We start from the raw sequence: 192,028 nt of genomic DNA, 5'->3' as shown, positions 1-192,028 counted from the left end.
CGGTCGGCCAGCGCCGCGGTGAGCGGGGCGAGCAGCGCGAGCGTGGTCGCGGCGCAGGCCGCGCGGACGACGGTGGGCAGCCTGGGGGGCACGGGTCGCTCCGGCGGGGTCTGGGGAATGGGGGCGAGCCGGACCATGGTGTCGTTTTCAGGAATGGTCGACAAGCGTCTCGACCCGAGTGGGTGATGCGTCCGACGACCGGGTGGGCACACCGCGGTTGTGCACCGTCGATGCAGGTCACTGCGGGTGACGTCGGCTCAGGCGTGGATACGTCGCACGGTGGCGGAACGGCGTCGGAGAGTGATGAGAAATGGCGGGTCGTTCGTTCGGGACACGTCCGACAATTGTCTTCGCGGTGAGCGTCGCGTCGCGTCGTGGTCCTGCCGGCGCGGCGCGGCCGTCCCCCGTCGGACACACTCGGGCCATGGGTGCACCGAGCGCGGCCGACGGGTTCGACGCGGTCGTCGTCGGCGCCGGGCAGAACGGCCTCGTGGGGGCGCTGCGGCTCGCGCTCGCCGGCCGCAAGGTGCTGCTGGTCGAGGGCGAGGACCGCGTCGGCGGCTCGCTGCGCACCGAGGAGCTGACGCTGCCGGGCTTCCACCACGACGTCGGGGCGACGGTGGTGCCCCTCGCGGTGGCGTCCCCCGCCTTCCGGGCGCTGGACCCCGACGTCACCTGGTGCCACCCGCCCACGCCCGCCGCCCACGCCCTCGAGGGCCGGGCGGCCGGGGTGCTGCACCGCTCCGTCGACGAGACCGCCCGCGGGCTCGGCCGCGACGGCGTCGCCTGGCGGGCGCTGGTCGGCTCCGCCGCCGCGGCCGGCGACCCGCTCGTCGACACCCTGCTGGCGCCGTTCGCCGGGCTCCCGCCGGGCCCGCTCGCGGCGGCGCGCTTCGGGGCCACGGGGGTCCTGCCGGCGAGCGTGCTGGGCCGGGTGTTCCGCACCGAGCAGGGCCGCGGGCTGTTCGCCGGCATGGCCGGGCACTCCGAGCTCGCGTTCACCCAGCTCGTGTCCGGGGGCTACGGCGTGTTGCTGGCCGCGCTGGCCCACTCCGTCGGCTGGCCGCTGGTGCAGGGCGGCACGGGGGTGCTCGGTGAGGTGCTCGCCGCGCGGTTGCGCGAGCTGGGCGGGGAGATCCACACCGGCACCCGTGTGCGGGACCTCGGCGAGCTGCCCCCCGCGCCGCACACCCTGCTCGACGTCTCCCCGCAGCAGCTCGTCGAGCTGGCCGGGGACCGGCTGCCCGCCGGGTACCGCCGCCGGATGCAGGCCTTCCGCCGCGGCCCCGGGGTGTTCAAGCTCGACTGGGCCCTCGACGGGCCGGTGCCGTGGCGGGACGAGGCCCTGGCCGGGGCCGGCACCGTGCACCTCGGCGGCACGCTGGAGGAGATCGCCGCCGCCGAGAACGAGGTGGCCCGCGGCGGGCACCCGGAGCGGCCGTACGTGCTCACGGTCCAGGCGAGCGTGGCCGACGCGACCCGGGCCCCGGAGGGCAAGCACACCTTCTGGGCGTACTGCCACGTGCCCAACGGCTCGACCCTGGACCAGACCGAGGCCATCGAGGCGCAGGTCGAGCGGCACGCCCCGGGCTTCCGCGACCGCGTGCTCGGCCGGCACGCGTTCAGCCCCGCGGCGCTGCAGGCCTGGAACCCCAACCTCATCGGCGGCGACCTCGGCGGCGGCGCGCAGGACCTGGTGCAGTTCCTGCGCCGCCCGGTGCTGCCGCCGCACCCGTGGCGGACCCCGATCGACGGCGTCTCGCTGTGCTCGTCCTCGATCGCCCCGGGCGGCGGCGTGCACGGCATGGGCGGCTGGACCGCGGCGGGCGACGCGCTGGCCCGGGGCTGACCCGGGCCCTGGCGCTGGGGCCGCTCAGGCCGGCGCGGGCTCCCGGGGCAGCAGGTCACCGCGGACCACCGCCCGCACCGTCGCCGCGCCCACGGCCAGCACGAGCACGACGAGCACCACCCACTGGGCCTCGGCCAGCAGCCGCAGCGACGACGCGTCGACCGCCTGGGACACCCCCGTCGTCGCGGTGACCAGCGAGCCGAACGGGAACGTGACGCTCCACCAGGACAGCCCGAACCCCAGCCCGGCGCGCAGCTCGGCCACGGTCAGGCCCACCACCACGGCCAGCACGGCCAGCGCCGTGCCCCACAGCACGAACGCGAGCAGCGTCCCCGCGCCCTGCACGGCCGGCCCCAGCCGCGGCCCCAGCACCTCCGGGGCCTGCGCGTCGGTCAGCGTGATCGCGGCGACCCCCTGGGCCAGCGCGCCGAGCACCACCCACACCCCGGGCTCGCCCTGGCCGTGGATGCCGCCCTCCCGGGTGACGCGGCCGACGACCAGCAGCGTCAGCCCCGCGGTGAGCAGCAGCACCCCGCCCGCCGCGCCGTAGGCCAGCACGACCGCGACCACCCGCGCCTGCCCCGCGGGCAGCACGCCCAGCAGCGGGATGCCGGTGGAGACCGACACCACCGGCGGGGCGGCGGCCAGCAGGACCGTCGGGCTGACCTCGCCCTGGCCGAGCACCGTGACGGGCACGAGCAGGGCCGTCACCACCCCGATCGCCGTGCCCAGCACCCACAGGACGACCGAGACCCCCTGCCACGAGAGCGCCAGCGCGCTCAGCGCCCCGCTCACGGCGAGCAGCGCGATCGGCGGGGCGCCGGCCAGCGAGCGTGACGACGGGCGGCGCACCTCCTCGGTCGCGGTCCGCGGCGCGGCCAGCCAGTGCCCGGCGCTGCCCAGGAGCAGCGCCACCAGCAGGGCTGCGGCGACGACGAGCGCGACCCAGCTGACCACCCGCACCCCGGGCAGGCCCAGCTTCGCTCCCGCGACGGCGATGACGGCCGTGCCCATGACGGCGGTGAACCAGCGCGGCTCGAGCGAGGTCAGCAGGCGGCGCACGGCGGCGAGCGTGCCAGGTGCCGCCGCGCCTCGCCTGTGAGCGGTACCTCGCCTCATGGCTGCAGAAATCACACACGGCGGCCCGACTACCCTGGGGCCGTGACGACCCCGAGCACCGACACCGTCGCCACCGCGGCCGTGACGCCCGACCAGCCGCAGCCGTTCCGCGAGCTCGGCCTCAAGGACGACGAGTACGCCCGCATCCGGGAGATCCTCGGCCGCCGGCCCACCGACGCCGAGCTGGCCATGTACTCGGTGATGTGGAGCGAGCACTGCTCCTACAAGTCCTCCAAGGTCCACCTCAAGTACTTCGGGGAGACGACGACCGACGCCATGCGGGCGCGGATGCTCGCCGGCATCGGGGAGAACGCGGGCGTGGTCGACATCGGCGACGGCTGGGCCGTGACGTTCAAGGTCGAGAGCCACAACCACCCCAGCTACGTCGAGCCGTACCAGGGCGCGGCCACCGGGGTCGGCGGCATCGTCCGCGACATCATGGCCATGGGCGCCCGCCCGGTCGCGGTCATGGACCAGCTGCGCTTCGGCGCCGCCGACGCCCCCGACACCCGCCGCGTGCTCTCCGGGATCGTCGCCGGCGTCGGGGGGTACGGGAACTCCCTGGGCCTGCCCAACGTGGGCGGCGAGCTCGTCTTCGACCCCTCCTACGCCGGCAACCCGCTGCTCAACGCGCTGTGCGCCGGGGTGATGCGGGTCGAGGACATGCACCTCGCGTTCGCCTCCGGGGCCGGCAACAAGATCATCCTGTTCGGCGCGCGGACGGGCCTCGACGGCATCGGCGGGGTCAGCGTGCTGGCCAGCGAGACGTTCGACGAGTCCGGTGGGACCGGGCGGGGGAAGCTGCCCGCGGTGCAGGTGGGGGACCCGTTCACCGAGAAGGTCCTCATCGAGTGCTGCCTGGAGCTGTACGCCGCCGGGCTCGTCGTCGGCATCCAGGACCTCGGCGGTGCGGGCCTGTCCTGCGCCACCTCCGAGCTGGCCAGCGCGGGCGACGGCGGCATGCACGTCGACCTGGACGCGGTGCCGCTGCGCGCCACGGGGATGACGCCGGCGGAGGTGCTCAGCTCGGAGTCCCAGGAGCGCATGTGCGCCGTGGTCACCCCGGAGAACGTCGACGCCTTCCTCGCCGTGTGCGCCAGGTGGGACACCCTGGCGACCGTCATCGGTGAGGTCACCGACGGCGAGCACCTCGTCATCGACTGGCACGGCGAGACCGTGGTCGACGTGCCCGCTCGCACCGTCGCCCACGAGGGCCCGGTGTACTCCCGCCCGGTCGCCCGGCCCGAGCAGCAGGACGCCCTCGTCGCCGACACCACCGCCGGCCTCGACCGGCCCGGCACCCCCGAGGAGCTGCGGGCGACGCTGCTGCGGATGGTCGGCTCGCCGCAGCTGTGCAGCCGCCGCTTCGTCACCGAGCAGTACGACCGCTACGTCCGCGGCAACACCGTGCTGGCCGAGCACGCCGACGCCGGCGTCGTCCGCGTCGACGAGGCCACCGGCCGCGGCATCGCCCTGGCCACCGACGCCTCGGGCCGCTACACCGCGCTGGACCCCTACCGGGGCGCGCAGCTCGCGCTGGCCGAGGCGTTCCGCAACGTCGCCGTCACCGGCGCCACCCCGGTGGCGGTGACCAACTGCCTGAACTTCGGCTCCCCGGAGGACCCGGGCGTGATGTGGCAGTTCAGCGAGGCCGTCCGCGGGCTGGCCGACGGCTGCGTCGAGCTCGGCATCCCCGTGACCGGGGGCAACGTCAGCTTCTACAACCAGACCGGCGCCACCCCGATCCTGCCCACCCCCGTGGTCGGGGTGCTCGGGGTGATCGACGACGTGCACCGCCGCATCCCCACCGGGTTCGGCCACGAGCCCGGCGAGACGTTGATCCTGCTCGGCGACACCCACGACGAGCTCGACGGGTCGACCTGGTCGCAGGTGGTCCACGACCACCTCGGCGGGGTGCCACCGCGGGTCGACCTGGCCCGCGAGCAGCTGCTGGCCGACATCCTGCTGGCCGGGTCCCGCGACGGGCTGCTCTCGGCCGCGCACGACCTCTCCGAGGGCGGGCTGGCCCAGGCCGTCGTCGAGGCCGCGCTGGCCGGGGAGACGGGGTGCCGGGTGCTGCTGCCCGAGGGGGCCGACCCGTTCGTCACCCTGTTCAGCGAGTCCACCGGCCGGGTGCTCGTGGCCGTGCCGCGCACCGAGGAGACCCGCTTCACCGGGATGTGCACCGCCCGCGGGCTGCCGTGGGTGCGCATCGGGGTGGTCGACGACGGCAGCGACTCCCTCGAGGTGCAGGGCCAGTTCTCGGTCACCCTGGCCGAGCTGCGGGAGACGTTCGAGGCCACCCTGCCCCGGCTGTTCGGCTCCGTCGTCGCCACCGCCGAGGCGCTCGCCGAGGGCGTGACGGCGTGACGCGGCGACGCTGCGGGCTGCGCGCCGCCGGCGCCGTGCTCGCGCTCGCCGCTCTCGCGGGGTGCTCGAGCAGCGACGCGGGCAGCACGACCACGACGACCACGGCCGGCGCAGCGAGCAGCGCGCCCAGCAGCCGGACGGTGTCCCCGGAGGCCACCACGGTCGCCGCCGGTGACCCGACGGTCCCGCTGCTGCAGGGCAACCCCGGCGACCTCGGCACGGCCCCGACGCTCACCGCCGGCACCGGCACGCCCCCGGCCGGGCTGGTCGTCTCCGACGTCGTCGAGGGCACCGGGGAGCTCGCCACGGCCAGCGCGACCGTCGACGTCCGCTACGTCGGGGCGCTGTACTCCGACGGCTCGGTCTTCGACTCCTCCTGGCGGCGCGGCACCGACCCGATCAGCTTCCCGCTCAACCGGGTGGTGCCCGGGTTCGCCGGGGGCATCGAGGGCATGAAGGTCGGCGGCCGCCGCGAGATCGTCATCCCGCCCGAGCTCGGCTACGGCCAGCGGGCCCAGCCGGGGCTGCCCGCGGGCTCGACGCTGGTGTTCGTCGTCGACCTCGTGGGCGTGCGCTGAGCGGTCCTGGCCGACCCCGCCGGGCACGGCCTGGCTAGGGTCGCGGCATGACCCAGGACACACACGGCACCCGCCCGGGAGAGACCGACCTGCCGGGGCTGGACCTCGCCGCGCTCAACGCGTTCCTGCGGGGCCAGGGGGTCGAGCTGACGGGGGAGCTCAGCGCCACCCTGCTGCAGGGCGGCCGCTCCAACCTCACCTACCGGGTGCAGGACGAGGGCACGCACGACCTGGTGGTCCGCCGGCCGCCGACGGCCGGGCTCACCCCGTCGGCGCACGACATGGCGCGGGAGTGGGCGGTGACCTCCGGGCTGCAGGGCACCGAGGTCCCCGTCGCCGGCACGGTCGCGTTCTGCGAGGACACCGCCGTGATGGGGGCCCCGTTCACCGTCGTCGAGCACCTCTCCGGCCGGGTGGTGCGGCTGTCCTCCGAGGTCGACGAGCTGACCGACGACGAGGTGCGGGCCTGCTCCGACGAGCTGGTGCGGGTGCTCGTCGCGCTGCACGCGGTGGACCAGGACGCGGTGGGCCTCGGCGGCTTCGGCAAGCCCGACGGCTACGTGCGCCGCCAGGTGGCCACCTGGAAGCGGCAGTGGGGCCACGTCCACACCCGCGAGCTGCCCGAGCTCGACCGGCTGCACGCCGCGCTGGAGTCCCGGGTGCCCGAGCACTCGGCCGCGTCGATCGTCCACGGCGACTACCGCATCGACAACACCATCCTCGCCGCCGACGACCCGGGCCGCGTGCTCGCCGTCGTCGACTGGGAGATGGCCACCCTGGGCGACCCGCTCAGCGACCTGGCCACGATGTGCGTCTACAAGCTGCCGTTCTTCAACTCCATCCACGGCAACGACACCGCCGCGACCAACGACCGCTGGCCCTCGACCGACGCGGTCGTGGAGGCCTACGCGAGCGCGTCGGGCCGCGACCTGGGGGACTGGGACTTCTACCTCGCCCTGGCGTGCTTCAAGATCGCCGTCATCGCCGAGGGGATCCTCTACCGGGCCCAGCAGGGGGCGCAGGGGGGCGGGGACGTCTCCGCGATCGCCTCGGTCGTGCCGCAGTTCGTCGACGAGGGGCTGCGCACCCTGGGCTGAGCCCGTCCCGGGACGCCCGCGCCCACTCCTGCGCGCCCCGACCGACGAGGCGGCCCCCCGCGCGGATCCGGTGGTTCCGGACGTCCCGGGGCAGCCGCGGTGCCATCCTGGGCCGGTGCTGCCCAGCCTCGACGCCGTGCGCGGCCGGGTGCTGCTGGCGCCCGTCCGGGTCCAGGTGGCGCTGCAGGCCGGGGTGGGTGCGGTCGTCCTCGTGGCCGCGACCGCGCTGGGCCTCGCGCTGCTGCCCGACCCGCGCCCGTCACCCGCCGCGCTCGGTGTCGCCGCCGTCGTCGCTGCGCTGGTCGGGGTGGCCGTCGCACCGCTCGCCGCGCCCCGGCTGCGGCGGCTGCGGCACTGCCTGCTCCCCGTGGCGGACCGGGACCCCGCCGAGGTGGCCGCGATCGCCCGGGCCGCCCGCCGGGGACCGGTGCCGGCGGACCGCGAGGCGAGGACCGTGGCGTTGCACCGGGCGGAGGAGCTGCTCGACCAGATGGGCGCGCAGCGGGGCGGCGCCGCGCTGCAGGTGGTGGGCATGTCCCTGTCGCTCACCGCGGTTCTCGTCAACGGGCACGACCGGTGGTGGGTGTGGCCGCTCGCCGCCGTGGGTGTGCTCGCGCTGGTGAGCTCCGTGCGCTCGCGCCGCCGCCAGGTCGGGCGGGTGGCCGAGCTGCGCACCGCCGTGGCCGGCGCGGCCGCGCCGTGACGGTCGTCCGCCGTCCGGGGACGTCCGCGCCCACTCCTCCGAGCCCGGACCGACGGGACGGCCCCCAGCGCGGATCCGATGGGCCGGGGCGTCCCGGGACCACCCGCGGTCAGCCCAGGAGCAGGCCCCGGACGTAGGCGGCCTGGCCGAGGTGCTGAGTGGTGTCGCCGACGACGCTGACCAGCCGCACCCCCAGGGTCACCGGCGGGTCCCAGTGCTCGTCGACGACGCGGTCGAGGTCGGCGGCGGTGAGCCCCCGGAGGTACTCGGCGGTCCGGTCGGCCACGGCCGCGTGGTAGCCGGCCAGGAGCTCGCCCGGCGCGCGCACCGTCGCCACCTCGGCGTCGCCGTGGCCGTAGCCGAAGTCCTCCACCGGCAGGTCCAGGCCGAAGCGGGAGGACCAGCCGTCGGCCGTCCACACCTGCTCGGTCCCGGCGACCCCGCTGACGTGGTCGTCCTGCACCCGCGCGGTGTGCCACACCAGCCACGCGACGCTGTTGCCCCGCCCGTCCGGCCGGGTGGCCAGCGCCTCGTCGTCCAGCCCCTCCAGCACCGTCGGCACCAGGGCCCGCACCCGCTCGAACAGCTCCGTCATCACGTCCTCGACGTCCATGGCTCCCACCGTAGGGTCGCGGCCATGGACGTGCTGCGGACGCCGGACGAGCGTTTCGACGACCTGCCGGGCTACGACTTCGCCCCGCACTGGCTCGAGGTCACCACCGAGGGGGAGGACGGCTCGCTGCGCGTGCACCACCTCGACGAGGGCCCCGCCGACGGGCCGGTCGTGCTGGCCCTGCACGGGGAGCCGACGTGGAGCTACCTGTACCGCACCGTGGTCCCCCCGCTGGTGCAGGCCGGCTGCCGGGTGGTGGTGCCCGACCTCGTCGGCTTCGGCCGCTCCGACAAGCCCGCCTCGCGCACCGCGTACACCTACGCCCGCCACGTCGACTGGGTCCGCCAGGTGCTCGAGGCCCGCGACCTGAGCGGGATCACCCTGCTCGGCCAGGACTGGGGCGGGCTGATCGGGCTGCGGCTCGTCGCCGAGCACCCGGAGCGCTTCGCCGCTGTCGTCGCCGCGAACACGGGCCTGCCCGACGGCCGTCACCGGATGTCCGACGCCTGGTACGCGTTCCGCGACTACGCCGCGACCACCCCGGAGTTCTCCGTCAGCCGCATGGTGGCCGGCGCCACCACCTCCGACGTGCCCGCCGACGTCCTCGCCGCCTACGACGCGCCCTTCCCCGACGAGGGCTACAAGGAGGGCGTGCGCGCCTTCCCCGCCCTCATCCCCACCGAGCCCGACGACCCGGGGGCCGTCGCCAACCGCGCGGCCTGGCAGCAGCTCGCCCGGTGGGACGCCCCGTTCGTCTGCGCCTACTCCGACCGCGACCCCATCACGGCGGGCGGGGACGGCCCGTTCCGCAAGCTCGTGCCCGGGGCGCAGGGCCGGGAGCACCCGGTCATCAGCGGCGCCGGGCACTTCCTGCAGGAGGACGCCGGCCCGGAGCTGGCTGCCGTCGTCGCCCGCGTCGTCGCCGAGGTGCGCGGCTAGCCTGCCTGCCCGGCGCGGCGGGCCCGCTTCGCCGCGTACATCGCCTCGTCGGCCGCCGCCCACGCCCCGGGAAACCCCGCCACCACCGAGTACGGCGCCTGCCCGATGGAGCCCGACACCCCCGCGTCGGCCAGCGCCTCGCCCAGCCGGGCCACCAGGTCCTGCGCCCGGGCCGCGTCGGCGCCCACGGCCACCACCCCGAACTCGTCGCCGCCGAGCCGGGCGAGGACGTCGCCGGGACGCACCGCCGCCGTCAGCGCCCCGGACGCGCGCTGGATGTAGCGGTCCCCCGCCGCGTGCCCCTCGGCGTCGTTGACCGCCTTGAGCCGGTCGAGGTCGAGGACGACCACGGCGGCCGGGTCGCCGAAGCGGCGGTACCGCGCCTCCTCGTCGGCGAGGAACCGGTCCCACCCCCGGCGGTTGAGCAGCCCGGTCAGCGCGTCGGTCTCCGCCTCGCCGCGCACCTGCTCCAGCTCCCGGGCCAGGGCGGTGGCGGTGGTGTCGGACTGCAGCACGGCCGAGAGCAGCAGGGACAGCAGCCGCAGCAGCGGCTCGAGGCCGGTGAGCTCCCCGGGCCGGGCGCGGGGGTCGAACCCGCACACCGTGCCGAACAGCGCGCCGTCCGGCCAGACGATCGGGGTGCCCACGTAGGCCCCCAGCGGGACCTGCCCGGCGAGGGGGACCGCGGCGTAGTCGGGGTCCGCGGCGACGTCGTCGACCACGGCGGGTCCGCCGCCGGCCACCATCACGCGGCACGGGGAGGCGGCGAACGGGATCTCCGCGCCCGCGGCCAGCCCGTAGGCCTCGTCGTCCGCCGTCAGCAGGACCTGGCGGCCGTCGACGACCCGGGTCACCGCCCACATCCCCAGCGGGGTGCCGGCCCGGAGGTAGTCGACGACCTGGCGGCACGCGGCGTCGAAGGTCCGCTCCGGCACCAGGCCGGGCGCGACCGGCGCGGCGGCCCGGGTGTCGCTCTGCGTCACCGGCCCCACAGTAGGGAACCCGACGCCGCGGCCCGCACTCACCCGCCCCGGGGTGCGCGCCCGTCCGGCACCAGCGCGTCGAGCGCGGCGAGGAAGGCCCGCGCGATGCGGGCGTGGCCGCGGTCGTTGGGGTGGAAGAAGTCCCCGGCCAGCTCGGTGCGGATCGACGTCCCCGTCGTCTCCCGCTCGACGGGGGCCAGGACGAGGCCGCCGTGCTCGGCCACCACGTCGCGCACCACCTGCGACAGCGCCGCGGCCTGCGGCACCCGGGGCCCCCACTGGAACTCCGGCACGTCCCCGACGACCGACCCCGCGGGCAGCGCCGCCACCGCGGCCCGCAGCCGCTCCCGGAACACCTCCGGCTCGGTGCGGCCCGCGTCGTTCGACCCCACGCACAGCGTCACCAGGTCGGCCGTCGCGAGGTCCGCACCGGCCGGCGGCAGCTGGTGGGCGAGGACGTCGGCGACCTTGGCCCCGTAGACGGCGCGGTTGTCGACGTCGACGTCGCGGCCCGTGCGGACGGCGAGCTCCGCGGCGAGGCGCCCGACGTAGGAGGTGGCGGGCGTGCTCGACCCGGTGCCCTGGGTCAGCGAGTCGCCCAGGACCACCAGCCGCAGGCCGCCCGGGGTGCGGTGGGCGTCCCACCAGCGGCGGCGCGGCGCGACGGACAGGCGCACCCGCAGGGCACGCACGACGAGCAGGCCGGCGCCGGCGGCGAGGAGGCGGGGGAGCACGAGGAGGTCTACGCGGCCGACCCGGTGGGGGGTTCGGGCGCGCGCCCCCGGGCGCTGACCAGCGCCGCCCAGAACGCGTCGGCGTAGCGGCGGTAGCCGCGGGGGCCGGGGTGGAAGAGGTCGCCGGAGAACTCCCGCACGCCCATGCCCGTGGTCGCCGCCTCGACCCCCACGGCCACCAGCCGCGGGTGCGCGGCCAGCACGGTGCGGGCGGTGCGGGCCAGCTCGGCCGCCTCCGCGGCGCGGTGCCCGCCCTGGAAGCTGGGCACGTCGGAGACCAGCGCGCCGTCGGGCAGCGCCGCCAGCAGCTCGGTGAGCCCCGCGGCGAACGCGGCGGGGTCGGTGGTGCCGGCGTCGTTCGCGCCGATGCACACGGTGACGAGGTCGACGGGGCCCGCGTCGAGCACCCGGCGCGCCCGCGGCAGCTGCTCGGCGAGCAGGTCGGCCAGGGTGGCGCCGCTGACGCCGAGGTTGACCACCCGCACCGTGGTCGCCCGGGCGGCGGCGAGGCGCGCGGCCACCAGCCCGACCAGGCCCTGCTCGGGATCACGGGCCCCGATGCCCGCGGTGAGCGAGTCCCCCAGGGCCAGGTAGGTCAGCTCGCCGGGCCGGGTGGCCCGGGCGCGCCAGTGCGCGGCGTGGGCGTCGGCCTGGCCCACGACCCGTTGGGCCCGTGCGGCCAGCAGGCCCGTCGAGGCGACCACGGTGACGACCGCCCGCAGCACCGCGTCCCGACCCACGGCGAGCACCCTAGGCTCGGGTCGTGGCCTCCCGCAGCACCGTCGACGCCGCCGCGGTGCGGGCAGCGGTGCTCGCCGTCGCGGGCTGGCTGGCCGACGCCGGGCAGCCCGCCCCGGCCCGCCCCGAGCTGGCCGCGGCGGTGCGGCTCTCCGCGCGGGCCCTGGCCGCCGCCGCCCCCGGGGCCAGCGTCGAGGTCCGGGTGCCGCCGTTCGTCGCCGTGCAGGCCGTGGCCGGGCCCCGCCACACCCGGGGAACCCCGCCGAACGTGGTGGAGACCGACGCCCGCACGTGGCTGCAGCTCGTCACCGGCGCCACCACGCTGGAGGCCGCGCTGGCCGCGGGGGTGCTCACCGCGTCGGGCACCCGGGCCACCGAGATCGGCCACTGGCTGCCGCTGCTGCCGCTGTAGGGGCTGTGCCCGGCCGAGCAGGTCGGTGCAGCCGGTCGTTCAGCGCAGGCCCAGGGCGGTGCCCAGGGCGACCGCGCCCCGCCCGACCTCGCCGACCCCGGCGTCGAGCACGTCGGCCAGGGTGCCGGCGAGCGCCCCGGCCGCCCCGGTGACGGCGCCGGCGGGGTCACCGTCCAGCAGGGCGGACACCCGGCCCCGCGCCGGGTCGGTCAGCAGGTCCAGCAGGGCGGCGCGCGGGTCGGCCGCCGCGGGGCTGTCGAGCAGGCCCGGGCCGGTCACCTCCGCGGGGGCGCCGCGGGTGATGGCCGAGAGGTTGGCCAGCGACGGGGAGCCCGGTGCGTAGTACCCGCTGTGGGCCGACGTCAGGCCCGCCTCGGACGGCGTCGCGAAACGGCGGGCGCCGAAGCCCGGGTCGTACACCCCGGTGCCGGGCCCCGCGGGGGAGAACCAGCGGCCCCCGCTGGCCTCGACGACCGGGTCGTGCTCGGTGGCCCCCACCCACACGTGGCCGGGCGCGACCCCGAGCCCGTCCGCCGAGGCCACGCCCGCGCCGGGGGAGCCGACGAGGACGACGTCGTCCACCGCCAGGCCCTGCGCCGCCGCGAGCCCGACGACGGTGCTGCCGTAGGAGTGCCCGAGGGCGGTGACGCGCTGCCCGGTGACCCCGGCGGCGTCGGCGGCGGCCGCCCAGCCGGCGACGTCGGCCACCAGCCGCGGCGCCCCGTCCCGCGCCCCGGCCGGGGACGTGACGTCGGGGTCGGTGAGGGAGTCGGGCGCGTCGTAGCCCAGCCAGGTGACGGTGGCGCTGCGGGTGCCGGGCGCGTCCGCGTCGAGCGCGCGCCGCAGGGCCACGGCCTGGTCGGTCAGCCCGGGGGACCCCGGGGCGTTCGAGGTGCCCGGCACGGTCACCGCGACCGTGTCGGCCACGGACGGGTCACCGAAGGAGACCGCCACCCGTCCGGGCCCGTCCGGGGAGTAGCCGAGCAGCAGCACCGGGCCGAGCGGGGGGTCCGCGGCGGCGGCCATGGCCTCGTCGAGGGTGGCCCACACCGCGCGCGCCCGGTCCCCGACGGTCCCGGCGAGCCGGGTGTCGCGGTCGAGCCGGCGCCGGTTGACCGCGTCGAGCACGGCCGGCGGCAGCCCGGGGCGCTGCGCCAGCGCGTCGAGCGCGCCCGCGTCGAGGGTGGACAGGTCGAGCGGGCCGACGCGGGCCCACCACGCGGCCACCGCGGCGGGGGACGTGCCCGCCGGCGGCACCACCACCGCGGCCAGGCCCCGGTCGTCGACGACCCGCGGCACCAGCAGCCCGGCCTGGTCACCGCCCACCCGGCCGGGGAACAGCCCGTCGAGCTCGCGGGCGACGCGCTCCAGGTCCCGGCGCAGGGTGTCGCCCACCCGCTCCAGGGCCGAGCACGCCCACCGCCCGGCCACGACCGCGACAGGCGCCCACGCCGGCCACACCACGGCGGTCGCCCACCACACGGCCAGGACGCGGTCGGCGTCGACCCGGGCGCGGTGCTGCGCCTCCAGCACGGCCGCCAGCAGCAGCACCAGGGCGCCCGCGTCGTCGGTCAGGGCGGACACCTCGGCAGCCCGGCGGGCCCGGGCGCGGCCCGCGGCGTCGGCCGCCAGCCCCGACCAGGCGGCGCCGAGGTCGCGGCCGGTGTCCTGCAGCGTCGCCGCGACCCCCGCGAGCCGGTCGCCCAGCCCGTCCGCCGCCGCGAGGCGCTCCACCCCCACCGCCGGGGTGGTCAGGGCGCGGTGGCGCAGCAGCGGCTCCAGGGTCACCGGGGCCCCGCCAACCGGTGCGCCGCGACCGTGTCGCTGCTCACGTAGTCCTGCGCGCAGCGGACGAGCCGCGCGGCGTCGTCGTCCAGCGCCGTGGCCAGCGCCGCCAGCCGGCTCCCGGCCCGGTCGGCAAGGCGGTGCACGGCGGCGCGCACGGCGTCACCCTCCGCGCCGACGTCGACGCTGGTCAGCCGGGTGCGCTCGACGAGCGTGGTGGCGTCGGCGGAGCGCGCCGCGGCGTCGCGCAGGGTGCGGGCAGCGGCGCGCAGCGCGGCGGGGGACACGGCCAGCGGGGGCGGGGTGGGGCTCACCCCGCTCCGACGTGGCACCGGCGCCACGGGTTCCGACGGGGTGCCCGCGGCGCCGTGCGGCACGGCGCCCCGCGGGCCGTAGGCTGGGCGCTGCCCACCCCAGCCCCGTGAGGGAGTGCCGCCAGGTGAACCACCCCAGCTCGTCCGACCTCCCCGACGTCGCCGAGCAGCCGGGCGCACCCGCGGCAGCCCCGCTCGACGACGGCGGCGAGCAGGCCCCCCGCGAGGAGTGCGGCGTGTTCGGCGTCTGGGCCCCGGGCGAGGACGTGGCCAAGCTCAGCTACTACGGGCTGTACGCGCTGCAGCACCGCGGCCAGGAGGCGGCGGGCATCGCCGTCGGCGACGGCGCCCAGGTGCTGGTGTTCAAGGACCTCGGCCTGGTCAGCCAGGTGTTCGACGAGCAGACCCTGGCCGCCATGAAGGGCCACATCGCCGTCGGCCACACCCGGTACTCCACGACGGGCTCGACGTCGTGGGAGAACGCGCAGCCCACCTTCCGCACCACGGCGGCGGGCAGCGGGCTGGCGCTGGGCCACAACGGCAACCTGGTCAACACCGCCGAGCTGGCCGCGCGGGTCCGCGAGATCGGCCTGCTGGCCCCCAAGATCGGCAACCGGCCGACGACCGACTCCGACCTCATCGCCGCGCTGCTGGCCCACGCCGCCGCGGACACCACCATCGAGGCGGCGGCCATGGCCCTGCTGCCCACCCTGCGCGGCGCGTTCTGCCTGGCCTTCATGGACGAGCACACCCTCTACGCGGCCCGCGACCCGCACGGCGTGCACCCGCTGGTGCTGGGCCGGCTCGACCGCGGCTGGGTGGTGGCGAGCGAGACGGCGGCGCTGGACATCGTCGGGGCGTCCTACGTCCGGGAGATCGAGCCCGGCGAGCTGCTGGCCATCGACGCCGACGGGCTGCGCTCCACCCACTTCGCCAGCGCGGAGCCCAAGGGCTGCGTCTTCGAGTACGTCTACCTCGCCCGGCCCGACTCCACGATCTCCGGCCGCTCGGTGCACGCCACCCGGGTCGAGATCGGCCGTCGGCTGGCCCGGGAGCACCCCGTCGACGCCGACCTGGTCATCCCCGTCCCCGAGTCGGGCACCCCCGCCGCGATCGGCTACGCGCAGGAGTCGGGGCTGCCCTACGGCCAGGGCCTGGTGAAGAACGCCTACGTGGGGCGGACGTTCATCCAGCCGTCGCAGACCATCCGCCAGCTCGGCATCCGGCTCAAGCTCAACCCGCTGCGCGAGGTGATCCGCGGCAAGCGGCTCGTGGTGGTGGACGACTCCATCGTCCGCGGCAACACCCAGCGGGCGCTGGTGCGGATGCTGCGCGAGGCCGGGGCGCTGGAGGTCCACGTCCGCATCGCCTCCCCGCCGGTGCGCTGGCCCTGCTTCTACGGCATCGACTTCGCCAGCCCGGCCGAGCTCATCGCCAACGGGGTGGGCACCGAGGACGGGGTGGCCGACGGGGTGCGCCGCTCGGTGGGGGCCGACTCGCTGGGCTACATCTCCCAGGACGGCATGGTCCGCGCCACCGAGCAGCCCGCGAACCGGCTGTGCTCCGCGTGCTTCACCGGCGAGTACCCGATCCCGCTGCCCGGCGAGGCGGCCATCGGCAAGAACGTGCTCGAGGGGATGCTGGAGAGCGCGGCCGACGCCGTGGCCCGCGAGGCCGCCGTGGCCGCGCGCACCTCGGCCTCCGCCGCGGCCGTCACCGCCGAGAACGACAACGTCTCCGCCCTGTCGCGGCCGTGACCCGACCGACCGCTGCCCGCGTCGCCCTGGTGACCGGGGCGTCGTCGGGCATCGGGGAGGCGACCGCCCGGGGGCTGGCCGCGGACGGCTTCGCCGTGGCGCTCGTCGCCCGCCGGGTGGACCGGCTCCGCGCGCTGCAGGAGGAGCTCGAGGCCGACGGCGGACGCGCGACCGTGGTCGAGGCCGACCTCACCGACCCCGAGCAGTGCCTGGCCGCGGTGCACACCGGGGTGGACCGCTTCGGCCGGCTCGACGTGCTGGTCAACAACGCGGGCACCTCGGTGCGCGCGCCCGTGCTCGACGCGGACTGGCGCGACTGGGACACCATGCTGCGGCTGAACACGTTGGCGCCCATGGTGTGCACCCACGCGGCGCTGCCCGCGCTGCTGGACTCGACGGGGACCGTGGTGTTCGTGTCCTCGGCGTCCGGGCGCCGCGCCGTGCCCACCGCGAGCGGGTACGTGGCCAGCAAGTTCGCCGTGACTGGGTTCGCGGAGACGCTGCGCCAGGAGGTGGCCGCGGACGGGGTGCGGGTGGCCGTGGTCGAGCCCGGCTTCGTCGACACGCCGCTGGCCGCCGGGGTGTCGCACCCCGACCTGGTGCCGCTCGACGCCGAGGACGTGGCCGACGCCGTGCGCTACGTCGTCGCCCAGCCCGCGCACGTCGCGGTGAACGAGGTCCTGCTGCGCCCGGCCCGCCAGACCAGCTGACCCCCACCCCCCGACCGCACACTGCCCGCAGTGTGGCCGGCCCCAGGTGGGATCGTCCGCACACTGCCCGCAGTGTGGCCGGCCCCAGGTGGGATCGTCCGCACACTGCCCGCAGTGTGGCCGGCCGCAGGCGGGAACGACCGCACACTGCCCGCAGTGTGCGGTGCGTCAGGGGGTGGGGGGTGCGGCGGGCTGCAGGGCGGCCCAGACGCGGTCGCGGCGCAGCGGCAGGGCCGCCACCCGCACGCCCGTCGCGTCGCGCACCGCGTTGGCCAGCGCCGGGGCCACGGGGTTGTAGGGCGCCTCGCTCATCGACTTCGCACCGAACGGCCCCAGCGGGTCGTGCGTGTCGGCGACGAGCACCTCCGTCACGGGCACGTCGACGAGCTGCGGCACGTGGTAGCTGCGCAGCACGTCGGTGACCACCCGGCCCGCGTCGTCGAGCACCAGCTCCTCGTGCAGCGCACCGCCCAGGGCCTGGGCCACCCCACCCTCGACCTGCCCGCGCAGCTGCTCGGGGTTGAGCACCCGGCCGGCGTCGACGGCCTGCACCGAGCGCAGCACCCGCACCTCGCCGGTGCCGGTGTCCACCGCGACCCGGAACGCCTGGACGTTGAACGCGAGCGACCGCGGTGTCCCCTCGTGCCCGCCCGTGCCGACGAGCGCTCCCGCGCCGGCGATCTCGGCCAGCGACACCGAGCCCGCGGGTCCGTGCGCCCCTGCACCGTCCAGGGTGGACACCGGGGACCCCAGCAGCGCCGAGGCCCGCTCGAGCACCCGTGCGCGCAGGTCGAGCGCCGCCGCGTGCACCGCCCGCCCCGCCACCACCGTGCCCGCCGACCCGTACGCCCCGGTGTCGCGCTCGACCGCGTCGGTGTCGGACTGGTGCAGGCCCACCGCGGCCGGGGCCACCCCCAGCACCTCGGCGACCAGCTGCGTGTGCACGGTGGTGGTGCCGTTGCCGAACTCGGCGGTGCCCACCGCGAGCCGGTAGCGGCCGTCGGCGCCGAGGGTGACGGTCGCGTCGGCGACGTGCCCGCGCGGGGGCAGCGTCGCGATCATGGCCAGCGCCATCCCCTCGCCGACCCGCCACTGCGGACCGTCGGGCACGGGCAGCCCCCCGGGGCCGGCGAGGGCGTCACGGGTGAGGTCCAGGCACTGGTCGAGGCCGTAGCTGGCCAGCGACAGGTCGCCCTGGTCCGCGGACTCGGCGGTCAGCGCGTCCCCGGGCCGGACCACGTTGCGCGCCCGCAGCTCCCACGGGTCCAGGCCCAGCTCCCGGGCCAGCTCGTCCATCGCGGTCTCGATGCCGTGGCCGACCTGCCCGAGGCCGTACCCGCGGAACGCCCCCGACGGGACCGTGTTGGTGTAGACGGCCTCGGCGTCGATGCGCTTGCTCGGGCACCGGTAGACCATGAGGGACTCGGCGCAGCCGTGGTGCAGGACGCCGGGGGTGTGGTTGCCGTAGGCGCCCGCGTCGGCGAGGACGTCGAGCGCCATGCCGGTGAGCGTGCCGTCGGCGGTCGCGGCCAGGGTGACCCCGACCGACATGGGGTGCCGGCACGGGGCGGCGGTGAACTGCTCGGTGCGGGTGAGCTCGAGCTGCACCGGCCGGCGCAGGCGCAGCACGGCCACCGCGACGAGGTCCTCGACGAGCATCTCCTGCTTCGCGCCGAACCCGCCGCCGACCCGGGCGGCGAGCACCCGCACCCGCTCGCGGGGCAGCCCGGTGAGGTGGGCGACCTCGTCGCGCACCAGGAACGGCACCTGCGTGCTGGTCCGCAGCACGAGCCGGCCGTCGTCGTCGAGCCACCCGACGCAGGCGTGGGTCTCCAGGTGCACGTGCTGCAGCCGGGGGGTGGACACCCGGGTGCGCACCACGACGTCCGCGGCGGCGACCGCGGCGTCGACGTCGCCGAGGTGGGTGTGGATGGCGGCGACGACGTTGCGCCCGGCGTCGGCGATCCGGGAGTCGGACCCCTTGTCGCCGTGCAGCAGCGGCGCCCCGGGGGCCCGCGCGGCCTCGGGGTCGAGGACGTGGGGCAGCACCGCGTAGTCGACGGCCAGGGCGCGGACGCCGGCGGCCGCGGCGGCGGGCGACTCGGCCACCACCAGGGCGACACGCTGGCCGTGGTGGCGCACCACGTCGTCGAGCACCCGGGTGTCGTCGGGGTCGTCGGCGCGCGCGTGGTGCCGCGCGGTGGAGAACAGCACGTCGGGCACGTCGGCCGCGGTGAGCACGTCGACGACGCCGGGCACGGCCAGCGCGGCCGCGGTGCCCACCGAGCGGACCCGGGCGTGGGCGTGTGGGGAGCGCAGCACCGCCGCGTGCAGCAGGCCGGGCACGGTCACGTCGAGGGTGTAGGGCTCGCGGCCGGTGACGACCCGCTCCGCGGCCGGCGGGACCGCCGAGGTGCCGACCCCGGCCGCGTCGGCCTTGGTGTTGGCCACCCCATGCACGGCGTCGACGACCGCGCGGTACCCGGTGCAGCGGCACAGGTTCCCCTTGAGCGCCCGGGGCAGGTCCGCGGTCTGCTCCGGGGTGAGCGCCGCGGTGGTGACGACCATGCCCGCGGTGCAGAACCCGCACTGGAAGCCGCCCGCCTCGACGAAGCGCCGGGCCACGGGGTGCAGCTCGCCGGTGGGGGCGAGGCCCGCGGCGGTGGTCACCTCCCGGCCGGCGGCCCGGTGCGCGGGGTAGACGCAGGAGTGCGCGGCGCGGCCGTCGACGAGCACGGTGCAGGCCCCGCAGTCCCCGGCGTCGCAGCCCTTCTTCACCGCGTGGTGGCCGTGCTCGCGCAGCAGCGTGCGCAGGCACTGCCCCGGCCGCGGCACCGCCGTCAGCGCGGTGCCGTCGACCCGGACGGCGTCCCCGGGGGTCTCGCCGCTCACGCGAGCTCCGCCCGGACCTGCTCGGCCAGCAGGCCCGTCACGTGCGCGCGCCAGCCCGGGTCACCGTGGACGTCGTCGAACCACGGGCCCAGCCCGGCCACGGCCCCCGCCAGCGCGGCGGCGTCCGGCAGCGCCGGGAAGCGCAGCACCCGCGGGGCGGGGGTGGACGCGGTGACGGTGACGACGAGGCCCCCGCCGGGCTCGCGCCGGCCCACGACCACGGCCCCCGAGCGGCCCAGCTCGGCCAGCGAGGCCTGCCGGAACGCGGTGCGGCACCGCAGGACCGGCGCCGGGACCCGGAACCGGCGGAGCACCTCCCCGGGGCTGAGGGTGGTGCGGCGGTCCCCGACGACGAGCCCGGGCACGGTGGTGGTGCGCTGCGCCCCAGCGGGGCCCCACACCTCGACCTCGGCCTCCCAGGCCGTGAGCAGGGCGGTCATCGGGCCCGCGGGCAGCGCCAGGGCGACGTTGCCACCCACGGTGGCCTCGCCCCACACCTTCCAGGAGCCGAGCAGCGCGTCGCAGCACCGGCGGGCCAGCCCGAGACCGGTCCAGCCGGGCACCGGGGGCAGCGCGGCCAGCTCGGCCAGGGTGCAGGTGGCGCCGACCTCGAGCCCGTCGTCGCTGACGCGCAGCGGCTCCCAGCCCAGGCCGGCCAGGTCGACCAGGCCGGTGAGGTGGTCCTGCGGCTCGGAGTACAGCCACGTCCCCCCGGCGAGCGGCGCCACGGCGGGGCCGAGGGCGTCGAGGTCGGCGCGGGTCCGGGCGACGACCAGCGAGGTCACCGTCGTGAGGTCCACCGCGACCTCACGCCTGCCCGGCGTGGTCGTCCCAGGCCGGTCCCGCGTCGGGGGCGTCGGCGCGGGCGACGGTGGCGTGGATGAGGCCGTAGGGCCGGTCGTCGGCGTGGAACACCTCGCCGGCGTTCTCGACGCCGAAGGGGGCCAGGTCGTAGCGGAAGTGGTGCTTGTTCGGCGCGGCCAGGCGCACCTCGGCGATCTCCGGGTGGGCCTCGAGCACGGCCGTGGCCATGGCGAACAGCGTCTGCTGCAACGCCTTCGACTGCAGCGTGGCGAACGTCGCGCACATGAGGGCCTTGACCGAGGCGTAGGTGGTCTCCCAGTCGGTGCCCTCGACGACCCCGTCGGTGAACCGCCAGCGGGCGTCCAGCGAGGTGGCCATGACGCGGTCGTCGGTCTCCTCGAGCACGGTGTAGGAGTCGCGCAGGAAGCCGTGGAACTCCGAGCCGGTGGACTTGAGGATGACCAGGCCCGTGAACCCGCCGACCACCCACACCTGCTGGGCGTCGCCCGTGCCCCGCACGGTCGTCGCCGCGAGCCGGGTCTCCTGGCCGCGCCGCACCCAGGTGTGGTCGTGGCCCGTCCCGTCGACCTGCACCCGGTCCCAGGCGTCCTCGCGCACCTCGACGCGGGCCTCGGCCACCGGCGCGACGTCGTCGACGAAGTGCCGGGCCAGGGCCAGGCCGTAGTCCTCGACGGACCCGATGCCCTTCTCCTTGGCGAAGGCGTAGACGGTCTGCTTCTGGGTGTCGGTGGGCAGCACGGCCGACTGGTCGCCGGTGAGGTAGGCGTCGGCGAAGTCGCCGCGCAGCCCGGTGGAGACGGTGACGTCGCGGATCTCGTGGCGCGGGGTGTCCCGGACGATGCGCACCACGTGGTTCTCGGCCTTGCCGTACTGGTGCCCGGTGAGCGTGATGGCACCGGTCAGGGGGGTCGGGGTCACGTGCTCAGCTCCCGCGGTAGGTGGAGTAGGCGAAGGGGGACAGCAGCAGCGGCACGTGCAGGTGCCCGCCGGCGTCGGCGACGGTGAACGCCAGCACCACCTCGGGCCAGAAGGCGGGGGTGCCGGCGGCGGCGAAGAACGCCCCGGTGTCGAAGCGCAGCCGGTAGGTCCCCGGCTCGAGCGGGTCGTCCACCACGGCCGTGACGCGGCCGTCGTCGTCGGTCACCCCGGTGCCGCGCACCGCCCCGGCGAGGTCGGTCAGCTCGACGGCCACCCCGCGGGCCGGGGTGCCGGTGGCGGCGTCGAGGACGTGGGTGCTCACCCCGCCCACGTGAGCTCCTCCCAGTCCACGGGCTCGAGCAGGCGGGTGAGCCGGGCGCGGTTGATCAGGCCCAGCTGCTCGCGCAGCACCGTGCGCTCGGTGGCGGCGTCGTGCGTCAGGCGCTCGTCGAGGACGGCCAGCAGCTCCGCGGCCGGGCGGCCGTCGGCGTGGACCAGGTAGACGTGGCCGAAGCGGGCCTCGTAGGCGGCGTTGCCCGCGGCCAGCCGGGCCAGCACCTCCGGGTCCGCCCCGTCCACCCCGGACTGCTCGCGCCGCGACGAGGCGTGGGCGGTGCGCTCCCCGATGCGGGGGTGCCCGGCGAGGGCCTCGGCCAGCTCACCGTCGCCGAGGTCGGCCAGGGCGGTGTCCGCGGCCTCGAGCACGGCCGCCACGCTCGGGTAGGGGCGCCCGCCGGCGACGCGCCGCGCCCAGAAGCAGGACGAGCAGCACTCGTAGAGCGCGTGGGTGGCCTGCAGGTCCGAGAGCCGGTGGAACGCCTCGAGCCCGATGCCCTCGCGTGTGGGCACGTGTCCCCCGATCGTCGTGGGCGGTCCCGCGACTGTAGCGACCGACCGGGGCCCGGCGGAGGCCGCGCGGGGGTCGTCACGGCCCGCCCGGCGCACCGTGACCGGGGCGGAACCCGGCGGTCACCGGGCCGCAACACGCGGGCCCGCTCAGCCGTGGGTCCGGCGCACCCGCAGGCCCTCGACCAGGGCGGTGAGCGCCAGCTCGACCGCGTCGTGGTCCACGGCGGCGGCGTGGTCGGCCAACCGGTGGGCGTCGCCCAGGTGCGGGTAGGCGTCGCCGTAGAGGCCCGGGTCGCGGCTGAACCCGGCGGCGACCGAGCCCGAGGCCGCCCCGAGCACCAGGAACTTCACCGCCGCCGCGATCTCCGTCGCCTCGCGCGGGCTCCAGCCGGCCGCGACGAGCCCGCCGTGGACGGTGTCGACCCGGCGCAGCGCGGCGGGCGAGGCGCCGGGGGAGCGGACGAACAGCGGCGCGAGGCCGGGGTGGCTGCGCAGCGCCTCGTGGTACGTCCGGCCCCAGCGCAGCAGGGCCACGTCCCAGGCCCGGTCGGCGAACCAGCTCGCGTCGGCCCCGGCGCCGACCCGGTCGACCAGCGCGTCGAGCAGCTCGGCCTTGCCCGCGACGTGGTGGTAGAGCGAGGGCGCGGCCACCCCGAGCTCGCCGGCCAACCGGCGCATGGAGAGCGCATCCAGGCCCTCGGCGTCGACCAGGCGCAGCGCGGCCGAGAGGATGACGTCCCCGTCGATCGTCCCCGCCGTGGTCATCCCCCGAGCCTAGCCTAACGGTGTTAGCCTGGGCGGGACGCGGCACGAGGACGTGCCCGGGACCAGAGCTGAGGAGGTGCGGCGTGGACCTCACGCTGTCCGAGGAGCACCAGATGCTGCGGGAGTCCGCGGCAGCCTTCATCGACAAGGAGGTCGTGCCGCACGCACCCGCCTGGGACCACGCCCAGGAGGTCGACCGCGACATCGTCCGCAAGCTCGGCGACGCCGGCCTGCTCGGCCTCGGCGTGCCGGAGGAGATGGGCGGCTCCGGCGGCGACATGCTCGCCTACGCCCTGGCCATCGAGGAGCTCGGCCGCGGCGACCAGGCCATCCGCGGCATCGTCAGCGTCTCCCTCGGCCTGGTGGCGAAGTCGATCGTCAAGTACGGCACCCCGGCGCAGCAGGAGCGGTGGCTGCCCGGGCTGTGCTCCGGCGAGCAGCTGGCCTGCTTCGGCCTGACCGAGCCCGGCACCGGCTCCGACGCCGGCGCGCTGACCACGAAGGCGGTGCGCGACGGCGACACCTACCGCATCACCGGCTCCAAGCAGTTCATCACCAACGGCAACTGGGCGGACGTGGCGCTGGTCATGGCCCGCACCGGCGGCGAGGGCGCCCGCGGCGTCAGCGCCTTCCTCGTGCCCACCGACTCCGAGGGCTTCTCGACGACGAAGATCGGCGACAAGCTCGGCCTGCGCGGCCAGGACACCGCGGCGCTGCACCTCGACGACGTCGTCGTCCCGGCCGACGCCATGCTCGGCGAGGAGGGTCGCGGGTTCACCGTGGCCATGACCGCCCTGGACCGCGGCCGCACCTCGATCGCCGCCGCGGCCGTCGGCCTGGCCACCGCGTGCCTCGACGCCGCGCTCGCCTACGCCCAGGACCGCTCGCAGTTCGGCCGCAAGGTCGCCAGCTTCCAGCTCGTCCAGCAGCTCCTCGTCGAGACGCAGGTGGAGCGCGACGCCGCCCGCATGCTGGTGTGGCGGGCCTGCGACCTGGCCGACCACGACCAGCCGTTCCGCACCGAGGCCTCCGCGGCCAAGTACTACGCGGCCGAGATGAGCGTGCGGGCCGCCAACCGCTGCCTGCAGGTCTACGGCGGCTACGGCTTCACCGAGGAGTACCCGCTGGCGAAGTACCTGCGTGACGCCCGCGTGCTGACCCTCTACGAGGGCACCACCCAGGTGCAGACGCTGCTGCTGGGCCGCGCGCTCACCGGCGTCTCGGCGTTCGCGTGAGCGCGGGGCAGCCGCTGGCCGTCGCCGACTTCCAGGTCGACGACGTCCCGGACCAGACCGGGCGCACGGTCGTCGTCACCGGGGCCAACAGCGGGCTCGGGCTGCAGACCTCGCTCGTCCTCGCCTCCCGCGGGGCCCGGGTGCTCATGGCCTGCCGCAACCCGGACAAGGCCGCCACCGCGCTGGCGCAGGTGGCGCAGCGGGCGAGCGGCCCGGCCCCGGAGACGGTGAGCCTGGACCTGGCGGACCTGTCCTCGGTGCGCGCCGCGGGCGAGCAGGTGGCCGGGCTCACCGACCACGTCGACGTGCTCGTCAACAACGCCGGCGTGATGGCGGTGCCGAAGCGGCGCACCGCCGACGGCTTCGAGATGCAGCTGGGCACCAACCACCTGGGCCACGCCCTGCTCGTCGACCGGCTGCTGCCGCTGCTGCTCGCCGCCGACGCACCCCGCGTGGTCGTGGAGAGCTCGATCGCCCACCGGCAGGGCACCATCCACCTCGGGGACCTCAACTACGAGCGCCGCCGCTACTTCCGCTGGGGCGCCTACGGGCAGTCCAAGCTGGCGAACCTGCTGTTCAGCGCCGAGCTCGCGCGCCGGGCGGCGGGGACGTCGCTGCTGGTGGCGGCCGCGCACCCCGGGGTGGCGGCGACCAACCTGACCGACAACGTGGTCCCGCCCGTGCCGGGGCTGCGCCGCGTGGTGCGGTCCGCGGTCGGCGTGGTGCTCAACAGCGACTCCGGTGGGGCGCTGAGCCAGCTCTACGCGGCGACCATGCCCGACGTGGCCCCGGACGACTACCTCGGGCCGTCGGGGATCGGGGAGGCCAGCGGGGCCGTCGCCCGCGTCGGCCGCACCGCCGCGGCCTCGGACCCGACGCTGGCCGCCGAGCTGTGGGACCGCACGGCCGAGCTGACCGGCGCCACGTTCGACGCCCTGGGCTGAGCCGTCCGGGGGGCGGTCCCGGCGGCTGCCGGTGACCGCCGCCGGGGGGCCGGGCCGGTAGGTTGGCCCGGCACGCCCGCGTGACGGGCACCCCAGACACCGGAGCCAGCCTGCGATGACCGACGACGAGCACCGCCCCCGCGCCGCGGAGGGCGCGGGCACGTCCTACGCGGCGTCCGGCGTCGACATCGCGGCCGGCGAGCGGGCGGTCGAGCTGTTCGCCGCCTCCGCGCGCCGCGCCTCCCGGCCCGAGGTGCGGGGCGGCATCGGGGGCTTCGCCGGGCTGTTCGCGCTCAAGGGCGGCTACCGGGAGCCGGTGCTGGCCGCCTCCTCCGACGGGGTGGGCACCAAGATCGCCGTCGCGCAGGCCATGGACAAGCACGACACGGTCGGCCTCGACCTCGTCGCCATGGTCGTCGACGACCTCGTGGTCTGCGGCGCCGAGCCGCTGTTCCTGCAGGACTACATCGCCGTGGGCCGCGTGGTGCCCGAGCGGGTCGCCGAGATCGTCGGCGGCATCGCCGACGGCTGCGTCATCGCCGGCTGCGCCCTGCTGGGCGGGGAGACCGCCGAGCACCCGGGCCTGATGGCCGACGGCGCCTACGACCTCTCCGCCACCGGGGTGGGGGTCGTCGAGGCCGACTCCGTGCTGGGGCCCGAGCTGGTGCGCCCCGGAGACGTGGTGCTGGCCATGGGGTCGTCCGGGCTGCACTCCAACGGGTACTCCCTGGCCCGGCAGGTGCTCCTGGAGATGGCGCGGCTGCCGCTGAGCGCCCACGTCGAGGAGTTCGGCCGCACCCTGGGCGAGGAGATGCTCGAGCCCACCCGGATCTACGCCAAGGACTGCCTGGCCCTGGTCGCGGAGACCGAGGTGCGCACGTTCTGCCACGTCACGGGCGGTGGGCTGGAGGCCAACCTGGCCCGGGTGCTGCCCGTGGGCCTGTCCGCCGAGCTCGAGCGCGGCACCTGGAGCCCGGCCCCCGTCTTCGCCACCATCGCCCAGCGCGGCCGCGTGGAGCGGGCCGAGATGGAGGCCACGTTCAACATGGGCGTCGGCATGGTCGCGGTGGTCGGGCCGGAGGACGTCGACCGCGCGCTGGCGGTGCTCACCGCCCGCCACGTGCCCGCGTGGGTGCTGGGCTCGGTGACCAAGTCCGCGGACGCCGACGCGCCGCGCGCCCGGCTGGTCGGGCACTACCCCCGCTTCTGAGCCGCCCGGCAGGCGCACGACGAACCCGCCGCGCCCAGGGGGGTGGGGCGCGGCGGGCTCGAGATGATCATGTCACCTGGTGGTCGGGATTGCACCACCCCGGGCAGGACCGGTCAGCGGGACTCAGCCCGTGCGGTCGTCCCAGTCGTCCTCGGCGTAGCGGCTGTACGGGTCGGGACGCTCCTCGGGGACCGGCTGACGCACCGGCTCGGGAGCGTGCCCCGACAGCTCACGCTGCAGGGTCTGGAAGTCGGTGCTCGGCGAGCTGTACTTCAGCTCACGAGCAACCTTGGTCTGCTTTGCCTTAGCCCGGCCGCGGCCCATGGCTGACCCCCTCGCGCAGGACGGAACCGGGGGATTGGGCGGTTCCGATCATGTGTGGCTTCTTCCTGCGGCCATGCTACCGCGCCCGGCGCACGGGCGTCGCGACGAGCCACCCCGGCGGGCTCCGCCCCAGGTGGCGGCACCCGACGGGCGGGTCGCGGTCCGGCTCAGCGCAGCGCGGCGGCGGGGCGGACCGCGCCGACGGGGACCCCGGCACCGAGCAGCGGCTGCTCCAGCATGGCCGCCAGCACGTCGTCCCAGGCGACGCCGAGGTGCTGCAGCACCGCCGCGGTGGTCACCTCGCGCGCCCGGTCCGCCCCGTCGTCGACCTTCAGGGCGAAGGCGCGGCCGTCGGGCAGGGACCCGGCGTGCACGCCCTCCGCGCCGGCCTTGCACAGCAGCCCCGGCACCGAGGTCATGAGTCGCAGGTCCTCCCGGCCCGTGCCGGAGAGGAGGAAGGGGTGCGCGCGCGCCGCGTCGGCCAGCCGGGCCTCCGGCGTGCCGGGCGCCGCGGTGGTCAGCGCGGCGAACGCCCGGGCCAGCGCGGTGAGGGAGAGCCCGAAGATGGGGGCGCCGCAGCCGTCGGTCCCCGTGGCGCCGACGGCCTCGCCCGCCAGCTCGGCGACGGTGGCGGCCGCGCCGCGCTGCAGCGGGTGCGCGGGGTCGAGGTAGTCCGCGGTGGACCAGCCGCGGCCCACGCAGGTGGCGAGCATGGCGGCGTGCTTGCCAGAGCAGTTCATCGCCAGCCGCCGCGGGCCCCCACCCGCGGCGAGGACCGCGCGGCGGGCGTCGTCCGCCGCCGGCAGCGCGGGCGGGCAGCGCAGGTCGTCCTCGGTCAGTCCCGCGCGGTCGAGCACGGCGGCGGCGAGCGCCTGGTGGGCGGGCTCGCCCTCGTGGGAGGCCGTGGCGATGGCGAGCTGCTCGGTGCCGTCGGGGTCGTAGCCGTCGCGCAGCATGCTCACCGCCTGCATCGGCTTGTTCGACGAGCGCGGGAACACCGGGGCGGCGACCTCGCCGAGCGCGAGGTCGACCCGGCCGTCGGCGTCGAGCACGACGACGGAGCCGTGGTGCACCCCCTCGACGAACCCGGAGCGGACCAGCTCGACCAGCGGGACGCTCACGCGCGGGCCAGGAGCTTCTCGACGGCGGCGACGGCCTTGGGCGGCACGTCCTCGCCGTCGGTGAGCAGCGCGCGCACGGGGCCGGGCTCGCGGGCGGTGAACAGGTCGCGCACGGTGACGCCGTGGGCCGGGCGGGAGACGACCTCGACGGGGTCCCCGGCGCCGACCGTCCCGGGGACGACGACGCGCAGGTAGGCCCCGACGTCGCCGCGCTCGGTGAACCGGCGCACCCAGCGCTCCTGGCCCAGGAAGCGGCCGAAGGTGGCGCACGGGGTGCGGGGCAGGGTGACCTCGAGCACGCACGCGTCGTCCCGGTCGGCCCCGACGCGCCACCGCTCGCCGACGACGGCGTCGGTGACGGCGAGCCCGGAGACGGCGAGGTTCTCCCCGAACCGGCCCGGCGGCACGTCCTGTCCCAGCTCGTCGGCCCAGCGGTCGGCCTCCTCGCGGGCGTAGGCGTAGACGGCCTGGTCGCGCCCGCCGTGGTCACGGGTGTCGCTGACGGTGTCCCCGGCCAGGCCGAGCGGCCCGACCTCGACCCGCCCGGCGGCGGGCCGCTTGTCGATGCCGGTCTGCCCGACGCGGCCCGGGTCGGGCAGCACCCGCTCGGTCACGCAGACGGCCACCACCACACCGGCGTCCAGCACGGCTCAGCGCCCCCGCAGCCGGGCGACGGCCTCGCGGCCGGCCTGCACCCCGGTCTCCGTGACCACCGAGTCCGGGTCGACCGCGGCCGCGCACGGCCCGGCCTCCAGCGCGGTGTCGACGGGCACGGAGCGCTTGAGCAGCGCGAGCGCGACCGGGCCGTGCTCGTGGTGCTCCACCACGGTGCCCACCCGGCCCACGCTGCGCCCGCCCGCGGTGACGGCGTCGCCGGTGGCCGGCCGGCCGTCGGCGGAGCCGTCGAGGTGCAGCAGCACCAGCCGCCGCGGGGGCGAGCCCAGGTTGTGCACCCGCGCGACCGTCTCCTGCCCGCGGTAGCAGCCCTTGTCCAGGTGCACGGCCGCCCCGATCCAGCCGACCTCGTGGGGGATGGTGCGCTCGTCGGTGTCGAGCCCGATGCGCGGGCGCACCGCGGCGACGCGGAGCGCCTCGTGCGCCCAGGTGCCCGCGGGCCGGGCGCCGGCGGCGACGAGCCGGCCCCACCAGGCGGCGAGCCGGTCGCGGGGGACGAGCAGGTCCGCGCCGCGGTGGGCCTCGGCGGCGGCGACGACCGGGCGGACGAACCCGCCGCCGGGCAGCGGCTGCGCCACCCCGCCCGCGCCGTCGACCCCGCCGGTGAGCTCGAGCGCGGCGAGCACGGCCGGGGTGTCCGGGCCGAGCAGGCTGAGCACGGCCAGCTCGGCGGTGGCGTCGCGGACCTCGACGGCCGACCAGAACACCATGCGCTGCAGGAACGTCAGCAGGGCGGGCGCGCGGTCGGCGTCGAGGTCGAGCCAGGTGGTGCCGTCGAGGTCGGTGAGCACCACGTGCTGCTCCACCCGGCCCTGCGCGTCGAGCAGCAGGTCCTCGGTGGTTGCCCCGTCGCCCAGGGTGCTCAGGTGCTGGCTGGTCAGGGAGTGCAGCCAGCTCAGCCGGTCGGCCCCCGACACGGCGAGCACGGCGCGGTGCGAGCGGTCCACCGCGACCGCGGTGCGGGTGGCGGCGCGCTGCTCGCCGAACGGGTCGCCCAGGTGCCAGGCGACCCCGGCGTCGGGGGAGTCCTCCGGGGCGGGGACGGCACCGGGCAGGCCGAGCAGCGGGGAGACGGGGGCGGTGGGCCCGGTGGTGATCTCGGTCGTGGGCTCTGCGGGGGTGTCGGTGGTCATGCGGGGTCCTCTCCGGCGCAGCGGGCGCAGCGGCCCGAGAGCGCCAGGTGGGTGGGGTCGAGCGCGAACCCGTGCCGGGCCGCCAGGTCGGCGGCCAGCGCGTCGAGCTCGCCGGGGTCGATCTCGGTGATCTCGCCGCAGTCGTGGCAGACGAGGTGGACGTGGGCGTGCCCGTCGAGCGAGTACGTCGGGGCGCCGTGGCCGAGGTGGGTGTGGCGGACCACGCCGAGGCCCTCGAGCAGGTCGAGGCTGCGGTAGACGGTGCTGGCGTTGACCGCGGGGGCGCTGCGCTGCACCTCGACGAGGATCGCCTCGGGGGTCGCGTGGCCCAGGGCGCGCACCGCGTCGAGCACCATCTGCCGCTGCGGCGTCATCCGCAGTCCCCGCTGGTGGAGGGTCCCGCGCAGCTCGGGTGCGGAGCCCGCGGCGTGCTGGTGGTCCACCCCGTGATCGTAGGCCGCGCGGCGTCGGCCGTCCCGCGGCCCCGGTGCCTACGGTGGGTGGTGTGACCGTGCAGGTGCTCGTGGCGCTGACCGACCGGGGGGACGGCCCCGTCGCCGAGCCCCGCGACCCGGAGCAGCCGCTGCTGCACGTCGACGACCTGGCCGCGGTGCGCGGTGACGGCGTCTTCGAGACCCTGCTCGTCCGCGACGGGGTGGTGCGCGAGGAGCAGGCCCACCTCGACCGGCTGGCCCGCTCCGCCGCGATGCTCGACCTGGCGGTGCCGGGCCCCGACGCCTGGCGCGGCGCGCTGCGGGCGGTGCGCGACGGCTGGGCGGCCCTCGGGCACGGTGACGACCTCGTGGTGCGGCTGGCCTGCAGCCGGGGCCGGGAGGGGACGGGTGCGCCGACCGCGTGGGCGACGGGTGCGGCCGTCTCGCCGGTGGTGGTGCGGCAGCGGGCCGAGGGGGTGTCGGCGCTGGTGCTCGACCGGGGGACGGCCGCGGCGACGGCCGGGACTGCGCCGTGGCTGCTGCTGGGGGCGAAGACGCTCTCCTACGCCGTGAACCAGGCCGCGCTGCGCCACGCCGCGGCCGCCGGGGTGGACGACGTGGTGTTCCGCTCCAGTGACGGCCAAGTGCTGGAGGGCCCGACCTCGACCGTCGTGCTCGCGCTGCCCGGGCGGGTGCTGGTGACCCCGCCGGACGACGTCGGGATCCTGCCCGGGACGACCCAGCGCGCGCTGTTCCGGGCCGCGGCCGCGGACGGGTGGCGCTGCGAGGTGCGTCCGGTGGCGGTGGCCGAGCTCGCCGGTGCGGCCGGGCTGTGGCTGGTCTCGAGCGTGCGGCTGGCCGCCCCGGTGCACACCCTCGACGGTGCCGCGGTGGCGGTCGACCCGGAGCTGACGGCGGCCGTCGCGGCGCTGCTCGAGGCCCCCGACCCCGCGGGCCGAAAAGCCGTGGCGCCGTCCACCGTCCGGGCGTAGCGTCTCGGGTACACGAGAGAGGAGGTGGTCCGACGTTGAAGAACATCAGGACGCGTGAGGTGGCTACCAGCTAGCCGCTCGTTCGAGGGTCCTTCCGACCGCGCGAGCGGCGGGCGAATCCCCGGTAGCTACCCGGCCCCCGAGCCCCTGGATCGTTCTGTCCAGGACCCGGACCCGTTCCCCACCAGGAGCGCGTCCCGGTACGGCTCGGGGGCTGCGTCGCGTCCGGGCCCGGGTCGCCCCCGACCCCGCCGGCCGCACTCCGCGGTGCCGGGCCCGTCCCCGCAGCACCGCCGGGCGCACTGTGCGGTGACAGGGACAGTCGCGGGAAGCGCCGGGCGCACTTTCCGGTGCCAGGGACAGCCCCGCGACACCGTCGGGCGCACTTTCCGGTGCCAATCGCCTCGCCAGCGACCGCGCGATGTGGGCGAACTGCGGGCAATGAGCGCCCAGGGCTGCGCGATGTGGGCGAACTGCGGGCAGTGAGCGCCCAGGGCCGCGCGATGTGGGCGAACTGCGGGCAGTGAGCGCCCAGGGCCGCGGGAAGTGGGCGAACTGCGGGCGGTGAGCGCTCAGGGCCGCGTTATGTGGGCGAATCGCGGGCAGTGACCGCCCGGGACCGCGCCAAGTGGGCGGATCGCGGGGTGGGCGAGGTGCGGGGTCAGCCGGCGATGCGCTCGAGGCGCGCGGAGAGGTGCGGCTGCAGCGGCTGGCCGACCATGGCGCGCTCCTCGACGTACCCGAGGTCACCGCCCTCCACGATCCCCAGCAGCCGGTGCGCCGCGGTGACCTCCTTGGCGGTCTGCGTGCGCAGCACCACGTCCGTGGAGAGCTCCCACGACGCCTGGGTCAGCGCCCGGCCGTAGAACAGCTCGAGGATGCCGGTGTTGTGCACCAGCAGCAGCTCGATCGAGTCGTCGCCGGGGGCGTCGTCCGGGCCGGCCGGGGCCACCCGCCAGAACCCCGACTCCCGGGCGGCGGGCCGCAGCACGCCCCCGTCGGCGTCGAGCAGCCAGGAGCGGGACTCCCACGTCAGGAACCCGCGGCCGTCGTGCGCCACGACCACCTGCTGGCCGAAGCGGTAGGCGTCGATCGTCGGGTAGTCCGCGTCGCCGGTGCCGCGCCACACCCCGACCAGGGGCAGCAGCGACAGCAGCGCCGGGTGCAGGTCGGGGCCTTGGCGCAGGTTGGCCGTGTCACCGGGGACGGGCAGCCCGTCGAGCTGCGGCACGTTGGCCGCCCGCGTCAGCTCGGCGCGCTCCGCCGCCGCCGCGAGGGCGCGATCGCCGGCCGAGGGGCCGGGCTCGCTCACGACTCGTCGGTGATGAGGCGGTAGAGCACGTACAGGCCGAACCACGCGATGGCGGCGCTGGCCACGACGAGGAGGCTCTCGAAGAAGAGGATCACAGCACCCAGCCTAGTCGGGTGCCCCGAGAGCGGCGACCGGTCGGGGCACCCGCGCGGTCAGGCTGCCCGGGCGGGGACGACGCGGCGCACCAGCGGGTACAGCTGGCAGCCGAGGCAGAAGTCGAACGCCGCGTTGAGCAGCGCGGCGACCAGGGCGAACCCCGTCGCGACGGCACCCACCAGCGGGGCGCTGAGCAGGAACCCGGCGGTGCCGACGAGCGCGAAGCCGAACCCGACGAGCTGGGCGAAGCGCAGCGGCGGCACCGGCTCGCGCTCGGTCACCGGGCTCAGCCGCGGCGCGACGACCCGGGCGAACAGCGCGCCGTACGGGCTGCGCCGGGGCCCGCGCAGCGCGCCGAGGCCGAACACCACGGTCTGCGCGGCCAGCAGCAGGCCGGAGAGCAGCGGGCTGGGCAGCAGCAGCACGACGGCGAGGACGGTGGTGGTGACCCACGCCGCGAAGCGGGGGCCGCGCACGTCGACCTGGGCGGGGGACGGGGACGTGCGGGTGGGACGGTCGATCGTGGACACGAGGGGTCTCCTGGGCTGAGCGGGGGTGCGACGACCGCGAGGGGGTCGTCAGGGCCGGGTCAGGGCAGGAGGCGCAGGGAGCTGCGGACGCGGCACAGGTCGATCGTGCGGCGCCGCGTGAGCAGCAGCTCCTGGTGGGTGGTCACACGTTCAACTTACTCGCCGCGGCCCGGGCCGCACCCTCAGGCCTCGAGCAGGGGCCGCAGCTGCTCGACGAGGTCCGTCTCGTTCGGCACCCCGGTCACCCGCCAGCGAGCCTCGAGCGAGCGGTCCAGCACGACCACCGTCGGCAGCGACAGCACGGTGAACCGCTTGGCCAGGGCGTCGTGCTCGGCCACGTCGACCTCCGCGTGGCGCAGCGCGGGGAGCTCCTCGCCGACCCGGTCGACCACGGGGCGCACCCGGGCGCACGGGCCGCACCAGTCCGCGGAGAAGTGCAGCAGCACCGGCCCGTCCCCGTCCGGCACCCCGGCGTCGACGAGCAGGCCGGCCAGCTCGGGGTCGCCGGGGGCACCGGACCCCGCGCCCGCCACGGCCCGGACCTGCCCGGAGCGGGCCCGCAGCGCGAGCCCGACCGCGACCGCGACGACGACCGCGACGAGCAGCACCACCACGCCGGTGCTCACCGGGCCGCCTCGACCGCGGCGCGGGTGACGGGCACGTCGAGCCCCTTGCCCTCCAGGACGACCTCGGAGCCCTGCGCGCGCACCCCCGTGGGCGGCACGCCGAACGGGAGCCTGCCGACGGGCAGGGTGCGGGAGAGTCGGTCGAGCACGGCGGCCTCCGTGGGAGCGGGCAGGGCGGTGTAGTTGCCGCCGGGCATGCCCCGGGCGAACCCGGTGGCCCGGACGACGACGTCGGTGTCGACGACGGAGAGCTCGGCGGTGACGCTGACCTGCGCACGGGCCAGGCCCGGCACGGTGAGCGTGCCGGTGAGCACGACGCCGCCGTCGGTGGTGCGCCCCGACCCGCCCGACCCGCCGGTGCCGTCGGAGAGGTTGGCCGGCGGCGCGGAGAGCTGGAGGTCGGGCACGCCGAAGAACTGTCCCAGGGTCGTCGCGTCGATGCGCACCCGGCTGTCGACCTCGCCGGCGGTGACCGTGCCCACGCTGCCGGCGAGGGCGTCGAGGCCGGGCAGGGTCACGTCGCGCAGCGTCGCCTCCACCGTGACGGGCCCGAGCCGCGGCACGACGAGGTTCTCGGCGTGGACCTCGACGCGCTGGTAGTGCCCCAGCGCTGCCTGGACGAGGAACGACGGCCCCTCGATGCGGACGTCGGGGTCGACCGGCAGGCCCTGGTCGGCCCGCAGCGTGCGCGAGATCTGGTACTCCGCGTGGGCGGCGGCCCCGTAGTCGGCCAGCACCAGCAGGCCGAGGAGGCCCACGAGGGTGATGACGGCCGTGCGCACGCCCACCATCCTGCCCGCTGCGGCCGCGGGGCCGGCACCGCCCCGCGACGCGCGGGGGCGTCCGGGGGTCAGGGCCCGGCTACTCTGTTGACCTGCACCGAGACCCCCACCGCCGTCGGAGGCGGGGGCGAGACCGGAGGAAGGGGGCCCGGACGTGGATCTTCTGCTGCTCACCACGGACGCCGACCCGGGGTCGGTCCTGCCCTCGCTCGCCCTGCTGCCGCACGTGGTGCGCTCCGCCGCCCCCGAGGTCGCGTCGCTGCTGGAGGCGGGCTCGTCCGACGTGGCCATCGTCGACGCGCGCACCGACCTGGCCGGCGCCCGGGGGCTGTGCCGGCTGCTCGGCTCCACCGGGGTCGGCGTGCCCGTGGTGGCGGTGCTCACCGAGGGCGGTCTGGTCGCCGTGAGCCCCGAGTGGGGCCTGGACGACGTGCTGCTGCCCGGCACGGGCCCCGCCGAGCTCGACGCCCGGCTGCGCCTGCTGGTCGGCCGGTCCGCCGGCGCGGCGGCCGCGGAGGGGGCGGGCACCGTCGCGCTGGGCGAGCTGCTCATCGATGAGGGCACCTACACCGCGCGGCTGCGCGGGCGCCCGCTCGACCTGACCTACAAGGAGTTCGAGCTCCTCAAGTACCTCGCGCAGCACGCCGGGCGGGTGTTCACCCGGGCCCAGCTGCTGCAGGAGGTGTGGGGCTACGACTTCTTCGGCGGCACCCGCACCGTCGACGTCCACGTCCGTCGGCTGCGCGCCAAGCTGGGCTCGGAGCACGAGTCGCTCATCGGCACCGTCCGCAACGTGGGCTACAAGGCGGTGCGTCCCTCCCGGGGGGCCGGCGCCGAGCCGGCGGGCTCAGCCCCCGACGAGCGTGCCCCCGACGAGCCCGCCCCCGACGACGAGGCGCCCGACGCGGCCCCGTCGAGTGCGGCGGGCGCCGAGGGTGACGGGTCCCCGGCCGACGCCACCGACCTCGCCCGCTCCCGCGGGTAGCGCGCCGTGTCTTCCACCGAGCTCCTCTGGCGCCAGGAGCTCGACGACGACGCCCGCGAGGCCGTCACCGCCGTCCTCGAGGCCGCGACCACCGCCGACGGGGTCGCCCCCGTCTCCGAGCAGGTCGTCGCGTCGCTGCACCACCGGGCCGGGCACCGCGCCGCCGCCGACGGGGCGGGCGGGGACCGGTTCGGCGAGGCCCTGCGCGCCGCCGCCCGCCACGAGCCGCACCTGCTCGCGCTGCGCCACGGCGTGGTCGTCGGTTACGCCCACGTGGAGGCCGCGGACCCGGGCACCGACGACCCCGCGGTGGCCGAGCTGGTCGTGCACCCCGGGCAGCGGCGCAAGGGCGTCGGCCGCCGGCTGGTCGACGCCGTCACGGCCACCGCGGCGGACGTGCGGGTGTGGGCGCACGGCGACCTCGGGCCCGCCCGCGCGCTGGCCACCGAGCTGGGCCTGGTGCCGCGCCGCGAGCTCCGCCAGCTGCGCCGGCCCCTGGGCGCGGCGGCGCGGGAGGCCCCCGACGGCGCCGGGCCGCTGCCGGAGGTGCCCGCGCGCGACGACGTGGTCGTGCGCACCTACCGGCCGGGGGCGGACGACGAGGACCTCCTCGCGGTGAACAACGCCGCCTTCGACTGGCACCCCGAGCAGGGCGGCATGACCGCCGAGGACCTCGCCGAGCAGCGGGCCGCCGACTGGTTCGACGAGGACGGCTTCTTCCTGGCCCACGACGCGGCCGACGGGGCGCTGCTGGGCTTCCACTGGACCAAGGTGCACCCCCCGGAGGGTGACGACCCCTCGCTCGGCGAGGTCTACGTGGTGGGGATCTCCCCGGCCGCCCAGGGGCGCGGCCTGGGCCGGCTGCTGACGCTCGTCGGCCTGCACCACCTCGAGGCGGCCGGGCTGCCCGCGGTGCTGCTCTACGTGGAGTCCGACAACGCCGCCGCGGTGCACACCTACGAGCGGCTGGGCTTCACCCCGTACCACGTCGACGTCGCCTGGGGCCGTCCCGCGGGCTGAGGCTCACCCCCACCCCCACCCCCACCCCCGCCTTGCTCCCCGTGCCGGGCCCCCGCCGGGTGTGCCGTGCCCCACGGCGCCGGCGGGGCCGTGTTCACCCGGCGTTCACCTCGCGTCGGGGGTCCGTCCACCCCGCGCCCCTACGTTCAGCGGCGTGCAGCACCGGACGGTGCCTGCTGCCCCCGGCCGACCGCGGCCGGGGCGACCGCGACCGCGCCACACCGGCAGCGGCACGATCAACGGAGGAACCCCCCGGTGAAGCTCTCCCGCCCGACCAGTGCCGCCGCCGGCATCCTGGCCGCCAGCGCCCTCCTGCTCTCCGCCTGCGGCAGCGACAACAACGCCGCGTCGACCACCGCCGGCGGCTCGGCCGCCCCCGCCGTGAGCTGCGAGGGCAAGGACACCCTGGCCGCGGAGGGCTCCAGCGCGCAGCAGAACGCGATGGCCAACTTCGTCGCCGCCTACCAGGGCGCCTGCCCGGGCAAGAACCTCTCCTACAACGCCAGCGGCTCCGGCACCGGGCGCAAGCAGTTCGTCGCCGGGCAGGTCGACTTCGCCGGCTCCGACTCCGCCATCAAGGGCGACGAGGCCACCGCGGCCAAGGCCCGCTGCCAGGGCGGCGACGCCTGGAACATCCCCATGGTCGTCGGCCCCATCGCGCTGGCCTACAACCTCCCGGGCGTCTCCGGCCTCACGCTCAACGCGGACGTCACCGCGGCCCTCTTCAACGGCGGCATCACCACCTGGAACGACCCGAAGATCGCCGCGCTGAACCCGGGCGTCGACCTCCCCAGCACCCCCGTCGCCCCGCAGTTCCGCTCCGACTCCTCGGGCACGACGGACAACTTCCAGACCTACCTGTCCACCGCCGCCCCCACCGTGTGGACCCAGGGCGCGGGCTCGGACTTCAAGGGCGGGGCGGGCCAGGGCTCCAAGGGCTCCTCGGGCGTGGCGCAGGCCGTCGGCGCGACGCAGGGCTCCATCGCCTACGTGGAGAAGTCGTTCGCCGACCAGGGCAAGCTCTCCGTCGCCAAGGTCGACAACGGCGGCGGCGCGACCGAGCTGAGCACCGCCGCGGTGCAGAAGACGCTGGACGCGGCGAAGTTCAAGGACGACTCGAACAACCTGGTCATCGACCTCACCTCGGTGTTCGGCTCGACCGAGGCCGGCGCCTACCCGATCGTGCTGGCGACCTACGAGATCGTCTGCTCCACCGGCTACGACGCCCCCACCTCGGGCGCGGTCAAGACGTTCCTCACGGTCGCGGCCAACCAGGGCCAGAGCGGGCTCGAGGAGCAGGGCTACGTGCCGCTGCCCTCGGCCTTCCAGGCCCGGGTGGTCAAGGCCGTCGACGCCATCGCCTGACGCGCAGCCCCAGCCTGACCGGTCCAGTCCTCCTCTAGTCTCACGAGAGCGAGCGCCATGAGCGACGCGACCACCGAGCGGGTCACCTCCCCGTCCCGGCGCCCCCACGGTGCCGGGACGGGGACGGGGGCCCCCGTCGCCCCTCCGGAGGACCCGATCACCAGCTCGCCGCAGGCCCGCAAGCCCGTGGTCCGGCCCGGGGACCGCATCTTCTCCGGCCTGGCCACCGGGTCCGGGGCCTTCATCACCCTGCTGATCGTCGCCATCGCGGCGTTCCTGGTGCTGCGGGCCGTCCCCGCGCTGCAGCGCGACCAGGTCAACTTCCTCACCAGCCGGGAGTTCGACACCAGCACGCTCGACGCGCTGCGCTTCGGGGTGCTCGACCTGTTCGGCGTCACCGTCCTGGTGTCGCTGTTCGCGCTGGTGCTGGCCATGCCCGTCGCCCTGGGCATCGCCATCTTCCTCACCTCGTACGCGCCGCGGGCGGTGGCGAAGCCGCTGGCCTACGTCATCGACCTGCTGGCCGCGGTCCCCTCCATCGTCTACGGGCTGTGGGGCCTGCTCGTGGTGGCGGAGTACCTGGACCCGGTCGGGACCTGGATCTCCTCGCACCTGGGGTTCATCCCGATCTTCTCCCGGGAGAGCGGCTCGGGCGTGGGCGGGACGATCTTCCTCGGCGGCATCGTGCTCGCGGTGATGATCCTGCCGATCATCACCGCCGTCACCCGCGAGGTGTTCGTCCAGACCCCGACCGCGCAGGTCGAGGCCGCGCTGGCCCTCGGGGCGACCCGGTGGGAGGTGGTGCGCACCTGCGTGCTGCCGTTCGGCAAGTCCGGGTTCGTCTCCGGCACCATGCTCGGCCTGGGCCGGGCCCTCGGCGAGACGATCGCGCTCTACATCATCCTGCGGACCACCACCAACGCCTTCGGGTGGTCGCTGTTCGAGGGCGGCGCGACGTTCGCGAGCAAGATCGCCCTGGGGTCCGGCGAGTTCAACAACAACATCGTGGCCGGCGCCTACATCGCCGCCGGGCTGGTGCTGTTCATCCTCACCTTCGCCATCAACTCCCTCGCCCGCGCCGCGGTCGCCGGGAAGAAGGAGCGCTGATGACCGCGACGCTGGACCGGCCCGCCAAGTCGGTCACCTTCACCCCGCCGAGCACCCGGCGCAAGCTCACCAACGCCGTCGCCACCGTGCTGGTGACCCTGGCGGTGCTCATCGCGCTGGTGCCGCTGGTGTGGGTGCTCTACACGGTGGTCTCCCGCGGCCTGCCCGCGGTCACCAGCCCCACCTGGTTCACCAACTCGCTGTCGGGCCTGCTGCCCAACTCCCCGGGCGGCGGTGCCTACCACGCCATCCTCGGGACCCTGCTCCAGGCGGCGGTGACCGCGGTGTTCTCCATCCCGCTGGGCATCTTCGTGGGCATCTACCTGGTGGAGTACGCCAAGGGCTCGCGGCTGGGCCGGCTGACGACGTTCATGGTCGACATCCTGACCGGCATCCCGTCCATCGTGGCCGGGCTGTTCATCTACGCGCTGTGGATCACCACGCTGGGCTTCGACCGCTCCGCGTTCGCGGTCTCCCTGGCCCTGGTGCTGCTGATGGTCCCGGTGATCGTGCGCACCACCGAGGAGATGCTGCGGATCGTCCCGCAGGACCTGCGCGAGGCCTCCTACGCGCTCGGCGTGCCGCAGTGGAAGACGATCGCCCGGGTGGTCGTGCCGACCGCGCTCTCGGGGATCATCACCGGCATCATGCTGGCGCTGGCGCGCATCATGGGGGAGACCGCCCCGCTGCTGATCCTGGTGGGCTACGCGCCCTTCATCAACACCGACATCTTCTCCGGCGCCATGGGCTCGCTGCCCGGCCTCATGGTCAACCAGCTGGGCAACCCCACCGACGCCGGCACCAACCGGATCTGGGGCGCCGCCCTGACCCTCATCCTCATCATCGCGGTGCTCAACGTGCTGGCCAAGGTCGTCGGCCGGCTCGCCGCCCCGAAGTCCCGCTGACCCCGCGCGTGACCCCCCGACCCGACCGAGCTGGGAGCTCCTAGTGGCCAAGCGCCTCGACCTCAAGGACGTCAACATCTACTACGGCAAGTTCCACGCCGTGTCCGACGTCGTCCTCGCCGTGCCCCCGCGCAGCGTCACCGCCTTCATCGGCCCGTCGGGCTGCGGCAAGTCGACGGTGCTGCGCTCGCTGAACCGGATGCACGAGGTCACCCCCGGGGCGCGCCTCGAGGGCTCGGTGATGCTCGACGGCGAGGACATCTACGCCCCGGGCGTCGACCCGGTCTCGGTCCGCCAGACCATCGGCATGGTCTTCCAGCGCCCCAACCCGTTCCCGACGATGTCGATCAAGGACAACGTCGTCGCCGGCCTCAAGCTCTCCGGGGTGCGCAGCAAGGCCCGGCTCGACGAGGTCGCGGAGCGCTCGCTGCGCGGGGCCAACCTGTGGGAGGAGGTCAAGGACCGGCTCGACAAGCCGGGCGGCGGCCTCTCCGGCGGGCAGCAGCAGCGGCTCTGCATCGCCCGCGCCACCGCGGTGGAGCCCGACGTGCTGCTCATGGACGAGCCGTGCTCCGCGCTGGACCCCATCTCCACGCTCGCGATCGAGGACCTGATCAACGAGCTGAAGAAGGACTTCACCATCGTCATCGTCACCCACAACATGCAGCAGGCCGCCCGGGTCAGCGACCAGACCGCGTTCTTCAACCTCGAGGCCACCGGCAGGCCGGGCAAGCTCGTCGAGGTCAACGACACCACCACGATGTTCTCCAACCCCACCGAGAAGGCCACCGAGGACTACATCTCGGGCCGCTTCGGCTGAGCCGGGCACCCACCACGACGACCGCGGGCCCGCACCCTCCGGGGTGCGGGCCCGCGGCCGTGCGGGGGTCGGTCAGCTGGTGGCGCTGGAGGGGGTGGTGGAGGTGCTCGAGGGGGCGGTGCTCGAGCCGACGGCGGGGGTGCTGGGCTCGGGCATCTGGCCGGTGACGAGGAAGATGACCCGGCGGGCGACCTGCACGGCGTGGTCGGCGAAGCGCTCGTAGAACCGGCCCAGCAGGGTGACGTCGACCGCGGCGGCCACCCCGTGCGGCCACTCCCGGTCCATCATCAGCGAGAACAGGTGGCGGTGGAGGTCGTCCATCGCGTCGTCCTCGTCCTCCAGCCGGGCCGCCTGCTCCGGGTCCCGGGTCAGCAGCACCGAGCGGGCGGAGGCGGCCAGGGCGACGGCGACCTTGCCCATCTCGGTGAAGTAGGGGCGGACGTCCTCGGGCAGCACGTGGTCGGGGTGTCGGCGCCGCGCGATCTTGGCGACGTGCAGCGCGAGGTCCCCCATGCGCTCGATGTCGGAGACGATGTGCAGCCCGGAGACGACCGTGCGCAGGTCACCCGCGACGGGGGCCTGCAGGGCGAGGAGGGCGAAGGCCTTCTCCTCGCACTCGGCGCGGAGCTCGTCGATCCGCTCGTCCTCCTCTATCACCTGCTCGGCCAGCGGGAGGTCGGCCTGCAGCAGGGACTGGGTGGCCAGCTGCATGGCGATCTCGGCCAGCCCGCACATGGAGGCGAGCTCGCCGGCGAGGTCGCTGAGCTGTTCGGAGTAGGCGGCGCGCATGGGGCGACGATACGGCCCCGGCCGCAACGGCCGCCGAGCACGCGGTGAACGAGGGGTGAACGCGCGGGCGCTCAGCCGCAGGTGGTGTCGCCGCCGTTGACCACGCGCAGGTCCGGCGGCAGCGGCGCGGCGGGGGCGGGGGTGGCGGCCGCCGTGGCCAGCGGCTGCCCCGCGGCGGTGGGGGCGACGACCGTGCCGGCGAACCCGGTGCCGACGACGAGCTCGACCCGGTCGCCCAGGCCGTCGACGAGCCGGGTCTGCGTGCCCGGCACGGTCGAGGCCAGGGTGGCGGCGGCCGCCTCCTGCCCGGCGGAGTACTGCACGAACGTGTCGGGGCTCTCGCTGCCGTAGTTGTCGGCCACCTGCGGCTCGCCGAAGCCGACGGCGGTGAGCTGGGCCGCGGTCTGGGTGGCCAGGCCCGCCGTCTGGGTCGCGTTGAGCACGCCGTAGGTGACGGTGGCGGGGGCGAGCGCCAGCACGGGCGGCGTGGTGGGCGCCGGCGTGGTGGTCGTGGGGGCCGTCGTGGGGGCCGGCTCCTCGCCGGGCAGCGGCCGGTCGTCGATGACGGCGCGGAAGATGGCCGCGATCTCGGGGCGGTTCTGGATCTCGTTGCCGTCGTAGCTGGTGCCGGTGGTGGGGACGGTGATGAACGTGACCCGCCCGGCGTCGAGGCCCTGCAGCGACTGGCCCAGGGTGAGCAGCGACTGCAGGTCGGTGTTGTCGTTGAACGTGGCGGCGGTGAACTCGCGGACGAAGCCGGTGAGCTTGCCGGGGTCGAAGAGGACCTTGTTCGACAGCGCGGTGCGCAGCAGCGACGCGAGGAACCGCTGCTGGCGGGTGATGCGGCCGTAGTCGCCGGTGCCCTCGGCCTCGACCTTGCGGGCGCGCACGTAGTTCAGCGCGGTCGTGCCGTTGATGAGCTGGGTGCCCGGGTCGGCGAGGATCGTGCCCAGCTCGTCGTCGACCAGCGGGGTCTCGGTGCACACGGTGACGCCGCCGACCTCGTCGACCATCTTCTGGAAGCCCGAGAAGTCGATGCCGACGAAGTGGTTGATGGCCAGGCCGGAGATCTGCTGGATCGTCTTGACCAGGCAGCGCGGCCCGCCGACGGAGTAGGCGGCGTTGAGCTTGGAGTCGGTCTCGCCGGGCTCGGTCTCGGCGGTGTAGGTGGCGGTGTCGTTGTCCCAGCGCGCGCAGTCGGGCCGGTCGACCTGCAGGTCGCGCGGGAACGAGATGACGACGACGCGGGTCCGGTCGGCGGGGACGTGGGCCAGCATGACGGTGTCCGAGCGCGCCCCGCCGGCGTCGGCGGTGGTGCCCGCCCCGATCTCGCCGTTGGTGCCGGCGCGGGTGTCCGAGCCGACGAGCAGGTAGTTCTCGTCCCCGGTCTGCGCGACCGGGTCCACCACCGCCGCCGAGCCCTGGTCGAGGGCGCCGACCTGGCGCAGCTGGGAGTCCAGGTAGGCGTTGATGCCCCACACCGCGCCGGTGGTGAGGAACACGACCGCGGCCAGCAGGGTGACGGCGACCTTGCCCACGCGCCGCGAGCGCTGCTCCTTGTGGGCCTTCTTGGCCTGCAGCCGGGTCGTGGCCGTGACCAGCGAGGGGACCGTGCGCCCGGACAGGGCGGGCAGCCGGCTGCTGGGCCGCGGCGGGACGGCAGGGGTGGCGGTGGGGGCAGTGGCGGGCACCGGCGCGGCGGGGGCGTCGCGGCGCACGCGGGCCGGGCGGGTGGGCTCCGGCGGTCCGGGCTCGCCGCCCAGGACGGGCAGCGGCTCGTCGGGCACGCGGGGTAGCCGGGTGGTGGGGGCGCCGACGGCGGGGACGCCGGCCGGGCCGGCGCCCGGGGCTGCGGCGGGCTCGGCTGCGGCGGGGGGCCGGGGTGCGGCGGGCGGCTGGGGTGCGGCCGGCGGCTCGGGTGCGGCGAGCGGCTCGGGGGCGGCGCGGCGGCGGCCGCTACCGCCGCGGTGGCCGAGGCGGCGCAGCAGGTCGGCCACGCTGACCTGCTCGGGGCCGGTCGTCGCGGGACCGTCCTGCGGGGCGGGGTCGGGCTCCGGGGCGGGAGGACGGATGCCCCACGGCCGGTCCCAGGGCGGGCGGTCGCCCGAGGAGGGTCGGCGGTCGTCCGGCACCGTCACACCCTCCCGCGGCCTGGCGGCCTGGTTCGTCGTCCGTCTCGTCGGTCCTGCTCGTGGGTCCTGCTCGTGCTCGTGGTCCTGTCGTGGTCCGGCCCACCGCGGCGCCGCACGTCACCCCCGGTGACCACGGCCCGCCCCATGGTAGGAGGTCGGGCGTGAGCGGGCGGTCAGCCGCCCGAGACGTCGAGCTCGGCCCCGGCGGGGACCGTCTCGTCGTCGGGGTCGTCCAGCCACCCGTCGGGCAGCGCGACCTTGCCCGCCGAGCCCTGGCGGCCCCGCGGGCCCTCGGCGGCCGCGGGGAACGGGGCGGCGTGGTCGAGCCGGCCCAGCAGCTCGTCGAGCTCGGCCCGGGTGGCCACCATGGCCAGGCCGCGGCGCAGCTCGGAGCCGACCGGGAAGCCGCGCAGGTACCAGGCGACGTGCTTGCGCAGGTCCCGCAGGCCCTTGTCCTCGCCGTGGTGCTCGACGAGCAGGTCGGCGTGGCGGCCCATCACCGCGGCGACCCCGCCCAGGTCCGGCGGGGTGGGCAGGGGGCGGCCCGCGACGGCGGCGGAGAGCTCGGCGAACAGCCACGGCCGGCCCAGGCAGCCGCGCCCGACGACGACCCCGTCGCAGCCGGTCTCGGCCATCATCCGGACGGCGTCGGGGGCCTCGAAGACGTCGCCGTTGCCGAGCACGGGCACCCCGGTGGACCCGAGGTGGTCCTTGAGCGCGGCGATGGTGGACCAGTCGGCCGTGCCGGAGTACCGCTGCGCGGCGGTGCGGGCGTGCAGCGCGACCGCGGCCACGCCCTCCTCGACGGCGATGCGTCCGGCGTCGAGGTAGGTGTGGTGGTCGTCGTCGATCCCGATGCGGAACTTGACCGTCACCGGCACGCCCGCGGGGGCCGCGGCACGCACCGCGGCCCGCACGACGTGGCGGAACAGCGTCCGCTTGTAGGGCAGCGCCGCACCCCCGCCCTTGCGGGTGACCTTGGGCACCGGGCAGCCGAAGTTCAGGTCGACGTGGTCAGCGAGGTCCTCGTCCACCACCATCCGCACCGCGTCCCCGGTCGTGGCCGGGTCGACCGTGTAGAGCTGCAGCGAGCGCGGCGTCTCCGTCGGCGCGAACGTCGTCATGTGCAGCGTGTCGGGGTGGCGCTCGACCAGGGCCCGCGCGGTGACCATCTCGCAGACGTAGAGGCCGTCCGCGCTGCCGGTCACGGCCTCCTCCTGCTCGCGGCACAGGGTGCGGAACGCGACGTTGGTGACCCCGGCCATGGGGGCGAGCACCACCGGGCTGCGCAGCGCGAGCGGCCCGACGCGCAGGGCGGGCTCGGCCAGGGTCGCAGTCACGGCTCACAGGGTACGTGTGTGATTTCTGCACCCAGGAGGCGAGGAATCGTCCACGGTCGGCCGTGGTTGTGGCTGATTGAACATTGAACTACCGTCGTCGTACCGAGGAGAGGGGCCCGAAGTGCCTGCTGTGACCGTCCGGGACACCACCGTGCTCGACCGCGTCGCCGAGCCCGCGCTGACCGAGCTCGACCGGCCCGTGGTCAGCGTCACCACCGCGCCGCGCGGCTTCGAGGGGGAGGGCTTCCCCGTCCGCCGCGCGTTCGCGGGCGTCGACCTGCGGCTGCTCGACCCCTTCATCCACCTCGACCAGATGGGGGAGGTGGAGTACGCCCCGGGCGAGCCCAAGGGCACCTCGTGGCACCCGCACCGCGGCTTCGAGACCGTGACCTACATGATCGACGGGATCATGGACCACGCCGACGACCACGGCGGCGGCGGCTCGATCACCGACGGCGCGACGCAGTGGATGACCGCCGGCGGCGGCGTGCTGCACAAGGAGGCCCCGCCCGAGCACCTCGTCGCCTCCGGCGGGCTGTTCCACGGCCTGCAGCTGTGGGTCAACCTGCCCCGCGCGCAGAAGCTCATCGCGCCGCGCTACCAGGACCTCGGCGCGGGCGACTCCGCCCTGCTGACCTCAGCCGACGGCGGCGCCCTGGTCCGCGTCATCGCCGGCGACGTCCGCACCACGACGGGGACCGCCTCGGGGCCGGGCTCGACGACCACCCCGATGGCGATGCTGCACGCGACCCTGGCGCCCGGGGCCGAGCTGGCGCTGCCCTGGCGCGCCGACTTCAACGCGCTGGTCTACGTGCTCTCCGGTGACGGCCGCGTGGGTCCTGCGGGCCAGCCCGTCGGCACCGGGCAGCTGGCCGTGCTGGGCGCGGGCGGGGCGCTGCGGATCAGCGCCGACGCCGTGCAGGACGCCCGGCACGGCGCGCTCGACGTCGTGGTGCTCGGCGGGACGCCGCTGCGCGAGCCGATCGCCTGGGCCGGGCCGTTCGTAATGAACACCGAGGCCGAGGTGCACCAGGCGTTCGCCGACTTCCGCGCCGGCCGCCTCGGGCAGGTCCCTGCGCACGCCCACCCGGGCCTGCACGGCTCCGCCTAGTCCGGACCCGCCGTTGGAGTGCCGGTGGTCGTCATCTGGGTGAGATGACGGCCGATGGCACTCCAACGGCCCGGTGGGGGACGGGTCAGGGCCGCAGCAGGACCTTGATGGCCGTGCGCTCGTCCATCGCGGTGTAGGCCTCCGCGACCTGCTCGAGGTCCATCGTGGCGTCGAAGACCCGGCCCGGGTCGACCGTGCCGTCGAGCACGTCGGGCAGGAGCTCCTCGATGTAGGCCCGCGCGGGCGCGATCCCGCCGCCGACGGTGATGTTCGACCCGAACAGCTGGGTGATCGGCAGCTCGCTGCCGCCCGCAGGCACCCCGACGTAGCCCACGCGCCCGCCCGGACGGGTGGCGGCCAGCGCCTGCTGCATGGACTGCTCGGTGCCCACGCACTCGAGCACGCAGTCCGCGCCGACCCCGCCGAGCAGCTCGGTGATCTCCGCCGCGCCCTCGTCCCCGCGGGTGGCGACGACGTCGGTGGCGCCGAACTCGCGGGCCACGGCCTGGCGGGACTCGTGCCGCGACATGGCGATCACCCGCTCCGCCCCCAGCCGCCGCGCGGCGAGCACGCCGGACAGCCCGACGGCCCCGTCGCCGACCACGACCACGGTGCGACCCGCCCGCACCCCGGCCGAGACCGCGGCGTGGTGGCCGGTGGCGAACACGTCGGACAGGGTCAGCAGCCCGGGCACCTGCGCGTCGTCGGGGGTGCCGGGGGTGCGGACCAGGGTGCCGTCGGCCAGCGGGACGCGGACGTGGGTGCCCTGCCCGCCGTCGGCCAGCACCCCGCTCTCGTCCGGCGCGCCCCACGCCCCACCGTGCGCGCACGAGGTGTGGATGCCGTTGCGGCAGTGCACGCAGGTGCCGTCGGAGATGACGAACGGGGCGATGACGAAGTCGCCCACCGACAGGGTGGAGACGTCGCCGCCGAGCTCCTCGACGACGCCGACGAACTCGTGGCCGATGCGCTTGGGCTCGGGGGTCTCCCGGACACCGCGGTAGGGCCACAGGTCGGAGCCGCAGACGCAGCTGGCCACCACGCGCACCAGCGCGTCGGTGGGGGCGTGGATCTCGGGGTCGGGGACGTCGGCGACGCGGACGTCACCGGGGCCGTGGATCAGGGTTGCTCGCATGCCCGTCAGTCTTCTCCGCCCGGCTGACCCGCGCCCGTCGCGGTGCGACCTCAGCCGGCGGGCAGCGCCGAGACGCGGCGCACCAGCGCACCCGCCAGCAGCCGGACCACCCCGGCGAATGCGAGCTGCGTGCCGGGCACCAGTGGGCGCACCCGCACCGTCCAGGCGATGGCGGTGCCGGCGCCGTCGGGGGTGAGCACCACCTCGCCGGCGTAGCGCCGCGCCGGCACCCCGCCGACGGCCTCGTAGCCGAGCCGGTGGCCGGGCTCGAAGACGGTGACGCGCTCCCGGATCGGCGGCCAGCCCAGGTGCAGGGCCCGCACCGCGCCGACCCCGTCCCGCTCGGGCGAGCCCTCCCGCTCGAGCTCGGCGCGGCGCAGCGGCAGCCAGCCCGCCATGCCCTCGTGGTCGGCCAGGACGTCCCACACCTGCTCCCGCGACGCCGCCACGCGGTGGCGCACCGTGTAGCTGCTGCTCACGTCAGCCGACGTACACGCCGCGGGCGGCGAGCCAGGGCTGCGGGTCGACCTTGATGCCGGCCGGGTTGATGACCTCGAAGTGCAGGTGCGGCCCGGTGGAGTCGCCCCGGTTGCCGATGGTGGCGATCTGCTGGCCGACGGTGACCCGCTGGCCGACCGAGACCAGGTTGCGGTCGTTGTGGCCGTAGACGGTGATGGTGCCGTCGTCGTGGCGGATGCGGACCCACAGGCCGAACCCGTCGGCCGGGCCGGCGTTGATGACCGTGCCCGCCTGGGCCGCCCGGATGGGGGTGCCGATCGCGTTGGCGATGTCGATGCCGTAGTGGAAGCTGCCCCAGCGCGAGCCGAAGCCCGAGGTGAACGTGCCCTGGGCGGGCGCGACCGTGGTGGCGCTGGTCGACGGGAACGGCGTGGGGTCCGGCGTGACCGGGGCCGGGTTGACGACCGGGCTGGAGCCCCCGCCCGACGGGGCCTGCGGGGCGGCGACCTGGCCGCTGCCGATCGCGTCGAGCAGCTGCGAGCGCAGCAGCGCGTCCTGCGGGCCGAGGGCGGAGATGCAGGTGGCCAGGTCGTAGCGGGCGGCGGCGTCGTCGAACGAGCCGGAGACCATGTCGGAGATGGCGCCGTCGACCACGCCGAAGACGCAGCGCGCCACCACGAGCTGCTGGTCGGACACGACGCCGACGGCGTTGAGCCCGTCGAACGCCGACCGGGTGATGGCCAGGGCGCCGCGCTGCAGGTCGGCGAGCGCACCGCGCACCGGGTCGTCCCCGCCCATGCCGTCGAAGCGCTGGTCCACCGTGGACAGGCCGTAGACGAGGTTGTCGACGTCGCGGCCCGCCCCGCCGGTGACCACGGGGGTGGGCGTGGTGGCCGTCGCGGCCGGCGCCGGGGGCACCGTCGCGGGTGTAGACCCGGACGTGCGGCCGGCGCTCGACGGGGAGGCGGGAGCGGACGGGGAGCCCGCGGTGGACCCGGTCGCAGCCCCGGACGCCGTGGGCAGGCTCGGCACCGCGCCACCGGCGAGGCCCGCCGAGGTGCTCGTCGCCCGGGGGACACCGCCGGTGACGACGCCCGACCCGGTGGCCGCGACGGCGGCGGCGCGGGCGGCGGCCTCGGCCTCGGCGGGGGTGGGCGGGCGCGTCGCGCTGCCCTGCCCGGCCGCGTCGGGACCGCTGGGGACGGGCGGGGCCGCGAGGGCCGAGCCGCCGCCGAGGACGAGGGCGAGGGCGGTCACCGCGCCCACGGAGGCGAAGCGCGCACGGCCCACCCCCCGGGAGCGGGCAGCACGGGATCGGGCGCGGTCGGGCTGGGGCACAGGCGTGTCCTCACAGGTCGAGGCGGCTACCACCGACGTCGGGTCCGGCGGAACAGGGAGTCGTCACGGTGCGATGTCAAGGCGACACGCGGCACGATGATGACACTTCTGTCGCAGATGCACCACTGTGCAATCTCAGCCCCAAGACTCAGTCTCGTCCCCTGAGTCCCATCCACCACAACCCTGCAGGTCGGGGTCCCGGACGCAGCGACGCCCCCACCCGGGTGGGTGGGGGCGTCGCGGGGCTCACGTCGAGGTCCGCCCGGGGGCGGTGCCGGGCCCGGGTCAGGAGGCGCGGGCGAGCTTGCGGGCCAGGGCCCGGTCGCGGGACTCCTCGAACCGGGTCGCGGCGGCGTCGAGCGCGGCGAGGATCGCCACCAGCTCGTCGCGGGCCGCCTCGCCGTCGGGGCCGAACCCCGTGCGCTCGAACACCTTCCAGTGCCGCAGCACGGGCATGATGACGTCGTCGTGGTGCTGGCGCAGGTCGTAGATGCCGGCCTTCGCCATGGCCACGGAGTTGCGGCGGAAGTCGGGCATGTCCGAGCCGGGCATCTCGAACGCCCGCACCTCGTCGACGATGGCGCGCATGGTGGCGTCGGGCGCCCGGTCGAACGCCGCGGTGACGAGGTTGCGGTAGAAGATCATGTGCAGGTTCTCGTCGGCGGCGATGCGGGCGAGCATCCGGTCGGCAACGGGGTCGTTGCACGCCTTGCCGGTGTTGCGGTGGCTGACGCGGGTGGCCAGCTCCTGGAAGGTCACGTAGGCCACGGTGCGCAGCGCGGTCTTGTCGTCGGCGGAGTAGCCGTTGGTCATGTGGACCATGCGGGCGTTCTCCAGCGCGACGGGGTCGACCCCGCGGGTGACCACGAGGTAGTCGCGCATGACGACGCCGTGGCGGTTCTCCTCCGCCGTCCAGCGGCCCACCCAGGTGCCCCACGCGCCGTCGCGGCCGAAGTGGTGGGCGATCTCGCGGTGGTAGGACGGCAGGTTGTCCTCGGTGAGCAGGTTGAGCACCATCGCGGCCTTGGCCGTCTCGTCGAGCCGCGACTGCTCCGGGGACCAGTCCTCGCCGTCCATGGCGGCGAAGTTGCGGCCCTCGTCCCACGGCACGTAGTCGTGCGGGTGCCAGGGCTTGGCGAGGAGGTCGTGGCGGTCGAGGTTCTCGGCCACCACCGGCTCCAGCTCGTGCAGCAGCTCGAGCTGCGTCATCTCCGTGGTGGCCACGCGGTCCTCCTCCGTCGGTTACCTACGCCTTCGTAGGTTACGCGACCGTAGGTTGTGGTGGTGATCTTGTGGGAGGACTCTCCCACCGCCCGGGCGACGGGGCGAGGGGAGCGCGCGGCGCCCGCGCTCGGGCACGATGGTCGGCGATGACGGACACCGGTGGACCCACGGACCTCGACGCCACGATGCTGCGCGCCCGCGCGGTGGTGCTGCACGACGTCGCCGCCCGCGGCGCGGACACCGCGGACATCGTCGACGTCGTCGACGCGGCCGTGGCCGAGCGGCGCTGGTGGGCCGAGCAGTGGCCCGCGGGCCTGGCCTTCGTCGCCGGGCAGGTGGCCCAGGACGTGCAGGACCGCCTCGTCGATACCGAGGGCCGCTGGCCCGCGTGCCCCACCCACACCGACGAGGCGCTGCAGCTCGACCCGCCGCTGGGCGAGGACCCGCAGTGGGTGTGCGAGCGCGGCTGCGGCGTGGTGGCCCCGCTGGGTGCGCTGCCGCCCGTGGCGGGCTGAGCCGTGGACGGTGCTCCCGACCCCGCCGGTGCGCCGGACCCGCGCGGCTGGCAGGACCACGTCATGTGGTGGCACGTCTACCCGCTGGGGGCCGTCGCCGCGCCGATCCGTCCCGACGGCGGCGGCAGCCTCGGCGGTCCTGACGAGCCCGTGGTGCACCGTCTCCCGCGGCTGGCCGCGTGGCTCGACCACGTCGTCGGGCTCGGGCTCAACGGCCTGCTGCTCGGCCCCGTCCTCGCCTCGGAGACCCACGGCTACGACACCGTCGACCACCTCCGGGTGGACCCGCGCCTGGGTGACGAGCAGGACCTGCTCGACCTCGTCGACGCCGCCCACGCCCGCGGGGTCCGGGTTGCCCTCGACGGGGTGTTCAACCACGTCGGCCGCAGCCACCCCGCCTTCGCCCGGCTGGCCGCGGCGGGCCCGTCGTCCCCGGCCGCGGAGCTGTTCCACCTCGAGGGGTCCGGCTGGGGTCCCGGGGACGCCGTGCCCGCGCGGGTGTTCGAGGGCCACGAGCGCCTCGTCGTGCTCGACCACGCGAGCCCGGCCGTGGCCGACCTCGTCGTCGAGGTGATGACGTACTGGCTGGACCGCGGCGTCGACGGCTGGCGGCTCGACGCGGCCTACGCCGTGCCGCCCGGCTTCTGGGTCGACGTGGTGCGCCGGGTCCGGGAGACCCACCCCGGGGCGTGGCTGTCCGGGGAGCTCATCCACGGCGACGCCGCCGGCTACGTCGCGGCCTCCGGGCTGGACTCCGTCACCGCCTACGAGCTGTGGCAGGCGACGTGGCACGCGATCGCCGACCGCAACTTCTTCGAGCTCGCCCACGCCGTGGAGCGGGGCAACGCGCTGCTGGCCACGTTCACCCCCACCACCTTCCTGGGCAACCACGACGTCACCCGCATCGCCTCGGCCGTCGGCCCGGAGCTGGTGCCGCACGCGCTCGCCGTGCTGTGCACCGTCGCGGGCACGCCCTGCGTGTACGCCGGGGACGAGTACGGCTGGGAGGCGGTCAAGGAGGAGCGCGAGGGCGGGGACGACGCGGTGCGCCCCGAGCTGCCCGAGCAGCCGCCGACCGACCTCGACCCCGGGGCCGCGCACCTGCTCGCGGTGCACCAGCAGCTCCTGGGGCTGCGCCGCCGCCACCCCTGGCTGGTGCGGGCGCAGACCGACGTGGTGGCGCTGGCCAACCGCAGCGTGGTGCTGCGGACCGCCACCGCCGGGGCGGCCGTGGTGACCGCGCTGAACCTCGACGACGACCCGGTGGAGCTGCCCGCGGCGGGCGCGCACGCGGTGGCCGCGGGGCAGGCCGAGCTGGTGGGGGACCGGGTGCGCCTGCCCGCCCGGGGCTGGGCCGTGCTCGAGGGCTGAGCCCGCGGCCGTTGCATCCGGGGACGGGCTCTGCGTGGATGGCGGGGTGCGCCTGGAGAACGTCGTCATCGACGCCGCCGACCCCGCGACGCTGGGCAGGTCCTGGGCGGCCCTGCTCGGCGCGGAGGTCATCACCGACGAGCCGGACCTGCTGGAGGCCCGGCTCGACCTGGGCGGCGGCGCCTTCCTCGACCTGTGCCTGCCCCGCGTGGGCACCCCGCCGGTGGGGGACGCCCGGCTGCACCTCGACGTGGCCTCCCCGGACGGCGGGTCGGCGTCGGCGGACCCGGAGGGCACCCCGGTCACCGTCGTCGTGGCCGGGCCCGGGCACGTCGGGCCGGGACCGCTCGTGGGCCTGCGGCTGGAGTCCGCCGACCCGGTGAGGGACCGGGCGTTCTGGGCGGGGCTGACGGGGTGGCGCGACGACGACTCCGGGGACGTCCCCGCGCTGCGGCACCCGGGGGGCACCGGGCCGCGGCTCGAGCTGGTGCGGGAGCGACGGCCCAAGCCCGCCGGCGCGAAGAACCGGGTGCACCTCGACGTGCGCCCGACCGACGGGGACGACGCTGACGCGGTGCTCCGCCGCGCCGTCGAGCTCGGGGGGCGCGAGATCGACCCGGGCTGGGGGGACCTGCCGTGGCGCGTGCTGCAGGATCCGTCGGGCAACGAGTGGTGCCTGCTGCCCGGACCGGGGTGACGCCGGGGCCTAGCCCAGCCGCCGGTGCATCACGTGCAGCCCGACCAGCCCGTGCTCCGGGTGGTCGAAGGCCTCGGGCACCGTGCCCACGACCGTGAACCCGAGCGAGCGCCACAGGGCGACCGCGGCGTGGTTCGTCTCCACCACCGCGTTGAACTGGATCGCGCGGTACCCCTGCCCGGTGCACCAGGCGAGGACGTGCTCGCCCAGCGCCCGGCCCACCCCCGCGCCCCGGGCGGCCGGGTCGACCAGGAACGACGCCGTCGCCACGTGGGCGCCGCGGCCGGGCCGGTTCGGTCCCGCCTTCGCCGAGCCGAGCACCGCACCGTCGTCGGCCACCGCGACCACGGTCCGCCCGGGCGGCGGCTCCATCCACCACGGCCGGGCCGCCTCGAGGTCCTGGCCCGCGGGGAAGGCGTAGGTGCGGCCCTCGGCCGTCACGGCCGCGTAGGTGGGGAAGATCGCCGGCCAGTCGGCGTTGGTCGCGGTCCGGATGTGCACCCGCGCAACCTAGGGCTGCGCACGTGCGGGCGTCGCAGGCGGGGGCGTCGGGTCCCGGGACGTCCCGGAGCGGGCCGAGGTCGGCGGGCCGGTCGCACTCACAGGTGGGCCACAGGAAGGGCGCAGGGTGGCCCTAGGCGGGGCCGCGAGAGTCGTCCGCATGACCAGCACGGCGGTCCCGCCCGCCCCCACCAGCCGACCTCGTCGGCCCGTCGTCGAGGTGGCCCCCGGGTCGCCCGTGCTCGACGTCGTGGTCCCCGTCCTCGACGAGGAGGTCGACCTCGAGCCGTGCGTGCGGCGGCTGCACGCCCACCTGGCCGAGCAGCTGCCGTACCCGTGCCGCATCACCATCGCCGACAACGGCAGCACCGACGACACCCCGGCCATCGCCCGCCGCCTGGCCGCGGAGCTGCCCGGCGTGGTGGTGCGCCAGCTGGCCCAGCGCGGTCGGGGCCGGGCCCTGCGCACCGCGTGGCAGGCCTCCGACGCCCCCGTGCTCGCCTACACCGACGTCGACCTCTCCACCGACCTCAACGCCCTGCTGCCGCTGGTCGCGCCGCTGATCTCGGGCCACTCCGACGTGGCCATCGGCTCGCGGCTGACGCGCTCGTCGCGGGTGGTGCGCGGGGCGAAGCGCGAGGCCATCTCCCGCTGCTACAACCTCATCCTGCGCGGTGCGCTCTCCGCGCGGTTCTCCGACGCGCAGTGCGGGTTCAAGGCGATCCGCGCCGACGTGGCCGGTGCGCTGCTGCCGCTGGTGCAGGACGAGGGCTGGTTCTTCGACACCGAGCTGCTGGTGCTCGCCGAGCGCGCCGGGCTGCGCATCCACGAGGTCCCGGTCGACTGGACCGACGACCCCGACAGCCGGGTGGACGTCGTGGCCACGGCCGCCGCGGACCTGCGCGGGGTGGTCCGCCTCGCCCGGGGCCTGGCCACCGGCCGCATCCCGGTGGCCGCGCTGCGCGCGCAGTGGGCCGGCGACGCCGCGGTGCCGGGCGTGCCCCCGGGGCTGGTCAGCCAGCTGCTGCGGTTCGGCGCGATCGGCGTGGCGAGCACGCTGGCCTACGCGGTGCTGTTCGTCCTGGCCCGCCCGGAGCTCGGCGCGCAGTGGGCCAACTTCACCGCCCTGCTGCTCACCGCGGTGGCCAACACCGCGGCCAACCGGCGCATCACCTTCGGCGTCCGCGGCCGCGGCGGCGCCGCCCGGCACCAGGTGCAGGGCCTGGTCGTCTTCGGCGTCGGCCTGGCGCTGACCTCCGGCGCGCTGGCCCTGCTGCACGCCGGGACGGTCGACCCCTCGCACGGCCTCGAGCTGGCCGTGCTGGTGCTGGCCAACCTCGTCGCCACCCTGACGCGCTTCCTCGCGCTGCGGGCCTGGGTGTTCCACGCCCGCCGCGCCGTCGCCGCCCCGACCACCCCCCTCGCCCTCCCGGACGGAGAGACCTCCCGATGACCCGCACGATCCCGCGCGACACCCCCCACCACGACGGTGCCCACGACGACGGTGCCCACGACGGGCGCCCGGCCGAAGGTGGTGACGTGCTGGCGACGCCACGGGACCCCGCGGGGGCCCAGCCGCCGCCGTCCGGGACGCGACCGGGGGACGACGCACCCGGCACCCGGCCCCGCTGGGCCCGCCCCGCGCTGGGCCTGCTGCTGCTCGCCACGGCCGGCTTCTACCTGGTGAACCTCAGCGCCAACGGGTACGCCAACTCCTTCTACTCCGCGGCCGTGCAGGCGGGCTCGCGCAGCTGGGAGGCGTTCCTGTTCGGCAGCTCGGACGCCGCGAGCTCGATCACCGTGGACAAGCCGCCCGCCGCGCTGTGGGTCATGGAGCTCTCGGTCCGGGTGTTCGGGCTGAACAGCTGGGCCGTCCTCGTGCCCGAGGTGCTCATGGGTGTGGCGTCGGTGGCCCTGCTGCACGCCTCCGTCGCGCGCCGCTCGGGCCCCGCGGCCGGCCTGCTCGCCGGCCTGGTCCTCGCGCTCACCCCGGTCGCCGTGCTCATGTTCCGGTTCAACAACCCCGACGCCCTGCTCGTGCTGCTCATGGTCGCCGCGGTCTGGGCCCTGCTGCGCGCGGTCGACGACGGCCGCACCCGCTGGCTCGTGCTCACCGGGGCGCTCGTGGGCCTCGGCTTCCTCACCAAGCAGCTGCAGGTGCTCCTCGTCGTCCCGCCGCTCGCCCTGACCTACCTCGTCGCGGGCCCGCCGCGGCTGGGGCGCCGGCTGCTGCAGCTCCTGGCCGCGCTGGGTGCGCTGCTCGTCGCCGCGGGCTGGTGGGTCGCCCTCGTCGAGCTGGTCCCGGCGAGCATGCGGCCCTACGTCGGCGGCTCGCAGGACAACTCGTTCCTCTCGCTGACGTTCGGCTACAACGGGTTCGGCCGGCTCACCGGCAGCGAGCGGGGCAGCGTCGGCGGGGGCGGGGCCGGCGCGACCGCGGGGGGCACCGGGTTCTGGGGCGCCACCGGCATCTCCCGGCTGTTCGGCTCCGAGTTCGCCGGGCAGATCGCCTGGCTCGCCCCCGCGGCGCTGGTGCTGGGGGTCGTCGGCGTCGTGCTGCGCGGCCGCGCCCCGCGGACCGACCCGCGGCGGGCCTCCTACCTGGTCTGGGGGCTGTGGCTGGTGGTCACCTGGCTGACCTTCAGCTTCATGGCCGGGATCTTCCACGCCTACTACACGGTCGCCCTGGCCCCGGCGGTCGCGGCGCTCGTGGGCTCCGGCGCGGTGGCGGCGTGGCGGGCGAGGGACCGCGCGTGGGTCCCCGTGGTGCTGGCGCTGACCCTGCTCGGCAGCGCGGTGTGGGCGTGGGCGCTGCTCGGCCGCAGCGCGAGCTTCGTGCCGTGGCTGCGCACGGTCGTCCTCGTCGTCGGGGTCGTCGCGTCGCTGGCCCTGCTGGCCGCGCGGTTCCTCCCGCGGCGGGTGACGGCGGTCGTCGCCCTGGCCGCGCTGGCCACCGGCCTCGCCGGGCCCACCGCCTACGCGGTGCAGACGGTGGGCACCGCGCACTCCGGCTCCCTGGTCTCCGCGGGCCCGACCGTGCCCGGGGGGATGGGCGGGCGCGGCGGCCCCGGTGGGGCGCGCGGCCCGCGCGGGGCGTTCGGTGGCGGGGCCACCGGCACCGGTGCCGGCCCCGGCACCGCCCCGGGTGGTGCGCGCGGTGGTCAGCTGCCGACGGGCGGCGCGGCCGCGCTGCCGGGGATCGCCGGCGGCACCACGGCCACGGGGGTCGTCCCCGGGGTCGCGGGTGGCGCGCCGGGGGCCACCACGCCCGGCGGCCCCGGGGGTGCCGGGTCGCTGCTGGACGGCAGCACGCCGAGCGCGGCGCTGACCGCCCTGCTGGAGCAGGACGCCGACCGCTACACCTGGGTCGCCGCCACGGTCGGCTCCAACAGCGCGTCGGGCTACCAGCTCGCGACGCAGGACCCGGTCATGCCCATCGGTGGGTTCAACGGCACCGACCCGTCGCCGACCCTCGCCCAGTTCCAGGCCGACGTCGCGGCCGGGGAGATCCACTGGTTCATCGCCGGCGGCGGGTTCGGCGGCGGCCGCGGCGGCACCGCCGGCGCGTCCTCGGAGATCACCGCGTGGGTCGAGGCGACCTACACCGCGCAGACGGTCGACGGGGTCACCCTCTACGACCTGACCGCGCCGACCACGGCCGGGTAGCGGCCACCGGGCGGGCGGGGCCGGTCTCCCTCGCCCGGCGGGACCGCCCGTGCCCTGCTGGCTAGTGTCAGACTGCTCACGCAGAGTGGGCGGGGCGGGAAGGGGCTCGGCGTGGTCGCGTGGCTCTCCTCGTTGCCCGCCGGCGCCGACCGCGACCGGCTGGTCCGCCGCGTCACGGGCTGGGGCACGCTGGCGGTGGGGATGACGGGACTGCTGCTCGCCGCCGCCGACGGGGGCCCGCCCCCCGGCGCCCCGCGCACCGTGGTCGTCGTCATCTCGCTGAGCACCGTCGTCGTGGCGGGGCTGTGGTTCCGGGCGCGGCGCACCAGCCGGCGCTGGGCGGGCGTGTTCGGCGTCTACGCCGAGGCAGGCATCGGTGTCGGGGTGCTGCTGGTGCACGAGCGCTACCTCGGGCTGCACATCGGCATCGGGCTGGCCGTGGTGGCGACCTACGGGGTGTTCCTGCTCAACCCGCGGCGCCTGGTGCTCCAGGTCGTCGTCAGCTGCGCGGTGCTGCTGCTGCTCGCCGCCCTCGCGCTGCAGCAGCACCCCGACGACCCGGCCGGGGTCGCCGCCCGGCTCGTGGTGGGCCTCGTGCTCGCCGCGGTGTTCCCGCTCTACGTCCGGCTCTACATCGAGCTGGTGCGCACCGACGCCGCCGCCCACCAGGAGCTGGCCCACCACGACGCGCTGACGGGGTGCCTGAACCGGCGCGGCCTCGACCTGGAGCTGCGGGCGCTGACCGGGGAGACCCAGCCCGGGGCCGTGCTGGCCCCGTTGCGACCGGGTGACGGGCTGACGCTGGTCGTGCTCGACCTCGACGCGTTCAAGGCGGTCAACGACACCCACGGCCACGCCCGCGGCGACGAGGTGCTGCGCCTCGTCGGCGAGCGGCTGCGGGCCTCGGTCGACGGGTGCGGCGTGGTCGCCCGCACCGGCGGGGAGGAGTTCGCCGCCCTCGTGCCGGGCGGGACCTCGCGTGACCGGCTCGGCGACGACCTGCTGGCGGCGGTCCACCGGCCCGACGATGCCCTGCCCGTCACCGCCAGCATCGGCGTCGTCCACGCCCGCGGCCCGTGCACCCACCGCCAGCTGCGCCGCCTCGTCGACGCCGCCGACGACGCGATGTACCGGGCCAAGCGCGGCGGCGGGCACGCGGTGGTGCACGCCGCCGGATGAGCGCGGGCCCGGCGGGGTGGGACACTGCCGCCATGTGCGGTCGCTACGTCAGCACGGCCACGGCCGAGGACCTGGCCACCCTGTTCGACGTCGTCCTCGACGCCGGGGACGGGTCCGGGGTGGCGCCCGCACCGTCGTGGAACGTGGCGCCGACCGACGCGGTCCCGGTGGTGCTCGAGCGGCCCCCGCACGACGGGCCCGACCAGCCGCGGCGCACCCTGCGCACCGCCCGCTGGGGGCTGGTGCCGGGCTGGTCGAAGGACCGCCGCGGGGCCGCCCGGCTCATCAACGCCCGCAGCGAGACGGTGACCGAGAAGCCCGCCTTCCGCCGCGCGGCGGCCGCGCGGCGCTGCCTGCTGCCCGCCGACGGCTACTACGAGTGGCAGCCCACCCCCGAGGGCAAGGTGCCCTACTTCCTGCACGACCCCGACGGGGCGCTGCTGGCCATGGCGGGGCTCTACGAGCTGTGGCGGGACCCCGAGCGCGCCGAGGACGACCCGGAGCGGTGGGTGTGGACGACCACCGTCATCACCCGGGAGGCCACCGACCTGCTCGGCGAGATCCACGACCGCACCCCGGTGCTGGTGCCGCCCGACGCCCGCGACGCCTGGCTCGACTGCCGCTCCGGGGACGCGGCGACCGCGCGCGCCCTGCTCGAGGCGATGCCGGCGCCGCACCTGGCCCCCCGGCGGGTGGGCGCGGCCGTGGGCAACGTGGGCAACGACGGCCCCGAGCTCGTCGAGCCCGTGCCCGACGGGCCGGGGGACGAGGCGCCGGGGCCCGGCGAGCAGCTGACCCTCTGAGCCGTCAGTCCAGGGCGCGCCGGCGGAACCCGCGCAGCCCCACCGCGGTGAAGGCGGCCAGGGCACCGAGCAGCACCACCAGGCACACCACGGTGGGGATGTGGTCGATGCCCGGCACCATCTCCGCGCGCACCCCCTCGCTGACGTAGGTGAGCGGGTTCAGCGCGCACACCACCTGGAACCAGCGCAGCTGGTCGAGCTGGGTCCAGGGGAACTGCGTCGAGCCGGTGAACAGCAGCGGGGTGAGCACCACCGCGAACACCACGTTGATCTTCGAGGCGGTGACCAGGGTGCCCAGCACCAGGCCCATTGCCGCGCCGACGAGCGAGCCGAGCAGCAGGAACAGCGCCACCAGCGGGGCGGCCCCCCAGGTGATGGAGACCGAGCCGAGCACCACCACCCCGAGCGGGAACATCGCGGCGGCGGCCACCAGGCCGCGGGCGGTGGCGAAGACGATCTTCTCCACGGCCACCAGGTCGGTGGGCAGCGGCGCGAGCAGCCGGTCCTCGATCTCCTTGGTGAAGGAGAAGTCGATGACCAGCGGCAGCGCGGTGTTCTGCAGCGCGGTGAGGAACGCGGTGAACGCGATGACGCCGGGCAGCAGCACCTGGGCGAAGTCGCCCTGCACGTACCCGAGCTGGCCCAGGACCTTGCCGAACACGAACAGCAGGAACAGCGGCTGCAGCAGCACCTGGGCCAGGAACGCCACCAGCTCCCGGCCGGTGACGAAGACGTCGCGCCACAGCAGCCCGAGGAACGCCCGACCCACCCGCGGCGCGCCCGGGGGGTCGAACGACACGGGGGGCACCGCGGTGGTGCCCGGCCCGTCGGTGGTCGTGCTCATCGCAGGTCCCGTCCGGTCAGACTGATGAAGACGTCCTCGAGGGTCGGCTCGCCGAGGCCGACCGCGGTGAGCCGGGCGCCCAGGGCGGAGACGGCCTCGGTGGCCGGGCCGACGACGGCCGCACCGTCGGTGTCGAGGTAGAGCCGCACCCGGACCTCGGCGTCGGCCCCGGTGGACACCCGCTCGCTGCCGCGGACGCCGCGCAGCCCGGCCAGCGCGCTGGCGACACGCTCGGCACCGGCCCCGTCCTGCTCGCCGTCCTGCACACCCTCGCCGGCGACCTCGACGGTGAGGTCGAGGGTGCTGCTGCCCGGCAGCGACCGGGTCAGCGCGGCGGGGGTGTCCAGGGCCAGCAGCGTGCCGTGGTCCATGATCCCGACCCGGTCGGAGATCGCGGCGGCCTCGTCCATGTCGTGGGTGGTCACCAGCACCGTGGCGCCGGCGTCGCGCAGCGCCCGCACCTGGTCCCAGACGAAGAGCTTGGCCTGCGGGTCCAGGCCGGTGCTCGGCTCGTCGAGGAACAGCACCCGGGGCCGGTGCATCAGGGCACGGGCGATGAGCAGCCGCTGGGCCATGCCGCCGGAGTAGGTGTCGACCTTGTCCCCGCCGCGACCACCGAGGCCCAGCTTGTCCATCAGCTCGTCGGCCCGGCGGTTGCGCTCGGCCCTGCCGACCCCGTGGTAGGCGGCGTGGAAGACGAGGTTCTGCCGGGCGGTGAGCGAGCGGTCGAGGTTGGAGCGCTGCGGGACGACCGAGAGCACGGTGCGGGCGCGGACCGGGTCCGCGGCCACGTCCACCCCGCCGACGGTGGCGCGGCCCGAGGTGGGCACGACCCGGGTGGTGAGGACGCCGATGGTGGTGGTCTTGCCCGCCCCGTTGGGCCCGAGGAGGCCGAACACCTCGCCGCGGCCGACCCGGAAGCTGACCCCGTCGACCGCGTTGCTGGGCCGCTTGGGGTAGCGCTTGACCAGCTCGTCCACCGCCACCGCGGCGTCACCCGTCGCGGGCGACCCGCCACCCTGCGCGGCGGGCGTGGCGGGGCTCGGTCTCACGGCGGCGACGCTACCCGCGGGGTCCGACAGCGCCCGGGGGAGAGCACGGTCACACCGGGCGGGGAAGCGGGCCGGGCCCGGGGGTGTTGCACTGGCCAGGATCGTGGGACGGGGTGGGGCGTGGTCGAGGTCGTGAGCGGTCGCCGTGCGCCGCTCGCCGTGGCGTGGTCCTCGGACTCGGCCTACGCGCAGTTCGCCCGGTTCGTGCTGGTCGGGGCGGTCACGACGACCCTCTACGCGGTGGTCTTCGCGGCCTCGGACGGCCTCGGGGCCATCACCGCCAACCTCGTCGGCACCGTCGTCAGCACCGCGCTGGGCAGCGAGATGCACCGCAGGCTGACGTTCCACGCCGCGGAGCGCGTCGGCTGGTTCCCGGCGCAGTGGGAGGGCGGTGGGCTCGCCCTGGTGGGGCTGGTCATCTCGACCGCGATGCTCGGTGCGCTGGAGGTGCTCGCCCCCGGGATGGTCTGGTACCTCCAGGTGCTGCTGGTCATGTCCGTGACCGGGGTCGTCGGGGCGCTGCGGTTCCTCGCGCTGCGAGGATGGGTGTTCTAGCCCGTCACCACCCCGGAGGCCCCGCTGAGCACCCTGGACCCCGACCCCGACACCGACCGCGCCACCGCCGCCCCGGACCCGCGCGGCTGCGTGTCGCGGACCCGGGCCTACCGGGGCGGGGAGCTCGTCGACGAGGGGTTCCCCGTCGACCGCATCAGCGACCACCTCGACGCCGACCCCGCCACCGTGGTGTGGGTGGACCTGCTCGACCCCGAGCTGCCCGACCTGCAGCACCTGGCCGGCGAGTTCGGCCTGCACCCCATGGCGCTGGAGGACGCGGTGCAGGACCACCAGCGCCCCAAGGTGGACCGCTACGAGCACTACCTGTTCCTCAACGTCTACGCGGTCGAGCTGGACCGGGCGACGGGGGCGCTGGAGACCTCCGAGGTGTCGTCGTTCGTCCTCGAGCGCGCGCTGATCACCGTCCGCAAGGACGACGGCATCGACCTCGACGCCCTGGTCTCCCTGTGGGACGAGACGGCCGACCTCGCCGAGCACGGCGTCGCCTACCTGCTCCACGGCCTGCTCGACCACGTCGTGGACGGGCACTTCGACGCGGTGCAGTCCCTCGACGACGGGGTGGAGGAGCTGGAGGACCAGCTCTTCGCCGACGAGCCGCAGGACCGCCAGGTGCAGCGACGCAGCTTCGCGCTGCGCAAGTCCCTGGTGCTCACCCGGCGGGTGGTGCTGCCCATGCGCGAGGTGCTGAACACGCTGATGCGCCGCGACGTCGACCTGGTGGGGCGGGCGATGGCGCCCTACTACCAGGACGTCTACGACCACGTGCTGCGGGTGACGGAGTGGACGGAGAGCCTGCGCGACCTGGTCACCTCGGTGCTGGAGACGAACCTGACCATCCAGAGCAACCGGCTCAACGAGATCATGAAGAAGCTGACGGCCTGGGCGGCGATCATCGCCATCCCCACCGCGGTCACCGGCTTCTTCGGCCAGAACGTGCCGTACCCGGGGTTCCAGCAGGAGTGGGGCTTCCTGCTCAGCATCGTGCTCATCGCCGGCATCGGCGCCGGGCTCTGGCTGATGTTCCGGCGCCGCGGCTGGTTGTAGCCGGTGGCCGCCGGCGAGCCCTCCGTCACGTGGCGCAGGTCATCCCACCTGCGCTTGCTGGGTGCTAGCGGGGCTTACTAAACTCGCGTCCACCAGGATCCGTCGAGCCACGCGCAGGTCCGTTCGTCACGACAGCGAGGAGCTCCCGGTGGTCAGCACCACAGCCGTGACTGAGGCGGTGACGGGCGTGCTGCGCGCGCCCCGCCGCTCCATCGGCACCGTCACCCACCTCGTCCCGCATCCCGCCCCGGCGGCGAGCGCGGCCGAGGCGTCCCCCGTGCTCGAGGCCGTGCGGCGCGACCCCGCGCTCACCCCGGGCCAGCGCACCGCCCTGGTCGAGCTGTACACGTCGTTCCGGGCGGGCCCGGCGGAGCGCGAGCTCCCCGAGGTGGACCTCACCGCCGCCGGCCGCGCCCACGTCTGCTGACCCGGCCCGCTCAGGGCGTCCCGTCCTGCCGGTCGGGCAGCTCGAGGGTCAGCAGGTGGTAGCCGAGCGTCTTGCCGTGCCCGTCGAGCACCGGCGAGCCGGTCACACCGCCGCCGAGCAGGCCGGGGAGCTCGAAGACCAGTCCCGGCACGTGGTCGAGCACGGTCCGCCGCACCGGGCCCGTCGCGAGACCGCCGTAGTGGGCGGCGACCACCTCGGGGGTCAGCACGGCCCGCAGCTCGGCGAGGTCCGCAGCGGTCCGGGGCAGCACGGCCAGGATCAGGGTGTCGCCCTTGTCGCCGGTGCGGACGTCGGCCACGTCGTCGACGCTGCGCCCGGTCACGGCCGGACCGCCAGCAGGTGCACCTCGGGGCGCACGAGCGCCCGCGGCACCAGGCACGAGCGGACGGCCAGCACCTCGGTGGTGGTGCGCCGGGCGCCGCCGCCCCCCGCGGGGCCGTTGGTGTAGAGGCTCTCGACCTCCCAGCCGACGAGCTCGGCCTCGGCCGGGGTGGCCGTCCGCGCCGTCACGCGCAGCCGGACCTCCACCGGGTCCGTGCGGGGGGCCAGGCCCCGCAGCGCTGCCCCCGCCCCGACGAGCTCGACGCCGACCGCGGACGGGTCGATCCCGTGCACGTCGGCGAGCCGGGTGCTGACCACCTCGGCGGCGAGCTCGGCCCGGGCGAGCGCACGCGGTCCGGCGTAGCTGATCTGGCCCTCTCCGAGCCAGCCCCCCCGGAACCCGACGGTCACCTTGAGCTCGTCGGGCCGCCGCCGTCCGGTGGCCCCGGTGACGTGGACGCGGTCCGGCCCGACCTCCGTCAGCCGGACCCCGGTGAAGTCGGCGGTGACGTCGGGGGTCACGTAGCCGGCGGGGTCGCCGACCTCGTAGAGCAGCTGCTCGCCGCAGGTGCGGGTGGTCAGCTCACCCCCGGAGCCCTCGACCTTGCCCAGCACGGCCGACCCGTCGGGGGCGACGTCGGCGAAGGGGAAGCCCAGCCGGGCCAGGTCCTTGACGGGCTTGGTGACCGGGTCGGCGTAGTACCCGCCGGTGAGCTGCCCCGCGCACTCGAGCAGGTGCCCGACCAGGGTGCCCGCGCCCAGGACGGCGGCGTCGGCCAGGTCCCAGCCCAGCTCGTGGACCAGCGGGGCGAGGTAGAGCGACGGGTCGGCGAGGCGGCCCGTGACGACCACGTCCACGTCCTGGGCGAGCGCGGGCAGCACGGCGTCGGCCCCGAGGTACGCGTTGGCCGAGACCAGCTCCTCGGGGTGCTCGGACAGGCGCAGACCGGTCTCCCAGACGACGGGGTCCAGGGCCCTGACCTCGGCGAGGACGTCGTCCCCCGTCACCGCGGCCACCCGCACCTCGCGACCCGGGGCGACCACCTCCGGGACGAGGCCCGCGACCAGCTCCGCGGCCGCCAGGGGGTTGGCGGCGCCCGAGTTCGTCACGATCGTGGTGCCCGCGGCCGTCGTCAGGCCGAGCACCGCCCGCATCCGTGCGCCGAGCAGCGGGTCGAACCCGGAGCCCGGGTCCTGCAGCCGGCGCGCCTGCCCCGCCGCGACCGTCCGCTCACCGAGGCACTCGAACACCAGGTAGTCCAGCGCGGCGCGCTCGGCCAGCTCGCGGGCCGGGTCGATCCGGTCGCCCGAGAACCCGGCTCCCGCGCCGAGGCGCAGGCTGCTGCGGCCGGTCACGAGACCCACAGCGGGATGACCCCGGTGAGGACGGCCACGAGGAGCATGCCCAGGCTGACCAGCCACGCCCACCCGATGAGGTGGCGGATGTGCCGGCCGATGTCGACCCCGGCGAGCCCCACGAGCAGGTAGAACGCGCCGGTCAGCGGGCTGATCGGGAACCCGACGGTCTCCTCGCCCAGCACCGACGCCTGCGCGAGGTGCAGCGCGCTGACCCCCACCTGGTCGCCGAGGCCCTGCAGCACGGGCAGGAACCCGAAGTAGTACGCGTCGGGCCCGAAGAGCAGGCTCAGCGGCACCCCGAGCACGCCGACCACGAGCGGCAACGCGGGGGCGATCGCGGTGGGCACCGCGTTCGCCGCCGCGCCGGCCATGGCGTCGATCATCCCGCTGCCGTCGAGCACCCCGAGGAGCACCCCGGCCGCCAGCAGCGTGCTCGCCATGAGCATCGCGCCGCGGCCGTGCTCGTCGAGACGGGCCGTCTGGGCCTTCGCGCCGGGGTAGTTCACGACGAGCGCGACGACGGCGGCGACCATGAAGCACAGCTCGGGCGACGCGACGCCCCAGATCAGCACGCCCAGCGTGGCCAGCACCAGCGCGGCGTTGAACCACAGGAGCTTGGGCCGCAGCAACGACGGGTCCGCCGGCTGCGGGTGCTCCCCCGCGGCGGGGTCCCGGTCCGCGTCGGTCCCCGAGGAGCCGGCGGCGGGCGGACCGGCCGGGGCACCGGGGCGGCCGGCTGCACTGCCGACGGACACGCGCCCCGCCGAGGGCACGCGCGCCGTGGACTCGGCCACCTCGGCGGAGACGTCCCCCGCCGCGACCCGCTCGAGCCGACCGCGCTCGCGGCGGCCGAGGTAGTAGGCGATCCCGAGGGCGAGCACGACCCCGGCCACCTGCGCCGGGATGAGCGGGACCCAGATCTCGTTCGCGTCCAGGCCGGTCGTGACCGCGGCGCGGGCCGTCGGACCGCCCCACGGCACCAGGTTCATCACGCCGGCCCCGAGGCCCACGCAGGTGGCGAGGACCAGGCGGCTCATGCCGAGGCGCTCGTAGATCGGCAGCATCGCGGGCACCGCGACGAGGAACGTCACCGCGCCGGCACCGTCGAGGTGCGCCACGACGGCCAGCGCCGTGGTGGCCACGGCGACCGTCGGGGGAGCGCTGCCCGCCCAGCGGACGATCCGTCGGATGACGGGGTCGAACAGCCCGGCGTCCCGCACCACGCCGAAGAAGACGATGGCGAAGACGAACATGGCCGCGACGCCGACCACCCCGCCGAGGCCGTCCTTGACCCACGAGGCCACCTCGCTGGGGGAGCCGCCGGCCAGGAACGCGGCGATGATGGGGACCCCCGCCAGCGCGGTGACCGCCGCGACCCGCTGGGACAGGAGCAGCGCCAGGATCACCAGGATCGTGGCGTAGCCGAGGAATGACAGCATCGTTGCTCTCCTTTGTCGTCCTGGAGAGTGTGGGCGCGGTCACCACCACCGTCCAACATCGATCAGGCATAGATTGATGTTCCGTGAGCATCAATCTGGGGGTCCACCACCTGCGGGCCGTGGTGGCGGTGGCCGACCGGTCCAGCTTCACCGCCGCGGCCGCAGACGTCGGGGTCGGGCAGTCGGCGCTGAGCCGCACGGTGGCCGAGGCCGAGCGCCGGCTGGGCGCGCGGCTCTTCACCCGCACCACCCGGCGGGTCGAGCCCACCGGGGACGGCCGCGAGGTGGCCGAGCACGCGCGGCGCGTCCTGGCGTCCTACGACGACGGGCTCCGCCAGCTCGAGCGCTACGCCACGGGCGAGCGCGGATCCGTGGTGGTCGCCTGCCTGCCGTCGGTCGCGGCGACCTTCCTGCCCGCGCACGTCGTCCGCTTCCGGGCCGCCCACCCCGACGTCCGGCTCGACGTCCGCGACGGCCTGCGCGACGCGGTGCTGGCCTCGGTGCGGTCGGGCGAGGTCGACCTGGCCCTGGTCGCGACGACCGGGTCCCTGGCCGGTCTCGAGCAGCAGGCGCTGGTCACCGACCACTTCTCGCTCGCCGTGCCCGCCACGCACCGCCTCGCCGACCGGAGCAGTGTGGCCTGGACCGAGCTGGCGGGCGAGCCGTTCGTCGCCTTCGGCCCGGAGAGCAGCATCGCCGGGCACGTCGACCGCGCGCTCGCCGACGCGGGCGTGGTGCCGGGCGCGACGGTGCAGGCGCACAACGTGGGCGCGGTGGCGGGACTGGTCGCCGCCGGCCTCGGCGTCACCGCCGTGCCCGGCCTCGTGCTGCCGATGATGGCGTTCGCCGGGGTGGTCGCGGTACCCCTGGTGGACCCGGTGGTCCGCCGCACCATCTCGCTCGTCCGCCTGGCCGGCCGGCACGAGAGCACCAGCGCGCGCCGGTTCCGCGACCTGCTCGTCGCGGGCTGACGCGCCGTTCCGGGCTCAGGACGCGCGTCCGCGCTGGGACCTCAGGACGCGCGTCCGCGCTGGGACCTCAGGACGCGCGTCCGCGCTGGCACCTCAGGACGCGCGTCCGCGCTGGGCCCGGATGCGGCGCACCAGCGCGTCGGTCGACGAGTCGGACTGCGCGTCGGGCGCCGCCTCGTCGGTGAGCACCGGCACCAGCTCCTCGGCCTGCGTCTTGCCCAGCTCGACGCCCCACTGGTCGAAGGAGTCGATGCCCCAGATCGTCCCCTCCACGAACACCACGTGCTCGTAGAGGGCGATCAGCTGGCCGACCACCGACGGGGTCAGCTTCGGCGCCAGGATCGTCGTCGAGGGCCGGTTGCCGGGCATCACCTTGTGCGGCACCACCGCGGCGTCGGTGCCCTCGGCGGCCACCTCCTCGGCCGTCCGGCCGAACGCCAGCACCTTGGTCTGGGCCAGGAAGTTCGCCAGCAGCAGGTCGTGCATCGAGCCCGTCCCGTCGCGGGTGGGCAGGTCGGCCACGGGCTCGGCGAACCCGATGAAGTCCGCGGGCACCAGGCGCGTCCCCTGGTGCAGCAGCTGGTAGAATGCGTGCTGGCCGTTGGTCCCCGGCTCGCCCCAGAAGATCTCGCCCGTCGACGTGGTCACCGGTGAGCCGTCCGCCTGCACGGACTTGCCGTTGGACTCCATGGTGAGCTGCTGCAGGTAGGCCGGGAACCGGGCCAGGTCGTCGGCGTAGGGCAGCACCGCGCGGGACTCGGCGCCGAAGAAGTTCGAGTACCAGACCCCCAGCAGGCCCAGCAGCACCGGGACGTTGCCCGCCAGCGGCGCCTCGGCGAAGTGCCGGTCGACGGCGTGGAAGCCCGCGAGCAGCTCGCCGAACGCGTCGCGGCCGACCACGCACATGACCGACAGCCCGATCGCGGAGTCGACGGAGTACCGCCCGCCCACCCAGTCCCAGAACCCGAACATCTGCTCGGTGTCGATGCCGAAGTCCGCCACCCGGTCGGCGTTGGTCGACACGGCGACGAAGTGCTTGGCCACGGCGTCGTCGCCCGCCCCGTCGCCGAGGCCGTCGAGCAGCCAGCGGCGCGCGGCGGTGGCGTTGGTCAGCGTCTCCAGCGTGCCGAACGTCTTGGACGCCACCACGAACAGCGTGGTGGCCGGGTCGAGGTCGGTCACCGTGGCCACGAGGTCGGTGGGGTCCACGTTGGACACGAACCGGGCGCTGATGCCGGCGTCGGCGTAGCCGCGCAGCGCGCCGTCGACCATGACGGGGCCGAGGTCGGAGCCCCCGATGCCGATGTTGACCACGGTGCGGATGCGCTCGCCCGTCGCGCCGACCCACTCACCGGAGCGCACCCGGTCGGTGAAGTCACCCATCCGGTCCAGCACCTCGTGCACGTCGGCGACCACGTCCTGGCCGTCGACGGTGAGCGTGGCGCCGGCGGGCAGCCGCAGCGCGGTGTGCAGCACGGCGCGGTCCTCGCTGGTGTTGACGTGCTCGCCGGCCAGCATCGCGTCGCGCCGCTGCTCGACCCCGGCGGCGCGCGCCAGGTCGAGCAGCAGGTCGAGCGTCTCGCGGCTGACCCGGTGCTTGGAGTAGTCGACGTAGAGGTCGCCCACGGTCGCGGTGAGCTCGCGGCCGCGCTCGGGGTCGTTGTCGAACAGCTCACGCAGGTGGGTGTGGGCGAGGACCTCGTGGTGCGCGGTGAGCGCCTGCCACTCGGGGGTGCTGGTGATGTCGGCCATGCCTCCATCCTGTCCCGGGGCGTCTGCAAGTACCACCAGGACAGTCCGGGGCGTCTGCAACCACCCCCGGGACCGCTCAGGCGGGGGCGGCCAGCCAGGCGTCGATCCCCGCCACCCCGCGGGCGACGACGTCCGGCTCGGCGCCGGAGTCCTCCAGCGAGCACCGGGCGATGAACGCGAGCGTCGCGTCGTCGAGCCCCAGCTGCGCGCGCGCGAGCTCGTACTCCTCGAGCAGCCCGGGCCCGAACAGCAGCGGGTCGTCGCCGCCCAGGCTGACGCGCACGCCGGCGGCGAGCAGCCCCGGCAGCGGGTGCTCGTCGAGCGAGCCGTACACCCCCAGGGCCAGGTTCGAGCTGGGGCACACGTCGAGGCACACGGCCTCGTCGGCGAGCCGGGACACCAGCGCGGGGTCCTCGGCCGCGCGCACGCCGTGGGCGATGCGCCGGGCACCGAGGGTGTCGAGCGCGCCGCGGACGCTGGCCGGCCCGTCGTGCTCGCCGGCGTGGGGGGCGGAGATGAGCCCGGCCTCGCGGATCATGTCGAACGCCTGCCGGTGCGGCTCGGGCGGGAAGCCCGCCTCGGCGTTGACCAGGCTGAACGACACCACGCCGCGGTCGGCCAGGCGCACCGCGTGGGCGGCCTGCTCGACGCCCTGCGCCGGGTCCTGGGTGCGGTCGGCCACCAGCATGAGGCCGAACCCGAGGCCCAGCTCGGCCGCGCGGGACCGGCCCGCCTCCAGCACCACGTCGAGGGTCTCGGCGTCGGGGCCGAGCCGTCCGCGGTGGTGGACCGGCAGGTACGACGGCTCCAGGTACACCGCGCCGGCGGCGTGCGCGTCCTCGACCACCTCGTGGACCACGCGGACGAGGTCGTCGTGGGTCTTGAGCACCTCGCACGCCGCGACGTAGGTGGAGTCGAACGCGGCGAACGAGCCGAACCCGCGGATCACCGGCACCTCCATGCCGTACCGCTCGCACAGCTCGTGCAGCGTGGCCGGGCGCATGGCGCCCTCGAGGTGCAGGTGCAGGTGACCCTTCGGCAGGGCGGCGAGATCGCGCATGCCGGGGAGGCTAACCGTCGCCGCGGCGGCTACCGCGAACCGCCGCGGGCCTTGGCCGTGGCCGCGGAGGCGGCGTCGCCCTTGGTGCTCGGCTGGGACTGGTTGAGCTTCGGCTTCTCGGCCTTGGGCTTCTTGGTCTCGCGACCGCCCTTGTTCTTGCCCGACATGGGATCTCCTGCCGGCGCCAGGAGCGCCGTGGGGTGGAGCGTCCTCGGTGATGGCTCGCGGTGATGGCCGGCAACGGGGCTGGAGCACCGACGCTACGCGCTGCGGGCCCCCGTCCGGTGCCCACGAGCCCGGCCGTCGGGGGTGCGCACCGGCACCGCGGTGCCCCGCCGCCGGCGCGAGGCGGAGCTGAGTGTCACCCCGGGTCGGGCGGCGAGACCCTCGGCGGCCCGGGCTCAGGCCGTGTCGGCCACGGGCAGGCTCGCCAGCCAGGTGTTCCACCGGCCGAGGTCGCGCCAGTGGGACTCGATGCGGCGCAGGCACTCCCGGGTGTGCCACCACGCGCGCGGCGGGTGGGTGACCCCGAGGGTGAGTGCGGTCAGCCGCAGCAGCTCGATGCGCGGGTGGTCCCGCGGCCAGCCCCGCGGTGCCGTGCGCAGGCTACCCTCCGTGCGCAGCTCCAGCCCGGTCCCGGCCAGCTCGCCCAGCAGCTCGTCGATCTCGTCGCCCCGCTCCCCGTCGTCCACGGCCTGCCGGAACGCGGCCAGCTGCTCGCGGGTGGGCAGGTACCACCCCCCGGCCACGAGCAGGCCGTCGGCGGAGACCTGCAGGTAGAGCGCCCCGGCCGAGGGCTCGCCGCGCTCGGTGGCGTCCACGACCAGGCTGGCCTGCTCCTTGTAGGGCCGCTTGTCGGGGGTGAAGCGCAGGTCCCGGTTCGGCCGGAACACCTTCGGCTCGCCGAACTCCTCGGTGAGCTCGCCGGCCAGCAGCTCCAGCGGCGTGCGGACGTCCGCCTCGTAGGTGGCGCGGTGGGCGTGGAAGTACTCGCGGCTGTTCTCGGCGTGCAGGCCGCGGTAGAAGTCCACGAGGCCGGCGCCGAAGCCGGTGAACCGGGGGTCCGTCACCACCCCATCGTCACCGAGGCGGCCGCACCCCACCAGACCGCCACCCCACCGGTCCCGCGGTCGGCACCCTCCGTCAGTACCGGTGGTCCTCGACGTCGACGTACCCGCCGGCGTCCTCGTCCCCCGGGCCGCGGTCACCCGCCGGGCCGGACCCGGGCCGCGGCGTGCTCGGCCCCGCGGACGTCGGCCGCGCCACCACCACCCGCTTGCGCAGGTCACCGGACTCCCCGCCCCGGTAGCCGCGGGCCTCGAGCCACCCGGTGACCTCGTCGCGGTGGGGGTGGTCCGGCCGGACGGTGTTGTAGACGTAGTTGACGCCGCGGGTCACCGCCTCCTGCTCGAGGTGCTCGAGGACGAACGCGCCCACGCCCTGCCCGGAGGCGTCGGGGTCGGTCGCGAGCAGCACCTCGGCGTCGCCCCACTCGACCTCCAGCCACCCGAGGCCGAGCACCCGGCCCGACGCGTCGCGGGCGCGGAACCAGTCGCCGGGCAGCACGCTGCCGTCGCGCGGCAGGTCGAAGACCCCGTCGGGTGCCCCGCCGACGACACGCTCGACGTCGTCGTCCCACACCAGGCGCTCCGCCCGGTCCCAGGTCAGCTCCGGCGCAGGGCTCACCGGCCCGCCACCAGCGGGGTGTCGACGCCGATGACGCCGGTCTTGGCGGCCCCGCCCGGCGCCCCCAGCGGTGCGTCGCGGCCGGGCAGGACCAGGGAGAAGAAGTCGTCGTTGTCCTGCACGTGGGCGAGGACGTCGTCCTCGACGTGGCGGTCCTGGCTGATCGCCTCGACGGGGCACACCGGCTCGCAGGCGCCGCAGTCGATGCACTCCTTGGTGTTGATGTAGAGCTTGCGCGAGCCCTCGTAGATGCAGTCGACGGGGCACTCGTCCACGCAGGACTTGTCCATCACGTCGATGCACGGCTCGGCGATCACGTAGGGCACGGGGGCCTCCCGGTGTGGTGGGGTCGGTCGGGTCAGGTGGAGAGCTGGGCGGCGGCGGGCACGCCCGAGGCCTGCTCGGTGCCGGCACCGCCGGACAGCGACGCCAGGTCGGCGTCCGCGTAGTGCTCGCGGAGCCGGAAGCGCTGGATCTTGCCGGTGGCCGTCTTGGGCAGGTCGTCGACGAACACCACCGCGCGGGGACGCTTGAACGAGGCGAGCCCGGCCCGGCACCAGTCGACGAGGTCGGCCTCGGTCAGGTCGGCCCCGGCGGCGCTGCGCACCACGCACGCCACGGGCTTGACCAGGCCGTCGGCGTCGGCCACCCCGATGACCGCGGCCTCGCTGACCCCGTCGTGGGCGACGAGGCGGGACTCCACCTCGGCGGGGGAGACCCAGATGCCGCCGGCCTTGAGCAGGTCGTTGGAGCGGCCCAGGCAGCGGTAGTAGCCGTCGGAGTCCTGGACGTAGGAGTCCCCGGTGCGCAGCCACTCGCCCTGGAACACCTCCCGGGTGGCGTCGGTGCGCCGCCAGTAGCCCAGCGCGAGCGACGCCCCCCGCACGAACAGCGACCCGGGGGTGCCCGCGGGCACGACCGCCCCCGACTCGTCGCGCAGCTCGACGTCGTAGCCGGGCACGGGCTTGCCGGTGGTGCCGGGGCGGATGTCGTCCGGCGAGCAGGACAGGAACACGTGCAGCGCCTCGGTGGCGCCGATGCCGTCGAGCACGGGGAACCCGTAGCGCTGCTCCACCCGGGCCTGCAGCTGGGCGGGGAGCGGCTCGCCCGCCGAGGTGGCCAGGCGGACCGAGGCGAACGTGTCCCGCGGCAGCTCGGCGGCGACGAGGGCGGCGTAGAAGGTGGGCGGGCCGAAGAACAGCGTGGGCCGGTGGGCCACGAGCTGCTCCGCGACGACCCCGGGGGTGGGCCGGCGGGGCTCGAGCAGCGCCGAGGCCCCCACGGCGAGCGGGAAGAACAGCGAGTTGCCGATGCCGTAGGCGAAGAACAGCTTGGCCACCGAGAAGCACACGTCGTCGGGCCGGGTCCCCAGGGTGTGGGCGCCGTAGGTCTCGCAGACGTGGCGGATGTTGGCGTGGCGGTGCATGGCGGCCTTGGGCGTGCCCGTGGTGCCGGAGGTGTAGAGCCACAGCGCCCAGTCGTCGTCACCCGTGGCCGCGCAGCCGTCGTCCGCGCCGTCGTTGCCCGTGCCGTCGTCGCCCGGGCCGTCGTCGCCCGAGCCCAGCCGGTCCGCCCACGCGTGCTGGGTGACGCCGTCGGGCAGGCCGTGCAGCGACGGGCCGGTGCGGACGACGTCGGTGACCTCGGGCGAGGCGGTGACGGCGGCCGCGACCGCGTCGGCGAACTCGGGGGAGCACACCACCACCCGGGCACCGCAGTCGCCGATGACGGCGGCGAGCTCGCCCGCGCCGAGCATGGTCGAGACGGGCACGGCCACCACCCCGGCCCGGAAGGCGGCCAGGATCGTCACGGCCATCTCCGCGGAGTCGCTGCACACCAGGACGACCCGGTCGTCGCGGCGCAGGCCCAGGGCCCGCAGCCCGGCCGCGGCGGCGGCGACCTCGTCGGCCAGTCCCGCGTAGGTCACCTCGCGGGCGCCGCGGAACGCGACACGGTCCCCGTCGCCCGCCGCCACCCGTCGGTCGACCAGCCACGCCGCGGCGTTGAACCCCTGAGCCATGAGCTGCCCCTCCTAGACGCGGTGGGTGTCGAAGTCGGCCCGCTGACCCGTGCCGAAGCGGCGCAGCGCCCCCTCCGGGCCGGAGGCGTTGGGCCGGGTGAAGATCCAGTTCTGCCACGCCGTGAGCCGGCCGAAGACCTTGGTCTCCAGCGTCTCCGGGCCGACGAAGCGGTGGTTGGCCTCCATGCCGGTGAGCGCGTCGGGGCTCAGCGAGGCGCGCTCCTCGAGCACGATGCGCAGCTCCTCGGCGAAGTCGATGTCGTCGAGCGCCAGGGTGACCAGCCCGAGCTCGTCGAGGGCGGCGGCGTCGAGGCGCCCGCCGAGCCGGTCACGGACGGCGGCCAGGTCGTCGGGGACGCCGTGGAAGCGCGACCCGAGGCGCGAGAGGCCGTTGCCCATCGGGTGCGCGCCGTCGTTGGCGGCGGTGAGCACCACCTGCGCCGGGGTGGCGTCGGGGTCGTACCCGGGGTCCCGGTCGTCGGAGTACACGCCCTCGAGCACGTACTGCCGGTCGCAGGCCAGCAGCAGCTCGGCGAGGAACCCGCCCGCGCAGCTGCCCGGCTCGATGACGCCGACGAGCGTGCGGCTGGTGACGTCGAGCCGCTTGAGCACCCGGGTGAGGTAGAGCGACACCTCGCGGGCGAACCAGTCCCCGCCGGCGACCAGCTCGGTCAACGCGGTGTCGTGGGCGAGCACGGCGTCGAGGTCGCCCCGGGTGCGCAGCACCCACGTGCCGAGGTCCGGCTCGTTGGTGCGCAGCCGCAGGACCGCGTCGTCGAGCTCGCGGGCCACGGCCAGCGGCCACCAGTCGACCCCGGCGGCCAGCGCGGCGGCGGCGTCGGACGGGGCGGCCTCGTCGGGGGCGGGACCGGAGACGGTGAGGTCGACGCGGCGGCCGGACCGGTCGAGGGTGGCCGTGACGTGGGGGTAGGTGAGCGCGTCCGGGGTCTCCGTGCGCGCCAGGGGGGTCAGCTCGGGGCCGACGGCGTCGGTGGGGCGGTCGGAGCGCGCGGCGGCGGCGCGGGCCCGGGCGGTGACGGTCTCGGTGAAGCGGGCGCGCGGCACCGACTCGTCGACCAGCCGCCAGGCGACGGCCGTGGCGCCGCGGACGCCCTCGGCCTTGGTCGCGAACACGTCGGCCCGGTCCCGGCGGACGTGGCGCTTGTCGACCACCCGGGTCAACCCACCGGTGCCCGGCAGCACACCGAGCAGGGGGACCTCGGGGAGCGAGACGGTGGAGGAGCCGTCGTCGATGAGGACGATCTCCTCGCAGGCCAGCGCCATCTCGTAACCGCCGCCGGCTGCGGTGCCGTTGAGCGCGGCGACCCAGGTCTGCCCGGAGTGGGCGGTGGCGTCCTCGATGCCGTTGCGCGTCTCGTTGGTGAACTTGCAGAAGTTCACCTTCCAGGCGTGGCTGGACTGCGCGAGCATCCGGATGTTGGCGCCGGCGCAGAACATCTTCTCGACCCCGCTGGTGAGCACGACGGCCCGGACCCCGGGGTGGCTCAGGCGCAGCCGCTGGGTGGCGTCGTAGAGCTCGACGTCGACGCCGAGGTCGTAGGAGTTCGACTTCAGCTCGTAGCCGGGGACGAGGCCGGCGTCGGGGTCGACGACGAGCGAGAGCGTCGCGACCTCGCCGTCGACCGCCAGGCGCCAGTGCCGGTACCGGTCGGGGTGGGTGTCGAAGTCGACCCGGACGGGTGCCTCGACCGCCCCGGCCTGCTCCTCGGGCGCTGCGTCGGCCACCGCGGTCATGGGTCCTCGTCTCGTCCGGGGTCTGTGGGCTGGGCCACAATCTACGCGGACTTGGCTGTCCGTCAAGCATGTGTAGACCGACGGTGGTCGGAGGTGACGGACCGTGCCCGGGTGGGGTGGGAGACTGCGCCCCGTGCCCGCCGCCGACCCCGCCCGCGTCGCCCCGGCGGCCGCGTCCCGGCGCCGCCAGCTCGGCTCGGACAGCGCCCGCTCCCTGCTGCTGACCGTGCTGGGGGAGTTCGTCCACCCCCGCCGGGAGCCGGTGTGGACCGCGACGCTCCTCAGCGCGCTGGCCGAGCTGGGGGTGGAGGAGAAGTCGGCCCGGCAGGCGGTGGCGCGGACCGCCGCGGAGGGCCTGCTCGTCAGCGAGCGGGAGGGGCGGCGGGTGCGGTGGTCGCTGACCGACGCGGGCGGCGAGCTGCTCGAGCAGGGCACCCGCCGCATCTACGGCTTCCTGCGCGACGTGGCGGAGTGGGACGGCGGGTGGCTGCTGCTCACCGTGGCCATCCCGGAGACCCAGCGCCAGCTGCGCCACCGCGTCCGCACCCGGCTGACGTGGCTGGGCCTGGGCTCGCCCTCGCCCGGCTTCTACGTGGTGCCCGACGCCCGCAAGCGCGACGAGGTGGCGGCGATCGTTGTCGAGGCGGGCCTGGCCGAGCACGCCTTCGCGTGGGTCGGGGCGCGGCTGAGCCTGGGCGAGCAGCAGCGGCTCATCGACGACGCGTGGTCGCTGGGCGACGTCGCCGCCCGCTACCGGGACTTCACCGCGACGTTCTCCGGGCTGACCGCGGCGGACGACGCGGCCGCGTTCGCCGCCCAGGTGCGGCTGGTGCAGGCGTGGCGCCGGTTCCCGTTCCTCGACCCCGCGCTGCCCGTCGACCTGCTGCCGCCCGCCTGGCCCGGCCCCGAGGCCGCCGCCGTGTTCCACCGCCGCCACGACGAGTGGCACGCCGCCGCCCAGCGCTGGTGGACCGCGGCCGGCAGCTGACCGGCCGGGGCCGCCCTACCGGTCCCCGCGGTCCCGGTCGCCGCGCTGCGCCGCCTCGGTGGCGGTGAGGACGGTGACGCTGCCGAACGCACCGGTGGCGTGCACCGAGATGGCCGGGCCGGTGGACCCGCGGGTGCACGCCGCCTCGCAGCTGGTGCTGCCGAACACCACGAGCCCGCTGGTGTCGACGTGGGCGCCGTCGGGGACGACGACCTCGTAGCTGCCGAACAGCATCCCGACGTCGACCGGGCCGGCCTGGGTGACGTTGACCGTCCCGCTGCCGAAGACCGAGCCGTGGTCGGCCCCGGCCACCTGGACGAGCCCGTAGCCGGCGGCGACGACGGCCACCGCGGCGGCGACCCGGGCCCAGGGGCCGTGCTGCCCGCCGCGTCGTCGGCCCCGTCGTGCGGGGCTGCGGTGCGCGTCGGCCGAGACCACGTCGGCCGTGACCCCCTGGCTCGCGACCCCGGTGCCTGCGACCCCGGTGGCCGTGACCCCGGTGACCGTGATCCCGGTGGCCTCGTCGCCGTGGCTGACGGTCACCGAGCCGAGGACGGACGCGCCGGTGACGATGACGACGGGCGCCCCGGTGTCGGCGGTGCCCACGTCGGCCCGTCGGTGGCCCAGCACGGCGGGGCCGCGCAGCCGGACGGCGACGCCGCGGGGGACCAGGACCGCGGTCTCGCCCAGCAGCGAGACGGCGCGCACGTGGACCTCCTGGGGGAGGTCGGTGCGGCGCAGGTCGACCTCGGCGCGGCCGAGCACGGCCGTCGCGGCGACCTGCTCGCCCGCGGCCACGGCGGCGCTCGAGGTGTTCTCGGAGAGCACGGCCACGGTGTGCTGGGTGCGGCCGCGCGGGGTGCCCGCGGGGGCGCTGACCGCCGGCCGGGCGAGGTCGGCGGTGAGGCCCGCGAGCTCGGCGGTGCTGGCGGCCGCCCAGGCGCGGGCGCTGCGGTCCTCGTACTCGGCCAGGCCGAGCTCGCCGCGGCCCACGGCGGCCTGCAGGGTGGCGTCGGTGGCGGACCGGTCGGCGTCGGCGGGGGGTTGCTCGGCCATGGGGTGATCGTGCCGCGGCCTCGGCGCCCGCACCACGGACATTTGTCACGGGTCCGGCGTCGTGCCTCGTGGTGCCGGGTGGTGCCGGGTTCGGGACACTGGCGGCCGTGACGACCCGCCCGACCCGTGCCCGGTGCACCCCGTGATCCTCGCCGCTGCCACCGGGCTCGTCGCCGGCGTGCTGATGGGGTTCGTCCTGCAGCGTGGTCAGCTCTGCTTCCACTCCGCCATCGCGGGCGCGTGGGAGGGGCGGTTCCTGCTGGCCCGGGCGTGGGTGCTGGGCGTGGCGGTCGGTGCCGTCGGCCTGGCGGTGGTGTTCCTGGTCCCGGGTGCGGACGGGCTGAACCGGGGGTTGCCGTTCACCCCGGTCGCTGACGTGGTGGGCGGGCTGCTCATCGGGGCGGGGATGGCCGTGGCCCGGTCCTGCGTCTCGGGGCTGTTCTACAAGCTCGGCGCCGGGATGCTGGGCGCGCTGGTGGGTCTCGTCGGCTGGGGCGCGGGGGAGCTGCTCGCCCGGCAGGTCAGCGTGCCCGGGCCCACCGTGCTCGGCGGGGGTGACGGCGCGACGCTGCCCGGGGTGCTGGGCCTGCCGCGGCTGGCGGTCGCCGTGGTCGTGCTCGCGGTGGTCGGGGTCGTGCTGTGGCGGTGGCCCGGCCGCGACGTGCCACAGCACCGGTGGCAGTGGGGCTGGCGCACGCTCGGTCTCGCGCTCGGCGGGGTGCTCGTCGCCGGGTGGGTGCTCGCCGCGGTCGGCGGGGTCGCGTTCGGGCCCAGCACGGTGGGTGCGGTGGCCGGTGTCGCGGCGGGCGCACCCAACTACTGGCTCGTCTTCTTCCTGCTCGGCATCGTGCCCGGCGGGTTCCTCGCCGCTCGGCTCTTCGGCGGGTTCGCGGTGCGCGGCGAGACCCCGGTGCGGTACGGGCAGCTCGCCGTCGGTGGGGTGCTCCTCGGTGCCGGCGGCTGGATCGCGGGCGGCTGCAACCTCGGCCACGGGCTCTCGGGCATGGCGCAGCTGAACGTGTCGTCCGCCGTGGTCGTGGTGGCGATGGTCCTCGGCGTCGGCGGTACCCGGCTGCTGCAGTCGCGGCTGACGGGTGGCGTGGCGCCGGCAGCAGGGTCGCGCACGCCGGCCCGCTGACCGGCGCGCGGCGACCTCCCCGCGGCCACGTCAGAGCCCCAGGGCGAGCTGCTGGCCGAACCGCCGCGTCGCGCGGACGGCGTCGTGCAGCGTGTTCCGGACCGGGGTGCGGGTGGGGTCGTGGCTGCGCGGTGGCACGAACCACGGCACACCGTCGCGGACCGTGATCGTCCACCGTCCGAGGTGGATCTCGGTGTGGTGCGCCTCGCAGAGCAGCACCCCGTTGTCGGTGTCGGTGGGTCCGTCGCGGCTCCAGGGCACGACGTGGTGGGCGTCGGTCCAGCCCGGTGGTCGGTCGCAGCCGGGGAACGCGCACCCGCCGTCCCTCGCCGCCATCGCACGCCGCTGGCCGGGGGTGAAGAACCGACCCAGGGTGGCCATCTGCAGGATCCGTCCGGTCCGGGAGAGCACCACGCGGTCCACGGTGGCGTCGCACGCCACCAGGCCCAGGGACGTCGCCGAGAGGGGCCCGGTCTGCTCGCTCGACGCGGCTCCCGGCGCGACCCGGGGAGCGGGGTCGGCGGTCGCCCGCGTGTCAGCGGCGTCGTCGCACTCGGTGTCGGTGTCCGTGTCCGTCCGGGCCCAGGCGTCGTCGTCGGCACTCGACTCGGTGTCCCGACGGCGGCCCTCGGCGTCGGCCAGCTGGTCCTCGGTCGCGTGCACCACCACCCGGGCGCTCTCGCCGTAGCCGGTGCCGCCCTGGAGCGACCCGGCGGCCAGCCGGGCCATCTCCGCGAGCGCGTCCGCCCGGCGCTGCGGTGCCGTGCGCGGGTCGCGCGCCGGCCGGTCGCCGTCCCCGGTGGCGACGGGACGCGGCGCGGAGAGGTGGTCGAGCACCGCCTTCAGGGTGTCCGTCGCCGCGGCGTGCAGCTGCGCGCGGAGCCGGCCCATCCCGGTGCTGTCCACGGCGAGGTGGGCCTCGCGCCGCTCGTGGGCGTCGGGGTCGAAGCGCTCGGCCCGGTCGGGGTCCAGGGTCGCGAGGAGGTGGCCCCCGAGCTTCCGGCAGTCGGCGGCGGTGAAGGTGCGGGCGTGCTCGGTCAGCACCGCGTCGATGTCCTCGGCGCGCTCGCGGACCATCCGGGACGGCACCGCGGCGAGGGCGCGCACCGAGACCGACACGTGCTCCGGGGTGGTCTCACCCGCCGCGAGGGCGGCCCCCAGCCTCGGCAGCGGGCCGGTCCCCGGGGCGGTCGCCTCCGCCTCGGCGAGGTCGGCGCGGACGCGGCCCCGGGTGACGTTGAGGGCGCCGACCAGGGTGCCCACGGCGTCGCGGCTGCGGTCCTGGTCGCCCTCACCCACGGCCTCCCGCAGCAGCGCCAGGTAGGTGGCCCGGCTCTGCGCCGCCAGGCGCGCCGCGGCGACCAGGGACTGCGTGGCCTCGTCCGCCGTCTGGGACCAGGCGTCGCGCCGCATGGTCGCCAGTGCCTCGGCAGCCCGGTCGGCCGCGGACAGCACGGGGTGCTGCAGCGGAGCCGTCCAGGTCGTGGCCATGCATCGAACATACGTTCGACCACCGACAATTCTGCTGCGGCGGGAGGATGGCGAGGTGCCGGCCGACGTCCCCGATCTCCGGCCCGCCCACCCGGGGGACGCCGCCGCGATCGCCGAGCTGCACACCACGGTCTGGCGCGAGGCGTACCGCGGTCTGGTGCCCGACGCCTACCTGGACGCCGTGACGCCACAGGAACGGTGCGTGCGGTGGACGCACCGGCTGGTCTCGGGTGGACGGCAGGCCGTCCTCGCCCTCCGTGCGGGGGAGGTCGTGGGGGCCGTCAGCTGGAGCGACGGCGCAGCCGGGCTCGAGCTCACGAGCGTGTACCTCCTGCCGCCGCACCGGGGCAGGGGCGTGGCCGAGCGTCTGGTGGACCGGGCGATCGGTGGTCGGCCGGCGTTCCTGTGGGTGTTCGAGGCCAACCACCGGGCCCGGGCGTTCTACCGGCGGGTCGGGTTCGTCCTGGAGGGCCGGCGCGCGGTCGACGCGGGGACCGGCGTCCCGGAGATCAGGCTCGAACGACCCTGACCCGCAGGTGCGCGGGGCTCGGTCAGCCGGACGACTCGAGCAGCTCGAGCCGGTTGCCGAACGGGTCGTCGGCGTAGGCCCGACGGAACCCGGGGAAGTCGCCGTCCCACGCCACGTGCTGCCCGGCGGCGCGCAGCGCGTCGACCACCGCGTCGAGGTCGGTCACGAGCAGGCCGGGGTGCGCCTTCGTGGCCGGGGAGAAGGGGTCCTGCACCCCGCAGTGGATCTCGACCCCGCCGGCCCGGAACCACGCCCCGCCGCGGGCAGCCAGGGCCGGGGGCTTCGCAATCTCCCGCATGCCGAGCACGTCGACGAAGAACGTCCGGGCGTCGTCCTCCCGCCCGGCAGGCATGGCCAGCTGGACGTGGTGGAGCCGCACGAACGCCACGCGTCCTGCCTACCCCCTGGGGCCGCGCGCCGCGAGGGCCTACCGTGCCCGACGTGGCCGACACCGTGGGTCTCGTCGTCCTCGTCGGGTCCGTGCTCCTGGTGCTGGGCGGGCTGCCGTGGCTCGCTCGGCGCGGCCGCGGCGGGGGCGGCTACACGATCATGGGCCCGTTCGACGAGATGTGGCACCCGGCCGCCGTCGAGGCGCGCCTCGAGGTCCTGGCGCAGGACGAGCGCCCCGCGCCCGCGCCGAGCCCGGGGGACCCGCCGGGCTGCTGCTCGGGGCCCACGACGGCCGCGCTGCGCGACGGCCGCGAGCGACGCACGCTGGAGCCATGAGCAACGACGACTCCCTCGCCCGGCCCGCCGCCACCCTGCGCGGTGGCGTCGACATCCCGCTCGTCGGCTTCGGCACCTGGCAGGCCACCGGGGACGACGGCTACCGCAGCGTGCGCACCGCCCTCGACGTCGGGTACCGCCACCTCGACACCGCCACCATGTACCGCAACGAGGCCGAGGTGGGCCGCGCGCTCGCCGACTCGGGGGTCGCCCGCGACGACGTGTTCCTGACGACGAAGCTGCCGCCGTCGCGCGCCGGGCAGGCCCGGGACGTGCTCGACGAGAGCCTGGCCGCGCTCGGGGTGGACGCGATCGACCTGTGGCTGGTGCACGCCCCGCCGAACGGCCAGGCCAGCCCCGAGACGTGGCAGCAGCTGCTCGACGCCCGTGAGCGCGGCCTGGTGCGGGCGATCGGCGTGAGCAACTACTCGACGGCTCAGGTCGACGAGCTCGTGACCGCCACGGGCGAGGCCCCGGCGCTGAACCAGGTCAGCTGGGGCCCCACGCTGCACGACCCGGCCTTCCTGGCCGAGCACGCCGAGCGCGGCGTCGTCGTCGAGGGGTACAGCCCGTTCAAGAACACCGACCTGGCCGACCCGGTGCTCACCCGGGTCGCCGAGGCCCACGGGGTGAGCACGGCGCAGGTGGTGCTGCGCTGGCACCTCGAGCACGGCGTCGTGGTCATCCCCAAGTCGGTGACGGCGGACCGCATCGCGGCCAACGCCGACGTCGTCGGCTTCACCCTCACCGCGGACGAGGTGGCCGAGATCGACGGCCTGTCCACCGCCGGTTAGAGCACCAGCCCCAGCAGGACGACGGCGACGAGCCCGACCAGGATCGTGGCCAGCAGGCTGCGGGTCCGCCACGCCACCAGCAGCGCCAGCAGGCCCGCGACCGACTCCGGCGACACGAGCTCGAACGTGCCGCCCGGGCGCATCACGGCCGGCGCGACCAGGGCGGCGAGCGCGGCGGGCGGGATCATCCGCAGCACCTCGCGCACCCGCGGCGGCACCTCGCCGAGGCGCTGGGCCACCACCAGCACGCTCGCCCGCAGCGCGACGGTGCCGACCCCGACGAGCACCGCCGCGAGGAGCGCCACCTCGCTCACGGGGTGCCGCCGCGCAGCGCCAGGCCGGCGCCGACGACGATCCCGCTGACCGCCGCGAGCGGGAACGCCCCGGTGCCGAGCGGCGCCGCCGCCACGGCCACCACCGCGGAGACCACGGCGGCCACGAGCGTCGGCCGGTCGGTGATGTTGGGGACCGCGAGGGCGAGGAAGGCCATCGGCACCGCGAAGGAGAGCGGCACGTCGCTCGGGACCGCGCCGCCCACCAGGGCACCGAGGACCGTCGAGGCCTGCCAGACCACCCACATCACGGTCGCCGCCCCGAGGAAGAACTGCCAGCGGCCGACGGCGTCGAGCGGGGAGCGGAACCGGGCGATGCTCACCGCGTAGGCCTGGTCGGTCAGCAGGTAGGACCCGAGGAGCCGGCGCCGCACGGAGGTCTGCGTGAGCTGGGGGGCCATCGAGGCCGAGTAGAGGACGAAGCGGGCGTTGATGACCAGGGCCGTCACCACGACCACGGCCAGCGACGTGCCCGTGCTGAGCAGGTTGAGCATGGTCAGCTGCGCGGCCCCGGCGTAGACGACCGTGGAGAACACGACCGCCCCGAGCACGCCCTGGCCCGTCTGCACCGCGGTGAGCCCGGCGACCAGGCCGAAGGGGACGACCCCGACGAGCACGGGCGCGATCGAGCGCACCCCGTCCCACACGGTCGCGGTGGGGGCGGGGCCGTCGGGTGCGGTGGTCACCCGCGCATCCTGCCCCGTCGGCCGCACCGGCCGGCCCGGGTCCGCCCCGCTAGCCTCGCCGGGTGCCCCCCTCCCTGCCCCGCCGGCTCACCGGCACCCTCGACACCGTCCTGGACAAGCTCGTCGTCCCCGGCTACTCCGCGCTCGGCCCGGCCGTCCGGCGGGCGTGGTGGGCACCCGACGCCGAGCCCTTCACCGGCGACCGGCACGTCGTGGTCACCGGGGCGAGCTCCGGGCTGGGCGCGGCCACGGCGGCGGGGCTGGCCCGGCTCGGCGCGACGGTGCACCTGGTGGGACGCACGGCCTCCCGGCTCGAGGACGCGGCCGCGGTGGTGCGCCGCCAGGTGCCCGACGCGCGCCTGGTGGTGCGGGAGTGCGACGTCAGCGACCTCGACGCCGCCCGCGGCCTGGTGGCCGCACTGCAGGACGACCTGGTCTCGCTGCACGGGCTGGTGCACTGCGCCGGGATCATCCCCGAGCGGCGCACGACCACCGCGCAGGGCCACGAGCTCGCCCTGGCCACCCACGTGCTGGGCCCGTTCGTGCTGACGGTCGGGCTGCGGCCGCTGCTGCACGCCGATGGCGACGCCCGCGTGGTGTGGGTGTCCTCCGGCGGGATGTACCCGGTGCCCGCGGTCCCCGCCGACCTGCAGTACGTCCAGGGTGACTACAAGGGCGTCACCGCCTACGCCCGCACGAAGCGGATGCAGGTGGCGGTGGTCGAGCAGCTGGCCGAGGCCTTCACCGACGCCGACGACCCCGTCGTGCACTCCATGCACCCCGGCTGGGCCGACACCCCGGGCGTGAGCGGCTCGATCCCCGGCTTCGCGCGGCTGACGAAGGCGATCCTGCGCAGCCCCGCCCAGGGCGCGGACACCATCGTCTGGCTGTGCGCGGCCCGTCAGGCGGGGGAGCGCTCCGGGCTGTTCTGGCACGACCGCCGGCCCCGCGCCACGCACTACCTCCCCGTGCAGCACGACGACCCGACGACCCGGGCGCGGCTCTGGCGGCTGTGCCGCGACGCCGCGGGCGGTCGCCCCTGACCCGGTCGCGGCACCGGAAAGTGCGCCCGACGCGGTCCTAGGGCACCCGCGACACCGGAAAGTGCGCCCGACGTACTCCGGGAGGCGCCCGCGACACCGGAAAGTGCGCCCGGCGCGGTCCTGACGGGTCCCATGAGGTCGCGCGAAGTGGGCGAAACGCGAGGAAGGGGCGCGCGGGGCAGGGGCGTCAGGCGGTGGGGTCGGACAGGGCGGCGCGCAGCGCGGCGGGCACCGGCTCGGGCGCGCCGTCGGCCCCCACGTGCACCGTGGTGTAGCCGCCCTCCACCCACACCGCTCCGTCGCGCTCCACCTGCCACGCCCAGGTGACGCTCGTGCTCCCGACCCGCACCACCCCGAGGGTGAGGTCGAACTCGTCGTCGAAGCCCAGCGCCCGGTGGTAGGTGGCCTCGACGCGCCGCCGCGGCCAGGTGCCGATGTCGCAGCCGGGGTCGAGGTCGCGGACCAGCCGGTGCTCGACGGCCTCGGCCCAGCGCAGCGCCGCGGTGAAGTGGATGCGGCCGCCGGCGTCGGTGTCGACGAACAGCACGCGCCGCCGCTCGGTGCGCCGCGCCCCCGTCAGCCCGCTCACCGGCGGCGGCCGCGCAGGTTCTGCAGCCGCACCCGGCCGTCGGCCACGAGGGCGCCGTCGGCGTCGACCAGCCGCACCTGCCACAGCTGGGCGTCGTGTCCCCGGTCGACCGGCTCGGCCCGGGCCCGCAGCACGCCCGAGGTCGGGGCGCTGAGGTGGTCGGTGGCGTTGGTGACCCCGACGACCTGACCGGCCCCGCCCAGCCACACCGCGGCCCCCACGCTCGCCAGGGTCTCCACGACCGCGCTGGCCACCCCCGGGTGCAGCCCGCCCTCGGACCCCAGCAGCGCCGGGGCCACCTCGAGGTGGGCCGTCACCGCGTCGGGGCCGATGTCGTCGTGCACCAGCCCGATGCGCCCGGCGAACCCGCCGTCGACCACCGCCCGCAGCTCGTCGCCCACCACGGGCGACGCAGGCGCGGGCGCAGAAGCGGGCGGAGCGGTGCGGTCGGCGGGAGCCACGCGGCCCACCCTGCCGCACCCCCGGCCCCCACCGGCACCCGGGGTGTGGCGGCGACCACGCTCTCAGCGGCCTCACAGCGCGCCCCGGCCAGGATCGGCGCCGTCCGGGCACGTGGTGCCCCCGCCCCGTCGACCTGCGAGGGACCCCGCCCGTGATCACCTACCTCCAGGCCGTGGTCATCGGCGCGCTGCAGGGCGTCACCGAGCTGTTCCCCGTCTCCAGCCTCGGCCACTCGGTGCTCGTCCCGGCCTGGCTCGGCGGCTCGTGGGCCGACCTGGTCACCCAGGGCGCCTCCGGGAGCACCTCGCCGTACCTGGCGTTCGTCGTGGCCCTGCACGTCGCCACGGCGATCGCGCTCGTCGTGTTCTACGCCCGGGACTGGGTGCGCCTCGTCGGTGCGCTCGTCACCAGCCTGCGGACCCGCCGGGTGGAGACCTCGTCGCAGCGGCTGGCCTGGCTGGTCGTGGTGGCCACCGTGCCCGTCGGGATCACCGGGCTGCTGCTCGAGCACCCGCTGCGCACCCTGTTCGCCAAGCCCCTGGCCGCGGGCGTCTTCCTCACCGTCAACGGCCTCGTCCTGGCCGCCGGCGAGGTGCTGCGCCGCCGCGCGGACCGCGCCCCCGCACCCGCGGGGCCGGGGGGCGGGGTCGTGGTGGGCACCCGCCGCAGCCTGGCGACGCTGGAGTACCGCGAGGCCGCGGTGGTCGGGCTGTTCCAGACCCTCGCGCTGCTGGCGGGGATCAGCCGCTCGGGCGTCACCATGGTCGGCGGCCTGCTGCGCGGCCTCGACCACGAGGACGCGGCCAAGCTGTCCTTCCTGCTGGCCACCCCGGTGATCCTGGCGGCCGGGGTGCTCAAGCTGCCGACGCTGGCCGGGCCGAGCGGCCACGGCATCCTCGGGCAGGTCCTCGTCGGTGCCGTCGTCGCCGGCCTGGCCGCCTACGCCTCGGTCCGCTTCCTCACCCGGTACTTCGCCACCCGCACCCTCGTGCCGTTCGCCGTCTACTGCCTGGTGGCCGGGGTCGCGTCGGTGCTCCGTTTCGCCTGAGCCTGAGCCTGAGCCTGAGCCTGAGCCTGAGCCCGAGCTCGAGCCCGAGCTCGAGCCCGAGCCCGAGCCTGGGCCTCAGCCGCCCCCGTCCCCCGGCGCCGGGGTGGGGGAGGATGCCGGCATGCGGGTGCTGCTGGTCGAGGACGAGCCCCGGCTGGCCGAGACCGTCCGCCGCGGGCTGACGCTGGAGGGCTTCGTCGTCGAGGTCGCGGCCACCGGGCCCGACGGCGCGCGGCTCGGCCTGGCCCAGGAGTGGGACGTCGTCGTGCTCGACGTGATGCTCCCCGGCCTCAACGGCTACGACGTGCTCAAGACGATCCGGGCCGGCGGGGTGCGCACCCCGGTGCTCATGCTCACCGCCAAGGACGGGGACCTCGACGAGGTCGACGCCTTCGACCTCGGGGCCGACGACTGGCTGACGAAGCCGTTCTCCTTCGTCGTCCTGGTGGCGCGGTTGCGCGCCCTGGTGCGCCGCGGCGGCGCCGACCGCCCGCCCGAGCTGGTGGCGGGCGACCTGGTGCTCGACCCGGCGCGGCACCGGGTGACCCGGGCGGGCGAGGAGGTCTCGTTGACCCCGCGGGAGTACGGGCTGCTGCAGTTCCTGCTGCTCAACACCGGGGTGGTGCTGACGAAGTCGGAGATCCTGCGGGGGGTGTGGGACGCCCACCACGAGGGCGACGAGAACGTCGTCGAGGTCTACGTCGGCTACCTGCGGCGCAAGGTCGACACCCCGTTCGGCCGCAGCAGCATCCGCACCGTGCGCGGCGCGGGCTACGTGCTGGTCGCCGACGACTGAGGGGGTCGCGGTCAGCCCGCGGGCAGCCGCACGCACACCTGCGCGCCGCCCAGCGCGGAGCCGCCCACGTCGACCGTGCCGCCGTGGGCCTCGACGATCTCGGCGACGATGGCCAGGCCCAGCCCGGAGCCGCCCGTCTCCCGGCCCCGGTCCTCCTCGAGCCGGACGAAGCGCTGCAGCACCCGGCCGCGCTCGGCGACGGGGATGCCGGGCCCGTCGTCGTCGACCGCGAGCAGCACGGCACCGCCCTCGGTCCCGGTGCGCACCCGCACCTGCGCGCGGGCGTGGCGCTGCGCGTTCTCCACCAGGTTGCGCACCACCCGGCCCAGCTGCGCGGGGTCGCCGGAGAGCCGGGCGGGCCCGAGGTCGCGGACCACGGTCGTGCCGGGCCGCGGCGGCTCCAGCCGGGTGAGCACCCCGTCGGCCACGTCGTCGAGGTCGACGTCGGTCCGGTGCGCCGGCAGGCCGCGCTCGTCGGCCCGGGCCAGCAGCAGCAGGTCGTCGACGAGCCGGCTCATCCGGTGCGCCTCGGGCAGCAGCGTGCCCTCGACCAGCGCCGCGTCGAGCACCTCGGGCCGCGACGACGCCAGCTCCAGGGCGGTGGTCACCGTGGCCAGCGGGCTGCGCAGCTCGTGCGAGGCGTCCCCGACGAAGCGCCGCTGCGCCGCGGTCGCCGCCTCCAGCCGCGCCAGCATCGCGTTCATCGTCTCCGCGAGCTCGGCGACCTCGTCGCGCGCGGTGGGCACCGGCACCCGCCCGGTGAGGTCGTGGGCGGAGACCGCCGCGACGCGGGCCCGGATGCGGTCCACCGAGCGCAGCGACCGGCCCACGAGCGCCTGGGTGAGCCAGCCGACGACGAGCACGATGACCGGCGCACCGAGGGCCAGCAGGGCCCCCACGGTGCGGGTGGTGGTCTCGATCGGCTCCTGGTTGGCCGCGACGAGGACGGTCTGGCCGCCGCCCGCCCCCGCGGCCGCCACCCGCAGCTCGGCCGACGGCGTGCGCACCCGCACCCCGGCCACGGTGGCGCCCGTGGCGGGCCGGGTCGCGGCCAGCGGGGTGGTGGGCGCGCCGGGGGAGCGGGCGACGACGGTGCCGTCGCCGTCGAGCACCTGCACGGCCGTGGTGCGGGCGTCGGTGCTCAGCAGCGCGGGGTCGAGTCCGGCGGGGTCGGTGGTCCGCAGCGCGGCGGCCACGTCGCGGGCCCGGCCGGTGGCCGCGTCGTCGGCCGCGCCGGCCAGGGCGAGCTGCAGTACGACGAGCAGGGCCGCCGCGGCCACCCCGACGGCGACGGCCACCACCGCCATGGCGGCCAGCGCCGAGCGCGCCCGCACGCCCCACCGCGTCGGGTGCCGCCAGCTCTCCGGGACGCGCACCCGCCCAGCCTCCCACCGCCACGGCCCCCCGGCGGCCCGCCCCCGCGCCCGACTCGTGCCACGGCGTCCGGTGTGGACGGTCCGTCCCCGCCCGCCTGACGCGACACTCACACCGCGCTGCCCCGGCCGGGCCGTGCCCGCGCGGATGCTCACGGTGTGGCCAGCACCGCGACCCGGCGCCCGACCCCGGACCCCACCCGGCGCCCGTCCAGGCGCCCCTCCCGCCGCCGGCCCCGCACCGCCGCCCGCGCCGTGCACGGCTGGCTGGACCGCCCGTTCACCTCGCTGCACCTCGTGCTCGGCACCGGGGCGCTGCTGACCGTGTTCGGCCTCGTCATGCAGCTCTCCGCCTCCGACATCACCTCCTACCTGGCCGACGGCTCCGCCTACGCCCTGTTCGACAAGCAGGCCCTGTTCACGGTGGTGGGCGTGGTGGCGCTGCTCGTCACGGTCCGGGTCCCGGTGCGGGCGCTGCGGCGCTGGTCCGGACCCGCCCTCGCCGTGTGCCTCGTGCTGCTGGTGCTGGTGCTCGTCCCGGGCCTGGGCCACGTCGCCCACGGTGCGAGCAAGTGGTTCGACCTGGGTCCGGTGGCGTTCCAGCCCGCCGAGCCCGCCAAGGTGGCGCTGGCCGTGTGGGGGGCGCACGTGCTCTCACGGCCCCGCGACCCGGCCGCGCCGCTGCGCTCCCTGCTGCTGCCGCTGGTCCCGGTGGGAGTGCTGGTGCTGGCGCTCGTGGTCGCGCAGCCGGACCTGGGCACCGCCATCTCCCTCGGGGTGGTGCTGCTGGCGCTGCTGTTCTTCGCCGGGGCGCCGCTGCTGCTGTTCGCCGGGGCCCTGGGCACCGCGGTGGCGGGGGTGGCGGTGCTGGCCGTGACCGCGGGCTACCGGGCCAGCCGGGTCACCTCGTTCCTCGACCCCGCCGCGGACCCGCAGGGCGCCGGCTACCAGGCGCTGCAGGCCCGCGACGCCCTGGCCGACGGCGGACTGCTGGGCGCCGGGCTGGGAGAGGGCGCGGCGAAGTGGAGCTACCTGCCGAACGCCCAGAACGATTTCATCTTCGCCATCGTCGGGGAGGAGCTGGGCCTGCTGGGGGCGCTGGTGCTGCTCGCGCTGCTGGCCACCCTCGCCTGGGCGGGCCTGCGGGTCGCCGCCCGCTCGGCCGACCCGTTCCTGGCCCTGCTGACCTCGACGCTGACGGTGTGGCTGCTGGCCCAGGCGCTGATCAACATCGGCTACGTGGTGGGCCTGCTGCCCGTCACCGGGGTCACGCTGCCGCTGGTGTCCGCGGGCGGGACGTCCAGCGCGGTGACCCTGGTGGTGATCGGGCTGCTCGCCTCGGCGGCCCGCGCCGAGCCCGCCGCCCGGGCGTCGCTGCTGGCCCACGGCCCGGACCGGGTGAGCCGGCTCCTGCGCCTCGGGGTGCCCGCCGCGGCCCGCCACCCCGTGGCACCCCGGCGCGGGTTGACCGGGGACCGGGACGGGGTGAGGCTCACCGGGTCCGGACGGCGCGGTGCGGGGCAGCCCGTCGCGCGCCGGCCACCCCGGCGGCGCTGAGCTGCAGCGCCGCCCCAGCCCCGAGGAGCCCGCGTGCACCAGGTCTACGTCTGCTACGGCCAGCCCACCGACCCGGCCGCGTTCGACGACTACTACCAGCGCACCCACGTCGACCTCGCCAAGAAGATCCCCGGCCTGGTCCGCTTCACCATCGGCAAGGCCGAGTCGATGGACGGCGGGGCGCCGCCGTTCTACATGGTCGCCACCCTGGGCTTCGAGACCGCGGAGTCGATGGCCGCCGGGCTCTCCTCGCCCGAGATGGCCGCGGCCGGCGCCGACGTCGCGAACTTCGCCACCGGCGGGGCCACCCTGTTCAAGGCCCCCGAGCAGGTGCTCGTCGGCTAGACCGGCCGGGGCGGGGGCGGACGGCCCCGGTCGGGCGCACGATGGTGGGGTGACCCGCCGGACCGTGCTGCTCACCGGGGCCGCGCTCGTGGCGCTGCTCGTCGCCGCGGTGCTCGTCGTGCTGCACCCCCCGGCGACCACGCCGGCGGTGACGCTGCCCGCCGGCGTGGTCACCGACCGGTTCGACCTGCCCGGCGGGGCCGCCGCGGTGCGGGCGCAGCCGGGCCCGGGCACCCCGCGGCCGCTGGCGCTGTGGGTGCACGGCTCGGGGGCCGACGAGGACGACCCCGTCACCGGCTTTGGGGCGGGCTTCACCGCCGCGCTGCTGGCGGACGGCTGGGTCGTCGCCTCCGCGGTGGCTGACGGCAACGCCTGGGGCGACGCCGCGTCCCAGGACGACTACCGGGCGCTCGTCCGGGCTGCGGCGCAGCGCTACCCGCTCGGGCCGGTGGTCGTCGTGTCCGTGTCGATGGGTGGGGTGGCCGGGCTCGACCTGGCCTCCGACGGCACGGTGCCGGGCGTCGTCGGGTGGCTCGGCGTCTCCGCGGTCACCGACCTGGCGCAGGCCCGCACCCGGTTCCGCGGTGTCGACGCCGTCATGACGCCCGCCGAGGTGGCCGCGGCCGACCCGTCGCAGCGGCCGGTCACCGACTACGCGGGGCTGGCGGTGGTGCTGCGCTCCGCCACCGACGACGACCGGGTGCCCACCGCCACCCAGGCCGCGCCGTTCGCGGCCCGGGTGCCCGGGGCGGACCTGCGGCCCTGCACCGGGGGCCACGTGAGCGCCGACTGCTTCCACCCCGACGACGTGCTCGCGATGCTGCGCTGAGCCCGCGGGCAGCGCCGCCCGCTCAGACGTTGCGGCGGTACTGGCCCCCCACGGTGAAGAACGCCTGCGAGATCTGCCCCAGCGAGCAGTGCTGCACCGCGTCCATCAGCGCCGCGAAGACGTTGTCCCCGCCCAGTGCCGCGGTCTTGAGCCGGTCGAGCGCGGCCTCCGCGTCGTCGCGGTGGCGGGCCTGGAAGTCCGCCAGCCGGTCGAGCTGGCCCTGCTTCTCGGCCTCCGTGGCCCGCGCGAGCTCCACGGGCCCGGGCGGGGTCTCGTCGCGCTTCGGGTCGAGGAACGTGTTGACCCCGACGATGGGCAGCGAGCCGTCGTGCTTGCGGTGCTCGTAGGTCATCGACTCGTCCTGGATGCGGCCGCGCTGGTAGCCGGTCTCCATCGCGCCCAGCACGCCGCCGCGCTCGGCGATGCGGTCGAACTCGGCCAGCACCGCCTCCTCCACGAGGTCGGTCAGCTCCTCGATGATCCAGCTGCCCTGCAGCGGGTTCTCGTTGTCCGCGAGGCCCCACTCCTTGTCGATGATGACCTGGATGGCCAGCGCCCGGCGCACCGACTCCGCGCTCGGGGTGGTCACGGCCTCGTCGTAGGCGTTGGTGTGCAACGAGTTCGCGTTGTCGTAGATCGCGCACAGCGCCTGCAGCGTGGTGCGGATGTCGTTGAAGTCCATCTCCTGGGCGTGCAGGGAGCGCCCCGAGGTCTGCACGTGGTACTTCAGCTTCTGGCTGCGGTCGTTGGCGCCGTAGCGCTCCCGCATGGCCACGGCCCAGATGCGCCGGGCCACCCGGCCGATGACGGAGTACTCCGCATCCATGCCGTTGGAGAAGAAGAAGGACAGGTTCGGGGCGAAGTCGTCGACGCTCATGCCGCGGGCCAGGTAGGACTCCACGTAGGTGAAGCCGTTGGACAGCGTGAACGCCAGCTGGCTGATGGGGTTGGCCCCGGCCTCGGCGATGTGGTAGCCGGAGATGGACACGGAGTAGAAGTTCCGCACCTGGTGGTCGATGAAGTACTGCTGGATGTCGCCCATGCAGCGCAGCGCGAACTCGGTGGAGAAGATGCAGGTGTTCTGCCCCTGGTCCTCCTTGAGGATGTCGGCCTGCACCGTGCCGCGGACGTTGGCCAGCACCCAGGCGGTGAGCTCCTCGCGCTCGGCGGCGTCGGGCTCGCGGTCGTGCTCGTCGCGGAACCAGGCCACCCGCTGGTTGATCGCGGTGGTGAGGAACATGGCCAGGATCGTCGGGGCGGGGCCGTTGATCGTCATCGACACCGACGTGGTCGGCGAGCAGAGGTCGAACCCGCCGTAGAGGACCTCCATGTCCTCGACGGTGGCGATGGAGACCCCGGAGGTGCCGACCTTGCCGTAGATGTCGGGCCGGCGGTCGGGGTCGCGGCCGTAGAGGGTGACCGAGTCGAAGGCGGTGGAGAGCCGGGTGGCCTCGTTGCCCTCGCTGAGCAGCTGGAAGCGGCGGTTGGTGCGGAACGCGTCGCCCTCCCCGGCGAACATCCGCGCCGGGGCCTCGCCGTCGCGCTTGAACGGGAAGACGCCCGCGGTGTACGGGAAGTAGCCGGGCAGGTTCTCCCGGCGCAGGAAGCGCACCAGCTCGGCGTCGTCGGTGGTACGGGGCAGCGCGACCCGGCTGACCTTGGAGCCCGACAGGGTCTCCCGGCGCAGCGGCACCCGGATCTCCTTGCCGCGCACCGTGTAGACGAGCTCGTCGCCAGAATACTCCTCGACCGTGGCGGGCCAGCGCTCGAGCTGCCGGGCCACCAGCGGGTCCAGGGTGTCCTCGACCCGGGCGAGCGCCGCCTCGAGCTGGGTGGTGGCCTCGCCGTCGACGTGGCCCAGCGCGGTGCGCAGGTGCTGGCGGGTGCGGGCGTGCCCGGCGTGGGTCTCGGTGTGGGCGTGGTAGCCGCGGACCGCGTCGGCGATGTCGGCCAGGTAGCGGGCCCGGTTGGACGGCACCACCGAGGTGAGCCCCGAGGAGGCGACGACGTCGACGGCGGGCAGCACCCCGGCGGTGCGGGGCATCCCCTTGCCCACGAGCTCGTCGCGCAGGTGCTGGTAGAGCGCGGTGACGCCGTCGTCGTTGAAGCGGGCGGCGGAGGTGCCGAAGACGGGCATGTCCTGCCAGGACTTGCCGAACGCCTCCCGGTTGCGCAACAGCTGGCGGGCGACGTCGCGGCGGGCGTCGTCGGCGCCGCGGCGCTCGAACTTGTTCACCGCCACCACGTCCGCGAAGTCGAGCATGTCGATCTTCTCCAGCTGCGAGGCGGCGCCGAACTCCGGCGTCATGACGTAGAGGGAGACGTCGGCGAACGGCACGATGGCGGCGTCGCCCTGCCCGATGCCGGGGGTCTCGACGACGACGAGGTCGTACCCGGCTGCCTTGGCCGCGGTGATGACGTCGTCGAGGTGCTCGGGGACCTCCGCGCCGGGGGTGCGGGTGGCCAGCGAGCGGAAGAAGACCAGGCCGGTGTCGCCGCCCGCCCCGTCGGCCAGGGAGTTCATCCGGATGCGGTCGCCCAGCAGGGCCCCGCCCCCGCGGCGGCGGCTGGGGTCGATGGCGATGACGGCGACGCGGAGCTTGTCCTCGGTGTCGATGCGGAAGCGGCGCACCAGCTCGTCGGTGAGCGAGGACTTGCCCGAGCCGCCGGTGCCGGTGATGCCCAGGACGGGCACGGTGCGCGCGGCGGCGGCGTCGCGCAGCCGGGCGAGCAGGTCGTCGGAGCCGCGGCCGGCCTCGAGCACGGTGATGGCGCGGGCCAGGGCGGCCGGGTCCCCGGAGAGCACGGCGTCGACGTCCGGCGGGGTCTCGGTGAGGTCGACGTCGCACGCGGCGATGAGCTCGTTGATCATCCCGGGCAGGCCGAGGCGCTGGCCGTCCTCGGGGGCGAAGATGGAGACGCCGCGCTCGCGCAGGGTGGCGATCTCCTCGGGGACGATGACGCCGCCCCCGCCGCCGAACACCTGCACGTGCCCGGCGCCGACCTCGGCGAGGCGCTCCTTGAGGTAGCTGAAGTACTCGACGTGCCCGCCCTGGTAGGACGACAGCGCAACGCCCTGCGCGTCCTCCTGGACCGCGGCGGTGACGACGGCCTCCACGGAGCGGTCGTGGCCGAGGTGGATGACCTCGGCGCCCTGGGACTGCAGCACCCGCCGCATGATGTTGATGGCCGCGTCGTGGCCGTCGAACAGGCTGGCGGCGGTGACGAACCGGACCGGGTTCACCGGCTGGTGCAGCGCCGGGCGCTCGGCGGCGGCGCGCTCGACCTGGGTGGTCGACTCCGCGGCGTCGCGGCGGTCGGCGGCGGTGGCGCTCGGCATGGCACTCCTCCCCGGCGCGGGGGTCGTCGCCGGATTTAGTAGGACGTCCAGGTAATTCCGGCCCGACTGTAGCGCGCGGGTGACCCCAGGCACACCCGGACGGCCCCGGCCCCCGCACGCCCCCGCGCACTGCCCGCACTGTGTCCCGGCGGCACGCCCGGGCGCGGACACACTGCCCGCAGTGTGCGCCGGCAGGCTCGGGACGGGGGCGGGGCGTGGGGTCAGGAGCCGCGCAGGCCGGGGAACTCGTCGTCGCGCCACTCCGGCACCCCGGCCCCGGCGTCGTCGAAGCGCTGCTGCTCGAGGGTGCGCAGCTCGACGCGGCGGATCTTGCCGCTGATCGTCTTGGGCAGCTCGGCGAACTCGATGCGCCGCACCCGCTGGAACGGGGCCAGGTGCTCGCGGGCGTGGCGCAGGATGGCTTCCGCCGTCTCCGCGGTGGGCTCGTGCCCCGCGGCGAGCAGCACGAACGCCTTGGGCACGGCCATGCGCACCGGGTCGGGCGCGGGCACGATCGCCGCCTCCGCCACGGCCGGGTGCTCGAGCAGCACGCTCTCGAGCTCGAACGGGCTGATCTTGTAGTCGCTGGCCTTGAACACGTCGTCGGTGCGGCCGATGTAGGTGATGTGCCCGTCCGCGTCCCGGCTCGCCACGTCCCCGGTGTGGTAGTAGCCGCCGGCCATCGCGGCGTCGTTGCGGACGGGGTCGTCGGTGTAGCCGATCATGAGCCCGACGGGCCGCTCGGTGAGGTCGAGGCAGATCTCGCCCTCGTCGGCGAGCTCGCCGGTGAGCGGGTCGACCAGCACCGACGGCACCCCGGGCAGCGGCCGGCCCATGGAGCCGGGCACCAGGACCTGGCCCGGGGAGTTGGCGATCTGCACCGAGCTCTCGGTCTGGCCGAAGCCGTCGCGGATGGTCAGCCCCCAGTGCTCGCGCACCTGGGCGATGACCTCCGGGTTGAGCGGCTCGCCCGCGGCCACCGCCTCGCGCACGGACCCGGCCCCGCCGGAGAGGTCGGACTGGATGAGCATGCGCCACACCGTCGGCGGGGCGCAGAAGGTCGTCACGCCGCAGCGGCGCAGCTGGTCCTGCAGCCGGGCGGCGTCGAAGCGGGTGTAGTTCGAGATGAAGATCGTGGCCCCGGCGATCCAGGGCGCGAACACGTTGCTCCACGCGTGCTTGGCCCACCCGGGGGAGCTGATGTTGAGGTGCACGTCGCCGGGCTGCAGGCCGATCCAGTACATCGTGGACAGGTGCCCGACGGGGTAGCTGACCTGGCTGTGCTCGACCAGCTTGGGCCGGCTCGTGGTGCCCGAGGTGAAGTACACCAGCAGCGTGTCGTCGGGCTGCGTCACCGAGGTGCGCACCGTGCCCGGCTGGTCGTCGGCGTCGGTGTAGCGGCCCCACCCGGGGACGTCGCCACCGACGGCGGTGCGGCCGTAGCTGCCGGGGACCGCCTCGAACTTGGCCGCGTCGGCGGCGTTGGCGATGACGTGCACGGCCCGGCCGCGCTCCACCCGGTCGGTGAGGTCGGCGGGTCCCAGCGCGGTGGTGGTCGGCATGATGACGGCCCCGAGCTTGGCGATGGCCAGCAGCGACTCCCACAGCTCGACCTGGTTGCCCAGCATGAGCAGCACCCGGTCGCCCTTGCCCACCCCGGCGGCCTCGAGCAGGTCCGCCACCTGGTCGGAGCGCCGGGCCATCGCGTCGAAGCTGTACCGCGTGCCCGGGTCGTCCGCGTCGTCGTCCTCCTCGACGATCCACAGCGCGGTCGCGTCGTTGCCGCGGGCGGTGGCGTCGAACCAGTCGATCGCCCAGCAGAACGGGCCGTCGAAGGTGGGCCAGGTGAACTCGGCGCGGGCGGCGTCGTAGTCGGTGCGGTGGCGCAGCAGCAGGTCCCGGGCGGCGCGGTAGCGCTCGGTGGCGGAGTCGGGCGCTGCGGTGGGGCTCGGCATCGGTGACGGCCTTCCTCGTCGGCGGGTGCTCGGCGGTGAGCACGCCGGGCCAGTCTCGCCCCCGGGGACGGGCGGCGTCGAGGCCCGCGCCCCGGTGCGCCGGGCCCTCCCGCGCGCCAGACTGTCCGGCGTGGGCTCGGACGGTGCCGGTCGGCGGGGTGAGGGGCAGAGCGCTGGTCGTGGCGGGGCCCGTCCGCTCGCCGTCGTGCTCGCCGCCGCGGCCCTGGCGGCCTGCGGGTACGGCGGCGGTCTCGTGGTGCTCCGCGACCGGGCCGCGGCGGACACGCCCCTCGCCGTCGGACCCGTGCTCACCGGGCCCACCCGGTTCGAGCCCGAGCCCGCGCTGGACCTGCCCGAGCTCGCCGCGCGGGTGGCCCCCGGGGTGGTGCGGGTCGACGCCGTCGCCGGGCGCAGCAGCGGCCAGGGCTCCGGGGTGGTGCTCAGCGCCGACGGGCTCGTCGTCACCACCGACCACGTCGTGGCGGCCGGGGTCACCGCCGGCTCGCAGGGCCTGCGGGTCAGCTTCCCCGACGGCACCTCCTCGACCGCCACCCTCGTCGGCCGGGCCCCCGAGGCGGACCTCGCCGTGGTCAAGACCGACGACGGGGCGCCGCGGACCCCGGTGCCGCTGGGCAGCTCGGCCACGCTGGCCGTGGGCCAGGACGTGGTGGCCGTCGGCTCGCCGCTGGGGCTGGCCGGCACCACCAGCGAGGGCATCGTCTCCGCGCTGGCCCGGGCGGTCCGCACGGACGTCACGGGCCGGGGCCGGCTGACCGTGCTCGACGCGGTGCAGACCGACGCCGCGGTGAACCCGGGCAGCTCCGGGGGCGCGCTGGTCAACCGGGCCGGGCAGCTCGTGGGGCTCACCGTGGTGCCGCCCGCGGACCCCGAGGCGGCCGCGGCCGGGCAGGCCCCCGCCCCGCCCACCGGGTACGCCGGGGTCTCCTACGCCATCCCCGTCGACCAGCTGACCCGGCTGGCCAACGAGCTGGTGCAGGCGGGCACGGCCACCCAGGCCGTGCTCGGGCTGGGGCTCGCCCCGCCGGGGCCCAACGGCTTCGGCACCCCCGGGGGCGGCGCCACCGTGGCCTCGGTCGTGCCCGGCGGCCCCGCCGACCGGGCCGGGCTGGCCGCGGGGGACGTGGTGACCCGGCTGGGGGAGCGGGTGGTGCGCGACGGCGACTCGCTGGCCGCCGCGCTGCGCGCCGCCGCCCCCGGGCAGGAGGTCGACGTCGCGCTGGCCCGGCCGGAGCGGACGGTGCGGGTGACGCTGGGCTCCCGCCCCGCCTGAGCCACCGAGCAGGCCACCGCGAGCACCGCCAGACTGCGGGGGTGCCCCGTGCCACCCCCGCCCGGTCCCGCCCCGTCGTGCTCGTGACCGGGGCGTCGTCCGGCATCGGCCGGGCCACCGCGCAGCTCTTCGCCCGCCGCGGCGCCGCCCTGGTGCTGTGCGCGCGGTCGGCCGACCAGCTGGCCGAGACCGCCCGCACCTGCGAGGCGTCGGGGGCCGAGGTCGAGGTCGTCGTCACCGACGTCGCCCACGCCGACCAGGTCGACGCCGCCGTGGCCCGCGCCGTCGAGCGGTTCGGCCGGCTCGACACGGTCGTCAACGTCGCAGGCATCACCGCCTACGGCAGCCACACCGAGACCCCCGCCGAGACGTTCGACCAGGTCATCGCCGTCAACCTCGTCGGCGCGGCCAACGTGGCGCGGTCGTCGCTGGCGGTGTTCCGGGCCCAGGAGGCGGGCACGCTGGTGCTCGTCGGCTCCCTGCTGGGCCGGGTCGCGGTGCCCCTGATGGGGGCCTACGTGACGTCGAAGTGGGGGTTGCGCGGCCTGGTGCGGGTGCTGCAGCAGGAGAACCGGGACCTGCCCCACGTGCACGTGACCACCGTGGCCCCCGGCTCGGTGCGCACCGAGATCTACGAGCGGGCGTCCTCGACGGGCGGCCGGGGCGGCTCGACCCCGCCGCCGTCCACGAGCCCGGAGCACGTCGCGGTGGAGATCGCCGCCGCCGTGCGCAAGCCGGGCCGCGAGCACGACGTCGACGCGCTCGGCGGGGCGGCGAACAAGGTCATCAGCGCGGCCTTCGGGGTGGCGCCGGCGGCGTACGACGCGACCATCGGCACCCTCATGCGCGCCTTCGGCACCCGCGGGGGCCGGGACGACGACGAGGGCAACGCCTTCACCTCCGGCTGAGCCCCTCCCACCCGACGCACCGCGGGGCGGGTGCCGACCGTCACCGGCCGGCGCCCGCCCCGTGGGACGTCCGGGACTACCTCACCTTGGGCGAGCGCGGGTCCGGGGTGTAGGGCAGCGGCGTCACCGTGCCCAGGGCGCTGAGGAAGCTCGCGTCCTTCGGCGACCCGACGCCGGTGGCGGTGTCGTAGCCGCGCACCGACTGCAGGCTCTGCGCCGGGGACTCGAGCACGCGGACGCTGTAGGTGCGCCCGCCCGCCGCGGACTCCGAGTCGGTGTAGTTGACCCGGAACACGTCCGGCGTGGTGCCGAACTCGGCGGGGCTGCTCAGGTCCGCCTCGTCGACGTCGTAGATCGTGGCCGGGGCCTGCCGGTACGCCGCGTAGATGCGCGGGTTGAGGAAGCCCAGGTCACGCCCGGCCTTCTGGTTCGCGACCGCGGCCATGCCCGCCATCAGCGGCGCCGCCAGCGAGGTGCCGCCGATGCGGTACTCGTCGTAGTAGGTGCCGTTGCTGAACTGCTGGGTCTGCCCGACGAGGAACCCGGTGTTGGGGTCGGCCAGGGCCGAGATGTCCGGCACCGCACGCCCGGTGGTGCCGTTCGCCCCGGTGGTGCCGTCGCGCGCCCCGTCGGTGATGCCCTGCTGGTAGCTGGGCTGGGGGAAGACGGTGCTGATGCCGCCACCGCCCCCGCCGAAGAAGCTGGGCGTGCCGGTGTCGACGGTGCCGGTGAACGCGTACTGCGTCGCGGTGGGCAGGGCCGTGCCCGCGGGCAGCGGGGCCAGCGTGCCCTCGGCGGCGCGGAAGCCGGTCTGCCAGCCGACCTCGAACGACCGCGTCCAGCCGGGCTGGTTCACCGGGTTGGCGGGGTCGTCGATGCCGTAGATGCCGCCGCCGGACGCGGACGACGCGGCGGGGATGGCCGCGGCCCGGCCGCCGCTGGGGAAGACCGACCCGCCGGACCCCGCGACGATGGCGGCGGACGTGCCGCCGACGGCGGTGACGTTGGGGGAGTTGGCGTAGAAGTCGACCGAGGTCCGGCCGAGCGCGTCGAGCTCGTCGCCGCCGTCACCGCTGGAGACGAAGACGCCGATCCCGGTGGCGGCCGCCTGGGCGAAGATCCCGTTCAGGCTGTTGACGAAGCCCTGCGGGACGGCCTCGCCGCGGAAGCCGTAGCTGATGGACAGGATCGAGGCGAGGTGCTTCTTGACGACCTCGCTGACGCTGCGGTCGAAGTCCTGGTTGGCGTTCGACGAGGCCACGTAGAGCAGCTTGGCCGCGGGGGCGGTGGTGTGGATGGCCTCCGCGTCGAGGGTCTGCTCGCCGAAGAACGCGCCCGGGTCGTTCTTGGGCGTCGTCGGGTGCTGGAAGATGCCCGGCGGCACGATCTGCTGGATCTGCGGGTCGGGCAGGTTGTGCAGCCGCGAGTACTGGGTGACGTCCTGCGTGATGGTGGGGCTGGCGTTGGCGCCGACGAAGGCGACGGTCTGGCCCGCGCCGGTGTCGGCCGAGCCCAGGCCGTACAGGCCGCGGACCTGCGCCGGGGTGTACCCGCAGGGGGCCAGGGGCTTGACGGTGCTGCCGTCGACCGCGGTGGGCAGGGTGACCGTCTTCTCGCCCCACGAGGTCGAGCAGGGGGTGCCGACGCGGAAGCCGACGCCGGGGGCGGCGACCTTGGCCGGGGTGGTGCCGTCCGGTGCCTCGCCCTGCGGGGTGGCCTGGGGCGACACGCTCGCGCCCTCGTCCAGGCCCACGACCGCGCTCACCGTGCCGGCCAGGGCGGCGGGCACGCTGGGGGCCGTCTCGGGCGAGCGCAGGGTGGTGCCGAACGCGGAGTACTCGCCCAGGGTGGTGGCGAAGGCCGTCTCGGCCTGGGCGGCGGTGCCCTGGACCGCGACGTACTGGCGGTCGGCCGGGGTGTCGACGACGGTGAGGCCCGCGCCGGTCAGCCACCGCGCCACGGCGTCGGCGTCACGCTGGGCCGGGGCGAACCGCGCCTGGAACTGCTCCGGGGTGAGGTACTTGCCGTAGTCCGGGCTGCCGGGGGTGGTGACGGCCGCGGTGGTCGCGGCGAGGCCGGCCGGGTCCCGCCAGGGCAGGTAGACCCGGGCCGTGACGGGGGTGTCGGCGGGGGTCGGGGCCAGCAGCGCGGCGGGTACCGCCCAGCTCGGCTGGCTGTCGGCCAGGGCGGCCCGGGAGGGGCCGGCTGCGGCCGTGGTCGCTCCCCCCACGGCCAGCGCCAGGGCGGCGGTGACGGCCACCCCCGCGGCGGTGCGGGTGCTCCTGCGTCGTGGTGATGCGCGCACGTCGTCTCGCTCTCGTGAGCCGGTCCTGGGTGTCGACCGGGTGCAGAGCAGTCCAGCACACAAGTGTGTAGTGCGCGTAACTAAAGAGCAGGTCAACGACCCGTGTACGACGCTTTACCCGGGCCGTCGGCGAGGAACGACGCCACCGCACCGCGCAGGTCGTCGGTGTCGAACAGCGCGCCGGACACCGCCCCGGTGCGGGCGTCCGCGGCCCGCACCCCGTCGCGCGCCGCGGTGGCCACCAGCTGCTTCGTCGCGGCGTGCGCCCGGGTGGGCCCGGCCGCGAGCCGGTGCGCGAGGTCCCGGGCGGCCGCGGCGAACCCGTCGTCGGGCAGCACCCGGTTCACCACGCCCCATCGCTCGAGCGTGGCGGCGGGGAACCGCTCCCCGGTGAGCACGAGCTCGCGGGCCCGGGCGGGGCCGGCCCGCTCGGTCAGGCGCTGCGGCCCGCCCATCGACGGGGTGAGCCCGACGACGACCTCGACGAGGCCGAAGGACGCGGACTCGGCCGCGACGAGCAGGTCGCAGGCCAGCGCCAGCTCGAACGCCGCGGTGAGCGTGAGCCCGTGGGCGGCGAACACCGTGGGCACGGGCAGGTCCTCCAGCGCCTGCGGCAGCCGGATCAGCCTGTCCCACAGCGCGGCCCCGGTGCCGACCGGGTCCCTGCCCGCGGCGACGTCGGCGAACTGGTGCACGTCGACCCCGGCGGAGACGACCCGCCCGCGGGCCTCGACGAGCACCGCCCGGGCGCGGTCGTCGCGCGCCGGGTCGGTCAGCACGCCCAGCTCGTCGACCACCCTCTCCCAGGCGGCGAAGACGGTCTCGTCGAACAGGTTCAGCGGCGGGTTCTCCAGCACGACGACGGCGAGGTGCCCGTCGCGCTCCACGCGCACCGGCGCCGGCCCCTCCCCGCTCACCGGTACACCGCCGTGACGCTGCGGAACGCACCGAGCGCGTGGTCGGCCCGGAAGTGCTCGTGGTCGGCGGCCACCCGGTCCGCCGCGGCCTCGGCGAAGCGCAGCACGTCGTCGACGAACAGCTCGCGGTTGCCGACGGCGTCGAGGATGGCCGGCTCGACGTCGTGGTCCACCAGGCCCGCCTCGTCGGACCCGGCGTGCGCCTGGGCGAGCGACGCCCCGCAGATCGCCGCGTACTTGCGCCACTGCTTGCCGGAGAGGTCGTCGAGGTCGATGTCGTCGCGGTAGGGCGCGCGCTCCCGGACCATGTAGCTGGTGCCGTCGAGCTCGGCGTAGCCGTAGAACCGGTCGCCGCGCACCAGGTGCACCCGCTGGGCGTGCGCGATGCGCTCCCCGCGGCCGTCCACCACGTACGGCGACTCCTGCACCAGGCCGTCGAGGGCGGAGCGGCGGGCCTGCTTGACCTCGAGCAGCAGGTCGTCGGTGCCGTCGCGGCGCGGGCCCTCGACCATGAGGTAGTAGCGGTCGAGCCCGAGCGACGCCGTCCCCTGGCCCTTGCGCTCGCAGACGTCCTTGACCCGCATGCGTCCCGCCCGCTCCGGCACGGTGATGTCGTTGTCGCGCACGTAGCGGTCGAGCAGCGCCTGGAACTCCTCGCGCCGGTGGGTGATCGGCACGTGCTCGTCGTCCGCCCGGAAGCCCGTCGCGTGCTCGTCGGTGTACTTGCGCGCCAGCCACTCCTCGCGCGGCTCGAGGGCGTCCTGGATGAGCGTGCGGATCAGCTTGGGGGCGTTGTCCTGCCGCACCTGGGTGTCCTTCTCGGTGCCGCGGGAGGCGAAGCGCGCCACCGCGTCGACGTAGCCGGAGAGGAAGGCGCGGACGATGCGGCGGCCGTCGTCGCGGTCCTCGCCCTCCTCGGCGGAGGCCAGCAGGAACCCGGTCGCGCCCCGCTTGAGGTCCCAGGTGAACGGGGCGTAGAACGCCTCGTCGAAGTCGTTCGGCCCGAAGATGGGCACGTCGTCCTGGTCGGGCATCACGCCGAAGTTCTCGGGGTGGACGTCGCCGAGGGCCAGGACGGTGGGCATCCACGCGTCCTCGCCGGCCATGTCGCGGTAGAACAGCAGCGCGGTGCCGCGGAAGAACGAGAAGACCGACCCGGCGAGCTTGTCGAACTTGCGCTGCGCCTCGACCTCCGCGCCCGCGATGCGGTGGTGGTGGTCCTCCCGGATGGTCTGGCGCACGTGCTGGCGCCGGTCGTCGCCGGTGAGCATCCGGGGCAGCACCACCATCTCGCCACGGGCCCGGGCGGCGGCCAGGGCGGCGAAGACCTCGCGGCGGTCACCGGCGTCACCCCGGGCGGGGCGGGACTCGTCGCTGCCCCCGGCGGCACCGCTGCGGGTGCCGGAGCGGGCGCCCACGTCGTCACGGGCCCGCTGCTCCAGCGCCTCGCGCAGCTGGTCCTTGCTCATCCGGCTGCGACCGGGCAGGTCGCGCTGCCGGGCGAGCGCGACGAGCTCCTCCCGGGTGGCCTGGGACAGGTCGGGCTCGTCGGGGCGCGAGGTCATGGCCGGACCGTAGCGAGCCGCGCGCGGCGCCGCGGCACGAGCACCGGGGCCGCGGCGGGGGTGGCGCGCTCGGCCCCGCTCAGCCGGCGCCGGCGCGCCGGGCCGGGGGCCAGCCGGGCACCGGCGCGGGCGGGTCGCCGCGCTCCGCCGCGATGCGGTCGCGCAGCACGGCCAGCAGCCGGTCGACGCTGCGCCCGGACCCGAAGAGCTCTGCGACGGTGCGACGCTGCCGCTCGCGCAACGGGTCCGGGTGCCCGGCCAGGAACGGGGTGGCGGTGTCGCGGGCCTCGGGGAGGGTGCGCACGCCGTGCACCCCGGCCCGCACCAGCTCCCCGGCGGCGGTGAACGGGCGGTGGCCCTCGCGATCCAGGAACACGACGGGCCGGCCGACGACCTGGGGCTCCACGAGCATGCTCAGCCCGTCGGTGACCACCACGTCGCACGCCGCGAGCAGGGGCGCGTAGTCCCCGGTCTCGGCGACGACGGTGTTCGGCAGCGACTCCCACCGCCGCCGCCAGTCCCGCAGCCGCACCGCCGAGAAGGGCGAGTCGGCCGTGGCGGTGTAGGGCGTCAGGGCGGGGTGGGGCATGAGGACGAAGTCCACGTCCGGCCGGGCCCTGGCCCACCCGAGGGCCTGCTCGGCCACGGCGGGGAACGTCCCGAAGTCGGCCCACCCGCGCCCGATGCTGTGGTGGGCCGACCACACGACCCGGGGCCGCCGGGCCCGGTGGGGACGGTCGAGCGGCCAGCGCGGCTCGGCGGACCGCAGCCGGTCGACCTTGGGGTGCCCGACGACGGCGAACTGCTCGCCGCCGCGGGCCCCGTCACGGGCGGCGACGCGGAGCGCCCCGTCGTCGGCGCACGTGACCAGCCAGGCGGCGCGGTGGAACGGGCTGTCGACGGCGCTGTTGGTGACCCCGGGCGGGTCGGCGTTGACGACGAGGTTGACCGTCTCGTACGGCACCAGGCAGAGCCGGGCGAAGCCGAGGCGCTCGGCGTGCAGCTCCGGCAGCACGTCGGCGTCCCACTGCGACTGCCGGAAGACGAGGTCGGGGTCCAGCGAGCGGACCAGCGCGAGCACGTCCCCGTCGGCGGCGCCGCCCGCCCGCAGGTGCGCCACGCCGCGCTCGGACAGCCCGCGGTGCACGCGGTCCTCCCCGACGAACCCGTCGTCGCCGTGGAAGTGCCGCGGGCAGGAGACGACCACCGGGTCGAAGTCGCGGGCCCGCACCATCTCCTCGACCAGCTCGTGCAGGCTGTCCCACGCCTCGACGTGGTGGACCAGGAAGACCACTCAGGTGGTGCGCCCGCGCAGCGTGGCCCGGGCCGCCGCCAGGTTGCCCACCGCGCGCAGCTCGGCCAGGGCGGTACCGAGGGCGGCGTCCCGCTGCGCCAGCTGCTCCTCGGCCCGCACGGCACGGTCCTCGAGGTGCACCGTCCGGGCGTGCGCGTCCTCGACCCGCGCGCGCAGCTGCGCCAGCTCGGCCTCCACGAGCCCGAAGCGGCGGACCAGGTCGCGGGCGACGCGGACCGGGTGGCGCGGATCCATCCGTCGTCCTCCCCCGAGGTACGCACCCGCAGCACCGGGTGTTTGCGAATAGTTTACCGATGGTTCACCGCGGCGCGGGGACCGGCGCACCCACCGCCCCACCGTCGGCGGGTCCGCTGCGAGACTGGGGCGGTGACTTCCCGTGCCCCCGCCGCGACGCAGGACGAGACGTGAGGCTGCGCCGGCGCACCCCCGACCCCGCCGGGATGCACGTCCTCGTCACCGGGGCGGCCAGCGGGATGGGCCGGGCGGTCGCCGAGCAGCTCGGCGCGGCGGGTGCCCGGCTGCACCTGACCGACCGGGACGTCGCCGGGCTCGAGGCCACCCGCGACGCGGTCGTGGCCGCCGGCGGCCGGGTCGAGACCACGCACCCGGCGGACGTGGCCGACCCGGCGCAGGTCGCCGCCCTCGCCGCCGCGGTGCACGGGCGGGTCGAGGCCGTCGACGCGGTGATGAACGTGGCCGGCATCGCCACCTGGGGCCGGGTGGAGGACCTCACCCTCGAGCTGTGGCGCGGGGTGGTCGAGGTCGACCTGATGGGCCCGATCCACGTCATCGACGCCTTCGTCCCGGCCATGATCCGCGCCGGGCGGCGCGGCCACCTGGTCAACGTCTCCTCCGCGGCCGGGCTCGTCGGCCTGCCCTGGCACGCCCCCTACAGCGCCGCCAAGTTCGGCCTGCGGGGCGTCTCGGAGGTGCTGCGCTTCGACCTCGCCCGCCACGGCATCGCCGTCACCCTGGTGTGCCCCGGCGCGGTGCGGACCCCGATCACGGGCTCGGTCACCGTCGCTGGGGTGGACACCTCCAGCGACGGGTTCCGCCGGCTGCGGGCGCGGTTCGAGCGCAGCGCGGTCTCCGCGGAGACGGCGGCCGAGCGCATCGTGGCCGGCATGCTCGCGCGCCGGTACCTGGTGTTCACCTCGCCCGACACCCGGGCGCTGCACGCGCTGCAGCGCCACCTGCCGTCGGTCTACGCCCTGGCCATGGACCGGGTGAACCGCTCGGTCGACCGCGCCGCCCGGAGCTGGCGGTGAGCACGCCGCGGGTGCGCCCGGGCCGCCTCGGCGAGGTCGGCGTGGTCGCCTGGCTGATGTCGCGGGCCGGTGGCCGGCTGGCGGGCACGGCGCCGATGACGCTGTTCCTCACCCTGGGCAGGCACAAGCGGCTGTTCCGCGGCTGGCTCGCCTTCGCCGCGCTGCTCATGCCCGGCGGTCGGCTGCCCCGGGCGGAGAGCGAGCTGGTGATCCTGCGCGTGGCCCACCTGCGCGGCTCGGCCTACGAGCGGGCCCAGCACGAGCGCATCGGCCGGGGCGCGGGGCTCACGGCCGCCGAGGTGGAGCGGACCACGGCCGGGCCCGACGCCGCGGGCTGGACCCCCCGGCAGGCCGCGCTGCTCGCCGCGGTGGACCAGCTCGTGCTCGACCGCGACGTCGACGACGCGGCGTGGTCGCGGCTGCGCGAGCACCTCGACGAGCGGGAGTGCGTGGAGCTGGTGCTGCTGGCCGGGCACTACGACATGCTCGCCGCCGCCATCACGACGCTGCGGGTGCAGCGCGAGGAGCCCCGCTGAGCGCCGGTCCCGGCCACCCCGACGGCGCGTCGCTGCCGCCCCGGCACACCGCGCTGGAGGACGCGGCCGCGCTGCTGACCGGGTCGTTCCTCGTGGCCTGGGGGGTGGTGCTGCTGCACTCGGTGCGCGGGGCGTCCGGCGGCGTGGCGGGCCTGGCGTTCCTGCTCGCCTACGTCAGCCCGGTCCCGCTCGGGGTGGCGCTGGTGGTGCTCAACGTGCCGTTCGCCTGGCTGGCGGTGCGCCGGCTGGGGTGAGAGTTCACCGGCAAGACCGCGGTCGCGCTGACCCTGGTGGCCGTGCTCTCCACGTGGCTCTCCCGGGTGGTCGCGGTGTCGATGCCGCTGGTGCTGGCCACCGCGTTCGCCGGGCTGAGCCTGGGGCTGGGCTTCATCGTGCTGTTCCGCCACCGCGGCAGCGGCGGCGGGTTCGCCGGTGGTGGCGCTGCACCTGCAGGAGCAGCGCGGCTGGCGGGCGGGGTGGACGCAGCTCGCGTTCGACCTGGTGGTGCTGACCGTCTCGGCGTTCGTGGTCGACGGGCCGGTGCTGCTGGCGTCCGTCCTCGGCGCGGCGGTGCTCAACGTGACCATCGCGATGAACCACCGGCCGGGCCGCTACCTGGCGCGCTGAGGTCGCACCCTCACGCGGGGCCGCGGACCTGGGCCAGCAGCAGCTCGCGCACCCGGTCCCACGCCGGGTCCGCGCGGTCGACGACGCCCGCGTGGCCGACACCGGGCAGTCCGACCAGCCGGGCGGGGTCACCCGCGGCCCGGGCGCGGGCGACGTAGCTGCTGGACTGGACGGGGGAGACGACCAGGTCGGCGGAGCCATGCACGGCGGTGACGGGCACGCCCACGGGCAGCGCGTCGACCGGCGAGGCGACGGCGTACCGCTGCGGCCACTCGTCGCGGGTGCCGCCGAGGAAGCCGCGGACGAAGCGGTCCTTGCCGCGCTCCACCGCCAGGGCCAGGTCGAGCACGCCCGCGACGGTCAGCGCCGAGCGGACCTCGACCAGCGGGCCGCTGCCGGGCGCGCCCGCCGGCAGCCGTCCCCGCCCGGCGACCCAGGCGGCCAGGTGCCCGCCGGCGGAGTGGCCCGCGACGTGCACGTCGGCGGTGTCCAGCGCCAGGCCGGTGCGCCCGGGCAGCCCGGCGACGGCGTCCACGGCGGCGGCCACGTCGGTCAGCGTGGTGGGCCAACCGCCCCCGCCCCCGACGCGCCGGTACTCCACGTTCCACACGGCCACCCCGTGCGAGGCCAGGTCCACCGCCAACGGGGACAGGTAGGTCAGGTCGGTGGGCATGGTCCACCCCCCGCCGTGGACGAGCACCACGACGGGCAGCCGGCCCGGCACGCCCTGCGGGACGACGAGGTCACCGACGGTGCTGGCGGTCGGCGGGCCGTCGGGCGGCGCGTAGGGCAGCCGCAGCGGGGTCGCGACCGGGTGGGGCCCGGAGGGGTCGCCGGACGGGGTGGGCCCGGGGCTGGCGAACCGCGCGGCGACGTCGGTCACCTCCTCCCGCAGACCGGCCGCGGAGCAGCCGGCCACGGCCGCACCGGCACCGAGCAGGCCCGTGAGCAGCGTGCGCCGCCGCACCGCCCGCGGGCTCACCGGCCGGGGTGGGCGCGGTCGAAGTGCGAGACCAGGGCGAAGCGGTCGGAGCGCAGGTGGGTGGTGCGCGTCTCGACGGTGCGCCCGCCCACGCACCCGGTGCGGTCGACGCGCAGCAGCGGCTGCTCCCCGGCGCCCAGCAGCTCGCGCAGCTCGGGCGTGGCCAGGCTCGCGGTGATGCGTTCCTGGCCGGAGCTCAGCTGCGTCCCGCACCGCTGCGCCAGCTCGTCGTACAGGGCGGCGCGGGTGAAGTCGGCGTCGAGCAGCGGGGCGGCGACGTCGTGGGGGAGGTAGACCACGTCGTGGGCCAGCGGCTCGTCGTCGGCGTGGCGCACCCGCTCCAGGACGACGAGCGGCGCGTCCGGCGGCAGGTGCAGCAGCGCCGCGGCGTCCGGGTCGGTGGTCGTGCCCAGCCGCAGGACGGTGCTGGCCTGCGTCATGCCGCGGTCCTCGACGGCCCGGAACAGGCTGTAGAGCGTCCCGAGGGACTGCTCCACGTCGGGCCCGACGACCCGGGTGCCGCGGCCGCGGGTGGACTCGAGGGTGCCGGCGGTGCGCAGGCGGCGCAGCGCCTCCCGGACGGTGTGCCGGGAGACGTCGTAGGCCTCGCGCAACTCGGTCTCCGTGGGGAACCCGGTCGCGAAGGCCCCGGCGTCGATCCGACGGGTCAGGTCGGCCTCGACCTGCGCCCACAGCGGGAGGGGGGAGCGGCGGTCCACCGGTCGCGGGGGGTGCGAGGCGGGCACGGAGCTCCTCCGGGGTGCGCGGGGCGGGACGTCGCCCATCCTGCCCCACCCCGGCCGCCCGGCCCCCGACGCGGCACCCCCCGGCCGCGGGCCGCGGCACCCACCGGGGTCAGGGCGTCAGGAGCACCTTGACGCAGCCGTCCTGCTTCTTCTGGAACATCTCGTACGCCGACGGTGCCTGGGACATGGGCAGCCGGTGGGTGGCGAAGTCGTCCACGCCGAGGGGGTCGGCGTCGACCAGCAGCGGGAGGATCTCCGGCACCCAGCGCAGCACGTTGGCCTGGCCCATGCGCAGCTGGAGCTGCTTGTCGAACATCGTGATCATGGGCAGCGGGTCGGCCGCGCCGCCGTAGACGCCGATCACCGAGATGGTGCCGCCGCGGCGGACGATGTCGATCGCGCTGAGCAGGGCGCCGAGCCGGTCCACGCCGGCCACCTTGAGCAGGGGAGCCGCGAGCGCGTCCGGCAGGTAGGACACGGCGGTCTGGGCGGCCTTGGCGACGGGGGAGCCGTGGGCCTCCATGCCGACCGCGTCGATGACGGCGTCCGCGCCGCGGCCGTCGGTGAGGTCGCGGACGGCCTCGCCGAGGCGGTCACCGACCTCGGTCAGGTCGACCACCTCGATGCCGCGGGCCCGCATCCGGGCGAGCCGCTCGGGGACGCGGTCGATGCCGATGACCCGCAGCCCCTGGTGAGCGGCGATGCGGCAGGCCATGTCGCCGATGGGGCCCAGGCCTTGCACGGCCAGCGTCCCGCCGGCGGGGGTGTCGGCGTAGACGACGGACTGCCAGGCGGTGGGCAGCACGTCGGAGAGGTACACGAAGCGGTCGTCCGGCGGCCCCTCGGGGACCGTGATGTGGGTGGTCTGCGCCTGCGGCACCCGCAGGTACTCGGCCTGCCCGCCGGGGACCTGGCCGTAGAGCTTGGAGAAGCCGAACAGGGCTGCGCCCGTGCCCTGCTCGCGCACCTGGGTGGTCTCGCACTGGGTGAACAGACCGCGCTCGCACATCCAGCAGTGTCCACAGGAGATCTGGAACGGCACCACCACCCGGTCGCCGGGCCTCAGGCCGGTGACGTCACGGCCGACCTCCTCCACCACGCCCATGGGCTCGTGGCCCAGGATGTCGCCCTGACCCATGAACGCGCCCAGCGTCTCGTAGAGGTGCAGGTCGGACCCGCAGATGTTGGTGGTCGTGATCTTCACGATCGCGTCCGTCGGCTCGATGATCTCGGGGTCGGGGACGGTCTCGACCCGGACGTCCCGCTTGCCCTGCCACGTCACTGCTCGCACCGGGTGCGCTCCTCGCGTCGGTCGTGCGGGGACACCGGGCACACCCCGGCGTCGGGCCCCAGCGGACATGATCTTGGTCCGCGGCGCCACTCGAGCACGGTCCGGCCGACCGCGGTCGGAGCCCCCGTCAGGGCAGGCCGGTGGTCAGCTCGACGTCGTCGTCGGTGACCAGTGCCCGGGACGTCGGCACGGGGTCCGTCCGGGGCATCGCCGTCTGTGAACGGGACCTCGCGTCCTGGGTGCAGTAATCACACACGGATCAGCTGCTGCGGCCGGGCACCGGGAAGAAGAACGGCACCCGCTGCTGGTAGTCCCGGTACCCGGGCCGGTCCTCCATGCGCGCCTCGGTGCGCTTCGCGCCGGTGGCGAACATCAGCAGGTAGGACATCAGCGCCGGCGCGGGCAGCGTCCACGCCGCCGGGGCGGACGCGGCGGCCGCGAGGTAGGCGCCGTCCCAGACGATCGAGTCACCCAGGTAGTTCGGGTGCCGCGACAGCCCCCACAGCCCGGTGTCGAGGACGTCGGGCTTGTCGCCGTCGAAGTCGCTGTCGTCCGCGGCCGTGAACGCGCGCTTCTGCCGGTCGGCCACCGCCTCCACCACGGCGCCGCCGACCATGATCACGATCCCGGCGGGCGCGAGCCAGCGTCGGCCCGACCGGGGCAGGGCCGAGGCGGCCGCCAGCTGCACCGGCAGGGACACCACCAGCTGCGAGACACCCTGGGTGAGGAACACCTTGGCCAGCACCTTCGGGGTCGGGTCCCCGTCGAGGAACTCGGTGTAGCGCGGGTCCTCGGAGTCGCTGCCGCGCAACCGCCCCAGCATCTGCTTCTCCAGCCGTGCGGCCCAGCCGGTGGCCGCTGCGGCCAGCGTCCAGCGGCGCCACGGGTCGCCGCGGCCCACCAGCGCCCCGGTCACGGCGACGGCCGCCAGCCCCGGGCCCCACACGGCGTCGGCGTAGTCGCGGCGGCCGCTGCGCAGCGCGAGCACGGCCGTGCCGGCCTGCGCCGCGGTCACCACCGCTGCGGAGGCGGCCGCGACGGTGCGGAGGTTGTCGAGGTCGAGCCCCGGCGCGGCGCGGCGGGCACGGCGGCGCATCCCGGCCATCAGCGCAGCCCGTCCCGGACCTCGGCGAGCGCCTCGTCGACCCCCACGGCCGGGGTCCACCCCCACGCGCGGGCGCGGTCGGCGAGCAGGGTGCCGGTCCACGCCGGTCCGTCCTGCCACACCGGCTCGACACCCAGTGCGTCCGTGACGGTCTCGACGTAGGACCGCATGCGGTCCGGGGGCGCGGCCACCGTCACCGCGGTGGTGCCGCCGGCGACCGGGCCCTGCTCGGGATCGGTGCCCGCCGCGACCTCGCCGGTGGCCACGGCGGCGGCCAGGGCCGCCAGGTCGTCGACGTGCACCCAGGCGAAGGTCTGCTCCGGCACCGCGGCACGGGCCTGCTCGTCCTCCCGTATGGCGTTGGGTCGCAGCGTGTTCCACACCGACGTGTCACCGGGGCCGAGGATCATCGGCGGGCGCAGCAGCACGGTGGTCAGCCCGTCGACCGCGGCCAGGGCCGCCTCCGCGTCGCGCTTGGTCACGGGGTAGTCGCCGGCGTCGTCCGCGACCAGCGGGCCCGACTCGTCGACGTCGCCCGTGTCCGGGGTCCGCTGGTACACCGCGGCCGTGGACACGTGGACGAACCGCTCCACGCCGGCCGCGGCCGCCGCCCGGGCCAGGCCGGCGGTCGCCTCGACCCCCACCCGGTGCTGGGTCTCCCGGTCGCTGCCCATCGGGTGCACGGTGGTGACCACGCCCTGCGCCCCCGCCACGGCGGTGGCCGCGAGGCCCGCGTCGGCGACGTCGCCCACGAGCTCCTGCACCCCGGGCAGCGCAGGCGCGGTGCCCGCGCGGCGGACCACGGCACGGACGGCGGCCCCCCGCTCGGCCAGGGCGGCGCACACCCGGGCGCCGACGAGACCGTTGGCGCCGGTGACGACGACCACGGGCGCGGACGGGTCGGAGGTGGACGGGACGGCAGCGGGGGAGGTCACCGCCCCACCCTGGACCGCGGCGCGCGGTCGCGCAGCGCCGCCCGGCTCAGCGGGCCGCTGCCGCCTGCTCGAGCGTCGTCAGCCCGAGCAGCGCGAGGGAGGCGTCCCACGCCCGGGCAGCGTCGGCCTCGCCGCGCAGCCGTCCGTAGAGGGCCTGCTCCGCCGGTGCCCCGCCCAGGTGACCGGGACCGCGGGGCCCGACGAAGCGCCCGCCGTCCAGCGCCGGGTCCGTGGCCGCGACCAGCGCGGGCAGCGCCGCGGACTCGACGGTGCCGACGAGCAGGCCGCGGGCGGCGAGCGCGCTGATCACGCGGCGCCCCACCGTCGGCCGGCTGCGCCCGACCTCGGGGCGGGCGTCGAGCAGCGTGGTGGGGGCGACGCCGGGGTGGGCGAGGTTGCTGGTGATGCCCCAGCCGGCGGCGCGGCTGCGTCGGTCGAGCTCGAGGCCGAACAGGCCCTGCAGGATCTTCGACGAGCCGTAGGCGCGCATGCCGTCGTAGCCGCGCTGCCAGTCGAGGTCCTCCCACCGCACCGCGTTCCGGCTCGCCGCCACGCTGACCTGCGACACCACCCGGGCCCGGCCGGCCACGAGCAGCGGCAGCAGCGCGCCCACGAGGGCGGCGTGGCCCAGGTGGTTGGTGCCCAGCTGCAGCTCGTGGCCGTCGGCGGTGGTCTGCCGCTGCGGCGGGGTCATGACGCCGGCGTTGTTGACGAGGATGCCGACGGGGGTGCCCTCCTCGCGCAGCGCCGCGCCCAGGGCGGCGACCGAGGCGAGGGACGCCAGGTCGAGCTCCCGCAAGGACACCGCCGCGCCGGGCACCGCGGCCCGGACGAGGTCGAGGGCCGCGGCGCCCTTCGCGGGGTTGCGGACGGGCAGGACCACCTCGGCGCCCGCGGCGGCGAGCCGGGTGGCGACGTGACGGCCCAGGCCGTCGCTGGCGCCGGTGACGACGGCGCGGGTGCCGGTGAGGTCGGGGACGGTGACGGCGGTCGGGGTGCGGGCCACGGGGTGCTCCTCGCGAGGTGGTGGTGGGGTCGTCCCCAGCGTCGGGGCAGCCCCCGGGCGGAGCCAGGGCCCACGGGTCCGAGGCTCGCGGGGCCGGGCCGGGGCTCAGCGGGGGATCAGCAGGTCCTCCCCCGCGCGGCCGCACCGCGGTAGGAAGGGCGGCAGACGGCGGTGAGGAGGACACGTGGAGATCGACCGCAGCGGGCTGGCGGACTTCCTGCGCCACTGCCGGGAGTCCCTGCAGCCGGCCGACGTCGGGCTGCCCCGCGGCCAGCGGCGGCGGACGAGCGGGCTGCGCCGCGAGGAGGTGGCGGCGCTCGCCCACATGTCCACCGACTACTACGCCCGCCTCGAGCGGCAGCGGGGTCCGCAGCCGTCGGTGGGCATGGTGGCCTCGATCGCCCAGGGCCTGCACCTGTCGCTGGACCAGCGCGACCACCTCTACCGGCTCGCGGGCCACCACCCGCCGCCGCGGGGCGCGGAGAGCCGCCACGTCAGCCCCGGCCTGCAGCGCATCCTCGACCGGCTCGACGACACCCCGGCCGAGGTCGTCACCGAGCTGGGGGAGACGTTGCGGCAGACCCGGCTGGGGGTGGCGCTGCTCGGTGACGCCCGGGCGCGCAGCGGGCCGGCGCGCAGCCTGGGGTACCGCTGGTTCACCGACCCGTCGTCCCGCGACCGCTACCACCCGGACGACCACGAGCACCTGTCCCGCACGTGGGCCTCGGGGCTGCGCAGCGTGGTCGCGGTGCGCGGCAGCGGGTCCCGGGCCGCCCGGATGGCCGAGGACCTGCAGGGGCGCAGCGAGGAGTTCCGCCGGCTGTGGGCACGCCACGAGGTCGGGCTGCGGCCGCGGGAGGGCAAGCGCCTCGTCCACCCCGACGTCGGGGTGCTGGAGCTGCAGTGCCAGGTGCTGCACGACGCGGAGCAGTCCCACGCGCTGCTCGTCTACACCGCCGTGCCGGGCAGCGAGAGCCAGGAGAAGCTGGAGCTGCTGTCCGTGCTGAGCCCCGGCTGAGGTGTGACGGGCCGGTCACCGCGGTCGGCGCCGCCACTGCCTGCGCTGCGGGCGGCGGCCGTGCGTGCCACCGTCACGGCATGGAGATCACCCCCGACTCACCCCTCGTCCAGCGGTTCGTGGACGCCCTGCACTCCGTCGACTCCGACCGGAGCACCGACGCGATGACCGCCCTGGTGGCCGACGACGCCCCGGTGCGCAGCATCGACGGGCGCGGCACCCGGCAGGGCCCCGACGGCATCGACGCCCTCTTCACCCAGTACCTCGAGCAGTTCGAGGAGGTCAGCACCACCTTCACCCGGGTCACCGAGACCGGGGACCGCGCCGCCCTGGAGTGGAGCAGCGACGTGCGCCTGAAGGGCGGGCAGTCCGCGTCGTACACCGGGGTGACGATCATCGAGTTCTCCGACGACGCCGTCACCGACTTCACCACCGTCTACGACTCCGGCGCGCTGCTGCACCCCGAGGCGGGCACCCACGCCCGCTCCGACGCCGACTAGCCGGCGCCGAGGAGGGGCCCGCACCACCGCGTCGTTGCCGGGCGACCCGCCACCGGGGAGGCTCGACGCCCGGACGGTGGGCCCGCGCACGGTGGGCGCGCGCACGGTGAGCCCACGGGCGAGGAGGCACGGGTGGACGCGGACGTGATCGTGGTGGGCGCCGGGCTGGCGGGCCTGGTGGCCACGGCCGAGCTGGCCGACGCGGGACGGCGGGTGCTGCTGCTCGACCAGCAGCCCGAGCAGGACCTGGGCGGTCAGGCGTTCTGGTCCCTGGGTGGGCTGTTCATGGTCGACACCCCCGAGCAGCGCCGCATGCGCATCCGCGACAGCGCCGCGCTCGCCCGGCAGGACTGGTGGGGCACCGCAGGCTTCGACCGCGACCCCGACGACCCCGCGGGCGAGGACCACTGGGGTGCGCGGTGGGCGCAGGCCTACCTGGACTTCGCCGCGGGGGAGATGCGGGACTGGCTGCACGCCCAGGGGGTGCGGTGGGTCCCCATCGTCGGGTGGGCCGAGCGCGGGGGCCACCTCGCCGACGGTCACGGCAACTCCGTGCCCCGGTTCCACCTCACCTGGGGCACCGGGCCGGGGGTGCTGGCCCCGTTCGAGCGGCGGGTCCGGGCCGCGCAGGCCGCCGGGCTGGTGGAGCTGCGGTTCCGGCACCGGGTCGACGAGCTGGTGGTCCGCGACGGGGTGGTGACCGGGGTGTCCGGCGCGGTCCTCGAGCCCAGCGACGCCGAGCGGGGTGCTCCCAGCCCGCACACCGAGGTGGGCACCTTCTCCCACCACGCCCCGGCCGTGCTGGTGGCGGCGGGCGGGCTCGGCGGCAACCACGACCTGGTCCGCGCCGCGTGGCCGGCCCGGCTGGGTCCGCCCCCGGCCACCATGCTCTCGGGGGTGCCCGAGCACGTCGACGGCCGCATGCTGGGCATCACCGAGGCCGCGGGCGGGCGCGTCGTCAACGCCGACCGGATGTGGCACTACACCGAGGGCGTCATAAATCACGACCCGATCTGGGCCGACCACGGCATCCGGATCATCCCCGGGCCGTCGTCGCTGTGGTTCGACGCCCGCGGGCGCCGCTTCCCCGCCCCGAACTTCCCCGGCCACGACACCCTGGGCACGTTGCAGGCCATCCAGGACACGGGGTTCGACCACTCCTGGTTCGTGCTCACCCAGAAGATCATCGAGAAGGAGTTCGCGCTGTCGGGCTCCGAGCAGAACCCCGACATCACCGGCAAGGACCTGCGGCTCACCCTCGGGCGGGTCCGGCCCGGCGCGGCAGCCCCGGTCGAGGCCTTCAAGGACCGGGGCGAGGACTTCGTCGTCGCCGACACCCTCGCCGAGCTCGTCGCGGGGATGAACGCGCTCACGCCGGAGCCGCTGCTCGACGAGGCGACGATCCGCCGGCAGGTCGAGGCGCGGGACCGCGAGCTGGGCAACACGTTCAGCAAGGACCTGCAGGTCACCGCGATCCACAACTCGCGGCGCTCGCTGGGGGAGAAGCTGGCCCGCACGGCCGCGCCCCACCGCATCCTGGACCCGGCCACGGGCCCGCTGATCGCGGTCAAGCTCCACGTCATCACCCGGAAGACGTTGGGCGGCCTGCAGACCGACCTCGACGGCCGGGTGCTCGGCACGGACGGCGCGCCCGTCGGCGGGCTGTGGGCCGCGGGGGAGATCGCGGGCTTCGGTGGCGGTGGCGTGCACGGCTACCGCTCGCTGGAGGGCACCTTCCTCGGCGGGTGCCTGTTCAGCGGACGTCAGGCCGGCCGGGCGCTGGCCCGGGCTCCGCAGGCGTGACGAGGCCCGTCGACGCAGGCGTGACGAGGCCCCACCGACGACGCGGTCGTCGGCGGGGCCTCCTCGGTGCTCAGAGCTTCTTGGTGATCTTGCGGGTGCCGGTGACGAGCAGGGCGATGACGATGCCCACGGCCGCCGCCAGCAGCAGGTAGACGCCGAGGGCCAGCGTCGGGAGGGTGAACGTCAGGAACTCCGGCGTCACGTCCTCCCCGTTCTGCACGATGAAGATGACCAGCAGGATGGTCAGGACGGCGCCGACGACGAGCCCGGCGGTGGCGGCAGCGCCGCGCCCGGTCTTCTGCTTCTTCGCCGGGGTGCTGCTGCCGGTGCGGGCGGCGGGGTCCGTGCTGGGGGTGGTGTTCTCGGCCATGGTGTTTCTCCTCCGGTGAGTGGTGGTGGTTCGCGGTCGGGGTCGGTCAGCGGCGGCGCAGCAGGCGCCGGCGCCGGGTGGGGGCGGGCTCGTCCTCGACGGGGGCGGCGACGTCGTCGAGGGTGTCGGCCAGGTGGTGCAGGACCCCGGCGTCGGTGCGGTGGCGCAGGACGTCCGCGGTCTTGTGCAGGGTCCCCGTGCGGTCGGGGCGGGCCCGCTTCCCGGCGAACCGGCCGACGCGCCGCAGCAGCCGGGTGCCGCGGGTGCGGTGGCCGCGGTGGTCCTCGAGCCGGTCCGCGGTGCGGGTGGCGGCGCGGGCGAGCAGCGGCAGGGCGAGGGCGAAGACCAGCCAGACGCGGACGCGTCGGCTCAGCAGGACCCACATGGTGGTGCTCCGTTCGGGGTGGGGCGGATCAGCGGGTGGGGGTGGGGTCGGCGGCCACGGCGGAGGCCGACCCGTCGGAGGTGTCCTGCGGCAGGGCGCGTCCCCCGCTGAACAGGCCCTTGTGGACACCGGCGGCGAGTGCGGCACCGACCAGCGGGAGGAGCAGGAAGAGCCACACCTGGCCGAGGGCGTCGCCGCGGGCGACGAGGGCGGACCCGAGCGACCGGGCCGGGTTGACCGAGGTGGAGTCGACGCCGATGGTCGCGAGGTGGATCACCACGAGGGTGAGCCCGATCGGGATGCCGGCGAACGCGGTCTGCGCGGTCCGGTCGGTGGCGGCCAGGACGACGAAGACGAGCAGGAACGTCCCGACGACCTCGACGAGGGCGGCCGCGCCGAGGCCGAAGCCCAGGGGCGACTGCGCACCCCAGCCGTTGGTCCCCAGGCCGTCGACGGCCAGGTCGTAGCCCGGGCGGCCGGTGGCGACGGCGTAGACGATGCCCGCGCCGGCCAGGCCCCCGACGAGCTGGGCGACGACGTAGCCGACCGCGTCACGGGGGCTCAGGCGCCCGGCCAGGGCGACGCCGAGGGTGACGGCGGGGTTGACGTGGCAGCCCGAGATGGGTCCGATGGCGTAGGCGAGGGCCAGCAGCGTCAGCCCGAACGCGAGGGCGACGCCGACGGTGCCCACGGTGTCCCCGGCGAGGACGGCGGTGCCGACCCCACCGATGACGAGGATCGCGGTGCCGAGGAGCTCGGCGAGGTAGGTGCGGGCGGAGGCGTTCACCGGGCCACCTCCCGACGGCTCCAGAGGGTGACACCGGCGGCGGCGAGGGCGATCTGGAGGATGTGCTGGATCCAGTTGATGCCGTCGGTGTGGTTGACCCCGAGCAGTGCTGCGATCGCGGTGCCGGCGAGGGCAGCGGCGATGCCGATGCCGATGGTGGCGCCGACGCCGATGGCCTGCCGCCCGGGCAGGACGAGCCTGCCGAGGGCGCCGACGATGCCACCGAACAGCACGGCCGTGAGGATGGCGGTGAACACGGTTCCTGTCTTCCTGCGCCGCAGCGGTGCTGCGGGCACGGGTGATCACGGTCCGGGACGGTGTCCGGGACCGTGGTACGGGTGGGAGGGGGTTGCGGCCCGCGGGTGGTCAGCGCGGCCGCCGGCCCCGGGCTCACCCCGGCCGCGGTGTGCGGCCGGGGGAGCGGGGGTGGAGCGGGACTAGCTGAGCTTGTCCTTGATGTTCTCGCCGGTCTTCTTGGCCGACGCCTCGTGCTGGTCGGCCTTGCCCTCGGCCTTGAGGTCGGCGTTGTCGGTCTTGTCGCCGACGACCTCCTTGGCCTTGCCCAGGGCGTCCTCGGCGGCGTTCTTGGCCTTGTCCACGAAGCTCATGGTGGATCTCCTTCGATCTCGGGTCGGTCCCGGAGGGGCGTGCCCCGCGGGTGGCGGCGTGTTCCGCGCCGTCAGTGAGTAGGTCGGGTCCGGGCGGGGGAACCGCACGGTCGGGTCCGGTGATCCGGCTCACGCCAGGACCGGTCGGGCCCTGGGGGTCTCAGCTGAGCTTGTCCTTGATGTTCTCGCCGGTCTTCTTGGCCGACGCCTCGTGCTGGTCGGCCTTGCCCTCGGCCTCGAGGTCGTGGTTGTCGGTCTTGTCGCCGACGACCTCCTTGGCCTTGCCCAGGGCGTCCTCGGCGGCGTTCTTGGCCTTGTCCACGAAGCTCATGGTGGTTCTCCTCGTCATCGGTGTGGGGGGTGGTCCGGACCCGGTGGGGACCGGTGCGCGCGGAGGCCCGCGCGGGTCTGTGGGGTGTCGCCTCAGGCGGCCGAGGGGGACGGGGTGCGCAGCCGCTCGAGGCGGTCGAGCAGCGCGGCGAGGGAGGTCTCGAAGTCGGACTCGTCGTGGTCGGCGAGCAGCGCGCGGTCCACCGGGTCGTCCCCGGCCGTCGCGACGTCGCGCCCCGGGGAGCCGGGGACCCCCACCTCGAGCAGGAGGTGCCCGAGCAGGAAGCTCGTCGTCGCCCGGTAGCCGGCGACGGCGGCGTCGTCGTCGAACCCGTGCGCGGTGAACGCGGCCAGCAGGCGACGCGTCCAGACGCCCTCGCGCAACGGCGCTCTCATGCCGGGCTCCACCGTGGGCTCGCTCGCCACCAGCGGGAAGGCCAACGGGTGCTGCAGGGCCATCCGACGCACCCCCCGGGCGAGGCGCTCCACGAAGTCCCGCCAGCCCCTGCCCGCCTGGGTGCTCACCTCGGGGTCGTCGTCGAGGTCGGAGAGCAGGTCGTCGGCGATCCCGCCGAGCAGGTCCGCCTTGCCGGAGACGTGGTGGTAGAGCGACATGGCCTCGACCCCGAGCTCGCTGGCGAGCCGGCGCATGGTCAGCGTCCGCACCCCCGACCGGTCGACCAGCCGGACGGCGGCCGCCATGATCTCCGCGCGGTCGAGGCCGCCGCGGGACCCGTCGCTGTCGGTCACGCCCCGCTCCTCCTCCGGTGGTCCCGCCCGCGGGTGCGGGAGGTCGTGACCCACGCTCAGTAGGTGAACATTGGATTACTACGGTGTAAGGAAGCACAGCGTGACCGGCCGGGCAACACGATCACCGCGCCGGCACCGCCGAGGGGTGCACCGGTGTCTCGTCCCCCGGCTGGGGGCGTCGTCGCCACCTAGGGTCACGCCCATGGCCACGTCACTCGCCCGCTCGACCCTCGACTCCGCCGCGTCCACCGCGGAGGACGCGCTCGACGCGGTGCAGGACCTGTCCGAGACGGTGGGCCGTCACCCCGGTCGCGTCCTGGTCGGGCTGCTGGTCGGGTCGGCGGTGGCGTGGCTGGTCGCGCTCGCCGTCGCCGCCCGCGTCCAGCGCTCCCGGGAGCAGGAGCAGGAGCAGGAGCAGGAGCAGGAGGAGGGGGCCGGCGCCGAGGACGAGGGCTCGACCGGGAGCTGACCGGCCCGCTCGCCACCGTCGGTCGACGACCTGTCGTGCTGTAGGTTCGCTGAACACCCGTACACCGAATGGGGGTCGGCGATGAGTCCCGAGCTGCTCGTCCCCGCACTGCCCGAGCTGGTCGCCGCCTCCGAGCGGCTGGCGGCCGAGCCCGGCCTGACCGAGCAGGCGCGGGCATGGCAGCTCAGCCTGCCCGCCGTGCGCACCCGGCTCGAGCGCGAGGCCGCCGCGCTGGCCTCGCCCCGGGTCTGGCCGGACACGGTGGGCTCGTTGGTCAGCACCGCGTGGCGGGTCCTCGGCGCCGCCGCCCCCGAGGCCCCGCTGACCCTGCTCACCCTGGGCGCGGCCAGCGTGGGTCTGCCCATCGCGCCGCCCGACGCCGGGGCGGGTGCCATCCGGCGGGCGCAGAAGGTGGTGCGCGCCGGGGGTCCGGCCTACGTCAAGCTCGGCCAGTTCATCGCCTCCTCGGACGGGCTGCTGCCTGCGGAGTGGGTCGAGGCGTTCGCGTGGTGCCGGGACGACGCGCCCCCGCTGCGCCCCGGGGTCGCCGAGGCCGTCGTCACCGCCGAGCTGGGACCCGCTGCGGTCGAGCTGGACCCGGAGCCGCTCGCCGCCGGGTCGATCGGCCAGGTCCACACCGGACGGCTCCCCGACGGGCGCCGGGTGGCGGTCAAGGTGCGACGGCCCGGGCTGCGCCGCGCGTTCCGTCGCGACGTCGAGACGCTCGCCCTGATCACGGCCACGGCCGACCGGTTGCTGCCCGCCGTGCAGTCGGCCAACCTGCGCGGCTTCGTCCGGCTGTTCGCCGAGCTCTCGCTGCAGGAGCTCGACTTCCGGCTCGAGGCGTGGAACAGCGTGGAGGCGGCCGCGGTGCTCGACCACGCCGGGATCGACGCGGTGCAGGTGCCGCTGCCCATCCCCGGGATGGTGACCCCGCGGGTGCTCGTCATGCCGTTCGTCGAGGGCGTCACCTACGACAAGGCCGCCGCCCACCTCGGGTCGGCGCTCGACGGCCGCGAGCTGCTGCGCACGGCGATCCACGCCGTCCTGCTGAGCACCCTGGTCTACGGGGTGTCCCACGGCGACCTGCACGCGGGCAACGTCCTCGTGCCTGGGCCCGGCCGGTTCAACCTCCTCGACTACGGCATCACCAGCCGGCTGACCGCCGCGCAGCGCGAGTCGCTGGTGCGCTTCCTCGTCGGGTTCGCCACCGGCGACGCGGCGGAGCAGGTCGCCGGGCTGACGGCGTTCGGGGCCTTCGACGCCTCGGGGGACCGCGAGCGTCTCGAGGCCGAGCTGCAGGTCGAGGTGGACGCGCTGGCCCGCCGCGACGGCGGGGCGATCACCTTCGACCGGCTCGGCACCACCCTGGGCCGGCTGCTGCAGGTGTTCGCCCGCAACGGGTTCGTCATGCCCACCGAGCTGGTGCTGTTCTTCAAGAACCTGCTCTACCTCGGCTCGTTCGCCCGCGGCGTCGCCCCCGAGGCCGACCTGTTCGCCGAGGTGACCGCGGTCATCGGCGAGGTCGTCGCCGCCCACCCCGGCCTGCTGCCCGCCGACTCCTAGGCCGGCGGTCAGGCGGCGGGGCTCAGCGTGCCCCGCCCACGAGGGCCATCAGCTCACCGACCGACCGGCCGTCGGCGAGTCCCAGCGCGGTGCCTGCCACCTGCTCGGCCACGGCGTCATCCAGCCGTCCGGCGACGTTGGCCCGGAACTTGGCGGTCAGCTCGTCGGAGGTGAGCGGGTTGCCCGGTCCGCCGCGGTTGGCGTCGACGCGGACCTCGTGGCGGCGGCCGTCGGCGGTGAGCCCCCTGACGCCCGAGGCCCGCCTGCTGTGCTGAGGGCGGGCGATCTCGGCGCACCGTGCCGCTACGCGTGGCGTTCTCGGGTGCCGGCGTCCGGACGGGTCATGCCGTCAGGGTCACCGAGATCGCGTTCTGACGAGGGCCGGACGACGAACGCGCCCGGCCCGGCCGCAACCCCGCTGACCGAGGTGCTGACGCCACCCGAGCCCCCCGGGCACGTCCGTGGGCCGTGCCGGGGACGTCGTGCGCGACGCCGTCCCTCAGACCAGCCCGAGCTGGGTCATCATGGACAGCTGGTCGGTGCTGCCCCACCGCTCGACCAGCAGCCCGTCCTCGAAGCGGCCGATCTGCACGCCGCGCATGGTGAACGACTTGCCGGTGGCGGCGTGGCCCTGCAGCGGTCCCTGGTGGGTGCCGGTGACCGTGTAGGCGAACGCGACGTCGTCGTCGGTCGCGGTGAGGTGCTCCACCTCGATGTGCAGGTCGGGGAACGCGGTGCGCAGCTCGGCGAACATGTCCTGGAAGCCCTCCGCCCCCGGTCCCTGGTTCGGCGCCGGGTCGTGGTCGACCTGGCCCGGGCCGACGAGAGCGGCGAGCTGGTCGAGGTTCCCGCTGTTCACCGCGGCCCCGAATGCTTCCTGGGCGGCGATGTTCTGACTCTTGCTCATGGGTGCTCCTGGTGCGGTCGGGGGTGGGAATGTCGACGCTAGGAGCAGGACCCGGCCCACCGCAGAACGAATGGCCACCACTCCATCGCACACGACCAACCGGCGGTCGTGCTCCCCGGCGCCCAGTGCGTCCCTCCGGGGGCTGTGCGCGACGCGGGGCCGCAGGGCGGCGATCCGGGCCACGTCGAGGGTCACGGGGGGAGCGCGTCCCTGTGCCCAGGACACCAGCTCGGGGTGTGCTGGTCTGTCGATGGAGGGTGTCAGGTGCCGGTGCGGTAGAACTCTGTCTCGCGGTCACAGGCCTGCGGTGTGGCGAGTTGGCTGCGCTTCGGGCGGGGCGCGTCGGCCTCGCGAGGGTGCGTTTGACGGTTGCACAACGTGTGACGGAGGTAGGCGGCAAGCTCGAGTGGACCGCTCAGGAGCGACTCGTCGTGGGCCCCGTGGGGATCGAACCCACAACCCGCGGATTAAAAGTCCCCGAGACCCTGCAGCGCAGGGGGTTCCGAGTCTCGCGACCTGCGTCGACGGTGTGTGTTGGTGGGTGTCGGGGTGTGCTGCTGGTGGTGGGTGTGTGCCACAAATGTGCCCCACCGCGGTGGCGTGACGTGGCGCTGACGGCCGGCTCGCTGCCGGCTGGTGGGCGGGTGGTGGCGCCGCCCTGACCGGTCGTGACGAAGGCCCGTCCTTGCCGGGACGGGCCTTCGGAACCACGACGCGAGTGTCCGCTCGCGTGACCTGCTCGATCCCGAGAGGGGACCTGGCGTGCCTGCCACGTTCCAGGGTAGCGGCTGCCCTGACACCGTTGAAGACCATTATTCGAACCGCCCGGAAACTGCCTCGACGTTCTTGCGGGTCGGTGCTGCCCGGTCGGGGTTGCGACGCGAGCTGCCCGCCGACGCGTGGTGCGGTCTGGCGTGCTGGTGGTCCGCGGAGCGGTGGGTCGACCACGTGCGTCGGGTGTACCTGCGGCACTACGTGCTGCTGCGCCCCGCCCTGGTCGCCGCCACCGGGGGTGGGGTGTCCCTCGAGGCCGTCCTCGCCGTCGCCGCGACCCACGCCGGGGTGGCCGACTTCCGGACGGGGCGCAGCTCCCGGCCCCGGGTCGGTGCGACCGGGTCCGCGACGGGCCTGGTGGCGGCGGCGGGGGTGGGGCGTCGCACGGTCAGTCGGGTGCGGACGTTCCTGCGTCTGGCCGGGCTCGCCACCGAGGTCGCGCCCGGCCGGTCCCGGTCTCTCGTGGAACGGATGAGCTCCTGGCGCCTCGGCGACCGGGCCCGCGGGTGGACCGCGGTGTACGCGCTGCACCCCAGCCGCACCCACCCCGTCGACGACTCAACTGGTCTGGCAGCGACAGGTGGGGGAGCGAGGACGGTTGTCGTTGCTGCGCAGTGCTCGACGGGTGGCACCCCACCACGCAGTGGTTCTCTTGGTCTTCACACCCTGGATGGCACCGGGGTTTCTACCCGCGGCAGGACACGAAGAAGCGCTCCCTGGGCACGACGGACACGACGGCGGGTGGACTCCGAGGGCTACGCCCTCGCCGCCGCCTGGCGGAACCACCCCCGCGCCCCCCGCTGGGCCCGCATGGTGTCGGCTGCGGCCTGGTCGGGGTTGCTCGCCCTGCCCGCCCGCCACGGGTGGACCGCGGCGGACCTCAACGAGCTCCTCAACACGCACCTGAGGGCCGGCCGGGTCATACCCCCACGGCCCGACCGGCCAGTCGGGTTCCTGTCCTGGCTGCTCACCCGCACCGACCTCACCACCCGGCCCACCCTCGCGTTGGATGCCCACCGCGCCGCGGACTACACCCTCGCGCAACAACGCAAGGCCGAGCAGGCCCAGCACCGCCAGGACGCCCCCGCCATCAGGGCCGCCGCCCGAGCCGCCCTCAACGGGCCCGGACACGCCGCCGCCCGCGCGGTCATCGACGGCGTCGGACACCGACGGCGCGAACGTCGAAACCGGTGATCTCATGTCTCGTCGGTTTGAGAGCCGAGTAGGTCGTTTCAACTACGCGAACATGGATCACCTCCCGCCCGGCTCCCCGCAGCGCAGTCCGTGGTGCCGGCGAGCAGCAGTGTGCGGCTCCAGGAGTCGTCTCGGCAGACCCAGTCACACATCAGACGCCCGCGGGCCATCACGCTGGTGGAAGAGCTCGACGGGGTCTGCACTCGGGTGAAGTCGGTTTCCCGGCCGACCAGCGGGGCGATCACCGAGACCAGGAAGGTGATGCCGGAGGTGGTCAGGATGGACTGGTCAAGACCGTCCAGGGGGCAGCAGCCGACCGCTACCGGGCCTGACAGGTCCGTGGAAACCCCGGTGAGGTGAGGGCCCGGCTCACGGAGCGGTCAGCAGGCGCCCTCCTGGTCCGCCTCTCTCCGGCCCTCGGGGGTTCACCGCCCGGTGGCGCTCCGGACACCTGGTCCGTCCACCGTCGCGGTCGTGCGCGTGTGCCCCGCTCTGCTCATCGCCTGCGTGGTGCTCGGTGGGTGCGGGGGGCCGGTCCCGCTGACCCAGGTCGGCTTCACCACCACGCTCTCGGTCCCCGACAGGGAAAGCGTCCCGGATGCGGCCGGGGCCGCGCCGGACCTGCTGGCGGGGTGGGCGGCGGCCCATGCCACGGCCGAGGTGCCGGCTCGGGCCGTGCTGGCCTACGGCGAGGCGGAGCTGCTGCTGCGACACCTCTCGCCGGGGTGCGGCCTGTCCTGGAACACCCTGGCCGGGCTCGGGACGGTCGAGTCCGCGAACGGCACCCTGGGCGGCGCCGTCCTGAGCGCCGACGGCCGAACCACGCCCGTCGTCCGAGGCCCTGTGCTCGACGGGACGAACGGCAACGCCGACATCGCCGACACCGACCAGGGGCGGCTCGACGGGGACACCACGTACGACCGGGCGGTGGGCCCCCTGCAGTTCATCCCGCAGACGTGGGAGCGCTGGGCCACCGACGGGGACGCCGACGGCGTCGCCGATCCGGACGACCTCGACGACGCAGCCGCGACGGCCGGTCGGTACCTCTGTGCGGCGGGCGGTGACCTCACCACGGCGCAGGGGTGGACTGCCGCGGTGTTCGCCTACAACCACTCCGACCGGTACGTCCGGGACGTGCACGACGCTGCGGAGGCGGCCGTCACGCCCTGACACCCCCCGTCATCGGTGGTTCACCCGACCGACGTTCGTCGTGCAGTCGCTGCACGCCCGCTGGTCCTCGCGCGCTCCTTACCATCCTCGCGCCCGCCGAACGGCTGGCCCGACGAGGAGTGCCGCCGTGCCCGGTCGTTTCCAGGTGTACACCTCCGCCGCCGCCGCCGGACCGGTGCGGTGGCGCCTGATCAGCGAGAACGGCCGGCCGCTGGCCCAGAGCGCCATCGACTTCCCCACGTACGAGCTCGCGCGCGACGACGCCGCCGCAGTTCGGGAGTGGCTGCCCACGGCTCGGTTCGTCCTGTCCGTCCAGGACCGGGCCGGATGGGGTTGGGAGGTGCACGACGGGCCGGGGGAGCGGGGTGTCGCGCGCGCCCGGTCGACCCGCCGTTACTCCCGCCGGGTCGAGTGCCTGCGCGCGGTGTCCCGCTTCAGCTCACTCGGCCTCGAGTCGAGCGTGGGCCCGCGGGTGCTCAGCTTCCCGCTGCGGTCGCCGGACCTCGGCCCGCACCCGACCTGAGGTCGGTCGACCCCGGGACGGACGTCGTCGCCCGGGGGACCGGGCGTCGTCTCCCGTTCACCGGACGGGGTCGCACCTGTTCACCGGCGGCTGACTGGATGAGGCCCGGCGATCGCCACCCGAACATCCTCCCGAAGGGTTCCCCATGCGCATCACCAGGACCGCGTCCGCGGGCGTGACGGTCGCGGCCGTGCTCGCCCTGTCCGTGCTGAACGGCTCGGCGGCCGAGGCCGTGCCCGCTCCGAACGGCTACCTCGACTCGATCACCCTGGCCGGGTCGGACACGATCCAGGACGTCGACACCGCGCTCACCGCGCAGTTCAACGCGGAGCCGGCGGACGGCGACAAGGTCACCAACGTGCCGGCCTTCTTCTCCGGTGCGGTCACCTCTCCCGGTGACCGCTCCTGCGCGCCGATCACCTACGCCCAGACCCCGGGTGCAGGGCAGACCCAGGCCCCGGCCGGCTCCGGTGCCGGGAAGAATGCCCTGAGGGCCTCGGTCGCCGCCGGCAACGGGTGCGTCGACGTCGCCCGGTCGTCGTCGGGCCGGGGATCGTCGGACCCCGCGACGTTCGAGTACTACGCGTTCGCCAAGGACGCGGTCGGCTTCGCCACGTTCCAGCAGGGGCTGAGCCTGACCACTGCGCAGCTGCGCGGCATCTACAACTGCACCCTGACCAACTTCAACCAGGTCGGCGGCCCGAACCAGCAGATCCAGCGGTACCTGCCGCAGGCCAGCTCCGGCACGCGCGGCTTCTTCGTCGGCACCGTGCTCGGTGGCGCCGACCCGACGACCGTCAGCAGCGCCAGCTGCCCCGCCGTCACGATCATCAACGAGAACGACGCGTCGCAGATCGCTTCGGGCAGCCAGCCGGCGGCGATCCTGCCCTACTCGGCGGCGCAGTACGTCGCCCAGGGCAACCAGGTCCGCAAGCCCGACGGGACGCGCGTCGCGGACCTCCGCAACGGCGCCGTCATCGGGACGCTGGACGGTCAGAACCCGGTCACCGGGTCGGCCCCCAACCTGGCCCCGAACACGACCGTCTACAACTCGTCGTACATCGGCGCGCGCAACGTCTACCACGTCCTCGACAACACGAGCGTCAGCTACACCGAGGCGCTGCGGTACCTCGGGTTCGACTCCAACGGCCCGAGCCAGCTCTGCTCCGGTGCCTACAGCGCGACCCTCCTCGCCTACGGCTTCGCGCCGCTGCCCGCCAACCGAGCGGGCTACACCTGCTCGCTGAGCTGACCACCTCCCCCGACCTGAGGACCCCTGACACCATGACCCACGCACTCCCCTCCCCCCGTGGACGGCGGCTCGCCGCCGCGGTCGCGGCCCTGGTCGGCCTCGGCGCCACCGGCGCCGCGGTGGTGCTGGCCCCGACGGCCAGCGCGGACGTCACGACCAACCAGACCAAGAGCTACAGCTGCCGGGACACCAACACTTCGTCGCTCGGGGTGAAGTACACCGTCGCGGTGACCCAGAGCCTCGTCACGCCCAGCAGCGTCCAGGCGGGGCAGACGTTCACCGTCCGCAACCCCCTCACCAGCCTGGCCTTCGACGCCGCTGGGACGGGCTCGCTGCTGACCAGCTCGGCGACGGGCATCGCCGCCAGCACGTCGTTCAACGGGGTCAACTCGCTGCGTCCGGACGACACACTGCTCCTGGCGCCGACCAACAACGACATCCCGGCGCAGTCCTTCGGCGCCAACCCGACGACGATCACGCTCACCGGCGCCACCTCGCGCCCGTCGTCGGACATCGTCGCCACGCCGTCGACGACGGGCGGGTCGACCATCGACCTGTTCTTCGCCAACAACATCCAGCTGGACCTCGTCCTGACCACGGCGACCGGCTCGACGCCGGCCACCGTCTACTGCCAGAACCTGTCCCAGGGCGCGGGTGCCGCCGCGGTGAGCGTGCCCATCACCGCCGCACCGCCGACGACGACGCCGACCACCACGACGCCGACCACCACGACGCCGACCACCACGACGCCGACCACCACGACGCCGACGACCACGACGACGACGCCGACGACCACGACGACGACGCCGACGACCACGACGACGACGCCGACGACCACGACGACGACGCCGACGACCACGACGACGACGCCGACGACCACGACGACGACCACGACGACGACGCCGACGCCGACGACCACGACCACGACGACGCCGACGACCACGACGACGACGCCGACGACCACGACGACGACGCCGACGACCACGACGACGACGCCGACGACCACGACGACGACGCCGACGACCACGACGACGACGCCGACCACCACGACGCCGCCGACGACCACCACCCCGCCCGCGGGCCGGGCCGATCTCGTCACCACCCTCGACGTGGCACCTCGCATCACCCCGGGTGCCACGACGACGGTCACGGTCACGGTCACCAACCGCGGTACCGTCACCGCGGCTCCCGGAGGTGCCGGCGTGTTCGTCGGCCCGGGTCTGACCGTGACCAACGACGGCGGGGGCCGACCGGCCCCGATCGGCAGCGGGACGGGTATCGGGTACGCCTCGCCGCAGCTCGCCCCGGGGGCGTCGGTGACGTTCACGGTGACCGTCAAGGCCACCGCGAACCCGCCCGCCCTGGGCTTCGTCGCGGCGGGTGCGGTCTCGCCGACGCCGGACACCAACCCGTTCGACAACGTCACGTTCCGCTTCCCGGCGATCTTCTGATCGGGAGCCGGGTCGGGCTCAGCCCGATCCGGCCAGGACCACCGAGCCCCGACCCAGCCAGGGTCGGGGCTCGGTGGCGTCCGGGACCGCACCCGTCGTGCAGCTCGCGTCGCCGCACGACCAGCTCGACGGCTCGGGACCGGCCGTCGAGCACGCGTTCCGTGCGTCGGACACCGGGGTACCGGCACGGCAGAGCACGGGCGGGGGGACTCCGGGCGGCGGTGCCCCGGGGCGCGCGACGCGGCCCACGCTGCCGGGGGCCCGCGACGTGGGAAGGCGTGCCCGCTGCACGCCCACGACGGACGCGACGGTGCGCCGTCCGGGGGGGGCTCGGCCGTCAGTGGTCCCGCCGGGGCACCGCTGCGGGAACACGGTCGTCAGTAGGCGACCGTCCGACACGGCCCCCGAGGACTGGTTGGTGACGAGGAGGGCTCAGCGACGCTGTCGAGGCGGGCGAGGCGGGCGATCAGCTGTCTCGTGACCCGGCGACTGCGGAGAAGAGCGACCCGTGCTGCACCGGATCTCGGGCTCGGCGTGGAACCCCACGTCTGGACCAGGAGCCGGTGCAACCGGGGCCGCCGCGGTCGAGACGCGGGGCTGATCCAGGGCCTGGGCGGCCGTCTCGTGATGACCGCAAGGGCCGCGCCCTCACGAACGGAGCAGTTCCGGAACACGTGTGGGTGCCACGGCAGGACGTTCTCGAGCCCCCGTCGACCCGCTGCTGTCCCCGGTGGACCACCCCGGTCACACCATCGACCTCGACGAGGAACGACCGTGGAGCTGACCGGCGCGGCCCCCCGGCCCGCAGCCCCCTCAGGCCCAGGCGGGCAGCAATCGGGCTGCGACCACGGCGAGGAAGACGGCGAGACTGATCAGGGCGGGAGCGGTCACGGCGAACGAGGCGAGAGGGGTCCACCGCCGGTAGAGCACCGTGGCCGCCACCGCGGACGCCGCGAACCCCGCCAGCACGATCACCAGCAGCGGCCACTGGCTGGAGTCGCCGGACGTGCCGCGCTCGGCGTCGGAACGGCCGCCTTGCGGGCTGGGGACGAACGGGGGAGTGACCTCGATGGCCGTGGCCACCACCGCGTCGCTGGTGTTGAGCAGGTCGTCGGTGGCCGAGGACGTCAGGGTGAGCCGGTTGTCCTTCGTCCTGCCGAACGCCGTGTCGGCGTCGAGTGGGCCGGACACGACCGAGTCCACCTTGTACAACGACTGCCCCTGCACGGTGGTGACGACGACCTGGTCCCCCACGGCCACCTGGTCGAGGCGGGCGAACTCGGCACCGAAGCCGTTGCGGCGGGCCACGACCACGCTGTTGCCCGGCTGTCCCAGGCCCGCGGTGCCCGGTACGTGCCCGGGTCCGCGCTGGGTCGTCCCGGAGTCCGCACCCTCGATCACCGCGGCCTGCACGCCGATGGTGCCGATCTCCAGGATCGCGACCGGGTCACCCTTGGCCGAGGGCTTCGTGGGGGCAGCCACGCCGAACAGGCTGTTCGTCGCCGCCCCCACCGACTTGTCGACCTGGGTCCGCAGGTCGGCCACCGCCGCGCGCTGCGCGCGGGCCTGCAGCAGGGGTCCGACCGCGTAGACGACCACGGCCAGACTGACGAGCGCCACGACCAGCCACAGCACCGTGGTCCACACCAGCTGCTTCGTGCCCGGCCGCCGCGACGCGGGCGGGGCGGGCGGCGTCGCGGGCCCGGCCGGGGCCGGGGGAGCAGTCGTCATCAGGGACCCAGCTCCTGGATCGTCGGGGTTCCGACGAAGGTGCGGTGCGCCCAGGACCGGATGTCGCCGAACGTCTTCCCCGAGAGCCGGTTGGACGCGATGACCCCGGCTCCCGACGTGATCCCGACGAGCCCCGCCAGCCCCGCCAGCGGACCAAGCGGTCCGAGCGGGCCCTTCTGCCCGAACACCGGGATGTCGACGGTGTCCGCCGCCTTCTCCACGGCAGCGGCGGTCTCGGCGGTGGGTAGCTGCACGGCGGCCGCGTCGGCGGAGCCGCTGAGCCCGGCCGGGCTGTCCAGCAGCGAGGAGAGTGAGGCAGCGCTGGACCCGGACGACCCCGGACCGCCCGACGACGAGGCCGCTCCACCGGCCCCGGTGGCAACGCTCGATACGGACGCGGCGCTGACGGCCTTGCACGGCCCGGCTGCCGTCGGGCTGGCACCGACCTTGGCCACACTGGCCTTGGCCACGTCCACGAGCGACGAGGTCAGCGGGGCCAGACCCGGGGTGAGCGAGGACTGGCTGTTCGCGGCCAGGTAGGACACCACGGAGCTCAACGAGTCCTGCGCGTCGGTCCGCGCGGTGCAGTCGGACGCCAGCAGCGGCGAGGCCTGTGACACCGCGTACTCGACGAAGGTGAACGGGTAGGCAGCCCCGCCCGCGCCGGCCGACGACGTGAAGAGCCCGTTGGCGTCGGTCTTCCCGGCGGCCGCGGCCGCCTGCAGGCCGGCGGCGTCGGGCGTGATGTAGCTCCCGCCACCGTTCTGGACCGCGGCCACCGGCAGGCCCAGCGAGGTGGCGGTGACCAGGTCGGTGACGACGAACTTCGCGCAGCTGTTCTTGTACTGGTTGCCGGCGTCGGTCGGGTCGATGTTGGGGCAGGCGACGGCGCCGGGGTTCAGGGTGTCCTTGCCGAAGATCGAGCTGTAGATGCCGCCGACCGAGGCGGTCTGGCGGACGTAGGCCGCGGTCGAGTTGACGACCGCGCTGAAGTCGGAGAACTCGGGCACGGCCGTGCCCGCGGTGCCGTCGGTGACGTTGGTCGGCAGGTCCGGCACGACGAGGGCGGTCTTTGCCGCTGCGTCCTGGTGCAGCTGGGCGGACATCGCCGCCGGTGTGGAGTCCTGGCCCGTGGGGTACACGGTGGTCGGCGCCTGGGAGTAGGGCAGGCCGTAGCCCCGGTTGTCGAACCCGTCGACCAGGCCCAGACCTGCGTTGGCCGGGTTCGTCACGATGGAGGTGTAGAGGTCCGGTGCACCCGCCGCCGGGGCTCCCGTCAAGGGCGGGCCGCTGAACGGCGGTGCGCCCGGACCCGGCCCGGTCGGGAACGCGTGGACCAGGATCTTCGCGACCTGGGCCTGCGTCAGGTTCAGGCGGGGTAGCGGCAGGGGCGAGCCCGACGGGAGCGGCGACGTGTCGCCGGTCTTGTTCGAGATCGCCTCACCCGGGGTGTTGGAGACCGCCTCGATGCCCCCGATCTCGGCGAGCACGACGGCGTTCAGCCCGACCGGGGTCAGCACGCTCGGCTGCGCCGTGGCGGGCGCGTCACCCGCCGCGAGCAGCGAGGAGCCCGCGAACGTCAGGTCAGCGGTGTCGCCGAGCGAGCGCAGCCCGGACCCCTCACCGTCGCCGACGAGGTTCATCGGCAGCGGCTGGCCGGAGCCGGCGCACAGCCCGGTGTTGAACGCCGCGACCTCACCCTGGGCGCGCTCCGCACCGGCCACGGACAGCGACGCGGAGCCGGGCTGGCCGCACCCTGCCGCGCCGGTACCGAGCGGCGGCTTCGGCTTGACCACCGCGTCGGTGATGTTCGACCAGACCGACCGGCTGGTCGTCTGCTCGGACAGGCCGAACCCGATCGTGCAGGCGTTGTCCTGGTCGCAGGTCGGGTAGTCGGCGTTGGGCTTGCCGTCGGTCTGGCCGGGGAGGAAGACCCCCGGGCTGTTGGGCTTGCCGGAACCGATGAGGAAGTCGACCGTGACAGAGCTGTCCGAGGCCCGGGCGAACAGCGGGAACGTCGGTGTCGTCGTCGACAGCGCCGCGGTCTGGCCGGTCGCGTCGATGGGGGCGTTGATCCCGGTCGGCCACGCTGCGTTGCACTGCGCGGTCCCGATCGTGGGGCGCACCGGCGCATCCGGGCTCAGCACGGTCGGGCACATACCGATCAGTGAGACCCGGATGAACGGCTGCATCCCGCTGAAGGTGACCTTGACGTGGTCCCCCGCGGTGACGCCGGCGCGCGGGTCGGGCGTCATGGTGACCGTCAGCAGCGTGCCGTTCGGGTTCGGGCGGCCGAAGTCGTCGGTCGGTCCTGCCGGGTTGGTCAGCACCAGCTTGCTCGTCGCCGGCGGCGTCGGGACCGGTGCAGCGGAAGCCTGGACGTTGAGCAGCCCGGGCAGCAACGGGGCGGCGAGCAGGCTGAGCACGACGAGGAGGCGCGCCCCTCGTCGTGGGGCTGGGGCAGGGCTGAGCACGGTCACTCCAACGGGTGTGGTCGCGGCGGGGGCGAGAGCCCGGGGCAGGGCCCGGGTGGCGGCGCACGGCTGCACCGAGGATCGCCGGGTGCCCCCGCCGGGCACAACGTGGTGGACCCACGCCGACCCACGGTTGGGCGGTCCGCCGTCGCGCGTTCACCTCCGGGCCACCCGCGTCGCCACCGCGCTCCCTACCTTCGACGCCGTCGGGGCCCTGGCCCCAGCCCGTCGCTGCGCGGACCGCGCGCGACCACACCGCGACACCGAGGAGCGCCCCGACCCATGACGACGACCGAGCGGCCGCCCGGGCCGGGCCCGACGCCCGCCGCGGCGTCCCCGAGGGCGCTGCCGGACAACCCGAGCCGTGCGGACTCGGTGTTCCGCATCGGGGCGACCGGGGCCGGGGCCGTCGTGCTGGCCCTGCTGGCCCTCATCGCGGTGTTCCTGGCCAAGGAGGCCTCTCCCGCCTTCGCGACGTCGGGCTTCGCCTTCTTCACGACGGTCGCGTTCAACGCCCTGGCGACCCCCCCGGTGCTGGGGGTGCTCGGGCTGCTGCTGGGCACCGTGGTGGTCGCCGTCATCGCCGTCTCGATCGCGATCCCGATCAGCGTGCTGACGGCGCTCTACATCACCCAGTACGCCGGGGACCGGCTGCGCGGCGCGATGATCGCCCTGGTGGACCTGCTGGCGGCGATCCCCAGCCTCCTCTACGGCCTGTGGGGGTTCGCGTTCCTCTCGACCAAGATCGTGCCCGTCTCGCAGTTCCTGTCCGACGCGCTCGGGTTCATCCCGCTGTTCCGCGTCGAGCAGGGCGCGCAGTACATATCGAGCTACTTCATAGCGGGTCTCGTCGTCTCGCTGATGACGCTGCCGATCATCACCTCGATCGTGCGCGAGGTCTTCGCCCAGACGCCACCCGGGGAGAAGGAGGCGGCGCTCGCGCTGGGCTCCACCCGGTTCGACATGATCCGGACGGTCGTCCTGCCCTTCGGCCGCGGCGGAATCATCGGCGGCTCGATGCTCGGCCTCGGCCGCGCGCTGGGCGAGACCATCGCGGTCTCGCTGCTGCTGCCCCAGCTGCCCACCGTGGCGGTCCACGTCTTCCAGTACGGCGGGTCGACCATCGCCGGCTACATCGCGAACAACAACGGGGCGTCCGGGATCGCGCTGAACGGGCTACTGGCCGCCGGTCTCGTGCTGTTCGGCTTCACCCTCGTCACCAACTTCATCGCCTCGGTGGTCATCAGCCGCAGCCGCTCCGGGGCGGGGGTCGACTGATGACCGCCCTCGACCCCCGTCCGCCCGCGGCGACGGCGAGCCCGACCACCCCGCCGCCGCCCGGCGCCCCGGCGAGCGCGACCACCCCCCCGCCCGAGGCGGCCGCGGCCCGGGTGCTGCCGCCGCCGCGGCGGCCCGCGGAGTGGCAGACGAACGACGTCGCCGGGATGGTCGGGTGCGCGGTCGCGTCGGCCCTGCTGGTCGAGCTCGTGTTCGGCGTGCTCGCCTCGTCGCCGGGCTGGGTGGCCGACCTAGCCCTCGGCTACGTCGTGTTCCTGCTCCTGCTCACCGTGGTGACTGTCGAGCAGAACGGCACGCGCGGGGCCCGCGATCGCATCGCGCAGGTGGTCGTCATCACCGGAGCGGGGCTGCTCGTCGCCCCGCTCGCGAGCCTGGTCCTCTACGTCATGGCGCGGGGCCTGCCGAACCTGCGGCCCGGCTTCTTCACCCACGACCTCGCCGGCATCACGCCCGACCAGCCCGCCACCGAGGGCGGGGCGCTGCACGCCATCGTCGGCACCCTCGAGCAGGCGGGCATGGCGCTGCTGGTCGTGCTGCCCCTGGGTGTCGCGACCGCGGTGTTCCTCAACGAGACCCGCTCGAGGTTGCGTCGGCCGGTGCGCATCGTGGTCGACGCCATGTCGGGACTGCCATCCATCGTGGCCGGTCTGTTCATCTACGCCGCGCTCATCGTGTCCAAGCCCGTCGACTCACCGGTGTTCAACTTCAACGGGCTCATGGCGTCCCTCGCGCTGTCGATCATCATGCTGCCCACCGTGACCCGGACGGTCGACGTGGTGCTGCGGCTCGTGCCCGACGGGCTCCGCGAGGCGTCGCTGGCCCTGGGGGCGTCGCGCAGCCGCACCGTGTGGAGCGTCGTGCTGCCCACCGCGCGCAGCGGCATCACCACCGCCGTCGTCCTCGGCCTGGCTCGCATCGTCGGCGAGACCGCGCCCCTGCTGTTCACCTCCTTCGGCAACAGCCTGCTCAACGCCAACCCGGTCGCCGGGCCGCAGGAAAGCCTGCCGCTCTACGTCTACCGCTTCATCAAGTCCGCCCAGCAGACCGAGAGCGACCGCGGCTACGTCGGCGCGGTGGTCCTCATCCTGGTGGTGCTGGTGCTGTTCGTGATCGCACGCCTCGCCGGCCGAGCCGGCTCGTCCCGCCTGACACGCGTCTTGCGCCGCACCCGAACCAGGAGCCCACGGTGAGCAGCAGCACCCAGCACGGCACGTCCGGTGACCGCGACGCCGTCGAGGACACCGACGTCCACGACGTCCTCGTCGACGACGGCCCCGCCATGGACACCGGGCTCTGGTCGGAGCCGGGGCGACGCGACAACGGTGGCCACGACACGGCCCTGCTGACCCACCAGGACCCCTACGGCCTCGAGCCGGACCCGGAGCTCGCGGCCGAGCCGGAGGTGCCCGAGGGTACCCGCCAGGTCGGGCCGATCACCCTCGTGGGCGCCCCGCCCCCGGGGGCGGCGACGATCGACGCGGTGGGCGTGCACGCCTGGTTCGGCAGCCGGCTCGTCCTGGAGGACGTGAACCTGCGGATGCCGGCCAACAAGGTCACCGCCCTGATCGGGCCGTCGGGCTGCGGCAAGTCGACCTTCCTGCGCATCCTCAACCGGATGCACGAGCTGGTTCCCGCCGCGCAGCTCGCGGGCGAGGTCCGGCTCGACGGCGAAGACATCTACGCCAGCACGATGCGCGCGCAGCACGTCCGGGCCCGGATCGGCATGGTGTTCCAGAAGCCGAACCCGTTCCCGGCGATGAGCATCCGCGAGAACGTGCTCGCCGGGCTCAAGCTCGGCGGCATCCGCACCCGGCAGCGCGACGACCTCGTCGAGCTGAGCCTGCAGCGCGCGGGTCTGTGGAAGGAGGTCCGCAACCGGCTCGACACCCCGGGCGGGGCGCTCTCCGGGGGCCAGCAGCAGCGGCTGTGCATCGCCCGCTCGCTCGCGGTGCGGCCCAACGTGCTGCTCATGGACGAACCGTGCTCCGCGCTGGACCCGACCTCGACGCGGCGCATCGAGCAGACGATCGCCGAGATCGGCGAGGAGATCACCGTCATCATCGTGACCCACAACATGCAGCAGGCCCAACGGGTCTCCGACTACTGCGCCTTCTTCCTGGCCGCGGAGAACCAGCCGGGCGTCGTCGTCGAGCACGGCGAGACCGAGACCATCTTCGGCAGCCCCGAGGACCCGCGCACCGACGACTACGTCAACGGCGTCTTCGGCTGACGCCGGACGTGACCCACCCCCAGCACCCGAGAGGCTCACCTGATGGTCCGCGACCCCCGCGCCCGCTCGTGGCGGCTGTTGCGTCGGCTGCTCGTCGTCGCCCTGCTCCCCGTCACCCTGGCGGTGGCGGCCGGCCAGCCCGCCTCCGCGGTCGGCAGCCAGGCCATCGGCTCCGGGTCCACCTACGCCGCGATCGCCATCCGGCAGTGGATCTCCCAGGCGCAGACCCAGGGGTTCGCCGTCAACTACACCCCGTCGGGGAGCCCGACCGGGCTGAGCCAGTTCGCGGGCGGCCAGGCCGACTTCGCCGGCACGGAGGCCGAGTACGCCTCGGTCAACGCCCCCAACCCGCCCCGGGGGTTCCAGTACGTCCCGGACGTCGCCGGAGCCACCGCGATCATGTACAACCTGCACGAGGCGTCGGGGAACAAGGTGGACTACCTGCACCTCACCCGCGACACCATCGCGAAGATCTACATCGGGCAGATCACCAACTGGTCCGACCCGGCGATCAGCGCGTCCAACCGGGGCATCGTCTTCCCCTCGGCGCCGATCAACGTGGTCCACCGCGGGGGTGACTCGGGGACCACGGCGCTGTTCTACGACTTCGTCGCGCAGACCCTGGGGGGTGCCTACACGTCCTGGTTCGGCGCGAACTGCCAGGGCAGCGCAGCCATCCGGCCGGTCAACGTGGTGAACAACTGCCAGGCCGCGGCCCTCGGCGCCAAGGTCACCACGTTCAACGACTCCGAGCAGATCGCCCAGTTCGTGGCCAACGACGGGATCGGGGCGAACTCCATCGCGTTCGACGAGTTCGGCTACGCCAAGAAGTTCCAGGTGCCCACCGCCTGGGTGCAGAACGCGAGCGGGGGCTACGTGCTCCCCTACGCCGAGAACATCTCCGTCGCGCTCGAGGACGCCCGGCTGCGGCCCGACCTGAGCCAGGACCTGTCGGGGGTCTACGGCAGCGGCCGGCAGGGCGCCTACGCCATCTCTGCCTACTCCTACCTGGTCACCCAGTGCTCGAACGGCTACAGCACCTGCGCCGGTCCGTACTCCGACCCGGGCAAGACGACGACCCTGGCCGGGTTCATGAGCTACATCGCCTGCGGCGGGCAGTCGACGATGGCCAACCTCGGCTACTCGCCGTTGCCGCCCAACCTGTCCCAGGAGATGGCCAACTCGGTCGGCCGGCTGACCGGTCAGCCCGTGCAGCAGCTCAACGCGGGCAACTGCGCGAACCCGCGGTTCTCCGGCAGCCTCGGCGCGGGGGCGAGCAGCCCGTGCGACCCCTTCCTGTGCGGTGCCGCAGCGGGGGGATCCAGCGGGGGGGCCAGCGCGCTGGGCGCCGGCGGGGGCGGCGGCCCGGGCGGTGCGTCTGCGGCAGCCGGTGCCGGCGGCGCGGGGGGACCCGGGCCGGCGGGGGCCGGGGCCGGGGGTGCGGGCGGTGCCGCGGGGGCAGCGGGGGCCTCCGGCGCCCCGGCCGCGGCGGCGACGGCCCAGGGCGCGGACGACGCCGCGGGCGGCGGCAGCGACCCCAGCACCTACCGCAAGGTCGATCCCCGGGCGTTGAGCGCGCTGCTGCCAGAGGCGCTGGGCAGCTGGCCCGTCGTCGTCGTCACCCTCGCGCTCGCGGTCCCCATCGGCCTGTCGCTGCTGCGCCGTCGGCTGCGCGCGCGACAGGAGCGGGCGTGAGGGCGGAGGGCGGGGTGCGGCCGCGGCGGTGGGTGGCGGCACGTGACCTGCTCAGTCGGCCCGCCGTCGCCCTCGGCACCGCGATGGTGGTGCTGACCGGGGGCGTCGGCGTCGCGCACGCCGTGTCCTCGGCCGGGGCGGCGCCGCCCCAGCGCGTGCTCCCCGTGCCCACGGCCCGCGGTGGCGAGGTCATGGCCGCGGTAGCGGCCGCCGCCCCGGCGACCCCGGCGTCGCTGCCGGCCGCGCCCGCCGCCGTGCCTGTGCTCGCACCCCACCCCACCGCCGCGCCGGGCGCGGTGGTCCCCCCGGGCGCGCTGCTCGAGCTGCCGTCGGGGCCGTTGGGCATCCCGGGTGCGGTGCTCGTGGCCTACCGGAAGGTCGCGGACGAGCTCGCGGCCTCCACCACCGGCTGCCACATGACGTGGAACCTGCTCGCCGGCATCGGGCGCATCGAGTCCGGGCACGCCTCCGGCGGCCGGGTCGACGCGGCAGGCACCACCCTGGGCCCGATCCTCGGCCCGGTGCTCGACGGCGCCAACCCCGGTGACGGGGTCGTCCGCGACACCGACGGCGGCCGGTTGGACGGCAACACCAGCTACGACCGGGCCGTCGGGCCCATGCAGTTCATCCCCGGCACGTGGGCGGTCTACGGCGCCGACGGCAACGGCGACGGCGTCGTCGACCCGAACAACGTCTACGACGCCTCCCTGGGGGCCGGCCGCTACCTGTGCTCGGGCGGGCTCGACGTCGCCGACCCGGCGCAGGCCCGCACCGCGGTGTACCGCTACAACAACTCCGACGCCTACGTGAGCAACGTGCTGGCCTGGTCGGCCGCCTACGCCCGCGGGGTCGAGCCGACCGCGTCCGAGCTCGGGCCGGTGCCCGCCCCCGCGACGGCCGCGGCTCCTGCGCCGTCGGTCGCGCCGGCTTCCGCACCGACGGTCAACCCGACCCCGCCAACGGGCGCGCCCCCCGCCGCCCCGACCCAGGTCACCCCGACACCCGCACCCGTGCCCATTCCCGCACCGCGCACGGTGCCGGCCCCTGCACCGGCGACCAATCCGGCACCGGCGACCACTCCGGCACCCGCGGCGGCGCCGACGTCGGCGCCCCCCAGCCCCGGTGCCGCGTCGCCGGCGGTGTCGGCGGGTCCGGGGACCCCGGGTCCCACCGGCTGAGCCGGGCACCGGCCCTGCCTCAGCGCGTCGCCGCCGCGCGGTCTAGCCCTCGGCCCGGGGGAACGGCCACTCCCAGCCAGTGGGCTGGGTGTCCGGGTGGTAAGCGAGCATTCCGGCCGCGACCGGGGAGTCCAGCACGACGGTGAAGGTGTAGCTCGCACCGGGTCGCACGCTGGCGGGGGCCCGCTCCGAGCCCGGGTCGCAGCTGCGGGCGGGACTGGTGTCGAGGCCCCCGGTGACCGTCCCGTCGGGGGAGACCACCGTCAGGTCGGACAGCGCCGGGGGCGCGGGTTGGGTGCTGTCGTAGCCGGGGGTGGTGTCCAGCCGCACCCGGGCGGCGAGCAGCTGCCCGCGGGTTGCGACCTCCGGGCACGGCGGCCGCGCCGTCACGTCCTCGACCGTCACCGTCCACCCGGCGTCCCGGTCCCCCGCGCGGCCGACCGCAGGACGGCCGAGGTCGAGGGTGACGTTGCCTCGCGCGGTGGTCGGCGGCGGGGCCGGGGTGGTCGCTGCGGGGGCCGTCGTGCTGGACGCCACCGCGGTGCTGGTGGGCGGGGTCGTGACCGCGGTGTTCCGGGGCTGCGTCGCCGAGGCGACGACGGGCAGCGGCTGCGGCGGTCCCGCGGCGCACCCGGCGAGGACGGACGCGAGGACGACGGCGAGGACTCCGCAGGGGGCGCCCACCCACCGGCGGGTCACGACGCCACGGTCAGGCTCGCGTAGACCACGATGTTGTCGAGGTAGCTGTGCGCAGTGGTGTCGAGGACACCGCCGCACGTGATGAGGCGCAGCCCCGCGTGGTCGATGTTGCCGTACACGGCGTCGGTGGGGAAGCGGTCCTTGGGGTACTGGTCGACCCGGTCCACGGAGAACGTCACCACCGACGAGTCCGCCCGGGTGATCCGCACGGGATCGCCCGTGGCGAGCTGAGAGATGCGGGCGAAGACCCCGTCCTGGCCGTCCCAGTTGACGTGCGCGGCGACGACTGCGGGGCCCAGGGCGCCCGGGGTGGGCCCGCCGGCGTACCACCCGGCCGGGTAAGCCCCGGGCGGGACCTGCAGGCTGCCGTCCGGGTTGAGACCCAGCGCCATCACCGCTGAGGTCACCCCCAGCGTCGGGAGCTCGATCCGCACCGGGTCCGAGGGGTCCAGGGCGGGGGCGACCGCGGCGGTGCGCGGCGGCGGGGCCGTCGGCAGCTGTGCGGGCACCGTCGGGCCCGGGGCCATGACGCTGGGCGCGTCGCCGGCGGCCGCCACCCCGACCCGGTTGACGTCGCTGCGACCACAGCCCGTCGAGACCGTCACAAGCAGGGCGGCGCCGCAGGCTGCAGCCCGCAGCCGGCGCGCGGTCACGCTCAGCCGGCGCGTCGGCGGTGGCGCGTGGTCGCCGCCGCGCCGCCCACGAGCACGACGAGACCTCCCGCGAGGGCCAGTGCCGCGGCAGGGCCGGTGGGGCTCGAGCCGTCGCCGGTGTCGACACCGCCCGCCGGCTTGGTGGCGACCTGCTGGTCGGACCCGGGCGCCGCGGCGGCGGAGACGTCATCGCACAGCTGGGTCGCGGCTGAGGTGACTGCAGCCGCCGAGCTGGAGGCCGCCGCGGCCACGCCGCTCGTGGTCGTGGTCGGTGCGCTCGTCGTGGTGGTGCCGGCGGCGGCGACCGTGGTGGTGGTAGTGGTGGTGGTCTTCGGCGTCGTCGTGGTGGTGGCGGCGGACGAGGACGTCGCAGCCGCGCCGACCGTGGCCGCCGGGGTCGACGTCGGGCAGGTCACGCTCACCGTGGTCGGGGACGTGCTGGTCGACGCCGGGGCGCTCGTGGTCGTCACGGGGGTGGTCGTCGTCTGCGCCGCGGCCGTCCCGGCCAGCGGCACGGCCGGGAGCGTGAGCAGGGCGAGACCGACGAGGAGCTGGCGACAACGCATGGGGACGTCTCCTGGGGACCACGGGCGGGGGAGGGGGCGTGCGTCAGCACCGACGGCCGCTGACTACGCGATGGACGCTATCGACGTGGCGGTCCCGGGGGGAGAACAGAAGATGTCCTGCGCACGACGGGCGCCGGGTCGCTGACCGGGGCGGGTTGCGGCCTCGGCGGGTGGGACCCCGGGGTGGTCACCGGCACGGCGGGACGCGCTCACCCGGTGTGAGTGTCGCGTTCGTCTCTCGATCACGAGCGCCGAGTGGCCTAGCGTTCTGCGCATGGTGCGGGTGCTCGTCGTCGAGAACGATGCCGTCGTGGCCGGGGCGTTGCGCATCCTGCTGCGGCGAGCCGGGTTTGAACCCACCTTCGTCGCCGGCGCCGAGGAAGCGATGTCGTCACTCCACCTCGTCGGCGCCGACGTCGTCGTGATCGACACCGGTGTGCCGGACCTCGACAGCACCGAGGTGTGCCGCCGGATCCGGGAGCAGTCGGCCGTGCCCGTCGTCGTGGTGTCGTCCGAGGACCCGGTCGACGCAGAGGCTCGCGCCCGTGCCGCGGGCGCCGACGCCTTCCTGGCCGTGCCCCACACCGGCCGCGCGCTGGTGACGGCGTTGCGCGCGGTCCTGCCCGTCCGACGTGAGGCCCTGCCGGCTGACGAGGGTGCGTCCCGACCGTCGCAGTAGACGTCCCGACGGCTCAGCCGTCGTCCCCGCGGTCGAGGCCCGCGCGCGACCGACCGGCCCCGTCGTCCTCCCGGCCGTCTCGACCCAGGACAGCCGCGCGGGGCTCGTCGGCCCGCGGGCCGATCGGCCCGACCGCGGGCACCACCCGACGGCTGCCCGCGAGGGTCTGCCAGCTGCGGGCCAATGCGGGCTCGACGCCGGTGGGCACCACGCGGGGGTCCGGCAGCGCGCTCGTGGGAGTCGGGGTCAGGTAGAAGTCGGCCTGCACCCGGGCCGGGGTGACGTCGACGACGGTAAAGCCGTGCCCAACCCCATCGAGGTAGCGCACCCAGGGCGAGCGGGTCTGCACCGCGGCGGTGACCCCGCGCGTGGCGGCGACGACCGTCTCCGTCGGCTGTCCCTGCAGCGCGCCCGACACGGCCTCGTAGAAGCCGTCGCTGGTGACCGAGGGACACACGATCTCGACGCCGACCGACGCACCCGTCGTCGGGTAGGTCGGGTGGTCGGCGGGGATGTCGATGGCCCACGAGGAGTGGATGTCCCCGGTGAGCACGACGACGTCACCGGCCGACGCCGGCTGCGCACCCAGGTGGCGGATCACCGCCGCCTGGTCGGCCTGGTAGCCGTCCCACTGGTCGGAGTTCAGCGCCGTGGGAGTCCCCGGCCGGCCCACGGTGGACCCGGGGAAGCGCACCGGGGCGAGGACGACCTGGTTGCCGACGAGGTGCCAGGGGCCGGTCGGGGCCGCCACCCCGTCCTGCAGCCAGCGCAGCTGCTCGGGCTCAGGCAGGTGACGCGACGGGTCAGCCAACCGAGCGTTCGTGGCGGGGTCGGTGTCGGGGATGAAGCCGCCGTCGTGGGTGCCGTAAGGGGCGTAATCGACCTGCTCGCTGCGGTTCTGGCGGGTCTCGAGCACTGACAGGTCCCCGAGGGCACCGAAGCTGAACCGCTTGAAGAAGCGGGTTCCCTGGTGGGGAACGCGGCGCTGCTCGGGCAGCCGGAACGGCAGCCACTCCAGGTAGGCCTGATAGGCCTGGTCGCGGCGGCTCAGGAAGTCTCCCTCCGTGCCCGGGCTGTGGTTCTCCGCGCCCAGCCGCCAGGCGTTGTTGGCCACCTCGTGGTCGTCGAAGACGGTGATCCACGCGTGCTGGGCGTGCGCGGCCTGGCAGTCGGGGTCGGCCTTGTGCAGCGCGTGGCGCAGCCGGTAGCCCGCCAGGTCGATCGTCTCGGTGGCCGGCTGCGAGTCACGCACGCCGCGCAGCGCGGACGGGCCGTAGCGGTCCGCCCCGTTGCCGTACTCGTAGACGTAGTCGCCGACGTGCAGCACGAAGTCCAGGTCGGAGCGCTTCGCGATGGCGCGGTAGGCGCTGAAGTACCCGCCGGTGTAGTTGGAGCAGCTCACCAGCGCCAGCCGCAGCGCGTGGACTCGGCCCGGCTCGTCGCCCGCGGTGCTGGTGCGTCCGACAGGGCTGGTCTCGCCGCGGCTGCGGAACCGGTAGTAGTAGCGGGTGTACGGGCTCAGGCCGCGGACGTCGACCTTGACCGTGTGGTCGCTGACGGGCGAGGTGCGCACCTGCCCCCGGCGCACCACCCGCCGGAAGCTGCTGTCGGCCGCCAGCTCCCACGCCACCTCGACAGGGTCACCGAGACCGCTGCCCGGGGCGGCGACGGGTCGACCGGGCCGTGACGGCGGGGTCGCGCGAGTCCAGATCACCACCGCGTCCCCGGTCGGGTCCCCGCTGGCCACGCCGTAACCGAAGATCCCCCGGGACGCGGGCGCAGCCGCGGCCTCGGCGTCGAAGAAGCGGACCGGGACGGCGATCGCGGCCGCCGCGACGGCGGCGGACTTGAGGAGGGTGCGACGGCTGGGGGTGGCGGTGCTCACGGACGCCGACAGTGCCGTGAGGAGGTGAACACCAGGAGCGGTCGGGATGAACACCGATCGGAGCCCACCCGTCCGCTGTCCACCGCGACAGCGGGCTCCAGCGGCGCACGGCGGCCGAGCACTGTCCGCCAGGTAGGGGCCCCGCCGGACGTCCGGCCTCGGGTGGCCGGGATTGCAGCAATCGGGCACCACATCCCGGCCCGAGGATCGTCGGGGGTACTCACCCCACCAAATTCTTGGCGCCCGGCCCGGACGGGAGGGCAGCGGGCAGGGCGTCAGCGGGTGATCACCGGGGCGAGAGCGAGGTTGTCCAGCAGTCGGGGGTCGGGGGTGACGGACCCGGCCACCGCACCGGTCACCCCGAAGGAGGGTCCGGCGGGGGCGCGGAGCACCACCGGGCGCACCACGCTGTCCCCGGCGGCCACACCGGGGGTCGTGAAGGTGACCAGGGGGCCGGTCACGTCGCCGCCCGGTGCGCTGATCACGGTGCCGGCGCCGATCGTCAGCGCCGTCACCGTGGTCCGACCGGCGGGGGTGGAGCCGGTGTTGCGGACCGTGACGGTGGCGGTGTACTCCGCGCTCGGGGTGACGGTCCGCGGGGCGTCGACGGTGGTGATGAGGTTGGTCGGGGCCGAGGTGTCGAGCGGGGTGCATCGCAGGGTCCCGGTGCGCAGGGCGTGCCCGTCGGTGTTGGAGTCGTCGGACCAGAACACCGGCTTGACCCCCGCCACGCAGGAGGACTGCGGGGCGATGGCGAAGCCCTCGTTGTTGAGGTTCGGCATCCCGGTGGGCCGCTCATAGGTGGCGGCGACCCCGAAGCTGCCGGTGCTGCCGACGTCGAGGGTGGTGGTGCGCCCGGCGCAGGTGTCGTCGCACGCCGCCCACAAGAGCGAGGTCTCCGGCTCCCACTCGAGGTCCATCACACCGGGGAAGCCGCTGGGGAAGGTCGCCACCCGGGTGTAGCTGCCGTTCGTGTCGAGGGCGTAGGCGCGGACGATGCCGTCGGCCTCGAGACCGGTGAAGAACAACCCGTCGCCGTGACCCGGGTAGGTCGCGGGGGTGTAGGGCGCGCCGGTGGTCGCGTCGCGCAGACCCTTGGCGACCAAGGCGGTGTCGGGCACCCAGGTGACGGCCTCGAGGCCGAGGTTCGGTCCCACCACCGGCAGGTCGGGGGTGAGGTTGAACTCCGTCGTCGCCGACAGCGCGGTGGTGGTGCCGCTGACGTCGAACCGCAGCACCTCGGGCCGGCTCACCGTGTTCGCCTCGTTGTTGCGTTCGGTGGAGACGTAGACCCCGGTCGCCGAGCTACCGTTGACGAGGGTGACGCCCTCGGCGTCGGGGTCACCGGTCCCGTCGGGGTAGTTCAGGACCTTGCCCGCGGCCCACCCGTTGGCGGTGTCGGGCGTCCAGGTGGCGCCGTTGAAGAGCAGCCGGAACAGCGTGCTGGGCCCGTTCTGCACCGCCCACAGCACGTCCGGCGCACCTGCGGTGCCCTTCTCGTAGGCCAGGCCGCTGACGTTGCCGCCCAGCTGGTTCGCCACGTCCGCGGTGGACACCGCCTGGCCGCCCGGCCAGGGGTCGGCGGGTGTCGGGGCGGGGGTGGTGCCGCAGGCGTTGGGCCCGCCCTTCGTCGAGGCGGCGGTGGTGGTGAACGCGCCCGTCCCGTCGGGGCAGCGGCCGTAGGTGGTGGTGGCGTGCGCGGTCCAGGAGTAGGTGTCGAGCAGTGTCTGCGCGTCCGGCAGGAACAGGTTTGCACTGTCCGCGCTGCCGAGGCCAAAACCGGGCGCGGTGGTATCGGTGTCGACGACGAAGAAGGACCCGGTGGCCAGCACGGTGCCCGCCGGCACCCGGTACTGGTGGGTCGGGTCGGTGGGGGCGTTGTCGGTGACGACGTAGCCCGAGATGTCGACCGGGGCGCCCCCGGTGTTGAGCAGCTCCACCCAGTCACCGGGGGTGCCGCCGGAGGACTCGACCTCGTTGATGACGACCGTGCCGGTGGCGGCCAGCGCGGGTGCGGCGCCGAGCACGAGCCCGGTCGAGGCGACGACGGCGAGCCCGGCGAGGCCGGCCAGCAGTCGGCGGGGGGACGGGGCCACGGGACCTGCTCTCAGTGAGGACACGCTGCGCGGAGGTGGCAGCGTGCCGGGAGCCTCGCCCAGCCAACCGAACTCCGGGTGAACCCTGCGACAAGTTCCGGGAGAGTTCAGGTGTGGGACTCGGGTCCGGCGGGTGGCGTCACCGACCAGTGCGGTGGCCGGTCGAGGTGTTCCGCCCGGTGATGGGTGGGGGCGGTACATCCCAGGGGCCCGGCGACCGCGTGCAATTTCAGCGCGGACCTCGGACGTCACGGTCACCTTCATGCATGACAGCGGTAGTTATCAGGTCGTGGTGAGGCGCCGTGAGATGTGCCCCGATGTGCCACATCGACCTCTGCGGTGGCCTTCGCGCCACCTCCGTGGTGGTGTCGCACCCGTCCTGACCTGCGGCGATGGTCAGTGGGCCCCGTGGGGATCGAACCCACAACCCGCGGATTAAAAGTCCCCGAGACCCTGCAGCGCAGGGGGTCCCGAGCCTCACGACCTGCGTCGATGGTGTGTGTTGGTGGGTGTCGGGGTGTGCTGCTGGTGGTGGGTGTGTGCCACAAATGTGCCCCACCGCGGTGGCGTGACGTGGCCATGACGACCCGCTCGCTGCCGGCTGGTGGGCGGGTGGTGGCGCCGCCTTAGCGGTCCGTGACGAAGGCCCGTCCTTGCCGGGACGGGCCTTCGGAACCACGACGCGAGTGACCGCTCGCGTGACCTGCTCGATCCCGAGAGGGGACCTGGCGTGCCTGCCACGTTCCAGGGTAGCTGCTGCCCTGACACCGTTGAAGACCATTGTTTGAACCGCCCGGAAACTGCCTCGACCTTCTTGCGGGCCGGGGCTGCCCGGTCGAGGTTGCGACGCGAGCTGCCCGCCGACGCGTACTGCCGGGTGGCGTGCTGGTGGAGTGCGGACCGGTGGGTCGACCACGTCCGCCGGGTGTACCTGCGGCACTACGTGCTGCTGCGTCCCGCCTTGGTGAGCGCCACCGGGGGTGGGGTGTCCTTAGACGCGGTCCTGGCGGTCGCGGCCACTCATGCGGGGGTGGCGGACCACGCGACGGGGCGCAGCTCCCGGCCCCGCCTGGGGGCGGCGGGTCAGCTGACAGGCCTGATGGCGGCGGCGGGGGTGGGGCGGCGCACGGTGAGCCGGGTGCGGACGTTCCTGCGCCTGGCCGGGCTGGCCACCGAGGTCGCGCCCGGCCGGTCCCGCACCCTGGTGGAGCGGATGGCGTCGTGGTGGCGGGGGGACCGGGCCCGCGGGTGGACCGCGGTATACGCGCTGCACCCCAGCCGCACCCACCCCGTCGACGACACGACCGGTGTCCTAGCGGTGAGTGGGGGAGCGGGGGCGGTTGTCGTTGCTGCGCAGTGCTCGACAGGTGGCACCCCACCACGCAGTGGTTCTGTTGGTCCCCCCACCCTGGTTGGAACCGGGGTTTCTACCGAAGACAGGACGCGAGGAAGCTCTCCCTCGGCCCGACGAACACGGCGGCGGGTGGACGGCGGGGGCTACGCCCTCGCCGCCGCCTGGCTCAACCACCCCCGAGCCCCCCGCTGGGCCCGCACGGTCTCTCCCGCGGCCTGGTCGGGCTTGCTTGCCCTCCCCGCACGGCACGGGTGGACCGCGGCGGACCTCAACGAGCTGCTGAACGCGCACCTTCGGGCCGGCCGGGTCATACCCCCACGGCCCGACCGGCCGGTCGGGTTCTTGTCCTGGCTGCTCACCCGCACCGACCTGGCCACCCGGCCCGCCCTCGCGTTGGACGCCCACCGCGCCGCGGACTACGCCCTCGCGCAGCGACGTAAGGCCGAGCAGGCCCGGCACCGCCGGGAGGCCCCCGCCCACCGGGCCGCCGCCCAGACCGCCCTGAACGGACCCGGACACGCCGCCGCCCGCGCCGTCACCGACGCCATCGCACGCCGACGCGGCGAGTTTTCCACCCGGTGAATTCATTGCGAGCACGTCGTTCAGCGTGTTCTCAGCATGAGGTTGGCACAGTCGTACCGCACTTGCGGTGGTCGACGCCCTTCCGAGCCCCGCGCATCGACCCGATCCTGTCCCGGAGGACGCACCGCCATGCTCACGAACCTGGCTCTCAACCCGCTCGACCCGCAGAGCCTGCTCTCCAGCCTCGGCGCCCTCGGGGTGTTCCTGGTGCTGTTCGCCGAGACGGGCCTGCTGATCGGGTTCTTCCTGCCGGGTGACTCGCTGCTGTTCACCGCGGGCCTGCTGTGCACCACCTCGGCCACCTCGACGTTGCACCTCTCCCTGCCGGTCGTGCTCGCCGCTGCTGCAGCCGGAGCGCTCCTCGGGGCCCAGGTGGGGTACACGATCGGGGCGCGAACGGGTCCGGCGCTGCTGCGCCGGCCCGACCGGCCGCGCCTGCAGCAGGCCGCGGTCCGTGCCGGGGAGGCGCTGGAGCACTACGGCACCGGCAAGGCCATCGTCCTGGCGAGGTTCATCCCGCTGGTCCGCACGGTCATGAACCCCTTGGTCGGTGCACTCGGCGTCCCGGCCCGCACCTTCGCGGTGTGGCAGGTCGTCGGTGGTCTCGTCTGGTCGCTGGGCGTCACCCTGGCCGGCTACGTGCTGGGCAGCCGCATCCCGAACGTCGACCGGTACCTGCTGCCGATAATCGCGGTCATCGTCGTCGTCTCGCTGGTTCCCGTGGCGCTGGAGGTGTCGCGCTCCCGCGCTCGCCGACCGCGGCAGGACCCGCCCCCCGCCGCGTCATCGTGACCTCGACCGGACTCGTGGTCGCGACGAGCCTCGGCGCCGCGGCTGCGTTTGCCACCTCGTCCACACTGAAGCACGTCAGCGCAGGACGGATCCCCCACGAGGCCCGGACCACGGCAGGGTCGGTCCGACGGCTGGCCGCCGCAACCGTGCGGCACCCGTTCTGGCTGGCCGGGATCGGTGCCGACGTGGTTGCGCTGAGCCTGCAGGTGACGGCGCTCCGTCTGGGTGCGCTGGCCGTGGTCCAGCCGCTGCTGGTCTCGGGACTGTTGTTCGCGCTGCTGCTGCGCCAGCTCACCCACCGGCGGCTGCGCCCCTCCGAGCTCGGCTGGGCCGTCGTCCTGGTGGTGAGCTTGGCGGGGTTCCTGCTGCTGTCCGGGACGGCGTCACCGTCCGGGCCGCCGGAGCCCGTCGACCGGGTCTCGGCCCTGATGGTGGGGGTCGTGGGCCTCGGGTTGACGGCGGCGTGCGTGGCCATCGGGCGCCGCGGTGGCGCTGCTGCCCGCTCGGCGGCGTTCCTGGGCGCGGCGGCGGGAACCATCTACGCCGCCACAGCCGCGTTGATCAAGGCGCTCACCACCCTGGCCTCCGGCGGTCCACTCGCCGTCCTGGTCAGCTGGCAGCTGCCGACCTTGGTCGTGTTGGGCGCGGCCGGGTTGATCATCAACCAGCTGGCGTTCCAGGCCGGTCCCCTCTCGGCGAGCCTCCCGGCGACGTCTGCAGTGGACCCGTTGGCCAGCATCGTGATCGGGGTCGTGGTGTACGAGGAGGTGGTGCGTCCGGGGTTGCTCGCCGGCGCCGGGTCGGTGGTCCTGCTCGCACTCCTCTCTGTCGCCGTGGTCGCGCTGGCCCGCAACGGTGCCGAGGACGCCCGGTCCGTCCCCGAGCCGACGGCGGCCCCCCAGCCGCGGCCCCCGGCGCGGCGGGCGGACCCGCGGCCGCGCTCCTGAGCTCGACGGTGTCCACCGGTCTGGTCGTCCTCGGCCCGCACACCTGGGCGGCGGTCGCGGTGCTGGCCGCGGCCGCCGCCGCCACCGCGTGGCTCGGCGGGCTGGGCCACGAGCGGTCTGTGGTGCTGGCGGCGGGCCGCGCCGCGCTGCAGCTCGGGGCGGTCTCCTTGCTGGTGGCCTCCATCGTCGGTTCCTGGCCCGCGACCGCCGCCTTCCTCGCGCTCATGGCCGGTGTAGCCACCGTCACCTCCGCCCGCCGCACGACCGGCTCGTGGTCGGGTCTGCGGGTCGGGCTCGCCGTGGTCGCCGGTCCGGTCCTGGTGGTGGGTGCGCTCCTCGGTTCGGGGGTGGTGCCGGCGACGGGGCTCGCCGTGGTGCCGGTGTCCGGCATCCTGCTGGGGGGTGCGATGACGGCGACCACGCTCGCCGGGGGACGGGCCCTCGACGAGCTCGCTTCCCGGCGGGGTGAGCTGGAGGCGGCGCTGAGCCTCGGGTTCCCCGAGCGGGACGCGGCGCTGCTGGTGTGCCGCGACGCGGCCTCCAGGGCGCTGGTGCCTGCGCTCGACCAGACCCGCACGGTCGGCCTGGTCACCCTGCCGGGAGCCTTCGTCGGGATGCTCCTGGGCGGGGCCACCCCGCTCGCGGCCGGCGCCGTACAGCTGGTCGTCCTGGTCGCGCTGCTGCTGGTGGAGGCGCTAGCGGTGGTCGTGGTGGTGGAGCTCGTGGTCCGCGGGGCGGTGTCGCGTCGGTGACCCCGCGGGTGTGCCCGCGGGGTCGGGAGGATTCTCCCGCGGCGAGGAAGTCTCGGCGGGGCTCCGGGCGACTCCCGCGCCGGTCTGGCCGCACCGGTGCCCCCGCGGACTGCTGCCGCCGCGGGCCCCCGGGCCACCACCCACCCCAGCAGCACCAACCCAGCCCGGTGTGCCTCCCGGGGGGTCGCCATCGTCGGAGGACGAGAGCTGCCTGCCGCCGCCACCAACGGGGCCCGGCGCCTGCCGTGGTCCTCTTCGTCGAGCTCACCGGTCCCGGGTCGGACCTGCTGCTGCCGTCGGTCGTCGCGAGCGTCGGGGCCGTGATCACCGCCCGCCGTCTCGAGGACCGGTCGATCTACACCGCGACCTTCCCCCGCCGCACCGACTCCGTCGCGGCCTGAACCGTCTCACCCGCGAGGCATCCGTGACGGGGGTGCCTGCCCGTGCGCTGCTCTCAGCGGGTTCACAGCGGCGGCCCGCCACGGTGGGCGGAAGGTCGCAGCGCGGCGGGGCCCCGCCGCGCTGCACACCTGCTCCGTCCGGGCCCGGGTGGAGGCCCCTGACGAGAGCGAGCACCGACGAGCATGTCCGACCCGACGACGGTCCTGGCGTTCGACGGCTCGACGGTCGACGGCTCCTGGTACACAGCGGTCACCGACCTCGCCCGCAGCACCGGGTGGCTGAACCCGGTGGTGTCGGCGTACTCGGCTCTCGGGGTCGGGGTGTTCGTGGTGCTCATCGCGGCCGGGTGGTGGGGTGCACGCCGCGCCGACGCGGCCACGATGACCGCGGCGCTGGCGGTGCCCGTCGCCGCGGTGGTGGCCTACGTCCTCGACGCCGCCATCAAGGTCGTGGTCGCCGAGCCGCGCCCCTGCTATGCCTACCCCCGCGACTTCCTCCTCGAGAGCTGTCCCCCGGTGAGCGACTACGCGTTCCCCAGCAACCACTCGGTCGTGGTGGCCGCCATGACCGCGGCGCTGTTCCTGGTCAGCCGCCGCCTCGGGGTGGTCGGCGTGGTGGCGTCCGTGGTCATGGGGTTCTCCCGGGTCTACGTGGGCGCGCACTACCCCCACGACGTCGCGGCCGGGTTGCTGGTCGGGGCGGTCGTCGGCCTGGGGACCGCGGTGCTGCTGCGTCGCGTCGCCACCCCGCTGGTGGCCGCGCTGCGGACCGGCCGGCTCCGCCCCCTGCTGCTCGCCCCCGACGCGCCCGTCGCCCGGACCGAGGCGGGCGGGCTGGCGTGAGTACCGTGCTGGCGTACATCCCGAGCCCGTCGCAGGGCGTGTGGCACCTGGGACCGTTGCCGGTCCGGGCGTACGCGTTGTGCATCGTCGCGGGCATCGTCCTGGCGGTGGCGCTGACCCGCCGCAGGTGGGAGGCCCGCGGCCACGACGGGGAGGACGTGCTCGACGTCGCGTTGTGGGCGGTGCCCTTCGGGGTCGTCGGGGGGCGCCTCTACCACGTGGTCACCGACCCGGAGCTGTACTTCCTGCCGGGCCGCAACCCGGTCGCCGCGCTATACGTCTGGGACGGGGGCCTCGGCATCTGGGGCGCGGTCGCCCTCGGGGCGGTCGGTGCCTGGATCGGGTGCCGGCGCCGCGGGATCAGCCTGCTGGAGATGGGCGACGCGATGGCCCCGGGCATCGTCCTCGCCCAGGCGGTGGGACGGTTCGGCAACTGGTTCAACCAGGAGCTCTACGGCGCCCCGACCACCCTGCCGTGGGCGCTGCAGATCGACCCCGCGCACCGCCCGCCCGACACCCCCGACATCGGGCTCTACCAGCCCACGTTCCTCTACGAGTCCCTGTGGGACGTCGGGGTCGCCGTCCTGCTGCTGTGGGCGGGGCACCGGTGGGTGCTGCGCCGCGGGACGGTGTTCGCCCTCTACGTCGCCGCCTACACCGTGGGCCGGGCCTGGATCGAGGCGCTGCGGGTCGACCACGCCAACCACGTGTTGGGCCTGCGCCTGAACGACTGGACCTCGTTGGTGGTCTTCCTGGCCGCGATCACGGCCCTGGTGGTCATGCTCCACCGGGGCCGCCCGCCCCGCCGCAACGCCGCGACACCCGCCCCGGACACGACGACCACCACGACGACGAGATCGGCGTGAGCACCACGTGCTCCTGCACCGCGTACCGGCAGTGCGTACGTCTGCGCCGGGACACGCCGTGGCGGGGCGGCCCCCGTTGCAGACAGCGGTGGCTCGCCGGCGGTGTTCCCGCAGCACACCAGTCGTCCCCCGGTTCGCGGGGACCTCGGTGACGGCCGACGCGGCGATCGGTGGGGTCCACACCGTGGCCACGGCCCGCCGAGCGGGAGGTTGGATCGTCGTGGTGGCGAGGGGCTGGTGAGCACCGACCTGCCCCCCGACCGGTCCGGTGACCCCGGTGCAGCCGGCGACGCAGCGGGCTCGTCACCAGTCGACGGGGTCTGGTTGACGTCGAACGTGCGGGCACTGTCCGGGGTGAGCTTTCTGCAGGACGCGGCCTCTGAGCTGCTCTACCCGGTGCTGCCGATCTTCCTGACGACGACTCTCGGTGCCCCTGTCGCAGTAGTGGGGATCGTCGAGGGTGTGGCCGAGGGGGTGGCCGCGGTGACCAAGCTCGTCGCGGGCCGCCTGGGGGACACCCGGGCGAGAAGGCCGCTGATCGCCCTCGGCTACGGCCTCGCCGCGGTGGGGAAGCTCCTCATCGCTGTGGCCTTGGTGTGGCCGGTCGTCCTGGCCGGGCGGGCGACGGACCGGCTCGGCAAGGGCATCCGCGGCGCCCCCCGCGACGCCCTGCTGATGGTGGGTGCCGAGCCCACCGCCCGTGGGCGCATCTTCGGCTTCCACCGGGCCGCGGACACAGCTGGTGCCGTCGTCGGCCCCGCTCTCGGGCTCGGGCTCTACGAGATCCTGAGCCATCAGGTCCGACTCCTGCTGGTCGTCGCGGTGATCCCCGCCGTGCTGTCGGTGCTGCTGGTCCGTGCCGTCCACGAGGAGCGTCGACCCGTGCCGGCGAGCGCGCCGCCTCGACGGACGCAACCCGTGCGGGGTCGACGTACCGGCGCCCCGGTCACGAGACCGACCGAGTTGCCGCCGCGGCTGCAGTCGCTGATCCTGACCCTCGGGGTGTTCGGGCTGGTCAACTTCCCCGACGCCCTGCTGCTGCTCCGAGCGAGCGAGCTCGGGCTGTCCCTCGCCGCCGTCATCGGCGCCTACATCCTCTACAACGCCGTCTACGCGCTCGCGTCGTACCCGCTCGGCGCGGTGTCGGACCGGGTTCCCCGTCACCTCGTCTTCGCGGTCGGTCTCGCGTTCTTCGCGGCCGGTTACCTCGGGCTGGGCCTCGTCCCGTCCCCGGGCTGGGTCTTCCTGCTACTCCCGCTGTACGGGTTCTTCGCCGCCGCGACCGACGGGGTCGGCAAGGCGTGGATAACCGACCTCGCCCCCACCGGCCGCACCGCCGGCGCCCAGGGCCTCTACCAAGCCGTGTCAGGGGGAGCCGTCCTCGTCGCCGGGACCTGGGCCGGGCTCGCGTGGAACGGCACCGGCACGCTGCCGCTGCTCATCTCCGGGACGAGCGCTGCTGCCCTCGCCGTGCTGCTGCTCGCCGTCGGCGGCCGGTTCAGCGGCCCACGATCGAAGCCTCACCTCGCGGCTGCCAGTGGTGCGCCGCTCAGCTGAGTCGCACCGGACGGTCCCGTCGTGGTCCGGTGTCCCGCAACCGGGGTCGCGGTGGGGTGCGGGCCCGCCACAGCGGGTTCCCGTGCCATCCGGCAGACCTTCACCTCGAACCCGCCGGACTCGCAGAGCCGCTTCTCGAGCGTCGGTGCCTCCAGGGCGTTCCGCAGACTGTTCGGCGCGGGCGGTCCGCTCACCGGGCTCCTCCTCGCCGGTGACCTCGGAGCATGCCGAACACCTGCGCTGCAGTGAGTCGCGGGAGGTAGGCGTGGGTGAGGGCGGCCCCGATGCGGGGCAGCGCCGCCACCTCCGGGTAGATCATGTAGAGCGGGTGGTAGCGGGGTTGGAACTTGGCCTTGAACGCGAGCAGGGAGCGGAATCCGTAGACGGGTTCCAGCGTGCGGCCCATGGTGTCGAGGAGCTTCTGGACCCCGGTGCTGTCCGAGGTGGGGTCGAGCTGGGCGAGGGGGGCGCCGGAGAGGCTGACGACCTCGGCCCCCTCAGCCTGGAAGGCCAGTGCGGCGGTGCCGATCAGGAACTCCATCACGCCAGGGATGGCGGTGTCGCGCCGGCGCATGAAGTCCAGGGTCCACCCGATGACAGCCCCGCCGCGGTGGATCGGCAGCCAGCTGGTGATGGCGTGGACGGTGCGGTCGGAGTCCACCGCCAGCAGGCACCGCACGGCGGGGTCGTCGAGCTCGTCGATGCCACCGAGGGTGAATGCCATCTCGGGCATCCCCTTGCCGGCCACCCACTCCTCGGACATCGCGGTGACCTGGTCGGTGACGGTGCGGGGGGCATCGGGGTAGCAGACCCACTCCGCGGTGACCCCGGTCTTGCGGGCCTTGTTCAAGGCGGTGCGGACGTCCTGGAAGCGCTTGCCGGTGAACGCGAGATCACCGAGCGGGAGCACCGTCACCTCAGCGACCTGGACCTCGTTCCAGCCCAGGCCTCGGGCGGCGTCCCGGGTCTCCTCGGTCACGCTGTAGAGGCAGGGTGTCCACCCGTTGCCCCGGCAGAACGCGACGAACCCCTCCAGGGTCGGGGTGGTGTCGGCCGCGGGCCCCACGGGGTCTGCGGTGGTCACCGCGACGCCGCCCCACGCGCGGTAGGCGACGTAGGACCGACGGTCCGGGGTGAACCAGTAGCTGTGCCCGGGCCAGGTGGTCAGATAGGCCAGGGAGTGCCTGCCGTGCTGGGCCAGCAGCGCCCGCACGGCCGCGGTGTCGGCGCCGTCCGCGCTGGGGCGGGTGCGGGTGAAGCTGCGCAGCACCAGCACCACGGCAACGGTCCACACCGCGATGCCGGTCCACTCGAAGAGCACGGTGGCGCCGGGGGTGACGGGCAGGAACGTCGGCTCCACGAGCCCGAGGTAGCCGGCGGGCACCAGGCGCAGCGGGAAGTCCCGGGCGAGCTGGGCGACGGTCGGGGTGGGGGTGAAGCCGGCGGCGAGCGCTGCACCGACGGTGACGTACAGGGCGAAGGCGGCCGCGACGGTGGCGGCGAGGACCGCGGTCGTGCGGGCGTAGGTGCTCCGCGGTGCGGGGACGGTGAACGAGCGGCGGGTGGCGAGCAGCACCAGCAGGACCAGCAGCGGCTGGACCAGCGGGGCGAGGGTGGCGATGGTGGCTCGGGTGGGGCCCAGCGCCGGGGAGACCAGGTCGGCTGTCGCGGTGCTGGTCGCGACCAGGACGAGGAGGACCCCGAACGCGCTCAGGACGAGGTGGACCACGACCGCGGCCCACCACGCGAACGCTCGGCCGCGCCGCAGTCCGAGGGCGAGCACGACGACGAGGACGGCGGGCAGGACGGAGAGCACGGTGGGTCCTACCCCGTCGAACCGCAGCTGCAGCTGCAGGTCGGTGCAGGCCTCGGCCGCGGTCGGGTCGGCGCACACGGCGGCGAGGGTGCTGGGGTCGGTTGCGGGGGCGGTGAACAGGAAGCGCAGCACCGAGAGCGGTCCGACCGCGCGGGGTGAGAGGGCGGCGAGGACCGGTCCGAGCGCCGTCGCGGCGAGCAGGACGCTGACCAGCACACGGGTCTCGTGGCGGCTGGACCGCGCCGGGGCCCGGAACGCGTCCCGGCTACGGGGCAGCAGCACGACTCCGACGACGAGACCCACGGCCGCCGTGGACAACCGCAGCACGTCCTGCAGCAACCCGCCGTAGAGGACCAGGGTCAGCAGCACCGTCCCGGTACCCACCCGGATCCGCCGGCGCCACAACGCCCCGGCCTGGGCACTCCAGGCGAGCGCGACGCCGGCAAGCAGGCCGGTGGGCCCGATCGCGGACCCGGTCGCCAGCTCACCACTCCAGGCGCCGCCGGTCAGCTGGGCCAGGGCGACCAGACCGAGACCGAGCGTGGACCCGAGACCTTGGACGAGCACCGCGACGACGAGGGTGCGGGCACCGCCCCACCGGAGCTCGACCGAGCCCAGGACGACCACCACCAGCGCGGTGGCGACGCCGTAGCCGGCCGCTCCCGGTGCGACCAAGGCCGAGGTCAGCAGGGTCTCGGGGTGCCCGTCGAAGAGAGCGGGCAACCCGGCGCCGAGCTTTGCGCGCAGCGCGGCGGTAGGACCGTGAACCAGGCTTCCTGTCGTGGCGGCGAGGACCCACAGCGCGACGACGTAGGCGACGGTGACCGGCGACCGGCGCACCCTGGAGGCGAGCCGGTGCAGCACCGCGACAGGCGCCAGGCCCCGGTGGGGTCGCGGCGGCAGAGGGGCGGGCAGCGGTGCTGCACGTGGGGCGGGTGCGGTGCTCACGGTGCCAGTCCTGTTCGGGTCGCGAGGAACGTCGTCCAGCACCGCGGGCAGCACGGTGAACCGCCGCCGCCGCTCAAGCCGCGGGGACGAGCGGGCCGGCGGGAACCGGCGTCGCCGACCCAGCCTCCGCGTGGACCACTGGGGAGCGAACCGCGCTCCCGAGCGCCGCGGTCACCGCGGCGGCTGCCGTCAGCACCACGGACCCCAGCAGCAGCCCGCCACCGATGTCGCTGAGCCAGTGCACCCCGAGGTAGAGCCGGGTCGCGGCGGTGATCGTCACGGCGAGCACGGCGGCGGCGGCGAGGAGGGCCCGCGTGCGGCGGGATCGGGTGCGGGTGGCGAGGACGGCGGCGAGCAGGCCGTAGAGGACGACTGACCCGGTGACGTGCCCGGAGGGGAAGGAGGCGTCGGTCTCGACGACGAGCTGGGTGAGCGCGGGCGGCCGGGCGACACCGGCGGCGTGCTTGGCGACGAGGATTGCGGCGCCGGCGGCACCCACCGCGGCGAGCAGGAGCAGCGCGGCGCGGCGGCGTGTGCGCCACAGCAGGGCCGCGGCCAGGGCGGCGGCCACGGCGCTGCCCACGGGGCTGCCGACCTGGGTCACCAGCTGCGCGACCGGGGTGAGCCACCCGGTGCGGTGGTTGACGAACCAGGCGAGCACGGGCTGGTCCACACCGGTCAGGGCACCCCCGCGGTGCACGTTGACGGCTGCGACGACGAACGCGGCGAGCAGCTCGGCGGAGACGACTGCGGGGGCCATCGCGGCGACGAGGCGGGGCCGGTGCGCCAGCCGGCCGCGCAGCACCCGGACCAGCAGGTGCGTGCCGACGACCGTGACTCCGAGGGCGATGCCGCACACCGAGACGACGGTGAGGGTGCTGGCCCCGAGGGCGGCCCCGGCCAGGTAGCCGGCGGAGGTGACGACCCCGACCCACAGCACCCCGCCGACGACGTTCCACAGCATGTACCGGCGGTAGGGCATGCCGCTCATCCCGGCCACGGCGGGCACGAGCGCCCGCAGCACCCCCACCCACCGCCCGGTGAGCACGGCGACGCCGCCGCGGCGCTCCATGAGGTCCTGGGTGCGGTCCCACCGTGGTTCGCCGATCCACCGACCCGCGCGGCTCGACCGGGCCGCGGGCCCGAGGCGGCGCCCGACGAGGTACCCGCAGGAGTCCCCGGCGACCGCGGCGAGGACCGCGACGCCCAGGAGCACCGGCAGGGAGGCGTGTCCGACCGCGGCGACGCCGCCGGCGGTCAGCAGGGCGGTCTCGGCCGGGAGCACGAGCCCCAGGAACACGGCGGCCTCGCCGAAGACCAGGGCGGCGACGACGAGGTACACCGCGAGGGCGGGCAGCGAGGTGAGGGAGTCGACGAGGGCGGTCATGGTGGCGAGGGTGGACCGGGACGGCTGAGCGGTCGCTGAGGACGGGCGGGGCGCGTTCAGCGTCCGCTCAGCGAGCCGGGGGCACGGTCGCACCGGACGTTGCCGCACCGACCGAGGGAGATCCCGTGAGCCCACCCACCACACCGGACGGCCCGGCGGTGGAGCTGCGCGACCTGCACCACCGCTACGGCGAGGACGAGGTGCTGCGCGGCATCGACCTGGTCATCGAGCGCGGTGAGGTGTTCGGCTTCCTCGGGCACAACGGGGCCGGGAAGACCACCGCGATCAACATCCTCACCACGCTGATCACCCCGACGTCCGGCTCCGCGCAGGTGTGCGGGCACGACGTGGTCACCGCGCGGGACGCGGTGACCCGCCAGATCGGGTACCTGCCCTCGGAGGTGCGCCTCTACGGCCACCTCACCGCCGCAGAGAACCTGGAGTTCTTCGCCCGGCTGTCCGGTGTGGACGACCCGGAGGTGGCGACGGCGCGGACCCTGGACTTCCTGGGCTGCAGCGAGCTCGCGGACCGCCGGGTGGGGTCGTTCTCCACCGGGATGCGCCAGCGCATCGGGATCGCGCAGGCCGTGCTGCACGAGCCGACGGTGCTGTTCCTCGACGAGCCGACCGCGGGCCTCGACCCGGGCGGGGTGCGCCAGCTGCGCGAGACCATCGCCCGGCTCAACGGCGACCTCGGGATGACGGTGTTCATGAACACCCACCTGCTCAGCGAGGTCGCCCGGGTGTGCACGACGATCGGGGTGCTCAACCAAGGCGAGCTGATCTACCGGGACTCGATGGCCGAGACCACCCGACGGTTCCCCGACGAGGCGTCGCTGGAGGACATCTACGTCCGGGTGGGGCGGGAGCCCACGTGATCGGGGTCGTCGCCGCCCAGCAGGTGACCGTGCTGCGCCGCCAGCGCACCGCGCTGGCGGTGGTGGTGGTGCTCGTCGCGGCCACCGCACTGGCGGGGGCGCTGGGCTGGTCCAGCGCCGCGACCGTCACCCGCGTCTACGACCAGGCCGTCGCCCTGCTCGCCACCCAGGGGACGCCGGCACCGCCGAACCCGTTGGGGCTCAAGCCACCGCTGTCGCTGCTGTCGAACATGACCATCTACGTGCCGATGATCGGGGCGCTGCTCGCGATCGTCGTCGGGCACCTCAGCCTGGCCGAGGAGCAGAGCTCGGGGGTGGGCCGGCTGCTGCACAGCCGGCTGCTGAGCCGGCGGGACTACCTGCTCGGCAAGCTCGCCGCCGTCTCGGGCCTGCTCACCGTCGCGCTCGCGGCCAGCCTGGTGGTTGCGGTGGTGTCGCTGCTGCTGGTCAACGGGGTGTTCCCCAGCCCCACCCAGCTGCTGCGGCTGGGCGGCTTCTACCTCCTCTCGCTGCTGTACCTGGTGATGTTCGGCCTCGTCGCGATGGTGGCGGTGCTGCTGACCCGGCGCCGGTCCCTGGCCCTGCTGACCGCGCTGGGGGTGTGGCTGGTGGTGACGTTCGTGGTGCCGCAGTTCACCTCCGGGTTGCGTCCGACGGCGTCGCTGAACCCGCTCAGCGTCCCGGCCGGCACGTCGCAGACCTTCTTCGACCTGACCTCGCACGTGCGGTTCCTGTCGCTGAGCGAGGAGTTCAAGGACGCCAGCGCGCAGCTCCTGGCCACCGCGCCCGCCGAACCGGTGGCGGCCACCCTCGGACGGGTCGCGGCGCTGCTCGTCACCGCGCTGCTGCTCGCCGTGCTGGCCCTGCTGCTGGTGCGTCGCCACGACTACTCCAGGAGTGCCGCCGATGAGTAGGTCCACCCGGGTCCGCACCCTCGCCCACCACGAGCTGCGCGCCGCGGTCCGCAGCCGGCTGCTCGTGGTGCTGGCCGCGATCCTGGTGCTGGTCACCGTGGTCTCGGTCTACGTCGGGGCCGTGGACTACCGCAGCCAGATCGCCGACTACACCGCCTACCTGCAGGCTGCGCGGGCCAGCGGGATCACCCAGCTCCCCCCGCCGCCGCTGCGGCTGCTGTCGCTGCTGCGCGGGGCGATGGAGTACCTGGAGATCATCGGCGCCGTCATCGGTGTCGCCCTGGGCTACCTCAGCGTCACCCGCGAGCGGGCCAACCGGACCCTGCCGCTGCTGCGGACCCGCCCGGTCACCACCGGGGAGCTCGCGGCCGGGAGCCTGCTCGGTGCCGCCGCGGTGCTGGGGGTCCTGCTCGCGACCACCGCGGTCGCTGCCGTGGCCTGCCTGGGCATCATCGGCGGTGGCTGGGTCGACGCCGGGCAGGTCGTCCAGCTGGTCCTCGCCTACGTCGCGGCCCTGCTGTACCTGCTCACCTTCTACTGCCTGGGCGTGATCGCCACCGCCCGCTCCCGGGTGGCGGCGAACGGACTGGTGCTGGCCCTCGCCGTGTGGCTGGGGGTGGTGCTGGTCCTCCCGCAGATCGGGGACACCCTCGACGCCGACAACCAGGTGCCCGGTGGGCTGTTCGCCGCACTCGGGCTGAACCTGTCCGGCGAGATGGCGGTGCTGAGCCACTTCTCCCTCTACGAGAACATCCGGACCGGCCTCGAGGAGGTCTCCCTGGCCAAGCACTTCGAGCGGTTCGCGTTCGCCATGACCGACGTCCCCAACGAGTACCAGGGCTTCTCCATCGGCCAGCTGCTGGCCGCGAAACGCAACGACATCATCTGGCTCGTCGTCGGGGTGGTCGCGCTCGGCGCCGGCCTGCTCCGCGCGCTGCGCCGTCAACCCGTCACCACCGGAGGACAGCAATGACCCACCACCGCACCACGTCCGCTCCCACCACCACCCGCACCCCCGTCCGGGTCGCGCTCGCCGCCGTCGCCGCCGGGGCCGCGCTGCTGCTCAGTGCCTGCGGCGGCACCTCGTCGAGCACGGCACCCGCGGCCGCGGGCAGCTCGGCGGGAGGGTCTGCCGCGGCCGGCGCCCCCGTCGTCCCCGTCCCGAGCAACCCGATCAGCAACACCGCCACCGCCAAGACGCTCGGCATCGACAAGCTGCAGGTGGAGAACAACACCGACGCCGCCGGCGCCGCCGTCGACGACCACCTGCAGTTCGACGTCCGCAACACCGGCACCACCCCGCTGAGCGGGTTCGAGGTGTTCTACACGTTCGCCGACTCCGCCTCGGGCGCGAAGGAGAGCTACTACTTCAAGCTCCCCGACACCTTCACCGTCCCTGCCGGTGCCACGACGACGGTCAACTTCGACAACACCGGTGCCCCGGGCCACTTCGCGGTCAACAAGTTCAGCCTCTTCTACACCTCCAAGGCTGCGCTCGACGTCACCGTCGAGGTCAGCGCCACCGGAGCCGCCCCGGTCACGGCCACGGTCACCAAGGGCCCGGGTGGGTCGGAGAACGCGGGCGGCTGACCGCTCAGCGTCGGTTCAGCGACGACCCGGCACGATGAGGACCACACCACCGGAAGGACCACTGTGACTGCACTGCTGCTGTTCCTGCTCAACCTCGCGTGGCTCGTGCTCATCGCCCGCGTGCTCGTCGACGTCGTCGGGGCAGCCGTCCCCGCCGGCGGCCTCGCCCACCCCCCGCTGGTCCGGGTCCGCTCCGGGCTGCACCGGGTGACCGAGCCTGTGCTCGCCCCGCTGCGCCGGGTGCTCCCGACGCCCAGGCTGGGTCCGGTGGTGCTCGACCTGTCGGTCGCGGCGGTGCTCGTCGGCATCGCGGTGCTCCGCGTGCTGCTGCGCGGATGAGGGTCCTGCTCGTAGAGGACGAGGCGAACCTCGCCGAGACCGTCCGCCGCGGGCTGGCCGCGGAGGGCTGGGTCGTCGAGGTCGCCGAGGACGGGGTCGACGGGCTGTGGCGGGGCAGCGAGCACCCGTTCGACGTGATCGTCCTCGACATCATGCTGCCCCGCCTCAACGGCTACGACGTCCTCAAAGGACTCCGCGAGCGGGAGGTGTGGACCCCGGTGCTGATGCTCACCGCCAAGGACGGTGAGTACGACCAGACCGACGCCTTCGACCTCGGCGCTGATGACTACCTGACCAAGCCGTTCAGCTTCGTCGTCCTCGTCGCCCGGCTGCGCGCCCTGCAGCGCCGCGGCGCTCCCGCCCGCCCGGTCGTGCTCAGCGCGGGTGAGGTGACCCTCGACCCCGCGCGGCGCCGCGTGCACCGGGGTGGTGTCGAGGTGGGGATGACCCGGCGGGAGTACGGGTTGCTGGAGTTCCTGCTGCGTCACAAGGGTGTGGTGATGAGCAAGAACGACATCCTCACCGGGGTGTGGGACGCCCACTACGAGGGCGACGACAACATCGTCGAGGTCTACGTCGGCTACCTGCGCCGCAAGCTGGGCGCCCAGGTCATCGAGACCGTCCGGGGCAGCGGCTACCGGTTGCGTTCCGAGGACTGAGCGGGGTCGCGACCGGGGAGCTCGCCCTCGGGCAGCTCGACCACCACGCGGGCACCCCCCAGCTCGGAGTCGGAGATCGTGATGCTGCCGTGGTGGGCGGCGACGATCTCGGCGACGATCGCTAGCCCGAGCCCGCTGCCCCCCGCGGAGCGGGCACGCCCCTCGTCGAGACGCACGAAGCGTCCCAGCACGGCTTCCCGCTGCCCCGCGGGGATCCCTGGGCCGTCGTCCTCGACGACCAGCCGGGCACCGCCCGGCACGGGGTGGGACGTGAGGACCACGCGGGAGCCGGCGTGGCGGACGGCGTTGTCGACCAGGTTGCGCGCCACACGAGCCAGCTGGGCCTCGTCACCGCGGACCCGGGCGGGGTGTGCGTGGGCGGCCACCGCCACGACGCCGGTGGCACGGACTCGGGCTGCCTCGTCCTCGACGAGGTCGTCGACGTCGACGTCGGCGACTCGGAGCGGCAGGCGCTGCTCGTCGGCCTTGGCGAGCAGCAGCAGGTCCTCGACCAGGTGCTGCATGCGCTGCGCCTCGGGCAGCAACCGGGTGCGGACCAGCTCCCGGTCGATCACCCCCGGGCGGTCCTGCGCGAGCTCGAGGGCGGCGGTCACGGTGGCCAGGGGGCTGCGCAGCTCGTGGGAGGCGTCGCCGACGAACCGGCGCTGCGCATCGTGGCCGGCCTGCAGCCGGGCCAGCATCGCGTTCAGGGTCACGGCCAGCCTGGAGATCTCGTCGCGGGGGCGGGGAACGGCCAGGCGCAGCCCGAGATCGGCGGTGCTCACGTCCGCCACCCGGGACCGCATCCGCTCCACCGAGCTCAGCGACCGCCCGACCAGGACGTAGGTCAACGCCCCGGCGACCACGACCACCAGCGGGAGACCCGCGGCCAGCAGCACTCCCACGGTGGTCAGGGTCTCGGTGATGGCGGCGGAGTCGACGGCCACGACCGCGGTCAGCTCACCCCCGGGGCCCGCGACCCCCCGCGCGGTGACCCGGAAGTCCCCCGCGACCCCGGGGAGGTCCACCGACCCGGTCTGCGAGGTGCCACCGTCGGGAAGCGGAGCGGCCAGGGCGGCGCGAGGAGCTCCGGGGGAGGCGAGCAGCACAGAACCGGTGGCGGTGACGATCTGCACCACCGACGTCTCCCCGGTGGTGGCCAGCAGGGCCGGGTCCGCCGGGGACGGCGCGTCCGTGGTCAGCTGGGCGGCGATCTGCTCGACCCGACCGGTGGCGGCGTCGTCCGCGCTGGACGCCAGCGTCACCTGGAGCACCCACAGCACCCCCGCGGCCACCACGGCCAGGGCCGCGGCGAGCACGACCACCGCGGCCAGGCTCAGCCGGACCCGCACCCCCCAGTCCCGGGGGTCCACCTTGACCGTGACCACGCGCAGCGTCCTCCAAGTCGTGGGTGCAGCTCGGCTGTGGCCCCGAGCCTGCCCGTCCACGGGCGGCCGTGAGGGTCGGGTGGTCAGGCCCCGGTGACGTCAGGCGGCCAGCGCGCCCTGCAGTACGGCTGCGGAACGTAGCCAGCAGGACCTGTGCGGCCGCTGAGGACAGGGACTGGACCACGCCTCCTGCCGCACCCGCGTGGGGTCGTTCGGAGCGACGGCAGGGTGAGTCGCCGCGGCTCGCGGCCGAAACGCGGCAGTCCACTGGTGGACGACGTGGAGCTGACCGGGGAGTGCCCACAGCCCCTTCTCAGCCGCCGCCGGCATCCTTGCGGTGACGTGGGCACGTGCCCGGACAGGGAGGACCGTCGTGGCGCAGCTGCCGATACCGTTCGGTCGGACCGGGGACGCCCCGGCCGCGGACCACCACCGTCGCCGGCGGCGGCGACTGGGGCGCCTGCTCGTGGCGGCACTTGCGCTGGCAGGCGTGATCGTCGCCGGCGCCTGGCAGCTGACCCCGTCGGTGGCTGACGCCCATGCCCGCGTCGCTGCCCGTCTTGCCGCCGTGGGCGCGCGAGACCCGGGCGCGCTTCCCGTCCCCGACCCGGTGGGGCAAGCGGTCATCGCCACCGAGGACGCGGGGTTCAGCCGCAACCCGGGAATCTCCGCCGCCGGGGTCTACCGGTTCCTCACCGCCCCCGTCACCGGCAACGCAGGCAGCGCGACGCTCGAGCAGCAGCTGGCGAAGGTGCTTTACAGCAACGGCAGCCAGGACCTCCTTTCGCAGGCTGAGGACGCCGCACTCGCAGTGAAGCTGGACGCTGCCTACAGCAAGGACGACGTGCTCCAGATGTACCTGGCGGTCGTCTACTTCGGACACGGGTACTACGGTCTGCCCGCCGCCGCGCGCGGCTACTTCGGCGTCGCCCCCTCCGACCTGAGCTGGGCGCAAGCCAGTCTCCTCGCCGGACTGGTCCAGGCCCCCAGCGCCTACGATCCGCTGGCCCACCTCGACCTGGCCGTCAGCCGCCAGGGCCACGTCCTCGACCGACTCGTCGCCACCGGGGTGCTCACCGCCACCCAGGCCGACACCGCCCGCACCGCCCCACTCGGCTTGCAGAACCAGTCCTGACCGTCTCGGGGGTGCCGACCGTCGCCCGAGCCCGTAGCCCGTCGCCAACGGACCTCGGGTGAGGCGAGGTCCGGTCGACCGCTGACCCGCAGCACGGCGACGACCTCCCGGCGAGCCCCTCAGCGGGGCATGCACGCTCACACCGGGTTCCCAGGTTCGTTGCGCACACTCCCGGGCATGATCGAGGCCCACGGACTGACCAAGCGCTACGGCGACCGCACCGCGGTCGACGAGCTCACCTTCACCGTGAGACCGGGGATCGTCACCGGTTTCCTGGGGCCCAACGGGGCCGGCAAGTCGACGACGATGCGGATGATCCTGGGCCTGGACGCCCCCAGCTCGGGCTCGGTGACGGTGAACGGCAGGCCCTACCGCGAGCACGCCACCCCGCTGCACGAGGTCGGCGCCGTCCTCGAAGCCCGGTCGGTCCACCCCCGACGTACCGCCCACAACCACCTGCTGGCCCTGGCCCTGACCGCGGGCATCCCGCGCTCCCGGGTCGACGACGTGGTGGACGCCGTGGGTCTGCGCGAGGTGGCCCGCAAGCGAGCCGGCGGCTTCTCCCTGGGCATGGGGCAGCGACTCGACATCGCCATCGCGCTGCTCGGCGACCCGCGGACGGTGATCCTCGACGAGCCCGTCAACGGGCTCGACCCCGAGGGCATCCGCTGGATCCGGGACCTGCTCAAGGGCCTCGCCGCCGAGGGTCGGACGGTCTTCGTCTCCTCGCACCTGATGAGCGAGATGGCGCTGACCGCGGAGCACCTCGTCGTCATCGGGCGCGGCCGGCTGATCGCCGACGTCTCCGTGGCCGAGTTCATCGCCCGGGCCTCGCGCGACGTGGTGCGGGTGCGCACCCCCGAGCCCGACCGGCTGCGCGCCCTGCTCGCGGCCCCGGACGTGACCGTCACCCCGACCGACGACGGGGCCCTCGAGGTCAGCGGTCTCAGCAGCGACCAGGTCGGGCTCGCCGCCGGACCCGCGGGGATCTACCTGCTGGAGCTGGCCACCCAGCAGGCGTCGCTGGAGGACGCCTCCATGGACCTCACCCGCGACAGCGTCGAGTACCAGGCGGGGAGCTCCCCCGCCGCCACCCAGACCGCAGGAGCCACCCGATGACCACCTCACCCACCGCGCCCGTGACCGAGCACCGGGGCGTCACCGGCCACGGGACCGGCCCCGGCTACCGCGTCACCCAGCTCGGCGTGCTGCGCGCCGAGCTGACCAAGCTCCGCTCGCTGCGCTCCACCGTGTGGTCCCTGCTCGCGGCGGCCCTGCTCGTCATCGGGCTGTCGGTGCTGGTGCCCCTGGTGGCGGTGTCGCACTGGCCGCCGCGCAACCCCGCCGAGGCGGCCGGGTTCGACCCGACGGCGCGCAGCCTGGCGGGGATGTTCCTGGCGCAGCTCGCGATCGGCGTGCTCGGCGTCCTGCTCGTCACCGGCGAGTACGCGACCGGTTCCATCCGGTCGACCTTCGCCGCCGTGCCGGCCCGGCTGCCCGTCCTGTGGGCCAAGAGGGCGGTGTTCGCCGCCGCCACCCTCGTGGTGATGGTCCCCGCCGTGCTGGTCGCGTTCTTCGTGGGGCAGACCATCCTGTCCGGCAAGGGCATCCAGGCGTCGATCGGTGACCCCGGGGTGCTGCGGGCCGTCATCGGCGCGACCCTGTACCTCACCGTGGTCGGGGTGCTCGGGATCGGCCTCGGGACGTTGCTGCGCAGCACCGCGGCGGGGATCTCCGCGTTGTTCGGGCTGCTGTTCGTGCTGCCCATCATCGTGCGGCTGCTGCCCTCCTCGGTCAGCGACCCGGTGGGCAAGTACCTGCCCAGCAGCGCGGGGCAGGCGATCACGGCGGTCGTCCCCGAGTCGACGTCCCTCTCGCCCTGGGTGGGCTTCGTGCTCTTCTGCGGCTACGCCGCCCTCGCCGTCGGCGCGGCTGCAGTCATGCTCCTGCGCCGCGACGCCTAGGCCCGGGCGCACTCCGACGGCCCACGGACCGCGCGCCGGGACCGGTCCGCCCGCGCCTGCAGGTCAGGCTCGCTGCCAGGGCCGCGACGAGCACGACCACCTCGGCCCGGCTCGGCCGGATCCGTACCCCATACCCCCCAGTCCCGGGGGTCGACCTCGAGCGTGACCACGCGTCTCCTCCTCCTCCTCCTCCTCGTCCCCGCGGGCGATCGACCGTGTCCCCGGAGCCTGCCCGACCGCGGACGGCCGTGAGGGCCGAGCAGCGGCGAGCTGCTCGGCCCTCACGGGTGGGGTGGTCAGGCTCCGGGGGTGTCCGGGGTCTCGGCCGCGCCCGGCACGTCGGGGGTGGTCTGGTCGCCCTCCTGGACGTTGTCCCCGTCGGTGGCGCCCGGGGCGTCGGGGGTGTCCCCGGCCTCGGGGGTGTCCACGGCGCCGGGGGCGTCGGGGGTGTCACCGGGGGTGGCGACGTCGCTGGAGCTGCTCGAGGGTGCGGGCGAGGAGGCCGTCGCGGCGCTGGCCACACCGGCCCCGACGCCGCCGAGGGCGAGCACGGCCAGGGCCGTCGCCGCGATGCGCTTCTTGACCTTCATGGTTGGTGTCCTTCCCTGATCCGGTCCGCGCTCTGCGGGCCGATGGGAACGACTGTGCCCACGCCCACCTGAGCCCACGCTGAACGTTGCTGAGCGCCCGCCACAGCCCCCGGATGCCTCCTCAGCGTGGGTTCAGCACGGTGTGGGCACCCTTGCGTCGGTGCGGGTCCCGGGAGCTCCCGGGTGCGGCCCGCGCACGACCACGACAGGGAGCCCCCGTGACGACGACCCCGACGAGACCGTCCGCGCCGCCTGCCCGTGCCCGGGTCCGGCGGCGCTGGGCGCGGCTGGTCGTCGCCGTCCTGTCCCTGCTGCTCGTGGTCGGAGGGGCCTCCTACCAGCAGGCACTGACCGCTCCGGGGCGGGCGTCGTGGGCGGCCCGCACGGCTGGGTGGGTGCGCGACAACGGAGGTGCACCGCTGGTCAACGCCGCCGAGAACTGGTACTACACCCGCAACCCGCCACCCGACACGGCCCCGCCCGCAGCCGAGCTCCCCACGCCGCCGACGGGAGCGGGCCCCCCGGCCCGCGACCGCGCCACCCTGCCCACCCTGCCCGGGCCCACGACGCTGCCCGGTGAGGGGAGGTGGACCCCGGGGCGTGCCACGGCGTCGGGGGCGCCCAGCTCGTACACCTCGTTCTTCCAGCCCGATCCCCACCACGCCGGCGTCATCGCCGGCGTCGCCTGGATACGTTCAGGAGCCACCACCGCCCACCTGGTCGCCGGCACCCAGGAGCCCGGAGGCGGTCCGTGGCCCGGGTCGGCGCAGGTGCCCACCTCCGACGTCGGTGCGCTCGTCGCGACCTTCAACTCCGGCTGGAAGCTGGGCGACACCACCGGCGGCTTCTACCTCGCCGGCAGGACCACCGGCACCCTGCGCGACGGTCAGGCCGCGCTCGTCATCGACGACACCGGTGCCGTCACCGTGGGGCAGTGGGGCCGCGACGTGTCGATGACCCCCCACGTGGTCGCGGTCCGGCAGAACCTGGCGCTGGTCGTCGACCACGGCGCGGTCGTGCCGGGGCTGGGAACGAACAGCGGTGACAGCTGGGGCAGCGCCCGCAACCAGCTGCAGTTCACCTGGCGTTCCGGGATCGGCGTGGACGCGACGGGCAACCTCGTCTACGTCGCCGGCGACGGGATGACCCTCGACACGCTCGCCACCGCCCTTCGGGGCGCCGGCGCCGTGCAGGGGATGGAGCTCGACATCCACCCCGGGATGGCGTTCTTCGCCGCGTGGCGCCCGTCGGGCAGCGGGACGGCCCCCACGGCCCTGCTCCCGACGATGCCGAGCCCCGCCGACCGCTACCTCACCCCCGACCAGCGGGACTTCTTCTACCTGACCCTCGCCGCCCCGGGCGCGACCCGCCCGACCGGGTGAGCACCCATCCCGATCCTCAGCGCCGCCTCAGCAACACCCGCGCACCCTGCGAGCACGACCCCGTCGCGACCGGGTGCTCAGCCACCCAGCCCCTCCGAGAGGAACTCCCATGACACTCCCGCAGACCGACGCACCCGACGCGACCGGCGCACCCCGCGCCTCCCACGCCGACCGGGAGCACGCCGCCCGGGTGGTGCACACCGCCGCAGGTGAAGGAATGCTCACCCTGGAGGAAGCCGAGGAGCGGCTGAGCGCCGTGTACGCCGCACGGTTCCGCCACGAGCTGGCGCCGCTGCTCTCCGACCTCCCCGTCGACGACCCCGCCGCGACCCCACCCGCAGCCGGGGTGGGGGCGCGGCTGCTGAGGGCCTGGGCGGTGGTGGGAGCCCTCGCGCTCAGCGTGACCGGGTGGGCGAACCGGCACCGCGTCGCGGCGGTGCTGCTCGGGGTGCTGGCCCTCGGGGTCGCCGCGTCGCTCGTCCTGGTCCTCGGTGACGCACTGGGTGGGGACGGACCGCACGGCGAGGGCCACGGTGCCGGGATGATGGAGCCCTGACGTGACCACCACAGCGGAGCCCTGAGGTGACCGGTACTGCGTGGGCCGTCGCCCTCGCGATCGCCGCCGCCGCCGCGTACGCGTGCGGCGTCGTCGTCCAGCAGCGCGCCGCGACCGCACCCGGCCAGGAGGACGGTGCCGGCCCGAGCCTGGCCCAGGTGCTCCTCAGCCCGCTGTGGCTGGTCGGGGTCGGTCTCGACGCGGCGGCCTTCGGCCTGGAGTTCCTGGCCCTGCGCGCGGGGACGCTGTCCCTGGTCCAACCACTGCTGGTCAGCGGGCTGCTGTTCGCGCTGCCGCTGGGGGCCGCGGTGACCGGTGTGCGCGTCACAGGGCGCGACGCCCGAGCGGCCGCGCTGGTCGTGCTCGGGCTCGTGGTGGCGGTCGTGGTCGCCGCCCCGACCCACGGCTCTCGCGGCGCCCACCCGCGAGCGTGGCCGCTCACCCTGGTCTCGGTGGCCGTCGTGGTCGGAGTCCTGCTGCTGGTGGCCGTCGCTCGTCGCGGGCCCCTCACCCGCACCGTGTCCCTCGCCTCCGCGGCCGCGATCGTCAACGGTGTGCTGGCCGCGTTCGGCAAGGCGGTGGCCGTCCGCAGCGGGCACGGCTGGCTGGCCGCAACGTTGAGCTGGCCCGCGCTGGGGTTGGCCGTGACCGCCGTGCTCACCCTCACCCTGGCGGCCGCCGCGTTCCGCGCCGGTGTCCCCACCGCGGCCATCGGGATCCTGTTCGCCGGCGAACCCGCAGCGGGAATCGTCATGGGGGTTCTCCTGCATGGGGGCTCGCTGCGCCACGGTCCCCTCGCCGTACCGGTTCTCGCCGCCGCCCTGCTGATGTGCCTCACCGGCGTCGCCCTGCTGGCCCGCAGCCCCGCAGTGCTCGCGTCCTACACCGCCCACCCCCAGCACGCGGCCCCGCAGAGCTGCCCCGTGACCCCGCTGGTCGCTACCGCCACCCCGGCCGCCGGTCCCGCACGGGCCGGCACCTGAGCCGCAGGACCTGCGAAGCACCCTCGAGTCCTCGTCGACCGCCGGATCCACCGGTCGACGGGGATGTTCTCACCGACTCTGTGCACGACAGCGGTAGTTATCAGGTCGTGTGGGACTCGGTGACCTGTGCCCCGATGTGCCACATCGACCTCTGCGGTGGCCTCCGCACCGCCTCCGTGGTGGTGTCGCACCGTCCTGACCTGCGTCGATACTGGGTGGGCCCCGTGGGGATCGAACCCACAACCCGCGGATTAAAAGTCCGCTGCTCTGCCAGTTGAGCTAGAGGCCCGTCGAGGCAGGGTAGTGGCCCGGGCGGTCAGGCGCGGGTGCCGCGCAGCACCACGTCGACCACGAGGCCGTAGACCAGGTGCGAGGCCGGCTCCCACACCAGCGCGGCCCGCGGCAGCCGGTGCAGCGGGGCCTGCAGCCCGGCCGCGGGCAGCACGCTCGCGTGCGTCGCCCCGAACACCGCCGCGCCGTACACCGCACCGCGGCCCCGACCCAGCGCGGGCACCCGGTCGCGGAGGAACGCGTACACCACCGCGGATCCGATCCCCATGCCCCAGTGCAGCACCTCCGAGCCCTGCTCGGCCGTGTCGTCCGAGGCGTGCGACCCGGTGGCGGCGTGCACGGCCCGGTCGACGAGCTCGGCGGGCGGCATGCGCTCCGGGTGCCCGGCCGGGTCGGCGCCGGGACGGGCCTGCGCGGCGTCGTCGGGCGGCAGAAGCGCCTCGGCGGCCGGCTGCAGCAGGGCCTCGGCCTGGGACTTGGCCGCGGTGGCGACGACCCCGGCCACCAGGCCGCGGGCGAGGGTCAGCAGAACGGCCACGACGACTCTCCTCCTCGACGGGTGCAGGAGCGGCGAGGCTGCCACAACCGGACCGGCAACGCAGCGTCTACTCGGCGGTCGTGGTGCGCGTCAGCCGGACCTCCTCGACGTCCAGCGTCGCCTGCACCTGCCGCAGCACGATGTCGTCGATGAGCTGCTCGTCGCGCAGCCCCACCAGGGTGGTGCGCTGGTGGCCCAGCAGCGCCAGCCGCAGCGCCGTGTACTGGTCGTGGTGGGCCAGGGCGGGGTCGTCGGCCAGCGGGTCCGCGTCGAGGAGGCGCCGGTGCTTGGCCAGCTCCCGGTGCACCCGCTCGACGACGTGCGGCGCACTGCCGAGCTCGGCGGCGAGCCCGTCGACCGCGGCGGCCGCGGCCTCGGCGGTGCGGGTCTCGGCCAGGCGGCGCTCCTGGGTCACCGCGTCGTCGTCCGGCAGCCGGGCCCAGCGGACCACACCGGGCAGCACCAGGGCCTGCAGCAGCGTCAGCACGATGACGCCCGCGGTGACCAGCACGATGAGGTCCCGGTCGGGGAAGGGCGAGCCGTCCGCGAGCTGCTGCGGCACCGCCAGCGCCGCGGCCAGCGACACGGCGCCCCGGAAGCCGGCGACGGCGTTCACCGTGCGCTGCCGGGCGGAGACCCGCCGCAGCCGCTGCGCGGGCCGCCGGTCCAGGGCCCGGATGACGTACGGGGTGGTGTACAGCCACGCCCACCGGACGCCGACGACGGTCGCCGTCACCGCGACCACGTAGCCGACCGCGGTCAGCACCGGTGTGCTGGTCAGCTGCCGGGCCGCGGTCTGGGCCTGCAGGCCGACGAGGACGAACAGCCCGCTGCTGATCACGGTGGTGGCCAGCCCCCAGAACGCCGTCATCTGCTGCCGGGCGGCCGCCCCACCGCCGGCCCCGCTCAGCCGCGGCGCGGCCTGGCTGATCATCAGCCCGCAGACCACCACGGCCAGCACCCCGGACGCGTGCACCAGCTCGGCGAGCAGGAACGCCGTGAACGGGGTGAGCAGCAGCGCGATGTTGGCCAGCACCGGGTCGTCGAGGCGTCGGCGCAGCGGCCCGCTCAGCTGCGCCGTGAGCACCCCGGCCAGCACGCCCCCGCCGACGGAGAGGACCAGCAGCCACGAGACGTGCAGCGCCCCGAGCTGCTCGCTGCCCACCGTCACCCCGACGGCCAGGCCGTAGATGACCAGCGCGGTGCCGTCGTTGACCAGGCTCTCGGCGCGCAGCATCGTGACGAACCGCCGCGGCAGGGCGCGGGCCAGCACCCCGACCGCGGTGGCGTCGGTGGGGGCGAGCGCCCCGCCCAGCACCCAGGCCGGGCCCCACGGCATGCCCAGCAGGTGCGCCACGGTCGCCACCCCGCCCGCGGTGGCGACGACCAGGCCGGTGCTGGCCAGGACGACGGCGCGCAGGTTGCTGCGGATCTCGCGCAGCGACGTCGTCAGGCTCTCCCAGAACAGCAGGACGGGCAGGAACAGCAGCAGCACCACCTCGGGCGGCAGCTCGGCCCGCCGCAGCTCGGTGGAGAACCCCAGCAGCACACCGAAGCCCAGCAGCAGCAGCGCGGGCGCCACGGGCACGCGGCGTGCGAGCAGCCCGCTCAGCACCAGCGCGGCGCCGATCGCGACGACCACCTCGAGACCCAGCACGGTCCACCTCCCGCCCCGACGGGGACGCGACCGCACCCGGGCGCGGGCGTCCACCCCGCGATCCTGGCAGGACGCGTCCGGCCCGGTCGAGGACACCCCTGACCCCACTGTCGAGGACCGAGGACACCGCGGGGTGCGCCCGCTAGCGTGCAGGTCCGGCGCGGGCACCCGAGCCCGCCGAGGCACCCGGGGGTGGTCAGGTGGAGCAGGTCGGTGACGACGCGTTCCTCGTCGGGGGGACGTCGGTCAACTGGCTGGTCGTCCGGGACGGCCGCGACGTCACCCTGGTCGACTGCGGGTACCCGGGGGACCGGGAGCGCGTGGTCGCGTCGCTGGCCGAGCTGGGCCACGCGCCCGGGGACGTGGCGGCGGTGCTGCTCACCCACGCCCACGTCGACCACGTGGGGGCGTGCGGCTGGCTGCACCGCGAGCACGGGGTGCCCGCGCTGGCGCACCCCGACGAGCTGCCGATGCTGCACGGCGAGCGCGTCGAGCAGGCCCCCGTGCCCGACATCGTTCGGCGCTCGTGGCGCCCCCGGGTCGCGCTGTGGGCCCTCTCGGCCGCGCGGGCGGGTGGACGCCGGCACGAGGTGCTGCCCCACGTGCGGGCGTTCGACCCCGCCGGCACGCTCGACCTCCCGGGCTCCCCGCAGCCGGTGCCCGTGCCGGGGCACACCGCGGGCTCGACGGCGTTCCGCTTCCCGGGCCTGGGCCTGCTCGCCAGCGGCGACGCGCTCATCACCGGGCACGCGATCTCGCCCGTCACCGGGCCGCAGCTGGTCCCGGACTTCTTCTCCACCGACCCCGCGGCCACGGACACCGCGCTCGACGTGCTCGCCGACGTCGACGCCGACACCCTCGCCCCCGGGCACGGCCCGGCGTGGCGCGGCCGCCCGCGCGAGGCCGTCGCCCGCGCCCGGGCGAGCACCGGCCGCCGACTGCGTTGACGGCCGGGCCCGCGGCCGGTGGGCCTCAGGAGCCGGTGGAGTCCTTCTGCCGGATCTGGCCGTCGCGGCCGTGGATCACGGTCTCCCCGCCGGTGTTCCGGGCGATCTCGCGTGCCCGCTCGGTCGCGGCGGCCTGGGTGTCGGCGTGGGCGCTGGCGCGCTGCGCCGACTCCTTCTCGACGTCCCACCCACCGTCGGGGTTCGGCACGACGTGTCGGTCCTTCTCGGTCATCGTTGACCTCCCGGTCCGGGCGGCGTCTCCGGTGACGCCGCGGAGAAGTTGATCTTAAGTCGCCGCCCCCTGGTGGTGGGGACGACGAGCCTCGACGCACATCCTTGGCAGGACTACAATCATTGTCATGACTACAACTACTGAGACACGTCAGAAGCGGGTCCTGCTCGTCGGGGCCTCCCGCGGTCTCGGCCTGGCCCTGGCCCGGCACTGGTCCGACGACGGCCGGTCGGTGGTGGCCACGGTGCGCGGTGAGGCCCGGACCGCCCTGCACGACCTCGCCGACACCCCCGGGGCCGACGTGGTGGTCGAGCACCTCGACACCACCCACGACGAGCAGGTCGCCTCCCTGCGGGACCGCTTGGCGGAGCGCCGGTTCGACCTGCTGTTCGTCAACGCCGGGGTGACGGCCGAGCCCGAGACCACCGTCGCGCTGACCTCGACGGCCGAGTTCACCCGGGTCATGGTCACCAACGCGCTCGCGCCGCTGCGGGTGCTCGAGGCGCTGGCCGACCTCGTCGAGCCGGCGGGCACGCTCGCGGTCATGTCCTCGGGGCAGGGCAGCGTCTCGCGCAACGAGGACGGCGGCCACGAGGTCTACCGCGGCAGCAAGGCGGCGCTGAACACGTTCCTGCGCAGCTACGCCGCGCGGCACCGGGGCGAGCCCCGGACCCTGGCCCTGGTCGCACCGGGGTGGGTGCGCACCGAGCTGGGCGGGCCCGACGCCCGGTTCGGCGTCGACGAGTCGGTCTCCGGGGTGGTGCGGACCCTCGACGGCCTCGTCGGGCGGCCCGGCCTGCACTACGTCGACCACCAGGGCCGCACGGTGCCGTGGTGAGCCGGCGCGAGCGGCACGACCCCACCGCCGCTCGGGCGTGGGCGCTGATGCAGGACCTCGTCGAGGGCCAGGACCGGCGGGCCGAGCTGGCCCGGACGCTGGGGTTCCGCCTCGGCGGCGGCCGGAGCACCGTGCTGCTCCGGCTGCGGGACGGCCCGGCCACCCTCGTCGAGCTGGCCGCGGCGATCGGCAGCGACGCGCCCTACGCCACGGTGGTCGTCGACCAGCTGGAGACCCACGGCCTCGTCGCGCGCGGGCCCCACCCCGACGACCGGCGCCGCAAGCTGGTGTCGCTCACCCCGGCGGGGGAGCAGGCGGTGGCGACCGTCGACGCGGTGTGGCGGCGCCCCCCGGCCGAGCTGCAGCGGCTCGACGGTGCCCACCTCCAGCAGCTCGTCACGCTGCTGACCGAGCTGACCCCGGACGAGCCGCCCCGGGACACCCGACCGCCGGGGCAGGAAGCACGCTGATCGACCCCCGCACGTCGCCCGCGGGGGCACGAAGCCCGCTACGTGCCCCCGCGGCGGGCCGTCCAGGGGCAAGAAGCCCGCTACCTGCCCCGGGAGGCGAGCGGGTCAGGCCGGGGCGCCGGGCTCGGTCACCCCGCGGGCCAGCACGGGCAGACCGGTGACGAGCAGGCCCAGCAGCTCGTCGCGGGAGAGCGACGCGGTGGGGTCGGTCAGCCAGGTCACGACGACCTCCTCGGTGAACGCGATCCAGCCGCGCACCGCGAGCCGGCTGGCCGTGGTCGTCGGGATGCCCAGGTCCTCCGAGCCCTCCACCGTCCGCCGGGCCATCTCGGTGCGGGTCGCGTCGAGCACGGCCTGCAGCGCGGGCTCCGAGGCGCCGCCCCGCAGCAGCGAGACGTAGGCGTCCCGGTTCTCGCTGACGTAGTCGACGAAGCTCGCCACCGACGCGTGCAGCCGCGCCAGCGGGTCCAGCGCCGGGTCCGGCGCGGTCAGCTCCAGCATCTGCTGCGCCACCTGCTGCACCACCGCCACGCGGTAGTCCTGCTTGGACGCGAAGTAGTGGAAGAGCAGGCCCCGGGAGATGCCGGCGCGGTCGGCGATCTCCTCGACCGAGAGCTCGTCGAGGGTGCGCGAGGACAGCATCTGCACGCCGAGGTCGATCAGCTGCGCCCGGCGGGCCTCGGGGCTCAGCCGGGTGCGCTTCACCGCCCTGGTCGTGGTCACGGCGCCACTGTAGCGCGGCTCACTGAACGCAGGTCAACAACTATTGACCGGAGTTCAACAGGGCGCTACCGTCGACGCCATGACAGCGACCACCTCCGCCCCGTCCGAGACGCCGACGTCCGGGACGAGCCGCCACACCGGGATCGTCATCGTGGGCAGCGGCTTCTCCGGCCTCGGCGCCGCCATCCGCCTGACCCAGGAGGGCATCACCGACTTCCTGGTCCTCGAGCGCGGCCACGACGTCGGGGGCACCTGGCGCGACAACACCTACCCGGGTGCCGCCTGCGACGTGCCCTCGCAGCTGTACTCGTTCTCGTTCGACCTGAACCCGAACTGGTCGCGGTCGTTCTCCACCCAGCCGGAGATCCAGGCGTACCTGCACGCCACCGCCCGCAAGCACGGCGTCGTCGACAAGCACGTCTTCGACTGCGAGGTGGAGTCGGCGACGTGGGACGCGGCGACGAGCCGCTGGGTGTTCGAGACCTCGCAGGGCCGCTTCACCGCCGACGTCGCCGTCAGCGCCGTCGGTGCGCTGTGCGAGCCGTCGCTGCCCGCCATCCCGGGCCTCTCGGAGTTCCCCGGCAAGGTCGTGCACACCGCGCGCTGGGACCACGACGAGGACCTCACCGGCAAGCGCGTCGCCGTCATCGGCACCGGCGCCTCCGCCATCCAGGTGGTGCCCGCGATCGCCGAGCGCACCGCGCACCTCGACGTCTACCAGCGCACCGCGCCCTGGCTGCTGCCCCGGTTCGACCGGGAGTACACCCGCGTCGAGCGGCTGGCCTACAAGCTGGTGCCCGGCCTGCAGCGGCTGGCCCGCACCCTCATCTACGGCGCCCGGGAGACCCAGGTGATGGGCCTGGCCAAGAACCCGCGCCTCATGCTGCCGCTGCGGCTGGCCGCGAAGCGCCACATCCACGACCAGATCTCCGACCCGGAGCTGCGCGCGAAGGTCACCCCGAACTTCGAGATCGGCTGCAAGCGCATGCTCATCTCCAACGCCTGGTACCCGGCGCTGGCCCGCGACGACGTCGATCTCGTCACCGACGGCATCGTCGAGGTGCGCGGGAACGCCATAGTCGCCTCCGACGGCACCGAGCGCGAGGTCGACGTCATCGTCGTCGCCACCGGGTTCCACGTCACCGACTCCCCGACGTTCGAGGGCTTCCACGGCGCGAAGGGGCGCTCGCTGGCCGACAAGTGGCGCGAGACGGGGATGGAGGCCTACAAGGGCCTCACCGTCGACGAGTTCCCCAACATGTTCTTCCTCGTCGGGCCCAACACCGGCCTGGGCCACACGTCGATGGTCTACATGATCGAGTCCCAGATCAACTACTTGGTCGACGCGGTGAAGACCATGCGCGGCAAGGGGTTGGCCACCGTCGAGCTCAAGGAGCAGGTGCGCGTGGACTACAACGCCGAGCTGGCGCGCAAGATGGACGCGACGGTGTGGATGAACGGGGGCTGCTCGAGCTGGTACCAGGACAGCCGCGGCCGCAACACCACGCTGTGGCCCGACTTCACCTTCCGGTTCCGGGAGATGACGAAGACGTTCGACCTCGAGTCCTACGACGCGACCCCCGCGGGCACCGCCGCCCGCACCGAGCACAAGGAGACCGTGGCATGAGCACCGACCACTTCGCGGGCAAGGTCGTCGTCGTCACCGGCGCCGGCTCCGGCATGGGCCGCAGCATGGCCGTCCAGCTCGCCGGGCGCGGCGCGCGGCTCGCCCTGTCCGACGTGGACGAGCGCGGCCTGGCCGAGACCCGGCGGCAGTGCGAGCTGCTGGGGGCGGACCTGCGCACGGACCGGCTCAACGTGGCCGAGCGGGCCGAGGTCCAGACCTACGCGGAGACGGTGCAGAACCACTTCGGCGTGGTCAACGTCGTCATCAACAACGCCGGCATCGCGTTCAGCGGGGAGGTGGAGCGCTCGGAGTACAAGGACATGGAGCGCGTGATGGACGTCGACTTCTGGGGCGTGGTCAACGGCACCAAGGCCTTCCTGCCCCACCTCATCGCCTCCGGCGACGGCCACGTCGTCAACACCTCCAGCCTCTTCGGCCTGCTCGCGATGCCGAGCCAGAGTGCCTACAACGCAGCCAAGTTCGCGGTGCGCGGGTTCACGGAGTCGCTGCGCCAGGAGATGCTCATCGCGGGGCACCCGGTCAAGGTCAGCTGCGTGCACCCCGGGGGCATCAAGACGGCCATCGCCCGCAACTCCACCGCCGCCGAGGGCCACGACGCCAAGGCGCTGGCCGAGTTCTTCGACACCAAGCTGGCCAAGATGACGGCGGACGACGCGGCGCGGGTCATCCTCGCCGGCGTCGAGAAGGGCAAGCCGCGCATCCTCGTGGGCTCCGACGCCATCGCGCTCGACGCCCTGGTCCGCGTGGTCGGCGCCCGCTACCAGCGGCTGTTCGCCACCGTGGCGGGGCGGATCCTGCCCAAGCCGGTCCAGCCCCCGTCGGTCGGCCCGGAGGCCACCGCGAACCAGGTCTGACCACCGCGCACGACGACGGGCCGGCCCGGGCAGGAACCCCCTGCCCGGGCCGGCCCTCGTCGTGCGAGCCACCCGACCGGCCCGGTCGGTGCGGGACGCGACCGGGCCGGTGCCTAGGTGGTGGTCGAGGTCCCCGTGGCGGTGGACGTGCCGGTGCTGCCCCCGGTCCCGCTGCCCCCGGTCCCGCTGCCCCCGGTCCCGCTGCCCCCGGTGCTCGCGCCCGCGACGACGACGCGGGCGGTGATGGTGCCGTCGCCGGCCTGGGTGCCCTGCACGACGACTGCGGTCCCCACCCCGACCTCGTCGCCGGTCTGGGAGAGCAGCCGGGTCTGCCCCGTGGTGGTGACCGTGACGTCGGCGCCGTCGGTGGTCTGCAGCGTGAAGGTGGTGGCGGAGTCGACGGAGGCGATGGTGCCCGCGGCGCGCACCGCGCCCGTGCCCGTCGCCCCGCCGGTCGTCCCCGGCGCGGTGCCCTGCGGCGCCGTGGCCGCGGCGACGGGGGAGGCGACGGCCGCGGTCGTGGTCCCCGCGCCTGCGTGGCCCAGGCCGAAGCCGACGGCCCCGCCGAGACCGAGCAGCAGCACCCCGGCACCCACGGCCGCGCCGACCCGACGGCGGGCCCCACCTCGCGCCGCGGCCGGACCGGGCTCCGGCAGCGCGGGTGCGGCGACCCAGCCCGCGGTGGGCGTGGCGCGCCACGACGGGTCCGGCGGCCACGACGCGGCCCGGGACCCCTCGGCGGCCGGCGCCTGCTCCGGGGGAACCGCGGCGGCGGGCGACTGCTCCGGGGGGCCGGCGCCTGCGGGGTCGCCTGGCTGGTCGGGGGTCCGGTCGGGGTGCTCGGTCACGGCAGTGCTCCTGCTCTCCTGCGTCGTCGTCGTGCTGACGTGACCGACGCTAGGCAGCGAGCCTGGCAGGGACCTGTGGCCGGACTGGCCCGGTGCTGTGACCGCTAGAACGCGCTGATCTCCAGCCAGTCGTCGAGCACCTGGCGGTCACCGAGCACCTCGACGCGGTCGTCGTCGGCGCCGACCCGTCGGGCCAGCACCGCCTGCAGCAGGTGCACCGGGCCGCGCAGCGCCACGTCCGCCTTCTCGTGCCCGTGGGAGAGGGTCGCGCCGTCCGGGGTGCGCCGCAGCAGCCACTCCCCGTCCTCGCCGAGGGAGGTGTCGGTGGCGTGGACGTGCAGGCTCTGCCCGACCCCGGCCGTCTCCTCCGGGGAGCGGGCCCCGGTCTGCAGCTCGAGGGCCTCGGAGATCCCGTCGGCGTGCAGCTCGGGGGTGGAGCACGTCACCGCCACCGGGCCCCCCGCGGCCAGCTGGGCGTCCATGCGGTGCACCACGGCCTCGTGGGCCATGCGCCGCGCCCAGAACATGGCGGTGGCGTCGGTGCCGAAGCTCCACACCGGACGGTCCTCACCGGCCTCGGCCAGCACCTGGTGCAGCTCGGCCGCGCCCGCGGTCAGCCACGCGCGCAACGCCGTCGGGTCGCGGTCGGGGTCGGTGTCCGCCACCTCGTCCGGGTCGACCGGGGTCGGGGACCCGCGGCGCACCAGCTCGGCCACGCGGCGCTGCCCCCCGCCGAGGTGCACGACGAGGTCGGTGACCGTCCACCCGGGACAGGACGGCACCGGGGCGTCCCACCCGGCGTCGTCGGCCGAGTCGAGCAGCAGCGCGGTCTCGTCGATGACGGCGCGGCACGCGGCCTCGTGGCCCAGGCTCACAGCCCGGCCGCCTCGAGCAGCCGCAGCCACACCTCGCTGATGGTCGGGTAGGACGGCACCGCGTGCCACAGCCGGTCGAGCGGCACCTCCCCGACGACGGCCACGGTGCCGGCGTGGATGAGCTCGCCCACGTCCTGCCCGCACAGCGTCACCCCGAGCACCACGTCGCGCTCGGTGTCGATCACCATCGTGGCCTTGCCGGTGTACCCGTCGGCCCACAGGGCGGACCCGCCGACGGCGATGTCGATCTCGACCACCCGGTGGGGGAGCCCTTCCTGCTCGGCCTGGGCGGCGGTGCGGCCCACCGACGCCACCTCCGGGTCGGTGAACACCACCTGGGGCACGGCCCCGTGGTCGGCGGTCGAGGCGGTGCGTGCCCACGCCGCGGGCACCTCGGTGGCGCCGAGCTCACCGCGGTGCCGCGCCACGATGGCGCTGCCCACGGCCCGGGCCTGGTACTTGCCCTGGTGGGTCAGCGGGGCGCGGCCGGTCACGTCGCCGCAGGCGTAGAGCCAGCCCTCGCCGGCGTCCGCACCCAGACCCTGGACGAGCCCGCTGTCGTCGACCGGGAACGGGTCGCCCGCGGTGAGGCCCACGCTCTCGGCGCCCACGTCGGCCGTGGCCGGCCCGCGCCCGGTGGCGACGAGCAGCTCGTCGGCGTCGACCACGGTGCCGTCGTCGAGGGTGACGTGGACCCCGTCGTCGTCGCGGTGCACGGCCGTGGTGCCCGTGCCGAGGTGCAGGGTGATGCCGTCCGCCTCGAACGCCTCGCGGACCAGGTCGGAGGCGGCGGGCTCGACGGAGGCCAGCACGCGCTCGCCCCGGCCGATCAGGGTGACCTCTGAGCCGAGCCGCCGCCACGCCTGGGCGAGCTCGGAGCCGACGACGCCGGTGCCCAGCACGGCGAGACGGCGGGGGACCTCACGGGCGGAGGTGGCCTCCCGCGAGCCCCAGTGCCGGGCGGAGTCGAGGCCGTCGATCGGCGGCTCCGTGGGCACGCTGCCGGTGGCGATCACGACGGCCACCCGGGCGGTGAGCACCGTGTCGGCGGAGCCGTCCGTGCCCGCCGCGTCACCGGTGTCGTCCCCGCCCGCGCCCTGCACGACGACCCGGCGGGGACCGTCGAGGCGGCCGTGGCCGCGGACCACGGTGATGCCGGCGCCCTCGGCCCACTCGACCTGGGAGGAGTCGTCCCAGCCGCTGGTGAACGACGTGCGCCGGGCCAGCACCGCCTCGGCGTCGAGCTCGGCGGTCGCGCCCTGCACGCGGCGGGCGGCGGCGACGGCCTGCGAGGTGCGGATGAGCGCCTTGCTGGGCATGCAGGCCCAGTAGGAGCACTCCCCGCCCACCAGCTCGGACTCGACCATGGCGACGGTGAGGCCACCCTGCTGGGCGCGGCTGGCGGCGTTCTCCCCGACGGGGCCGCCGCCGAGCACGATGACATCGAAATCCTGGGTGGGCACGGCCCCACACCACCGCACCCGCGCCGCCGTGGCAAGTCGGTCGGGGGTCACGACACCGACCGTCTCCGTTACTGTCCGCGGGTAAGGATCGAGGCCGTGGTCGGGCGGGAGGTGGCGGTGTCCAGCCCCCACGACCGTGCGCAGCGCACGCGCGAGACCCTGGTCGCCTCGGCCGCCCGGGAGATCGACCGCCACGGCTTCGACGGCACGTCGCTGACGGCCATCCTCGCCGGGTCCGGGGTCACCAAGGGCGCGTTCTACTTCCACTTCCCGTCCAAGGACCAGCTGGCCGCCGTGATCGTCGCCGACATGACGGCGGCGCTGTCGCCGGTGCTGGCCGAGTGGGCCCGGCGCGACGTCGACGCGCTCCGGCTCCTGCTCGGCCTGGCGCAGGACGTGGTGGACGCGCTGGCGGGGGACACCACGGTGCGGGCCGGGGTGCGGATCGTCGCCGAGCGGGGCCGCGCCGGCGCCGGGCCGTCCCGGCCGCTGCAGGACTGGACCCGCATCGCCGCCGGGCTGCTCGGCCGCGCGCAGCGCGACGGGGTGCTGCGGCCCGGCGTCGACCCCGGGGAGGCCGCCGACGTCGTCGTCGGGGCCGTCCTCGGCCAGCGCTACCTGGCCGAGCAGCTCGACGGGCCGCCGCTGCGGGCCCGGTTCCGCACCACGTGCGAGCTGCTGCTGCCCGCGCTGGCCTGCGACGAGTGGCTCGCCGGCTGGTGGCGGGGCGGCTGGGCGTCCCTGGACGCCGCCGCGGGACCGGGTGCGGAGCCCGGGCTCACGACCGCGAGCTGACCCCCAGCACCCGGGCGGCCAGCTCGGCCAGGTGCTCCGGGGCGCGCTCGGTGCCGTGGCGCACCTGGGTGCGGCAGGAGAAGCCGTCGGCCAGCACCGTGGTGGTGGGCGCGGCGGCCCGCACCGCGGGCAGCAGCACCGCCTCGCCGACGGCCTGGCTCACCTCGTGGTGCCCGGCGGTGAAGCCGAAGCTGCCGGCCAGCCCGCAGCACCCGGAGTCGAGCACCTCCGCGCGGATGCCCAGCGCGGCCATCACCTCCCGGTCCGCCGCGGTGCCCAGCTCGGCGTGCTGGTGGCAGTGCACCTGCACGACGGCGTCGCGGGCCACGCCGTCGGTGAGCCCGGCCAGGTCGTGGGTGGCCAGCACCTCGGCGAACGTCCGCACGGCCGGGGCGAGGCGGTGCTCGTCGGGCAGCAGCTGGGCGACGTCGTGGCGCAGGGCGGCCGTGCAGCTGGGCTCCAGCCCGACGACGGGCACGCCCTGCTCCAGCCACGGCGCGATGGCGGCGACGCTGCGCGCCAGCACCTGCTTCGCCCGGTCCAGCTGGCCCGTCGTCGTCCACGTCAGCCCGCAGCACACGGGGGCGTCCGGGATCTCCACCCGGTGCCCGAGGCGCTCCAGCACGGCGACGGCGGCGCGGCCGACGGCCGGGTCGAGGTGGTCGGTGAACGTGTCGGGCCACAGCAGCAGGCGGGGGGCGTCGTCGGGCAGGTCGGGGGCGGGACGGGTGGTGAACCACTCCCGGAAGGTCTGCTCGGCCAGCGGCGGGACGGCCTGCTCCGGGGTCAGGCCGCCGACGAGGGCGGCGAGCCGGGCCAGCGCCGGCACCCGCGCGGCCCGGTTCAGCAGCCGGCGCCGCCGCGGCCCGCGGACGAGCCGCAGCCACACCGGCAGCCAGCCCAGCGCGTAGTGGTCGCGGGGCCGCAGCCGGCCGGCGAAGTGCTGGTGGAGGAACTCGGCCTTGTAGCTGGCCACGTCGACGTCGACGGGGCAGTCGGACTTGCAGCCCTTGCAGCCCAGGCACAGGTCGAGCGCGTCGCGCACCTCCGTGGAGCGCCAGCCGTCGGTGACGACGTCGCCGCGCAGCATCTCGTGCAGCAGCCGGGCCCGGCCGCGGGTGGAGTGCTGCTCCTCCCCGGTGGCGCGGTAGCTCGGGCACATCACCCCGCCCGAGGCGGTGCCGTTCAGGCAGGCGCCGACCCCGACGCAGCGGCGCACGGCCTGCTCCACCGAGCCGCCGTCCGCGGGCAGCGCCATGCCCTGGGTGGTGCGCAGCGGCAGCGTGGGCCCGGCCAGGAAGATGCGCAGGTCGGCGTCGAGCGGGGCCGGGTCGACGACGCGGTGCGGGTTCATCGCCCCGTCCGGGTCCCACGCGGCCTTGAACGCGCCCATCGCCTCGACCACCGGGGCGGGGTACATCCGGGTGAGCAGCTCGGCGCGGGCCTGGCCGTCCCCGTGCTCGCCGGAGAGCGACCCGCCCAGGCCGGTGACCAGGTCCGCGGCCTCGGTGAGGAAGCGGCGGTAGGCGGCGATGCCGGGCCGGGTGAGCAGGTCGACGTCGATGCGGGCGTGCACGCAGCCGTCGCCGAAGTGCCCGTAGTAGGCGGTGCGCAGGTGGTGCTCGGCGAGCAGCGCGTCGAAGCCGCGCAGGTAGTCGGCCAGCCGCTCGACCGGGACGGCCGAGTCCTCCCAGCCGGGCCACGCCTCGCTGCCGTCCGGCGCCCGGGTGGCCAGCCCGGCGCCCTGCTCCCGGATGCTCCACAGGTCGCGGGCCTGGGCACGGTCGGTGACGACGAGCGTGGCACTGCTCTGCGAGCGTCGGCGCACCGCCTCCGCCGTGGCCGCCGCCTCGGCCGCGGTCGCGCCGGGGACCTCGACGAACAGCCACGCCCGGCCCTCGGGCAGCGCCCGCCAGCTGGTCGCGTCGGGCCGGCCGGCGCGCAGCGTCTCCACCAGGCTCGCGTCGACCCCCTCGACGGTCTGCAGCGCCAGCTCCCCGGCGTCGCGGGCGGCGACCAGGGCGGACGCGGCCTCGGCGGCGGCGTAGGAGGTGGGGTAGCCGAGCACGGCCAGGGCGGTCGTGGCGGGCACCGCGACCAGGCCGACGGTGGCCTGGACGATCGTCGCGCAGGTGCCCTCGGTGCCGACGAGCAGCCGCGCCAGGTCGGTGCCCCCGGTGCCGTCCCTGCCGTCGGTGCCGGGGTCGGGGCGCAGCTCGTCGAGGTTGTAGCCCGACACCCGGCGGGTCAGGTGAGGGAACCCGGTGCGGATGTCGCCGGCCCAGCGGTCGCGCACCCGCGCCAGCTCGTCGAGCACGCGGTGCCCGCCGAGCGCCGCGCCCGGGCCGGCGGTGAGCCGCTCCCCGCGGTAGGTGATGACGTCGAGGCTGCGCACGCTGTCGACCGTCTTGCCCCACGCCACGGAGTGCGAGCCGCAGGCGTTGTTGCCGATCATCCCGCCGACGGTGCAGCGGGAGTGCGTGGACGGGTCGGGGCCGAAGCGCAGGCCGTGCGGGGCCGCGGCGCGCTGCAGGTCGTCGAGCACCACGCCGGGACCGATCACCGCGCTGCGCGCCTCGGGGTCGATCGAGTGCACCCCGCCGAGGTGGCGGCGGACGTCGAGCACCACCGCGGTGTTGACCGACTGCCCGGCGATGGAGGTGGCGGCTCCGCGGGGCAGCACGGGCGCGCCGTGCTCCCGGCACACGGCCAGCGCGGCGGCGACGTCGTCGGCGTCGACCGGCTCGACGACGGCCAGCGGCACGTGCCGGTGGTTGGACGCGTCGGCGGCGTGGGTGGCCAGCGTCTGGGTGTCGGCCCGGACGCGGCCCCGCACGCCGGCGGCCAGGGCGCGGGTCAGGTCGTCGGGCACCTAGTCAGTCTGCGACCTGTGAACGGAACCTCGCCTCCTGGGTTCAGTAATCACGCTGCGCCCGCTCACCCCGGGATCACCAGTTCTCGACGGACTCCCGGAAGATCCGGGCCACGACGTCCTCGGTCACGTCCTTCGGGCACGTCGCCAGCAGGCGCTGCTGGGTCATGGTGCCCTCGACGAGGTCGTCGACGTCGGACTCGGCGAACCCGACCGCCCCGATCCCGCTGGGCACGTCGATGTCGCGCATGAGCTGGGTCAGCGCGGTGGGCAGCCGCTGCACCGGGTCGTCGGTCTCGGTCTGCGGGCTGAGCAGCTGCGCGGCGCGCAGGTGCCGCTCCGGGGCGGCGTCGAAGGTGAACCGGAACGCCGCGGGCGCCGTCAGCGACACCGCCTGGCCGTGCGGGACCATCGCCTCGGGGGCCGGACCCCCACCCACCCCGTAGCCCGACGGGTGGTAGCCGCTGACCCGGCCGGCGACGGGGTAGGCGTTGGCGTGGGGGAGGTGCACCCCGGCGTTGCCGAAGCCCATCCCGGCGAACGTGGCCGCCATCATCATGTCCGTGCGGGCCGCGACGTCGTCGGCGCCGTGGCGGACCGCGCGCCGGAAGCTCTGCGCCAGCAGGCCCATCGCCCGCTCGCACCACAGGTCGCTCACCGGGTTCGAGCCGCAGTAGGTGACGCGGTCCTCGGGCGCCTTGCGCGGCCCCGTGCGGTAGTCCCGCGCGGTGTAGCTCTCCAGGGCGTGGCAGACGATGTCCATGCCCGAGGCGGCGGTGACCTCCGGGGGCAGGCTCATCGTGAGCAGCGGGTCGACCACGGCCAGGGTGGGCCGCAGCCGCCAGTGGCTGATGCCGGTCTTGACCCGCAGGCTCAGCACGTCGAGCACGCACATCGCGGTGGACTCCGAGCCGGTGCCCGCGGTGGTGGGCACGGCGATGAAGGGCTTGAGCGGGCCGGGCGGGGTCTGCGCCCTCCCGACCGGCTTGTTGACGTAGTCCATGAGCTCACCGGGGTGGGTGGTGAGCAGGTTGACGGCCTTGGCGGTGTCGATGGTCGAGCCCCCGCCCACGGCGACGAACGCGTCCCACGGGCCCTGCTCGGTGGCGTACCCGATCGCCTTGGCCATGGAGTCGTCGGTCGGCTCGACGTGGACGCCGTCGAAGATCTCGTAGGTGATGCCGTAGGGGTGGAACGACTCCGCGATGCGGTGCGGCACGCCGGTGGCCAGCACACCCGGGTCGGTGAGGACGAGGACGCGGCGCACCCCGTGCTGGCTGAGCTCGAAGCCGACCTCGTCGGACGCGCCGGCGCCGAACTTCAGCGGTGGTGCGCCCCAGGTGAAGATCGTCTCATCGGCGGGGGCGTCGGTGGTGGCTGTGTCGTGGGTCACCCACTGAGTGTCGCCGAGGAGGGGTGTGGACGGAACCTCGCGTCCTGGGTGCAGGAATCACGCACGCGGGGTCGGGCCCGGTTTTGGCCCGGCCCCCCGGGTGCCCTACAGTTGCCCCCGCTCCCAACGGACAGCCGTTGGTGGTGCCCGGTCGGGCCTGCCCCGGCTGGAACGCCCCCTTCGTCTAGCGGCCCAGGACACCGCCCTTTCAAGGCGGCAGCGCGGGTTCGAATCCCGTAGGGGGTACAGCACGACACAGCTCCACAAGCATGGCCCTGTAGCGCAGTTGGTTAGCGTGCCGCCCTGTCACGGCGGAGGTCGCGGGTTCGAGTCCCGTCAGGGTCGCCACACCGACCGGTCCCGGCCGGTCGGCCCGGCCAGGTAGCTCAGTTGGTACGAGCGTCCGCCTGAAAAGCGGAAGGTCGCCGGTTCGACCCCGGCCCTGGCCACCACCCCCGCCCGGCGCGTCAGCCGCGCGCCCCCGGCCGCAGCGCCCCCCGCACCAGGCCGCGCAGCTCGTCGTCGGTCACCCCGGCCGCGTCGGCTGCGCTCATCCGGATCGTCCCTCGCCCCGTGCGCAGCCGCGGGTGCCGCGCCAGGAACCCGCCGTCGTCGTCCGCGCGCCAGCCGTACAGCGACACCCCGTGCGGCCACAGCCCGACGTGGAACCGGCCGCGGCCCACCCGGAAGGTCGGCACGCCGTAGGAGAGCCCGAGCTCCGCGGTCGGGGCCACCTCCCGCACGACGCCCGCGACCCGCTCCCACAGCGGCAGGTTCGCCGGGTCGGCGGCGTCGAGGTAGGTGCGCACCGCGTCGTCCACCCCGCCATCCTGGCCCGGTGTGATCGAGATGACACGCACCGTTGTGCTGGCTAACTTCTCCCCCGCACGGGCCCCGCCGTGGCGGCCCGCCGTGGAGGGGAGCGCCCGTGAGCCGGTGGAGCAGGACCAGGACCCTGGCGGTCGGGCTGGCGTCGACCGCCCTCCTCGCGCTCGGCGGGGCGCCCGCCGCCCAGGCGGCGCCCACCGCCCCGGTCACCGGGCCGCCGGTGAGCACGTTCCCGGCCGCGTTCGGCTACGCCCTGGGCCACCCCGCCGCCGTCGCCCCGGGCACGAACGACTACTCGTGCCGCCCCAGCGCGGCCCACCCGCGGCCCGTCGTGCTCGTGCACGGGACGTACCTGAACTCCTACGACGACTTCGCCGAGCTCGCCCCGGCGCTGGAGGCGCAGGGCTACTGCGTCTTCGCCCCCGGCTACGGCGGGCTGCCCGGCTCGCCGCTGCAGGCCACCGGCGACATCGCCGTCAGCGCCGGGCAGGTGAGCGGCGTGATCGACGACGTGCTCGCCGCGACGGGCGCCACCCAGGTGGACGTCGTCGGGCACTCGCAGGGCGGCATGCTTCCCCGCTACATCACCAAGAACCTGCCCGACCCCGGGCGCATCGCCTCGGTCACCGCGCTGGCCCCGTCGAGCTACGGGACGACGTTCTTCGGCATCCTCCCGGCGCTGCACCGCCTCGTGGGCGACCAGGCGGTCGGGACCGTGCTGGGCCGGGCCATCCCGCAGCAGCGGCAGGGCTCGGACTTCCTCGCGGCCCTGAACGCCGGGGACCCGACCCCCGGGGACACCACGTACACCGTCATCGCGACCCGGTACGACGAGGTGGTCACGCCCTACACCAACGCGTTCCTGCCCGGGGGGGCGACGAACATCCTGCTGCAGGACACCTGCCCGCAGGACCACACCGACCACCTCGGCATCACCTACGACCCGGTCACCATCGCCACCGTGCTCCGCACGCTCGACCCGACGGCCCCGGCGCCCGTCTGCGTGGCGGTGCCCCCGGTCGTCAGCTGACGCCGCGCACCCCCGGACTCGCTACGGTGCGTGCGGTGCAGACCACGCCGACGAGCCCCGAGTCGACCGACCCCACCGATGCGGAGATCGCCCGGGCGGGGGTGGCCGGGCGGCGGGCGATGCTCCGGGAGGGCCGCACCACGGCCGTGGGGCTGCTCGAGGCGAGCCTGCGCCGCATCGCCGCGCTCGACCCGGTCCTGGGGGCCGTGCAGCGGCTGCTGCCCACCGCCCGCGCCGAGGCGCAGGCCGCCGACGCCGCCCGCGCCCGCGGGGAGGACGGCCCGCTGCTCGGGATCCCCGTCGCGGTCAAGGACGCGGTGGCGGTCGCCGGGCAGGTGCAGTCGCTGGGCACGGCCAGCCCGCAGCCCCCGGCCGCCGAGGACTCGACCGTCGTGGCGCGGCTGCGGGCCGCCGGCGCCGTCGTCGTGTGCACCACCCGCATGCCGGAGCTCGCCCTGTGGCCGTTCACCGAGTCCCCGGCCTTCGGCGCCACCCGCAACCCGTGGGACCCCACCCGCACCCCGGGCGGCTCGTCCGGCGGGTCCTCGGCGGCGGTGGCCTCCGGCATGGTCGCTGCCGCGCACGCCTCCGACGGCGGCGGCTCCATCCGCGTCCCCGCCGCGTGCTGCGGCCTGGTCGGGCTCAAGCCGGGGGTGGGCGCGCACGGGCTGGGCCTGGGCGCCGGGCACTGGCAGGGTCTGTCGACCGACGGCTGCGTCACCCGCACGGTCGCCGACCAGGCCGCGGTGCTGGGCGTGCTCGCCGACCGGCCCCTCGCCCCGGCCGCCCCCGGCCGGCTGCTCGTCGCCTGGTCCACCGCGACCCCGGCACCGCAGCCGGTGGACCCCGTCGTCGTCGACGCCCTGCACGCGGTGCTCGGCGTGCTGCGCGAGCTGGGCCACGACGTGGTGCCCGCGGACCCCGACCTCACCGGGGTGCAGGAGGCGTTCCTGCCGCGCTACCTGCGCGGCGTCGCCGAGGACCTGGCCACCCTCGCCGACCCGTCGACGACCGAGCTGCGGGTGCGCGTGCCCGCCGCGGTCGGCCGCCGCGTGCCCGACCGGCTGCTGGCCCGGGCGCACCGCCGCAGCCGCGAGGCGGCCGCCCGCCTGGCCACCCCGCCCGGCGGGGCCGACCTGCTGCTCACCCCGACGCTGCCCGGGCCGGTCCCGCGGGTCGGGTCGCTGACCGGGCTGCGCACCCTGGTGGGGGCGCCCCGGCGGGTGCCGTTCACCGTGCCCTGGAACGTCACCGGCCAGCCGGCGCTCAGCGTCCCCGCCGGGCTCGACGCCGACGGCCTGCCGCTCGCCGTGCAGCTCGTCGGCGCCCCCGGGTCGGAGGAGCTGCTGCTGGGGGTGGCCGCCCAGCTCGAGGGCGTGCTGCGGTGGCCCGACCGCGTCCCACCCCTGGGGTGACCCGGTGGGGCACGATCCGGGGATGACCACCACGGTGACGCGCCGGCAGTGCCCGCTCTGCGAGGCCCACTGCGGCATCCGGGTCAGCGTCACCGACGGGGTGGTCGGCCGCATCGACGGCGACCCCGACGACGTGCTCAGCCGCGGCTACCTGTGCCCCAAGGCGACGGCGCTCGGGGCGCTGCACCACGACCCGGAGCGGGTCCGCACCCCGCTGCGCCGCGTCGGGGACTCGTTCGAGCCCATGGGGTGGGACGAGGCGCTCGCGCTGGTCGGCGAGCGGCTCCGCGCGCTGCGGCGGGCGCACGGCCGCGACGCCGTCGGCGCCTACTTCGGCAACCCCACCGCGCACTCCTCGGCCGTCATCGCGATGGAGGGCCTGAAGAAGGTGCTCCGCAGCCGCAACCTGTTCTCCGCCGCCTCGGTCGACCAGCTGCCGCAGTACCTGGCCGCCGAGCTGCTCTTCGGCGACCACACCGTGCTGCCCGTGGCCGACGTCGACCGCACCCAGCACTGGCTCGTCATCGGGGCCAACCCGGCGGTCTCCAACGGCTCGCTGACGACGATGCCCGACGCGCGGGGGCGGCTGAAGGCGGTCCGGGCCCGGGGTGGGCGCGTGGTGGTCGTCGACCCGCGGCGCACCGAGACCGCACGGCTGGCCGACGAGCACGTCGCCGTGGTCCCGGGCGGCGACCCGTACCTGCTGCTGGGGATGCTGCACGTGGTGCTGCGCGACGGCCTCGACGCCGTGCCCGCCTGGACCACCGGGCTCGACGCGGTGCGCGCGCTGGCCGCGGAGCACCCCCCGGAGCGCGCCGCGGCGCACTGCGGCGTCGACGCCGCCACCATCACCCGGCTCGCCCGCGACTTCGCCACCGCGCCCAGCGCCGTGGCCTACGCCCGGCTCGGGGTGTGCCAGCAGACCACCGGCACGCTGACCCACTGGCTGGTGCACCTGCTCAACACGGTCACCGGCAACCTCGACCGCCCCGGCGGGTCGATGCTCACCACCCCGCCGGTCGACCTGGGCCGCACCCTGCGGCTGCTGTGGGGCCCCTCGCGGCACGGCCGCTTCCACAGCCGCGGGGCGGGCCTGCCCGAGCAGGGCGGCGAGCTGCCGTCCGCCGCGCTGGCCGACGAGATCACCCGGCCCGGTCCCCGCCGGCTGCGCGGCCTCGTCGTCGTCGCGGGCAACCCCGCGCTCTCGCTGCCCAACGCCCGCGCCCTCGACGCGGCGCTGGACGAGCTGGACCTGCTGGTCTGCGTCGACCCGTACCTCACCGAGACCTCCCGGCGCGCGGACGTGGTGCTGCCCCCGCTCAGCCAGCTCGAGCGCAGCGAGCTCGACGTGGTGTTCCCCGCCTTCAGCGTGCGCAACAACGCCCGGTACTCCCCGCGGGCGGTGGACCCCGAGCCCGGGGCGCCGGACGACTGGGGGATCCTGCTCGGCCTGGCCGCCGAGCTGCTCGACCCCCCGGTGCTGGGCGGGGCCGTCCGCCGGGTCGTCCGGGCCGTGGTGCGCCGGGTGCCGGCGGCCCGGGTGGTCGACGCGCTGGTGCTGCTCGGCCCGCAGGGTCCGCTGAGCCGGGACGCGGCCGGCCGCCGCCGGGGCCGCCGCC

The 192,028-nt window shown here is 75.4% G+C and carries 185 protein-coding genes, 6 tRNA genes and 2 pseudogenes; 96 read left to right on the top strand and 97 right to left on the bottom strand.

Translation table 11 applies throughout. The features are described from left to right. Positions 1–424 precede the first annotated feature (424 nt). Positions 425–1,849, top strand: a complete 1,425-nt coding sequence (locus ACYVOF_RS06875) for a phytoene desaturase family protein (protein WP_460865006.1) — start codon at positions 425–427, stop codon at positions 1,847–1,849. Between the two features lie 24 nt (positions 1,850–1,873). Here the strand turns inward: ACYVOF_RS06875 and ACYVOF_RS06870 are convergent, their stop codons facing one another. Then, positions 1,874–2,911: an SLAC1 family transporter gene (locus ACYVOF_RS06870; RefSeq protein ID WP_460865004.1), complete on the bottom strand. Its 1,038-nt coding sequence runs from the start codon at positions 2,909–2,911 to the stop codon at positions 1,874–1,876. A 99-nt stretch (positions 2,912–3,010) separates the two neighbouring features. On the opposite strand from ACYVOF_RS06870, the gene purL reads away from it, so the two are divergent. The 4 genes from purL to ACYVOF_RS06850 all read left to right on the top strand — a co-directional run bounded on the left by purL (position 3,011) and on the right by ACYVOF_RS06850 (position 7,716). Continuing rightward, positions 3,011–5,338, top strand: a complete 2,328-nt coding sequence (gene purL, locus ACYVOF_RS06865; protein WP_460865003.1) for a phosphoribosylformylglycinamidine synthase subunit PurL — start codon at positions 3,011–3,013, stop codon at positions 5,336–5,338. Further along, positions 5,335–5,916, top strand: coding sequence for an FKBP-type peptidyl-prolyl cis-trans isomerase (locus ACYVOF_RS06860; RefSeq protein WP_460865001.1), 582 nt, complete (start codon positions 5,335–5,337; stop codon positions 5,914–5,916). The genes purL and ACYVOF_RS06860 overlap by 4 nt, the downstream gene beginning before the upstream one ends. A 47-nt stretch (positions 5,917–5,963) precedes the next feature. After that, complete coding sequence (locus tag ACYVOF_RS06855; RefSeq protein ID WP_460864999.1) at positions 5,964–7,013, top strand: phosphotransferase family protein; 1,050 nt, start codon at positions 5,964–5,966, stop codon at positions 7,011–7,013. Between the two features lie 115 nt (positions 7,014–7,128). After that, on the top strand, positions 7,129–7,716 hold the full coding sequence (locus tag ACYVOF_RS06850) for a hypothetical protein (RefSeq protein ID WP_460864997.1): 588 nt from the start codon (positions 7,129–7,131) through the stop codon (positions 7,714–7,716). A 109-nt stretch (positions 7,717–7,825) separates the two neighbouring features. On the opposite strand, the gene ACYVOF_RS06845 is transcribed toward ACYVOF_RS06850, so the two are convergent. Continuing rightward, on the bottom strand, positions 7,826–8,329 hold the full coding sequence (locus ACYVOF_RS06845) for a mycothiol transferase (RefSeq protein WP_460864995.1): 504 nt from the start codon (positions 8,327–8,329) through the stop codon (positions 7,826–7,828). Positions 8,330–8,353: 24 nt separating this feature from the next. Between ACYVOF_RS06845 and ACYVOF_RS06840 the strand changes: the two genes are divergently transcribed. After that, the gene (locus ACYVOF_RS06840) at positions 8,354–9,268 is read left to right on the top strand and encodes a haloalkane dehalogenase (protein ID WP_460864994.1); all 915 of its coding nucleotides are present in this window, start codon (positions 8,354–8,356) and stop codon (positions 9,266–9,268) included. On the opposite strand, the gene ACYVOF_RS06835 is transcribed toward ACYVOF_RS06840, so the two are convergent. From ACYVOF_RS06835 to ACYVOF_RS06825, 3 genes are read right to left on the bottom strand one after another with little or no spacing between them, the layout of a single operon-like run. Then, a complete protein-coding gene (locus tag ACYVOF_RS06835; RefSeq protein WP_460864992.1) occupies positions 9,265–10,251 on the bottom strand; it encodes a sensor domain-containing diguanylate cyclase in 987 nt (328 codons plus the stop codon). The genes ACYVOF_RS06840 and ACYVOF_RS06835 overlap by 4 nt on opposite strands. A gap of 38 nt (positions 10,252–10,289) precedes the next feature. Beyond that, positions 10,290–10,985 carry an SGNH/GDSL hydrolase family protein gene (locus ACYVOF_RS06830; protein ID WP_460864990.1) on the bottom strand — a complete coding sequence of 232 codons (696 nt, stop codon included), beginning with the start codon at positions 10,983–10,985 and terminating at the stop codon, positions 10,290–10,292. An 8-nt stretch (positions 10,986–10,993) separates the two neighbouring features. Next, positions 10,994–11,725: an SGNH/GDSL hydrolase family protein gene (locus tag ACYVOF_RS06825; RefSeq protein ID WP_460864988.1), complete on the bottom strand. Its 732-nt coding sequence runs from the start codon at positions 11,723–11,725 to the stop codon at positions 10,994–10,996. Between the two features lie 23 nt (positions 11,726–11,748). Between ACYVOF_RS06825 and ACYVOF_RS06820 the strand changes: the two genes are divergently transcribed. Next, positions 11,749–12,135: a sterol carrier family protein gene (locus ACYVOF_RS06820; RefSeq protein WP_460864986.1), complete on the top strand. Its 387-nt coding sequence runs from the start codon at positions 11,749–11,751 to the stop codon at positions 12,133–12,135. Positions 12,136–12,174: 39 nt separating this feature from the next. Here ACYVOF_RS06820 and ACYVOF_RS06815 read toward each other — a convergent pair whose 3' ends face one another. Next, positions 12,175–13,923 (bottom strand): alpha/beta hydrolase, encoded by a 1,749-nt coding sequence (locus ACYVOF_RS06815; RefSeq protein WP_460864984.1) that lies wholly within the window; start codon positions 13,921–13,923, stop codon positions 12,175–12,177. Continuing rightward, positions 13,920–14,234, bottom strand: coding sequence for a hypothetical protein (locus ACYVOF_RS06810; protein WP_460864983.1), 315 nt, complete (start codon positions 14,232–14,234; stop codon positions 13,920–13,922). The genes ACYVOF_RS06815 and ACYVOF_RS06810 overlap by 4 nt, the downstream gene beginning before the upstream one ends. A gap of 236 nt (positions 14,235–14,470) precedes the next feature. Between ACYVOF_RS06810 and purF the strand changes: the two genes are divergently transcribed. Together purF and ACYVOF_RS06800 are read left to right on the top strand one after the other, a co-directional pair. Then, positions 14,471–15,991, top strand: coding sequence for an amidophosphoribosyltransferase (purF, locus tag ACYVOF_RS06805; RefSeq protein ID WP_460865021.1), 1,521 nt, complete (start codon positions 14,471–14,473; stop codon positions 15,989–15,991). Beyond that, positions 15,988–16,701, top strand: a complete 714-nt coding sequence (locus tag ACYVOF_RS06800) for an SDR family oxidoreductase (protein WP_460864981.1) — start codon at positions 15,988–15,990, stop codon at positions 16,699–16,701. The genes purF and ACYVOF_RS06800 overlap by 4 nt, the downstream gene beginning before the upstream one ends. Positions 16,702–16,869: 168 nt before the next feature. Here ACYVOF_RS06800 and ACYVOF_RS06795 read toward each other — a convergent pair whose 3' ends face one another. The 6 genes from ACYVOF_RS06795 to ACYVOF_RS06770 form a co-directional block, all read right to left on the bottom strand. Further along, entirely contained in the window at positions 16,870–19,593 is a 2,724-nt protein-coding gene (locus ACYVOF_RS06795) for a molybdopterin-dependent oxidoreductase (protein ID WP_460864979.1), read from the bottom strand. Continuing rightward, complete coding sequence (locus tag ACYVOF_RS06790; RefSeq protein ID WP_460864978.1) at positions 19,590–20,393, bottom strand: FAD binding domain-containing protein; 804 nt, start codon at positions 20,391–20,393, stop codon at positions 19,590–19,592. Before ACYVOF_RS06790 ends, ACYVOF_RS06795 begins: the two co-directional genes overlap by 4 nt. Positions 20,394–20,400: 7 nt before the next feature. Next, positions 20,401–21,336, bottom strand: coding sequence for a factor-independent urate hydroxylase (pucL, locus tag ACYVOF_RS06785; RefSeq protein ID WP_460864976.1), 936 nt, complete (start codon positions 21,334–21,336; stop codon positions 20,401–20,403). Positions 21,337–21,340: 4 nt separating this feature from the next. After that, positions 21,341–21,667 (bottom strand): hydroxyisourate hydrolase, encoded by a 327-nt coding sequence (gene uraH, locus ACYVOF_RS06780; RefSeq protein WP_460864975.1) that lies wholly within the window; start codon positions 21,665–21,667, stop codon positions 21,341–21,343. Beyond that, positions 21,655–22,185: a 2-oxo-4-hydroxy-4-carboxy-5-ureidoimidazoline decarboxylase gene (gene uraD / locus ACYVOF_RS06775; protein WP_460864974.1), complete on the bottom strand. Its 531-nt coding sequence runs from the start codon at positions 22,183–22,185 to the stop codon at positions 21,655–21,657. Before uraD ends, uraH begins: the two co-directional genes overlap by 13 nt. A gap of 147 nt (positions 22,186–22,332) precedes the next feature. Further along, a complete protein-coding gene (locus ACYVOF_RS06770) occupies positions 22,333–22,950 on the bottom strand; it encodes a TetR/AcrR family transcriptional regulator (protein ID WP_460864972.1) in 618 nt (205 codons plus the stop codon). An 83-nt stretch (positions 22,951–23,033) separates the two neighbouring features. Here ACYVOF_RS06770 and ACYVOF_RS06765 point away from each other — a divergent pair, with 83 nt between their 5' ends. The 3 genes from ACYVOF_RS06765 (at position 23,034) to purM (ending at position 26,339) form a co-directional block, all read left to right on the top strand. Beyond that, a complete protein-coding gene (locus ACYVOF_RS06765; RefSeq protein ID WP_460864969.1) occupies positions 23,034–24,185 on the top strand; it encodes an acyl-CoA dehydrogenase family protein in 1,152 nt (383 codons plus the stop codon). After that, complete coding sequence (locus ACYVOF_RS06760) at positions 24,182–25,129, top strand: oxidoreductase (protein WP_460864968.1); 948 nt, start codon at positions 24,182–24,184, stop codon at positions 25,127–25,129. Before ACYVOF_RS06765 ends, ACYVOF_RS06760 begins: the two co-directional genes overlap by 4 nt. Positions 25,130–25,244: 115 nt before the next feature. Then, positions 25,245–26,339 carry a phosphoribosylformylglycinamidine cyclo-ligase gene (gene purM, locus ACYVOF_RS06755; RefSeq protein ID WP_460864966.1) on the top strand — a complete coding sequence of 365 codons (1,095 nt, stop codon included), beginning with the start codon at positions 25,245–25,247 and terminating at the stop codon, positions 26,337–26,339. Positions 26,340–26,462: 123 nt separating this feature from the next. Here purM and ACYVOF_RS06750 read toward each other — a convergent pair whose 3' ends face one another. The 5 genes from ACYVOF_RS06750 to ACYVOF_RS06730 all read right to left on the bottom strand — a co-directional run bounded on the left by ACYVOF_RS06750 (position 26,463) and on the right by ACYVOF_RS06730 (position 30,035). After that, positions 26,463–26,663, bottom strand: a complete 201-nt coding sequence (locus ACYVOF_RS06750) for a DUF3073 domain-containing protein (RefSeq protein WP_460864964.1) — start codon at positions 26,661–26,663, stop codon at positions 26,463–26,465. Between the two features lie 167 nt (positions 26,664–26,830). Then, on the bottom strand, positions 26,831–27,784 hold the full coding sequence (locus ACYVOF_RS06745) for an asparaginase (RefSeq protein WP_460864962.1): 954 nt from the start codon (positions 27,782–27,784) through the stop codon (positions 26,831–26,833). Next, positions 27,781–28,431 carry an MOSC domain-containing protein gene (locus tag ACYVOF_RS06740; protein ID WP_460864960.1) on the bottom strand — a complete coding sequence of 217 codons (651 nt, stop codon included), beginning with the start codon at positions 28,429–28,431 and terminating at the stop codon, positions 27,781–27,783. Before ACYVOF_RS06740 ends, ACYVOF_RS06745 begins: the two co-directional genes overlap by 4 nt. A 3-nt stretch (positions 28,432–28,434) precedes the next feature. Next, positions 28,435–29,592, bottom strand: a complete 1,158-nt coding sequence (gene ygfZ / locus ACYVOF_RS06735) for a CAF17-like 4Fe-4S cluster assembly/insertion protein YgfZ (protein WP_460864958.1) — start codon at positions 29,590–29,592, stop codon at positions 28,435–28,437. Then, the gene (locus ACYVOF_RS06730) at positions 29,589–30,035 is read right to left on the bottom strand and encodes a Fur family transcriptional regulator (RefSeq protein WP_460864956.1); all 447 of its coding nucleotides are present in this window, start codon (positions 30,033–30,035) and stop codon (positions 29,589–29,591) included. The genes ygfZ and ACYVOF_RS06730 overlap by 4 nt, the downstream gene beginning before the upstream one ends. Before the next feature lie 62 nt (positions 30,036–30,097). Between ACYVOF_RS06730 and ACYVOF_RS06725 the strand changes: the two genes are divergently transcribed. Further along, positions 30,098–31,018: an aminodeoxychorismate lyase gene (locus ACYVOF_RS06725; RefSeq protein WP_460864954.1), complete on the top strand. Its 921-nt coding sequence runs from the start codon at positions 30,098–30,100 to the stop codon at positions 31,016–31,018. Between the two features lie 661 nt (positions 31,019–31,679). On the opposite strand, the gene ACYVOF_RS06720 is transcribed toward ACYVOF_RS06725, so the two are convergent. The 4 genes from ACYVOF_RS06720 to ACYVOF_RS06705 form a co-directional block, all read right to left on the bottom strand. Beyond that, complete coding sequence (locus ACYVOF_RS06720) at positions 31,680–32,330, bottom strand: heme-binding beta-barrel domain-containing protein (protein ID WP_460864952.1); 651 nt, start codon at positions 32,328–32,330, stop codon at positions 31,680–31,682. A 152-nt stretch (positions 32,331–32,482) separates the two neighbouring features. Next, the gene (locus ACYVOF_RS06715; RefSeq protein WP_460864950.1) at positions 32,483–32,956 is read right to left on the bottom strand and encodes a DUF4395 domain-containing protein; all 474 of its coding nucleotides are present in this window, start codon (positions 32,954–32,956) and stop codon (positions 32,483–32,485) included. Between the two features lie 182 nt (positions 32,957–33,138). After that, on the bottom strand, positions 33,139–33,582 hold the full coding sequence (locus ACYVOF_RS06710; RefSeq protein ID WP_460864948.1) for a thioredoxin family protein: 444 nt from the start codon (positions 33,580–33,582) through the stop codon (positions 33,139–33,141). Continuing rightward, positions 33,579–34,364, bottom strand: coding sequence for an LmeA family phospholipid-binding protein (locus tag ACYVOF_RS06705; RefSeq protein WP_460864946.1), 786 nt, complete (start codon positions 34,362–34,364; stop codon positions 33,579–33,581). Before ACYVOF_RS06705 ends, ACYVOF_RS06710 begins: the two co-directional genes overlap by 4 nt. A 154-nt stretch (positions 34,365–34,518) precedes the next feature. On the opposite strand from ACYVOF_RS06705, the gene ACYVOF_RS06700 reads away from it, so the two are divergent. The 6 genes from ACYVOF_RS06700 (at position 34,519) to pstB (ending at position 40,566) form a co-directional block, all read left to right on the top strand. Further along, entirely contained in the window at positions 34,519–35,349 is an 831-nt protein-coding gene (locus ACYVOF_RS06700) for a winged helix-turn-helix transcriptional regulator (protein WP_460864945.1), read from the top strand. A 6-nt stretch (positions 35,350–35,355) separates the two neighbouring features. Continuing rightward, positions 35,356–36,369 carry a mycothiol synthase gene (gene mshD / locus ACYVOF_RS06695; RefSeq protein WP_460864943.1) on the top strand — a complete coding sequence of 338 codons (1,014 nt, stop codon included), beginning with the start codon at positions 35,356–35,358 and terminating at the stop codon, positions 36,367–36,369. Between the two features lie 255 nt (positions 36,370–36,624). Next, positions 36,625–37,734 (top strand): phosphate ABC transporter substrate-binding protein PstS, encoded by a 1,110-nt coding sequence (gene pstS, locus ACYVOF_RS06690; protein WP_460864940.1) that lies wholly within the window; start codon positions 36,625–36,627, stop codon positions 37,732–37,734. A gap of 57 nt (positions 37,735–37,791) precedes the next feature. Beyond that, a complete protein-coding gene (gene pstC / locus ACYVOF_RS06685) occupies positions 37,792–38,841 on the top strand; it encodes a phosphate ABC transporter permease subunit PstC (protein ID WP_460864938.1) in 1,050 nt (349 codons plus the stop codon). After that, positions 38,841–39,746, top strand: a complete 906-nt coding sequence (gene pstA, locus ACYVOF_RS06680; RefSeq protein WP_460864936.1) for a phosphate ABC transporter permease PstA — start codon at positions 38,841–38,843, stop codon at positions 39,744–39,746. Before pstC (ACYVOF_RS06685) ends, pstA (ACYVOF_RS06680) begins: the two co-directional genes overlap by 1 nt. Positions 39,747–39,789: 43 nt before the next feature. After that, positions 39,790–40,566, top strand: coding sequence for a phosphate ABC transporter ATP-binding protein PstB (pstB, locus tag ACYVOF_RS06675; RefSeq protein WP_460864934.1), 777 nt, complete (start codon positions 39,790–39,792; stop codon positions 40,564–40,566). Between the two features lie 72 nt (positions 40,567–40,638). On the opposite strand, the gene phoU is transcribed toward pstB, so the two are convergent. The 3 genes from phoU to dusB all read right to left on the bottom strand — a co-directional run bounded on the left by phoU (position 40,639) and on the right by dusB (position 44,800). Further along, on the bottom strand, positions 40,639–41,355 hold the full coding sequence (gene phoU / locus ACYVOF_RS06670; RefSeq protein WP_460864932.1) for a phosphate signaling complex protein PhoU: 717 nt from the start codon (positions 41,353–41,355) through the stop codon (positions 40,639–40,641). A 71-nt stretch (positions 41,356–41,426) separates the two neighbouring features. After that, a complete protein-coding gene (locus ACYVOF_RS06665; protein ID WP_460864930.1) occupies positions 41,427–43,487 on the bottom strand; it encodes an LCP family protein in 2,061 nt (686 codons plus the stop codon). A 173-nt stretch (positions 43,488–43,660) separates the two neighbouring features. Beyond that, the gene (dusB, locus tag ACYVOF_RS06660; RefSeq protein WP_460865019.1) at positions 43,661–44,800 is read right to left on the bottom strand and encodes a tRNA dihydrouridine synthase DusB; all 1,140 of its coding nucleotides are present in this window, start codon (positions 44,798–44,800) and stop codon (positions 43,661–43,663) included. Between the two features lie 148 nt (positions 44,801–44,948). Between dusB and ACYVOF_RS06655 the strand changes: the two genes are divergently transcribed. Beyond that, positions 44,949–45,938: a pirin family protein gene (locus ACYVOF_RS06655; RefSeq protein WP_460864928.1), complete on the top strand. Its 990-nt coding sequence runs from the start codon at positions 44,949–44,951 to the stop codon at positions 45,936–45,938. A gap of 85 nt (positions 45,939–46,023) precedes the next feature. On the opposite strand, the gene ACYVOF_RS06650 is transcribed toward ACYVOF_RS06655, so the two are convergent. The 4 genes from ACYVOF_RS06650 to ACYVOF_RS06635 form a co-directional block, all read right to left on the bottom strand. Continuing rightward, positions 46,024–47,073 (bottom strand): zinc-dependent alcohol dehydrogenase family protein, encoded by a 1,050-nt coding sequence (locus ACYVOF_RS06650; RefSeq protein ID WP_460864926.1) that lies wholly within the window; start codon positions 47,071–47,073, stop codon positions 46,024–46,026. Positions 47,074–47,123: 50 nt separating this feature from the next. Further along, the gene (locus ACYVOF_RS06645; RefSeq protein ID WP_460864925.1) at positions 47,124–47,552 is read right to left on the bottom strand and encodes an SRPBCC family protein; all 429 of its coding nucleotides are present in this window, start codon (positions 47,550–47,552) and stop codon (positions 47,124–47,126) included. Between the two features lies 1 nt (position 47,553). Beyond that, positions 47,554–48,789, bottom strand: coding sequence for a M23 family metallopeptidase (locus ACYVOF_RS06640; protein WP_460864923.1), 1,236 nt, complete (start codon positions 48,787–48,789; stop codon positions 47,554–47,556). A 366-nt stretch (positions 48,790–49,155) separates the two neighbouring features. Continuing rightward, positions 49,156–50,079 (bottom strand): acyl-ACP desaturase, encoded by a 924-nt coding sequence (locus ACYVOF_RS06635; RefSeq protein WP_460865017.1) that lies wholly within the window; start codon positions 50,077–50,079, stop codon positions 49,156–49,158. A gap of 161 nt (positions 50,080–50,240) precedes the next feature. Here ACYVOF_RS06635 and ACYVOF_RS06630 point away from each other — a divergent pair, with 161 nt between their 5' ends. The 3 genes from ACYVOF_RS06630 to ACYVOF_RS06620 all read left to right on the top strand — a co-directional run bounded on the left by ACYVOF_RS06630 (position 50,241) and on the right by ACYVOF_RS06620 (position 52,677). After that, positions 50,241–50,609 carry a hypothetical protein gene (locus tag ACYVOF_RS06630; RefSeq protein ID WP_460864921.1) on the top strand — a complete coding sequence of 123 codons (369 nt, stop codon included), beginning with the start codon at positions 50,241–50,243 and terminating at the stop codon, positions 50,607–50,609. A 63-nt stretch (positions 50,610–50,672) separates the two neighbouring features. Beyond that, a complete protein-coding gene (locus ACYVOF_RS06625) occupies positions 50,673–51,980 on the top strand; it encodes an alpha-amylase family glycosyl hydrolase (protein ID WP_460865015.1) in 1,308 nt (435 codons plus the stop codon). A 46-nt stretch (positions 51,981–52,026) separates the two neighbouring features. Further along, the gene (locus ACYVOF_RS06620; protein ID WP_460864920.1) at positions 52,027–52,677 is read left to right on the top strand and encodes a VOC family protein; all 651 of its coding nucleotides are present in this window, start codon (positions 52,027–52,029) and stop codon (positions 52,675–52,677) included. Positions 52,678–52,686: 9 nt separating this feature from the next. Here ACYVOF_RS06620 and ACYVOF_RS06615 read toward each other — a convergent pair whose 3' ends face one another. Continuing rightward, a complete protein-coding gene (locus ACYVOF_RS06615; RefSeq protein WP_460864918.1) occupies positions 52,687–53,178 on the bottom strand; it encodes a GNAT family N-acetyltransferase in 492 nt (163 codons plus the stop codon). Positions 53,179–53,338: 160 nt separating this feature from the next. Here ACYVOF_RS06615 and ACYVOF_RS06610 point away from each other — a divergent pair, with 160 nt between their 5' ends. The 4 genes from ACYVOF_RS06610 to ACYVOF_RS06595 all read left to right on the top strand — a co-directional run bounded on the left by ACYVOF_RS06610 (position 53,339) and on the right by ACYVOF_RS06595 (position 58,826). Then, positions 53,339–54,631, top strand: a complete 1,293-nt coding sequence (locus ACYVOF_RS06610; protein WP_460864916.1) for a bifunctional glycosyltransferase family 2/GtrA family protein — start codon at positions 53,339–53,341, stop codon at positions 54,629–54,631. Continuing rightward, positions 54,628–56,844, top strand: coding sequence for a glycosyltransferase family 39 protein (locus tag ACYVOF_RS06605; RefSeq protein ID WP_460864914.1), 2,217 nt, complete (start codon positions 54,628–54,630; stop codon positions 56,842–56,844). Before ACYVOF_RS06610 ends, ACYVOF_RS06605 begins: the two co-directional genes overlap by 4 nt. A gap of 111 nt (positions 56,845–56,955) precedes the next feature. Then, a complete protein-coding gene (locus tag ACYVOF_RS06600; RefSeq protein WP_460864912.1) occupies positions 56,956–58,023 on the top strand; it encodes a GGDEF domain-containing protein in 1,068 nt (355 codons plus the stop codon). Between the two features lie 32 nt (positions 58,024–58,055). Beyond that, positions 58,056–58,826: an SOS response-associated peptidase gene (locus ACYVOF_RS06595; RefSeq protein WP_460864910.1), complete on the top strand. Its 771-nt coding sequence runs from the start codon at positions 58,056–58,058 to the stop codon at positions 58,824–58,826. A gap of 4 nt (positions 58,827–58,830) precedes the next feature. Here the strand turns inward: ACYVOF_RS06595 and ACYVOF_RS06590 are convergent, their stop codons facing one another. Further along, positions 58,831–59,670, bottom strand: a complete 840-nt coding sequence (locus ACYVOF_RS06590; RefSeq protein WP_460864908.1) for an ABC transporter permease — start codon at positions 59,668–59,670, stop codon at positions 58,831–58,833. Further along, entirely contained in the window at positions 59,667–60,722 is a 1,056-nt protein-coding gene (locus ACYVOF_RS06585; RefSeq protein WP_460864906.1) for an ABC transporter ATP-binding protein, read from the bottom strand. The genes ACYVOF_RS06590 and ACYVOF_RS06585 overlap by 4 nt, the downstream gene beginning before the upstream one ends. A 120-nt stretch (positions 60,723–60,842) precedes the next feature. On the opposite strand from ACYVOF_RS06585, the gene ACYVOF_RS06580 reads away from it, so the two are divergent. The 3 genes from ACYVOF_RS06580 to ACYVOF_RS06570 all read left to right on the top strand — a co-directional run bounded on the left by ACYVOF_RS06580 (position 60,843) and on the right by ACYVOF_RS06570 (position 62,769). Then, positions 60,843–61,277 (top strand): GtrA family protein, encoded by a 435-nt coding sequence (locus tag ACYVOF_RS06580; RefSeq protein WP_460864904.1) that lies wholly within the window; start codon positions 60,843–60,845, stop codon positions 61,275–61,277. A gap of 90 nt (positions 61,278–61,367) precedes the next feature. Next, a complete protein-coding gene (locus ACYVOF_RS06575) occupies positions 61,368–62,342 on the top strand; it encodes a magnesium transporter CorA family protein (protein WP_460864902.1) in 975 nt (324 codons plus the stop codon). Positions 62,343–62,490: 148 nt separating this feature from the next. Further along, positions 62,491–62,769 carry a hypothetical protein gene (locus tag ACYVOF_RS06570; protein ID WP_460864900.1) on the top strand — a complete coding sequence of 93 codons (279 nt, stop codon included), beginning with the start codon at positions 62,491–62,493 and terminating at the stop codon, positions 62,767–62,769. Between the two features lie 10 nt (positions 62,770–62,779). On the opposite strand, the gene ACYVOF_RS06565 is transcribed toward ACYVOF_RS06570, so the two are convergent. The 3 genes from ACYVOF_RS06565 to ACYVOF_RS06555 are packed head-to-tail and all read right to left on the bottom strand — an operon-like array spanning position 62,780 to position 65,909. Beyond that, entirely contained in the window at positions 62,780–63,112 is a 333-nt protein-coding gene (locus ACYVOF_RS06565; RefSeq protein ID WP_460864898.1) for an AtuA-related protein, read from the bottom strand. Beyond that, positions 63,109–64,467 (bottom strand): acyclic terpene utilization AtuA family protein, encoded by a 1,359-nt coding sequence (locus tag ACYVOF_RS06560; protein ID WP_460864896.1) that lies wholly within the window; start codon positions 64,465–64,467, stop codon positions 63,109–63,111. The genes ACYVOF_RS06565 and ACYVOF_RS06560 overlap by 4 nt, the downstream gene beginning before the upstream one ends. Continuing rightward, positions 64,464–65,909: a CitMHS family transporter gene (locus ACYVOF_RS06555; RefSeq protein WP_460864894.1), complete on the bottom strand. Its 1,446-nt coding sequence runs from the start codon at positions 65,907–65,909 to the stop codon at positions 64,464–64,466. Before ACYVOF_RS06555 ends, ACYVOF_RS06560 begins: the two co-directional genes overlap by 4 nt. Before the next feature lie 83 nt (positions 65,910–65,992). Between ACYVOF_RS06555 and ACYVOF_RS06550 the strand changes: the two genes are divergently transcribed. Next, positions 65,993–66,880 carry a LysR substrate-binding domain-containing protein gene (locus tag ACYVOF_RS06550; RefSeq protein ID WP_460864892.1) on the top strand — a complete coding sequence of 296 codons (888 nt, stop codon included), beginning with the start codon at positions 65,993–65,995 and terminating at the stop codon, positions 66,878–66,880. A gap of 93 nt (positions 66,881–66,973) precedes the next feature. Here the strand turns inward: ACYVOF_RS06550 and pgi are convergent, their stop codons facing one another. The 8 genes from pgi to boxC all read right to left on the bottom strand — a co-directional run bounded on the left by pgi (position 66,974) and on the right by boxC (position 75,153). Then, on the bottom strand, positions 66,974–68,632 hold the full coding sequence (gene pgi / locus ACYVOF_RS06545) for a glucose-6-phosphate isomerase (protein WP_460864890.1): 1,659 nt from the start codon (positions 68,630–68,632) through the stop codon (positions 66,974–66,976). Positions 68,633–68,708: 76 nt separating this feature from the next. Further along, on the bottom strand, positions 68,709–69,692 hold the full coding sequence (add, locus tag ACYVOF_RS06540) for an adenosine deaminase (RefSeq protein WP_460864888.1): 984 nt from the start codon (positions 69,690–69,692) through the stop codon (positions 68,709–68,711). A 29-nt stretch (positions 69,693–69,721) separates the two neighbouring features. Continuing rightward, the gene (locus ACYVOF_RS06535) at positions 69,722–69,859 is read right to left on the bottom strand and encodes a hypothetical protein (protein WP_460864887.1); all 138 of its coding nucleotides are present in this window, start codon (positions 69,857–69,859) and stop codon (positions 69,722–69,724) included. 234 nt (positions 69,860–70,093) lie between these two features. Then, entirely contained in the window at positions 70,094–70,762 is a 669-nt protein-coding gene (locus ACYVOF_RS06530; RefSeq protein ID WP_460864885.1) for a DUF2461 domain-containing protein, read from the bottom strand. 73 nt (positions 70,763–70,835) lie between these two features. Then, positions 70,836–71,378 (bottom strand): GNAT family N-acetyltransferase, encoded by a 543-nt coding sequence (locus tag ACYVOF_RS06525; RefSeq protein WP_460864883.1) that lies wholly within the window; start codon positions 71,376–71,378, stop codon positions 70,836–70,838. Then, positions 71,375–71,704 carry a ferredoxin gene (gene fdxA / locus ACYVOF_RS06520; RefSeq protein ID WP_460864881.1) on the bottom strand — a complete coding sequence of 110 codons (330 nt, stop codon included), beginning with the start codon at positions 71,702–71,704 and terminating at the stop codon, positions 71,375–71,377. Before fdxA ends, ACYVOF_RS06525 begins: the two co-directional genes overlap by 4 nt. 32 nt (positions 71,705–71,736) lie before the next feature. After that, entirely contained in the window at positions 71,737–73,398 is a 1,662-nt protein-coding gene (locus ACYVOF_RS06515; RefSeq protein WP_460864878.1) for a benzoate-CoA ligase family protein, read from the bottom strand. A 12-nt stretch (positions 73,399–73,410) separates the two neighbouring features. Next, on the bottom strand, positions 73,411–75,153 hold the full coding sequence (gene boxC, locus ACYVOF_RS06510; RefSeq protein WP_460864876.1) for a 2,3-epoxybenzoyl-CoA dihydrolase: 1,743 nt from the start codon (positions 75,151–75,153) through the stop codon (positions 73,411–73,413). 133 nt (positions 75,154–75,286) lie between these two features. Between boxC and ACYVOF_RS06505 the strand changes: the two genes are divergently transcribed. Then, positions 75,287–76,141, top strand: coding sequence for a PaaX family transcriptional regulator (locus ACYVOF_RS06505; protein ID WP_460864874.1), 855 nt, complete (start codon positions 75,287–75,289; stop codon positions 76,139–76,141). A 15-nt stretch (positions 76,142–76,156) separates the two neighbouring features. Here ACYVOF_RS06505 and ACYVOF_RS06500 read toward each other — a convergent pair whose 3' ends face one another. Continuing rightward, positions 76,157–77,197: a DUF1707 domain-containing protein gene (locus ACYVOF_RS06500; protein ID WP_460864870.1), complete on the bottom strand. Its 1,041-nt coding sequence runs from the start codon at positions 77,195–77,197 to the stop codon at positions 76,157–76,159. A 142-nt stretch (positions 77,198–77,339) separates the two neighbouring features. Here ACYVOF_RS06500 and ACYVOF_RS06495 point away from each other — a divergent pair, with 142 nt between their 5' ends. Continuing rightward, positions 77,340–78,335, top strand: coding sequence for a YeeE/YedE thiosulfate transporter family protein (locus ACYVOF_RS06495; protein ID WP_460864868.1), 996 nt, complete (start codon positions 77,340–77,342; stop codon positions 78,333–78,335). A 30-nt stretch (positions 78,336–78,365) separates the two neighbouring features. Here ACYVOF_RS06495 and ACYVOF_RS06490 read toward each other — a convergent pair whose 3' ends face one another. Continuing rightward, a complete protein-coding gene (locus ACYVOF_RS06490) occupies positions 78,366–79,826 on the bottom strand; it encodes an HNH endonuclease signature motif containing protein (RefSeq protein WP_460864866.1) in 1,461 nt (486 codons plus the stop codon). Between the two features lie 55 nt (positions 79,827–79,881). On the opposite strand from ACYVOF_RS06490, the gene ACYVOF_RS06485 reads away from it, so the two are divergent. Then, positions 79,882–80,355, top strand: coding sequence for a GNAT family N-acetyltransferase (locus ACYVOF_RS06485; protein ID WP_460864862.1), 474 nt, complete (start codon positions 79,882–79,884; stop codon positions 80,353–80,355). Between the two features lie 22 nt (positions 80,356–80,377). Here the strand turns inward: ACYVOF_RS06485 and ACYVOF_RS06480 are convergent, their stop codons facing one another. Beyond that, positions 80,378–80,743, bottom strand: coding sequence for a VOC family protein (locus tag ACYVOF_RS06480; protein WP_460864860.1), 366 nt, complete (start codon positions 80,741–80,743; stop codon positions 80,378–80,380). Positions 80,744–80,796: 53 nt separating this feature from the next. On the opposite strand from ACYVOF_RS06480, the gene ACYVOF_RS06475 reads away from it, so the two are divergent. Both ACYVOF_RS06475 and ACYVOF_RS06470 read left to right on the top strand, forming a co-directional pair. After that, the gene (locus ACYVOF_RS06475) at positions 80,797–81,081 is read left to right on the top strand and encodes a hypothetical protein (RefSeq protein ID WP_460864857.1); all 285 of its coding nucleotides are present in this window, start codon (positions 80,797–80,799) and stop codon (positions 81,079–81,081) included. Then, complete coding sequence (locus tag ACYVOF_RS06470; RefSeq protein WP_460864855.1) at positions 81,078–81,875, top strand: aldo/keto reductase; 798 nt, start codon at positions 81,078–81,080, stop codon at positions 81,873–81,875. Before ACYVOF_RS06475 ends, ACYVOF_RS06470 begins: the two co-directional genes overlap by 4 nt. Here the strand turns inward: ACYVOF_RS06470 and ACYVOF_RS06465 are convergent. Continuing rightward, the gene (locus tag ACYVOF_RS06465; protein ID WP_460864854.1) at positions 81,872–82,189 is read right to left on the bottom strand and encodes an AzlD domain-containing protein; all 318 of its coding nucleotides are present in this window, start codon (positions 82,187–82,189) and stop codon (positions 81,872–81,874) included. The genes ACYVOF_RS06470 and ACYVOF_RS06465 overlap by 4 nt on opposite strands. Next, on the bottom strand, positions 82,186–82,893 hold the full coding sequence (locus ACYVOF_RS06460) for an AzlC family ABC transporter permease (RefSeq protein WP_460864850.1): 708 nt from the start codon (positions 82,891–82,893) through the stop codon (positions 82,186–82,188). The genes ACYVOF_RS06465 and ACYVOF_RS06460 overlap by 4 nt, the downstream gene beginning before the upstream one ends. A gap of 62 nt (positions 82,894–82,955) precedes the next feature. Between ACYVOF_RS06460 and ACYVOF_RS06455 the strand changes: the two genes are divergently transcribed. Next, positions 82,956–83,936, top strand: a complete 981-nt coding sequence (locus ACYVOF_RS06455) for an SDR family NAD(P)-dependent oxidoreductase (RefSeq protein ID WP_460864848.1) — start codon at positions 82,956–82,958, stop codon at positions 83,934–83,936. A gap of 187 nt (positions 83,937–84,123) precedes the next feature. On the opposite strand, the gene ACYVOF_RS06450 is transcribed toward ACYVOF_RS06455, so the two are convergent. Further along, positions 84,124–84,525: an acyl-CoA thioesterase gene (locus ACYVOF_RS06450; RefSeq protein WP_460864847.1), complete on the bottom strand. Its 402-nt coding sequence runs from the start codon at positions 84,523–84,525 to the stop codon at positions 84,124–84,126. Beyond that, entirely contained in the window at positions 84,522–84,929 is a 408-nt protein-coding gene (locus ACYVOF_RS06445; RefSeq protein ID WP_460864845.1) for a PaaI family thioesterase, read from the bottom strand. Before ACYVOF_RS06445 ends, ACYVOF_RS06450 begins: the two co-directional genes overlap by 4 nt. A 212-nt stretch (positions 84,930–85,141) precedes the next feature. Between ACYVOF_RS06445 and ACYVOF_RS06440 the strand changes: the two genes are divergently transcribed. Together ACYVOF_RS06440 and ACYVOF_RS06435 are read left to right on the top strand one after the other, a co-directional pair. Beyond that, positions 85,142–86,035, top strand: a complete 894-nt coding sequence (locus ACYVOF_RS06440) for an undecaprenyl-diphosphate phosphatase (protein ID WP_460865012.1) — start codon at positions 85,142–85,144, stop codon at positions 86,033–86,035. A 121-nt stretch (positions 86,036–86,156) separates the two neighbouring features. Then, positions 86,157–86,831 carry a response regulator transcription factor gene (locus tag ACYVOF_RS06435; RefSeq protein ID WP_460864843.1) on the top strand — a complete coding sequence of 225 codons (675 nt, stop codon included), beginning with the start codon at positions 86,157–86,159 and terminating at the stop codon, positions 86,829–86,831. Positions 86,832–86,842: 11 nt separating this feature from the next. Here ACYVOF_RS06435 and ACYVOF_RS06430 read toward each other — a convergent pair whose 3' ends face one another. After that, a complete protein-coding gene (locus ACYVOF_RS06430) occupies positions 86,843–88,207 on the bottom strand; it encodes a sensor histidine kinase (RefSeq protein WP_460864842.1) in 1,365 nt (454 codons plus the stop codon). A gap of 156 nt (positions 88,208–88,363) precedes the next feature. Here ACYVOF_RS06430 and ftsW point away from each other — a divergent pair, with 156 nt between their 5' ends. Genes ftsW through ACYVOF_RS06415 form a run of 3 tightly spaced genes read left to right on the top strand, consistent with a single transcriptional unit; the run spans position 88,364 to position 90,935 of the window. Beyond that, entirely contained in the window at positions 88,364–89,761 is a 1,398-nt protein-coding gene (ftsW, locus tag ACYVOF_RS06425) for a putative lipid II flippase FtsW (protein ID WP_460864840.1), read from the top strand. 33 nt (positions 89,762–89,794) lie between these two features. After that, positions 89,795–90,106, top strand: a complete 312-nt coding sequence (locus tag ACYVOF_RS06420; protein ID WP_460864838.1) for an EthD family reductase — start codon at positions 89,795–89,797, stop codon at positions 90,104–90,106. 49 nt (positions 90,107–90,155) lie between these two features. Then, a complete protein-coding gene (locus ACYVOF_RS06415) occupies positions 90,156–90,935 on the top strand; it encodes a hypothetical protein (protein WP_460864837.1) in 780 nt (259 codons plus the stop codon). A gap of 22 nt (positions 90,936–90,957) precedes the next feature. On the opposite strand, the gene icmF is transcribed toward ACYVOF_RS06415, so the two are convergent. Then, entirely contained in the window at positions 90,958–94,275 is a 3,318-nt protein-coding gene (icmF, locus tag ACYVOF_RS06410) for a fused isobutyryl-CoA mutase/GTPase IcmF (RefSeq protein ID WP_460864835.1), read from the bottom strand. A gap of 221 nt (positions 94,276–94,496) precedes the next feature. Then, complete coding sequence (locus ACYVOF_RS06405) at positions 94,497–96,230, bottom strand: AMP-binding protein (RefSeq protein ID WP_460864834.1); 1,734 nt, start codon at positions 96,228–96,230, stop codon at positions 94,497–94,499. 205 nt (positions 96,231–96,435) lie between these two features. Here ACYVOF_RS06405 and ACYVOF_RS06400 point away from each other — a divergent pair, with 205 nt between their 5' ends. Next, positions 96,436–97,521: a S1C family serine protease gene (locus ACYVOF_RS06400; RefSeq protein ID WP_460864833.1), complete on the top strand. Its 1,086-nt coding sequence runs from the start codon at positions 96,436–96,438 to the stop codon at positions 97,519–97,521. Positions 97,522–97,562: 41 nt separating this feature from the next. Further along, positions 97,563–98,429: an SDR family NAD(P)-dependent oxidoreductase gene (locus ACYVOF_RS06395; RefSeq protein ID WP_460864831.1), complete on the top strand. Its 867-nt coding sequence runs from the start codon at positions 97,563–97,565 to the stop codon at positions 98,427–98,429. 76 nt (positions 98,430–98,505) lie between these two features. Here the strand turns inward: ACYVOF_RS06395 and ACYVOF_RS06390 are convergent, their stop codons facing one another. The 5 genes from ACYVOF_RS06390 to ACYVOF_RS06370 all read right to left on the bottom strand — a co-directional run bounded on the left by ACYVOF_RS06390 (position 98,506) and on the right by ACYVOF_RS06370 (position 104,765). After that, entirely contained in the window at positions 98,506–100,689 is a 2,184-nt protein-coding gene (locus ACYVOF_RS06390; RefSeq protein WP_460864829.1) for a S53 family peptidase, read from the bottom strand. Between the two features lie 137 nt (positions 100,690–100,826). After that, the gene (locus ACYVOF_RS06385) at positions 100,827–101,651 is read right to left on the bottom strand and encodes an enoyl-CoA hydratase/isomerase family protein (protein ID WP_460864828.1); all 825 of its coding nucleotides are present in this window, start codon (positions 101,649–101,651) and stop codon (positions 100,827–100,829) included. Continuing rightward, positions 101,648–103,216, bottom strand: a complete 1,569-nt coding sequence (locus ACYVOF_RS06380) for a DUF2252 family protein (protein ID WP_460864826.1) — start codon at positions 103,214–103,216, stop codon at positions 101,648–101,650. Before ACYVOF_RS06380 ends, ACYVOF_RS06385 begins: the two co-directional genes overlap by 4 nt. A gap of 79 nt (positions 103,217–103,295) precedes the next feature. Then, positions 103,296–104,510 (bottom strand): glycosyltransferase, encoded by a 1,215-nt coding sequence (locus ACYVOF_RS06375; protein ID WP_460864824.1) that lies wholly within the window; start codon positions 104,508–104,510, stop codon positions 103,296–103,298. Next, positions 104,511–104,765, bottom strand: a complete 255-nt coding sequence (locus tag ACYVOF_RS06370) for a hypothetical protein (RefSeq protein WP_460864823.1) — start codon at positions 104,763–104,765, stop codon at positions 104,511–104,513. Positions 104,766–104,971: 206 nt separating this feature from the next. Between ACYVOF_RS06370 and ACYVOF_RS06365 the strand changes: the two genes are divergently transcribed. The 4 genes and pseudogenes from ACYVOF_RS06365 to ACYVOF_RS06350 all read left to right on the top strand — a co-directional run. Then, a complete protein-coding gene (locus ACYVOF_RS06365) occupies positions 104,972–105,799 on the top strand; it encodes an SDR family oxidoreductase (protein ID WP_460865010.1) in 828 nt (275 codons plus the stop codon). Next, a complete protein-coding gene (locus ACYVOF_RS06360; RefSeq protein WP_460864822.1) occupies positions 105,796–106,335 on the top strand; it encodes a carboxymuconolactone decarboxylase family protein in 540 nt (179 codons plus the stop codon). The genes ACYVOF_RS06365 and ACYVOF_RS06360 overlap by 4 nt, the downstream gene beginning before the upstream one ends. Then, positions 106,245–106,589, top strand: a complete 345-nt coding sequence (locus ACYVOF_RS06355) for a YitT family protein (RefSeq protein ID WP_460864820.1) — start codon at positions 106,245–106,247, stop codon at positions 106,587–106,589. Before ACYVOF_RS06360 ends, ACYVOF_RS06355 begins: the two co-directional genes overlap by 91 nt. A gap of 136 nt (positions 106,590–106,725) precedes the next feature. Then, positions 106,726–106,962 (top strand): annotated as a pseudogene (locus ACYVOF_RS06350) (hypothetical protein); the annotation flags it as partial. A gap of 10 nt (positions 106,963–106,972) precedes the next feature. Here the strand turns inward: ACYVOF_RS06350 and ACYVOF_RS06345 are convergent. The 6 genes from ACYVOF_RS06345 to ACYVOF_RS06320 form a co-directional block, all read right to left on the bottom strand. Beyond that, complete coding sequence (locus ACYVOF_RS06345) at positions 106,973–107,944, bottom strand: alpha/beta hydrolase (RefSeq protein WP_460864818.1); 972 nt, start codon at positions 107,942–107,944, stop codon at positions 106,973–106,975. Continuing rightward, positions 107,941–108,690: a GntR family transcriptional regulator gene (locus ACYVOF_RS06340; RefSeq protein WP_460864816.1), complete on the bottom strand. Its 750-nt coding sequence runs from the start codon at positions 108,688–108,690 to the stop codon at positions 107,941–107,943. Before ACYVOF_RS06340 ends, ACYVOF_RS06345 begins: the two co-directional genes overlap by 4 nt. Before the next feature lie 109 nt (positions 108,691–108,799). After that, positions 108,800–109,981, bottom strand: a complete 1,182-nt coding sequence (locus tag ACYVOF_RS06335; protein WP_460864814.1) for a zinc-dependent alcohol dehydrogenase — start codon at positions 109,979–109,981, stop codon at positions 108,800–108,802. A 259-nt stretch (positions 109,982–110,240) separates the two neighbouring features. Next, a complete protein-coding gene (locus ACYVOF_RS06330; protein ID WP_460864812.1) occupies positions 110,241–111,086 on the bottom strand; it encodes a DUF1295 domain-containing protein in 846 nt (281 codons plus the stop codon). Continuing rightward, positions 111,086–112,021, bottom strand: coding sequence for an NAD-dependent epimerase/dehydratase family protein (locus ACYVOF_RS06325; protein WP_460864810.1), 936 nt, complete (start codon positions 112,019–112,021; stop codon positions 111,086–111,088). The genes ACYVOF_RS06330 and ACYVOF_RS06325 overlap by 1 nt, the downstream gene beginning before the upstream one ends. A gap of 46 nt (positions 112,022–112,067) precedes the next feature. After that, a complete protein-coding gene (locus ACYVOF_RS06320) occupies positions 112,068–113,027 on the bottom strand; it encodes an SDR family oxidoreductase (RefSeq protein ID WP_460864808.1) in 960 nt (319 codons plus the stop codon). A 184-nt stretch (positions 113,028–113,211) separates the two neighbouring features. On the opposite strand from ACYVOF_RS06320, the gene ACYVOF_RS06315 reads away from it, so the two are divergent. The 3 genes from ACYVOF_RS06315 (at position 113,212) to ACYVOF_RS06305 (ending at position 116,348) form a co-directional block, all read left to right on the top strand. Beyond that, positions 113,212–114,045, top strand: a complete 834-nt coding sequence (locus ACYVOF_RS06315) for a helix-turn-helix transcriptional regulator (RefSeq protein ID WP_460864806.1) — start codon at positions 113,212–113,214, stop codon at positions 114,043–114,045. Between the two features lie 80 nt (positions 114,046–114,125). Further along, positions 114,126–114,545: a nuclear transport factor 2 family protein gene (locus tag ACYVOF_RS06310; RefSeq protein ID WP_460864804.1), complete on the top strand. Its 420-nt coding sequence runs from the start codon at positions 114,126–114,128 to the stop codon at positions 114,543–114,545. Positions 114,546–114,677: 132 nt separating this feature from the next. Further along, a complete protein-coding gene (locus ACYVOF_RS06305; RefSeq protein WP_460864802.1) occupies positions 114,678–116,348 on the top strand; it encodes an FAD-binding dehydrogenase in 1,671 nt (556 codons plus the stop codon). A gap of 70 nt (positions 116,349–116,418) precedes the next feature. Here ACYVOF_RS06305 and ACYVOF_RS06300 read toward each other — a convergent pair whose 3' ends face one another. The 7 genes from ACYVOF_RS06300 to ACYVOF_RS06270 form a co-directional block, all read right to left on the bottom strand. Further along, complete coding sequence (locus ACYVOF_RS06300; protein ID WP_460864800.1) at positions 116,419–116,718, bottom strand: LapA family protein; 300 nt, start codon at positions 116,716–116,718, stop codon at positions 116,419–116,421. A gap of 46 nt (positions 116,719–116,764) precedes the next feature. Then, entirely contained in the window at positions 116,765–117,103 is a 339-nt protein-coding gene (locus tag ACYVOF_RS06295; RefSeq protein ID WP_460864798.1) for a hypothetical protein, read from the bottom strand. A gap of 28 nt (positions 117,104–117,131) precedes the next feature. Further along, a complete protein-coding gene (locus tag ACYVOF_RS06290) occupies positions 117,132–117,890 on the bottom strand; it encodes an aquaporin (protein WP_460864797.1) in 759 nt (252 codons plus the stop codon). Continuing rightward, positions 117,887–118,186, bottom strand: a complete 300-nt coding sequence (locus tag ACYVOF_RS06285) for a GlsB/YeaQ/YmgE family stress response membrane protein (protein WP_460864796.1) — start codon at positions 118,184–118,186, stop codon at positions 117,887–117,889. Before ACYVOF_RS06285 ends, ACYVOF_RS06290 begins: the two co-directional genes overlap by 4 nt. Positions 118,187–118,327: 141 nt before the next feature. Then, on the bottom strand, positions 118,328–118,498 hold the full coding sequence (locus ACYVOF_RS06280) for a CsbD family protein (RefSeq protein ID WP_460864794.1): 171 nt from the start codon (positions 118,496–118,498) through the stop codon (positions 118,328–118,330). Positions 118,499–118,658: 160 nt separating this feature from the next. Then, positions 118,659–118,829 carry a CsbD family protein gene (locus ACYVOF_RS06275; protein WP_460864793.1) on the bottom strand — a complete coding sequence of 57 codons (171 nt, stop codon included), beginning with the start codon at positions 118,827–118,829 and terminating at the stop codon, positions 118,659–118,661. Positions 118,830–118,921: 92 nt separating this feature from the next. Continuing rightward, entirely contained in the window at positions 118,922–119,578 is a 657-nt protein-coding gene (locus tag ACYVOF_RS06270) for a TetR/AcrR family transcriptional regulator (RefSeq protein ID WP_460864791.1), read from the bottom strand. Positions 119,579–119,780: 202 nt separating this feature from the next. Between ACYVOF_RS06270 and ACYVOF_RS06265 the strand changes: the two genes are divergently transcribed. Then, entirely contained in the window at positions 119,781–120,047 is a 267-nt protein-coding gene (locus ACYVOF_RS06265; protein WP_460864790.1) for a hypothetical protein, read from the top strand. An 81-nt stretch (positions 120,048–120,128) separates the two neighbouring features. Then, a complete protein-coding gene (locus ACYVOF_RS06260) occupies positions 120,129–121,613 on the top strand; it encodes an ABC1 kinase family protein (protein WP_460864788.1) in 1,485 nt (494 codons plus the stop codon). A 112-nt stretch (positions 121,614–121,725) separates the two neighbouring features. Here the strand turns inward: ACYVOF_RS06260 and ACYVOF_RS06255 are convergent. From ACYVOF_RS06255 to ACYVOF_RS06245, 3 genes and pseudogenes are all read right to left on the bottom strand, one after another. Next, positions 121,726–121,899: pseudogene (locus tag ACYVOF_RS06255) on the bottom strand (MmgE/PrpD family protein); the annotation flags it as partial. Positions 121,900–122,112: 213 nt separating this feature from the next. Next, a complete protein-coding gene (locus ACYVOF_RS06250; protein ID WP_460864786.1) occupies positions 122,113–122,520 on the bottom strand; it encodes an ester cyclase in 408 nt (135 codons plus the stop codon). 432 nt (positions 122,521–122,952) lie between these two features. Beyond that, positions 122,953–123,024 (bottom strand) — tRNA-Lys (locus ACYVOF_RS06245). 1,011 nt (positions 123,025–124,035) lie between these two features. On the opposite strand from ACYVOF_RS06245, the gene ACYVOF_RS06240 reads away from it, so the two are divergent. The 5 genes from ACYVOF_RS06240 (at position 124,036) to ACYVOF_RS06220 (ending at position 128,884) form a co-directional block, all read left to right on the top strand. Then, positions 124,036–124,488: a hypothetical protein gene (locus ACYVOF_RS06240; RefSeq protein ID WP_460864784.1), complete on the top strand. Its 453-nt coding sequence runs from the start codon at positions 124,036–124,038 to the stop codon at positions 124,486–124,488. A gap of 474 nt (positions 124,489–124,962) precedes the next feature. After that, positions 124,963–125,658, top strand: coding sequence for a lytic murein transglycosylase (locus ACYVOF_RS06235; RefSeq protein WP_460864783.1), 696 nt, complete (start codon positions 124,963–124,965; stop codon positions 125,656–125,658). Between the two features lie 127 nt (positions 125,659–125,785). Continuing rightward, positions 125,786–126,181, top strand: coding sequence for a YegP family protein (locus tag ACYVOF_RS06230; RefSeq protein ID WP_460864781.1), 396 nt, complete (start codon positions 125,786–125,788; stop codon positions 126,179–126,181). A gap of 145 nt (positions 126,182–126,326) precedes the next feature. Next, complete coding sequence (locus tag ACYVOF_RS06225; RefSeq protein WP_460864779.1) at positions 126,327–127,433, top strand: substrate-binding domain-containing protein; 1,107 nt, start codon at positions 126,327–126,329, stop codon at positions 127,431–127,433. 32 nt (positions 127,434–127,465) lie between these two features. Then, a complete protein-coding gene (locus tag ACYVOF_RS06220; protein ID WP_460864778.1) occupies positions 127,466–128,884 on the top strand; it encodes a hypothetical protein in 1,419 nt (472 codons plus the stop codon). Positions 128,885–129,697: 813 nt separating this feature from the next. Here the strand turns inward: ACYVOF_RS06220 and ACYVOF_RS06215 are convergent. Together ACYVOF_RS06215 and ACYVOF_RS06210 are read right to left on the bottom strand one after the other, a co-directional pair. Then, a complete protein-coding gene (locus tag ACYVOF_RS06215; protein WP_460864776.1) occupies positions 129,698–130,615 on the bottom strand; it encodes a sortase in 918 nt (305 codons plus the stop codon). After that, positions 130,615–133,041, bottom strand: a complete 2,427-nt coding sequence (locus ACYVOF_RS06210; protein ID WP_460864774.1) for a hypothetical protein — start codon at positions 133,039–133,041, stop codon at positions 130,615–130,617. The genes ACYVOF_RS06215 and ACYVOF_RS06210 overlap by 1 nt, the downstream gene beginning before the upstream one ends. Positions 133,042–133,371: 330 nt before the next feature. On the opposite strand from ACYVOF_RS06210, the gene pstC (ACYVOF_RS06205) reads away from it, so the two are divergent. The 5 genes from pstC (ACYVOF_RS06205) (at position 133,372) to ACYVOF_RS06185 (ending at position 139,491) form a co-directional block, all read left to right on the top strand. Beyond that, positions 133,372–134,367, top strand: a complete 996-nt coding sequence (pstC, locus tag ACYVOF_RS06205) for a phosphate ABC transporter permease subunit PstC (RefSeq protein WP_460864772.1) — start codon at positions 133,372–133,374, stop codon at positions 134,365–134,367. Further along, the gene (gene pstA, locus ACYVOF_RS06200) at positions 134,367–135,578 is read left to right on the top strand and encodes a phosphate ABC transporter permease PstA (protein ID WP_460864770.1); all 1,212 of its coding nucleotides are present in this window, start codon (positions 134,367–134,369) and stop codon (positions 135,576–135,578) included. Before pstC (ACYVOF_RS06205) ends, pstA (ACYVOF_RS06200) begins: the two co-directional genes overlap by 1 nt. Before the next feature lie 251 nt (positions 135,579–135,829). After that, entirely contained in the window at positions 135,830–136,618 is a 789-nt protein-coding gene (locus tag ACYVOF_RS06195; protein ID WP_460865009.1) for a phosphate ABC transporter ATP-binding protein, read from the top strand. A 42-nt stretch (positions 136,619–136,660) separates the two neighbouring features. Beyond that, entirely contained in the window at positions 136,661–138,313 is a 1,653-nt protein-coding gene (locus ACYVOF_RS06190; RefSeq protein WP_460864768.1) for a substrate-binding domain-containing protein, read from the top strand. Further along, positions 138,310–139,491, top strand: coding sequence for a lytic transglycosylase domain-containing protein (locus tag ACYVOF_RS06185; protein ID WP_460864766.1), 1,182 nt, complete (start codon positions 138,310–138,312; stop codon positions 139,489–139,491). The genes ACYVOF_RS06190 and ACYVOF_RS06185 overlap by 4 nt, the downstream gene beginning before the upstream one ends. Positions 139,492–139,533: 42 nt before the next feature. Here ACYVOF_RS06185 and ACYVOF_RS06180 read toward each other — a convergent pair whose 3' ends face one another. From ACYVOF_RS06180 to ACYVOF_RS06170, 3 genes are all read right to left on the bottom strand, one after another. After that, positions 139,534–140,190, bottom strand: a complete 657-nt coding sequence (locus tag ACYVOF_RS06180; RefSeq protein ID WP_460864764.1) for a hypothetical protein — start codon at positions 140,188–140,190, stop codon at positions 139,534–139,536. Further along, positions 140,187–140,747: a class F sortase gene (locus ACYVOF_RS06175; RefSeq protein ID WP_460864762.1), complete on the bottom strand. Its 561-nt coding sequence runs from the start codon at positions 140,745–140,747 to the stop codon at positions 140,187–140,189. Before ACYVOF_RS06175 ends, ACYVOF_RS06180 begins: the two co-directional genes overlap by 4 nt. A gap of 98 nt (positions 140,748–140,845) precedes the next feature. Then, positions 140,846–141,409 carry a hypothetical protein gene (locus ACYVOF_RS06170; protein WP_460864761.1) on the bottom strand — a complete coding sequence of 188 codons (564 nt, stop codon included), beginning with the start codon at positions 141,407–141,409 and terminating at the stop codon, positions 140,846–140,848. A gap of 274 nt (positions 141,410–141,683) precedes the next feature. Between ACYVOF_RS06170 and ACYVOF_RS06165 the strand changes: the two genes are divergently transcribed. Next, positions 141,684–142,088: a response regulator transcription factor gene (locus ACYVOF_RS06165; RefSeq protein WP_460864759.1), complete on the top strand. Its 405-nt coding sequence runs from the start codon at positions 141,684–141,686 to the stop codon at positions 142,086–142,088. A 13-nt stretch (positions 142,089–142,101) separates the two neighbouring features. Here the strand turns inward: ACYVOF_RS06165 and ACYVOF_RS06160 are convergent, their stop codons facing one another. From ACYVOF_RS06160 to ACYVOF_RS06150, 3 genes are all read right to left on the bottom strand, one after another. Next, the gene (locus ACYVOF_RS06160; RefSeq protein ID WP_460864758.1) at positions 142,102–143,973 is read right to left on the bottom strand and encodes an alkaline phosphatase D family protein; all 1,872 of its coding nucleotides are present in this window, start codon (positions 143,971–143,973) and stop codon (positions 142,102–142,104) included. 275 nt (positions 143,974–144,248) lie between these two features. Next, entirely contained in the window at positions 144,249–146,069 is a 1,821-nt protein-coding gene (locus ACYVOF_RS06155; RefSeq protein WP_460864756.1) for a lamin tail domain-containing protein, read from the bottom strand. A 400-nt stretch (positions 146,070–146,469) separates the two neighbouring features. Further along, positions 146,470–146,541, bottom strand: a tRNA-Lys gene (locus ACYVOF_RS06150). Between the two features lie 1,224 nt (positions 146,542–147,765). Here ACYVOF_RS06150 and ACYVOF_RS06145 point away from each other — a divergent pair. From ACYVOF_RS06145 to ACYVOF_RS06110, 8 genes are all read left to right on the top strand, one after another. Next, positions 147,766–148,005, top strand: coding sequence for a hypothetical protein (locus tag ACYVOF_RS06145; protein ID WP_460864755.1), 240 nt, complete (start codon positions 147,766–147,768; stop codon positions 148,003–148,005). 129 nt (positions 148,006–148,134) lie between these two features. Continuing rightward, complete coding sequence (locus ACYVOF_RS06140) at positions 148,135–148,797, top strand: DedA family protein (protein WP_460864753.1); 663 nt, start codon at positions 148,135–148,137, stop codon at positions 148,795–148,797. Then, positions 148,794–149,744 carry a DMT family transporter gene (locus ACYVOF_RS06135; protein ID WP_460864751.1) on the top strand — a complete coding sequence of 317 codons (951 nt, stop codon included), beginning with the start codon at positions 148,794–148,796 and terminating at the stop codon, positions 149,742–149,744. Before ACYVOF_RS06140 ends, ACYVOF_RS06135 begins: the two co-directional genes overlap by 4 nt. An 8-nt stretch (positions 149,745–149,752) precedes the next feature. Further along, on the top strand, positions 149,753–150,496 hold the full coding sequence (locus ACYVOF_RS06130) for an ABC transporter permease (RefSeq protein WP_460864749.1): 744 nt from the start codon (positions 149,753–149,755) through the stop codon (positions 150,494–150,496). Between the two features lie 245 nt (positions 150,497–150,741). After that, complete coding sequence (locus tag ACYVOF_RS06125; protein WP_460864748.1) at positions 150,742–150,897, top strand: hypothetical protein; 156 nt, start codon at positions 150,742–150,744, stop codon at positions 150,895–150,897. Positions 150,898–151,080: 183 nt separating this feature from the next. Continuing rightward, positions 151,081–151,740: a phosphatase PAP2 family protein gene (locus tag ACYVOF_RS06120; protein ID WP_460864746.1), complete on the top strand. Its 660-nt coding sequence runs from the start codon at positions 151,081–151,083 to the stop codon at positions 151,738–151,740. Next, positions 151,737–152,606, top strand: a complete 870-nt coding sequence (lgt, locus tag ACYVOF_RS06115; protein WP_460864744.1) for a prolipoprotein diacylglyceryl transferase — start codon at positions 151,737–151,739, stop codon at positions 152,604–152,606. Before ACYVOF_RS06120 ends, lgt begins: the two co-directional genes overlap by 4 nt. Positions 152,607–152,951: 345 nt before the next feature. Continuing rightward, positions 152,952–154,163, top strand: a complete 1,212-nt coding sequence (locus ACYVOF_RS06110) for an MFS transporter (protein WP_460865007.1) — start codon at positions 152,952–152,954, stop codon at positions 154,161–154,163. Between the two features lie 190 nt (positions 154,164–154,353). Here ACYVOF_RS06110 and ACYVOF_RS06105 read toward each other — a convergent pair whose 3' ends face one another. Next, entirely contained in the window at positions 154,354–156,819 is a 2,466-nt protein-coding gene (locus tag ACYVOF_RS06105) for a bifunctional lysylphosphatidylglycerol flippase/synthetase MprF (protein ID WP_460864742.1), read from the bottom strand. Positions 156,820–157,000: 181 nt separating this feature from the next. Beyond that, positions 157,001–158,314, bottom strand: a complete 1,314-nt coding sequence (locus ACYVOF_RS06100) for a VTT domain-containing protein (RefSeq protein ID WP_460864740.1) — start codon at positions 158,312–158,314, stop codon at positions 157,001–157,003. 125 nt (positions 158,315–158,439) lie between these two features. On the opposite strand from ACYVOF_RS06100, the gene ACYVOF_RS06095 reads away from it, so the two are divergent. The 6 genes from ACYVOF_RS06095 (at position 158,440) to ACYVOF_RS06070 (ending at position 162,694) form a co-directional block, all read left to right on the top strand. Next, a complete protein-coding gene (locus ACYVOF_RS06095) occupies positions 158,440–159,192 on the top strand; it encodes an ABC transporter ATP-binding protein (protein ID WP_460864738.1) in 753 nt (250 codons plus the stop codon). Then, positions 159,189–160,106, top strand: coding sequence for an ABC transporter permease (locus ACYVOF_RS06090; protein ID WP_460864736.1), 918 nt, complete (start codon positions 159,189–159,191; stop codon positions 160,104–160,106). The genes ACYVOF_RS06095 and ACYVOF_RS06090 overlap by 4 nt, the downstream gene beginning before the upstream one ends. Then, entirely contained in the window at positions 160,099–161,079 is a 981-nt protein-coding gene (locus ACYVOF_RS06085) for an ABC transporter permease (RefSeq protein ID WP_460864734.1), read from the top strand. Before ACYVOF_RS06090 ends, ACYVOF_RS06085 begins: the two co-directional genes overlap by 8 nt. Then, positions 161,076–161,696, top strand: a complete 621-nt coding sequence (locus ACYVOF_RS06080) for a hypothetical protein (RefSeq protein ID WP_460864733.1) — start codon at positions 161,076–161,078, stop codon at positions 161,694–161,696. The genes ACYVOF_RS06085 and ACYVOF_RS06080 overlap by 4 nt, the downstream gene beginning before the upstream one ends. Positions 161,697–161,759: 63 nt before the next feature. Then, complete coding sequence (locus ACYVOF_RS06075) at positions 161,760–162,035, top strand: YggT family protein (protein ID WP_460864731.1); 276 nt, start codon at positions 161,760–161,762, stop codon at positions 162,033–162,035. After that, entirely contained in the window at positions 162,032–162,694 is a 663-nt protein-coding gene (locus tag ACYVOF_RS06070) for a response regulator transcription factor (protein WP_460864729.1), read from the top strand. Before ACYVOF_RS06075 ends, ACYVOF_RS06070 begins: the two co-directional genes overlap by 4 nt. Here the strand turns inward: ACYVOF_RS06070 and ACYVOF_RS06065 are convergent. Beyond that, entirely contained in the window at positions 162,670–164,082 is a 1,413-nt protein-coding gene (locus tag ACYVOF_RS06065; RefSeq protein WP_460864728.1) for a sensor histidine kinase, read from the bottom strand. The genes ACYVOF_RS06070 and ACYVOF_RS06065 overlap by 25 nt on opposite strands. A 373-nt stretch (positions 164,083–164,455) precedes the next feature. Here ACYVOF_RS06065 and ACYVOF_RS06060 point away from each other — a divergent pair, with 373 nt between their 5' ends. The 3 genes from ACYVOF_RS06060 to ACYVOF_RS06050 all read left to right on the top strand — a co-directional run bounded on the left by ACYVOF_RS06060 (position 164,456) and on the right by ACYVOF_RS06050 (position 167,181). Then, a complete protein-coding gene (locus tag ACYVOF_RS06060; RefSeq protein ID WP_460864726.1) occupies positions 164,456–165,217 on the top strand; it encodes a transglycosylase domain-containing protein in 762 nt (253 codons plus the stop codon). A 177-nt stretch (positions 165,218–165,394) separates the two neighbouring features. Next, a complete protein-coding gene (locus ACYVOF_RS06055; protein ID WP_460864724.1) occupies positions 165,395–166,336 on the top strand; it encodes an ABC transporter ATP-binding protein in 942 nt (313 codons plus the stop codon). Continuing rightward, positions 166,333–167,181, top strand: coding sequence for an ABC transporter permease subunit (locus ACYVOF_RS06050; protein ID WP_460864722.1), 849 nt, complete (start codon positions 166,333–166,335; stop codon positions 167,179–167,181). Before ACYVOF_RS06055 ends, ACYVOF_RS06050 begins: the two co-directional genes overlap by 4 nt. Before the next feature lie 296 nt (positions 167,182–167,477). Here the strand turns inward: ACYVOF_RS06050 and ACYVOF_RS06045 are convergent, their stop codons facing one another. Further along, positions 167,478–167,771: a hypothetical protein gene (locus ACYVOF_RS06045; RefSeq protein WP_460864720.1), complete on the bottom strand. Its 294-nt coding sequence runs from the start codon at positions 167,769–167,771 to the stop codon at positions 167,478–167,480. Positions 167,772–167,989: 218 nt separating this feature from the next. Between ACYVOF_RS06045 and ACYVOF_RS06040 the strand changes: the two genes are divergently transcribed. The 3 genes from ACYVOF_RS06040 to ACYVOF_RS06030 all read left to right on the top strand — a co-directional run bounded on the left by ACYVOF_RS06040 (position 167,990) and on the right by ACYVOF_RS06030 (position 170,692). Next, positions 167,990–169,153: a phosphodiester glycosidase family protein gene (locus ACYVOF_RS06040; RefSeq protein WP_460864718.1), complete on the top strand. Its 1,164-nt coding sequence runs from the start codon at positions 167,990–167,992 to the stop codon at positions 169,151–169,153. A gap of 109 nt (positions 169,154–169,262) precedes the next feature. Further along, positions 169,263–169,709, top strand: coding sequence for a DUF1707 SHOCT-like domain-containing protein (locus ACYVOF_RS06035; RefSeq protein WP_460864716.1), 447 nt, complete (start codon positions 169,263–169,265; stop codon positions 169,707–169,709). Positions 169,710–169,735: 26 nt separating this feature from the next. After that, on the top strand, positions 169,736–170,692 hold the full coding sequence (locus ACYVOF_RS06030) for a DMT family transporter (RefSeq protein ID WP_460864714.1): 957 nt from the start codon (positions 169,736–169,738) through the stop codon (positions 170,690–170,692). A 216-nt stretch (positions 170,693–170,908) separates the two neighbouring features. Here the strand turns inward: ACYVOF_RS06030 and ACYVOF_RS06025 are convergent. From ACYVOF_RS06025 to ACYVOF_RS06015, 3 genes are all read right to left on the bottom strand, one after another. Continuing rightward, positions 170,909–170,981 (bottom strand) — tRNA-Lys (locus tag ACYVOF_RS06025). Between the two features lie 27 nt (positions 170,982–171,008). Next, a complete protein-coding gene (locus ACYVOF_RS06020) occupies positions 171,009–171,521 on the bottom strand; it encodes a DUF1440 domain-containing protein (RefSeq protein WP_460864712.1) in 513 nt (170 codons plus the stop codon). Positions 171,522–171,588: 67 nt separating this feature from the next. Then, positions 171,589–173,178, bottom strand: coding sequence for a Na+/H+ antiporter (locus ACYVOF_RS06015; protein ID WP_460864711.1), 1,590 nt, complete (start codon positions 173,176–173,178; stop codon positions 171,589–171,591). A 200-nt stretch (positions 173,179–173,378) separates the two neighbouring features. Here ACYVOF_RS06015 and ACYVOF_RS06010 point away from each other — a divergent pair, with 200 nt between their 5' ends. Then, positions 173,379–174,125 carry an MBL fold metallo-hydrolase gene (locus ACYVOF_RS06010; RefSeq protein ID WP_460864710.1) on the top strand — a complete coding sequence of 249 codons (747 nt, stop codon included), beginning with the start codon at positions 173,379–173,381 and terminating at the stop codon, positions 174,123–174,125. A gap of 25 nt (positions 174,126–174,150) precedes the next feature. Here ACYVOF_RS06010 and ACYVOF_RS06005 read toward each other — a convergent pair whose 3' ends face one another. Beyond that, the gene (locus ACYVOF_RS06005; protein WP_460864707.1) at positions 174,151–174,357 is read right to left on the bottom strand and encodes a DUF2188 domain-containing protein; all 207 of its coding nucleotides are present in this window, start codon (positions 174,355–174,357) and stop codon (positions 174,151–174,153) included. A 127-nt stretch (positions 174,358–174,484) separates the two neighbouring features. Between ACYVOF_RS06005 and ACYVOF_RS06000 the strand changes: the two genes are divergently transcribed. Continuing rightward, positions 174,485–175,195, top strand: coding sequence for an SDR family oxidoreductase (locus tag ACYVOF_RS06000; RefSeq protein ID WP_460864705.1), 711 nt, complete (start codon positions 174,485–174,487; stop codon positions 175,193–175,195). After that, a complete protein-coding gene (locus ACYVOF_RS05995; protein ID WP_460864703.1) occupies positions 175,192–175,665 on the top strand; it encodes a MarR family winged helix-turn-helix transcriptional regulator in 474 nt (157 codons plus the stop codon). The genes ACYVOF_RS06000 and ACYVOF_RS05995 overlap by 4 nt, the downstream gene beginning before the upstream one ends. 105 nt (positions 175,666–175,770) lie before the next feature. On the opposite strand, the gene ACYVOF_RS05990 is transcribed toward ACYVOF_RS05995, so the two are convergent. After that, positions 175,771–176,388, bottom strand: a complete 618-nt coding sequence (locus tag ACYVOF_RS05990; RefSeq protein WP_460864702.1) for a TetR/AcrR family transcriptional regulator — start codon at positions 176,386–176,388, stop codon at positions 175,771–175,773. A gap of 79 nt (positions 176,389–176,467) precedes the next feature. On the opposite strand from ACYVOF_RS05990, the gene ACYVOF_RS05985 reads away from it, so the two are divergent. Both ACYVOF_RS05985 and ACYVOF_RS05980 read left to right on the top strand, forming a co-directional pair. After that, entirely contained in the window at positions 176,468–178,015 is a 1,548-nt protein-coding gene (locus tag ACYVOF_RS05985; RefSeq protein WP_460864700.1) for a flavin-containing monooxygenase, read from the top strand. After that, the gene (locus tag ACYVOF_RS05980; RefSeq protein WP_460864699.1) at positions 178,012–178,890 is read left to right on the top strand and encodes an SDR family NAD(P)-dependent oxidoreductase; all 879 of its coding nucleotides are present in this window, start codon (positions 178,012–178,014) and stop codon (positions 178,888–178,890) included. The genes ACYVOF_RS05985 and ACYVOF_RS05980 overlap by 4 nt, the downstream gene beginning before the upstream one ends. 113 nt (positions 178,891–179,003) lie before the next feature. Here ACYVOF_RS05980 and ACYVOF_RS05975 read toward each other — a convergent pair whose 3' ends face one another. From ACYVOF_RS05975 to ACYVOF_RS05965, 3 genes are all read right to left on the bottom strand, one after another. Beyond that, entirely contained in the window at positions 179,004–179,738 is a 735-nt protein-coding gene (locus ACYVOF_RS05975; protein WP_460864697.1) for a single stranded DNA-binding domain-containing protein, read from the bottom strand. Between the two features lie 104 nt (positions 179,739–179,842). Beyond that, complete coding sequence (locus tag ACYVOF_RS05970) at positions 179,843–180,613, bottom strand: maleylpyruvate isomerase family mycothiol-dependent enzyme (RefSeq protein ID WP_460864696.1); 771 nt, start codon at positions 180,611–180,613, stop codon at positions 179,843–179,845. Beyond that, a complete protein-coding gene (locus ACYVOF_RS05965) occupies positions 180,610–182,076 on the bottom strand; it encodes a dihydrolipoyl dehydrogenase family protein (RefSeq protein ID WP_460864694.1) in 1,467 nt (488 codons plus the stop codon). Before ACYVOF_RS05965 ends, ACYVOF_RS05970 begins: the two co-directional genes overlap by 4 nt. Positions 182,077–182,172: 96 nt before the next feature. Here ACYVOF_RS05965 and ACYVOF_RS05960 point away from each other — a divergent pair, with 96 nt between their 5' ends. Then, positions 182,173–182,871 (top strand): ScbR family autoregulator-binding transcription factor, encoded by a 699-nt coding sequence (locus ACYVOF_RS05960; protein WP_460864693.1) that lies wholly within the window; start codon positions 182,173–182,175, stop codon positions 182,869–182,871. Here ACYVOF_RS05960 and ACYVOF_RS05955 read toward each other — a convergent pair. Together ACYVOF_RS05955 and ACYVOF_RS05950 are read right to left on the bottom strand one after the other, a co-directional pair. Further along, positions 182,855–185,743, bottom strand: a complete 2,889-nt coding sequence (locus ACYVOF_RS05955; protein WP_460864692.1) for an FAD-binding and (Fe-S)-binding domain-containing protein — start codon at positions 185,741–185,743, stop codon at positions 182,855–182,857. The genes ACYVOF_RS05960 and ACYVOF_RS05955 overlap by 17 nt on opposite strands. 76 nt (positions 185,744–185,819) lie before the next feature. Further along, on the bottom strand, positions 185,820–187,136 hold the full coding sequence (locus ACYVOF_RS05950; protein WP_460864690.1) for a hydroxyacid-oxoacid transhydrogenase: 1,317 nt from the start codon (positions 187,134–187,136) through the stop codon (positions 185,820–185,822). Between the two features lie 173 nt (positions 187,137–187,309). On the opposite strand from ACYVOF_RS05950, the gene ACYVOF_RS05945 reads away from it, so the two are divergent. The 3 genes from ACYVOF_RS05945 to ACYVOF_RS05935 all read left to right on the top strand — a co-directional run bounded on the left by ACYVOF_RS05945 (position 187,310) and on the right by ACYVOF_RS05935 (position 187,588). Further along, positions 187,310–187,382, top strand: a tRNA-Glu gene (locus ACYVOF_RS05945). A gap of 25 nt (positions 187,383–187,407) precedes the next feature. After that, a tRNA-Asp gene (locus tag ACYVOF_RS05940) sits at positions 187,408–187,484 on the top strand. A 27-nt stretch (positions 187,485–187,511) separates the two neighbouring features. Then, positions 187,512–187,588 (top strand) — tRNA-Phe (locus ACYVOF_RS05935). 15 nt (positions 187,589–187,603) lie between these two features. On the opposite strand, the gene ACYVOF_RS05930 is transcribed toward ACYVOF_RS05935, so the two are convergent. Beyond that, a complete protein-coding gene (locus tag ACYVOF_RS05930) occupies positions 187,604–187,957 on the bottom strand; it encodes a hypothetical protein (RefSeq protein ID WP_460864689.1) in 354 nt (117 codons plus the stop codon). Between the two features lie 107 nt (positions 187,958–188,064). Here ACYVOF_RS05930 and ACYVOF_RS05925 point away from each other — a divergent pair, with 107 nt between their 5' ends. The 3 genes from ACYVOF_RS05925 to ACYVOF_RS05915 all read left to right on the top strand — a co-directional run. Continuing rightward, on the top strand, positions 188,065–188,994 hold the full coding sequence (locus ACYVOF_RS05925) for an esterase/lipase family protein (protein WP_460864687.1): 930 nt from the start codon (positions 188,065–188,067) through the stop codon (positions 188,992–188,994). A gap of 35 nt (positions 188,995–189,029) precedes the next feature. Next, positions 189,030–190,409 (top strand): amidase family protein, encoded by a 1,380-nt coding sequence (locus ACYVOF_RS05920; RefSeq protein WP_460864685.1) that lies wholly within the window; start codon positions 189,030–189,032, stop codon positions 190,407–190,409. Between the two features lie 22 nt (positions 190,410–190,431). Beyond that, positions 190,432–192,028 (top strand): molybdopterin-dependent oxidoreductase (locus tag ACYVOF_RS05915; RefSeq protein WP_460864684.1); only part of this gene is annotated, 1,597 nt, incomplete at its 3' end.

This window comes from Rhodococcus aerolatus, assembly GCF_054783215.1.
The sequence above is the reverse complement of the archived record's forward strand: the minus strand, read 5'-3'. Positions and strand labels throughout refer to the sequence as shown.

Excerpts from the sequence above, each read along its gene's own strand:
- ACYVOF_RS06225 (WP_460864779.1), top strand. The coding sequence starts at position 126,327 with ATGCGCATCACCAGGACCGCGTCCGCGGGCGTGACGGTCGCGGCCGTG.
- ACYVOF_RS06050 (WP_460864722.1), top strand. The coding sequence starts at position 166,333 with ATGACCACCTCACCCACCGCGCCCGTGACCGAGCACCGGGGCGTCACC.
- pgi (WP_460864890.1), bottom strand. The coding sequence starts at position 68,632 with ATGGCCGACATCACCAGCACCCCCGAGTGGCAGGCGCTCACCGCGCAC.
- ACYVOF_RS06100 (WP_460864740.1), bottom strand. The coding sequence starts at position 158,314 with ATGACCGCCCTCGTCGACTCCCTCACCTCGCTGCCCGCCCTCGCGGTG.
- ACYVOF_RS06260 (WP_460864788.1), top strand. The coding sequence starts at position 120,129 with ATGAGTCCCGAGCTGCTCGTCCCCGCACTGCCCGAGCTGGTCGCCGCC.
- ACYVOF_RS06380 (WP_460864826.1), bottom strand. The coding sequence starts at position 103,216 with ATGACCTCGCGCCCCGACGAGCCCGACCTGTCCCAGGCCACCCGGGAG.
- ACYVOF_RS06165 (WP_460864759.1), top strand. The coding sequence starts at position 141,684 with ATGGTGCGGGTGCTCGTCGTCGAGAACGATGCCGTCGTGGCCGGGGCG.
- ACYVOF_RS06055 (WP_460864724.1), top strand. The coding sequence starts at position 165,395 with ATGATCGAGGCCCACGGACTGACCAAGCGCTACGGCGACCGCACCGCG.
- ACYVOF_RS06370 (WP_460864823.1), bottom strand. The coding sequence starts at position 104,765 with ATGGATCCGCGCCACCCGGTCCGCGTCGCCCGCGACCTGGTCCGCCGC.
- ACYVOF_RS06275 (WP_460864793.1), bottom strand. The coding sequence starts at position 118,829 with ATGAGCTTCGTGGACAAGGCCAAGAACGCCGCCGAGGACGCCCTGGGC.
- ACYVOF_RS06120 (WP_460864746.1), top strand. The coding sequence starts at position 151,081 with ATGTCCGACCCGACGACGGTCCTGGCGTTCGACGGCTCGACGGTCGAC.
- ACYVOF_RS06650 (WP_460864926.1), bottom strand. The coding sequence starts at position 47,073 with ATGCGAGCAACCCTGATCCACGGCCCCGGTGACGTCCGCGTCGCCGAC.
- ACYVOF_RS06000 (WP_460864705.1), top strand. The coding sequence starts at position 174,485 with ATGACTACAACTACTGAGACACGTCAGAAGCGGGTCCTGCTCGTCGGG.
- ACYVOF_RS06295 (WP_460864798.1), bottom strand. The coding sequence starts at position 117,103 with ATGTGGGTCCTGCTGAGCCGACGCGTCCGCGTCTGGCTGGTCTTCGCC.
- ACYVOF_RS06220 (WP_460864778.1), top strand. The coding sequence starts at position 127,466 with ATGACCCACGCACTCCCCTCCCCCCGTGGACGGCGGCTCGCCGCCGCG.
- ACYVOF_RS06855 (WP_460864999.1), top strand. The coding sequence starts at position 5,964 with ATGACCCAGGACACACACGGCACCCGCCCGGGAGAGACCGACCTGCCG.
- ACYVOF_RS06280 (WP_460864794.1), bottom strand. The coding sequence starts at position 118,498 with ATGAGCTTCGTGGACAAGGCCAAGAACGCCGCCGAGGACGCCCTGGGC.
- ACYVOF_RS06590 (WP_460864908.1), bottom strand. The coding sequence starts at position 59,670 with ATGAGCACGACCACCGACGGGCCGGGCACCACCGCGGTGCCCCCCGTG.
- ACYVOF_RS06610 (WP_460864916.1), top strand. The coding sequence starts at position 53,339 with ATGACCAGCACGGCGGTCCCGCCCGCCCCCACCAGCCGACCTCGTCGG.
- ACYVOF_RS06535 (WP_460864887.1), bottom strand. The coding sequence starts at position 69,859 with ATGTCGGGCAAGAACAAGGGCGGTCGCGAGACCAAGAAGCCCAAGGCC.
- ACYVOF_RS06490 (WP_460864866.1), bottom strand. The coding sequence starts at position 79,826 with ATGGCCACGACCTGGACGGCTCCGCTGCAGCACCCCGTGCTGTCCGCG.
- ACYVOF_RS06190 (WP_460864768.1), top strand. The coding sequence starts at position 136,661 with ATGGTCCGCGACCCCCGCGCCCGCTCGTGGCGGCTGTTGCGTCGGCTG.
- ACYVOF_RS06300 (WP_460864800.1), bottom strand. The coding sequence starts at position 116,718 with ATGGCCGAGAACACCACCCCCAGCACGGACCCCGCCGCCCGCACCGGC.
- ACYVOF_RS06845 (WP_460864995.1), bottom strand. The coding sequence starts at position 8,329 with ATGGACGTCGAGGACGTGATGACGGAGCTGTTCGAGCGGGTGCGGGCC.
- boxC (WP_460864876.1), bottom strand. The coding sequence starts at position 75,153 with ATGACCGCGGTGGCCGACGCAGCGCCCGAGGAGCAGGCCGGGGCGGTC.
- ACYVOF_RS06595 (WP_460864910.1), top strand. The coding sequence starts at position 58,056 with ATGTGCGGTCGCTACGTCAGCACGGCCACGGCCGAGGACCTGGCCACC.
- ACYVOF_RS06555 (WP_460864894.1), bottom strand. The coding sequence starts at position 65,909 with ATGCTGTCATTCCTCGGCTACGCCACGATCCTGGTGATCCTGGCGCTG.
- ACYVOF_RS06605 (WP_460864914.1), top strand. The coding sequence starts at position 54,628 with ATGACCCGCACGATCCCGCGCGACACCCCCCACCACGACGGTGCCCAC.
- ACYVOF_RS06215 (WP_460864776.1), bottom strand. The coding sequence starts at position 130,615 with ATGACGACTGCTCCCCCGGCCCCGGCCGGGCCCGCGACGCCGCCCGCC.
- ACYVOF_RS06625 (WP_460865015.1), top strand. The coding sequence starts at position 50,673 with ATGTGGTGGCACGTCTACCCGCTGGGGGCCGTCGCCGCGCCGATCCGT.
- pstA (WP_460864936.1), top strand. The coding sequence starts at position 38,841 with ATGACCGCGACGCTGGACCGGCCCGCCAAGTCGGTCACCTTCACCCCG.
- pstA (WP_460864770.1), top strand. The coding sequence starts at position 134,367 with ATGACCGCCCTCGACCCCCGTCCGCCCGCGGCGACGGCGAGCCCGACC.
- ACYVOF_RS05985 (WP_460864700.1), top strand. The coding sequence starts at position 176,468 with ATGACAGCGACCACCTCCGCCCCGTCCGAGACGCCGACGTCCGGGACG.
- ACYVOF_RS05980 (WP_460864699.1), top strand. The coding sequence starts at position 178,012 with ATGAGCACCGACCACTTCGCGGGCAAGGTCGTCGTCGTCACCGGCGCC.
- ACYVOF_RS06470 (WP_460864855.1), top strand. The coding sequence starts at position 81,078 with ATGAGCAACGACGACTCCCTCGCCCGGCCCGCCGCCACCCTGCGCGGT.
- ACYVOF_RS06140 (WP_460864753.1), top strand. The coding sequence starts at position 148,135 with ATGCTCACGAACCTGGCTCTCAACCCGCTCGACCCGCAGAGCCTGCTC.
- ACYVOF_RS06875 (WP_460865006.1), top strand. The coding sequence starts at position 425 with ATGGGTGCACCGAGCGCGGCCGACGGGTTCGACGCGGTCGTCGTCGGC.
- ACYVOF_RS06035 (WP_460864716.1), top strand. The coding sequence starts at position 169,263 with ATGACACTCCCGCAGACCGACGCACCCGACGCGACCGGCGCACCCCGC.
- ACYVOF_RS06080 (WP_460864733.1), top strand. The coding sequence starts at position 161,076 with ATGACCCACCACCGCACCACGTCCGCTCCCACCACCACCCGCACCCCC.
- ACYVOF_RS06635 (WP_460865017.1), bottom strand. The coding sequence starts at position 50,079 with ATGACGCAGCTCGAGCTGCTGCACGAGCTGGAGCCGGTGGTGGCCGAG.
- ACYVOF_RS06005 (WP_460864707.1), bottom strand. The coding sequence starts at position 174,357 with ATGACCGAGAAGGACCGACACGTCGTGCCGAACCCCGACGGTGGGTGG.
- phoU (WP_460864932.1), bottom strand. The coding sequence starts at position 41,355 with ATGCGCGCCGCCTACTCCGAACAGCTCAGCGACCTCGCCGGCGAGCTC.
- icmF (WP_460864835.1), bottom strand. The coding sequence starts at position 94,275 with ATGCCGAGCGCCACCGCCGCCGACCGCCGCGACGCCGCGGAGTCGACC.
- ACYVOF_RS06435 (WP_460864843.1), top strand. The coding sequence starts at position 86,157 with ATGCGGGTGCTGCTGGTCGAGGACGAGCCCCGGCTGGCCGAGACCGTC.
- pstC (WP_460864938.1), top strand. The coding sequence starts at position 37,792 with ATGAGCGACGCGACCACCGAGCGGGTCACCTCCCCGTCCCGGCGCCCC.
- purM (WP_460864966.1), top strand. The coding sequence starts at position 25,245 with ATGACCGACGACGAGCACCGCCCCCGCGCCGCGGAGGGCGCGGGCACG.
- ACYVOF_RS06170 (WP_460864761.1), bottom strand. The coding sequence starts at position 141,409 with ATGCGTTGTCGCCAGCTCCTCGTCGGTCTCGCCCTGCTCACGCTCCCG.
- ACYVOF_RS06365 (WP_460865010.1), top strand. The coding sequence starts at position 104,972 with ATGCACGTCCTCGTCACCGGGGCGGCCAGCGGGATGGGCCGGGCGGTC.
- ACYVOF_RS06840 (WP_460864994.1), top strand. The coding sequence starts at position 8,354 with ATGGACGTGCTGCGGACGCCGGACGAGCGTTTCGACGACCTGCCGGGC.
- ACYVOF_RS06265 (WP_460864790.1), top strand. The coding sequence starts at position 119,781 with ATGGCCACGTCACTCGCCCGCTCGACCCTCGACTCCGCCGCGTCCACC.
- ACYVOF_RS06310 (WP_460864804.1), top strand. The coding sequence starts at position 114,126 with ATGGAGATCACCCCCGACTCACCCCTCGTCCAGCGGTTCGTGGACGCC.
- ACYVOF_RS06500 (WP_460864870.1), bottom strand. The coding sequence starts at position 77,197 with ATGGCCGAGCAACCCCCCGCCGACGCCGACCGGTCCGCCACCGACGCC.
- ACYVOF_RS06405 (WP_460864834.1), bottom strand. The coding sequence starts at position 96,230 with ATGCCGAGCCCCACCGCAGCGCCCGACTCCGCCACCGAGCGCTACCGC.
- pstC (WP_460864772.1), top strand. The coding sequence starts at position 133,372 with ATGACGACGACCGAGCGGCCGCCCGGGCCGGGCCCGACGCCCGCCGCG.
- ACYVOF_RS06330 (WP_460864812.1), bottom strand. The coding sequence starts at position 111,086 with ATGGCCGGGATGCGCCGCCGTGCCCGCCGCGCCGCGCCGGGGCTCGAC.
- ACYVOF_RS06070 (WP_460864729.1), top strand. The coding sequence starts at position 162,032 with ATGAGGGTCCTGCTCGTAGAGGACGAGGCGAACCTCGCCGAGACCGTC.
- ACYVOF_RS06250 (WP_460864786.1), bottom strand. The coding sequence starts at position 122,520 with ATGAGCAAGAGTCAGAACATCGCCGCCCAGGAAGCATTCGGGGCCGCG.
- add (WP_460864888.1), bottom strand. The coding sequence starts at position 69,692 with ATGCGCGATCTCGCCGCCCTGCCGAAGGGTCACCTGCACCTGCACCTC.
- ygfZ (WP_460864958.1), bottom strand. The coding sequence starts at position 29,592 with ATGACCACCGACACCCCCGCAGAGCCCACGACCGAGATCACCACCGGG.
- ACYVOF_RS06770 (WP_460864972.1), bottom strand. The coding sequence starts at position 22,950 with ATGACCACGGCGGGGACGATCGACGGGGACGTCATCCTCTCGGCCGCG.
- ACYVOF_RS06515 (WP_460864878.1), bottom strand. The coding sequence starts at position 73,398 with ATGGCTCAGGGGTTCAACGCCGCGGCGTGGCTGGTCGACCGACGGGTG.
- ACYVOF_RS06630 (WP_460864921.1), top strand. The coding sequence starts at position 50,241 with ATGACGGACACCGGTGGACCCACGGACCTCGACGCCACGATGCTGCGC.
- ACYVOF_RS06750 (WP_460864964.1), bottom strand. The coding sequence starts at position 26,663 with ATGGGCCGCGGCCGGGCTAAGGCAAAGCAGACCAAGGTTGCTCGTGAG.
- ACYVOF_RS06085 (WP_460864734.1), top strand. The coding sequence starts at position 160,099 with ATGAGTAGGTCCACCCGGGTCCGCACCCTCGCCCACCACGAGCTGCGC.
- ACYVOF_RS06045 (WP_460864720.1), bottom strand. The coding sequence starts at position 167,771 with ATGAAGGTCAAGAAGCGCATCGCGGCGACGGCCCTGGCCGTGCTCGCC.